General features: G+C 33.6%; 218 protein-coding genes, 2 tRNA genes, 1 other RNA gene and 2 pseudogenes (2 of these 223 running past the window's edge). 113 read left to right on the forward strand and 110 right to left on the reverse strand.

Annotated elements, in window-relative coordinates; genetic code table 11:
• Both ASJ80_RS08850 and ASJ80_RS08855 read left to right on the forward strand, forming a co-directional pair.
• Positions 1-521: the 3' portion of a 2-phosphoglycerate kinase gene (locus ASJ80_RS08850; protein WP_069585303.1), read on the forward strand. It extends 397 nt beyond the left edge of the window; 521 of the gene's 918 nt are visible here — the last part of the coding sequence; its start codon lies beyond the left edge, outside the window; its stop codon occupies positions 519-521.
• Complete coding sequence (locus ASJ80_RS08855) at positions 499-900, forward strand: CBS domain-containing protein (RefSeq protein ID WP_069585305.1); 402 nt, start codon at positions 499-501, stop codon at positions 898-900. Before ASJ80_RS08850 ends, ASJ80_RS08855 begins: the two co-directional genes overlap by 23 nt.
• 176 nt (positions 901-1076) lie before the next feature.
• On the opposite strand, the gene ASJ80_RS08860 is transcribed toward ASJ80_RS08855, so the two are convergent.
• On the reverse strand, positions 1077-2066 hold the full coding sequence (locus ASJ80_RS08860) for an inorganic phosphate transporter (protein ID WP_245837547.1): 990 nt from the start codon (positions 2064-2066) through the stop codon (positions 1077-1079).
• 245 nt (positions 2067-2311) lie between these two features.
• Between ASJ80_RS08860 and ffs the strand changes: the two genes are divergently transcribed.
• The 4 genes from ffs (at position 2312) to ASJ80_RS08880 (ending at position 4123) form a co-directional block, all read left to right on the forward strand.
• An RNA gene (gene ffs, locus ASJ80_RS08865) (signal recognition particle sRNA) lies at positions 2312-2627 on the forward strand.
• 123 nt (positions 2628-2750) lie between these two features.
• Positions 2751-2835: transfer RNA gene (locus tag ASJ80_RS08870), tRNA-Ser, on the forward strand.
• Between the two features lie 166 nt (positions 2836-3001).
• Positions 3002-3508 (forward strand): rhomboid family intramembrane serine protease, encoded by a 507-nt coding sequence (locus ASJ80_RS08875; protein ID WP_069585307.1) that lies wholly within the window; start codon positions 3002-3004, stop codon positions 3506-3508.
• Between the two features lie 93 nt (positions 3509-3601).
• Entirely contained in the window at positions 3602-4123 is a 522-nt protein-coding gene (locus ASJ80_RS08880) for a DUF6790 family protein (protein WP_069585385.1), read from the forward strand.
• 433 nt (positions 4124-4556) lie between these two features.
• On the opposite strand, the gene ASJ80_RS08885 is transcribed toward ASJ80_RS08880, so the two are convergent.
• From ASJ80_RS08885 to ASJ80_RS08910, 6 genes and pseudogenes are all read right to left on the reverse strand, one after another.
• Positions 4557-5186 (reverse strand): hypothetical protein, encoded by a 630-nt coding sequence (locus tag ASJ80_RS08885; protein WP_069585309.1) that lies wholly within the window; start codon positions 5184-5186, stop codon positions 4557-4559.
• A gap of 57 nt (positions 5187-5243) precedes the next feature.
• On the reverse strand, positions 5244-6395 hold the full coding sequence (locus ASJ80_RS08890) for an aminotransferase-like domain-containing protein (protein WP_245837548.1): 1152 nt from the start codon (positions 6393-6395) through the stop codon (positions 5244-5246).
• A gap of 427 nt (positions 6396-6822) precedes the next feature.
• Positions 6823-8485, reverse strand: a pseudogene (locus ASJ80_RS08895) (AMP-binding protein).
• A 29-nt stretch (positions 8486-8514) separates the two neighbouring features.
• Entirely contained in the window at positions 8515-8931 is a 417-nt protein-coding gene (locus ASJ80_RS08900) for an acyl-CoA thioesterase (protein ID WP_069585312.1), read from the reverse strand.
• A gap of 40 nt (positions 8932-8971) precedes the next feature.
• Entirely contained in the window at positions 8972-9550 is a 579-nt protein-coding gene (locus ASJ80_RS08905; RefSeq protein WP_069585314.1) for a helix-turn-helix domain-containing protein, read from the reverse strand.
• A 253-nt stretch (positions 9551-9803) separates the two neighbouring features.
• Entirely contained in the window at positions 9804-10919 is a 1116-nt protein-coding gene (locus ASJ80_RS08910; protein ID WP_069585316.1) for a pyridoxal phosphate-dependent aminotransferase, read from the reverse strand.
• A 130-nt stretch (positions 10920-11049) separates the two neighbouring features.
• Between ASJ80_RS08910 and ASJ80_RS08915 the strand changes: the two genes are divergently transcribed.
• Positions 11050-12447 carry an APC family permease gene (locus ASJ80_RS08915; RefSeq protein WP_069585319.1) on the forward strand — a complete coding sequence of 466 codons (1398 nt, stop codon included), beginning with the start codon at positions 11050-11052 and terminating at the stop codon, positions 12445-12447.
• A 115-nt stretch (positions 12448-12562) separates the two neighbouring features.
• Here the strand turns inward: ASJ80_RS08915 and ASJ80_RS08920 are convergent, their stop codons facing one another.
• Entirely contained in the window at positions 12563-13375 is an 813-nt protein-coding gene (locus tag ASJ80_RS08920) for a succinylglutamate desuccinylase/aspartoacylase family protein (protein ID WP_245837549.1), read from the reverse strand.
• Between the two features lie 243 nt (positions 13376-13618).
• Positions 13619-15172, reverse strand: a complete 1554-nt coding sequence (locus ASJ80_RS08925; RefSeq protein ID WP_069585321.1) for a radical SAM protein — start codon at positions 15170-15172, stop codon at positions 13619-13621.
• A 177-nt stretch (positions 15173-15349) separates the two neighbouring features.
• Between ASJ80_RS08925 and ASJ80_RS08930 the strand changes: the two genes are divergently transcribed.
• Both ASJ80_RS08930 and yjjX read left to right on the forward strand, forming a co-directional pair.
• Positions 15350-15802: a phosphopantetheine adenylyltransferase gene (locus ASJ80_RS08930; protein ID WP_069585323.1), complete on the forward strand. Its 453-nt coding sequence runs from the start codon at positions 15350-15352 to the stop codon at positions 15800-15802.
• A 41-nt stretch (positions 15803-15843) separates the two neighbouring features.
• A complete protein-coding gene (gene yjjX, locus ASJ80_RS08935; RefSeq protein ID WP_069585325.1) occupies positions 15844-16371 on the forward strand; it encodes an inosine/xanthosine triphosphatase in 528 nt (175 codons plus the stop codon).
• Here the strand turns inward: yjjX and ASJ80_RS08940 are convergent.
• Positions 16359-17480, reverse strand: a complete 1122-nt coding sequence (locus ASJ80_RS08940) for a hypothetical protein (RefSeq protein ID WP_069585327.1) — start codon at positions 17478-17480, stop codon at positions 16359-16361. The genes yjjX and ASJ80_RS08940 overlap by 13 nt on opposite strands.
• Positions 17481-17915: 435 nt before the next feature.
• On the opposite strand from ASJ80_RS08940, the gene ASJ80_RS08945 reads away from it, so the two are divergent.
• The 5 genes from ASJ80_RS08945 (at position 17916) to ASJ80_RS08965 (ending at position 25140) form a co-directional block, all read left to right on the forward strand.
• Positions 17916-19604, forward strand: a complete 1689-nt coding sequence (locus tag ASJ80_RS08945) for a glycosyltransferase family 39 protein (RefSeq protein WP_069585330.1) — start codon at positions 17916-17918, stop codon at positions 19602-19604.
• Between the two features lie 109 nt (positions 19605-19713).
• Positions 19714-21420, forward strand: a complete 1707-nt coding sequence (locus ASJ80_RS08950; RefSeq protein ID WP_095652069.1) for a glycosyltransferase family 39 protein — start codon at positions 19714-19716, stop codon at positions 21418-21420.
• Positions 21421-21486: 66 nt separating this feature from the next.
• Complete coding sequence (locus ASJ80_RS08955) at positions 21487-22665, forward strand: glycosyltransferase family 4 protein (RefSeq protein ID WP_083241054.1); 1179 nt, start codon at positions 21487-21489, stop codon at positions 22663-22665.
• A gap of 41 nt (positions 22666-22706) precedes the next feature.
• A complete protein-coding gene (locus tag ASJ80_RS08960; RefSeq protein ID WP_069585331.1) occupies positions 22707-23867 on the forward strand; it encodes a polysialyltransferase family glycosyltransferase in 1161 nt (386 codons plus the stop codon).
• 184 nt (positions 23868-24051) lie between these two features.
• On the forward strand, positions 24052-25140 hold the full coding sequence (locus tag ASJ80_RS08965) for a glycosyltransferase family protein (protein WP_069585334.1): 1089 nt from the start codon (positions 24052-24054) through the stop codon (positions 25138-25140).
• Positions 25141-25170: 30 nt separating this feature from the next.
• Here ASJ80_RS08965 and ASJ80_RS08970 read toward each other — a convergent pair whose 3' ends face one another.
• Genes ASJ80_RS08970 through ASJ80_RS08980 form a run of 3 tightly spaced genes read right to left on the reverse strand, consistent with a single transcriptional unit; the run spans position 25171 to position 28248 of the window.
• Positions 25171-26205: a glycosyltransferase family 2 protein gene (locus ASJ80_RS08970; protein WP_069585336.1), complete on the reverse strand. Its 1035-nt coding sequence runs from the start codon at positions 26203-26205 to the stop codon at positions 25171-25173.
• A 55-nt stretch (positions 26206-26260) separates the two neighbouring features.
• Positions 26261-27280 (reverse strand): glycosyltransferase family 2 protein, encoded by a 1020-nt coding sequence (locus tag ASJ80_RS08975; protein WP_069585338.1) that lies wholly within the window; start codon positions 27278-27280, stop codon positions 26261-26263.
• Positions 27281-27309: 29 nt separating this feature from the next.
• A complete protein-coding gene (locus ASJ80_RS08980; RefSeq protein WP_069585341.1) occupies positions 27310-28248 on the reverse strand; it encodes a glycosyltransferase in 939 nt (312 codons plus the stop codon).
• Between the two features lie 386 nt (positions 28249-28634).
• Here ASJ80_RS08980 and ASJ80_RS08985 point away from each other — a divergent pair, with 386 nt between their 5' ends.
• On the forward strand, positions 28635-29999 hold the full coding sequence (locus ASJ80_RS08985; protein WP_069585344.1) for a hypothetical protein: 1365 nt from the start codon (positions 28635-28637) through the stop codon (positions 29997-29999).
• Positions 30000-30030: 31 nt separating this feature from the next.
• Here ASJ80_RS08985 and ASJ80_RS08990 read toward each other — a convergent pair whose 3' ends face one another.
• Positions 30031-31428, reverse strand: coding sequence for a hypothetical protein (locus tag ASJ80_RS08990; RefSeq protein ID WP_069585346.1), 1398 nt, complete (start codon positions 31426-31428; stop codon positions 30031-30033).
• A gap of 134 nt (positions 31429-31562) precedes the next feature.
• Here ASJ80_RS08990 and ASJ80_RS08995 point away from each other — a divergent pair, with 134 nt between their 5' ends.
• The 3 genes from ASJ80_RS08995 to ASJ80_RS17685 are packed head-to-tail and all read left to right on the forward strand — an operon-like array spanning position 31563 to position 36072.
• The gene (locus tag ASJ80_RS08995; RefSeq protein WP_176720321.1) at positions 31563-33833 is read left to right on the forward strand and encodes an STT3 domain-containing protein; all 2271 of its coding nucleotides are present in this window, start codon (positions 31563-31565) and stop codon (positions 33831-33833) included.
• A 12-nt stretch (positions 33834-33845) separates the two neighbouring features.
• Complete coding sequence (locus ASJ80_RS17680; protein WP_255360717.1) at positions 33846-34895, forward strand: dolichyl-diphosphooligosaccharide--protein glycosyltransferase subunit STT3; 1050 nt, start codon at positions 33846-33848, stop codon at positions 34893-34895.
• Position 34896: 1 nt separating this feature from the next.
• On the forward strand, positions 34897-36072 hold the full coding sequence (locus tag ASJ80_RS17685) for a glycosyltransferase family protein (RefSeq protein ID WP_255360718.1): 1176 nt from the start codon (positions 34897-34899) through the stop codon (positions 36070-36072).
• A 380-nt stretch (positions 36073-36452) separates the two neighbouring features.
• Here the strand turns inward: ASJ80_RS17685 and ASJ80_RS09005 are convergent, their stop codons facing one another.
• Complete coding sequence (locus tag ASJ80_RS09005; RefSeq protein WP_069585348.1) at positions 36453-36620, reverse strand: class III signal peptide-containing protein; 168 nt, start codon at positions 36618-36620, stop codon at positions 36453-36455.
• Between the two features lie 22 nt (positions 36621-36642).
• Positions 36643-36819: a class III signal peptide-containing protein gene (locus ASJ80_RS09010; RefSeq protein ID WP_069585351.1), complete on the reverse strand. Its 177-nt coding sequence runs from the start codon at positions 36817-36819 to the stop codon at positions 36643-36645.
• Positions 36820-37070: 251 nt separating this feature from the next.
• On the opposite strand from ASJ80_RS09010, the gene ASJ80_RS09015 reads away from it, so the two are divergent.
• Positions 37071-37634 carry a hypothetical protein gene (locus tag ASJ80_RS09015; RefSeq protein WP_069585354.1) on the forward strand — a complete coding sequence of 188 codons (564 nt, stop codon included), beginning with the start codon at positions 37071-37073 and terminating at the stop codon, positions 37632-37634.
• A 44-nt stretch (positions 37635-37678) separates the two neighbouring features.
• Here ASJ80_RS09015 and ASJ80_RS09020 read toward each other — a convergent pair whose 3' ends face one another.
• The gene (locus ASJ80_RS09020) at positions 37679-37852 is read right to left on the reverse strand and encodes a class III signal peptide-containing protein (RefSeq protein WP_069585399.1); all 174 of its coding nucleotides are present in this window, start codon (positions 37850-37852) and stop codon (positions 37679-37681) included.
• 203 nt (positions 37853-38055) lie between these two features.
• On the opposite strand from ASJ80_RS09020, the gene ASJ80_RS09025 reads away from it, so the two are divergent.
• The 6 genes from ASJ80_RS09025 to ASJ80_RS09050 all read left to right on the forward strand — a co-directional run bounded on the left by ASJ80_RS09025 (position 38056) and on the right by ASJ80_RS09050 (position 42815).
• Positions 38056-39213 (forward strand): UDP-N-acetylglucosamine--N-acetylmuramyl-(pentapeptide) pyrophosphoryl-undecaprenol N-acetylglucosamine transferase, encoded by a 1158-nt coding sequence (locus ASJ80_RS09025; protein WP_069585357.1) that lies wholly within the window; start codon positions 38056-38058, stop codon positions 39211-39213.
• A gap of 380 nt (positions 39214-39593) precedes the next feature.
• Complete coding sequence (locus ASJ80_RS09030; protein ID WP_069585359.1) at positions 39594-40778, forward strand: hypothetical protein; 1185 nt, start codon at positions 39594-39596, stop codon at positions 40776-40778.
• A 19-nt stretch (positions 40779-40797) separates the two neighbouring features.
• The gene (locus ASJ80_RS09035; RefSeq protein WP_069585361.1) at positions 40798-41496 is read left to right on the forward strand and encodes a metal-dependent hydrolase; all 699 of its coding nucleotides are present in this window, start codon (positions 40798-40800) and stop codon (positions 41494-41496) included.
• 4 nt (positions 41497-41500) lie between these two features.
• A complete protein-coding gene (locus ASJ80_RS09040) occupies positions 41501-42121 on the forward strand; it encodes an Era-like GTP-binding protein (protein WP_069585363.1) in 621 nt (206 codons plus the stop codon).
• A 36-nt stretch (positions 42122-42157) separates the two neighbouring features.
• Positions 42158-42526, forward strand: a complete 369-nt coding sequence (locus ASJ80_RS09045) for a DUF2073 domain-containing protein (RefSeq protein ID WP_069585365.1) — start codon at positions 42158-42160, stop codon at positions 42524-42526.
• Entirely contained in the window at positions 42510-42815 is a 306-nt protein-coding gene (locus ASJ80_RS09050) for a Zn-ribbon domain-containing protein (protein ID WP_069585367.1), read from the forward strand. The genes ASJ80_RS09045 and ASJ80_RS09050 overlap by 17 nt, the downstream gene beginning before the upstream one ends.
• 189 nt (positions 42816-43004) lie before the next feature.
• On the opposite strand, the gene rqcH is transcribed toward ASJ80_RS09050, so the two are convergent.
• A complete protein-coding gene (rqcH, locus tag ASJ80_RS09055; RefSeq protein ID WP_069585369.1) occupies positions 43005-44981 on the reverse strand; it encodes a ribosome rescue protein RqcH in 1977 nt (658 codons plus the stop codon).
• A gap of 538 nt (positions 44982-45519) precedes the next feature.
• Here rqcH and ASJ80_RS09060 point away from each other — a divergent pair.
• A complete protein-coding gene (locus ASJ80_RS09060) occupies positions 45520-45792 on the forward strand; it encodes an EMC6-like membrane protein (protein ID WP_069585372.1) in 273 nt (90 codons plus the stop codon).
• 47 nt (positions 45793-45839) lie between these two features.
• Here the strand turns inward: ASJ80_RS09060 and ASJ80_RS09065 are convergent, their stop codons facing one another.
• A complete protein-coding gene (locus ASJ80_RS09065; RefSeq protein WP_069585375.1) occupies positions 45840-47669 on the reverse strand; it encodes a DUF2070 family protein in 1830 nt (609 codons plus the stop codon).
• A 221-nt stretch (positions 47670-47890) separates the two neighbouring features.
• Between ASJ80_RS09065 and ASJ80_RS09070 the strand changes: the two genes are divergently transcribed.
• The 3 genes from ASJ80_RS09070 to ASJ80_RS09085 all read left to right on the forward strand — a co-directional run bounded on the left by ASJ80_RS09070 (position 47891) and on the right by ASJ80_RS09085 (position 51507).
• A complete protein-coding gene (locus tag ASJ80_RS09070; RefSeq protein WP_069585377.1) occupies positions 47891-48451 on the forward strand; it encodes a FumA C-terminus/TtdB family hydratase beta subunit in 561 nt (186 codons plus the stop codon).
• A gap of 65 nt (positions 48452-48516) precedes the next feature.
• A complete protein-coding gene (locus tag ASJ80_RS09075; RefSeq protein ID WP_083241055.1) occupies positions 48517-49302 on the forward strand; it encodes a DUF6282 family protein in 786 nt (261 codons plus the stop codon).
• A 660-nt stretch (positions 49303-49962) separates the two neighbouring features.
• Positions 49963-51507, forward strand: coding sequence for a DASS family sodium-coupled anion symporter (locus ASJ80_RS09085; RefSeq protein ID WP_083241059.1), 1545 nt, complete (start codon positions 49963-49965; stop codon positions 51505-51507).
• A 201-nt stretch (positions 51508-51708) separates the two neighbouring features.
• Here ASJ80_RS09085 and ASJ80_RS09090 read toward each other — a convergent pair whose 3' ends face one another.
• The 3 genes from ASJ80_RS09090 to aksF all read right to left on the reverse strand — a co-directional run bounded on the left by ASJ80_RS09090 (position 51709) and on the right by aksF (position 56605).
• Positions 51709-53208, reverse strand: coding sequence for a PAS domain-containing protein (locus ASJ80_RS09090; protein WP_275542143.1), 1500 nt, complete (start codon positions 53206-53208; stop codon positions 51709-51711).
• A gap of 367 nt (positions 53209-53575) precedes the next feature.
• The gene (gene fbp, locus ASJ80_RS09095) at positions 53576-54673 is read right to left on the reverse strand and encodes a fructose-1,6-bisphosphate aldolase/phosphatase (RefSeq protein ID WP_095652071.1); all 1098 of its coding nucleotides are present in this window, start codon (positions 54671-54673) and stop codon (positions 53576-53578) included.
• Positions 54674-55609: 936 nt separating this feature from the next.
• The gene (gene aksF / locus ASJ80_RS09100; protein WP_069584414.1) at positions 55610-56605 is read right to left on the reverse strand and encodes a homoisocitrate dehydrogenase; all 996 of its coding nucleotides are present in this window, start codon (positions 56603-56605) and stop codon (positions 55610-55612) included.
• A gap of 658 nt (positions 56606-57263) precedes the next feature.
• On the opposite strand from aksF, the gene ASJ80_RS09105 reads away from it, so the two are divergent.
• From ASJ80_RS09105 to ASJ80_RS09120, 4 genes are all read left to right on the forward strand, one after another.
• A complete protein-coding gene (locus ASJ80_RS09105; protein ID WP_069584415.1) occupies positions 57264-58046 on the forward strand; it encodes a tetratricopeptide repeat protein in 783 nt (260 codons plus the stop codon).
• A 4-nt stretch (positions 58047-58050) separates the two neighbouring features.
• A complete protein-coding gene (locus tag ASJ80_RS09110) occupies positions 58051-58419 on the forward strand; it encodes a hypothetical protein (RefSeq protein ID WP_141705196.1) in 369 nt (122 codons plus the stop codon).
• A 256-nt stretch (positions 58420-58675) separates the two neighbouring features.
• Positions 58676-59236 (forward strand): HEAT repeat domain-containing protein, encoded by a 561-nt coding sequence (locus tag ASJ80_RS09115; protein WP_069584417.1) that lies wholly within the window; start codon positions 58676-58678, stop codon positions 59234-59236.
• A 248-nt stretch (positions 59237-59484) separates the two neighbouring features.
• Complete coding sequence (locus ASJ80_RS09120) at positions 59485-60465, forward strand: malate dehydrogenase (protein ID WP_069584418.1); 981 nt, start codon at positions 59485-59487, stop codon at positions 60463-60465.
• Between the two features lie 106 nt (positions 60466-60571).
• On the opposite strand, the gene ASJ80_RS09125 is transcribed toward ASJ80_RS09120, so the two are convergent.
• Positions 60572-60868 carry a hypothetical protein gene (locus tag ASJ80_RS09125; RefSeq protein WP_069584419.1) on the reverse strand — a complete coding sequence of 99 codons (297 nt, stop codon included), beginning with the start codon at positions 60866-60868 and terminating at the stop codon, positions 60572-60574.
• Between the two features lie 404 nt (positions 60869-61272).
• On the opposite strand from ASJ80_RS09125, the gene pdxT reads away from it, so the two are divergent.
• The 12 genes from pdxT (at position 61273) to ASJ80_RS09185 (ending at position 73440) form a co-directional block, all read left to right on the forward strand.
• Complete coding sequence (pdxT, locus tag ASJ80_RS09130) at positions 61273-61851, forward strand: pyridoxal 5'-phosphate synthase glutaminase subunit PdxT (RefSeq protein ID WP_069584420.1); 579 nt, start codon at positions 61273-61275, stop codon at positions 61849-61851.
• Complete coding sequence (locus tag ASJ80_RS09135) at positions 61839-62756, forward strand: class II glutamine amidotransferase domain-containing protein (RefSeq protein WP_048080259.1); 918 nt, start codon at positions 61839-61841, stop codon at positions 62754-62756. The genes pdxT and ASJ80_RS09135 overlap by 13 nt, the downstream gene beginning before the upstream one ends.
• 17 nt (positions 62757-62773) lie before the next feature.
• A complete protein-coding gene (locus ASJ80_RS09140; RefSeq protein ID WP_069584421.1) occupies positions 62774-63463 on the forward strand; it encodes a GltB/FmdC/FwdC-like GXGXG domain-containing protein in 690 nt (229 codons plus the stop codon).
• Positions 63464-63499: 36 nt separating this feature from the next.
• Positions 63500-64561: a Coenzyme F420 hydrogenase/dehydrogenase, beta subunit C-terminal domain gene (locus ASJ80_RS09145; protein WP_069584422.1), complete on the forward strand. Its 1062-nt coding sequence runs from the start codon at positions 63500-63502 to the stop codon at positions 64559-64561.
• Positions 64562-66061, forward strand: a complete 1500-nt coding sequence (locus ASJ80_RS09150) for a glutamate synthase-related protein (protein ID WP_069584423.1) — start codon at positions 64562-64564, stop codon at positions 66059-66061.
• A gap of 869 nt (positions 66062-66930) precedes the next feature.
• Positions 66931-68157, forward strand: coding sequence for an ammonium transporter (locus ASJ80_RS09155; protein ID WP_069584424.1), 1227 nt, complete (start codon positions 66931-66933; stop codon positions 68155-68157).
• A gap of 69 nt (positions 68158-68226) precedes the next feature.
• On the forward strand, positions 68227-68565 hold the full coding sequence (locus ASJ80_RS09160; protein WP_069584425.1) for a P-II family nitrogen regulator: 339 nt from the start codon (positions 68227-68229) through the stop codon (positions 68563-68565).
• 712 nt (positions 68566-69277) lie between these two features.
• Positions 69278-70501, forward strand: a complete 1224-nt coding sequence (locus tag ASJ80_RS09165) for an ammonium transporter (RefSeq protein WP_069584426.1) — start codon at positions 69278-69280, stop codon at positions 70499-70501.
• A gap of 19 nt (positions 70502-70520) precedes the next feature.
• Positions 70521-70859 carry a P-II family nitrogen regulator gene (locus ASJ80_RS09170; protein ID WP_069584427.1) on the forward strand — a complete coding sequence of 113 codons (339 nt, stop codon included), beginning with the start codon at positions 70521-70523 and terminating at the stop codon, positions 70857-70859.
• A 184-nt stretch (positions 70860-71043) separates the two neighbouring features.
• Positions 71044-71736, forward strand: coding sequence for an MBL fold metallo-hydrolase (locus ASJ80_RS09175; protein WP_069584428.1), 693 nt, complete (start codon positions 71044-71046; stop codon positions 71734-71736).
• A gap of 209 nt (positions 71737-71945) precedes the next feature.
• Positions 71946-72416 carry a GTPase gene (locus ASJ80_RS09180; protein WP_069584429.1) on the forward strand — a complete coding sequence of 157 codons (471 nt, stop codon included), beginning with the start codon at positions 71946-71948 and terminating at the stop codon, positions 72414-72416.
• Positions 72417-72468: 52 nt separating this feature from the next.
• A complete protein-coding gene (locus ASJ80_RS09185; RefSeq protein WP_069584430.1) occupies positions 72469-73440 on the forward strand; it encodes a P-II family nitrogen regulator in 972 nt (323 codons plus the stop codon).
• Positions 73441-73500: 60 nt separating this feature from the next.
• On the opposite strand, the gene pdxS is transcribed toward ASJ80_RS09185, so the two are convergent.
• Complete coding sequence (pdxS, locus tag ASJ80_RS09190; protein ID WP_069584431.1) at positions 73501-74382, reverse strand: pyridoxal 5'-phosphate synthase lyase subunit PdxS; 882 nt, start codon at positions 74380-74382, stop codon at positions 73501-73503.
• A gap of 783 nt (positions 74383-75165) precedes the next feature.
• Between pdxS and ASJ80_RS09195 the strand changes: the two genes are divergently transcribed.
• Positions 75166-75456: a PRC-barrel domain-containing protein gene (locus ASJ80_RS09195; protein ID WP_069584432.1), complete on the forward strand. Its 291-nt coding sequence runs from the start codon at positions 75166-75168 to the stop codon at positions 75454-75456.
• Positions 75457-75930: 474 nt separating this feature from the next.
• Here ASJ80_RS09195 and ASJ80_RS09200 read toward each other — a convergent pair whose 3' ends face one another.
• The 12 genes from ASJ80_RS09200 to ASJ80_RS09255 form a co-directional block, all read right to left on the reverse strand.
• Entirely contained in the window at positions 75931-77064 is a 1134-nt protein-coding gene (locus ASJ80_RS09200) for a tetratricopeptide repeat protein (protein ID WP_083241008.1), read from the reverse strand.
• Positions 77065-77552: 488 nt separating this feature from the next.
• Entirely contained in the window at positions 77553-78245 is a 693-nt protein-coding gene (locus ASJ80_RS09205) for an anaerobic ribonucleoside-triphosphate reductase activating protein (protein WP_069584433.1), read from the reverse strand.
• Positions 78246-78273: 28 nt separating this feature from the next.
• Positions 78274-79374 carry a histidinol-phosphate transaminase gene (gene hisC, locus ASJ80_RS09210; protein WP_069584434.1) on the reverse strand — a complete coding sequence of 367 codons (1101 nt, stop codon included), beginning with the start codon at positions 79372-79374 and terminating at the stop codon, positions 78274-78276.
• 89 nt (positions 79375-79463) lie between these two features.
• Positions 79464-79937: a gamma carbonic anhydrase family protein gene (locus ASJ80_RS09215; RefSeq protein ID WP_069584435.1), complete on the reverse strand. Its 474-nt coding sequence runs from the start codon at positions 79935-79937 to the stop codon at positions 79464-79466.
• 169 nt (positions 79938-80106) lie between these two features.
• Positions 80107-81381 carry a bifunctional sugar-1-phosphate nucleotidylyltransferase/acetyltransferase gene (gene glmU / locus ASJ80_RS09220; RefSeq protein ID WP_069584436.1) on the reverse strand — a complete coding sequence of 425 codons (1275 nt, stop codon included), beginning with the start codon at positions 81379-81381 and terminating at the stop codon, positions 80107-80109.
• Entirely contained in the window at positions 81378-82733 is a 1356-nt protein-coding gene (glmM, locus tag ASJ80_RS09225; protein WP_069584437.1) for a phosphoglucosamine mutase, read from the reverse strand. The genes glmU and glmM overlap by 4 nt, the downstream gene beginning before the upstream one ends.
• 22 nt (positions 82734-82755) lie before the next feature.
• A complete protein-coding gene (locus ASJ80_RS09230; RefSeq protein WP_069584438.1) occupies positions 82756-83991 on the reverse strand; it encodes a 2,3-bisphosphoglycerate-independent phosphoglycerate mutase in 1236 nt (411 codons plus the stop codon).
• 39 nt (positions 83992-84030) lie between these two features.
• Complete coding sequence (locus ASJ80_RS09235) at positions 84031-84699, reverse strand: TIGR00297 family protein (protein WP_048080277.1); 669 nt, start codon at positions 84697-84699, stop codon at positions 84031-84033.
• Between the two features lie 32 nt (positions 84700-84731).
• Complete coding sequence (locus ASJ80_RS09240) at positions 84732-85319, reverse strand: 30S ribosomal protein S3ae (RefSeq protein ID WP_069584439.1); 588 nt, start codon at positions 85317-85319, stop codon at positions 84732-84734.
• A gap of 347 nt (positions 85320-85666) precedes the next feature.
• A complete protein-coding gene (locus ASJ80_RS09245) occupies positions 85667-85996 on the reverse strand; it encodes a NifB/NifX family molybdenum-iron cluster-binding protein (protein WP_069584440.1) in 330 nt (109 codons plus the stop codon).
• Between the two features lie 39 nt (positions 85997-86035).
• A complete protein-coding gene (locus ASJ80_RS09250) occupies positions 86036-86980 on the reverse strand; it encodes a patatin-like phospholipase family protein (RefSeq protein ID WP_069584441.1) in 945 nt (314 codons plus the stop codon).
• Between the two features lie 144 nt (positions 86981-87124).
• Positions 87125-87694 (reverse strand): flavodoxin family protein, encoded by a 570-nt coding sequence (locus tag ASJ80_RS09255; protein WP_069584442.1) that lies wholly within the window; start codon positions 87692-87694, stop codon positions 87125-87127.
• Positions 87695-88015: 321 nt separating this feature from the next.
• Here ASJ80_RS09255 and ASJ80_RS09260 point away from each other — a divergent pair, with 321 nt between their 5' ends.
• From ASJ80_RS09260 to uppS, 9 genes are all read left to right on the forward strand, one after another.
• Positions 88016-88474: a MarR family winged helix-turn-helix transcriptional regulator gene (locus ASJ80_RS09260; protein ID WP_069584443.1), complete on the forward strand. Its 459-nt coding sequence runs from the start codon at positions 88016-88018 to the stop codon at positions 88472-88474.
• A gap of 70 nt (positions 88475-88544) precedes the next feature.
• Complete coding sequence (locus ASJ80_RS09265) at positions 88545-89930, forward strand: MFS transporter (RefSeq protein ID WP_069584444.1); 1386 nt, start codon at positions 88545-88547, stop codon at positions 89928-89930.
• Positions 89931-90177: 247 nt separating this feature from the next.
• Positions 90178-90636, forward strand: coding sequence for a hypothetical protein (locus tag ASJ80_RS09270; RefSeq protein ID WP_048080284.1), 459 nt, complete (start codon positions 90178-90180; stop codon positions 90634-90636).
• Positions 90637-90646: 10 nt separating this feature from the next.
• Positions 90647-91090, forward strand: a complete 444-nt coding sequence (locus ASJ80_RS09275; protein WP_069584445.1) for a DUF2178 domain-containing protein — start codon at positions 90647-90649, stop codon at positions 91088-91090.
• Between the two features lie 23 nt (positions 91091-91113).
• Positions 91114-91491: a DUF2178 domain-containing protein gene (locus ASJ80_RS09280; protein ID WP_069584446.1), complete on the forward strand. Its 378-nt coding sequence runs from the start codon at positions 91114-91116 to the stop codon at positions 91489-91491.
• Positions 91492-91496: 5 nt separating this feature from the next.
• Positions 91497-91694, forward strand: coding sequence for a helix-turn-helix transcriptional regulator (locus ASJ80_RS09285; protein ID WP_048080287.1), 198 nt, complete (start codon positions 91497-91499; stop codon positions 91692-91694).
• Positions 91695-91723: 29 nt separating this feature from the next.
• The gene (locus ASJ80_RS09290; RefSeq protein ID WP_069584447.1) at positions 91724-92056 is read left to right on the forward strand and encodes a hypothetical protein; all 333 of its coding nucleotides are present in this window, start codon (positions 91724-91726) and stop codon (positions 92054-92056) included.
• Positions 92057-92128: 72 nt separating this feature from the next.
• On the forward strand, positions 92129-92809 hold the full coding sequence (locus tag ASJ80_RS09295) for a CPBP family intramembrane glutamic endopeptidase (RefSeq protein WP_069584448.1): 681 nt from the start codon (positions 92129-92131) through the stop codon (positions 92807-92809).
• A gap of 25 nt (positions 92810-92834) precedes the next feature.
• Positions 92835-93602 carry a polyprenyl diphosphate synthase gene (gene uppS, locus ASJ80_RS09300; protein WP_069584449.1) on the forward strand — a complete coding sequence of 256 codons (768 nt, stop codon included), beginning with the start codon at positions 92835-92837 and terminating at the stop codon, positions 93600-93602.
• Between the two features lie 68 nt (positions 93603-93670).
• Here uppS and ASJ80_RS09305 read toward each other — a convergent pair whose 3' ends face one another.
• From ASJ80_RS09305 to ASJ80_RS09315, 4 genes are all read right to left on the reverse strand, one after another.
• Positions 93671-94378 carry a DUF116 domain-containing protein gene (locus ASJ80_RS09305; protein ID WP_069584450.1) on the reverse strand — a complete coding sequence of 236 codons (708 nt, stop codon included), beginning with the start codon at positions 94376-94378 and terminating at the stop codon, positions 93671-93673.
• A gap of 93 nt (positions 94379-94471) precedes the next feature.
• Positions 94472-94948 carry a hypothetical protein gene (locus ASJ80_RS09310; protein WP_069584451.1) on the reverse strand — a complete coding sequence of 159 codons (477 nt, stop codon included), beginning with the start codon at positions 94946-94948 and terminating at the stop codon, positions 94472-94474.
• Positions 94915-95070: a hydrogenase maturation nickel metallochaperone HypA gene (locus tag ASJ80_RS16640; RefSeq protein WP_141705197.1), complete on the reverse strand. Its 156-nt coding sequence runs from the start codon at positions 95068-95070 to the stop codon at positions 94915-94917. Before ASJ80_RS16640 ends, ASJ80_RS09310 begins: the two co-directional genes overlap by 34 nt.
• A 327-nt stretch (positions 95071-95397) precedes the next feature.
• Positions 95398-96192, reverse strand: a complete 795-nt coding sequence (locus ASJ80_RS09315; RefSeq protein WP_069584452.1) for a class I SAM-dependent methyltransferase — start codon at positions 96190-96192, stop codon at positions 95398-95400.
• A 226-nt stretch (positions 96193-96418) separates the two neighbouring features.
• On the opposite strand from ASJ80_RS09315, the gene ASJ80_RS09320 reads away from it, so the two are divergent.
• Complete coding sequence (locus ASJ80_RS09320; RefSeq protein WP_245837551.1) at positions 96419-98566, forward strand: VWA domain-containing protein; 2148 nt, start codon at positions 96419-96421, stop codon at positions 98564-98566.
• Positions 98567-98988: 422 nt separating this feature from the next.
• Here ASJ80_RS09320 and ASJ80_RS09330 read toward each other — a convergent pair whose 3' ends face one another.
• Positions 98989-99480 carry an SRPBCC family protein gene (locus tag ASJ80_RS09330; protein WP_069584482.1) on the reverse strand — a complete coding sequence of 164 codons (492 nt, stop codon included), beginning with the start codon at positions 99478-99480 and terminating at the stop codon, positions 98989-98991.
• Positions 99481-99526: 46 nt separating this feature from the next.
• Positions 99527-100012, reverse strand: a complete 486-nt coding sequence (locus tag ASJ80_RS09335; protein WP_069584455.1) for an SRPBCC family protein — start codon at positions 100010-100012, stop codon at positions 99527-99529.
• Positions 100013-100261: 249 nt separating this feature from the next.
• Between ASJ80_RS09335 and ASJ80_RS09340 the strand changes: the two genes are divergently transcribed.
• From ASJ80_RS09340 to ASJ80_RS09360, 5 genes are all read left to right on the forward strand, one after another.
• Positions 100262-100768: a DUF367 family protein gene (locus ASJ80_RS09340; protein ID WP_069584456.1), complete on the forward strand. Its 507-nt coding sequence runs from the start codon at positions 100262-100264 to the stop codon at positions 100766-100768.
• 93 nt (positions 100769-100861) lie between these two features.
• On the forward strand, positions 100862-101008 hold the full coding sequence (locus tag ASJ80_RS09345) for a 50S ribosomal protein L40e (protein ID WP_048080299.1): 147 nt from the start codon (positions 100862-100864) through the stop codon (positions 101006-101008).
• 95 nt (positions 101009-101103) lie between these two features.
• Entirely contained in the window at positions 101104-101841 is a 738-nt protein-coding gene (locus ASJ80_RS09350) for a geranylgeranylglyceryl/heptaprenylglyceryl phosphate synthase (RefSeq protein WP_069584457.1), read from the forward strand.
• 234 nt (positions 101842-102075) lie between these two features.
• Positions 102076-102765, forward strand: a complete 690-nt coding sequence (locus ASJ80_RS09355; protein ID WP_069584458.1) for a DUF169 domain-containing protein — start codon at positions 102076-102078, stop codon at positions 102763-102765.
• A 30-nt stretch (positions 102766-102795) separates the two neighbouring features.
• Positions 102796-102996, forward strand: coding sequence for a hypothetical protein (locus ASJ80_RS09360; protein ID WP_069584459.1), 201 nt, complete (start codon positions 102796-102798; stop codon positions 102994-102996).
• A gap of 29 nt (positions 102997-103025) precedes the next feature.
• On the opposite strand, the gene ASJ80_RS17065 is transcribed toward ASJ80_RS09360, so the two are convergent.
• The 8 genes from ASJ80_RS17065 to ASJ80_RS09395 form a co-directional block, all read right to left on the reverse strand.
• Complete coding sequence (locus ASJ80_RS17065) at positions 103026-103196, reverse strand: hypothetical protein (RefSeq protein WP_176720276.1); 171 nt, start codon at positions 103194-103196, stop codon at positions 103026-103028.
• Positions 103197-103244: 48 nt separating this feature from the next.
• The gene (locus ASJ80_RS09365) at positions 103245-103511 is read right to left on the reverse strand and encodes a hypothetical protein (RefSeq protein WP_069584460.1); all 267 of its coding nucleotides are present in this window, start codon (positions 103509-103511) and stop codon (positions 103245-103247) included.
• A gap of 378 nt (positions 103512-103889) precedes the next feature.
• On the reverse strand, positions 103890-105476 hold the full coding sequence (locus ASJ80_RS09370; protein WP_255360705.1) for a DUF2254 family protein: 1587 nt from the start codon (positions 105474-105476) through the stop codon (positions 103890-103892).
• 243 nt (positions 105477-105719) lie between these two features.
• Positions 105720-106547 carry an LCP family protein gene (locus ASJ80_RS09375; protein ID WP_069584462.1) on the reverse strand — a complete coding sequence of 276 codons (828 nt, stop codon included), beginning with the start codon at positions 106545-106547 and terminating at the stop codon, positions 105720-105722.
• A 127-nt stretch (positions 106548-106674) separates the two neighbouring features.
• On the reverse strand, positions 106675-107325 hold the full coding sequence (locus ASJ80_RS09380; protein ID WP_069584463.1) for a nucleotidyltransferase family protein: 651 nt from the start codon (positions 107323-107325) through the stop codon (positions 106675-106677).
• A gap of 111 nt (positions 107326-107436) precedes the next feature.
• Complete coding sequence (locus tag ASJ80_RS09385) at positions 107437-108606, reverse strand: hypothetical protein (protein WP_095652073.1); 1170 nt, start codon at positions 108604-108606, stop codon at positions 107437-107439.
• Complete coding sequence (locus ASJ80_RS09390) at positions 108587-110101, reverse strand: Mur ligase family protein (protein ID WP_069584465.1); 1515 nt, start codon at positions 110099-110101, stop codon at positions 108587-108589. Before ASJ80_RS09390 ends, ASJ80_RS09385 begins: the two co-directional genes overlap by 20 nt.
• A gap of 33 nt (positions 110102-110134) precedes the next feature.
• Positions 110135-112924: a Mur ligase family protein gene (locus ASJ80_RS09395; protein WP_069584466.1), complete on the reverse strand. Its 2790-nt coding sequence runs from the start codon at positions 112922-112924 to the stop codon at positions 110135-110137.
• A 701-nt stretch (positions 112925-113625) separates the two neighbouring features.
• Between ASJ80_RS09395 and hypD the strand changes: the two genes are divergently transcribed.
• The 3 genes from hypD (at position 113626) to ASJ80_RS09410 (ending at position 116763) form a co-directional block, all read left to right on the forward strand.
• The gene (gene hypD, locus ASJ80_RS09400; protein WP_069584467.1) at positions 113626-114675 is read left to right on the forward strand and encodes a hydrogenase formation protein HypD; all 1050 of its coding nucleotides are present in this window, start codon (positions 113626-113628) and stop codon (positions 114673-114675) included.
• Between the two features lie 78 nt (positions 114676-114753).
• Entirely contained in the window at positions 114754-115422 is a 669-nt protein-coding gene (locus tag ASJ80_RS09405) for a phosphoglycolate phosphatase (protein WP_069584468.1), read from the forward strand.
• Positions 115423-115461: 39 nt separating this feature from the next.
• Positions 115462-116763, forward strand: a complete 1302-nt coding sequence (locus ASJ80_RS09410; protein WP_069584469.1) for a TldD/PmbA family protein — start codon at positions 115462-115464, stop codon at positions 116761-116763.
• Positions 116764-116874: 111 nt separating this feature from the next.
• Here ASJ80_RS09410 and ASJ80_RS09415 read toward each other — a convergent pair whose 3' ends face one another.
• On the reverse strand, positions 116875-117225 hold the full coding sequence (locus tag ASJ80_RS09415; protein WP_069584470.1) for a hypothetical protein: 351 nt from the start codon (positions 117223-117225) through the stop codon (positions 116875-116877).
• Between the two features lie 147 nt (positions 117226-117372).
• Complete coding sequence (locus ASJ80_RS17070) at positions 117373-117543, reverse strand: hypothetical protein (RefSeq protein ID WP_176720278.1); 171 nt, start codon at positions 117541-117543, stop codon at positions 117373-117375.
• Between the two features lie 80 nt (positions 117544-117623).
• Here ASJ80_RS17070 and ASJ80_RS09420 point away from each other — a divergent pair, with 80 nt between their 5' ends.
• The 5 genes from ASJ80_RS09420 to ASJ80_RS09445 all read left to right on the forward strand — a co-directional run bounded on the left by ASJ80_RS09420 (position 117624) and on the right by ASJ80_RS09445 (position 124523).
• Positions 117624-118646 (forward strand): radical SAM protein, encoded by a 1023-nt coding sequence (locus ASJ80_RS09420; protein WP_069584471.1) that lies wholly within the window; start codon positions 117624-117626, stop codon positions 118644-118646.
• A 628-nt stretch (positions 118647-119274) separates the two neighbouring features.
• A complete protein-coding gene (locus tag ASJ80_RS16645) occupies positions 119275-120783 on the forward strand; it encodes a pseudomurein-binding repeat-containing protein (protein WP_069584472.1) in 1509 nt (502 codons plus the stop codon).
• Positions 120784-121862: 1079 nt separating this feature from the next.
• Positions 121863-123227, forward strand: a complete 1365-nt coding sequence (locus ASJ80_RS09435; protein WP_069584474.1) for a pseudomurein-binding repeat-containing protein — start codon at positions 121863-121865, stop codon at positions 123225-123227.
• Positions 123228-123255: 28 nt separating this feature from the next.
• Positions 123256-123654: a PepSY domain-containing protein gene (locus tag ASJ80_RS09440; RefSeq protein ID WP_069584475.1), complete on the forward strand. Its 399-nt coding sequence runs from the start codon at positions 123256-123258 to the stop codon at positions 123652-123654.
• Positions 123655-123983: 329 nt separating this feature from the next.
• The gene (locus ASJ80_RS09445) at positions 123984-124523 is read left to right on the forward strand and encodes a zinc ribbon domain-containing protein (RefSeq protein ID WP_069584476.1); all 540 of its coding nucleotides are present in this window, start codon (positions 123984-123986) and stop codon (positions 124521-124523) included.
• An 84-nt stretch (positions 124524-124607) separates the two neighbouring features.
• Here ASJ80_RS09445 and ASJ80_RS09450 read toward each other — a convergent pair whose 3' ends face one another.
• From ASJ80_RS09450 to ASJ80_RS09505, 13 genes and pseudogenes are all read right to left on the reverse strand, one after another.
• A complete protein-coding gene (locus tag ASJ80_RS09450) occupies positions 124608-125867 on the reverse strand; it encodes a methanogenesis marker 16 metalloprotein (protein ID WP_069584477.1) in 1260 nt (419 codons plus the stop codon).
• 181 nt (positions 125868-126048) lie between these two features.
• Positions 126049-126225, reverse strand: coding sequence for a hypothetical protein (locus ASJ80_RS17075; protein WP_176720279.1), 177 nt, complete (start codon positions 126223-126225; stop codon positions 126049-126051).
• Between the two features lie 171 nt (positions 126226-126396).
• Complete coding sequence (locus tag ASJ80_RS09455) at positions 126397-127779, reverse strand: MFS transporter (protein WP_069584478.1); 1383 nt, start codon at positions 127777-127779, stop codon at positions 126397-126399.
• 237 nt (positions 127780-128016) lie between these two features.
• Positions 128017-128310: a hypothetical protein gene (locus tag ASJ80_RS09460; RefSeq protein ID WP_095652074.1), complete on the reverse strand. Its 294-nt coding sequence runs from the start codon at positions 128308-128310 to the stop codon at positions 128017-128019.
• Positions 128311-128576: 266 nt separating this feature from the next.
• Positions 128577-131288 (reverse strand): alanine--tRNA ligase, encoded by a 2712-nt coding sequence (alaS, locus tag ASJ80_RS09465; RefSeq protein WP_069584480.1) that lies wholly within the window; start codon positions 131286-131288, stop codon positions 128577-128579.
• A 244-nt stretch (positions 131289-131532) separates the two neighbouring features.
• Positions 131533-131772, reverse strand: a pseudogene (gene rpl12p, locus ASJ80_RS09470) (50S ribosomal protein P1); the annotation flags it as partial.
• Positions 131773-131798: 26 nt separating this feature from the next.
• Positions 131799-132803, reverse strand: coding sequence for a 50S ribosomal protein L10 (locus ASJ80_RS09475; protein ID WP_095652076.1), 1005 nt, complete (start codon positions 132801-132803; stop codon positions 131799-131801).
• Complete coding sequence (locus ASJ80_RS09480) at positions 132803-133441, reverse strand: 50S ribosomal protein L1 (protein ID WP_069585608.1); 639 nt, start codon at positions 133439-133441, stop codon at positions 132803-132805. Before ASJ80_RS09480 ends, ASJ80_RS09475 begins: the two co-directional genes overlap by 1 nt.
• A gap of 103 nt (positions 133442-133544) precedes the next feature.
• Positions 133545-134024, reverse strand: a complete 480-nt coding sequence (locus tag ASJ80_RS09485; RefSeq protein WP_069585609.1) for a 50S ribosomal protein L11 — start codon at positions 134022-134024, stop codon at positions 133545-133547.
• Positions 134024-134467, reverse strand: a complete 444-nt coding sequence (locus tag ASJ80_RS09490; RefSeq protein ID WP_069585610.1) for a transcription elongation factor Spt5 — start codon at positions 134465-134467, stop codon at positions 134024-134026. The genes ASJ80_RS09485 and ASJ80_RS09490 overlap by 1 nt, the downstream gene beginning before the upstream one ends.
• A gap of 54 nt (positions 134468-134521) precedes the next feature.
• The gene (locus ASJ80_RS09495; protein WP_069585611.1) at positions 134522-134707 is read right to left on the reverse strand and encodes a protein translocase SEC61 complex subunit gamma; all 186 of its coding nucleotides are present in this window, start codon (positions 134705-134707) and stop codon (positions 134522-134524) included.
• Between the two features lie 197 nt (positions 134708-134904).
• On the reverse strand, positions 134905-136056 hold the full coding sequence (gene ftsZ, locus ASJ80_RS09500) for a cell division protein FtsZ (RefSeq protein ID WP_069585612.1): 1152 nt from the start codon (positions 136054-136056) through the stop codon (positions 134905-134907).
• Between the two features lie 276 nt (positions 136057-136332).
• The gene (locus tag ASJ80_RS09505) at positions 136333-136896 is read right to left on the reverse strand and encodes a pyruvate kinase alpha/beta domain-containing protein (RefSeq protein WP_069585613.1); all 564 of its coding nucleotides are present in this window, start codon (positions 136894-136896) and stop codon (positions 136333-136335) included.
• A 311-nt stretch (positions 136897-137207) separates the two neighbouring features.
• Here ASJ80_RS09505 and comA point away from each other — a divergent pair, with 311 nt between their 5' ends.
• Positions 137208-137981, forward strand: coding sequence for a phosphosulfolactate synthase (gene comA / locus ASJ80_RS09510; protein ID WP_069585614.1), 774 nt, complete (start codon positions 137208-137210; stop codon positions 137979-137981).
• 32 nt (positions 137982-138013) lie between these two features.
• Here comA and ASJ80_RS09515 read toward each other — a convergent pair whose 3' ends face one another.
• Positions 138014-138694 (reverse strand): class I SAM-dependent methyltransferase, encoded by a 681-nt coding sequence (locus ASJ80_RS09515; RefSeq protein WP_069585615.1) that lies wholly within the window; start codon positions 138692-138694, stop codon positions 138014-138016.
• Between the two features lie 625 nt (positions 138695-139319).
• Between ASJ80_RS09515 and ASJ80_RS09520 the strand changes: the two genes are divergently transcribed.
• The 3 genes from ASJ80_RS09520 (at position 139320) to ASJ80_RS09530 (ending at position 141463) form a co-directional block, all read left to right on the forward strand.
• Entirely contained in the window at positions 139320-140162 is an 843-nt protein-coding gene (locus ASJ80_RS09520; protein ID WP_069585641.1) for a coenzyme F420-0:L-glutamate ligase, read from the forward strand.
• A 326-nt stretch (positions 140163-140488) separates the two neighbouring features.
• On the forward strand, positions 140489-140965 hold the full coding sequence (gene tfe, locus ASJ80_RS09525) for a transcription factor E (protein ID WP_069585642.1): 477 nt from the start codon (positions 140489-140491) through the stop codon (positions 140963-140965).
• A gap of 21 nt (positions 140966-140986) precedes the next feature.
• Entirely contained in the window at positions 140987-141463 is a 477-nt protein-coding gene (locus ASJ80_RS09530) for a TIGR00295 family protein (RefSeq protein WP_069585616.1), read from the forward strand.
• Positions 141464-141497: 34 nt separating this feature from the next.
• On the opposite strand, the gene ASJ80_RS09535 is transcribed toward ASJ80_RS09530, so the two are convergent.
• The 5 genes from ASJ80_RS09535 to ASJ80_RS09555 form a co-directional block, all read right to left on the reverse strand.
• The gene (locus tag ASJ80_RS09535; RefSeq protein WP_069585617.1) at positions 141498-142283 is read right to left on the reverse strand and encodes a bactofilin family protein; all 786 of its coding nucleotides are present in this window, start codon (positions 142281-142283) and stop codon (positions 141498-141500) included.
• A 188-nt stretch (positions 142284-142471) separates the two neighbouring features.
• Complete coding sequence (locus tag ASJ80_RS09540) at positions 142472-143566, reverse strand: ABC transporter permease (RefSeq protein ID WP_069585618.1); 1095 nt, start codon at positions 143564-143566, stop codon at positions 142472-142474.
• Entirely contained in the window at positions 143567-144496 is a 930-nt protein-coding gene (locus ASJ80_RS09545) for an ABC transporter ATP-binding protein (protein WP_069585619.1), read from the reverse strand.
• A gap of 107 nt (positions 144497-144603) precedes the next feature.
• Positions 144604-145284, reverse strand: a complete 681-nt coding sequence (locus ASJ80_RS09550; protein ID WP_069585620.1) for a polymer-forming cytoskeletal protein — start codon at positions 145282-145284, stop codon at positions 144604-144606.
• A gap of 11 nt (positions 145285-145295) precedes the next feature.
• The gene (locus tag ASJ80_RS09555) at positions 145296-145919 is read right to left on the reverse strand and encodes a YhbD family protein (protein ID WP_069585621.1); all 624 of its coding nucleotides are present in this window, start codon (positions 145917-145919) and stop codon (positions 145296-145298) included.
• 445 nt (positions 145920-146364) lie between these two features.
• Here ASJ80_RS09555 and ASJ80_RS09560 point away from each other — a divergent pair, with 445 nt between their 5' ends.
• From ASJ80_RS09560 to larE, 3 genes are all read left to right on the forward strand, one after another.
• Positions 146365-146715: a hypothetical protein gene (locus tag ASJ80_RS09560; RefSeq protein WP_069585622.1), complete on the forward strand. Its 351-nt coding sequence runs from the start codon at positions 146365-146367 to the stop codon at positions 146713-146715.
• 318 nt (positions 146716-147033) lie between these two features.
• On the forward strand, positions 147034-147684 hold the full coding sequence (locus tag ASJ80_RS09565; protein ID WP_083241068.1) for a TfuA-related McrA-glycine thioamidation protein: 651 nt from the start codon (positions 147034-147036) through the stop codon (positions 147682-147684).
• A 176-nt stretch (positions 147685-147860) separates the two neighbouring features.
• Positions 147861-148916, forward strand: a complete 1056-nt coding sequence (gene larE, locus ASJ80_RS09570; protein WP_069585623.1) for an ATP-dependent sacrificial sulfur transferase LarE — start codon at positions 147861-147863, stop codon at positions 148914-148916.
• Positions 148917-148982: 66 nt separating this feature from the next.
• Here larE and ASJ80_RS09575 read toward each other — a convergent pair whose 3' ends face one another.
• The 12 genes from ASJ80_RS09575 to rimI form a co-directional block, all read right to left on the reverse strand.
• The gene (locus tag ASJ80_RS09575; protein WP_069585624.1) at positions 148983-149408 is read right to left on the reverse strand and encodes a hypothetical protein; all 426 of its coding nucleotides are present in this window, start codon (positions 149406-149408) and stop codon (positions 148983-148985) included.
• Between the two features lies 1 nt (position 149409).
• On the reverse strand, positions 149410-150246 hold the full coding sequence (locus tag ASJ80_RS09580) for a CBS domain-containing protein (RefSeq protein ID WP_069585625.1): 837 nt from the start codon (positions 150244-150246) through the stop codon (positions 149410-149412).
• 45 nt (positions 150247-150291) lie between these two features.
• Positions 150292-150741, reverse strand: coding sequence for a universal stress protein (locus ASJ80_RS09585; RefSeq protein ID WP_069585626.1), 450 nt, complete (start codon positions 150739-150741; stop codon positions 150292-150294).
• Between the two features lie 114 nt (positions 150742-150855).
• Positions 150856-151302 carry a universal stress protein gene (locus ASJ80_RS09590; protein WP_069585627.1) on the reverse strand — a complete coding sequence of 149 codons (447 nt, stop codon included), beginning with the start codon at positions 151300-151302 and terminating at the stop codon, positions 150856-150858.
• A 55-nt stretch (positions 151303-151357) separates the two neighbouring features.
• Positions 151358-152515 carry an amidohydrolase family protein gene (locus ASJ80_RS09595; protein WP_069585628.1) on the reverse strand — a complete coding sequence of 386 codons (1158 nt, stop codon included), beginning with the start codon at positions 152513-152515 and terminating at the stop codon, positions 151358-151360.
• Positions 152516-153077: 562 nt separating this feature from the next.
• A complete protein-coding gene (locus ASJ80_RS09600; RefSeq protein WP_069585629.1) occupies positions 153078-153800 on the reverse strand; it encodes a hypothetical protein in 723 nt (240 codons plus the stop codon).
• Entirely contained in the window at positions 153797-154597 is an 801-nt protein-coding gene (locus ASJ80_RS09605) for an ABC transporter ATP-binding protein (protein ID WP_176720335.1), read from the reverse strand. The genes ASJ80_RS09600 and ASJ80_RS09605 overlap by 4 nt, the downstream gene beginning before the upstream one ends.
• A 369-nt stretch (positions 154598-154966) precedes the next feature.
• Positions 154967-156019 carry a CARDB domain-containing protein gene (locus tag ASJ80_RS09610; protein WP_245837553.1) on the reverse strand — a complete coding sequence of 351 codons (1053 nt, stop codon included), beginning with the start codon at positions 156017-156019 and terminating at the stop codon, positions 154967-154969.
• 247 nt (positions 156020-156266) lie between these two features.
• Positions 156267-157190 carry a hypothetical protein gene (locus ASJ80_RS09615; protein ID WP_141705219.1) on the reverse strand — a complete coding sequence of 308 codons (924 nt, stop codon included), beginning with the start codon at positions 157188-157190 and terminating at the stop codon, positions 156267-156269.
• 379 nt (positions 157191-157569) lie between these two features.
• Complete coding sequence (carB, locus tag ASJ80_RS09620) at positions 157570-160749, reverse strand: carbamoyl-phosphate synthase large subunit (RefSeq protein ID WP_069585632.1); 3180 nt, start codon at positions 160747-160749, stop codon at positions 157570-157572.
• Between the two features lie 129 nt (positions 160750-160878).
• Positions 160879-161961 (reverse strand): glutamine-hydrolyzing carbamoyl-phosphate synthase small subunit, encoded by a 1083-nt coding sequence (gene carA, locus ASJ80_RS09625; protein WP_069585633.1) that lies wholly within the window; start codon positions 161959-161961, stop codon positions 160879-160881.
• Positions 161962-162615: 654 nt separating this feature from the next.
• Positions 162616-163056 carry a ribosomal protein S18-alanine N-acetyltransferase gene (rimI, locus tag ASJ80_RS09635; RefSeq protein ID WP_048080348.1) on the reverse strand — a complete coding sequence of 147 codons (441 nt, stop codon included), beginning with the start codon at positions 163054-163056 and terminating at the stop codon, positions 162616-162618.
• Between the two features lie 19 nt (positions 163057-163075).
• On the opposite strand from rimI, the gene ASJ80_RS09640 reads away from it, so the two are divergent.
• From ASJ80_RS09640 to ASJ80_RS09665, 6 genes are all read left to right on the forward strand, one after another.
• Positions 163076-163462 carry a UPF0146 family protein gene (locus tag ASJ80_RS09640; RefSeq protein WP_069585635.1) on the forward strand — a complete coding sequence of 129 codons (387 nt, stop codon included), beginning with the start codon at positions 163076-163078 and terminating at the stop codon, positions 163460-163462.
• A gap of 362 nt (positions 163463-163824) precedes the next feature.
• Positions 163825-166359 carry a calcium-transporting P-type ATPase, PMR1-type gene (locus tag ASJ80_RS09645; RefSeq protein ID WP_069585636.1) on the forward strand — a complete coding sequence of 845 codons (2535 nt, stop codon included), beginning with the start codon at positions 163825-163827 and terminating at the stop codon, positions 166357-166359.
• Entirely contained in the window at positions 166356-167132 is a 777-nt protein-coding gene (cobK, locus tag ASJ80_RS09650; RefSeq protein WP_069585637.1) for a precorrin-6A reductase, read from the forward strand. The genes ASJ80_RS09645 and cobK overlap by 4 nt, the downstream gene beginning before the upstream one ends.
• 222 nt (positions 167133-167354) lie before the next feature.
• On the forward strand, positions 167355-168101 hold the full coding sequence (locus tag ASJ80_RS09655; RefSeq protein ID WP_069585638.1) for a hypothetical protein: 747 nt from the start codon (positions 167355-167357) through the stop codon (positions 168099-168101).
• A gap of 236 nt (positions 168102-168337) precedes the next feature.
• Positions 168338-168814 (forward strand): flavodoxin family protein, encoded by a 477-nt coding sequence (locus ASJ80_RS09660; RefSeq protein WP_069585639.1) that lies wholly within the window; start codon positions 168338-168340, stop codon positions 168812-168814.
• Between the two features lie 225 nt (positions 168815-169039).
• Entirely contained in the window at positions 169040-169819 is a 780-nt protein-coding gene (locus tag ASJ80_RS09665; RefSeq protein WP_069585640.1) for a helix-turn-helix transcriptional regulator, read from the forward strand.
• Between the two features lie 754 nt (positions 169820-170573).
• On the opposite strand, the gene ASJ80_RS09670 is transcribed toward ASJ80_RS09665, so the two are convergent.
• Complete coding sequence (locus tag ASJ80_RS09670) at positions 170574-171788, reverse strand: molybdenum cofactor synthesis domain-containing protein (protein WP_069585256.1); 1215 nt, start codon at positions 171786-171788, stop codon at positions 170574-170576.
• An 807-nt stretch (positions 171789-172595) separates the two neighbouring features.
• Here ASJ80_RS09670 and eif1A point away from each other — a divergent pair.
• The 21 genes from eif1A (at position 172596) to ASJ80_RS09780 (ending at position 195858) form a co-directional block, all read left to right on the forward strand.
• Positions 172596-172907, forward strand: coding sequence for a translation initiation factor eIF-1A (gene eif1A / locus ASJ80_RS09675; RefSeq protein WP_069585257.1), 312 nt, complete (start codon positions 172596-172598; stop codon positions 172905-172907).
• Positions 172908-172998: 91 nt separating this feature from the next.
• Positions 172999-173775, forward strand: coding sequence for a serine protein kinase RIO (locus ASJ80_RS09680; protein ID WP_069585258.1), 777 nt, complete (start codon positions 172999-173001; stop codon positions 173773-173775).
• A 154-nt stretch (positions 173776-173929) separates the two neighbouring features.
• On the forward strand, positions 173930-174496 hold the full coding sequence (locus tag ASJ80_RS09685) for a KH domain-containing protein (protein ID WP_069585259.1): 567 nt from the start codon (positions 173930-173932) through the stop codon (positions 174494-174496).
• Positions 174497-174568: 72 nt separating this feature from the next.
• Positions 174569-176173, forward strand: coding sequence for a DNA topoisomerase VI subunit B (gene top6B / locus ASJ80_RS09690; RefSeq protein WP_245837554.1), 1605 nt, complete (start codon positions 174569-174571; stop codon positions 176171-176173).
• Positions 176166-177218: a DNA topoisomerase IV subunit A gene (locus ASJ80_RS09695; protein ID WP_048080564.1), complete on the forward strand. Its 1053-nt coding sequence runs from the start codon at positions 176166-176168 to the stop codon at positions 177216-177218. Before top6B ends, ASJ80_RS09695 begins: the two co-directional genes overlap by 8 nt.
• Before the next feature lie 170 nt (positions 177219-177388).
• Complete coding sequence (gene moaA, locus ASJ80_RS09700) at positions 177389-178324, forward strand: GTP 3',8-cyclase MoaA (protein WP_069585260.1); 936 nt, start codon at positions 177389-177391, stop codon at positions 178322-178324.
• Positions 178325-179253: 929 nt separating this feature from the next.
• Positions 179254-179790 (forward strand): SIS domain-containing protein, encoded by a 537-nt coding sequence (locus ASJ80_RS09710; protein ID WP_069582704.1) that lies wholly within the window; start codon positions 179254-179256, stop codon positions 179788-179790.
• A complete protein-coding gene (locus tag ASJ80_RS09715) occupies positions 179787-180803 on the forward strand; it encodes a phosphorylating glyceraldehyde-3-phosphate dehydrogenase (protein WP_069582705.1) in 1017 nt (338 codons plus the stop codon). The genes ASJ80_RS09710 and ASJ80_RS09715 overlap by 4 nt, the downstream gene beginning before the upstream one ends.
• A gap of 289 nt (positions 180804-181092) precedes the next feature.
• A complete protein-coding gene (locus ASJ80_RS09720; protein WP_069582706.1) occupies positions 181093-181971 on the forward strand; it encodes a decaprenyl-phosphate phosphoribosyltransferase in 879 nt (292 codons plus the stop codon).
• Between the two features lie 2 nt (positions 181972-181973).
• Positions 181974-183680 (forward strand): ArnT family glycosyltransferase, encoded by a 1707-nt coding sequence (locus tag ASJ80_RS09725; protein ID WP_069582707.1) that lies wholly within the window; start codon positions 181974-181976, stop codon positions 183678-183680.
• Between the two features lie 17 nt (positions 183681-183697).
• Entirely contained in the window at positions 183698-184330 is a 633-nt protein-coding gene (locus tag ASJ80_RS09730; protein ID WP_069582708.1) for a PHP domain-containing protein, read from the forward strand.
• 67 nt (positions 184331-184397) lie between these two features.
• A complete protein-coding gene (locus ASJ80_RS09735; protein WP_069582709.1) occupies positions 184398-185321 on the forward strand; it encodes a lysylphosphatidylglycerol synthase transmembrane domain-containing protein in 924 nt (307 codons plus the stop codon).
• Positions 185322-185354: 33 nt separating this feature from the next.
• A complete protein-coding gene (locus tag ASJ80_RS09740; RefSeq protein ID WP_141705147.1) occupies positions 185355-186989 on the forward strand; it encodes a hypothetical protein in 1635 nt (544 codons plus the stop codon).
• Positions 186990-187068: 79 nt separating this feature from the next.
• Complete coding sequence (locus ASJ80_RS09745; protein WP_069582711.1) at positions 187069-188196, forward strand: DUF362 domain-containing protein; 1128 nt, start codon at positions 187069-187071, stop codon at positions 188194-188196.
• 381 nt (positions 188197-188577) lie between these two features.
• Positions 188578-189522, forward strand: a complete 945-nt coding sequence (locus ASJ80_RS09750) for an SPL family radical SAM protein (protein WP_083240866.1) — start codon at positions 188578-188580, stop codon at positions 189520-189522.
• Between the two features lie 153 nt (positions 189523-189675).
• Complete coding sequence (locus ASJ80_RS09755; RefSeq protein WP_069582712.1) at positions 189676-190515, forward strand: TIM barrel protein; 840 nt, start codon at positions 189676-189678, stop codon at positions 190513-190515.
• A 221-nt stretch (positions 190516-190736) separates the two neighbouring features.
• Positions 190737-191858: an AAA family ATPase gene (locus ASJ80_RS09760; protein WP_069582713.1), complete on the forward strand. Its 1122-nt coding sequence runs from the start codon at positions 190737-190739 to the stop codon at positions 191856-191858.
• Positions 191859-192030: 172 nt separating this feature from the next.
• Positions 192031-192801, forward strand: coding sequence for a DUF4013 domain-containing protein (locus ASJ80_RS09765; RefSeq protein WP_069582714.1), 771 nt, complete (start codon positions 192031-192033; stop codon positions 192799-192801).
• A 391-nt stretch (positions 192802-193192) separates the two neighbouring features.
• Positions 193193-194344: a tRNA uracil 4-sulfurtransferase ThiI gene (gene thiI / locus ASJ80_RS09770; RefSeq protein ID WP_069582715.1), complete on the forward strand. Its 1152-nt coding sequence runs from the start codon at positions 193193-193195 to the stop codon at positions 194342-194344.
• A 160-nt stretch (positions 194345-194504) separates the two neighbouring features.
• The gene (locus ASJ80_RS09775) at positions 194505-195326 is read left to right on the forward strand and encodes a sulfide-dependent adenosine diphosphate thiazole synthase (RefSeq protein ID WP_083240853.1); all 822 of its coding nucleotides are present in this window, start codon (positions 194505-194507) and stop codon (positions 195324-195326) included.
• 94 nt (positions 195327-195420) lie between these two features.
• Complete coding sequence (locus ASJ80_RS09780) at positions 195421-195858, forward strand: MOSC domain-containing protein (RefSeq protein ID WP_069582717.1); 438 nt, start codon at positions 195421-195423, stop codon at positions 195856-195858.
• A gap of 79 nt (positions 195859-195937) precedes the next feature.
• Here ASJ80_RS09780 and nifU read toward each other — a convergent pair whose 3' ends face one another.
• The 4 genes from nifU to ASJ80_RS09800 all read right to left on the reverse strand — a co-directional run bounded on the left by nifU (position 195938) and on the right by ASJ80_RS09800 (position 200608).
• Complete coding sequence (gene nifU / locus ASJ80_RS09785) at positions 195938-196354, reverse strand: Fe-S cluster assembly scaffold protein NifU (protein WP_069582718.1); 417 nt, start codon at positions 196352-196354, stop codon at positions 195938-195940.
• Between the two features lie 27 nt (positions 196355-196381).
• Positions 196382-197557 (reverse strand): cysteine desulfurase NifS, encoded by a 1176-nt coding sequence (gene nifS, locus ASJ80_RS09790; protein ID WP_069582842.1) that lies wholly within the window; start codon positions 197555-197557, stop codon positions 196382-196384.
• Positions 197558-197759: 202 nt separating this feature from the next.
• Positions 197760-199229, reverse strand: coding sequence for a homoserine O-acetyltransferase MetX (metX, locus tag ASJ80_RS09795; RefSeq protein WP_069582719.1), 1470 nt, complete (start codon positions 199227-199229; stop codon positions 197760-197762).
• 71 nt (positions 199230-199300) lie between these two features.
• Positions 199301-200608 carry an O-acetylhomoserine aminocarboxypropyltransferase/cysteine synthase family protein gene (locus ASJ80_RS09800; protein WP_069582843.1) on the reverse strand — a complete coding sequence of 436 codons (1308 nt, stop codon included), beginning with the start codon at positions 200606-200608 and terminating at the stop codon, positions 199301-199303.
• A gap of 385 nt (positions 200609-200993) precedes the next feature.
• Between ASJ80_RS09800 and ASJ80_RS09805 the strand changes: the two genes are divergently transcribed.
• Together ASJ80_RS09805 and cysS are read left to right on the forward strand one after the other, a co-directional pair.
• Positions 200994-201064, forward strand: a tRNA-Cys gene (locus ASJ80_RS09805).
• 356 nt (positions 201065-201420) lie between these two features.
• Positions 201421-202794, forward strand: a complete 1374-nt coding sequence (gene cysS, locus ASJ80_RS09810) for a cysteine--tRNA ligase (RefSeq protein ID WP_069582720.1) — start codon at positions 201421-201423, stop codon at positions 202792-202794.
• 141 nt (positions 202795-202935) lie between these two features.
• Here cysS and ASJ80_RS09815 read toward each other — a convergent pair whose 3' ends face one another.
• The 3 genes from ASJ80_RS09815 to cysK all read right to left on the reverse strand — a co-directional run bounded on the left by ASJ80_RS09815 (position 202936) and on the right by cysK (position 205356).
• Positions 202936-203331, reverse strand: a complete 396-nt coding sequence (locus ASJ80_RS09815) for a transcriptional regulator (RefSeq protein ID WP_069582721.1) — start codon at positions 203329-203331, stop codon at positions 202936-202938.
• A gap of 241 nt (positions 203332-203572) precedes the next feature.
• Positions 203573-204286: a serine O-acetyltransferase gene (gene cysE, locus ASJ80_RS09820; RefSeq protein ID WP_069582722.1), complete on the reverse strand. Its 714-nt coding sequence runs from the start codon at positions 204284-204286 to the stop codon at positions 203573-203575.
• Positions 204287-204375: 89 nt separating this feature from the next.
• Positions 204376-205356 (reverse strand): cysteine synthase A, encoded by a 981-nt coding sequence (gene cysK / locus ASJ80_RS09825; RefSeq protein ID WP_069582723.1) that lies wholly within the window; start codon positions 205354-205356, stop codon positions 204376-204378.
• 352 nt (positions 205357-205708) lie between these two features.
• On the opposite strand from cysK, the gene ASJ80_RS09830 reads away from it, so the two are divergent.
• On the forward strand, positions 205709-206659 hold the full coding sequence (locus ASJ80_RS09830; RefSeq protein ID WP_069582724.1) for a DMT family transporter: 951 nt from the start codon (positions 205709-205711) through the stop codon (positions 206657-206659).
• A 49-nt stretch (positions 206660-206708) separates the two neighbouring features.
• Here ASJ80_RS09830 and ASJ80_RS09835 read toward each other — a convergent pair whose 3' ends face one another.
• Complete coding sequence (locus tag ASJ80_RS09835; protein ID WP_069582725.1) at positions 206709-207059, reverse strand: NifB/NifX family molybdenum-iron cluster-binding protein; 351 nt, start codon at positions 207057-207059, stop codon at positions 206709-206711.
• A 134-nt stretch (positions 207060-207193) separates the two neighbouring features.
• Entirely contained in the window at positions 207194-207592 is a 399-nt protein-coding gene (locus ASJ80_RS09840; RefSeq protein WP_069582726.1) for a pyridoxamine 5'-phosphate oxidase family protein, read from the reverse strand.
• A 252-nt stretch (positions 207593-207844) separates the two neighbouring features.
• Between ASJ80_RS09840 and ASJ80_RS09845 the strand changes: the two genes are divergently transcribed.
• The 3 genes from ASJ80_RS09845 to ASJ80_RS09850 all read left to right on the forward strand — a co-directional run bounded on the left by ASJ80_RS09845 (position 207845) and on the right by ASJ80_RS09850 (position 209237).
• Complete coding sequence (locus tag ASJ80_RS09845) at positions 207845-208120, forward strand: ubiquitin-like small modifier protein 1 (protein WP_069582727.1); 276 nt, start codon at positions 207845-207847, stop codon at positions 208118-208120.
• Positions 208121-208428: 308 nt separating this feature from the next.
• Positions 208429-208572, forward strand: coding sequence for a hypothetical protein (locus ASJ80_RS17500; protein ID WP_245837555.1), 144 nt, complete (start codon positions 208429-208431; stop codon positions 208570-208572).
• A complete protein-coding gene (locus ASJ80_RS09850; protein WP_245837556.1) occupies positions 208569-209237 on the forward strand; it encodes an ABC transporter substrate-binding protein in 669 nt (222 codons plus the stop codon). Before ASJ80_RS17500 ends, ASJ80_RS09850 begins: the two co-directional genes overlap by 4 nt.
• 12 nt (positions 209238-209249) lie before the next feature.
• Here ASJ80_RS09850 and ASJ80_RS09855 read toward each other — a convergent pair whose 3' ends face one another.
• Entirely contained in the window at positions 209250-209537 is a 288-nt protein-coding gene (locus ASJ80_RS09855) for a hypothetical protein (protein WP_069582728.1), read from the reverse strand.
• 185 nt (positions 209538-209722) lie between these two features.
• Between ASJ80_RS09855 and ASJ80_RS09860 the strand changes: the two genes are divergently transcribed.
• From ASJ80_RS09860 to ASJ80_RS09870, 3 genes are all read left to right on the forward strand, one after another.
• Positions 209723-210331, forward strand: a complete 609-nt coding sequence (locus ASJ80_RS09860; protein WP_069582729.1) for a DUF447 domain-containing protein — start codon at positions 209723-209725, stop codon at positions 210329-210331.
• 675 nt (positions 210332-211006) lie between these two features.
• Complete coding sequence (locus tag ASJ80_RS09865) at positions 211007-213949, forward strand: CheR family methyltransferase (RefSeq protein ID WP_083240855.1); 2943 nt, start codon at positions 211007-211009, stop codon at positions 213947-213949.
• Positions 213950-214075: 126 nt separating this feature from the next.
• Positions 214076-215323, forward strand: a complete 1248-nt coding sequence (locus ASJ80_RS09870; protein WP_083240856.1) for a sensor histidine kinase — start codon at positions 214076-214078, stop codon at positions 215321-215323.
• Between the two features lie 77 nt (positions 215324-215400).
• Here ASJ80_RS09870 and ASJ80_RS09875 read toward each other — a convergent pair whose 3' ends face one another.
• The 5 genes from ASJ80_RS09875 to ASJ80_RS09895 form a co-directional block, all read right to left on the reverse strand.
• Positions 215401-215727 carry a hypothetical protein gene (locus ASJ80_RS09875; RefSeq protein ID WP_141705148.1) on the reverse strand — a complete coding sequence of 109 codons (327 nt, stop codon included), beginning with the start codon at positions 215725-215727 and terminating at the stop codon, positions 215401-215403.
• A gap of 145 nt (positions 215728-215872) precedes the next feature.
• On the reverse strand, positions 215873-218248 hold the full coding sequence (gene hdrA, locus ASJ80_RS09880; protein ID WP_069582731.1) for a ferredoxin:CoB-CoM heterodisulfide reductase subunit HdrA: 2376 nt from the start codon (positions 218246-218248) through the stop codon (positions 215873-215875).
• Between the two features lie 241 nt (positions 218249-218489).
• Positions 218490-219437: a ferredoxin:CoB-CoM heterodisulfide reductase subunit HdrB gene (gene hdrB / locus ASJ80_RS09885; protein WP_069582732.1), complete on the reverse strand. Its 948-nt coding sequence runs from the start codon at positions 219435-219437 to the stop codon at positions 218490-218492.
• A gap of 101 nt (positions 219438-219538) precedes the next feature.
• Positions 219539-220144: a ferredoxin:CoB-CoM heterodisulfide reductase subunit HdrC gene (hdrC, locus tag ASJ80_RS09890; RefSeq protein WP_069582733.1), complete on the reverse strand. Its 606-nt coding sequence runs from the start codon at positions 220142-220144 to the stop codon at positions 219539-219541.
• Positions 220145-220383: 239 nt separating this feature from the next.
• Positions 220384-220626, reverse strand: coding sequence for a hypothetical protein (locus tag ASJ80_RS09895; RefSeq protein WP_069582734.1), 243 nt, complete (start codon positions 220624-220626; stop codon positions 220384-220386).
• Between the two features lie 419 nt (positions 220627-221045).
• Here ASJ80_RS09895 and ASJ80_RS09900 point away from each other — a divergent pair, with 419 nt between their 5' ends.
• On the forward strand, positions 221046-221705 hold the full coding sequence (locus tag ASJ80_RS09900) for a zinc dependent phospholipase C family protein (protein WP_069582735.1): 660 nt from the start codon (positions 221046-221048) through the stop codon (positions 221703-221705).
• Positions 221706-221767: 62 nt separating this feature from the next.
• On the opposite strand, the gene hemA is transcribed toward ASJ80_RS09900, so the two are convergent.
• The 11 genes from hemA to ASJ80_RS09955 all read right to left on the reverse strand — a co-directional run.
• Entirely contained in the window at positions 221768-223030 is a 1263-nt protein-coding gene (gene hemA, locus ASJ80_RS09905) for a glutamyl-tRNA reductase (RefSeq protein WP_083240857.1), read from the reverse strand.
• A gap of 69 nt (positions 223031-223099) precedes the next feature.
• On the reverse strand, positions 223100-223714 hold the full coding sequence (locus tag ASJ80_RS09910; protein WP_069582736.1) for a precorrin-2 dehydrogenase/sirohydrochlorin ferrochelatase family protein: 615 nt from the start codon (positions 223712-223714) through the stop codon (positions 223100-223102).
• 58 nt (positions 223715-223772) lie between these two features.
• The gene (locus tag ASJ80_RS09915; protein WP_069582737.1) at positions 223773-224252 is read right to left on the reverse strand and encodes a methanogenesis marker 9 domain-containing protein; all 480 of its coding nucleotides are present in this window, start codon (positions 224250-224252) and stop codon (positions 223773-223775) included.
• A gap of 94 nt (positions 224253-224346) precedes the next feature.
• Entirely contained in the window at positions 224347-225942 is a 1596-nt protein-coding gene (gene atwA / locus ASJ80_RS09920) for a methyl coenzyme M reductase system, component A2 (protein WP_069582738.1), read from the reverse strand.
• 78 nt (positions 225943-226020) lie between these two features.
• Positions 226021-226731: an MJ0144 family RNA dihydrouridine synthase-like protein gene (locus tag ASJ80_RS09925; RefSeq protein WP_069582739.1), complete on the reverse strand. Its 711-nt coding sequence runs from the start codon at positions 226729-226731 to the stop codon at positions 226021-226023.
• Positions 226732-226811: 80 nt separating this feature from the next.
• A complete protein-coding gene (locus tag ASJ80_RS09930) occupies positions 226812-227570 on the reverse strand; it encodes a GTP cyclohydrolase III (protein ID WP_069582740.1) in 759 nt (252 codons plus the stop codon).
• Positions 227567-228472 (reverse strand): 2-phospho-L-lactate transferase, encoded by a 906-nt coding sequence (gene cofD / locus ASJ80_RS09935; protein WP_069582741.1) that lies wholly within the window; start codon positions 228470-228472, stop codon positions 227567-227569. The genes ASJ80_RS09930 and cofD overlap by 4 nt, the downstream gene beginning before the upstream one ends.
• A 265-nt stretch (positions 228473-228737) precedes the next feature.
• Positions 228738-229505, reverse strand: coding sequence for a coenzyme F420-0:L-glutamate ligase (locus ASJ80_RS09940; protein WP_069582742.1), 768 nt, complete (start codon positions 229503-229505; stop codon positions 228738-228740).
• A 21-nt stretch (positions 229506-229526) separates the two neighbouring features.
• Positions 229527-230132 carry an IMP cyclohydrolase gene (locus tag ASJ80_RS09945; protein WP_069582743.1) on the reverse strand — a complete coding sequence of 202 codons (606 nt, stop codon included), beginning with the start codon at positions 230130-230132 and terminating at the stop codon, positions 229527-229529.
• 78 nt (positions 230133-230210) lie between these two features.
• The gene (locus ASJ80_RS09950) at positions 230211-230609 is read right to left on the reverse strand and encodes an ExbD/TolR family protein (protein WP_069582744.1); all 399 of its coding nucleotides are present in this window, start codon (positions 230607-230609) and stop codon (positions 230211-230213) included.
• A gap of 37 nt (positions 230610-230646) precedes the next feature.
• Positions 230647-230686: the 3' end of a MotA/TolQ/ExbB proton channel family protein gene (locus ASJ80_RS09955; RefSeq protein WP_069582745.1), read on the reverse strand. Its footprint extends 800 nt past the window's final position; the window shows 40 of its 840 coding nt (coding positions 801-840); its start codon lies off the right edge, out of view; the stop codon is at positions 230647-230649.

A 230686-nucleotide genomic window follows, 5' to 3' on the forward strand; every position in this document is an offset into this window, starting at 1 on the left:
TGGTATCAAAAGAACTGTTACCAACTTTATTTGAATCCAGTTACACTGCTTATAAATCTTTAAGAATTCCACCATCCCCTGAACTGGATGAAGTAATTATTGGATTTAGAGATCATGTCGATACCGTAAGTGTAGGTGTTGAAGCTGTAATTGAAAGAGCACTGAAAGAAGGAGTAAGTATAGTCATTGAAGGCGTTCATATCGTTCCAGGATTTATAAACGAAGAACTTGTAAGTAAACATAATGTTGCCATGTTTGTTTTAACCTTGCAGGATGAAGAAGTTCATAAAGGAAGATTCTACTCAAGGTGCAGGCAGTTATGGGCTCGAAGGCCCTTAAAGAGGTATATGAACTACTTTGGAGCAATACGAAAAACACATAAATACTTTGAAAATCAGGCCCAGAAGTATGATATACCCGTTATTGAAAATATTGACGTTACAACCACGATTGATTGTATAATAGAAACTATTACAAAAACATATGGACGTGAAGAAGATGTTAGAGAAACAAAAAGTTAAAGAAGTGATGACAGAGGACGTTATAACAGTTTCCCCCAATGAAGACGTTGTTTTCGCTTTTGAAAAGTTAATGAAATATAAGGTAAGTTCTCTTCCTGTTGTTGATGAAGATGGAATACTTTTAGGTATCGTGACAGCAACAGATCTTGGACATAACCTGATTCTTGATAAATATGAACTTGGAACAACAGTGGACAAAGTCATGGTAAAAGATGTAATCTGCATAGGTTCGCAAGATAACCTGAAAACTGCAGTTAAAAAAATGAATAAATATGGTGCTGGTGGCGGAATTGTAAATCAACTGATTGTAGTGGATGATCATAAAATAAAAGGTATAATTTCAGATGGAGATATAATAAAAGCATTAAGAGCACTTTAATATTGGATATTCATTAAACTTATATCAAAATAGTCATCTAAAGCAGGTTATGTTATTTTTAGATTAGATAACCATACAAGTTACCACCATGAAAACTTTTGCTTTTCATAAAATTTTAATATTAAAAGAGTATTGGGAAATTAATGCCCAAATACTGTAAAATTCTTTTTAAGTTATTATAATGAAGATATAACAAAAAATAGCGTTCCAGATATAACTGCACATATCGGAAATGTAAGAGCCCATGAAGATACAATTTGTTTTACAACATCACCACCAATATCTCTGGTTTTCCTCGCAAGCCCCACCCCAATTACAGACCCTACAAGTGTTTGAGTTGGAGATATAGGCATTCCTAAAAATGTGAAAAGTAAGATAACAGAAGCAGCTGCTATTTGAGCTGAAACACCTCTTGTTGGAACCAAATTAGTTATTCTTTTTCCAACTGTACCCGTAATTCTATTTCCGGCAACTAAAATTCCAGAAACAATTCCAATAGCACCTAATACTCTTATATCGCTGCTTGCAGCACTTCCAGCTACTGCAATCATTATACCTGTTGCGGCTGCAATATCTATAGCACCCACCCCCATAGCAGCAAAACAGGAACTCACAATCTGCAAATAAGAGAATATTTTTTCTAATCTGCCCCTTACAGCCATACTGGTTGCTTTCTCAAGAAGTGAAACTCTTAAAAGATAGTAAAACACAAAACCAACTGTAAGGCCCAAAAGTGGAGATGAAATCCAGCTTAATGCGATATTAAGAAGTGAATTCCATTGAATATGAGTTATACCTGCATAAACAATTCCGTATCCAAAAATAGACCCAACCATTGCATGGCTCCCTGAAACAGGAGTTCTCCTAAAAATAGAAATACTAACCCATATTCCTGCAGACAATGTGGCTATTACAGCCCCCATAGGAGTTATAAATGATGATGCAACTATACCCCCAGATATAGTTTTAATAACATTACCACTTAAAAATACGGCTCCAATAAACATGAACGCAGCCCCCACTATAAGGGCTTGCCTCATCTTAACAACACCACTCCCTACTGCAGTTCCCATGGAGTTACCAATATCATTGGCCCCAATATTAGCCGCAAGATAAATACCTGCAGCAACACCAAGTATAATAAGGTAGTCTAAGATTTTACCCACTTTCCTGTGTAAATTTTAGCATGATACTAATTTGTCATTTAAATAATTTATAAATTCTCCAATCATGATTAATCTAAGGATTTAATGTAATTGCTTAAATCAAAAAAATAGGAAGTTTAAAAAAGTAATTATTAATTGACCTCAATTTCGCAATAAATTCAAAATTATTATAAATAAAGCCCCACCTGTAATAAAATAGCCGTGTTGTTAATCGTAAGGTTAAAATAGTATTAGACCTAAAGTTAATATGGGCTAGACTGGAGAGTTAGGGGTCCTCTGTAAGCGCAAATCCCCTATACGGCGCGGTCGAAGTTCAAGAGGCGGCAAGCTGAATGGACATTGGCCCAGAATCTCAACGTAGAAACCTCGTCCCGCAGGATCGGTGGTGGCAGGATTTCAGCCGTAGGGCTGAAGTTAACTGTCTTAACTGTGGGAACGGGTCAGGTCTGGAAAGAAGCAGCTCTACTGCAGACAGCTGATGCTTGTGGAGCAACGGGGCGGAGTTGGGGTTTTGGATCACCATTGTTCAGGAGGTTTGTCCACTCTTGAACGGGCCCATTCAAATTAACCCAAAAGATGTACAAAATAATAAAAACAGACAAGTTTTAAATAGGATAAAACCAAAACTATTATAAACTATTAAAGACAATCATCTTTTTTACTGGATAACTATTTTTATCATGTGTCGGGGTGGCCCAGCCTGGTACGGCGTGGGACTGCTAATCCCATGATCCTTAGGATCACGCGGGTTCAAATCCCGTCCCCGACGCTCATACTCATACAATTTAAATCAATAAAGCCACATCATTAAATTCTAATTCTATATATTGCCTAAATTTTATCCTGACTCAAAATTTAATTTTAAACTGGTGACATTAATGAAATTCAAAGATAAAAAAAGCACTGATAATTGACATTTACCAGTTGCAACTTTAATGATTCTAATTTTAACGGCAATTGCAACCAGTTTACAGTTCTTTTACCCTGAAATAATTAATATGTTATCCCGGAATCCAAATGCACTTTTAGCGGGGCAGTGGTGGCGTCTGATATCACCTATTTTCATTAATCCTGAAGGGTGGAGCCAGATAATATTCAATTTTTCTGCTCTCATATTTTTAGGTATCATTGTAGAGAAGTTTTATGGAAGCTTCCGCTGGCTCATCTTCTATTTTACCGCAGGATTTACAGGAGAAATTGCAGGTTATTTCTGGCAGCCATACAGCAGAGGTTCATCTGTAGCTATAATGGGGCTTCTCGGCGCCCTGCTGGTTTGGATAATATTAAATCGCAGATCAGCACCTGTCCAAATTCAAATATGGGGCCCTGTAGGATTGATATTTGCAGTTATTCTTACCTTTTCTCATAATATACACGGTCCTCCAATTCTTATGGGGGCTTTAATTGCTTTATTAGTGCTTCAAAGTAAAATGCATCCCTAAAAATAAGTTTTATTTCTCATTAAAGTTAGCAAATATTTAAATACAGCACTACAGATATCATATTATCTTAAATAGGGGGTAACATCTGTGGAAATGATTTATATTTTCTTGATGGTGACATTAATCGGCGCTGTTTTACATTTATTTTTAAGTAAAACAAGGACAAAAAATAGAATATTTGAAGTGTTTTTGTTATGGTTTTTAGTTGTAATGGTTGGAATTGGTTCGATATGGGCATTTATGGGACATGTATTTTTTGCAGATATGGTTGCAGCAGCCATAGGATGGCCTGCTGGAAGTCCGTTCCAGTTTGAAGTTGGAATCGCTAATTTATCCTACGGAATTCTTGGTCTTTTATGCTGGAAATTCAGGGATAATTTCTGGACAGCTGCGGTAATAGCAATATCTACATTCTATCTTGGAGATGCCTATGGTCACATTGCCAATATAATGCAAACCGGAAATATAGCAGCAGGGAACGCGGGCTATGCATTATATGCAGATATTTTAGTACCCCTCGTATTGATATGTCTTTTAATTGCATACAAAGCTACTTTTAAAAAGCCAAATGAATTAATAGAACAAGAAGATGATTATTTACCAAAAAGCACTTAAAAATGTAAAAAATAATTATTTCTTCTTTTTTATCTTTATTAAAAAAACACTTGACTCTATCTTCAACTTTCCATCCGGGATAAGTTTTGATATATCTTTAGCAGATTCGATCTTTCTAAAATATAGACTGCATCCATAAAATTATTCAACGGTTGGATTATTTAACTGCTTGGGAGTTGAATACATATAATAAATACCCCTATCTACAGTTAAAGTACTGGCAAGTTTTTTGTTCTAAACTGTTTGCCCACATAAAGAAATTTTTTCAATCCCTCCACTTTGTAACTTCACCTACTGCAGGCCTTAAAGTTTTAGGTGGAATTTCTTTAGGATAACCTACAGCGCAGCCGTTAAGCCTAAACTCACCAGGATTAACCCCTGTAATTATATAAAAATCTTTCAGCCTTTTAAAACAAAATATAATTCCAAAACATTAGCCAGAATGTTTCTTTAAAAATTGTTCTGCTTTTACCTTAGTAGCATTTCTCGGACTATCAAGCTGTCTTTTAACCAGAGAAATTACTTCCTCTTTATCCTGAATTTCATCAAAATATTTATCAAAGGATAAGATAGCTTTACCTAAAAGAATACTTCGACACTCCTGATCTCTTGGAATGTTTTCAAGCTCCAATAAGTTACCTGTAATTTTCTTTTGATATTCAGGCTTAGCTCTTGCTATTTTCCAGCTGTTGTCAACAACGTGTCCGGCAGTGATCATTGATTCATCTGATAAAAGCCCATAGAACTTTTCAAAGATATATTCAATCTTTTCCTGTGAATCTACAGCACTTAAATTGGCCAGGATATCCATAGCATTCCACATGATAACTTTATTACCAGTATCCAGTAATTCTATAAAAAAATCAACGCGAGGATATAAAATTTCGGGATTTTTCCCGCTTATAATGTTCAAAACCTTTATGGATCTAAATTTTATCCGTGCAACATCTGAAGAAATCAAATTTAAAAGAATAGAAATTAATTGAGGATTCTTTACAGCTTTTTCTGCTATGTCCTTGGAGTGGTCTTCTTTTTGGTTAAGTTCATCTGCAATATCTTCCACAGTTTTCAGCCCCCATTAATCCATATCCTTTTTAAATGTTTTTGTCAGTATCCTATTTTAATTCATGAGTTCATGGATGACATTTCCAAGCCTTTTTATACCTTCTTCAATTTGTTCATTATTTGAATTGGAGAAATTAAGCCTTAATGAATTTATTCCACTCCCGTCGACATAAAATGCCTGTCCCGGAACAAATGCTACATTTTCCTTTATTGCCAGTTCAAATAAGTCCATTGAGGACAGACCTTCAGGAAGAGTAACCCATAAAAACATTCCTCCCTCTGGTTTTGTATATTCTACATTTTCAGGGAAGTATTTCTCTATCATGGAAACCATAGTGTTTCTTTGATTTCTGTACATGTCTTTAATCTTTTCTATATGTTCATCAATATTATTATCGATTAAATACTGATAAACGGCTCTTTGAGTAAAGTAATTTGAATGCAAGTCCAAAGCCTGCTTTGCAATAATGATTTTTTCCATTATTTCTTCGTTTGCAACTATCCAGCCAAGCCTCATTCCTGGAGATACTATTTTGGAAAAAGAACCGAAAAGTACAGAATCTTCAAGATAAGCCTTAACAGGGGGTATATCATCGCCTAAAAATCTTATTTCACCATAAGGGTTGTCTTCTACAAAGACAATATCTTCATTTTTAAGAATTTCAGCTAATTTTTGTCTTTTTTCCTTTGAATACGTTATTCCAGTGGGGTTCTGGAAATTTGTAACTGAATAAAACATTTTTATTTTATTTTCGTCCAGTATCCTTTGGAGTGAATCTATATCTACACCATCTTCAAGCAGAGGGACAGATATGAATTGAGGTTCAAATAATCCAAATGACTGTATTGCAGCAAGATAAGTTGGATTTTCAAGGAGAACTTTATCCCCTTTATTTAAAAAAACCTTACTGACAAGGTCTATCCCCTGCTGTGAACCATTTGTAATTAATATTTCATCAGCACTGACTTTTAGGCCTTTTTTTGAATATCTTTCTGCAATGTACTCACGTAAGGGCAAATATCCTTCAGTTGTACTGTATTGGAGAATTTCATCCCCATTTTGAGACAGAATTTTTGATACTGCATCAGTTATTTCATTTACAGGAAAAGATTTAGGATTCGGCAAACCCCCTGCAAATGAAATGATGTTTTTATCTTCTGTAACCTTTAATATTTCCCTGATAAATGATTTATGTACACTTTTCATTCTTTCTGCAAATAAATTACCCATATAATTCAACTTCCTTCTCTAGAATGTTTAATGTAATTTTAAGATTATATATTTCATTATTTAATTTTAAGCAATGACCATAATAACATAATTGCCACAAATGGTTACGTCCCATTTTAATCCAAATACCAAATTATTTCTTTAATTTTAATTAAAAGGCTTTTTATTCAATGATATCTGCAAATTACAGGTTAAAGGACATTATGAATTTAACGTTTATTTTATTTTTAAGTTATACTTATTTAAATGACCAGATAAAAGAAATAAAAATAGTATAATACAGCTTCAGAAACATTATAAAATTATAGACCGATTTAACTCAGTGCAATGTTTCCAAACGTCCCATCTCACTAAAACAGAAATCTAAAGAGCAGGAGTAGCCCTACTCCCGTATTAAATGCCCTTAATTTTCGTCTTCTTCTTCAGCAAATCTCTTTTTAAGGAGTTCTACTGCCTGATCGCGCATTATGAATTTTTGTATTTTACCACTTGCAGTAAGTGGGAATTCATCAACGAAAAAAACATGTTTTGGGACTTTATAGCGTGCTATTCTTTCTAGGCCGAAATCTATAACATCTTCTTCACTGATATCAGCTTCTTCCTCCAGAATCATAAATGCCCCCACAATTTCACCGTATTTATCATCTGGAATTCCTATAACCTGCACATCTTTAATTCCAGGCATTGTATAATAAAATTCTTCAATTTCACGAGGATAAATGTTTTCTCCACCGCGTATTATCATATCTTTTATCCTTCCAACGACAGTATAATAACCGTTTTCATCGTAGGTTACTAAATCTCCACTGTGTAACCATCCATCTTCATCAATGGCTTCAGCAGTTTTATCAGGCATTTTGTAGTAACCTTTCATGACATTGTAGCCCCTACTGCAAATTTCACCCACTTCTCCAGGTCCCACAGTTTTACCAGTTTCAGGATCAACAACTTTAATCTCACAATTAGGTAGCTTTCTTCCCACAGTTTCAACCCTCAGTTCAAGCGGGTCATCAACGCTCGTCTGAGTGAATCCAGGCGAACCTTCAGTCAGGCCGTAAACACTGGTTATCTCGGTCATGTTCATGTCGTTAACCACTTTTTTCATGGCCTCTATTGGACATGTTGAACCTGCCATTATTCCAGTTCTAAGCGATGATAAATCAAACATTTCAAACATTGGATGTGAATACTCGGCAATAAACATTGTTGGGACACCATAAAGCGCAGTACACTTCTCTTTTTGAACTGCTGCAAGAACCATTAGAGGATCGAACTGTTCAAGCATTACTAAAGTCCCACCATGAGTATACATGGGCCATGAGCCCTAAAGTGACTCCAAAACAATGGAACATCGGTACAGTGAGACATAACCTATCATTTTCAGTGTATTTCAGGTTTTCACCAATATAATACCCATTATTAATGATATTTTTGTGTGTAAGCATTACTCCCTTAGGGAAACCAGTTGTTCCAGAGGTATACTGCATGCATACTACATCATCACTGTCAAAAGTTTCTTTAGCCTCTAAAAGCTTGCTGTCGTCGGTATGTTTACCCAGCAGCAGCAGTTCATGTGTATTATAAAGCCCACGATGCTTTTCCTGACCTATGAAGATTACACTTTTAAGACAAGGATATTCCTTACTTTCTAAGTTACCCCTTTTACTTGTCTTAAGTTCAGGAACAAGTTCATATAATACCTTTAAATAATTAACATCCCTAAATCCATCTGTTATTGCAAGAGCTTTCATATCAGATTGTTTTAACACATAATCCAGTTCATGACTTTTATAGGCAGTATTTACTGTTACAAGAACTGCCCCTATTTTTCCACATGCAAATAAAAATGTAATCCAATCTGGAACATTTAATGCCCAGATTCCCACATTGTCGCCTTTAGTAACTCCAATTGAAAGCAAACCTTTTGCAAGCTTATTTACTCGTTCATCAAATTGTTTGTAAGTAAAACGAAGATCCCTATCCGGATAAACCATAAATTCCCTGTCTGGATCTTTTTCTGCCTGTTTTTCAAAGAAATCTCCAATCGTATCTTCTGTAAAAAGCATATTTTGGCTCCTTTATGCACTCTAAATTTTTATTTGCAATTTTTGTCTTCTAATATTAAATGCTCATGTAATTGGGCTTTTATTACATCTGGAATAGGTATACTCTTTTGATTTAAGAAATCAAAATGTACAAGAACAGCTTTTCCCTTTGCCTTGAGCTCTCCATCCTGCCATGCCTCATGACCTATTGTAAACGAACTGTTTCCAATATGAGTTATATAACTCCTAATTTCAACATCAATTCCATAGTACATTTGACCGATGTAATCAAATTCAGTTCTAACTAATATTAATTTCCATTTCTCATAACTCAAGTCAAGATCTGGTGTAAACATTCTAAATATTGGATTTCTTCCGACTTCAAACCACTCTACAAGCGCAGTGTTGTTAATATGCCGAAGTCCATCAGCATCTCCGAATCGCGGTGTAACTTTCTCTGTAAACATTTAAATCACTTTTAGATTTGTATTAACTGTTAAATTTGTTTTAAAATGGTGTATATACAACTGCAAGGATTTTTGAATCCTTATCACCGTAAGCATGTAAATCATGAGGTACAATTGAATCATAATAAATACTGTCCCCTTTAGAAAGCAGATATCTTTCCTGACCGTATAATATTTCAATTTGCCCTTCCATGACATAAATGAACTCTTCACCTTCATGTGAAGCCAATTTATACTCTTCTGTCTCATGGAGGTGAACATCAATAATAAAAGGCTCCATATGCCTGTCTGTTTTACCAGAAGCCAGCGCATAAAAATCAAGGGCACTTGTATCTGGATGATCTTCTTTACCTGAAAAATGGATCACCTGCTCAGATTTACCGGATTTTACCATTACTGGCCCTATTTGAGGTGCATCATCAAGAAAAGTACCTAAACGGACATCCAACACTTTTGCAATCCTTATAAGTGGTGTGAGTGAAGGGATCAAATCTCCACTTTCAATACTTTCTATAACCTTCTTGCTGCACTGGCTTTTTTCTGCCAGTTGTTCAACAGTCATTTTATGGTTCTCTCTTATTTGCTGGATTTTAGTTCCGAGTTGATTTTCCTCTGACATTTAGTTATCTCCTATTTTATAGATTATTTCATAAATACGAACTTAATTTACAGTTAATTTTGCATAGTAGTTATTATCTTCTTTATAAATTATTTTAAATTATATTTTAAATTCTAATGAATAATCAAATATTTAGGCCATCAATTTAATTGGAATTATTTGTTCTAAATATTATTAAATGTAATTATTAATTATTTAAAATTTACATGATTAATAAGTTACGTCATTTGCTGTAATTCTGATTAATTTCTAATTAAATTTCAATAGTTTCTAATCTATCCATAGCTTCCTCTAATTTTTCATATGAGGCAGCATAAGATAATCTAAAATGATTTTCTCCACATTTACCAAAACTACTGCCATTGACGATTATTACTCCATTTTCTACAGCCTTATCTACAAATTCCTGCGAATTTTGGACCCTTGGAAATGCATAAAATGCCCCTTTAGGTGCTTTAAACGGTATTCCCATTTCATTCAGCCTTTTAACTACCAGATCTCTTCTTCGTTTAAATTCAGCTACCATTTCACCAACACATTCCTGTGGTCCGGTTAATGCTTCAAGACCTGCTATCTGAGATAAAGAGCTTGCACATGCCACATTATACTGATGAACCTTCAGTAATTCTTCAGCTATTTCTGGTTTTGCGGTCATATATCCTATTCTAAACCCTGTCATTGCATAGGTTTTAGAAAATGCATTTATGGTTATTGCGTTTTCAGTATATCTTCCAGGGCTGTAATGTTTTCCATCATAGATTATGTGCTCATATACTTCATCAGATATCAAATATATGCCGTGATCGTCAGCTATTTCTGCTATACCTTTAATATCTTCTTTTTGCATGACTGCTCCTGTCGGGTTTGAAGGAGAATTCAAAATTAATGCTTTAGTTTTGTCAGTTATTTTATCAAGGACATCCTCCTGAGTCATTCTGAATTCATTTTCTTCTTTGAGACTTACTGGAACCATTTTACCTTCAGCAAGCTTTACAAATGCATCATATGAAAGAAATCCTGGATCAGGGATTAAAACTTCATCTCCCCTATTTACTAGTGCTTGAAGACTGATATAAAGTGCTTGACTTGCCCCAACTGTTACAAGTATAGACTCAGGATCCACATCAAGTTTATTTTCTTCTTTAAATTTACATGATATAGCTTCTCTAAGTTCTAAAATCCCTTTATTTGCTGTATAATGGGTGAATCCATCATCTAAAGCTTTTTTTACAGCTTCCCGAATATGTAATGGTGTGTCAAAATCGGGTTCCCCAAGGCTTAAATTAATAGCATCTTCTGCAGTGATATCAAACATTTTCCTTATTTCTGAAAGCCGTATTGACTCGCATCTTCTGGTTGGTTGAAACATTCTAATCATACCTATCTAATCATTGAAATCAATTGTTAGTTATATTAAAAACCGATTATATTATACATTAATCTTTCATATCTTAAAAATTAATCATCTATTTTTACTTTTATCAATATATAAAACAAGTATGCCCACAAAAATGCTGAGCCTCTTTGATGTAATAAATCTTGTAGTTGGAACCATAGTTGGTGCTGACATATATATTGCAGCAGCTTTTGGTGCTGGGCTTTTAGGGCCCGCTTCTATAATTGCATGGGCCTTAGCAGGAGTAATGGCAATTATAATAGCTTTATCATTTGCAGAATGCTCTTCACTTATACCAAGAGCTGGAGGGCCTTATGTATATGCTAAAGATGCTTTTGGAGATTTTATCGGGTTTTTATCAGGATGGGCATTATTAATAGCATCATGGAGTGCGATAGCAGTATTTCCCCTTGCATTTGTAGCTTATCTCCAGTATTTTTTCCCAAGTATGCCTTTTGTAGCTCAAACCATAATCAAAATTATATTTATTGTTATATTAACAGGCATCAACTATATTGGAGTTAGAGAAGCAGGTAGAGTTAATGATATACTAACCACCCTCAAACTTGCACCCATTATATTATTTACTTTAGCAGGCATTATTTTCTTTATTTTTAACCCATCACAGTTAATTTCTAATTTCACACCAGTTGCCCCCTTAGGATTTACAGGCATTGGAAGTGCGCTTGTCTTAATATTTTGGGCTTATGTAGGATTTGAACTCGTAACAGTCCCTTCAGATGAGATATATGACTCAAAAAGAACTATTCCAAAAGCTATCGTCCTTGGAATGGGTATCGTTGCCCTTTTCTATATTATAACAAACTTTGTAATAGTTGGAATAGTACCATGGCAGCAGCTTTCTTTATCAACTGCACCCCTTGCACTTGCAGGTTATGCACTTCTTGCAGGTTTTGGAGCATTATTTCTTACTGTTGGTGCTCTTTTCTCAATTTCAGGGTCTGATGAAGCAGGTATTTTGTCATCATCAAGAATTCCGTATGCAATGGCAGGTGACGGGCTTCTACCAAAAATGTTTGCCAGGAAGCATCAGAAATATGATACTCCCTATGTTGCATTAATTGTTCAGGGCATAATTACAGGTGCAGCAGCTATCTTTGGAACCATAAGCAGTCTTATTATATTATCTGTTTTCACTCTGCTTTTCTGTTACCTCGTGACCTGCATATCTGTTTTTCCACTTAGAAAAAGATATGGGAGAAGTATCAAAATTCCATCCATAATACCCGTTTTAGGTATCTTAATATCTATTTATATGATGACACAATGCAATTTAAACCAGATAATAGCAGGTACAATTTTTATAGCCATTGGAATTCCTATATACTGGAAATATTCGCCAAAAGAAGAAATTAGATCAGTTATCAAAGAAATAACCTCGAGAGAAGTCTTTTTAAGGAAATGGATTCGAGCTCGAGAAGTGTTCTTAGGATATCTATTAAGAAGACTGGCTTATCTTTTAAGAAGGGTGCTAGGCTGATAATTTATTTTATAAAAACCTGCAAAACTATGTTTTGCGGTTCAGAAAACCTATGATTTTCCTTCAACCTGCAAAAATTCTAATTTTTCAATGCCTCCAAAAATTAAAAAATAAATTAAATTATTTTTTTGTATTTTAAAAGAGCTATCATTTGATTATAAGACTTTGTAACGCTTCCAGATTTCACAGTGCCGTGAGGAGACACTACTTCACATGTCACTGCCGGAATTCCTGCTAGATTAGTAGTATCTTCCAGTGCTCCACAATATTCTACACCAGATAAATTATATGTAAGCGTTGTTGACCCTGTCCTCTTGCTAATATATTTGGCAATAATATAACTTTTGTAGGTAGGATGTTTTGAAGAAAAAACAGCCATTTTACCAGGATCGCCGCCGGGCTTAGTAGAATGAAAATCTCCAAGTACACTAATATTAAGCCGTTTAGCCAGTTTCAATATCTTGTTAGTAGGCGTACCTGCAATATTAGTTACTCTATTCAGGTTTTTGCCTTTCCAGTAACGGACATTTTTAGCTGTGCTTGAAGGAACCACAAACGGCACTATATAAACAGTCCCTTTAATTGACCTGCATTTTAAGTAATTTGCCAGTTTTAAAGCTGCTATTTGGCTGGGAAGTTCATTTCCATGAACACCTGCAACGATCATCACTTTTGGACCGCTTCCATTACCAACTCTAATTATAGGAGTACCCTTCTTTGATAAAGCTACTATTTGACTGGTTAACTGAGTTTTAGGAATGTTCTTTTTTGTATAATAATTATTTGTAACAGTTCCACCAGTTCCTCTGATAATAACGCTCATCTTAACTGCTGATGTTGATTGGGCTGCTTGAACAGATGGGTAGCTGGTTAAATTTCCTGAAGGATTATCTGCTTTAGTTACATTTATTCCACTTGCACCAATCAATGCTGTAGTACCAATGATTAATAAAATCGCGATTATTTGTTTTTGTTTAATTATAACACCTCACCAATTATCAAGAGGTAGGTTGTTAATTATCATCAGTATTTGTTGATGTATAAATTTTTTTATAAATTATGATATAATTAACCACTTATTTAATTTAAAGTCAATTCATGATAACTTAAAATATAAAAAACAGAATTACACGTTTAATTTTTTATTTAAATCATATTATTAAAATAAACATTATTTAGAACACGCCCCACACCCATAACATCCAAATACCTCGCACCACGGAGTTATATTTTTATTTAATGCTTTTTGATATTCTTTCTTTAAAAATTCTGAGCTAACACCAGCATTTATATTTTTCCAGGGTAATTCATCTTCAAGACCAAGTTTAAAATCAATATTTACCCATTCTTTAAACTTCAATTTTCGCTTATAGGTCTTTTCAATCATATCCCCCATTTTCTCATCGCCTACAGACAATATATGTTGTATGACAGCACCTTCCAAATTTTCAATCTTTAAATGGACATTTTTAAGGTTTTTATTTAAATATTCAAATTTAACACTCAGATCATTGAAATCAAAGCTTTCCCATTGAAATGGAGTATGCGGCTTGGGAATAAATGGATTTACACTTATTCTAACTGCATTTTTCTTTTTGCTCATTTTACGTATGTCTTTTATAAATTCAACCATTTCTGCCACATCTTCCATGGTTTCAGTGGGCAAACCAGTTAAAAAATAGAGTTTAACATTCATATTCCTTTTAAAAGCTCTTTTTACAACATTATAAATCGCCTGATCAAGTATTGGTTTATTTAAAACTTTCCGAAGACCCCATGTAGACTCTGGAGCTATTGTTATAGTTTTAAGCCCGCTTCTCTGTAAAATATCCATTAAATTATCAGTGAGTGATTCTATCCTCATAGATGGACTTGTAATTTTAAATCCCATCTCAAGCAGGCCCTCACAAAGTTCTTCTAATTTAGAATATCCCGAAACATCTGCACCTATAAGTGCTATTTTATTAAATCCCGTAGCTTTTTTACCTTTCTCGGCTATTTTAAAAAGCTTTTTAAGAGATGTTTCTCGCCTAGGCCGATAAAGGCATCCTGCCATACAGAATCTGCAGCCCCTTGTACATCCCCGTGACACTCCCAGAAGAAACGCATCCCCAAATGCAGGTACAAATTTTTTATCATCAGTTTGAGGAACAATTTGTCTTACTGGATGACACGCATTGTCCATATTCTCCACAATTGCCATTTTTACAGGGTTATCCGGTACATAAACACCTTTTATATCTAAAAAAGCATCAATTTCTTTTCTTGGATCATCAAGTTCCATGTAAAGATCTAATACTTCATCTAAAATGACCTCTGCTTCCCCAATAATAAAAAGGTCTATGAATTTACTCATTGGAAGAGGATTTGAACTTGCACACGGACCTCCCGCAATTATAAAAGGATCATCTTTATTTCTATTTTCTTTACAGGCTTCAATTCCCGCATTATCCAGCATTTTAAGTACATTGAAATAATCCTGCTCATATTGAAGTGAAAAACTAATAATATCAAAATCAGCGAGTTTTGTATTTGATTCTAAACTTTCAACATAGGGATAAACTACCCGTTCACAGTAAACATCTTCTCTAGAATTTAGGAAGTCATATATAATATGAAAACCAAGTGAGGACATCGCAGCCTTATATAAATTAGGGTAGCAGGATGCAAATCTTAAGTCCACTTTTCTTGGATTCTTTATTACCACGTTATGTTCCATCAGCATAATTTATAATTTAACTTAAAGCATAATAACAATATCTAACAATCTCAAAAAAATAAAATTTTTTTGATTTAGAAAATTCAAAACATAAAATTTGGAATTTTTCAACTGAATTTTAGATATTTATCTGGATAAAATAGTTATTTAAGCCAGATATTTAAAAACAAAAGGGTAGAATGAATGAAATATAAAAGAGTAGCCGTAGGGGGCACATTTGATCATTTTCATAAGGGCCATGAGAAATTACTCAATAAAGCATTTGAGATTGGCCAGTATATATTAGTTGGAGTTACATCTAACAAATTTGGAGGCAGGAAAGGTAATATTGAACCATGTTCCCAAAGAATGTCTGAATTAGAGCACTTTTTACAGAAATTCGGTTCAAGATACACTGTAAAAAGGTTGGAAAACCACTACGGCCCAACTGTTCATGACGATCAGATGGATGCAATAGTCGTTAGTAACGAAACAGAACCTGTAGCACATAAAATCAATGAAATACGAGAGCAAAAAGGAATTAAACCACTCAAGATCTTTGTTATTGGTTGGGTACTTGCAGAAGACGGAAAACCAATTTCTTCAACCAGAATAAGAAATGGAGAAATAAACAGAAACGGCAAAGTTCTTAAATAGCATATCTCAAATTTTATACTCTAATTTTAAAGGTGAATAATATGAAAGTTGCAGTCGGATCCAGAAACCCTGTAAAAGTCAACGCTACCAAGAATGTCCTTGATAAAATCTATGGAGAAGTTGAAGTTGTATCAATTGATGCTGATTCAGGAGTGCCAGATCAACCATTTGGTATAGATCAAACCATTCAAGGAGCTATTAACCGGGCAAAAAATGCATATTCTGATGAATTTGATATTAGTGTTGGAATAGAATCCGGATTGATGGAAACACCTAATTCTTTAACTGGTTACATCGATTTACAGTGGTGTGCTGTTTTTGATGGGGATAAAATAACACTCGGCGTAAGTTCTGGATTTGAATATCCCCCAACTGTCATTGAAGAAGTTTTAAATGGCAAGGAAGTTGGAGATGTTATGGATGAAGTAACCGGCGTGACTAATCTTGGACAGAAAACCGGTGCAGTTAGTTATCTTTCAAAGGGGATGCTTGACAGGACTGAAAACACGGAACAGTGTGTTTTAACTGCTATGATCCCAAGGATGAATGAGGGAATTTATTTTAGATGATTATTTTTTAAAATTCCATTAATAGACAAATAATGGATTATTAGCAAGCTAAAAATCAAAATTTCTAAAGGAAACATTATTAACTCCAGCAACTGTCCATTTGGAGGAATAATTAAGAGATAAGTCCAAATCATAAAAAATGACAATCCCATAAATACCATAATTATTCTAACATTTTTGATTTTAAATAAGTACAAACCTATGGGGATTATTATTGGAAATGCAATAAATAGAACCCTGAAAACATCGGTTGCAATTAAAGCCTGCATAAATATAAATGGCAAGATATACAACGATTTTTTTAAAAATATGTTTTTAACAAAAGGAATATTATACAAACTGATTATCCATAAAGTTCCAAAAGCAATATATGGATTAATAAAGAAGGCATCTGCTTGAGTAATATACAGCAACGTCTCTTTTATGGTAATTAACGAGAAATAACTTGTAAAACCAAAATAATATCTAATACCTAAAAATAACATTACAGGAATTACTGCTATTTTAACAGTACATTTAAGTGATTCCAATAAATTATTATCTTCTAATTTAAGTAAAAAATAAAGAGGAAGTGTAAATAATATAGTTTCTTTATTTAAAATACCTAAAATAAGAGCAACCAAATATATTTTATCATTTTTACATAGTAAGGCATAAAATGCAAGTAAAAAAAATAAAAATGACATAAAATCAACTAGAACTATATCATACATAGAAAAAATTACTGTAGAAGATAAAAGAAATATCAAAACGCCCGTAAAACTGTGAATCTGATTAAAATTAAGTTTTTTAAGATAATAATAAAATAACAACGCAGTTAAAAAGAGACTTGTCAAATTTACCAGTGAAAAGCCCACCATATGGTTAAATGGGAATATATAAACCAAAAAAGGAGTTAACATTCTATACATATACGGGGCAATTGTTACATTAAAAGGTGCATAAGACATATTAAAATAAAAAAAAGCATCATAACTCATTATTTTAGCAAATCCATTTACAAATATTATTCCCATATATAAAATACATGATATTGTCGCTATTATAAGCGTGCTTACAAATACCAGTTCCTTAATTGAAAAATATTTAAAATTTTTAGTTTTCAACAATTAAAATCACATTTCTCATTATATTATCTAATCAATAATATCTTTTTCCAGTACAAATGTCTCACATATTTTTTTTATTATTAGTAATTTAATAACAGCATTTAATGAATTTATGATTTAAATATAGAAACTACATTTTACTTTAAAATTAAATCAGAAGATTTTTATAAATTACAAAACATTTTTTAAATGTCAACTTAAACATTGCTGGCAAAACATGCCGCAAATATTGAATTTTTAGGATATTTTTTAACTTATTAAGCTGTTATATGATCAGTTGACATGGTTTATTTTCAAGTCTAAAAAAGTTCAAATTTAAAAACTTATTTTAAAACTTAATATTTAAAACTTAATATCTTCTAATATAGTAATCTATCTCCATTAAACAGAAGATACAACAACAATATTACAGCTAAAAACATGTAAGGGTTTACCATGGATAAATTATCTAAATCACAAAATATATTTAAAAAACACAGCAGTTATATTTTGCCGGTTGTTTTAATCTTGATTGTAAGTTTAATTACGTATTACCGCGTGATGATTCAAATTGATCTTGGCCCTATCTCAGACAGCTGCGACTTTCTTTCAGATGCACTGTTATTTGCCGGTCAAAATATAGGTTATTCTGATTTAATAAGGCCCCCATTTTTCCCATTCTTACTTTCAATTATCTTCAAAATGGGGTACGTATCCACAAATGCTATTTTCATTTTAGATGGATTAATGTACATTTTTGGAGTTATTGGACTTTTTTTACTGTTTAAACTCCACTTCAACAGTGTTCAAAGTTTTTTAGGCTCGCTGCTATTTGCCACATTTTCCATCGTCTTAACAGTTATGAGTGTGGGTTTTTCAGATCTTGCAAGTGTCTCCATTACAATCTGGACATTTTATTTCCTGATTTTAGGGGTTGAAAAAAATTCAAAGTTTTTTTATCTGGCATTTCCATTTGCCATGCTGGCTTTCCTAACCCGATACAATTCTGCACTTACTATTTTCCCAATGTTTCTTTATATTTTCATAAATATCCATAAAATTAACATTAGAAATATGCTTGTAGGAATGTCTGTTTCAGTTTTAGTTATAGTTCCTGTCTTTATATTCTTCTTTGAAAAATTCGGTAATTTCTTATATCCATTTATGAATTTCTTTGGAACTGCTTCAGGCCCATCCTTACCAGAAAGTGCTGCTTACAATTCCAATTTATTCTTTTTTATTGATAAATTTCCTTTATTTATTGGACATGAAGGTATTTTATCTGTAATTATCATTTTAACAGGAGTTTTTATTTATGGAGTTTTAAGATTTAAAAGAAGCTCAAAAGACAAAATAAATTCATTTAGTGGATTTAAACTTGAAAAACGAGGCACAAAATTAAAATTAATATTATTTATAAGTTTAATCTCCATTTTTATCCTTAGTTTTGGTCAGATCTTCTGGATGTGGAGCGAAATTCTTTTCTTTGCAGTGGGTTACATGCTGTACGATCTGCTTAAAAATTTCAATATAAAAGATGCAGACATACACCTGCTGTTTTTTGCCTGGTTTATGGCATTTTTCATATTCCAGAGCATATACATAATTAAAGATAATAGATATTTTGTTATAATGGCCCCTCCAGTGGCATACTTCTTAATTTTAGGATTGCAAGAAGTTTCAAATGGGTTAAAATTTAAAATTAAAAATAAAAATGTGACATTTCCTTTAATTGCAGTTATATTAACTGCAGCCATTCTTTTATCCACTGCCTCCTATTTACCTACTATAAAACAGGCAAACGAGAAAAACAAAATAACCAACGAAAATATAGAATCAGCCAGCCAGTGGCTTATAAATTATGATCCCGACTACAAAAATAAGACGATCTACTCCGATATGTGGCCCAATTTCAGCTGGTATTTACAAACTAATGTGAAAATGGTCCCTGTATTTATGAACGGCCAGAGTTATTCAGGGGGCGTGAAAGAGTTTAATTTAACTCTGAAGGACAATATTGCATATAACAATGAACTTGATAGTAATAAAGCAGATTATTACTTATGCCTACGAAAAGGGCTGAATTTAACTCATTATACATCAGTTGCACAATTTGGAAATGTAATTATCTACAAAAGAAAATAATTTTAAAAATAATGCTCCTACCTCAAATTCAATTAAAAAAATCTATGTTCATATACAATATAAATTAAAAATAAAACATTGAAATCAAGTTATATCCTCCGGTGATCATTTGAATAACCATTACAAACACTTTAAAGACAAATTAATGAAATCAACAAATATATTTAAAAAATATAGAACTTCGTTAATTTCATTGGCTGCATTAATTGCAATTGTAAGTCTTATAACGTTTTACAGAGTAAAAATTCAAATGGACGTTGGTCCTATATGGGATACCTATGATTTCCTGTCAAATGCACTTTTATTTGCAGGCAAAGGTACTGGTTATTCCGATTTGACTAGACCTCCAGTTATCTCAATTTTGACATCCCTTCTTTTTAGGTTAAAATATACATCTTCGGCCGCCATATTTGTTGTAGATGGTTTATTATTTGTTTTTGGAGTTATTGGCTTTTTTTTACTTTTAAAACTGCGTTTAAGTAATATTGAAAGTATTTTAGGTAGTTTACTCTATGCAACTTTTCCAATAGTGATTACATTTGCAGGATCGGGACTTTCAGATGTTCCCAGCGTTTCATTTTCAATCTGGACAATATACTTCACTATTTTAGCTGTTAAAAAAAGTTCAAAATTTTTTTATCTTTCATTTCCATTTTTGATGTTAGCTTTCTTAACCAGATATCCATCTGCACTTTTAATATTTCCCATAATGTTTTATATAATAATTAATCAAAAATTAATCCAAAAAATTAGGAATATTACAATTGGAATCAGCATATCACTCTTACTATTAATTCCAATCCTCATTTTCTTCTATGATATATTTGGTAATCCATTTTACTCATTTCTTAATTTCTTTGGTTCAAGTTCATCAACTGCCTCAGCAGGGACATATGCATACAATCCCGATATTTTATATTTCTTGAATCATCTGCCGTCATTTATTGGAGCCCCTGGCATTACAATCATAGCTATAATTTTAAGTTTTACATCATATATGCTTTTAAAATTAAAAAAAGACAGATTTAAAATTAAATTAATCAATATAAAAAATGTTAAAAAAGTAACTGCAGTGAAAATGATCTTATTTACTATTTTAACATTAATTTTTCTTGGAACACTTGGTAAAATGTTTTACATGGCAAGTGAAATTATATTTTTTATATTGTTCTGCATTTTTTATACGCTAATCAAAGATATCAACAGGAAAGACATTGATATACATTTGCTCATTTTTGCATGGTTCATGGCATTTTTCATATTTCATAGCGTATACGTGGTTAAAGACAGTAGATACTTTGTTACAATGGCTCCTCAAGCAGCATACTTCCTAATCGTTGGGTTAAATATAACTTTAAATACGATAAAATCAAAAATTAAAAACATAAATTTAACCCATCTATTTTCTGTAATTCTAATTTTCATGCTTCTGTTTTGTACTATATCATATTTACCAACTATAGAAGAAGGAAACAGCAATCTTACAATTAGAAATGAAAATATATACCTGGCAAGTAACTGGCTTATAAACTACGACCCGGATTATAAAGATAAAATAATATATTCCCAACTGTGGCCTTATTCAGGATGGTATCTTAAAACCAGCGTAAAAATGATGCCCATTATCATGAACGGCCAAATGTATTACACATGCATTGACAGCAGCAATTTCAGCCCACAGGATAGTATTACATCTAATAATTTCTTAGTAAACAATGACGCTTATTACTGCTTCTCTATCCAGCAAGGATTAAATTTAACATCATACAAACCCATTAAACGATTTGGAAATGTAATTATCTACAAAAGAGTTTAAAAATAGAAATTATACGAGCTTAATTTAAATTTTAACTGTAAAACATACTAAAAGAGATTAGTTCACATGAAAATTGGAGTTATAACATCAGCATACCCTGAATTTGAAGACGATCCCCATGGAATCTTTGTACACAGGCTGATGAGGGAAATAAGCAAACATGGGCATGAGGTATATATTTTAGCCCCTTATACTGGCGGAAAAACTGAATATACACTTGAAAGTGTACACGTGGAAAGGTTCCACTACTTCTATCCAAAAAGGTTTCAAAATTTGTGTGGCAGATCTGGAATGGTAGATAATGTTAAAGAGGGGTTTCTTGTGAAGTTTCAGGTTTTAACGTTCCTTTTATTTAATATAATTCATTCACTTAGAAATCTTAACAATATGGATATTGTTCATGTACAGTGGCCCATTCCAAACGGTTTAGGGGCACTATTTTTGAAAAAAATATACGGAATTCCATATATAAACACTGTGCACGGGGAGGAAGTATATCTTTCCAAACGTTATCACGCTCTGTTTGCACTTAAATGGTTTGTTAATAATTCAACCAAAACAGTGGCCAATAGTTCAGCTACCCTCAATTCATGTCTTAAAAATGGCCTGGAAAAAGAGAAACTTAATATAATACCCTTTGGTGTTGATATCAATTTTTATAAACCTTTAAAAATCCCAAAAGATGAAAATATGTTTCAAATACTTGCAGTTGGATATTTAATTGAGAGAAAAGGTTTTGAATATCTTATAAGAGCTGTAAAAGAAGTTTTAAATAAGCACAAGGATGTTCGACTGACCATAGTTGGTTCAGGTCCCCTTGAAGAAAAACTTAAAAGTCTTATAACTGAATTAAAATTAGAAAATAATGCTAAAATAATGAAAAACGTTTCTGATGAGGAATTACTTCAGTTATACAATTCTTCTGACCTTTTTGTGCTCCCTTCCATTGTGGATTCGCAGGGAAATACCGAAGGTCTCGGAGTGGTTTTACTGGAAGCTATGGCTTGTAAATTACCAGTTATTGGGTCAAATACAGGAGGAATTCCAGATATTATTCAACATAGTGAAACTGGATTGCTGGTACCTGAAAAGGATGTTTCCCAGCTTTCTGAGGCTATTTTAAATTTAATTGAAAATAAAGATTTAAGGGATAAACTTGCAGTTAATGGTTATAATCAAGTTAGAGAAAATTTTAATTGGAAAGAAATTTCTAAAAGTTATCTGAAGGTTTATAACAGCATTTAAACTTTCCCAAATATTATATACACCTTCGATAATTTATTTATATGGAATTTAGTTTTGAGTATATTATTAATTATATAGCTAATGAAAATATAGATTTTATAGCCATAGTTACTTCAAATTGGCATGCTGTAGGAGTAGATGCTTTTCTATATGATCTTTATAAAGAAAATAATAGAAAACTTAAAGGAGTAATTATTGTTAATTATCATTTTAAAAATGGATATTGTATCAATGAAAATGATTTTGTTTGTACTAAATTTTCCCAAGTTAAGTTTTTTTATTTAAAAAATCTAAAATTTAACTTAAAAGGAAGTTTACAAGGTTTTAGTAATTTATTATTATCTAAAAATAAAAGTAAAAAAGTTATACACATAATTTATGTAATAGAACCTTCATTTTCCAGCTTTATGTATTTTAAAGATAAATTTGTTTCTAAAAAATATATTCCCAAGTACATTTTAATAGATGAAGGATTTGGAACATATGCATCAAAAAAATCGTGGAAATCAGTTTTAACTCAAGAATGCAATTTTAGATATAGCTTTCAACCTATAATCAGAATATACTTTATAAAAACTTTTTTATCCATTTTAAGAAGGTTTTTTTTCAATATATTTCCATTAGAAAAAAGATTTATATTCAAAAAAAGATCTAATAAGTTAATTCCAAACCAAAAAACTATAGAATCCTATAAATCTGTTTTAAATATTAGAAATGAAAAATTGAATATTAAATATAATGAAAATGAAAATTTTATAATTTTAGCCACATCAGTACTTTCAGAATATAATATAATCCCCTTAGATATTGAAATAATGATAATAAATAAAATAACAAGTATTTTAAGAAGTAAAGGAATATTAACTATAATAAAACCACATCCCCGGGAGTTAAATGGAAAATATTCGTCGATAAATATGCATAAAGTCAAAATATTAGATAATAATTTCCCATTAGAATATTTGTTATCTAGATTAAACCCCATTTGCATTATTGGATATGCTAGCACAGCTTTAGTTAATGCAAAAGTATTTTATGGAATTGATTCTATAGATATATCGAATATTGTATATCAACAATCCAGAAATAAATCCTTAGAAATAGGAGCTGCAGATTTTAAGAAATTGACCAAAGATCTTGTTTTTTCAGTATCTGATCTTTCAGAAATCGAGGAATATTTGGAACATAATTTTAATCTTTAACTAAAATTTTTGTAATGCGAATTTTCTCCATTTTTTCTTTTTATCAAAAAACTACATCTATAAACAAACAATTAAGCTCAAAATACTCATAGAAAAATGGATGTCACAAAAAATCAGATTATATTATTTTATAAATCAAAAATGAAATACTCAACACATCGATAATTTAATTAGGAATTTTGAAATGAAAAAAATATTATATATAATGCATTTAGATTGGAGGTGGATCAGACAAAGACCTCACTTCATTGCTGAAGGACTATCTGATTCTTATGATTTAACTGTTATTCATTTTTGTAGCAAACAATATTTATTTAGGAAATCTGATTTTTCAACTACTAATAAAAAGAATTTTAAATTATTACCTGCATTTAGGCTTCCATTGTACCAAAATAAAATTATTTATAGCTTAAATAAAATATATATGAAAATATACTTTAAATTATTAATAGAAAAATATGATCCAGACTTTATTTGGATTACCTTCCCTCAATTATACGATTATATCCCATCTAATATCCATTGCAAAATTATTTATGATTGTATGGATGAAGCAATAGGTTTTGATTTTCAAGAAAATTTTAAATCTAAAGTATTAGAATTAGAGAAAAAACTAGTGAATGATGCATTTATAGTATTTACCTCATCTAATTATCTCTTTAAAAATTTAGATAAAAATTACAACTGTAAAAATAAACTAGTACTGGTTAGAAATGCTTTTGAAGGAAAAATAATTGATAATCAGGTTAATCTCTATAAAATAAAAGAAACATTCAAAATAGGTTATATAGGGACAATTTCAAAATGGATTGACTTCGAAAAGATAAAAATAACGTTAGATACAATCAAAAATATAGAATATCATTTCATTGGACCCTGCGAGCTGGAAAATATTGAATTGAAGCAACATAATAATATTAAATTCTATGGATCTGTTCCATATAATGAACTCTACGATTATGTAAAAGACTTTGATTGTCTTATTGTACCATTTAAAGTGGATAATAAAATAAAATCCGCAGATCCTGGGAAAATATATGGATATATTAACTACAATAAACCCATAATTTCAGTTTACTATAAAGAATTAGAATATTTCTCCCCATTTGTATGTTTTTATTCCAACACGACAGAACTTATTGATTTATTAAAAAAAATGATAAAAAACGGGTCTCCCAAGAAGTATTCTAATTCAGAACGTATTAAATTTTTAACAGTTAACTCGTGGGACGTAAGATTATACAAAATCATTAACTATTTAAATAAATTGTAAATCAATTTAACTAAATTTTGCAGTGTAATGTTATTGGTTATTGGGATCTATTTTAATACCATCTTTAACCCCTGATGAAAATCGATTAATATCCTTAATTTTTCTTTTAAATAAAAAATCAATATTTACGTGCCAAAATTTGAACATAAAAAAATAAAGTACGAATATTACATATTGAATAGTTGATGCATGCTTTTTCATGAACCAAAACCGATTTCTCGCCATATAATACGAAAGAAGCCCATTAACTTTGTTTGTAGATTTTGATCCCTTATGCCAGATTTTCGATGAGGGATAATAAATACATTGATATCCTATTTTTTTGGATGATAAACAATAATCTGATTCTTCCCAATAACAATGATAATTTGCATTAAACAATCCCAATTTATCAATAACTTCTTTTTTAACTAAAAAACAGCAACCTGAAATAAAATCTACTTCTCTTATTTCATCATATTGGCCTTTATCTATCTCATAATCACCAACTAGATAAGATTTACCCATCCAAAGATTAATTTTTGCCCCTGCAACTTGAATTTTATTTAAAAAATCATAATAATAAATTTTTGGTCCAATAATTCCTATATTTTTATCGCTCTTTGAGTATTGTACTAATTTATTTAAAAAATCTTTGTCAACAACAGTATCATTGTTTAAAAGGAGAATATAATCTGTATTTAAAGTTTTTAGCGCATATCGAATACCAATATTATTCCCTTCAGCAAATCCATCATTTTCATCATTTTTTATTAGTGTAATCCCATTATATGTTAAATTATTTCGATTTTCAATAACTTTTAATGATTCAGATTCATTTTTTGTATATTCAACAAGTTTTATAGGTTTATTACTGAAATCATAATCAAAAAAATTGGATTGTGGTTTTAATTTTCCTTCAGCATATTCTTTAATTTTGCATATAGATTCATCATTAGAATTATTGTCTACAATTATCACAGAATAATTTAGATAATTGATCTGAAAAATAGATTCTAAACATTCAACAGTGTCTTCCCAACCATTCCAGTTTAAAATAATTATTGAAACTCTTGGATAATTCATTATTTCACTCATTAAAATTTTTGTTGTTATTAGTTATATCCAAATAAAATACAATTTAATTACCTAAACCCTTGATTAAACCATCATAATAAGCCTGGAAAAGTTTCCAATTTCTATAATAAATACTCAAAACTACAGGAAACACAACAGCACCAATCACCTGATAAATAATAAAAAACGCATAGTCACTCTTTTTTGCCCATTTCTTCATAAACAACCATCTATTTCGAGTTATATAATATAAACCAATTGGTTTGCTTAACCCGCCTCCAGATTTAGACACTTTATGCCATATTTTTGCTCCAGGAGCATAAACACTTTTATAACCATTTTTAGATGCCCTCAATGCTAGATCAGTCTCTTCAAAATATAAAAAGAATTTTTTATCCATTAAACCAATCTTATCCATAACTTCTCGTTTGATGAGAAATGCAGACCCGCTTACATAATTAAATTCTTCTGTTTTATCGTACTGGCCATTATCAACTTCATTTGTGCCAATATGCAAACCTCTAGCTAATTTCCAGTCTATTTTCCCACCAATACACCATATTGTATTTGGTTGGTCATAATAATAAATTTTAGGGCCTATAATACCATTATTTTTATTAATTTCTCCAAAATTCACCATTTTTCCCAAAAAATCTTTATCAACGACAGTATCATTATTTAAAAGCAAAACATAGTCTGCATTTAAAGTTTTTAATGCGTATCTCATCCCAATGTTGTTTCCTTCTGCAAAGCCGTAATTTTTATCGTTTTTTATTAGGATCAAATGGTCGTTATTTTGGGTTAAACCTTTTTCACTGGCTTTAGATTCCGATTCTTCTTTGCTGTACTCTATTATTCCAATAGGTTTATTTTCTTTATTATACTCAAAAAATTTTGATTTAATATTTACTTTACCGTTGCAATAATCTTTAATTTTTAAAATAGACTCATTTGAAGAGTTATTGTCCACAAGTATTACATAGTAATTGGAATATCTAATTTGATATAGTGATTCCAGGCATTCTATAGTATCTTCCCAGCCGTTCCAGTCCAAAATGACAATTGCAACCTTTGGTTCATTCATAAAATCACATAAAACCTTAAAGATCAGGATTATTTCAATTTTTTTCTTAAGAGCTTATTTTCCTTCTGTACAATGTAAACTTCCCTTCTAAGAAGGCTTATTTGAGTGGCAACGAATCCAAAAACCAATATCTGTATCCCCGAAAGTATCATTAAAACCATAAATAACATTAACGGCCTTGTAGGGTCTAAAATGCCCATAATAAACTGATAAAATAGATATAATGCACTTACAGATCCTATAAATAATAAAATGAACCCAATAGCCCCAAACAAGACCATAGGTTTTTCATTGAATGTGAATAATAAATGTGAAATTGTTGTGGATTTAATTTTTACCTTAGATTCTCCAAATTTTCTGCCCCCTAATGTAACTGGGACTTCTTTTATACTAAAACCTATGGCATTCGCCTTTGACAGTATTTCAGGGTTAATTTCAGTTCCATTGGAATCTAATTCTATTGAATCTAAAACTTCCCTCCGGTATGCTCTAAAAACACCAGTTACTGTACTTACATTGTTTGCCATAGCATATCCGACAATTTTATTGGCCATTTTACTTATAAAAAGCCTTAATCTAGGAATATCTTCTGTTTTTCCACCGTCCATGTACTGGGATCCAATTACAATGTCAGTTTCGCCATCAAGCGCGTCAATTAATTTTGGAATATAACAAGTATCATAACTTAAATCAGCATCAATAGTGATAATTATATCGCCTTCAGCTTTTTTAAAGCCAGTTCGAAGCGCTTTACCCATTCCACAATTTGAAGAATGTTTCAGTACATGTACATTATGATTCTCCAATGCAACATTAGATGCTATTTCAAACGTTCCATCAAAACTTCCATCGTCCACTGCAATGATTTCATAGTTTTTATATGTCTTCAGGACTGCATCTACTTCCTGAATTGTTTTAATGACATTTTCTTCTTCATTGTACATTGGGATAATCACAGAAATTTTCATAATACTAGTAGTAATGGCTCATTTATATCTTTTTTCTAAAAAAAGAAATTAATAGTGCAAGCACTATTTTGAAAAGATTTTAAACACCCCATTATCCTACACGAATTTCTACAAGTTGTATTCATAAATTAATTTCATTATTTATGATATTAATATACTCAAACATTAATGGAAACTCTTAAAAAATTAAGACATATCTAAAATAAACTTCATCATTTAAAACTAGTATTTATAAACATTATACTCAAGTTGTACATCTAATCCAAGTTATAATTAGATACATGCTGACATTCAATTGTTTTCATATATCTGCCATCCCAAAAATAGTTATACTACAACACTATTTATTATCCATAATTTCAATGATGTAATTAAGGTGTGATTATTTGAAAGCTAAGGATATCCCAAATAAATTAATTCCTTTTACCCCTTTAATCATAATATTTGCAGTAATTCTTATTAAACCCTACTATCTCTTTCCAAATGCAGGAGATACAGATTTTCATCTGGCAAAAGCCCATGATATACTTCTAAACCCACTATTGGGTCTTTTCTGGGACAATTTAACTTATTACCCCTTAGGAAGACCAGTATGGCACCAACCTTTAATTGATACAGTTTATGCTTTAATGTGGGGATTAGGTGGTGTAAGATTTGCACATTCATTTATGTGTGTTCTACAGCTCATGTTAACAGTTGGAGTTGCAACATGGATAGCTAACAAGGAATATGGTATATTTGCAGGTTATTTTGCGGGAATTTTTGCATTACTAGGTCCACTACAATATACTTTAATAATTGCAATTCCTGCAACTTACATTCCCATTTTCGCCATGTTAACAATATATTACCTACCCAAAGATAAGAAAAAAGCATTTATAATGGCATTATTAGGACTATGGACACATATGATAGCTCTGGTAAGTTTTTTACCATTGTTTTTCGTGGATAACTATAAAGACAAAAGAAATCTAAAGATAATTGCACTGTTACTACCATCAATCATTTTCTGGGCAGGTTACTGGATATATTTCAGCAATCGGATGATTACACTTGGAACGTTTTATTCAGTGACCCACTTAAATACTATTTTTGGTACCACTGAAATTATTGGCAGCATCTACAGCTTTTTACTTGTTTACACACTTGGGAGTATTGGCCTCTATTTACTGCTTAAAATTAACAAGAAACAATTTGAATTAATTTTAACTTACGTAACAACAGTAATTGTCTTCAGCTTTTTTGGATTTCAAGGAGATTACTTAAGAGGATTTCAATTTGCAACATTACCTATGGCAATTTTATCAGGATTAACTGTACAAAAAGGATATGAATATGTGTCACATAATTATAAACCGATTTTTTCATCAATTCTAATTTTAATGTTTTTGTTACTTTCAATGGTAGGTGCAGTAATCTTTTTTGCTCAACTACCTAATCAACAGGGTAAAGGATGGGAAGCCCTTAATTACCCATTTGAAGGTGATTATGCACCACTAAAAGATTATATTGAACAAAATACCGGTGGAAATGATGTGATATGGACAGAGTCAAAACTTGCAGAGAAAATTGCATGGATGACCGGGAGAAAGATCTCTAACGGAAAATATGTTGGTGGAGAATATGGGACAATAGTGGGATTTGAAGGGCAGCATCAAAAAATTAATATTTATGAGTCGCAAGGAATTATTTTAGTTAAAAACATTAACAATGTAACAATAAAAGAATTTAGAATAAATAATGCTGCCTGAACAACAAATAGCAGTATAAACTGACTGATTATTATGTATTTAAAGAAGTAAACGCATTGGAATAATTATAATCTTTGAGATTGTATTTATAATTTAATTCAGTAAGATCAACGGCAGAGCTTCCCATGTAGTATATTTTATAACCTTTTTTTTGCCAGTGCTCTATTTCATTAAGAGGAGTCATGTATACATATCCAACATTTTTTTCATGGTTCCAGTGCATTCCATAATCGTTTTTACCAAATCCAATTATTTGAGAGTTGTTTTGTGATTTTTCATAGATATAAACCATAATTGGAAAATATTCACCAGAAATGATAATCGAATTATTTATATTACGCGTTACCTCATCGATATCACCTGTTATCACCGCCCTAATCTCAGCATCACTTATGACTGCACCATTACCAATAACTGGAAAGAGACTAGAAGATAATCCAAATGATATAAACGAATTTAACACTAAAAAAATGCATAATATGCCAAAAAGTTTTCTTTTACTTATTTTACTTAACAGCACCAGTCCAAATGGTATTGCTGGAATAATATATGCCATCTCATAAGGTGTCCCGATATATAAAAATACAACTAAAAAAATAGAAAATAATAAAAATATTGTTAATTCATCTTTCTTAATTATATTCTCAAACAATTTTTCTGAAGATAATATAATTACAATTAATCCAAATAATACCGCCAGAATACCAAAATAGTAGGTCAGATCATACCAAATGAATAATATTCCAGTCTGTGTTGGATAATATGATATAAAATTTAGACCATACTGCAGATATAATGGTAAAAAAAGGGTTAATGCAGTTAAACATGTTGCAACAAAAAAGTAAATGATTTTTTTAATTTCTTTATTTTTCACCAGAATTAGATAAATAAAAGGAAGTATGAAGACTACAGATGTTATTCTTGATCCAATAGCCAGACCCATCATTAAGCCTGCAAGAGCATATTGTTTTTTAATGATAAAAAACCATGTAAGAAGGATAAATGCGAGGGCCCACATGTAATCCATGGTTACAGTGCTGTTAATCCATAAAATAGGTAAAAATATATATGTGATTACCAGCAGCCCCTTATTTTTTACATTCAGCTCTTTTAGAATTTTTGCAAATACTACAACCGAAATTAAAGATATGACCATCGTTGCTGCATTTGTAGCTATCCACCCATAATGAATCAGGAGTGCATTAAAATATTCTGGAAATGGATATCCTGGAAATCTTGAAGGGTGATAGACGTGGAAATAACTTAAATCAAATGCAGAGCCTGCAATTCTCCAGGCATCAGGATCAACTCCAAATCCTAAATTTAAAAAAGGAATTCTTGATAAAAGAAAGGATGTAATCAATACCATAATATACGGAATTTTTGTCCATTCAAGATCTAATAAATCATTTAAACTTATTCTATGCATTTTATCATCTTATTATTTCTAAGTAATAATTTTAGGAGATATATCCCCATTTTTATAGGCGTATGTTTACTCCCACAATATAATAATTTTGCAATAAAGTTATATCGTTTAAATACGAAGTTAGTTTAGATAAGATGTTAATAAGTAATAATATTTCAAAAAGAGATATCTCAATAACAATTGCGATTATAATAATTATATTTTTAGTAGGATTTGTTCTTAGAGTAGAATCTACTCAAATTTCAGGGATTCCAACTGATGAAAAAGGTTTTTATCAAGACCAAAATGGGCTTCCATACATGTATGAATTAGATTCATACTACAATTACCGGCTAACAGAAAATTATCTTGATCACGGCTATATTGGAGACACAATTATAAATGGTACTCAGTGGGATTTACACTCTTATTATCCTCCAGGAGTCCCAATGGATTATCCTCCATTCATAGTTTACCTTACAACACTCATCTATAAAATAGTAAATCTATTTTCCAGTACTCCTCTCCTTGTAGTCTGCTTCTGGTTACCTGCATTTATAGGCCCATTAAGCGGTGTAGTTGCATACCTTTTCGTGCGCAGGTTTACAAATGTATATGGGGCCACAGTAGCCGGAATATTAATGACAACTGCCCCCTTCTATTTTATCAGGACTGTTCCTGGCTGGTTTGACACAGATATGTTTAACATCATTTTCCCTCTATTAATTGTATGGTTCTTCTTTGAAGCAGTACACAGTGAAAACAACAGAAAACGCATTCTTTTTACAGTTTTGTCTGCAATTTCAATGTTATTCTTTGCAATATCATGGGAAGGCTGGCAATATTATTTCTATTTGATAGTTCTTTTCTCCATATGTTATATCATATGGAACCGGTTAAATAGGAAAAATATAAAGAACCTTTTATACATTGTTGGAGGGTTCTCTATTAGTACTTTACTGATGGTTGTAGTCTTAAACGGTTATTTAGATGTTATTACACTTTTTACAAGACCAATTCAACTTTTAGAGATGATTGGAAGTAGTAATATTTGGACCCCATGGCCAGATATTTATATTTCAGTCTCAGAACTCGCCAAACCAACATTAGAACATATAATTTCAGGTGTTGGAATTGCATTTTTTGGAGGAATATTTGGATTTATATGGATTTTTAGGGTTTTAATAAATGAAAATCTCAAAAAAAGATTTTTAAATAGAATGAGCTGGATTTTCTTTTCATTCCTTCTTTTATGGGCCATAATTGGGTTTTTTGCCCTTACAGAAGGTTCCAGATTTATATTACTTATTATACCTCCTCTTGTCCTGAGCACTGGGATCATGGCAGGGTTATGCGTTTCCTATCTAAATATCCTTAAAAACAGCAAAAAATTCAATATCTTTAAAAATAGGAAAAAATTGCCACAAATTATATCTATTATTATAATACTTCTGTTTGCAATTCCCGCAGTTGCAAACGTTTCAGCTAGTTATTCTAGCTTTATTCCAGGTACAGATGATGATCTTTGGACTGCCTGCCAATGGATTAACAACAACACATCCAATGAAACTGTGATTATTTCTGATTGGAGTTATGGACACCTTTTTACAGCAATTGCAGATCGTTCAGTTAGCTTTGATGGAAGATTAGGATACATAGAAACTTTACCTGCAAGAAACTATGAAAGCTCATATTCTTTTGGTAATAAATCGCCCAGTGTTTCAAGAGAATATTGGATTTATAGGGCTTTTGAAACAGATAACGAGAGTCTATCCATTGGTATTTTCAAAATGATTGCAACTAATGGAGATATAGGTTACTTAACTCTAGATAATTACACTAAAAATACTACAAAAACAGTAGAAATTTTAAACAACATTCTCGGACTTAATAAAGAAGAAGCCCTAACAGTGCTTATAACTGAGTACAAGTTAAATAAACAAGAAGCCCAAACTGTTTTAAATTACACCCATCCAAATAATCCGCGGCCTTTTGTACTTGTAACAACTGATGGCATGGTAGCTAAAGGTTACTGGACATTTTACTTTGGATCATGGAACTTCAATAAAAGAGAGGGGGATAATATAACCTATTCTGTTGGAAAAATAAATATAACTGATAATACATTTAACAGCAGTAATGGAATCTTAATGAATTTAAAAGCAGGAACTGCAACATGGAATGGACAAGTCCCCTACTCTGTTATAATAATTAAAAATAACAACATTAAAAAATATTATTCCAATAAAAACAGTGATTTTGACATTATACTTAATATAGACACTAATAAGTCAATTGTAGTTGATAAACGCTTTGAAAATTCATTATTTACCCGATTGGTACTTGAAAAAAGTAACTCAACAAATTTCCAACCAATATATAAAGACAATAAAACAGTAGTGTGGAAAACTTCATTCAACTCTTAAATTGGTGCCTCAATGCTTAAAAAAGAACATTTTATTAAGTTAGCTATTATTTTATTCATATTTTTTATTGGATTCAGCTTGAGAGTAGATTCATCTCATCTCCACGGAATTCCTAGTGATGAAAAAGCGTTTTACGAGGATCAAAACAGGCTCCCATACATGTATGATATGGATTCATATTATAATTACAGGATGACTCAAGATTATCTTGATCATGGTTATCTTGGAGATGCAGTTATAAATGGTACAGACTGGGATCTGCACTCATATTATCCTCCAGGAGTTCCAATAGATTATCCCCCACTTATTGCATACATTACCTCTTTTATTTACAAATTACTAAGCATATTTACTCCAGTATCTCTTTTGTCAGTTTCTTTCTGGATACCTGCTTTTATAGCTCCACTTTGTGGTATTCCTGCTTATTTCATTGTAAGTAGACTCACTAACGATTATGGGGGGATAGCTGCAGGTGTTTTAGCTGTTACTTCCCTCCTTTATTTTGTAAGGAGTGTTCCGGGTTGGTTCGATACAGATATGTTCAATGTTTTATTTCCACTTCTAATTATCTTATTTTTCTTTGAAGCATTTAAAAGCAATAATATTAAAACTCGTACTATTTTTGCATGCTTATCTTCAATTTCAATGTTTATTTTTGCCCTAGCATGGGACGGGTGGCAATATTTATTTTATATAATCTCAATTTTTTGCATTTTTTATGTATTGTGGAGAATAATAAAAAAGAAGGATATTAAAAAAATAGTTTATATATCTGGAATATTTATTTTAGGCAGTATATCGCTGATTTTTGTTTTTACAGGTATTTTAAATATTGTCAGCTTGATCTCTGGGATTTTTGAACTTATAAAAATAGCCGGAAATCAGGGTGTATGGGCTCCCTGGCCAAATGCATATATATTCATCACTGAACTGCAGCCGCCATCGTTAAAAGATGCAATAAATGGAATAGGCTTTGTTCTGTCTGGACTAACTATTCTCGGCATCTTTATAATATTTAAAGTTTTAAAAGATGAAAAGCTAAAAAAACGTTTTTTTAAATGAAATGAACTGGTTTTTTTATTCGTTTCTAATAATCTGGACAGTAATAGGTATTTGTTCTCTAAAAGAAGGTATTAGATTTATATTACTGCTTGTACCTCCACTTGTGATACTTGCAGGAATAACTATGGGAATTATTAAAGAATATTTCAATTATTTAGATAAAAAACAGCTGAATAAATTACTTTCTCTGTCTGTTCTCATAGTGATCGTATCATTAAGTGTCTTACCTGCTTATAATACATCTGCTGGTTTAGTTCCACGTATGAATGATGATCTTTGGGATACTGCAGTTTGGATTAACAATAACACATCTAATGATACGGTTGTTATATCCAGTTGGGTATACGGCCATTTCTTCTCTGCAGTAGCAGATCGTCCAGTTGTTTTTGACGGGAGATTAGGCTATATTGAAACTTTACCTGTAAGAAACTATGAAAATACACGTATTTTAAGTAATAAATCTCCCAGCGTTGCCAGAGAATATTGGATTGACAGGGCTTTTTCAACAAGTAATGAAAATTTATCCCTTGGAATTTTTAGAATGCTTGCTACAAGCGGAGATCTATCATGGTTAACCTTAGAAAGGTATACCCGAAATATGAGTAAAAGTGTTGAAATCTTAAATGAAATATTACCTGTTGATAGAAAAACTGCAGAAATCATACTTATAGATAATTACAGCTTAAGTCAAAGCCATGCAGATAATGTCTTAAAATATACACATCCAAATAACTCAAAACCATTTGTAGTGATAACTTACTCTAAAATGATCGATGGAGGATATTGGATATTTAATTTCGGAGAATGGAATTTTGAAATGGATAAATCCCCAAATTACTTTTATTCCTTCGGTAAAATTAAGGAATACCCTGATATCTTAAAAACTGATGATGGAATAGTTATGAACTTAAAGACACGATGGGTTAAATGGAATAATAACACTCCTTATTGTGTAATAATTATCGAAAATGGTAAAATAAAAAAAAGCTACCTCAATAAAACTAACAATTTTTGTGTTGTATTAAATATAGATGATAAAAAATCAGTTATTTTAGATAAACACTTTGAAAATTCCACATTTACCAAATTAATACTCGAAAAAAGTAATAACTATAATCTTAAATCTATTTATAAAATGAATGATGTAAATGTGTGGAAATTTCAAAAATCAAAATAACTCTTATTTTAATTTAATCGAATTAATTGTTTTATAGTTCCCTTTAATTATCCATGTGCATCGTATATTTGAATGCTGATGAAGTAGGCTTATATATTGAAAACATAGCTTAACAAGGATGCCACCAAAGAGTAAAATATATTCAACGATCTTTCCTCATCCCTATCTAAAAATTCACATTATAATTCCGCATAATATCAATATAATTAACATACAATTTAAATACAAAAATAGTTTCAAAAGGTTACTTCTTAATTGAAGTATTTTAATAAGTTTAAAATATTAGGAACACACCTTAAAAAAAGAAGTTACTATTTGAAATTAATTAAAAAATCAAACTATCAACTAATAATTAATAAAAAGTTAAAAAAAAATAAAGGCTACATCTTATTAATTGTCGAATCCTTTGCAGCGTCAACAACAGTTGATACATTTCCTGCAACAGACTGAGATATATCAAATATCCATTTTCCTGCTACAATAACCAGTATCACTAATGCTCCCATTATGAGAATCATTTCTGCGCTGATTTGAGCCTTATTATCCATAAAATGTAGCCCCTATTTCCATTTAAGATGGTATACTGCTTCTTACAGTGTTTACATCTTGTGCAGCGTTCAAGTTTGAGTTACTGCTGAAATATGCTCTGTAAATCAATAATGCAGCTATAGCTATAACGATGACACCACCGAAGAGTAAAATATATTCAGCTGCTCCCTGACCACCTTCATCTTTTAAAAACTCCATAATACAGCACCTCCATTTTAATTATGCATTTTTTTCTATACTTTTAATCATATATAAACTATTTGCATAATATTATTAAATCCACATATCATAATAGATTATTTAATACTATCATATATCATCTCCATTCATTTAAGTTTCTAATCTGTTCTATAACTTATTCTTAGTTCATGTATCATCATCACCACAGCATTAGTTTTTATATACTATTATGTGCATATTTTCACATATCAAATAAAAAGTGTTATCACATGTCAAAAAATCACAAACTAAAAGAGTTAACATTGAAAATGATTGGAGAAAACGAGCTCTCCAGGAAAAAACTTTTAGAAGAAATCCGAAAACAGTCTAATATTTCCGATAAGACATTAAATGAAATTTTAATGTCATTTTTAAAGGAAGGGAAAATATACATAACAGGCTATGACTTTGATGTCTATGATGGCATTAAAAGGATACAATCCATAAAAGCAGATGGCATTATCTTCAGCGTGATAAAGACAGATCCCCTTGATATAAATATATTAATAAATCAATTAGAAAGTGATGACCCTACGGAAGTAAAAAACGCGTCCCATAAACTTAAAATTATTTTTAGAGGAAAAATAGATGAAATGGAAAATAGTACATCCAAAGACTTGAATACAAATAATAAAGCTCTTCTATTTAACAGAATAATCTATTATTTAAATACTCAACCTCAAGATCAAAAAACTGTCCTAAAAAACAAACTGGCATGGAGCTTAAGCAGCGAAAAAGGATCAACAGACCTATTAAAAAACCTCATTAATTACATTGAGTCCCAAAGTGAATGATCAAAAAAATATTATGTCTAATAAACTAAAGTTCATTTGTATAATTATTTCATACTGCCCCTTACGCTCGGAATATCAGTTGCAGAGTTAAGTGGATTAGTACTATGTATATAATCTCTGTAGATTAAAAGTGCAGCTATAGCTATCGCAATAACACCACCGAAGAGTAAAATATATTCAGCTGCTCCCTGACCACCTTCATCTTTTAAAAACTCCATCATGCAATACCTCCATTTATGCCCTATTTTATGAATTGCTTACATATTATATAAAAACTTTGCATACGGTATGAATATTTAAGATTTTATTAGTAATTTAAATATATTCAAGCCATAATAAGTTAAAAGAATATTATATATTTGCTAAATATAAAAATTAATTAAATTATTTTAATGAAAACTACTTCGAGGATTAATTAATTATGAAAGTGCTTTTTATGACCTGTGGAATAGGTATGGGGCATGTTTCAAGAGATATTGCCCTTGCAAAAAGACTTGAAGAGAAAAATGTAGATGTTAATTTTGCAAGTTACGGTCCAGGCTATGAAATGTTATCAAAGCAGGGAAAGTATAAAATATTCAAATTACCCGACATACAGCTTTATGGAGGTAATGGTGAGCTTGATATCAAATACACTGCCAAAAAATCAATTAATATACCATTTATTTTCATTAAAAACATATACCATGAATTTAAAATCATAAAAGAACTTAAACCAGATATTGTGATTGGTGATTCACATTATTCAGCTCCCATTACATGCAGAATTCTCAAAATACCATGTATTTTGATAACAAATGAGTTAACACTTAATTTTGCAGAGCTTTATCCCGATAGAAAAATTATTGAATATGCTGAAAATGGACTTAAAAGATTCATCGAGAGTGTATCAAATCAGTGCGATGCTATTATTATTCCAGATATAGAAAATTCTATTGAGATACCCCCTAAATTAAGAGGTATTACTACATTTACTGGCCCTTTCCTTAAAAGAAATCCCTCCCAAATTGAAGATAAAAATGAACTTAGAAAGAAATTAAGATTCCATGAAAATGATAAAATAGTTCTTGTTACTGTTGGAGGAAGTAAATTTGGAAAAAAATTACTCAATCTAATAATTGATTCTGCAAAATGGATAGATTGTAATAAGATAATTATAGTAACAGGACCCCAAATATCATTTGATTTTATACAAGACTCAGATAAAATAGTAAAAAAAGAATTTTTAGAAGACATTATGGAATGGATGAAACTTTCTGATGTTGTAATAAGTCTTGCAGGCCATAACACTACAATGGAATTAGCTTCACTGGGTATTCCAAACATACTTGTACCTATTGATAATCATTCAGAACAGATTAAAAATGCTTTAAATATGAAAAAATATGGAATATCTGCAGTAAAAAACATAAATGAATTAAATCCCCAAGAATTTGCAGATGATATAAACAATATTTTACACGATGATGATGATTTAAAGCAGAAAGCTGAAATTGTCAAAAAAGAATTTTCTAAATACGACGGAAAAGAAAATGCGGCAAAAATTATTTTGAAATATGCAAAGCAAAATGATGCTTAATTAAACTTACAATTCTGGAAGTACTGTGTAAGGATTTCATTGATTAAATTCAATATTTCACCATTTCATTTAAGATAGTAAAAATTTTTGCACCCGACTATATTTAGATTAATTAGTTTTCTAACTAAAATTCTAAATTAATCAATTATAATACTGATCTAATCACGTATCTAAACATTTAATCAATTAAAAACAAAAAGTTTAAGGTTTTTTGGTTAATTTTAATGAATTTAATTAAATTCAATTATGGATTTAATAGAATAGAGTAAATAAAAAGATTTTTATTGTAGTAATATTAATTAAAGCTTAGAGTGGGTATAAAGGGGCTCTTCATTATTGTAATAATAATGGATAAAAAAGATATGAGTTGGAGGCATCAAATGATCAATTTAATTATTACAGCTTTTGGGATCGTGTTAGTTATTGGGGGCATTTATGCTATGTACAATTGGGGATTTGCAACTCCTCCCAATATTTTAGCATTTTTTGTAGGACTTTTACTTGCAGTTGTAGGAATGGTGTTAGTAGTCCTATTTGCGGGCAAAGTAGAAGCAGGGAACTTAACTGGACTTAAAATGCCTAAAAAAGAAGAATCTTCCAAAAACATAGGGAACATCATGCCCAAAATGGATAAAAAAACAGATTTATCAATGGAAAAACCCACAATAGCCAAAAAACCACGGGAAACAGAAAATATTAGAAATAGAATAATTTCTGAAGCAGGAAATAGCACTGTAGAGAATAAAAAGCAGATGATTCCACGTAAAATCAATCCTAAACGAGTGCCTAAGAATCTAAGGGAACCTATCACAACTAAAGAAGCATTAAATGAGCCAAAAACATCTGGAGCTCAAAGCATCACCAAAACAGCAGCACCAATTGAAAAAAGTCCGACAGTGCCCAGTAAAGCACCTACAAAGTCTCCAAAAGCGGTAGAAAAGAAACCTAAACGAATTAAAAAGGTGAAACCTGTGAGGCCTACCTCAGATAACGAAGACGAGTTTGTAAAAAACAGATTGAACAGGTTAAAGGAAAGTTACATCCAAAATACCAAGGACATAGAAAATCTCATCGAGGAACGTCTGGATTCTTTCAAAGGCACATTAGACCAGATTAAATCAGAATCCAAAGATCCAAGCATAATATGGTCTTTTGATGCTGGTGAAGTACAGGAAACAATGAAAGATACCATTTTAAAAGCAAATAACCGCATATTAATGATGTATCCCTGGATCCGTAATGTAGATGTAAGCGTTCTTAAAAGGTTTATGGAAACAGAAAGTAAAATGATTATACAGGAAGCAAGCATGGATGATGATGCATCAGTTGAGCTCATCAAGCTTTTAATGGAAAATAATGTAGAAATAAGGACTATGCCTCATGTTCACACAGTAGCAATCGTGTCCGATGAAGAAAATGGTTTAATAATCTCTACTGATCCTATATACGAAAGTTTCGAGGTAGGAGTAATTTATAAAGACCAGAAATCCATTGAAGAAATTGAAAGAATGTTTGAAGAAGCATGGGGCCTCTCACAGAGTATAGAATTAGGGATAACTCAATAAAACTTAAGGAGATGCATTAATGGAAATAAAATGGTTTGGACATTCTGCATTTGAAATAATATCAGAGGAAAATTTAAAGATATTAATAGACCCATTTATAAGCAATAACCCAACTTGTCCAGTTCCAGTTGAAGAAATAGAAGCAGATATAATATGTGTTACCCATGGGCACGGTGACCATTTTGGAGATACCATGGAAATAGCAAACAGAACTGGCGCAGTAGTAATCGGAAATCACGAGCATTCATTATATCTTGCAAAACAGGGCTTTGAAGCTATAGGGATGAACATAGGAGGATCGGTTGAAATACACGGCATTAAGATAACTATGGTTGATGCAACTCATTCAGCGGATATGGACTTTATAGAAGAAATGGGTGTTGGGGGAAGCGCCTGCGGTTACATCATACAGCTTGAGAACGGTAAAAGAATATACCATTCTGGCGATACAGGCGTTTTTGGAGATATGAAAGACGTGATAAAAGGTATTTATAACCCCCAAATTGCATTAATTCCAATTGGTGATAGATTCACCATGGGACTTCTGGAAGCTTCAATAGCTACGCAATGGATTGATCCCTATGTTGTAATTCCAATGCATTACAATACATTTCCTGTAATTGAACAGGACCCTGAAGAGTTTGCAGACATGGTTGAATCAACAAACAAAAAAACGAAGGTTGTTATCCTTGAACCTGGCCAAATATATAAAGAGTGATAAGATGCCAAATATTTTCAGAAGATTCCTAAATAAACTGCTTGGAAAAGATAAGAAACTAAAAATAGGATTATATGGTCATCCTAATTCAGGAAAGACTACCTTAGCAAATACAATGACCAACGATTGGATAGGAAAACCATTAGGACTATCATCAGAGATTCCACACGAAACAAGAAAAGTTTACAGGCAAGAACATGTAAGTATAAAACATAACGGGGTTGAACTTGATTTTGATATAATAGACACGCCAGGAATAGCAACAAAAATAGACTACAAGAATTTTCTGCAATTTGGTCTATCTGAGGCAGAAGCAAAGGAAAGGGCAAAAGAAGCAACTAAAGGCATAATAGAAGCTATCAAATGGTTAGATGATGTTACTGGCGTTATTTTAGTTGTAGACGCCACCAAAGATCCGCTTACACAGGCAAACATTACCATAATTGGAAATCTAGAGGCAAGGAAAATCCCATTTGTAATCGTTGCAAATAAAATAGATCTCCCTGAAGCCACCCCGGAGCGTATAACATCAGTATTCCCTCAACATACAGTAGTGCCTATCTCTGCGCTTCACGGCGAAAATACCGAAAACCTTTATGAAGCAATGATTAAAAGGTTCCATTAATTTAAAAATGATAATTTCGAATTAGAGGTATCAAAAATGAATGGTTTAAAAATGGATTTTTTATCTTCAGATGCGCTCTCAACTCACACCAGCATGGAAAAGATATCAATGATTGTTGAAAGGGTTAAAGGAGGAAATCTAGTAGTCATAGAAGGTGGATTAAGACCTGAAGAAGAAGCAGAACTTATAGAAACCACCATGAGAGAAATCGACATCGAAAATTTTATGGGAATTGATATATACACCCTTGAAAAAGATAAGAAAGCTCTTTTTGGAATTTCAAAGAAGAAAGCAGTTGGACTTACTATAATTGGTCCTGCAAATATTATGAAAGACGTTAATAAACAATCAAACTTCCTCTCTATGATAGCAAATCTTGGTGATTCTGGTGCATCTATGCATTAAGTGCGGAGCTCTATTTAAAGGAAACCCCGAGGATATTCTTAAAGGATGCCCTGAATGCGGCAGCCATTTTTTTGAATATTATAAGGATGAAACAGAAACTGTAGAAAAAGAAAGACCTCAAGGAGAATCCATTGAAACCGTAATGGTCCATGACCATGGGATTTATGAATTAGATCTCCCCACGCTCTTAGAAGACGATTCTATAATTGTTTCAGACGAAGAAGGAATATATGTAGTTGATATTAACTTTTTATTTAAAAAAAAGATGAATGATAAGGATAATTTTTAAAAGATATTATATATTCATATCCTTTTTTTTAAACTTTTTTAATATTTCAAGCTTTAGAAGAAGTTCATAATTTTAAATGAAAAATTAATTAATAGTAAATTTTTACTTAAAAATAACCTTAGAAAAGATTATTTCCTCATCTTTTGGAAGCTGTAAATTATTTTTAGTTTTATAAAAAAAATATAAGTTTTACCTTCTTCTAAGATCCCTCTCATCAACAATATCTGCTTTTCCAGAAGGTAAAACCCTTACGAGATCATCCATAGTAACAATATGCTCCTGATTAAGTTTGTGCCTTATTTCCCTTGATAATGCTTCTTTTTTAGTATAACCTGGTTTTATAATTACATAATTATCGGTATATTTCTTTACAGCATCTAAAGGGCCTGCCATCAGCCTTTCACCTTCATAATCAACGACTCCAACTGCTATTAAAAGTGTTGCTGCCCTCACGTAATTTCTAGTCCCCCTAATTATAAATGCGCCCTTTTTAACAAATTCACCAGATTGAGGGGTCTTTGAAACCTGGTCTGGATGGACCCAGTACACATCCTGCGACCCAAATCCTTTTGTCCATGCACTTGAAAATGATGCTGCAAATGAAGCTGCTTCATCTATGGTTGTCTCAGGTATCTCTTTGCCCTGGCTTTTTATTACAACTGACGGCGCCCCATGGATATCTGAGTGGAAATAGATGTCGTTGTTTTCCATATATTTTTTTACCACTATTTCGTTGGAGTTTGCGTCTCTTCCCCCAATTACTAAAAACCCATCTGAAGAAAGGAACCACCGCAGCTTTTCAAACCATTTAAGCTCTTTTTTAACCCTTTTTTGAGGTAAAGTAACCCTTTCCATTTCTATTTCTTTCTTGTTCTTTGCCTTTTCAATCTCTTTTATCGTCTTTTCAATTGCAATATTAACCCCTGTTATTTTCCGCTTGGCCTTTTTAGCCTTTTCATAATAAACCTCAGCATTTTCAGGGATTTCCACTTTGGCATCTATATTTATAACTTCATCCTCAATTTTTAGGGTAAGGTTTCCAAGTTTATCCAGAGATTCAATTATATCTGCACCTGCTAAACCCTGTTTTCGGGCGGTTTTAAGTTTTGAAGCTATTTCATTCCAGGAATACTTTTCCCTAGCATCTTTTATAATATTAAGGATGCTTTGAATTTTCCCATAATTAGCATACAATAAATCCCCTCTCTTTTTGGAAACTTTAATTGTTTTATGGAATTTATCTAAAGTTTCTTCCTGTATCTTCAGCCGTTTCTCAAACTTCTTGACTTCAGCTCCCCATACATCTTCATATTCGTTCTTAATGGTTTCCCTTACTTCACTGCTGAAGAATTCGTCTGCTGCCTCATTATATGTTTCAAATGTTTCTTTTTTGTAATTCTCATAAATTTTAAGGTCAAGAGGCAGTACATCTTCCTTTCCATCAGACACTATTTGTGGGTGGAAGTTAGATGTTCGGAGTGGTTCAAAAAGTTCATATATCGTGTTATAAATTGAATCCAAGTCACTGCTTGAAATTTCTGCAGCAGATAAATCCTTTTGAACATTAGATCTGAGCAGTATTTCTTCAGAGTAGATACCACCCAATCCACTTCTTGCAAGAGTTCTTATAACATCAGAGTCAGAATTTCTAAATACATCTTCCAGTTCTTCCTTCTTAACTTCTAAAGGATTTATACCTCGTTTTGGAGGGTATTTGTACTCTTCTTTAGATGATATTTTCCTATCGCTCCACAATTTACGTTTAAGAGGTAAAATAATCTTTCCTTCTTCATCAAGGAGTATTATGTTACCTTTAGCAAACAGCTCAATTACCAAAGTAAATTTCTGCTCTTTAGCTACATGCAGTTCTACAATTCTATCAAAATTATACTGCCTTATATCTTCCACTGTGGCTCCTTTGATATATTTTCGAAGGAGCATTGGAAAATTCGGAGGTATTTTAGGGTTAGGTAATGGATACTGGGTCATGTGAATTCTTCTTCCTGCCTGGAAGACTATATCAACCCTTCCCTTACCCGCTACATGAAATCTTATTAAAACAGTGTCCTTTGTAGGTTGATATGCTTTATCAACTCTTGCACCTTTTAATAAGTCCCTTAATTCATGACAAACAGCGTAAACATCTACATTAGACATATTTTTCATTTATAACACCTAAAAATTTTTCAATTTTATGTTTCAAGAAATTTTTAATTTTTTCAACCTTACTAAACTTTGATTAGATATAAAAATAATGAATATAATTAAATCATCGATATATTATTTAAATATAACCTACATAATACAATACACTTATGATCTGAGTGTATTGCAAGATAATCCTGTTTATTTATGTAAACAAATAAATTAAAATGTTTATTACATAAATAAATTAAATTAAATACACAAAAACCTATTTCTGCAATACTAACTGTACATTACTAAAACATGAAAATTCAATTAACAATGTTTATACAAATACCGCATTTATACAATATACAGTTTGAAAATTTGTAACAAATAAAACATTTATTAGTAACCCCACCAAACTATATAAAGAATTTTCTAATTAAATACTTTATGTATATTTGTTAGAGCATGGATTAAAATTAACCGCTTAATAAATTAATGAATTTACGAGGATAAATAATCTAAATAATAAAATATTATGTTGATTAGAAAAGAATATTAGAGGAGGAAAAATATGGACACCGATGGAAAAGTAGCTTCCATTCACACAGTTGGAGGAATAATAGCAGGTTACATCTCATATATATTAAGTAGCGGAGTAATATTTAAAAATGAAGCAATAGCAGTTATAGCAGCTTTAATCATCCTTTATGCATTAGGTCAGCTCTCAGAAAGACTATTTGGGAAAGAAGAGGTTAATGGACTTAAAGGATGGTTGTGGAGCGGTATAGTTCCTTTCTTCTTTATATGGATCATGGTATGGGTTATATTCGCAAACCTCCAGTAAATAATAAAAAAATTTCTTTTTTATTTAATTCTTTATTTATTTTTGCACTAAATACTAAAGGTTCCATAGAATATCCATATAAATACAAATAGTAGTGCCAGTAAAAATACCAGCGGCGCGAATATTCTGCTTACAGCTACAATGGAACTGATAGTGGTTACAAGTTCAGTAGCATTTAGGGGGCCAAATGTTTTAATATCTTTAATATTAGCCACTTTACAACCGACTGAAACATCTTCCAGGTCATTTAAAGCTTCTTTAGTACATTTTAAAATACCATTTATTATCTCATCCTGCATTTTTGTACCTAACGGATTATGGCCTCCAGACATGGTATTTACAAAATGAGTATCTGTAGTCATCACTTCTGCATGATCTAACCCTAATGATTTAACTTTTTCCAGTATAACGCCTCTAAATCCAATGACCATATTATTTGCATCTAAAAGTATGTATGCTGTTTTTTGAGATCCCACTTCAATAACCATTACTTTTACTCCGCTCTGGCCAACACCGTCTTCTTTAGATATGTTGTCTAATGGATCACTGCTGCAGCCGACTTTAATTCCATTTTCCTGTTCTGGAGATTTAAGTTTTTCAACTGCCCCCATAAGCTCGAAAACTTCCTTGTTACCAGGTAAAACCCTTCCGCCTTCACCTTTAAAGCTGTTGTGGCAGTCAACCAGTACAACATTTTGGGCGTCACATGATGCCTTTGCAAGATTCATAAGAGCAAGACCAACTCCAAAATCTATATCATCAAATCCATCAGGTGCAAATGTAGCAAGCATCAATAAACCTTTATCAAAATACTGCGCACCAATTACCGCGCCTTCATTTTCAACCCTAAAGAACTTACTGGCACTTTCAGAGTAATCCATATCTTCCAAAGCTTCTTTAACGACTTTTTCTATTTTATTTATCTCTTTGGAAGCCACTGGATTAAAATCATGTGTGGAAGGCCCATGTGAAACCATTGTAAAGGTATCAAATTTACTTGAAAGTATGGTGGGCATGTTTCCACCCCCAATATTTCCAAGCGGGCCAGGATGAACACATGGAGACAAAAAAATTGATTTAATCCCATTTTTACCTTTAAAACTTAAAATTCCAGTTAAGGTATCAATAGGCTCACCTATATCTTCAAAAAGTGTTTCCATAGCTGGAGAACCTTCCGTAATATGAGCTAAAGCAAGACTTAAAAGTTCTAAACCCCCTACCCCCAAATTCTTTCTCATAGGAGATTCTATAACAGTTACAAAGGAATAAATTGCAATTACCAGTATTACAGAGGCTATTACTATCTTTACAACGATAGCTATTATACTAAAATCACCCATATTGGTAGTTACACTTGTTAAGAAAGATATAACCACCAGCATACTCAGTATAAGCGCCGGCTGAACTACCGATATAACAACGGATTTTAGAAGACTTATATTAGAGGTGCCCCATATTACGAGGGTTCTAAAAGCAAATGCGATAACACAACCAAATATTAAAGCATTTAAGACGTAATTATTCACAGTGAATACCGATACAACACTCCCAATTAAATATATAACTCCAACTATCATCATGGAAGCAAGGGCAAGAAACATGGACTGCTTCATTTTCATATGCCTGCCTTTAAAAGAATTTACCATAGGCTGAGTTAAACCTCCGCCCATTATAGACATCAACCCAAAAATTAAAAAGCCCGTTGAACCACCATAAACAATACTATAAAGTATGGAGTCGTTTGCTGATGGTGCCAATAAAAATGCTATGCACCCTATAATAAAACTTAAAAACACCATACTAAAGAGAGAAATTCTGGTTGGTGGAAGTGTCATAATATATTTTGTAAGACTTACAAGTTTATTTTCACTGGACATAATCAACCTCAAAAATCTAATTTATTCAAGATAGTAAATAGCTATTATACCTATTTACATAGATAACATTATCGTTTCAAAAAGTAAATTAAGTTGAAAAAAAATACTATTTTGGAAATTATAACAAAAAATAGAACTATACTAATAGTAAGTGTATAAAAATACAGAATATTAATTCTAAATAGAAAAAATGAATATTAAAAGACTATATAGGTGAATGTATGAATGTAAAACTTAAAACACCTCTTTCAAAAGAAGATACAAAACAATTGAAAGTAGGAGATATTGTATATATATCTGGTACTATTTACACTGCAAGGGATAGAGCCCATCAAAGAATATTAAAAGAAGGCTCACCTGTAAACCTGGAAGGGGCAGTTATTTTCCATGCAGGCCCTATAATAAAAACCATAGAAACAGGCGAAAGTGTAGGTTATAAAATTGTCGCTGTAGGCCCTACAACAAGCACAAGGATGAACCCATACCAGCCAGATGTTTTAAAATTAGGAATAAGCGCCATAATAGGAAAAGGCGGTATGGACAGTGAAACTGCAGATGCGCTTATGGAAAATGATTCTGTATACCTGGCAGCAGTGGGAGGATGTGCGGCATTATATGTTAAATCAATTAACAAGGTAAAAGGAGTTAACTGGATTGACCTGGGAATCCCTGAAGCTATATGGGAGCTTGAAGTTAAAGATTTCGGCCCGTTAATTGTTGCAATGGATTCAGAGGGAAATAACCTTTATGAAGAAGTAAGGAAGAAAGTAGATACTTTCTAATCATTTACTAAATTACAGCTATTTAAAACATATTTAATTACTTATTAATTTTTAAAACGATCTTTATGGAAAATTTAAAAGATAAATACACTCTTGAAGGTTTTATAGACACCCACATCCATACTTCCCCCGATATTAAACCAAGGATATTAAATGATATTGAAGCTGCATATGGGGCAAAGCAGGAGAAAATGGGGGCAATTGTAATAAAATCCCATGTCGAATCAACTGCAGGGAGAGCCCAGATTGCAGAAAAAATATCCGGATTTAAAGTAATTGGAGGAGTATGTTTAAATCTAAGTGTTGGCGGGCTAAATCCCGATGCTGTTAAAGTTACCGCTGAACTTGGTGGTAAAATAGTATGGTTTCCAACTATCTCTGCTTCAGATATCTCGATAACTTATGAAAACATAGAAAACATTCTGAATATTATTGCAGAAAAAGAACTGGTTTTAGCCACAGGTCATCTAAAGCCAGAAGACATATTTTTACTCCTCGACTATGCAAAAAGTCTGAAAATTAAAAAAATAATCATCAATCATCCATTAACTGGAGTGGTAGGTGCAACTGTAGATGAACAAAAAGAAATGTCTAAATATGCTTATCTTGAACACTGTTTCGTTGCATGCATGAAAAAACATGATAATTTAGATCCAAATGTAATTGCAGATGCAATTAAAGAAATAGGACATGAAAGGTGTATAATGGCTACGGACTTCGGGCAAGCCCATAATCCTGTGCCTGTTGAAGGAATGAAAATGTTTATAAATTCTATGATTAAATGCGGAATCAACGAGAATCAAATAAAAAAAATGTGCGTCCAAAACCCTTATAAACTGTTTATAAACTAAATATAATGCTATTTTTTTAAAATTCAATTTCATGATAGTACTAAAATTAAATTAGCGAAGATAATCCATTTAATGCTTTTAAAGATTAATTATGATCTATCTAATTTTATTTCACTTAAATTAACTCAATTTAAGATGTAATGTCAGATTCCTAATTTTTGTATTACTATTTCAATAGATTACATAGGACAATTAGCTCTAAGAGACCCCAAATAATATGCAACCTGAAAAATACAATAATTTATATTATTAATCATTAGAAAATATATTTATATTGTATATCTATAAATTATCTGTTAAATTAAGGAGGTTGAAGGAAATTCAGAATGAATTTTTGGAACATTCGGAAATCCCAGATTTCCGATGCCCCGAACACACAGTGTTCGAGGGCCCCAAATATGAAATATTTGGAGGTTGAAGGAAATTCAGAACGAATTTCCGGAACCCCAAATATGAAATATTTGGAGGTTGAAGGAAATTCTCAAAAACCAACGGTCTTTGGAAGTTAGAAAATACTACGTATTTTCTAAAATTCTATGAATTTCCTAAACCTTTCGAAAATCATTTATGATTTTCGAAGGCCTGTGGAAACGTAGCATTCGAAAATTTTCGATGTTTGAGGAACTACATTCCCCAACCGCAAAAAACTTTGTTTTTTGCATGTTGAAGGAAATCTATAATTTCCGAAACAGCGAAATCCTATTGATTTTGCATGCGTCAAATTGTAGATTTGACAGTTTCCTCGGGCCCGAATGCTTGCATTCACGGGTCCGAACACCATGTGTTCGATGGCCCCAAAAATCAAAGATTTTTGGAGGAATAAAAACGAATATAAATTTAAAGGTTTTAGGATTTCCACTGGCTATAATTCTTTTTATAGTCATGATGCTTATTCCTACACCAGGTTTAAGTTATGCAGGGCATGCAGCGCTTGCACTCTTGATTTTTGCTATAATTATGTGGGTCACTGAAGCCTTACATTTAGCCGTGACATCATTACTACTGCTTTTTGTTCAGCCACTAATTGGTGTTGCTGATTTTAACAGTGCAGTTATTGGTTTTGCAAACGGCATTATCTTCCTGATGATTGGAGGATTCATTATAGCAGAAGCTATACGTAAAAGTGGACTTGCACAGCGTTTTACATTTACACTGCTTAACAAATTAGGTACTACTCCTGATAGAAGTCTTTTTGTGGTCGTTTTCTCAACTGGAATTCTTTCAGCGTTTATTGAAAATGTAGTGGCATATGCAATGCTGCTTCCGATTATAAAAGAGATCATACCACTTATGGGTGTAAATGACCCTGAAAAAGGTGGCAGTAATTTTGCCAAAGCCATGGTTATCGGAGGATCCTTCGGTTCACTGGCAGGTGGATTCGGTACAGAAATAGGAACCGCACCCAACCTGATGGCCGCAGCTTACACGCACATCCCCTTTGTAAACTGGATGATCTTCGGATTCCCACTTGCAATAATACTCCTGTTTATAATCTGGAAATGGTTAGGCATTGTGTTCAAACCAGAAGTTGAAGGAATAATAGGCGGAATAGAAACTATAGCCAATAAAAAAGCATCATTAGGCCCTATGAGCCGAATGGAAAAGCTTACTCTAGGAATACTCTTGTTCACCATATTCTTATGGGTTACAACAAATTACACAGGAATCAACAGTTACTCAGTTGCATTAATTGGTGCAGTGCTCTTATTTGCTTTTAGAGTAATCGACTGGCAAGATGCACAGATTGGAGTAGATTGGGGCCTTATAATATTCTTTGGAGGAGCACTATCCTTAGGAGCAGCACTGCTAAACACAGGAGCAGCAAACTGGCTAGTACAACTCATCATAGGATTAATGGGTACCAATGCATCCACAATAATTATCATGATCGTGCTTATGATCATAGCAGTTACTATAACTCAGGTAATGTCCAACATAGCACTATCTGCAATTTTAGTACCAATAGCAGTAACTCTAGCACAAACACAGGGATTACCACTGGGAATTTACGCAGTTCCAGTAGCAATAGCATGCAGTTTATCATTTATGTTACCAATGGCAGACCCAACAGTAGCAATGGCATATGGAACCGATTATGTCAACATCAAAGAAATATTCAAGGCAGGATTACCTCTGGTTATAATCGGAATTATTCTAACCCTAATAGATATTCTAGTATTAGCCATACCATTCAACATAATATGATAAAAATGTCAAAATGTAGAATACAAAAATTCTACAATCTTTTATTCTTAATTCTGAGATTTTTGAAGCGATAGAACAGTTCATTCTTGGAAGTACAGCTGAAAACGTGGTCATGAGCTCAAAAGTTCCAGTTAATGTCATATCTTAAGTTAAAAAACAGATCATGATTATAACTTTCTTTTTTAATTTTATAAAAACTTTTTAATGAACATTCAATTTATTTTTAAGTGTATTTTTATCTTTTTCCAGCTTTTTACGCTCAGTGATATCTTTCCAATAAATAGATATTCCCTCAGCAGATGGATAAACACTGAAATCAAACCATTGTCCAGTTCTATTCATGTTTGGCGCTTCAAAATGTTGAATTTCGTTAGTTTCCATTGTCCTGCGGAATGTTTCCTCACATCTGGTTTTTACAAGTTCAGGAAATCTTTCCCACAGATTTTGTCCAATAAGATCATCTGCATCGACGCCGAAATATTCAGCTGCGCATTTGTTTACATAAATAAAATTCCAGTGGTGATTTAATGCAATGAAATTATCCTGAATGCTGTCTAAAATTTCAGTTATTTGACGCTTGCTATTAATGAGGCTTTCTTCGGCATGTTTACGTTCAGTATCATCAAACATATAACCTTTAACCTGAATTAACTCATCTAAATCGTTGAAAATACCAACAACGTTAGCAACGACATGGATTCTCATACCATCAGATCTTCTCTGCCAGCTTTGATAACCCAGTATCTTATGCTCCTTTTTCAGTCGAGTAATCATATAAGGCCAATCAAATGGGTTAGATTCAAGAATATTCCATTCAAGAGCCATATCACAATCATCAAATCCGTAAATTTCTGCAAAAGCAGGGTTACACTCAAGAATTTCACCTTCAGGAGTTGCAATAAAATCCCCAGTTAAGTCCTCATCAAAAAGGAGCCTGTATTTCTCTTCGCTCTCTTTAAGGGACTCTTCAGCCCGTTTACGTTTAGTATCATCAAACACATAACCTTTAACCTGAACCAATTCATCTGAATCATCAAAAATACCTATAACATTTGCAACAACATGAATTTGTATTCCATCTGGCCGCTTATGCCAGCTTTGATGATCGTAGATTTTATATTCTATTTTTAATGAGGTGATCAAATTAATCCAATCATCACGGTTGAAATCGCAAATATTTGATTTAACAGCTTTTTCACAGTTATCAAAGCCGTAAATTTCTGCAAAAGCAGGGTTACAATCAATAATTTGACCACAAGTAGTTGCAATAAAATCCCCAGTTAAATCATCTTCAAACCAACGCTTGTATTTATCTTCACTTTTAAGAGGTTCTTCATTACTCGCGGTTATGTCTTGGATCTGGACTAAGTAACCAGCGTTAATAGCAGCAATGTTCCATTCAATAAAAATAGTTTTAGGCTTTTTAAGAATATCATGGGAGCCATCTCCGCCATTTTGAAAATTTAGAGGAGTTTGGAATTTAATTAACCCTTTTTTAAGTAATTCTTCCTTTTTTGAAGCAACATAAGATTTATTAAATAAATTAAGTTTCGCACAATCTTTTAATGAGGAAGCTCCAGTAATTTTTAATGCTGATGGATTAGCATCAATTAACCTACCTTCTTTACTGTAAAAAAGAATTCCCATAGGAGATTTATCAAATATCTCTTTGAAATTATCGTAAGTGAGTTTTACTTTTATCCCTCCTCATGCCCAGATTATTAGATTGATTTTACACTATTTTATAGTTTATTATAGTGAATGATCAAATATTTTTGACGCTATTTAATAAGGTAATTTGTTTATAGTGCTTTCGAAAATACGATTCTCGAATACCTAAAATTTATAAGTTTAAACATTTACGTCACTGTAAAATAAGTTATGTTTAATTTAATAATTAGATTAGAACACATCCAAATTTTTAATCAAATAAATCTATCAAATATAAATAAAAATTAGACTATTAACTAGCACGTCAGGGAAATGTAAATTAAGAACTAAACAAACATTATTTAAAAAGAATTCAATTAAGCTAAATTAAAAATTAAAAAAGAATTGAGAATTTAAATTAATCTATATCCTCAAATCTGCCTTCTAATTTTTCCATTACACCAGGAAGACTTGTGTATTCCATTTCATCTGCAGGTAACCTGTGTGGTTCAAATGGGCCGTGCCTTCTCATATAATCTGCTATTTCTGCTGCCTGTTTCCTTGCAGGGTCGTATGCAGGATCATCGAACATATCAGCAGGTCCTACCAGTTCACCATCTGCAATCTGGAATCCAAGAGCCATAACTCGTGGAGGTCCGTCAAATCTTACAGGGTAAGCATTTTTCTGCCCTACAGGCATTAATGGGCCGTTGTGTGAACCTCTCATCCATCCGCCGACTAAGTGTGGGAATGCAAATGGTTCTACAACTTCTCCAGCAGCAGGGAATCCTGATTGTGACCTTACAATTGCAACTGGGTCATCTTTACCAACATATGATCCAGCCATTAAGTTTAATCTTTCTGTACTTATTGCAGCTGCTATTTCATTGTCGTCTTTTCTTATAACACGTTTTATTACGTATCTGCTTATTGATCCAAGAAGTGCGAGTGCATCGTACATTTCTTCAGGACAGTTCATTATAACTTTTTTGTGTTCCATTACATCAAATATTTCAAATTTGTATCCGTTGTGTAATGAAGGGTCTATTACAAGTCCAGCTGTGTTAAAAGGGTCTGCAAACATTCTAAAAATAGGTAAGTTAAATGCACCAGGTTCTGTTTTATCGCAACAGAAAACAACTACAGGGTCACTTGGCCTTTCTTTAAATTCCATCTCTGCTACACCATGGCCCATTCCTTTGATGTTTCCTGAGAATGTGTCTGAGAGAAGGTCTTGACCTGCACCATAAAGTTTTAAATCTTTTGCGATTGCAGTTGCTTCCATAAATGCATTAAATGCTAATTCATGGATTTCTTTATTTTCTTCACCCTGTTTGTGGGTCATTATAAGTTCTGTGTCGTCCCCACAGTTGGTTATATAATAGTCTGTAAGAAGTTCTTCTTCTTTTGCCTTTGCAAGGATTTCTTCACATTTTGCAAGTAATGCAGGGTGAGCTATTCCATGTCCTGCAACACTTCCAACGTCTGCTTTAATTACGCTAATTGTAGTTTTCATATAAAAATTCCTCCAATTAATATAAAAATCTTTGATTTTTGAAGTTGAGGAAATATTCTATTTCCGAACCTTTCGAAATCTGTCAAAACCTTAAAAAAATCCCTCAAAAATTCGAAGAATTTTTGGGGCACGAAAATAGAAGATTTTCGCGGTTACAAAATCTCTGATTTTGTAAACATTTTTCTCCAGCTTTGATTTTGACGCCACAAAAATGAAATTTTTGCAGGCTCCGATTTCGAATGCCTACAAAACCGACGGTCTTCAAAATCATCAAAAATCTACGATTTTTGTGAGATAGAAAATGCTATTGCATTTTCTATATCTTTGATTTTGAGACCTCATAAACAAAGTTTATGAAGGTTTTGCGGCCGTAAAAATTCGTAGAATTTTTACATGCCTGAACACTGCCAAAATTTACAATTTTGACGTTTACGAAATTGAAAATTTCGTAAGCGAAAAATGGAATTTTTCGCATGCATCGAAAAACTTCGTTTTTCGAATGCCGTTGGAAAATCTACGATTTTTCGGGCAGCAAACATCTTGTGTTTGCATGCTTCGTGTTCGACGCACGAAAATCTGTCAAAATTCTTTGAATTTTGTCAGCTTTGATTTTTGTGGTTGTAAAAAACTGATTAAAGGTGGATTCAGTTATTTCAAATGAACAGTTTAAAGTTCAAAAATATTAAAAACATTGATACCTTTTATATCACCCTTAACTCTATAAAAAATATGATTCTGTATCAATATAAAACTTACTATGTCACTGTTTTCCTGAAATTTTCTAGAATTTTATTTAATATTAAATAGTCATGTTAAATATCTATTATACTCATAAATTTATTATACTCATTGATTTAATTAATTTACAGATTGAATGAAATGATTTAATTAATAGTAAAATGGATTCATAAAATTTAAGAGCATATACCTGAAAAACTATTTAGATTCTATTTTACTTTTAACCTCAAGGGCCATTTCCATTGTGGTGGCATTGCCGCCGCAGTCACAAGTCACTACTTTACGTTCATATAAGACTTTCATCAATGCATTTTCAACTTTACGGGCCGCATCATGTTCTTTAAGGTAATCAAGCATCATCACTGCAGACAATATCATTGCAGAAGGGTTTGCAATATTTTTTCCAGCAATATCTGGTGCTGACCCATGTACTGGTTCAAATAAACCGTTATTTTTTCCAATATTAGCCGAGGGTATTAATCCAAGCCCACCAACAAGTCCTGCACCTTCATCTGACAGTATATCTCCATATAAGTTCGTTGTGACAATTACATCGAACATTTGAGGTTTTGTAATAAAAAACATTGCTGTAGCATCTATATAAAAGTCATTGGTTTTAATGCCATCATAACTTTCAGCGACATTATAAAAAACATCTTTAAACAAACCATCTGTTTTTTTAAGTACATTTGCCTTGTGAACAGCAGTGACCCTGTTTCTTCCATTCTCTTTAGCATATTCAAAAGCAAATTTACAAATTCTTTCACTTGCTTTGGTTGTGATAATTCTTTTAGCCGTTGCACCGCCTTCTGTTTCTTCTTCAATACCAGAATAAAGGCCTTCTGTATTTTCTCTCACAATGATAAAATCAAGATCGTTGAAAATACTTTTCACACCAGGGTAAGATTTAACAGGTCTCAAATTAGCATAAAGATCTAATTCCTTTCGCAGTGTTATAATAGCACTTTTTTGGCTACGAATGGAGGTTACTGCTCCAAATAGGGAGGCGTCACAATCTTTTGCAGTTTGAATTGTTTCATCAGGTATTGTGGTACCAGTTCGCCTAAAACACTCTTCTCCAGCGCGTGCTTCTTTATAATTGAACTTAATATCCAAAGCATCTAAAACCTGTAGTGTTGCATCCATAACTTCCTTTCCAATGCCATCTCCAGGTATAACTGCTATATCATACATTAACTCACCGAAATATCCTTTGTTGATAATATACATTTTTCTGTATAAAATATGCTTTTAATTTTATATCTAAAATTCATTTTTTAAAATGTTTTTGAATCCTAAAATAAGTCACATTCTCAATTAAATATTTTTAAGGTACTAAAATAGTTAATACCATTCCCTATATTTTTTACATAATTTAAATTATGCATATTCATTTAAAATAAAATTGTATTTATTTAATCCATTAAAATTAGGATAAAGAGTGGTCCGGTACCCTTTTAAAGCCCAAATATGGAATAGCTTAAGGGCACCACTGTATAGTATGACTTTAAAGAATATAAATCCAATGGTATCTGTGAAATATGTCACATTATTATAGATAAAGACTATTTTAGATCATGATGAGTTATCATATTTAAATAATTAAATTATTATTTTAAAAATAAGGGATAATTAAACATGTGATTCAATATAATAAGGACAATTAATCAATTGTTCATATTATTAATTATTTTTAGCAATTATTTTACAGAGATTATAAAGAAACTTTGTGCAAAATTATATTAATATTAAACAGCATATAATAACCTAATTAAAACCATCCTTTACGCATAATACTTTCACTAGGATATTTATATCAAAAATAAGGATAAATTAAACGAGGTGTGATATAATGTGGGACATATTCCAATCCATTGGAAGCATTGCCAAAGTTAAGGAAAAAGGATCATTTAGAAACTATCAAAAAAAGCTTAAAGGATATCAAGAAAATGAAGCCAACGTTTTAATTGATATGGGCGTATTATGTTTCGAGAATGAAAACTTTGACAAATCGCTACAGTATCTTGAAAATGCCCGTCGAATATATTTTAACCTTGATGAAAAAGAAGCCGAGGCTTTCGTATCAGACCTAATAGGAGATGTTTATCTTAGTACAAGGGAAATAGATAAAGCTTTAACAGAGTACCAAAGATCATTTAGACGATATGCCTCAGTAAAATCACCCATGAAAAAGGAGATGTTTGAGAAAATAAAAGAAGTAGAAGACATAAAAGAAGCTATAGACCTTGCAAGTGAAGATAAAATAAATGCCAAAATAGAAGAAGAGTCTAATTATGAGGATATAGATGAAGAATTCCCAGATAACACTCCTGATGAAGAAGAGTGTATAAAAGAAAAGTACACATGTAAACTTAACTATGAAAAAATAGCTCCCAAAATAGAAAACCTCATGGATATAATTAAAAAAAGATACGTGGTTAAAGAATACCTGGAAAATAGATATGAAATAAATTATATCAGAAAATCCCTCATAGAAGCTTATGAAAAATGGAATTTTTCGTTGCTCCAAAATTCAAAGAATTTTAGAAAAAGCAAAGCATGCAAACACGGAGTGCTTGCTGCATCAAAATCAAAGATTTTGATTGCTTTTTCTAACTCCCCAAAAATTCTGTGAATTTTTGAGGATTTTGAGAGCACATAAAAACCTAGAGCATGAAAAAGAAGCAGTACTATTTTTAATTATGGGTAATTTTTTCATAAAAGAGGAAAAAACATACAGTGCCATGCAAAATTTCAAAGATGCGTTTAATCTATTTTATGAAATGGGAGATAATGAAGGAAAGGCATTTTCCCTTCTTTTTTTGGGAATAACATACTATGTATTAGGTAAAGAAGATAAAATATACGGCATATTTAAAGAAGCAATGAATATTCTTGAAGAATTAAAAGATATGGAAGGAAAATCAGCTGCAATAAACATTATAAATACATTATACAGCGAAGATATATGTTTAAATAACGAACATATCAACACTGCCACTACCTAATTAAATCCTTTAATTTCATATTATTTTTGATTTAGTCTTATAATTTATCTTTTTAGCTATTAATTTCTAAAATGTTATAGAAGGATACTACTTAGCTATTTTGTAAAAAAAAATTTTAATATAACTCATTCCATTAAATATATTCCAAATGAAAGACAAATAATATATAAAAACCATCCAAATGCCAATATTTGTTCTAAAATTGCGGTTATATTAAATTATAATCTGTAGGTTAAATATCAAACAGGTGTATAAAATGGAAAAGGAAGAAAATATTAAAAGATTGATCCAAAATTTTAAGGATAATGATGACCATGTTCGTCGTCAAACTTCAGAACTTCTTGAAGAAATTGGAGAACCTGCTGTAGATGAACTTATTCAAGCTCTGGAAGATGAAGATAGAAATGTTAGAAGAGGAGCTGCCCTTGCCCTTGGAGAAATCAAAGATGAAAGAGCCATAAATCCCCTTATAAAAACTCTTAATGATGAAAATAAATGGGTTAGGCGTCAGGTATCAGGTTCACTAGGAAATATGGGAGATGCAGCCGTGGACCCCCTCGTTGATGCTTTAAATCACCCTAACTGGCGTGTTAGGGGAGGAGCAGCATGGGCCCTTGGAAAGATTGGAAATAAAAAAGCTGTTGAGCCCCTTATAAAAGCATTAGATGATGAAAGTGGTTTTGTTAGAAGCGGGACAGCATGGGCCCTCGGACAATTAGGAGATAAACAAGCCATTGAACCCCTAAATAAAATTACAGATGATGAAAGTACTTTTGTTCGTAAAGTAGCAAAAGTGTCCTTAAAAAGACTGGAATAAAAAATATACCGTATTTTGTTATCATTTTTTAAATTAAATAAGTCTAATTAAACAATAGGTTTACATTTAGTTGATTTAAATAGAAAATCATCCATCAAATTTGAGATACAACTACCAATATTCATCAATTTATAAAAAATAATAATTAGTTTTAATAATCATCATTACATATAGTATTCAAGCATAAAGTTGGACTTTGAAGTATTGTTTAATTACTTTTTTTAATCTAATAATTTGAAGGTGTTATATTGAAAGTTAGTATAATCGGCGCAACAGGAAGAGTAGGCAGGGCTGCAGCATTCTGTCTGGCTGAGGAAAACTCAGTTAATAAATTAGTGCTTATAGCTAGAGAAGAAAGCGTTGATAAAATAAAAGGAGAATCATTAGATATTTATGACGCGCTTGCTGCAAAGGGAGTATATGTTTCTATAAAAACTTCTTCTGATCTTAATAGTATTGAAGGTTCAGATGTAGTTGTTTTAACTGCAGGGGCTTCAAGAAAGCCAGGAATGGAAAGAGCAGATTTAGGCTCTCTTAATGCAGAAATAGTTGCAGATTATGCAAGAAAAATTGCAGAAATTGCTCCAAATTCAATAATACTTGTCATAACTAATCCTGTAGATGTTATGACCTATGTAGCTTTAAAAGCATCAGGATTTAGCAAAAATAAAGTCTTTGGCCTTGGAAATCACCTGGATTCCTTGAGATTTAAAAACTATATGGCAAAACATTTCCACGTGCATGTAAGTGAAATACATACCCGGATAATCGGCCAGCACGGCCCGCATATGGTTCCCCTTATAAGTTCAACATCCATTGGAGGTATTCCAATTGAATATTATTCTGCGTGGGATTACTTCACAGGTTACAAACCATTTGATATTAAAGAAACAATTGAAACTGTAAAAAATGCAGGCAATAATATAATCAGTAAAAAGGGTGCAACAGAATATGGGCCTGCATTTGCTATTTCCAACATCGTAACCACAATTTTAAACGACGAAAGGAAAATATTAACAGTCAGCGCATATCTCGAAGGAGAAATAGAGGGAATAGATAATGTTTGCCTTGGAGTACCAGTTAAACTTGGAATAGAGGGTATAGAAGGCATATTGCCCATAAAAATGAGTGAAGAAGAACGAGATAGCTTTATAGAAGCTGCAAAAGTGGTTAAAAAAGATACAAAAAAGATTATGGAAAATTTAAATTTAAATTCAGAAGATCAATAATACTGCCATTTTTTGTACTATATCCCTCTTTTTAATATTCAAATATAATTTAATTCACGTATTAAATCTAATTTTATATGAAAATAAAAAAATAATGGATTTATTTTTAAGTACTATTTGTAGGTTTTAGAGGTTTAGTCGGATTTGAGCTAGAATTATTTGAACCAGACTTATTTGTAGTATTTTTAGCTACATGTTTTGTACTGTTATAACTACTTGAGCTAGTGGATTTACTTTTTGAATAATCTGAATCAGTATCGCTGGAATAATCTGAGCTATTTGTTGAATTATTTGACAGAGTAATATTAGGAATTATTTGAGTATTTTGAGATGCGAAAATGTACCCAACAACACCAAGCAAGATCAATATTATCAGTACCAACCCAATGGTTAATTTTTGCATTATGTTTTCTCCTTAATTAATTTTAAAACTTTAAGAAACTTTAGTTCTTGATAAATCCCTCAAAATCTATGATTTTTTAGGGACTCACATACTATAATTTGCAATATGATTATGAGATATATTTGAAATATTAATCGGTTATATATTAATTTATTGGAATATGATAGAATGCCATTTTTATTTTTTAGCATATTCATATCACAAAACTTTATATAAGTGTTCAATTATATCATTCATTAATACCTATATTTTGAACATTGTATAAAAAAAATAAGAATATGAATCATCTTTTCAGAAATATGCCATTTTCGGCAAATAGTTTCCGGTAAGTTTATATAATATTATTTTAAAATAGTATCAGCTTATAGTAACTACAAAGAGTCTAACAAACAGAGGAAACAAATATGACTACAATTGGTATTTTAAATTTACAAGGAGATGTTTCTGAACATTTTGAAGCCATGAAAAAAGCTGCATGTGACATAGGCAAGAATGTAGATGTTTTTAAGGTGAAAACCAGTGATGAAGTTTCAAAGTGTGATGGTATAATAATCTCAGGTGGAGAAAGCACTGTTATCGGGAACTTAATGGAAGAAACAGGTATTAAAAAAGTAATAGTAGATCAAAATATACCTGTAATGGGAACATGTGCCGGGATGGTTCTCCTTGCAAAAAAAACCGATTATGAGCAACCTTTGCTTGGATTAATTGACATGGAAGTTAAAAGAAATGCATTTGGACGGCAGAAAGTTTCATTTGAAGATGATATTGAAATTTTTGGTAAAAAATTCAAAGGCATTTTTATAAGAGCTCCCTACATTGAAAAAGTAGGGAAAAGTGTAGATATACTCTCAAAGTATAATGAAAGAATTGTTGCAGTAAAAAGTGGAAAATATATTGCCACAGCATTCCATCCAGAGCTTACAGGCGATACAACGATCCACGAGTACTTCATAAAGGAGGTATTAAATTGTGCGGAATAGCCGGAGTCGTATTTAAAGACAAAAAACTTCACCCAGTAGGAGAGATCATGACCAGAATGCTTGATGCCCTACAACACAGAGGCCCAGATTCTGCAGGTTTTTCCATATATGGAGGCCTTGGCCTAGCAGAAAACGAATATCTGCTAAATATTGAGGTAAAAGAAAAACCTGGTCTTCTAGATCAAGTTAAAGAAGCAGTAAACACAGTTACACAGATCGAAACAGAAGAAATAATTCCATCCGTGGAAAACTACAACATTTACAGATGTAAAATAGCCCTTAATTCATTTGAGGAACTTAAACCACTCATCATGGACGTGGATAAGTTAGAAGATGTAATTGTACTTAATGGAAGTCATTCATTTGAAATGATAAAGGATGTAGGATCTGTAAAAGAAATTGCAGATAGATATGATACTTATTCAAAAATGGGAACCCATGCAATAGGCCATACAAGGTTTTCCACTGAAAGTATAGTTGACCGTTATCATGCACACCCATTTCAGAGTTATATTACAGCAGATATAACTGTGGTTCACAACGGTCAAATTACCAATTACTGGAAAATAAGGGATCCTTTAGAAAGGAAAGGACATATATTCGAGACAAATAACGATACAGAATGTATTGTGCATTACATAGCTGATAAATTACACGAAGGCTACAAACTTGAGGAAGCCTTAGAACAGTCAGTAAAAGATATGGATGGCCCATTCTCATACATCGTTGGAACACCAAATGGTGTTGGAATAGCCAAAGATCAATTAGGACTCAGACCTGGTGTTCTTGCTGAAAATGATGAAGTGTTCGCCATAGCCTCTGAAGAGGTTTCTCTTCGTGCAGTAATGGATACACACGATATAGACCAAATATCACCAGGGGAAACAAGGGCATACACAATTTAACAGGTTTAGGTGATTTCATGAGTGAAATAGTAATTGATGCTAATTCAAAAGAACCAAGGGAAATAAATCGTGCCATTAAAAAAGCTGCCAAAGAATACGATAAAATCATTATCAAAAATCCAAATGCTATGCATTATATGCTTGCAGGGCTTACAGATCCAGTGGAAGTTGTAATTGAAGGTTCCGCAGGTTACTTTGCAGGTACCATGATAGACGGCGCTAAAGTACACATAACTGAAAATGCAGGATGGTTCCCAGCAGATAATATGACTGGTGGAGAAGTCATAATAGATGGAGCAGCTGGAGACGGCGTTGGACAGGGCATATACGACGGTACGGTTGTTGTACGAAGGAATGTAGGTTCCAGAACTGGAGAAATAATGAAGAATGGTACCATAATAGTTGGTGGAAATTCTGGATTTATGAGCGGGCTTTTCATGATGGGAGGACGTATAATCGTGCTTGGAAATATTTCAGATGACGCTGGTGAATCCATAATAAGAGGAACCATCTACGTTCTTGGAGATATAAAAAGCCTTGGTAAAAATGCCAAAATTGAAGAAATTGACGATGAAGATAAAAAAGAACTTAAAGAACTCTTACCTGCTTACGGATTTGAACTAGAAGAAGGAAAATACGATGAGTTCAGAAAAATAGTTCCACGAAGTAAACGACCTTTCTACGGTAAAGATACAGAGGAAGGATAAGGGGGCGATACTATTACACAAGAACAAAAAGTCGCAATGGTTGGGACACCATGCCAAATGGTCGCAGCAACTAAAATGGACAAACTCCTTAATGAAGAATTCCCAGTAGATATTAAAATTGGACTTTTCTGTATGGAGAATTTCTCTTATTCATACATGAAAGAAATGCTTAAAGAATACGATGCAGATATGAAGGATGTTTTAGAATGCAGAGTTGAAAAAGGACATGTATGGTTCTTTTTAACAGAAGACAGGACTGTGAAAATTCCTTTAAGCAAAGCAAAAAAATGCGTCCGTAAAAACTGTACAGTATGTATGGACTTCACATCAGAACTTTCAGATGTATCAGTAGGTTCTGTAGGCTCTCCTGAAGGATGGTCCACAGTTATAATAAGGACTGAAAAAGGATTAAAACTCATAGAAGCTGCAGAAAAAGACAATTATATACAAACAAAACCAATTGCAGATTCTGGACTTAAAATAATGGAAAAACTTGCAAAAGAGAAAAAAAGTAAAAGCAAGGAAGAAATTAAAAAAAGGGAAAGAGTTGGAAGACCTGTATTATACAGAAGGGAAATATTTGGAAATGAATATGAAAATGAGGTTTCAAACTGCACTTTCCATGATTTAAAAGGAGATGTAGTAGATATAGGTGCATGTGTCCTCTGCGGAGCATGTGTTTACGCATGTCCTGAAGAAGCCGTTGCAATAAAAGACAGGAAACCTGAACTTGTAGGTAAATGTGTTGAAGGATGTAACGCATGTTATGTTGCATGTCCTAGGACATATATTCCAGATGAAATATTAAGCAAAGAATCCGATAACAAGCCATTTGGAGATTACATCAAAATAGTATCTGTAAAAGCCCCTATGGTAAAAGGTCAAGACGGAGGAGTTGCAACAGCTCTCTTAACCTATGTATTATCCAGCAATATAGTTGATAATGCCATAATTGTTGATAAAAGCAGTATTGAACCATGGAAACCTGAAGCTAAGATTACAGATAATATTGCAGAAGTTCTTAAAGCTTCAGGAACTAAATACTCAGCCTGCCCAATTTTTAAACCACTTAAAGAATCTAAAGAGGGGGGAAGTTAAATGCCATTCAAGGTAGAAAAAAACAAAGAACTTTGCAGAAGAAACTTCGACCGACCTGGTTGCTGCTGGTACATGTGCGACAACAGAAATGAAGAACTCTGCAAAAACTGTTATTCCTGTTTTAATAACTGTCCTCATGGAGTTTATGAGATAATTGATGATGAATCTTATCCTATACATCATGAAAACTGTGTTGGATGCAGAATCTGTGAAGAAATGTGTCCAAATAATGCAATTGAAGTAATTGCAGTCCCAGAAGATAGGAGAAATGTCTGGTCATTTGCAGACCTTGTAGAAATTAACAGGAAATCAACGGAAGGTTCATACAAGGTAAGAGGTTGTGGAGCAACACGTGTTATTCCAACCTTCGATGACCTTGTAATTGTACCCGCTCAAGTTTCAAGACCTCCTATTGACAAGTACAGGGAACCATGTAACACAAAAGTAACTCTAGGATCCAGATATGCAGAAAACCCAATTGAAATTGACACTCCAATAATGATTGCTGCAATGTCATTCGGTGCATTAAGTAAAGAAGCAAAAATAGCACTTGCAATGGGTGCAACACTTGCCGGTACTGCAACAAACACCGGTGAAGGCGGAATGCTTCCAGAAGAAAGGAAATACGCATCAAAACTCATAGCACAATACGCATCAGGAAGATTTGGTGTGTCTGCAGATTACCTGAACAATTCAGAAGCAGTGGAAATCAAAATAGGCCAAGGTGCAAAATCAGGTATGGGTGGACACCTTTTAGGTGAAAAAGTAACAGCAGACGTTTCAATGATAAGGAAAATCCCAGTGGGAACTGACGCTTTAAGCCCAGCAAGGCACATGGATATTGTAGGTCCTGAAGATCTGAGCATGAAAATAGACCAGTTAAGGGAAATAACAGACTGGAAAGTGCCTATAATCGTTAAATTCACTTCAGGTAGAGTCAGCGACGACGTTAAAATTGCAGCAAAAGCAGGTGCGGATATAATTGTTGTAGACGGTATGCAGGGAGGAACTGGTGCAGGACCAGAAGTAGTCACAGAGCATTCAGGTGTTCCAACCATAGCAGCAATTGTAGAAGCAGACGAAGCCTTAAAACACGTAAATCTGCGTAAAGAAGTGAGCCTTGTAGCTGGCGGAGGTATCAGAAATGGTGCTGACGTTGCAAAGGCCATTGCTTTAGGTGCTGATGCAGTTTACATAGCAACATCTGCTCTGGTTTCACTTGGATGTAGAGTTTGCCAGACATGTTACACAGGAACATGCAGAAAAGGAATTGCAACCCAAAATCCTCAGCTTAGAAGACGTTTAGATTACATAGAAGGAGGTAAACAGGTTGCAAGATACATAGAAGCTATGACTGAAGAAGCTTGTATGTTGACCCAGCAGGCAGGAAACACTGACCTGCAGAAACTTGAAAAAGATGATTTAAGGGCACTAACGGTCGAATCATCACTTTTAACCGGCGTTAAAATGGCCGGATTAGAGGCTCCTGTTAAATATTAACAGGAATCACTTGAAAATCCCTCAAAAATCCATAGGTTTTTTGGGCCCTCGAAATTCATAGAATTTCGGGGCATGTAAAAACATTCGGTTTTTACGGTTGTGAAGCTTGCTTCACAAACACCGAAAATTTTTATAAAAATTTTCGAGTGTTCGGAAAATCCTTGATTTTCCTCAACCTCAAAAATCGAAGTTAGAGAAAAATGTTAGCAAAATCTCTCAAACCCATCGGGTTTGGAGCACAAACCAAAGGTTTGTAAGCTACGATTTTGCTACATGTGAAAATTTTTAATTTTCACGGTTGCAAAACTCAGTTTTGCAAACAGCAAAAACAGAGTTTCCGCATGCTATCGAAATCTTAGATTTCGATGCTCTCAAACACTCCGTGTTTGGAGCCACGAAACTACGTTTCGTATGGCACCGAAAATCGTAGATTTTCGAGTGCTATGCATTTTTCTATGTTTGCGAATTTTCAATTCGCAACCGTAAAAATCGCAGATTTTTACATGCCGGAGGAAACTTGTTTCCTCGGCAACTTGCCTGCTTCGTATTTGAGGGTTCTTTTTTTACTTATTTTTTTATAACATACTAACTTCTTTGAAATTTACAGTTAATCTAAATCTACATACATTTTATAAACTTATTATAATACCTATTCACTGCTTAAAAGCTATTTTTGAGATATCTGATCAACTATCACCACAAAAGATATATATGATGCTGTAAGACTCTTAATATCGGAAATCGGTTTCCTACACCCCCCTTCCGTCGGAATACGGAAACACTGTTCCGGTGAATGAAATGTATAAATTTCAAATTCAATGTATTTTACATCTATAAAATCAGAATAGAATAATTGGAGGAAAAATTGTATGATTCTTGATAGTGGTGATACAGCGTGGATGTTAATATCCACTGCACTCGTAATTCTAATGACGATTCCTGGTGTAGCCCTATTCTACGGAGGTTTAATCAGGAAAGAAAATGTTTTAAACACTATGCTACTTTCTTTTGTTACCTTTGCAATAGTAAGCGTTCTATGGTTTATTTACGGTTACGATCTAACATTTGGTGCGGATATGTGGGGAGTAATAGGCAGCATTACAAACCCGGTATTCAATGGCGTACTTGAATCAAAATCTCTTGCAACTTTAGCCCCTACTATACCCACAGGCCTTTATGCAATATTCCAAATGACATTTGCAGCTATTACAGTAGCACTTATATCCGGTGCTGTAGTTGAAAGAATGAAATTTTCAGCATGGCTTGCATTTGTACCAGTATGGCTTACACTTGTTTATGTGCCTGTAGCTCACTGGATGTGGGGAGGCGGGTTCCTTGCACAGATGGGTGCTCTTGACTTTGCAGGAGGTATAGTTGTACACTTAACCAGCGGTATAGCTGCTCTTGCACTTGTTCTTGTCCTTGGGGCAAGAAAAGATATAAGATTACTTCCTCATCACTTAGGATATTCCGTAATGGGGGCTGGACTACTTTGGTTTGGTTGGTTCGGATTTAACGCAGGATCAGCATTATCTGCAGGGAACTTAGCAGTTTCTGCCATGATTGTAACCAATACCTCTGCTGCAGTAGGTATGATTGCATGGATGCTTATGGATAAATTAAAAACAGGAAAACCTACTTTACTTGGCGCATTATCAGGTGCAATTGCAGGACTCGCATCTATAACACCTGCAGCAGGATATGTAAATGTTACAGCAGCAATAATAATCGGTTTCTTTGCATCAATATTTGCATACAATGCAGTATCCTGGTTAAAACCACGCCTTGGTTACGACGATGCTTTAGACGTATTTGGTATTCATGGAATATGCGGTATCACTGGTGCCGTTGCAATTGGTATATTCGCAAATCCTCTTATAAACAGCGTTACCACCGGAGGTATTCTCTTTGGAAATTTCAATTTACTAGGAGTCCAACTTTTAGCTGTTGCAGTTGTTGCAGTTTATTCATTTGTACTCACTGTTGTTATTGCTAAAATAATCGACAAAATCATCGGACTTAGAGTTACAGATGAACATGAGGTACAGGGTCTTGATGTTAACCTTCATGAGGAATCCGGCTACAGATTATCTTAGGTACATATAAATGGGCAAATACCTAAATAATGGAAATATACTGGAAATAGAAGTAGTGAGTTGTGAAAAATGAAAAAGATACTAGCCATCATAAGACCTGATAAACTGGAAGCTGTGAAAAATGCTCTTGAGAAGATTGGATGCCATGGGATGACTGTAAGAGACGTAAAAGGCCGCGGTCGACAGCTTGGAGTTACAGAAAACTACAGAGGTCGGGATTACAGAATAGACATTCTCCCAAAGACTGAAATTGAAATAGTCACTCGAGAAACAGACGTTGAAGGTATAGTCCAGGCCATAATAGAAACAGCTAAAACTGGAGATATTGGAGACGGAAAAATATTCATATCATCAGTTGAAGAGGTTATAAGAATCAGAACTGGAGAAAGAGGAGACAAAGCAATTTAACTTGCTCAATCCCGATTTGATCTCAAACACACTTAGTGTTTGAGTATTTTTTATTTTTGTATTTAAATTCATTATTTTTTTTAAACTATTTAATAACTTTCTGAATTAATTAAAGAAAATTCTCGCTTTAATATAGTAATTACTTAATTTCTAGAAACATTTATATATTTTAAAATTTAATAGTAAACCGGAAGCATGTTTCCTTATTCCGGTATGAAAGAAAAGGAAATAAAATAAGGTAACAGCCCACGTAATTTAGAATTAAAAGGAAAATAGTAATTTAAAACAAACTTGTCATGATATAATACACATTATAACCCACATATCGTGTAAATTAGATTATTATAACAAAAAAATCACTAATCTATTTAATTTAGGAAAAAAGTAGGCATTTAAACCATATTTTTCTAAGTCAAATTGGTTAATTTGTATTAAAAAAACGATGATTAATCATGACAGTCGAAACTTTTATATGTGATTAAGTAGTAAGTTTTACTATCGGAAGGAGGTTTCCGACATCCGAATGTAGACTTAACATAGGATGGGGGTGTGAAATTATAAAACGCATATCTGGTGCAAAAATTGATTGAACTTAAATTAAAAGAAAGGGCTTTTAAATATCAAAAAAGCGATTATATACATTACATTTAAAAAAAAAACTCTCAACTTGCAATTTAATACAAAATAAACAACAATATGGAGGAAAAAATATATGGTTCTTGATAGTGGAGATACAGCATGGATGCTCGTATCCACAGCTTTGGTAATGCTCATGACCGTTCCAGGTGTAGCATTATTTTATGGTGGTATGTCTAAACGAGAAAACGTTTTAAATACCATATTTATGTCACTTATAGCTTTTGCAATTACAAGCGTAATATGGATTTTATACGCATTCCCACTCGCATTTAATGCAAGTGTGGATCCTTGGGGATTAATTGGTGCTCCAGCAAATCTCCTGTTCAGTGGAATAGGCGTAGATGACCTTGCAGCACTTGCACCAACCATACCTACCACAGTTTACGCAGCGTTCCAGATGACATTTGCAGCTATTACAGTAGCACTTATATCTGGTGCTGTCGTTGGAAGAATGAAAGCATCCTCATGGATAGTCTTCTCAGTAATATGGGTATCATTAATATACGTCCCAATTGCCCACTGGGTATGGGGTGGAGGATTCCTTGCACAGCTAGGTGCTCTTGACTTTGCAGGAGGTACAGTTGTACACATAAATTCAGGGGTTGCTGGTTTAGCATTAGCACTTCTCCTCGGAAAAAGAAAAGACATCGCATTACTACCTCACCACCTAGGTTACTCCGTAATTGGTGCCGCACTTCTCTGGTTCGGCTGGTTCGGATTCAACGCAGGTTCAGCATTAACAGCAGGCGGTCTGGCAGGATCTGCATTCCTCGCAACCAACACTGCTACTGCAGCAGCAATGATCTCATGGGTAGCAATAGACATAATAAAAACAGGAAAACCAACCATTCTCGGCGCTATATCTGGTGCCGTAGCTGGTTTAGTAGCTATAACTCCGGCAGCAGGTTTCGTAACTGTGGACGCAGCAATAATTATAGGACTTATAACTTCAGTATTCTCATACTTCGCAGTATCCTGGTTAAAACCACGTCTCGGTTACGACGATGCTTTAGACGTATTTGGTATACACGGTATTTCCGGTACATGGGGAGCTATTGCAACAGGATTGTTCGCAGCACCATTCGTAAATTCCCTAGGAACTGGTGTTTTCTACGGAAATCCAGGACAGTTACTTACCCAGATAATAGCCATAGTCATAGTCGCAGCCTACTCATTCATAGGTACCTTAATCATAGGTAAATTAATAGACATAACTATGGGCCTAAGAGTAGACGAAAAAACAGAAATCGAAGGCCTTGATACCAACTTACACGAAGAATCTGGTTACAGGATTTAAATAAAGTGGATGTGATTAAATGAAAGAAATAATTGCAATAATAAGACCAGAAAAATTAGAAAAAGTAAAAGCTGCACTTGAAGCAATTGAATGCCACGGGTTAACAGTTGTAGACGTGAAAGGTCGCGGAAGACAGCTTGGTGTTACAGAAAGCTACAGAGGCAGCGACTACAGGATAGATCTCCTGCCAAAAACAAGGCTTGAAATTATCGTAAAAGATGAAGAAGTGGATGAAGTTGTTGACACCCTGGTTAAAACAGCACAAACTGGAGACATTGGAGATGGGAAAATCTTTATATCCCCAGTTGAAGAAGTTGTAAGGATCAGGACTGGAGAAAGGGGAGAAAAAGCCGTTTAAATATTTAAACGGTTTAAAACCCTAACTTTTACCCCCTTCTATATTTTTTAAATTTTTTTTATTTATCTTAAAACTACAAATAAACCATTAATTTTATAAACACGTGCCCAATATTTTAAAAAGAGTAATTAGAGCGGTAAAAGGTAGCCAAATAAAGATTTAATCAATCCTTGGCGGAATTTATATGTACGAGGAAATAATACCCAATCTGTACATGATTAAGACAGGCAAACCTAGTTGCACGTCCTATCTGATTTTAGGAACTAAACTAAACATTTTGATTGATTCTGGTATAAATCAAAATTATGGAATCCTAAAGAAAGATTTAAAAGAGATAGGGACTAACATAAGAGATTTAAATCTGGTTATAAATACCCATGAACACGTGGATCACTTTGGAGCTAACAGGTACCTCCAGAACAAAGTACCAATTATAACCCACCGCTATGCAGCCACCAAAATTATATCAGCAGACGATGAAGTGCTGCTTTGCCGCGCTTATGGGCATAACCCTAAAGGATATCACGTACATTTCTGGTTAGAAAACATGAATGTGATAGATATGGGAGATTGGTTTTTAAAAATATTTCATACTCCAGGGCATACCTCAGGATCTATATGTATTTATGAACCACGTAAAAAAATCTTAATATCAGGAGACACAGTATTTGCCCAAGGTACCATCTCAGATATATCTAGCTCCGGAAGCTATGGGGAATATATCAACTCACTGGCCAGATTAAATACCATGAAAATTGATTTGTTGTTACCAGGACATGGTGCCATATCTAAAAATGTAGAAAAAGACATTAAAAAAGCTATAGATAACGCTAAAATGAAACATGAAGAATTTCTAAAGAAAAAACATACCTTTTAAAAAATATTTGACATTATAATCCATTTTTTTAGGTTATTGATTGTTTTATTTTGCTTTTATTTTTTTATTTAAAATTTACATGGTTCATATTACTCTAGATTTGAAATAACATTAGATTTTTGAGTTTTTCAAAATGTTTATATACCAAAACAAGTATAGTTTTAACTACCGGAAGCAGGATTCCTTGATCCGGTATGGAAGTGAACTTTATGGAAGCAAAAAAAATTATAGTTTTGGGAGATTCAGATTCAGGAAAAACTACAGCATTAGAATACATATGTGAAAATTTAACAAAAACTACAGCATTAGACTATGGAAAAGCATTGATAAATGACAAAATGGCATACTTCTTCTGTTCTCCAGGAAATAAACGATTTGCATTTATGCAAGACGTAATATCAAAGAATCTGGATGGAGCCATTATATTTATAGATAATACAATAGGTATCACAAAAAATAATATGAAATTGATTCGATTCATTGAAGAAAAAAGAGTTCCTTATGTTATATTTGCAAATAAGCAGGATATAAATAATAAACCATTAGATATAAACGGCAATGCACCAATTATTCCAACAAACGCCATAACAGGGCAGGGAATCAAAAATGGCTTAGAAAGGTTATTTAAATTAATGAGTAGTGAACGTATGAAATTTAAGCAAATTGCAGTTGCCGCATAATCGTCCCTAAAAACTCAATACAATTATAAATACTAAATTACAGGTGATTTTAATGATAAAAATCCTGATTTTAGGAGCTTCAGGTTCTGGAAAAACCACTGCTTTGAAGCACATAAACAACCATGAAAATGTATCTATTTCATCATTTGACTATGGAAAAGCAACTATTGGTGAAGATACAACTTATCTTTTTAGTTCTCCAGGTATAGAAGGATTTAAATTTATAAATGACATAGTATCCTCCGATATTGATGGAGTTATAATATTTATAGACAATTCAATAGGTACTACTGAAACAGATGAAGAAATAGTCAACTTTGTAAGTAACAAACAAATTCCTTATGTTATATTTGCAAATAAGCAGGATTTAGACAATTCTAATTTAAAGATTAATTCTGATGCAATGGTTATACCTGCAATTGCAATAGAAGGAATCGGGATTAATGACGGCCTGAAAATGCTGCTTAAATTAGTAGAAAATACTGTAAAGCAGGATGCAACCCCCAAAAAAGAATACAGTAATATAGCTAAATCAACAAGCGACGAAAATATAAAACCCCAAAGAGAATTCAAAGATATAATCAAAGATATTAAATCCGCACACCAAAAGGATCCACAGAAACCAGATTTTAAAGCGCTGGTTAAAAAAATTAAACCATCACGTAATAATGACGTTGAAAAAACGGAAATTTGCAAATTAAAATTAATAATGCATCCAATAGAACTGGATAATGTAAAAAAAGCATTAGAAGACTTTGGATTTTCTAATATAACCCTAACTAAAATTGGTCACCTTAACAGTGAGTCCACATCCAAAGAAACATATAGGGCCAGCAGATATGATATAAACATCCCCCAAAGAGTACAGCTCAGCATGGTAATGAAAAGGGAAGATGTTAAATATGTAATTCAAGCCATAGAACCTATTAAAACAGAAGATATCATGGATGAAATGTTTATATCTCCTGTAGAAAACGTGATAAGAATTAGAACTGAAGAAAACGGCGAAGAAGCAATTGAATAGTATTTAAATTTTAACTGAATTTGAATAAATTAATTTAAAAAAATAAAATGGTAAAATTATTTACCATCCTCTTGACTGAAGCCTCTCTTCTTCTGGAATTTGGCTTATTTCAAGACCAGGCATAGCTTTTCCAAGCCCTCTTGAAACTTTAGCTATGATTTCAGCGTCTTCATAATTGGCTGTTGCTTCAGTAACTGCTTTTGCGACTAATTCTGGATTTTCTGATTTAAATATTCCAGATCCAACAAAAACACCGTCTGCTCCAAGCTGCATCATAAGTGCAGCATCTGCAGGTGTTGCAACACCACCAGCTGCGAAGTTTACAACTGGTAATTTTCCAAGTTCAGCTGTCTGTTTTACAAGCTCGTATGGAGCTTCAAGTTCTCTTGCAATTCCCCACAGTTCTTCTTCGGTTTTATTTCTGATTTCCCTTATGGTTCCCTGTATCACTCTCATGTGTCTTACAGCTTCAACCACATTACCAGTGCCTGCTTCACCTTTTGTTCTTATCATGGCCGCCCCTTCATCTATTCTTCTTAGTGCTTCGCCAAGGTTTCTTGCCCCGCAGACAAAAGGAATTGTAAATTTCTTTTTATCAACATGATATTTTTCATCGGCAGGTGTTAGAACTTCACTTTCGTCAATCATATCGACACCAAGGGATTCTAATACCTGTGCTTCAACAAAGTGGCCGATTCTAACTTTTGCCATAACTGGTATTGAAACTGCGTCCATTATCTCAATAACCTTTGAAGGATCTGCCATCCTGGCGACTCCGCCTGCAGCCCTTATATCAGCTGGGACTTTTTCTAGAGCCATTACTGCTACTGCACCTGCATTTTCTGCGATTTCAGCCTGTTCAGCGTTGATGACGTCCATTATGACTCCGCCTTTGGTCATTTTTGCAAATCCTTTCTTTAAAACTTCTGTTCCATGTAACATCGAATTTTCCTCCAAATGATTTTGTTAAATTAAATTTTTTCCTAAATGCAAGATTTAAAAAGCATTATTACTTAAAAACATTGTTTAGGTTAACATTATATAACAATTGTTATATTATAAATCTTTTTATAGATTATTTATTAATTTGATTTCAAAGATTAAATAGTTTAACTGAATCATTTTTTGGATACTTTAAAATTATAAGTGTACATGATCTGAATATTAATCCAGTTTAAATCTTTAGGAATTAAAGTTCTCAGTTGCAACTATAAACTGGGCCCCCATCTTGATTTTATGATAAAAAAATTTCTAAACAGAATGAAGTCATAACTGCACATAACTGCTAGTGAAACAATTTTTTCGAATTTTATATGTCTATTTTTGACATAATATATTGATGGTTAGTACTACAAATTTCTTGCAATGACTGCATTAAACAGTTAGTTCGTTATAGTTCAGTTTAACGAAGTATCTAAGCACACAATTTTCAAAATTTAATAAAATAAAATAAATTTAAAATTACCAAAAATCACTCACCAGAGATACATGTAGCCAGTAATTTACTTTAATTTTTTCAATTTTTATAATAATTATAAATTTCGTCAGGTAAAAACTACATAAACTAGCATTTTTTTATTTTGCAGATTAACAGATCAATTTCAATGTTAGCCCATCATTAATAGTTAGACTTATTTGATATTGCCGTAAACTTAAAGTATTACTAATTATAATATAATTAATATATTGAATTAATTGATTTATATATAAAAAAGGAGATAAGAAATGAAAATAGCAGATGAATTAAAGGGTAAAGAAGTTATAGATGCAGCTGGAAATAAAATAGGCGAAATAAGTGATGCAGAATGGAACCCTCAAACCAACAGGGTTGAATCACTAATTGTTACAGAAGGAGGGGCTTCTGCTAAACTGGGAATGGGCAAAAAAATAGAAATACCCTACAGCGAAATTAAAACCATAGGCGAAAAAGTGCTCTTAAACGGTACAAGTAAATCTGAAAGTGTAGAAGAACCTCCAAGCATAGAAGAGATCAGAAGAAGGGAAGAAGAAATATAAAATTTCCTACTAACCATATATTCTTTTACAAATTACATACCTAAACTCAAAAGAAGAGATAAATATCCTCTTTACTTATTTTTACACTCTTCCCCTTTATTTTTATAAATTGTATTCCTTTCCATTACTAGAAAAATACAAACAATATAACTAATTTATGGGCATATTATCTTTGCGAGTTAAAATTTTAAACTTAACAAAATAAAACTATTCTATGTGGCTACTAACGTTTCATTTATCTAAGCTCAAAGAGATTTTTAATTTAATCAGATTAACCTTTCATTTAAATGATCAAACAGGGTTAACTATATAAAAAAATAGTCTAACTTGATAGTAAACAATATTATAGAATATACCTCAATTTCCAGTTAGAAAATAGCGAAATATTATTGGAAATAAAAATTATTAAAATTTAATAAGTCTTGGTCTAAGTTTTAGAAAGTACAATTTGTAATTTATATATTTAAATAAAATTTAGTAATTTTCTAAACATTCATCCTTTAAAACACGGGCATCCTCATTTGCAGGATTTATAAGTATGGCCCGGTTAAAACACTCTGCTGCTTTTTCAAACTCATCAAGCTCCATAAGGGCCACACCTTTATTGCTCCAGATAATATCATTTTTAGAATCTAGATTTAACGCTTCGTCGTAACAATTTAAAGCTTCATCAAACCTTCCAAGCTCTAAAAGGGCATTACCTTTACGATTCCATGTTGATGCATCAGGTGCTTCTTCAAAGCATAACTCCAATGCTTTATCATAAGATGTAAGCGCTTCTTCAGTCCTTTCTAATTCTGTCAAAATATTTCCCTTTGCATTCCATACATCAGGATTTTCAGGCTCTATTTCTAGAATCTTATCATAACACTTTAAAGCATCTTCAAATCTTCCAAGCATCTCTAAAATAAAGCCTCTCCAGTACAACACAGCAGAATTAGCTTTATTTATCTTTAAAGCCTTTGTATTGCACTTTAATGCTTCTTCAGGCTTATTTGAATTTAAAAGTGCTATTGCCTTGTTGTTCCAGATGAACTCATTCTCAGGATCATTTGCTAATGCCTTATCATAGTTTTTGATGGCTTCATCGAACTTACCTAAACGTGACAGATTGTCCCCCCTCTTATTTAAGAGATAAACATCATCAGGGTCGTGTCTTAAAGCTGCAGTATAACACATTACAGAATCATTGAATCTTCCAGAATCAAACAATATATCTGCTCTTTTGGTTATCAAAGCTTTTTCATCTATTTTTTCGCCTTCCCATTTATCAACCGGATACTTCTTAAACCTTATTACCTGGAACAGTGAATCATCATCAGTATCATCAGGATACATCTTTCTAAATTCTGCTTCCAGCTCTGCAGCATTCTCAAAACCCTCTTCTCTTGCAAGATTATCATCTTCAATGATATCTTTAAACTCCATAATCTCTACGCCAGTTACTTCAGCTTCAAATAGCTTTTTACGCTCTTTAGATACGAGATTCCAGTAGCAGTGAAGACGATCCCCTGGAGAAAGTGGTTTTTTCCATAGTTTCCTTATTGTGGTAGTTTTTTTACCTGTTATAAGTTCTAGATGACTGCTTCCAAATAATAATATAGGCATATACAACCTCCGTCTAAAAATAGGCACTAATCCTTTTGTTAGTTGATATTTGAAAATCTCTCAAAAATCTCCGATTTTTGTAAGCTTCGATTTTTTATGTTTGCGGAGTAAAGCATGCAAATCTCATATTTGCTGCAAAAAACTTCGTTTTTCTGCCCCGAAAACAAGTTTTCGAGGGCTATCACAATCTTTGATTGTGATGCACCAAACACTGCGTGTTTGAGTGCTCCAAAAATAGAAAATTTTTGAAAGCTCCGCAACTGCAAAAACCTTTCAAAAACCTTTGGTTTTTGAATGCACAAAAAACATAATGTTTGCAAGCTTTGATTTTCAACGGGAAAAATCATGGATTTTTCCATGTTATAGTAAGATTAATTAATAATTCGTTTAGTCCATTAGTTTGTTATCTCAATACTACTAAATAATATTGAACTACACCATCTAAAAGCTCCAGTACAATAAAAGATCAGCAACCAAATAATAGTTAATTAATTTATAAATTCATTTCCAAATTCTGCTGTTTTTATTTTCACTCTTTTTAAGAATGGTTTTACAGCCGCACCAATTTCTTTAAGTTCATCCCTTGAAGGAATAGGAGTGCCCTGTAGTTTTTTATCTAATACTCTTTTATCTCTGAATTGTTGAATTGTATATATATCCGTTGTTATACTTTTTGCAATTTCAATTATGTCTTGAGGATCCATTAAGAAAGGTACGTAAGTTGTCCTGCATTCAAGATATATTCCACTGCAAATTTCCATACTTTCTTTAACTTTATCCCCTATATCTGATCCTATAATCTCTTCGTACTTATCAAAAGGAGCCTTAATATCTAAAGCTACATAATTCAATAGATCTATAAGTTCAGAAAGTTTATCAGGAAAACATCCATTTGTATCCAGTTTAGTTTCTAATCCATGGTTTTTACAGTATTTCAAGATTTCTTTCACATCATCATACTGTATAAGAGCTTCCCCTCCAGTTATTACAACGCTGTCTATAAAATCAATGGAACTTTCAATTTTTTCAATGATTTCATCAAGTTCTACTGATTTTCCATTGTCTATGAGTTCAGGATTATGGCAATATGGACACTTTAAGATACAACCTCCTGAAAAAATAACAAGGGACATTTTTCCAGGAAATTCCAGGGAGGATACAATCATATCTCCTATCATCATTTAAATTCCAACCCCCAATATCAATTGATTACCCAATTAAATCTTCAAGTATTTCAATAAACCGGGCATCTTCTTCCATTTTTCCGACACTTACCCTTACCCAGTACTCATCCAGCCCTTTAAACGAAGCACAGTCTCTTACAATGACTCCCCTTTTTAAGAGCTCTTCTGCAAATTCGCTGGAGTTCATTCCAATTTCTTTAACACCTACAAGCAAATAATTTGATTTTGAAGGGTAAACCTCAAGTTTATCAAATTTAGACATGTTTTCATATAAGAATTCTCTGCTTTGAATTCCAATTTCTATGGATTTTTGTATGTACTCCATATCATCCAGTACTGCTGATGCTGCCTCATAGGAAAGCTTTGTAAGGCTGAATACTGGTTTTACCCTGTGCATGTATTCGATAAATTCCGGATTTGAGATTGCATAACCTATCCTCATTCCAGAAAGTCCAAAGACCTTAGAGAATGTCCGGAGCAGGAGTAAATTATCATAATCTTTTATTAGATCAACATTGTTAACTTCTGAAAACTCAAAATATGCTTCATCTGCAACCACAAGGGCATCTGTACTTTCAAGTACTCTTTTAATATCCTCTTTATCTATTAATGTCCCTGAAGGGTTATTTGGAGTGCATAAAAAGATTATTTTTGTTTTTTCAGATAAAGCAGCTATTATTGAATCCACATCAAGTTCGTTTTTTTCCATATCCCATTTGGCATATACTGGAACTCCGCCGTGAATTTTTAAAGTAAACTCGTAGTACATATATGAAGGTAGAGGGACTATAAATTCATCGCCGGGTTCTATTAATGTTTTCCCGAGTACATCTAGAATTTCATCTGCCCCATCTCCACCTATTATTATATTAGAACTGTCGACTCCCGAGTATAAAGCTAATTTCTCCTTTAAGGGTTCTAAATTTGTTTCAGGATACTGGCTTATTAAATGGAGACTATTTTTTATTGCTGCTATAGCTTTTTTAGACGGGCCAAGTGGATTCTCGTTTGATCCAAGTTTTATGATTGTTTCAGGATCGATATTATATTTTTGTGCTATTTCGGGGATTGATTTTCCCGGAACGTAAGGGTCAAGTTTTTTTACAGTTTCTTTTACTTTAACCATAGTGATCACCAGTTACTGTATTTGTATATAGTTTAAACATCCTTATATAGTTTAAACATCCTGCGATTCAATAACCGCTTTATAATCAATTATTCATTTTTTGCCAGTTGCGCGTACCTTACAGCATGATCCTTAATGCCTTCTATTTCTTCATCTGTAAGCTTTCGGACCGCTCTTGCAGGAGCACCGATAATTAAACTTCCTTCTTCAAATTCTTTTCCTTCTGTAACTAATGCTCCTGCCCCAACAATACAGTTTTTCATGATTTTTGCACCATTTAAAACAGTGGCATTCATTCCAATCAGGCAGTTATCTTCAATTTTACACCCGTGTAAAACTGCAGCATGCCCTACAGTCACATAATCTCCTAATTCAACCGGATAATTCTTTGATGAATGTACGACGCAATTGTCCTGAACATTAGAATATTTCCCAATAGTTATAGCTTCTATATCTCCTCTTAAAACAGCATTATACCATATTGAAGATTCTGCATCGATTTTAACATTTCCAATTATTTTTGAACCTTCAAATGTTTTAACACTTTTATTTACAGTGCTCATTTGGTTCACCTACTTAAAAGTTAGTTACTTTACGGCAATTCCATTTTAAACATGTTTAAACATGCAAAAACCATAGGTTTTTGTGTTTAAATAATCGAGAAATTATTTAAACATAGTTAAATCCAATTTTGATAAATTTATTTGCGTTATTCCATGATAAATGATAAATCTAATTATCATATTTTATAATCTTATATTCCTGTTTTACTAAAACAAGTGTATTTGAAGGTATATCTTCATAAATTATAGTACCAGAACCTACTGCTGAATTTATACCTACTTTAACTCCAGGATTGAAACTGGAATTTATACCTGTTTTAACGTTATCTCCAAACACTGCACCAAGTTTTCTCACACCACAGTCAAATTTTTCGCCTTTAATTTTCATCTTGATATTTTTATTATCAAAACGCAGGTTTGCAATGTTTGTACCTGCAGCAACATTACAGTTAGCTCCAATTACTGAATCACCAACATATGAAAGATGATTAACGTTAGTACCATCCATTATAATTGAATTTTTAATTTCAACTGCATTTCCAACATTTACATTGTTTCCAAGATAGGTATATTTCCTCAAATAAGAATTAGGCCCAATATCACAGCCTTCTCCAATAAAAACAGGCCCTAAAATGTAAGTTCCAGACCTAATGATACTGTTTTTTCCGAGAACTACTTTGCCGTGGATTGTAACTCCTTCTTCAATTTCACCCTGGATATCTTCTTCCATTTCACTTATGAAATGTTCATTAACATTTAGAAGTTCCCAGGGTCTTCCAACATCGATCCATTTATTATTAGATTTAAGCCCTCTTACTATCTTATTTTCGCCCATCTGAATTTTAAGGGAATCTGTTATCTCATATTCTCCTCTTTCAGACTTTTCTGTCCTGTCTATTGCATCAAAAATTGTTTTATCAAAAAGGTATATCCCTGCATTTATAAGGTTACTTGGAGCCTCTCCAGGAGCTGGTTTTTCAATAATATTTTTAATTATGTCATTTTCTATTTCTACAACTCCAAATGAAGATGGATCTTCAACTTCAGTAAGCATGAGAATTGATGAAGCTTCCTCTGACTTATATTTTGATATTAAATCTACAATAAGCTTGGGATCAACTATTATATCCCCATTTAGAACTATAAATTCATCATTAATCATATTGCGGGCAGAATTTATGGCATGTGCGGTTCCGAGTCTTTTTTCCTGAGTGATGTAATCAATGTTAACTCCAAATGAAGAACCATCTTCAAAATAATCTTCAATTGCCTCTTTTTTATAGCCTACAACCATTATTATATCTTTAATACCCGCATCTCTCAGCGCTTCTAAATTATACTGAAGTATTGGTTTTCCCCCAACCTGCAGCATTGTTTTTGGTCTTGTTAATGTTAACGGGCGCATCCTTGTGCCTTCACCTGCTGTAAGCAATACTCCCTTCATAATATTCCCTCTATAAATTCTCTGGATTTATTTCTAATTGATTGAGCTATTTCTACAGTTCTACCCTCTAAAGTAATCCTTATGTAAGATTCGGTACCCGAAGGCCTTATTAGGACCCAGCTCCCATCTTTCATGGAAATTCTAACTCCATCTATGAAATTGACATCATTTACATCTTCAAAATAATCTGGAAGTTCCTCTTTGACTTTTTCCATTATCAGTGTCTTTTGAATGTTTTCACATTCTATTTTATCCCTCACCGTTGGATAACTGGGTATTTCATTTAAAAGTTTAGAAAGAGGACCATATTTTTCCACAATTTCTATAACCTTAAGTGCAGAAAGTATTCCATCAGGACACATGCAGAAATCTGGATGGAGCCATGTACCCGAAGGTTCACCACCAAATGAAGCATTGCATTCTACTATTGCCTCTGCAACATGAACATCTCCCACTTTAGTACGTACTACTTCACCGCCGGATTCTTTCATACATTTATCCACACAGAATGACGCGTCAACAGTTGTAACTATTTTTCCACCAATTTTACTTGATACAAGGGCTAAAAGCTTATCAAAATCCGCCATCTTTCCTTCATCATCAATTGCAACCATCCTATCTGCATCACCGTCGTGTGCAATTCCAAGATCCGCTCCGGTAGCTTTAACAACTTTCATAAGTTCAGAAAGATTTGCCTCTGAGGGTTCTGGCATTCTACCCGGGAAAAATCCATCAGGTTGGCTGTTTAAAGTTAAAACTTCACAACCTGCCTTTCTAAGAACAATTGGAGATACAAAAGAACCCGCCCCATTTGCACAATCGACAACGACTTTAAGGCCTCCTTTAATATCTACATTGTTCAGTAAATCATCCATGTACCCTGAGATAATGCTGCTGTTATCTTTAATATCCCCTATATGTTCCCATGAAACTTTAGAGAAACTCTTCTCATGGACTATTTTTTCTATTGTTCTTTCCTGATCCTGGGTGTAAGCCATACCTTTTGGATTCCATAGTTTTATTCCGTTGTACTGGGAAGGATTATGAGATGCAGTTATCATGATTCCTATATCTGCATTGAGTTTCATTGCTGCATATCCAACCAACGGCGTTGGGACCATTCCAAGCCGAATTACGTCGCAGCCGCATTGTAATATCCCTGCGATGATTGCATTTTCAACCATCTTATTTGAAGTCCGTGTATCATACCCTATAACAGCTTTGCGCCCTTTTCCGCCAACATATGTTGCTGCTGCCATCCCGACATCTGTTATCAAATTTAAAGTGATTTCACTGCCTATTTTACCTCTGATACCTGATGTACCAAATAGTCTTGGAATCATATCTGTCATATAATACACCGTTTTTACTTAATTAGGCTCCAAATTTTTCAGACTTGTTCATGAAATCCATCAATATATTCATGATATCTGATCCTCTTATTCTGCATAATCCACCATATGCTGCTGCCCTTTCATTAAAACTGTTAACATTATCTACTTTAACTTCAGGTCCCTTTATGATAATAGGAACAGGATCTCCTGTGTGATCCATTACAGAAATTGGAGTTGAATGATCTGCAGTTAAAATGAAATAAAGATCATCTATTTTCATTACTTCCTCAATTACAGCGTCTACTTTTTCGATGAATTTCACCTTTTCTTCCATCTGCCCGTCGTGACCTGCTTCATCTGCGCCGTCTATATTAATTAATATAAATTCATAATCATCATTCTTTGCTGCTTCAACAATACTTGCAGTCATATTTTCAAGGTTGGTATCAATTCCGCCGGTAGCCCCTTCAACATCGATTAAATCCATACCAGTTATTTTTCCAATTCCTTTAATAAGCCCTGTTTCTGCTATGCATGCAGCTTTTACTCCATATTTTTCTCCAAATGGAACAATATGAGGAACTGCACCTACTCCTCGAGGTAAAACCACATTTGCAGGGTTTTCTCCGTCATTTATTCTTTTAAGATTTACAGGGTGATCTTTTAAAAGATCATATGAAGTTTTAACGAATTTATTTAATATTGCTGCTGTTTTTGCTGCTTCAGGAGAATCATCTAAAGGAACAACTTCTTTAGGAGGTTTTCCTTCATGTTTTGGATCGGCATCGGATACTTTATCAGATAATCCTGCTCCCCTAAGTACAAGTACAGCTCGGTGTCCTGTAGATTCTTTAAATATTATTTCTATATCTTCAAATCCTTCTAATTTTAAAGAATTTATAGATCCCGCAATTTCTTCTGTACCTTTTCTTATTCTCCCAGCTCTCCTATCTACAATAATACCATTTTCATCCTGGGTTGAAAAGTTACATCTAAAAGCTATATCTCCAGCTATAACATCTAGCCCTATTCCTGCTGCTTCAAATGGCCCCCTGCCAGTGTAAACTTCATAAGGGTCATACCCCAATATTGAAATGTGAGAAGTATCACTCCCTGCCCTTATGCCCGGGCTTATCGGATCCATGATACCATTTATGCCTATTTCGGCTAATTTATCCATATTTGGAGTGTTTGCAACTTCAAGTGGAGTTTTATATCCAAGATCTTTTATAGGACGATCTCCCATCCCGTCTATTATCATTATAATTCCTTTCACACTATCACCCAACTATGTAAACATTGTGCGTTATACCTATTAAACTATAAGAATTCCTAAAATTGCCCCTGATACAGTAGCTAAAAGATTAACATGTTCATTTGTAAGATAGTTCCTTGATTCAAGTACGGCTCCCAGAATACTGTCTACAAAACATCCGAAAGTACCGGATATAACTGCTATTTTAAGTGCGGTGAAAGGATCTGCAGATATTCCTAAAAGATATGCAATAATACCTATAATTCCTGCACCTATAATTCCTGCCGCAGTCCCCAGCGGAGAGATTCCCCCATCTGTTCCAGGCGGGACTTTTTTAAAAGTAGTTATAAGCCTAGGATGCTTATCTACAACTCCTATTTCACTTGCAAGTGTATCGGAAGTTGCAACTGCAATGGAACCTATAAAACCAGCATAATTTCCAAATGCCGCCATAACAAAAGGAACTATTCCATTAGAAATTACATTTTTTACGCTTCTTGTCCCTTCATAAATACCCATTTCCTTCTTGTATTCATGTTTATATTTGGTAAATATCAGGCCAAGAATCAGAAAAGCAAAAATTAAAAGAAGCCAGTTAACTCCAGCAGTAAAAATAATAATTATACCCATGATAATCATGAAAATGGATCCTAAAAGATCGAGGGCTCCTTTAAGGTATATTAAAAGCCCTACGATTACGAGTAAGATCACATATTCTAAATATATCATTTATCTCCCAGATATTGTCAGTAACTAAATAATTATGCTGGTTCTTCAGCTACTTGAGTTTTAATTATTTCAACTCGTTTTAAAGGATATATTTTCTTTGTTTCGTGGTATATACTGGATGCCATTTTTCCAGTTATTACCCCTTCTACAAATTCTGGGAAAGTTTTTCCATCCACTGCCTGTTGAATAAGGTTGCCCATAGTTTCCCTTATAAATTTCTGCTGGGATGCTTTTGCCCTTTTTACGGTTATTGCAATTATATGTACATTAACTTTGTAACCATCTTTTGTAGTTACTTCTGAAAGGCTATCTATTCTACTTGTTCCCCTTCTTATCATGCTTCTAACATAATCTGTTGTTACATGATGTCCAACAAACTTGGTGTTTGCTGTGTCTCCAGCCACATCGTTAATCTGGAAGTAAAGTTTAACGTATTGCTTGCTGAAATCACCAGTTAATTCTCTCATTGATGATTCAACTCTTCTTTTTAAGAGTATATCAGGATCTCGTGCAGGGGTGGTTCCTATTTCTGCCTCTCCAAAATCTTTAGGAGTCATAATTTTATACCATTGTTTTTCCTTCCACGTATCACGCACTCTTCGCCTTCTAGCTTTAGCCATATTATCACCTTTATAAATTTATTTAGAAAATACCGTCCCTAATAGACTTATAGAATAATTCCTTTGATTTATTAATAGATTATAAAAAAGGATTTCAATAAACTATTGGTAATAGATTAAATTAAAAATTCACTTAATATACAATCTCATTCCTAGTTTATAAATATATGGAAAATACATAGCGATTAAAACAGGGTTTTTATAGTAATTTTCCATTATTTTTAATTTTAAATTTATTTTTAAAAATCCGCCCAGGTTATACATTACTATTTAGCAGGGCTGCTATTTATACTTTAAAAAAAATCTTCGATTTTTTTTAAGGTTCGAAAATGTTGTCAAAATTTTATTTAAAATAAGGGTTTTTTCATGAAGTTATAATGCTTAACAAATCTTTCAAGAACATCTTCTATGCTCCCTTCATCTTCTACAAGCTGAATTCCAGCATTTTTAAGGCCAAATTTACCTTTTAAACCTGCTTGAACACATATAACAATTTCACAATCACTTATAGCAGCTAATGATTTTTGCCACTGGTGTTTTTCACCCTTTGTTTTAGGAGATTCTCTCTTTTCTATGAAATTCATATTTTTTTCATCAAATTCATAAATCATGAATCCCTGCGCTTTACCAAAATGATCCACATCTTTACCATTGGATGTTGCTACAGCTATTTTCATAATGATCACTTTTAATATATTTTAAAGTACCACTTTAAATTATTTATTAGATAGGTCTGCAAAATAATTTCTTACAGCTTTTCTTCCACTCTCAATTAATTCATCCATTTTCACAGGCGACATGTTAAAATCCAGCGCCCCTACGCCAACAGCGTCAATAAAAACAGTTCGGTCTATATTTTCCTGTTTGCTAAAAATAGTGTCGTAATGAATGTTTCTCATCATGCTGATCATGGCAGGGATATATTCCCATGCCCATTTAATTTTAGTAAATGGATGATTCATTACCCCTTCTTTTGTTGCAATGATAAAACCTAACGGATTAGAAACACTATCTAAAGGGTAATTATCGGTAGTTCCACCGTCTACAGCACAGGTACCATCTTTATATAAATCAACTGGTTTAAAAACTAGAGGAATACTCATACTGGCATGAACCGCATCTAATACTGGGAGATCAGGTGAATTGTTGTAATTATGAATCATAGTCTGTTTCCTGGAGATATCACAGCAAACTACATTTAATTCTATGCCTGTTTCTGCATATAAATCGTTGAAAGTGATATTTTCAGAGAAATCTTTACCAGTTATAAGACCTGATAAAAAATTTCGGGCCACCATCCCATCACAAAATGCACCCTTGCTCAGTAAACGCGCCACAAGACCTGCAAATTCTAATTTATGTGACTCATGGTTTTTCAATAACTCATTCATGTTTATACCTTTGCCACAATCAAGAAATTTTGAAAAATCTGTTTCTTTGATGATCTCAATTATTTCATCTGTTTCATATCGCAGCGCAAATACCAGAGCGATTATAGCACCTGCAGATGCCCCTGCAACTGTTTTAACCTGATTCAACACTCCAATTTTTTCAAGTTCGCCAAAAACACCCGCATAAGCCATTCCGATAGCACCGCCACCACTAAAAACAAGAGAATCAATTTCATGGACACTTTTCTTATCTTTATATTTTAAATTCATAAATATAAACTCCATTACAGTTAAAAATACAGTTCTAGCTTCAGATATGTTTGCTATTAACCATAACCTTTTAAAGAGAAATATATCTCAAACTATTAAAGCAGATCATAAGTTGAAAAAAATTAAATAGTATATTTAAAATAATTATTCGCTTATTTTTTTAATTAAATTAGCCACATTAGATCCAAATCGCCTAATAGTCTGCATTCCCTCATCATCATCCTGCACATCTCCAGGGGCATGGCCAAATACCATGTTCCAGTAAGTTGAGCCTGGAACAATCATATCATTGATAAAGAAAAACATCAGCATTTCCTGTATTGTTGCTGTATGTCCCCCTCTTCTTGCAACAGCTATTGGACCTCCCACTTTCCATGACAGAAAATTATCAGAAGCCATCGAAACCATTCCAATCCTTTGGAGTGCAGACATCACATCCCCACGGGCGGTTCCAAAATAAACTGGTGCCCCTACAATAAAACCATCTGATTCTCGAATTTTTGTTATAATATCATTTAATCCATCATTAATTGCACATTCGTTTAATTCTTTGCATCTTCCGCATGCAATGCATGATTTGATACTTTTTCCTACAAATGAAATTATTTCAACATCTAAACCCTCATCTTCTATTGCACTTGCACATTCTTCAAGTACTTGATATGTATTTCCACTTGGTCTTGGACTAGCACATAGTAAAAGAACTTTTTTCATTAAATTGTTCCTCCTAATACATCTATTCACTACTTTGTGGATTGGTCAATGGAGCTAATAAAGTTAAAGGTAACCCATCAGTAACCAATTCATTCTTTACTTGTTATTAGCCATTGCCCAATCGTTCCTATAATTCAAGATCATTGTATTATTTAATCTTTGATTTTTATATAAAAAAATTTTATCTCCCCAAATTTTATATGCAGCGCCATATAATATCGTAACACGATATATTTGAAGGCAAATAAGATGATTATGGATACATACTAATCTCACCAAATAGCCAAATATAACAATTAGAGCAACACATGAGGTATATAATTGAAAAAAGGAAATATAACCGAAATATTGAGATATTGGGAACACATAAATAAGTTAATACGGTTAAAACACCGCGAAACAGCTCAAAAATATGAGTTAACATTTGAACAGTTCCATTTGATGATAGAACTGGATCACCATGCTGAATTCAGGCTTGATACCTATCAATTACCACCAACAGTGGGAGAAATTGCAGCAGACATAGGAAATGCTCCCCATACATTATCTGAACGCATTAAAAGACTCGAAAAGAAAGGGATGGTTAAAAAGATAAAAGATGAAGAAGATTTACGGATAAATCGAGTTATGCTTACTGATAAAGGCCAGAACCTGATTGACCGCATAAAAAATGAATCAAACAATATCTTCATTTACAGTGCACTTGAGGAAATGGATGAAAAAACCTTAGGCAATTTATCAAATGGTTTAAAACAGTTGAATGAAAATTTACTCAAATAAAACCAATTAACTTAAAATTAAAGATTAAAATGAAATCTAATACAAAAAACATTTAACATGGAGATAAATCATGAACACAGAAAAATCTTGCAAGCAGACTACTAATATTGATAATAGAATACCTGCTCTGCTGGTGGCCACATTAGCTTCATTTTTTACACCTTTTATGGCATCTGCCGTCAATATTGCTCTTCCAGCAATTGGTTCTGAGTTTGCTGCAGATGCTATCATATTAAGCTGGATTCCAACAGCATATTTATTAGCATCTGCTGTTTTTGCAGTGCCTTTTGGAAGAATAGCCGACATACACGGTATGAAAAAGATATTTACATACGGTATAATCATTTTTACATCAGCAACCTTTTTATCAGGTGTAGCCCCCTCTGTAATTTCACTTATTGCATTCAGGGTTCTACAGGGGATCGGTTCTGCAATGATATTTGTTACAGGTTTAGCTATTATAACATCTGTATACCCTCCAAAAGAACGAGGAAAAGCAATAGGTATAAATATTGCGGCAGTTTACACAGGTTTATCAATGGGCCCTGTTCTAGGGGGAATATTAACACATTATCTCGGGTGGAGAAGCATATTCTATGTAATTATACCCTTAGGATTACTTGTAATTGCCCTTACCTCATTGAAAGTCAAAGGAGAATGGGCTGAATGTAAGGGAGAAAATTTCGATTATTTAGGGTCAATTATCTATGGTATCGCCATTATAATGTTGATGTATGGATTTTCAATAGTTCCCGAGACTTCAGGAATCATACTATTAATTTCCGGCATTATAGGAATTTTAGCGTTTGCAATGTTCGAATTAAGGGTTAAAAATCCTGTTTTTGAAGTAAGGCTCTTCAAAAATATAACCTTCGGATTTTCCAGCGCGGCAGCTTTAATTAATTACAGTGCCACATTTGCAGTTACATACCTTTTAAGCCTTTATCTGCAGTACATAAAAGGGTTTGATGCCCTATCTGCAGGACTAATCCTTGTAGCCCAGCCCGCAGTTATGGCAATCACCGCACCAGTAGCGGGAAGATTATCGGATAAATTCTCACCAGGAGCAATAGCATCGATAGGAATGGCAATTACGGCAGCCAGCCTTTACTTCCTGACATTCCTAGACAGCAATACTGGTCTTGAGTTCATCATAGTAGTTTTATTGATACTTGGATTTGGATTAGGATTGTTCTCATCACCAAACACCAATGCAATTATGGGATCAGTTCAAAAAAGATTTTACGGTATTGCATCAGCTACTGTAAGCACGATGCGTCTTATTGGGCAGATGCTCAGCATGGGAATAGCTTTGCTGATATTTTCAATAGTTATTGGAAATGTTCAGATACTGCCAAGCAGTTACCCTGCCCTGTTAGTCAGTATAAAAATTGTATTTACAATTTGTGCAGTTCTCTGCTTTATAGGCATATTCGCTTCACTGGCCAGGAAATAACTTTTGGCCAGTGCACTAAATTTTCAATTCTCATTTCTTATATTTTTATTTTAATTTGATTATTATCTCTTAAATCATGTTTAATGTTTTAATATTCTTATTTTATATAAAATACTGATATTTTAATGAAATATACTAATTTTAGCCATTAAAACACCAAATTTATTAGACCTACAGTCAATAACCATTGACATTTAGTAAAGTTTATATAACATTATGTAAAGTACTATTTACATGAGGAGATTTAATGGGGGACATTCTTAAAATAAATAAAAAAACATCATTTGTAATTTATATAGTTTTAGATACATTATTGGTTGGAATGGGAATGGGCGTACCATTTTTTTGTATATTATTTGGATTTCCAGCAGGATGGTATCTTTCAAAAAGTTTAAAACATCAAAAATTGCAGATCAATGACATTTCAAGCAGAATTTTAAAATATGCAACCCTCACATCTCTAGTTACGTTAGCATGGATGTTAATCATATGGGGGCCTATGATTACAATGCTGCAGAATCCATCTGCAAATTTTACAGATTTTGGAATTCCATTAATCCTTTATGACCCCAAGTTAAGCTTCATTGGATGGATTACCCTTATGATATTCATATCTCCATTTTTACAGCTGCTTATGACAGTTTTCGCTTCACACGTTGCTATATGGAGATTATTTAAAAAAAAACAAATGAGTAAAAATAACTAAAGGTGAAATCATGAATTCAAAGTCAGGAATAATCATGAAAATACTTTCAATTTTCGAATCAGGTTTATTTATAAAAATATTATCAGTTTTTATAACTGGGCTGTGGATTGCAGGCCTATTACTGGCAGATATTTACATTATTATACTGGCAGTTGTATTTTTAATTGCATTAAGTACCATTTTATATATCCATAGAGATAATTTGAAAGAAATATTCCAAAAAGATAGTAATGCTATTGTTGAAGATGAAAGAACCCAATTGATTAATGAAAAAGCCGCTACCATGACTTTAGGAGTCCTTATAGCGGTTATGATCTATGCAGGCATTGTAATTATTGCACTTAGAAACAACTATCCCCAATTTTTACAAGCAGGATATACTTTATTTTTAGCATCAATTTTATGTTTTATACTTTACTTTACATCAAGAGCATATTACACCCACAAATACTAAAATATTCATATAAAGGTGATATAATGGAAAATTACAAGATTGTAAGAATAATAATTACCATATTTGTTGCTATGATAGCAGGAATATCTGTTGAACTGGGAGAAATTATCCCCGCCATACTGGCCATTGTAATTGGTGCCATGGTATCCTATATCTACAAAAAAAATACCAATGAAACTTTGGAAGATGAAAGAATAATTAAAATAAGTGAAAAAGCCTCAAGAATGGCAATGGTACTCTTTTCCATTACAATAGCCATTATAGGATTGTTCTTTATTACCATGAGAAATCAGTACCCCAACTTTATCCAGGCAGGTTATACCCTTGCATATTCAGCTGTTGCGCTTTTAGGTTTATATTATGTCTTTTATGGATATTATAATAAAAAATACGGTTACTGATTCCTATGAAAAATAATCTGAAAGTATACCGGGCCATGAAGAACCTGACCCAGGAAGAACTTGCCAAAGAATTAGGCGTCACTAGACAGACCATAATTGCCATAGAAAAAGATAAATATGATCCTTCCTTAATCCTGGCGTTTAAAATGGCTAATTTCTTTAAAGCACAGATTGAAGACATATTCCTCTATCAAGAAGAATAGATAATAAAACTTATTGGAAAGTAATCCATATGGTTCAAAAAAACGCTCGCTGGAAAAGCTATTTTAAAACCAGGATGTATATTGCTTCATTTATCCTTGCCATGGTTGGATGGTTCATTTTGTTCGTTTATTTGTTCGGCCAGTTTTTTGAAAAGGAACTCATAATTTTAGAAGGGAGCATACAATCCCCTTTTTTTATATGGGGTCTCCGAATTCTCATCATTGCACTGGTTGTCCTTTTGATCAAAGAAAAAGGAAAAATTAAAAAATTATTCGAAAGTGTTAGGTGGGCAGTGTATACCACATATTTAATAGGCACTTTAGGCTGGTTAGCGTGGTTTTTAAGTTTATTTTCTAACTAAATTATTATAACTACAATTATGGTAACAAAGCATCGAGTATAAGTCAAATACATCCATTACCGGAGAATTTTTATGGAAACTTTAAAAAAATCACATGAATACAAACCATTTATAAAACTTTTAGGTAAAATAATAATCATACTAATCATCATACAACTTCTAAGGGCTTTTGTAATGGACAGCCTGTGGTATGTGATAAAACCCGGAGAAAATATAGTATTGTTCCAAATTTTAAATGGAATTTCGTTCCTTATTGTCGGAATATTACTTTTAGTATTGTTTAAGCCATCACTAAACGATTTGAGCCTGAATTTAGACGATGTTAGAAAAAGAACAAAAATAATTTACTTTGCAGGGATGATAGCGCTTCCAGTTTTCATAGTTTTACCTGTGGTTCTAGGAGCCGAGCTTGATATTATCCTGCTGAGTTTTATATTCGGACTTATTGTGCCTGCATTTGAAGAGCTTTTGTTTAGGGGATACCTTTGGAACAATATGCAGAATTCTCTTAAAGGGAAACATTCAGGATTAATTACATGGATTACCATTACTATTCTATTTGGATTATGGCATATTGGATACATAGATGTATTTCTAATCCATCCAAAAGAGTTTGCCCTGGTACCACTGTTAATAGGTAAGATAGAAGTTGGACTAATATTAGGGGCTGTTGTAGGTTTTATACGCCTTAAGACCAACAAAGTCTATGGATCTTTCTTATTCCATGGATTCTGGAATATTTTTGCACCTTAATAGATGAAAATTGGAGGTTTAAATTATGAAACAGTTGAAGTTTATTTATGATATTTATGAGTGGTACATATCCCGAAATCTCAAACCAGAAAACCTGCCCAAACATATAGCAATAATAATGGATGGTAATAGGAGATACACAAAAATAATGGGCAACATGGAAGTTATAGACGGACATAAAAAGGGAGTGAGTACCCTTGAAAAAGTTATGGACTGGTCCATTGAACTGGGAATAGAAATTATCACTGTTTATGCATTTTCCACGGAAAACTTCAAAAGGCCTCCCAAAGAAGTGGAGGGTTTAATGAAACTCTTCCAGAAAAATTTTGAAGATGTGGCGAAAAACCCTAAGATCCATAAAAATGAAGTCCGAATTAAAGCAGTGGGTAATCTAAATTTACTCCCAGAATATGTCAGGGAAGCCATTAGAACTGCAGAGGAATCCACAGCCCACTACCACAAAAAACATGTGAACTTTGCAATCGGTTATGACGGGCGTATGGAAATTATCGACGCTATAAAAAAGATTTCAAAGGAAGTAAAAGAGAATAAATTAGATATAAATGAAATAAACGAAGATATAGTTAATAGAAATTTGTATACCGCAGGTTTAGATGATCCCAACCTTATTATAAGGACAAGTGGGGAAGAAAGGCTCAGCGGGTTCCTATTGTGGCAATCTTCTTATTCGGAGTTATATTTCTGCGATAGTTTATGGCCAGAGCTTAGAAAAGTTGATTTTTTAAGAGCTCTCAGGTCGTATCAAGAAAGAGAAAGGCGCTTTGGAATTTAAATACACATTCAAATAAAATTGAAGTTGATGAAAATCGAAGATTTTCGAACATTAAAAATCAAAGATTTTTAAAGTATTTTACGTTTAGGGCGTTCAACAACACATGAAGCACTTTTATTTGGCAGTACCATATTTTGAGGCGTTTCAATACCTATTTTATCAAGAACTGCCCTTATATCAACTTTAGTACAGACACACCCATCTTTCAGGAGAGGGACTCCCTGACACGGGACATGGGATAAATTCATCATTGCTAAATTCAAGTCTTGATGACATGCAACACCTAAAACGCCCTTAAATTCATGGTTTTGAGCAATCTTCTTCAAAAAGGTTGATCCAGGTATTATAAACACATCGTATCCTTCATTTTCCGCTTTATTTTTTAAAACACCTATCACGCATCGATTACAGTCAGTGCAGTGAAGGCCGGTAGAGTCCAGTTTGGCCTCACATCTTGGACTTCTTAAACAATGGGGAAGTACTAAAATCTTATCTTTGTTATCTACATCATTAAAAGCCTTTTCATTAACTTTATTTCTTACTTCAACACCCATTTGATCCACAATTTTTTCATCTAAACCAACATTTCCTGCGAACTTTTTAAATAAGCCATAAAACACGTCTATTGTAAACAGAAGCAGCTTAGGAAAAATAAGGCGTTCCTGCTTTATAAGAATCCGTCCAAGGATAAGTGCTACCGATAGCAGACTTAAAATAAAAATACCTGCAATAAACACTATCTGTCCAAAAATGGTGTAAAATTCGTAAATTGACATATTGATCTAAATCTAAGTATTTTATGTTATATTAACCTAATGGTTATTAAAATTAGTTAAAAAAGAGTTATTTAGATTGATTATTCTTAATATTCAAAATTTTTCAACTTTGAATTTTTTAACAGTTCCTTCAACTTCAACACCGCCTTTCGATGCTGTTATTTGTGTATCTGAAAGATCATCACATGCACATAATATATCCTGTTCTGGATGAGTACCTGGAACTATATTACAACTTAAATTAATGTAGTTTCCTGCTGCTACAACCATCGGAAGCCTTCTGGAAGTTGGATGATTTTCTGGAAGAACAGTAATTGGAAAATTCATTTCTCTAAGTAAATAAAGCATACTTCTTATTCCTTTTTCAGCTTTTTTACTATTTTCAAATGCAGAAACTGCAATTATATCCTCGGGTTCAAGAAAAGCAACTATCTCTTCTTTATCAGGCGTACCTATAAATATCTGCTTTTTTTCTCCAGCCTTTAATATGCCCAGTTCTCCAGATTCTCCGATTAAAAATAAAATTTCGTCTCCAGTTATTCTAATGCTTCTACGTTGTCTGACTGGCATGATGGACATACTACTCTTTTTCCAATTCCTTTAAACTCGTTTCCACAATCCCGGCATCGATATCTTTTTGTTTTAAGCTTTTTCAGTTTAATATCTGCCATTGGTCCTCCAACTGTACACATATTATCACCAATTCTGCTTATGTAATCAGTATTATTTATTCTTTATGATGTAAATTTTAATAAAGAAGTTCAAATTAATAGTGATTTAAAAACTATTATGTCCATGATCCCCTGTTTATATGTCATATATTGAAAAATCTAGGATTTTTCACATTAAAATAAAAATTTTCAATCTTTACATATTTACAAAAATATGTTCTGTGAACTGGAAAACACGAAGTGTTTGCGGTTGAAAATCTTCGATTTTAAACCGGAAAAATTTTCTATTTTTCTGTCACAAAACCTTTGGTTTTGTGAACATGCAAACCTGAGCGTAAATAAATGTTGTTATTTACACTTCAGTAATCGGACAATTATCACAGGAGGTATTTCATACCAATCAAATTTATGTGAATTATCCTTACATTGAAAGACAGGTTCAGCGAATCCATTAATAACAAATCCTGCTTTAAAACACGTTTTGAACAACTGTGATAATGGTCTGTGATAATATAATTGAGGTACAGGCTGGTTTACAATTCCTATTCCTTCATGAACGCGAGGATTAATATATTCAAATAAATGAACACCCTTTCTTACACAAATTTCATTACCCGCGTCCTCTGTTTCCACAACCGTTCTCATAGAAGGAGATTGAAAACAAGGATGCATTATTGAAAATACAAATATTCCATTTATTTTAAGTAATTCATATACCATATCCAGAAGTGGAACGACGTCAGCAATATCCATAATTGCCATATTGGACACTGCTTTATCAAATTCGCCAAAATTTTTCAATTTCATTAGTTCTTCATAGTTTGTTGCGTCAATAACTAAAAAATCTATCTTATTTAGATAATCAAAACAGCGTTTTTGTGCATTTTCAATCATTTTACTGCTATAATCAAATGCAGTCACTTTAGCTCCAAGTTCAACTAACCTTTTTGAAAAATTTCCATTACCACAGGCTATATCCAGAACTTTATCTTCAGGACTAATAGAAAGAAGTCTTTCTGTTTCTGGCCTTATAATTTCTCTATGAAACTGATTACTGTACTCTCCCATCTTATTATCCCAAAAATCTGCGTTTTTCTCCCATCTCTTTTTGCTTTCATCAACAGTATCTGCCCAGTTGCTCATATTCACATCCCCAAATAAATTATCAATAGATACACCCCATATCTATTGATAGCCTTTCCCTAACTCTTATCAAACTACATTATTTTATTTTCCTTAAATTTCTAGATAACCGCCAGTTATTGGTTAAAATAATATTATTGATAATATATTTATGGATCAAATTTATAGTATTAATACTAACAAAAGTTCTAATTTAATAAATTAAAATTATTTCACAATAGAAACGGTGAGACTATTGAAAAACCTTATTTTTCCATTTTCGGCAATTGTAGGTCAGGAAAACGTGAAAAAAGCGCTTATACTAAACGCCATAAATCCGGGGATCGGTGGGGTCCTTATCAAAGGAGATAAGGGTACCGGTAAAACTACTGCAGTAAGGGCGCTTGCAGATCTTTTACCCTCGCTTAAAGTTGTAAAAGGATGCCCATTTAACTGTGATCCTGATGATGAGGAATCTGCATGCAATACATGCAAATCAGACAATGCAGAAATTGAAGAGAAGAAAATGAGAGTAGTAGAACTTCCACTCGGTTCTACAGAAGACCGCGTAGTTGGATCAATAAACATTGAAAAAGCATTAAAAGAAGGTACTCGGGCTTTAGAGCCAGGAATACTGGCAGAAGCCAATAGAAATATACTTTATATTGATGAAATTAACCTTCTTGACGATAATTTAGTAGATGTCCTGTTAGACGCTGCTGCATATGGAATAAATATTGTAGAAAGGGAGGGGATCTCAGTATCACATCCCTCCAGATTTATACTGGTTGGAACAATGAACCCTGCTGAAGGTGAGCTCAGACCACAGCTTTCTGATAGAATTGGCCTGCACATCATAGTGCACAGTATCATGGACATAGAAGACCGTGTTGAAATAATGGCAAGAAGAGAAGAATTTGAAAGAGATCCCACTGCTTTTAAAAGAAAATTCAGTACATCACAAAAAGAGATACTGGATGATATCTTAAATGCTAGAGCATTACTCAAGGATGTTAAAATTTCTCCAGAACTAATGAAAATAATAGCACATGTATGTGTTGACATGGGCGTTGATGGCCACAGGGCAGATATTGCAATACTTAAAACATCAAAAACTATTGCTGCTTACAATAAGCATTTAAAAGTTGATTATAATGATGTCGAAGAAGCTGTGATGCTTGTACTTGGAGAAAGACTTCAAAAATCTTATGATCAAAAAAAGATTAAACAAAAGCTTGAAAAAGCAATTTCAGATACAGAAGATGAACAAAAAGAAGATGAAGATCAAACCCAAGAAGAGCAAGATAATAGTGAAGGAGATTCTGAAACTGCAGAAAATCAGGACGAAAAAGCCTCTGATGATGAAAATCAATCCCAAGAAGGGCAAAATGAAGATGATAGTGGTTTAAAACCTGAAACTGAAGAAAATCAAGAAGAAGTCAATGATGAGGAAGATCAACCCCCTGAAGAGCATGGCAATGTAAACGTTACCCCCCATCCTACTGAGCAGCCTGAAGATCCTGAAAAAGAAAAAAAAGGAATCATTTTGAAAAGTATTGAAGAAGAAGGAACTCCTGTAGATTCTGATGACGACGAAGTCGATATTAAAAAGCTCCTTAAAATGAAAGGTAAAAAAAAGAACAGGTTGTATGGAAAACGGGTCGATTCAAAAACTCAAAAAGGGAAGTACATAAAAAGTAAAATTCCTAAAAATGTTTCAAATGATATAGCAATAGATGCAACTTTAAGGGCAGCTGCCATTAAATCAAACGGCAGCATTAATGTTAAAAATGAACATATACGCCACAAGGTTAGAAAACATGGCGCAAAAGCATCAATAGCTCTTGTGGTAGATATAAGCGGATCTATGTTTTCACAAAGGAAAGCAAATAAGATTAAAGGTATTTTAAATCAATTGATTGAAGATATAAACCACCATAATGATAAAATAAGTGTTATTGGATTTAAAGGTCAGGAAGCTGAAGTTATAATCCCAACAACAAGAAGAGCTTCCTCATTTAAAGAACAAGTTGATAATATACGTGTTGGAGGCACCACTCCCCTTGCAGCAGGCCTTAAAAAAGGGTTAGAGCTTCTTAAAAAGGAAAAATTTAAAGAGGAGTTCGTCCCCATGATGATTGTACTAACAGACGGCATGCCGAATGTAGGCATCAACGACAGGCCTGCAGAAGATGCCCTGAAAATTGCTGCAGACTTAAAAGAAAATGAGATACATACTATCATTGTTAATTTTGAGAGATCAGTTAAATACGGGCGAGATATGAATATGGAACTTGCACTGGCATCTGGCGGCCGTTATTATGATTTAGAAGATATCAAAGACACAAAATGTGTTGTATCACAGATTGTTGAGCAGGAAAGATCCGTTTTATAAATGTACAACTGTAAAGAACTTATATAGACATCATAGATACAGCATCTGCGTTATAATGCCAGTTTATTCATTTTTAACTTATTTTCCTTTGAAAGTGTAATTTTCAAGGGTTCCAGCCATTCCATTTCTGCTCCACCTCCAGTTCACATCTATGCGCAATGGAAATATAATCATATAGCCTGTTTTCTTTTATTCTACTTACCATTCCCGACATTTTACATATCTCATCATACACGAGGAAAAGTATTTTACTTCCTTTACTCCAGCCGCCAACATAATGTGAATCTGGAATGAACACATCCGTCCATTTTTCATAAGTATCCTATCGAGCATGGTCTTCCAAACCTTTTCTTTTGGTGCATCTATGACAATTGAAAAATGCATTTTCTCCATTATTTTTCCTCCATTTAAATATCCAAATTCTATTTTTGCATCTTTTCCAACAGCTCATCAAGGCGATTATACGAATCATTAACTCCTTCTTCCATTCCAGACTGGAGCATTCCATCACGATCTTCAATTGTCAGAAAGACAGATTGAGATGTCATCTTTGTTCTGCCGCCAGTTAACGTCTCAAATATAGTCTTTTCAAGGATAACATGACCAGTTTCTGGAAGTCCTTCAAATTCAAATGTGCCAATGATTCTTTCTGGAGCTTTAACTTCATGATTTACTCCATGAAATGCAAATTCATTCCCTTCAGGATCCTTTTGAATATATCGCCAGGACCCTCCGTTTTTCGATTCAAATATTTCAAGATTAGTTTCAAGTTCCCTTGGCCCAATCCACTGCACATAAAGATCTGGATCTGTGTATGCTTTAAAAACAAGTTCCCGCGGCGCATTAAACTCCATTATAATAAAAATTTCCTGTTTTCCAGGTTCTGCAGTAATTTTTGTTTTATTATTCGCCATTTTTTCAGCTCTTATACCAATTCCTTTCTCATTTAACATTCCAATTTTAACTTTTCGCCAGAAGTTCGGCGAGTTTATCTAATGATTCATTCCAGCCCTGCTGCATATCATTTAATTCAGTCTCACTGAGCCCTTTAATATCCGAATGTTTCACAATTAGCTTAGTTTTGTTATCTTGTTCTTCAAATGTTACTGTGATCGACATTTCCCGTGGAAAATCTGCACCCATTCCATAATACGTCGCTGAAACAGTGTTGCCTTCCTTATCTGCGAAAGAATCAGTCATTACCAGCCGTTCCGGTTCGACTATCTCCAGGTAAACCCCCTTACTGCAGAAATCTTGCCCGTCAGGTGCCCTCATGCAGCTGAAGTATTCACCTCCCTTTCGGAGATCTATCTTAGAGATAGGTGTTGTAAAGTCTTTTGGCCCCCACCACTGCATGAACATGTCAGGATCCGTCCATGCTTTCCATACAACTTCACGCGGCGCATCTAAATCACATGTGAGAACTAATTCTTTTTCATCTGCCATTTGTTTCAACTCCTTTTTTTGCTCGCTATCTACAAACTTAATAATCAATTAAAGTCATATAGTAATAATAAGTACTTCAAAAATTATAAACTTATCTTAAATCAAAATTAGACCATTTATTTAGAGAATTAATTAATGGTAAATTTAATATAACAAAAAATCATAACTAGTAATGTCTTTTGTTTTTGAATTCAAACTGAAAAAATAATAATGGCTCTAAGCTAAAATAATATTAAATGTGTTTTGAAAATGAAAATCGTTGTTTATCATGCAGAAGAGTGCGACAGGAAAAAATGTACTACAGTTAAACTTGGAAAACAGGGAAAAGTTAAAGTAGTCACAAAATTAAATCAATTACCTACCGGTGCAATTGTTTTAGATCCTTACTCCCCAAAATCATTATCTGTTGAAGACAGGGAGACAGTGATGGAAAAAGGGCTTGTAGGACTTGATTGCTCCTGGAAAAGGTTAAATAAAGTTCCTTATAGAATAAAAACAGGTAAAAACAGCAGATCACTGCCTTTCATGATTGCTGCAAATCCCACCAATTATGGAAAGCCATGTATATTATCTACTGCTGAAGCAATTGCAGCAAGTTTTTATATAATTGGATTTAAAGATATAGCTACCGATATTATGTCGGGGTTCAAGTGGGGACCGCATTTTCTAACGCTCAATGAAGAGCTTTTAGAAAGTTATTCTAAAGCTAAAAGCAGTTTAGAAGTTGTAGAAATTCAAAATGAATATATAAGTTAAAAATATATTTATATAAAGAATTGACTAAAAGACGAGTATAATCAAGAACTCAATTTTAAACTGTGTTAAAACAGATGATAAAGGAGGCTAATAATGGCTAGATTTGAAGAAGCAGAAAATAGAATATTCAATATCAAAATATGCTTAAAATGTAACGCAAGAAACCCACCAACTGCAAAAGTATGCAGGAAGTGCGGATACAAAGGTCTAAGACCAAAAGCTAAAGAACCAAGGGGATAAATAAATTCCTTAAAGTTCAATTTGGGAGAGTATAACCTCCCATTTATATTTATAATATCCATTTAACTTAATTAACTATTTTCTTGATGATGCTAATGAATGTCGAAAATTACATTAGAACTACACTTGAGGATCATAAATTACATTTAACACTTTTAGATCCAGAAGAGCAGAACCCTGAAGAAGCTGTCAGAATAGCTAAAGAAGCAATTGCAGGAGGCAGTGATGGCATAATGCTCGGCGGATCCACAACAGAGCCTGAAGAACTCGATGCAACTGCAAAAGCGCTGCGTGAAAATGTCGACGTCCCAGTTATTCTTTTTCCAGGTAATATAAGCGGTGTAAGCAAACATGCAGATGCCATATTTTTTATGAGTCTTCTAAATTCAACGAATCCCTACTGGATAATAGGTGCTCAAGCGTTAGCAGCTCCAGGTATTAAAAAAATGGGGATGGAAATCCTTTCTATGGGTTATCTTGTTGTTGAACCGGGCGGAACTGTTGGATGGGTTGGAGATGCTAAATTAATTCCAAGGAACAAGCCAGATCTGGCAGTAGCATATGCAATGGCTGCAGAATTCTTTGGAATGAAATTAATCTATCTTGAAGCTGGTTCTGGAGCTAATGAACATATTCCTGAACAGATGATTGCAGGGGTCAAAAAAATGACTGACATAATTGTAATTGTAGGTGGAGGAATACGCGACGGAGAAACCGCTGCAAAAATTGCAAAAGCAGGTGCAGATATTGTCGTGACTGGAACTGTAGTTGAAAATAGTTCTAATGTTAAAGATAAAATTGAAGAGCTGGTTAGTGGAATTAAATCAGCTTAAAATTATTCATTTTTTATATAAATATGCTTTTTTTCATTTAATTCTTACTTTAATTTAATATTTATTGATTATCAACTATTTATATGGTTTATTATTTTTGATTATTTAAATATGTCAATATAAGAAATTATATCATGTAAAAATCCAATATTATCTATTACTTATATTCTATTTTAAAGAGAATTTCAAATAGAAATAAATAATTTAAATAATATAATAAAAACGGTGAAAATCATGGCAGAAAGCACTTGCGAAGTAGAAGGATATGATATGATATCTAAAGAACTTAAAGAAAGACTCGGTTTAGACAAATCTCCAGTAGCAATAAAATTCGTTTTAAGGGAAGAAGACATTCCAGAGGGAATAGAAAAAATAGACGAAAACATAAGGCACTGCGAAATGGTCCAAAGGGCAGCTCAGGGCGCCATGTTCTATGCAACAAACGATGAGCAGATGTGTAAAGGTGGAGCATCTGCTATTGGACTTATGGAAGCTCCAGAGAAGATAAAAACAGGTGAATTTTACCAGAGCCTTGGAAGGTTCTCCAGCCTTGGAGCTGCAAAGCGTACACTCGAGGAAATACCAAAAATAGACCCTATGATGAAAGCTGTAATCTACGCGCCTTTAGAAGACATTAAATATAGTCCAGATGTAATTGTAATAATATGTACACCTGTTCAAGCAATGAAACTTGCTCAAGCTATGGTCTATACTCGTGGAGGTAAAGTAGAAGCAAGCTTTTCAGGAATTCAATCTATATGTGCTGATGCTGTGGCCGGTCCGTTCACTAAAAATACCGCAAATATAACCATGGGATGCAGCGGTTCAAGGGGATATGCAGATATAAAAGAAGATGAGGTAATTGTCGGTATGAACGGTGAGAATATAGGGTGCGTTGTAAATGCACTTGTATCCATGAAATAATAACTGATAAATAGGTTAAAGGGGGATTAGATGGCCGAAACAAAAATATTTGAAATATTGGATGAGGCTAAAGAACTGGATGCAAAAATAGCAAAATATAAAGATGTGGCAGATCAGGACATGATGATGGTCTGGATGGACAACATACTGAAACTGGTAACCAAGCTTGGAAAAGCAGAGGAAGAACTGCAGGAACGATTTGAGATGTTAGAAGACAGTTTAGAAAAATAAATTTACTTTTTTTATTTTTCTCTAATGTTTCAATCCATTTCAAAATAATGATTAATTATACTTCTTTTTAATATCAACATCACTTCATCCACTAACATGCCCTCATTAGATTCAGCAGCTGATCTTTTAACAGTTTCAAGATGATACAAGACATGCTTAACTATTCTTTCTTTTTCTGTTTTATCCTGATTTTCATCCAAATACCACTTGTAATCCCTAACTACTCTTAAACCCGCTCTGAATATCCCCTAATCATATTTCACCAATGAAGCATTCATGATATAAATAATTGGTGGTATTGGGTCATCTTTTTCTATTAGTTTCCCATCTGCACTGGCAGCTGCCAAAATACTTTTCTCAGTAATTCTTTCTGTAAGTTTACCAATTACAGCAGAAGGTTTCAGAAGGTCCAAAATATTCCGTATATAAGGTATCAAAGCTATAAATGCAAACATGCTGATGTAGTATGCAAAAAGAATATAATTTTCAAGGTGAAATCCTGCTTTGAGTGTCAACTATGAGTTTCAGTAAAGTTACACAGTATGCTATGGCAAAAATGTAAACCACAATCAAAACCCAGAGGTCTGGAGTTCTCTTGAATATATCAATTACTTGGAGAAGACGATGCAGCAAGCTGCACTGCTACTAGACTTAAAGTAACGACTATAGCTAAATAGTAGCTTCGATTTCAATAAAAGAACTTAATATATAACGGGCACTGTCTATACCTGTATAAAGTAGCTTAAAATGATAAAAGAAGATATGAAACCAGTGTAACCATTACAAAGATAACTAAATAAATCGTCAATCCACGCAGCCAATCATTTTAAAATGAAACATTAAGCACCATATATTATTATAGTTCATTATAAAGCACTTTCTTTTCTCTAAACTCAATCTAATTTTTTTTTATACCTTACCTTCTCTCCATCATGAATACTTTTTTCCTTTATTATTTTGTTAATCTTTTCTAAGGAAGACTGAGCGGCTAAGCTTGTTTCTTTAACTTCCAGTTCTTTTGCTCTTTTTCTTATATTTTCAAGGGATTCTTTGGCATGTTTTAATATACTATGGGCAGCTAAAACGCTTAATTCACTCCATACAGCTATTCTTCCAATTTCCCACAAATATTCAGCCACGTCATTTGTATTTTTGCTAAATTCAGATTCTAAAGCAGCTGTGCCCAAATTAGAGAGATAATTCACTATCCTTATGGTAGTCTTAGGGAGATCATTTCTTGCCGTATATCTTCCCATATTCCCCATGGAATTTACTGCACTGGAAACCGACTGCTCCAATTTTTGAGTTATTGCCAACTTCCCAATTCCGTAGATAGTTCCCCCCATCCAAACTGTTTCTTCCAATCCACGTTGAGCATGTTTAGCTGCATCTATAGCAATAATTCCCAGTGAATTAACCGCTACGCTGGTTGCAAAATCAAGTTCATTTTGAGCAGTCCATCTGCCAATTTCCCCTATTAAATCAGTTGCCGCTGCTCTTATATCAACCATTTCTCGATTTATAGCCAGTCTAGCAATATTTTTAATGGAATTAACTGCTTCACCCACCACGCTCTCAATCTTATTTTCCATGGCCGTTTTTCCAATTAAATAGATAGTAATTACTACTTCCATAACAGAATCTTCGTCATCACGGCTTGCTGCTAACTTTCCAACCCTTTCCAGATGAGTAAATATGTGCTTTACTACTATACCCTCTTCCCGCTCAAATTTTCCATTTTTAAGTGTAGCCATCATATAATTTTCAAGTACATTCAATCCATACCTCATTGTTCCATAATCGTATTTCATCATTGAGCTGTGTATAATATCAATTACAGGTTGAACTGGATCACTTTCAGTGTCAATAACCGGTCTCATTATATCTGAATAAATGTAAGAATAGCTAATATCATTTGAATCAGCACCAACAATTTTTTCAGATTCTTGAACACCGGCTAAAATGTTTTCATTTGTTATCCTTTCAGCAAACCTATCTACTACTGTTGAAGACTTCATAATCTCAAGAGACCCTAACAAATAAGGTATTAAAGCACCAAATGCAAAAATACCAAGAAAATAAGCAACCCAAACACTAATCTCAAAATTTAAAATACCACTTGCATGAATAGCATCTATAGCATTTAAAACTGTTAATCCATAGCCAATGGCAATAATATAAATTCCCACAATCAGCCAGATTGATGGAGAATCCTCAAATATATCTATAACCCTAGTTGAATAAGAAGAAGCAGTTAACTGGAGAACAACGAGTGTTAATGTTATGACTATAGCTATGACGGTGGCTTCACTTTCAACAAGAGTAGACAAAACAAATCTAGTGCTTTCAATAGATTTATAGATGAATGCGGGCGAGAAATAATACAAAATAAAAGAGGATATCAGTATTAAAGAACCTGAAACCAAGAAATATATTCTTAAACTCCGGGATAATCTAGCTAAGAAGAACAAATTAAGCACCAGTATACTATCTAGTTTTAATGTTTAAAATAATAATTTTATTACAGAAAGTAATTTAACCAGAAATGTTTTTTTCCAAGATATTAAAGTGATTATCAAGTTTATTGATGTTTAAAAGTTTCACATCATATAAAAACTCCATAAAATGTAATCTTCAATTTGACTATAAGATCCTGCTCTTACCTTTTTAAAATATTTTAAGCATCATGTAAAAAAAAATAAATCTAAAATATGGGGAGAAGATTAGTCCCTCAAGCCCAATTCAGTTACTTTCTTCTCAACATCAGTCTTGTCTGGAATAAGGTAATATATTCCATTAACACGCTGGCTTTTCCCAGTAATTATCTCAGTCGGAGCATCATTTATGTCAAAATCCAGAAGAAGTTTTCCAAGCCTTACTGAGTCATAAATAGGAACATTTGTATGTGTATTTTCACTCAACTGGCTTAAAATAGATGGCAATTTAGGTAAATTAGAAGTTTCTAATGACTCCCTGATAATTTCTGCAATAATCTTTTGATGTCTCTGCACCCTTCCAATGTCTCCTTTACTGTCCTGTCTAAAACGCGCGTAAAGCAACGTTTGATCTCCATTAAGTTTATGTACGCCTGCAGGTGCTAATTCCGGCCGGTAATCAGCGATTTGTGGTTCGACATTGACATTAATTCCGCCCAGAGCATCCACAATACTTTTGAACTCTTCAAAGTCTATCACAACATAATAATCTATATGTACGTTCAAGAAATTTTCTACAGTAGTGGTTGTCAAGTTAATTCCACCATAACCATAGGCAGCATTGATCTTATCCATACCATGTCCCGGTATATCTACTTTACTATCCCTCGGAATAGAAAGAAGGGAAACTTTCTTTGTCTTCTTATCAATGGAAAGAATTGTTATAGAGTCCGTATTACCCGAATAAATTGAATTTTGAGCATCTCTACCCAACAATAATATATTTATCTTACCACCCGTTTGTTGATCTGTAAGTTCAAATTCAACCAGGATAACTGCAGTAATTGAAACCAATATCAATATTATAACTATAAGAGCTTTTTGCCACCTTTTCATTTTAACCCCTCTCGCATATCATACTTTAAAATCCGTTAAAGCTTTAAACAGCTTGGTATTTATTTTACAAAGACTTCAAATTATTAAGTCCGTTTATAATTTTTTATTAAAAAACCCAAATAATAAATCATTTTCTACATTTTAAATAATCATTATACTTATTTATGTTTAAAAGTTCCATATCATCACGGGGAGGGACCCCATAAAATATAATACGATTTTTAACCATTTTTCTCAAAATTGGGTTCAAATTATCTTTATTTCCAGTTAAATATTTTTTTAAAATATCTGTGTGGCATGCAAATGGCATTCCAAGACCTTCTGCACTATCCAAATATCCTGATTTTCCCCTTGCAAGAATTGAAACCGTATTTTGGGGTTCGGGGCTATTGAATATTTTCATTACAATATTTTTAAAAGTTTCAGATGATACCGTGGGTTGATCTGCTGCAACACAAAGGCAAAAATCATTTTCAGCCTTTTTAACTCCATTTAAAAGAGATTCCGATAATTCAACATTAATTTCATGATTTATGACTATTTTAACTCTTTCATCATCAAATTCATCCAGTACGGATATTATTTCATCACTGAAGTGTCCTAAAACAACGATACATTCGTCGACACCAGCATTTAACGTATTTTGAAGTGTTTGTAATATTATTGGATTTCCACGAAAATCAAGGAGAAGTTTATGCCGAATTTCCATTCCACGAGATCTAAAATCTTCCCTCATTCGCCTATTTTTACCTGCCGCAGTTATAATTGCTGATACCATTTAAATCACATTAATATTACAAACCAGTTAGTTATTCCATTAAACACGGAATATAAAATTTAAAAGTTATAAATAATAGAAAAAAAGGAAATTTAAAATTATTCCTTTAAATCAATTAGGAACAAGTTCAATAACCTTAGTATATATGTTCATACTAGTTCCAGACCCTTCAGTCCACATTAATATCTTAATTGGGTAATCCTTAGTATTTGTAACTGTTATACCAGTAGCAGGGTTATAACCTAATTTTACAGCATATTCCCCTGACTGCATGCCAACTGGGAGTCCCAATCCGGCATCAAATAGTGCACCTCTCAGCGACCTTGCTGCAGGGCAAACACCATGAGTTACCCATCCAGCTGAAACAGTTGTATCAGAAACTCTTTCAAATCCTACTGTTTCCTTTCCTGATGAAGTTGTGTGTGGTGGAATTATAGTTCCATTCCATGCTTCTGCAAACGAATGTGCATTATATGCCCTTTTTGCATTATCATACTCAGCATAATAACCAACTGTATCTGCTCCAGTTCCAATGACTTTTTGGGTTACAGAACTATTATAAGCAAGTATTGGCAATCCTGCAGGATAATTTTCCATGTAATCTAATACATCACTTCCAAATAAGGATTCAATATTTTCAGGCGTGACCAAATTCCTTCCATCGTTGAACTTTGAAATTGCATAATCTAAAGTTATACTATCTCCAGTGCTGGCGCTTTCATACCAGTCTTTAAGAGTGTTTACGCTTACATAATCATGAGGCACAGTACCATTATTGATCTGATCGTAAGGCACTACTTTTACAGTGTTTTTTCCTTCTATTATTTTCAAACCATCATTTGTCTTAACTCCAAAGGTATAAGAAGTTTTATATCCATAAACAAAATTACCAGGGTAAGTAACAGTCAATTTATTATCTGTAACCGCTAAAATTCCAGGACCACTGAATCCCTGTGCAACTCCTTCTTTTGATATACCAGTACTTGTAAGCTGATCAGTTGGAGTTTTAACTGTACCCGTAACCACCGCATCTATAACATCTAAAAATTCCATGTTACTTATATAATACCCTAAGTATTCAGGATGATAAAGTAAAGGAACCTTTCTAATTTTACTATCATCTGTAACCTGAGTTCCGACTATAACAGTATCGCCTACACTCAAAGAAGTGATGTCTGTTGGTCCCTGTTGTGGACAGTAAGTTCCCACAATATTTCCAAATGGATACATGGCCAGTGCCAGTAAAATAAGTACAGCTATGTTAATTTTTGAATTTCCCAAGTATTTCTGAAGAATATTTAACTCCCCCTTCCCCTATTATCAGAATGATATCCTCTTTTTTCGCTTCATTTATTGCTAAATTTAAGCTCTCTCCCACCTGTACCTTACTTGCGCCTAAAGTTCCTATTTTAGAGCCCTTTTTGCTAGATTCTGTCAATATAACATGGTTATTAACATTAATCTTAGATGAAGCTTTTCTACTAGCATTCGATGCTACTACTATAACATCTGCATCTTTTAATATTTTTGCTATTTCTATATCTCCCTCAATTCCACTTTCAGAGGATACAGTATTTACAACGATTAATCTTGAGGTTTCTGGTTTTTCTCGGATTAAAGTTTGAATTATTGCTTTAACACCCGCAGGATTATGGGCATAATCTATTATTACCTGCTTCCCAATATCAACTTTCTGAAATCGGCCTTTTACACCTTCAAAAGTCTCAATACCCTTAACAATATCATTAAAATCAATATTAAGCGCTGTAGCTCCGCTTGCTGCGGCAAGGGCATTGTAAACATTGTGAACACCTGCCTGTCTGAGTTTAACTTCTGCAGTATTTGATCCTATAACAAGTTTAAAAGAGTCATTCTTTACATCAAATGCTTTAACATCAGGTTCGGGGCGTTTAAATCCACAAGAACATTTATAAACTCCAAGATGACCCAAATAATGTAATGAATATTCAAGTTTTTTGCCACATAGAGGGCACTCTCTTATTTCAGGATAAGCTTCTATTTCCAAAGCTATATCCTCAATTCCATAAAAAAAGATTTTATGAGATGTATCATTACTAAAACCAGTTACTACAGGGTCATCTGCATTGAAAATTAAACAGTTGGCAACATCTACAATCTCTCTTTTACAGCTTATATAATCCTGGAAGTTATGGGATCCACTTAAATGATCCTTAGAAATGTTGGTTATAATCCCTATGCTTACCTCAGATTTAAGGGCGCAGTTTTTAATTTCATTAGGATTTCCATGAGTACCTATCTCTAAAACAGCGACATCTCCCTCAAGTCTTGCCTGAAAAGAAGGTGTTAATTCCGTATTTCCCTGCATTTTCAGTTTATGTTCAGGAGTTCTATATCCGCTGAGATTTAATATATTTTTAAGCATCCATGTTGTGGTGGTCTTTCCGTTGGTACCTGTTATTCCAACCACAGGTTTACTTACTTTACATGTGCTTAAAATCTCATCCACACTTATTATATCTGCGCCTGTAACGCTCTTTATTTTTCCAATCAATTTGTTATTTTGAAGTAAACTTGGAGCAACTACAATTACATCTGCATTTTTCAGGATGTTTTCGTCATGTTCTCCAAGATTGAGTTTTATCCCCTCTTCTTCAAGGATATTTATCTGCGGACTGTCTGTTGAAAGATCAGATACCGTGACGTCAGCACCGTTATCCTTTAAAACCCTTGCCATTAAACTCCCAACAGTTCCGCAGCCACCGATAACTACTGCTTTGAATTCTTGTTCTTTCATAAAAATAAATCCGTTTAGCTGGTTCACTGAAATTCAAGTTTTATCTTTATACTCTTTAATACCTTTATATATCTCTGATTTTACATTGTCATATGCATTAACGACACCGGGGCCTATATGAATTATTGTATCTCCCTCTTTTGCAATTTCCAATGCTGTAGATATTGAATCGGCAATATTAATTGTTTGGTATGTTTCTATACCATCAGCTCCATCCACTACTGTCTCCGCTGCTTCAGGATCTATTACTTCCGTAGTTTCATTTTTTGCGCTTGCAATAACCACATCAGCATACTTTCCAAGCACAGTACCCATTTTAAATTTATCACGAACTGTAAGTGTATCCGGATTATCTACTGATATTATAAGCTTTCCTTCAAGAGTTAAACCATCTAAAAGACGTTCTACAGCTTCAGGATTGTGGGCTGCATCCATGAATATGTTTACACCGCTAATTAAGTCAATTTTCTCAAATCTTCCAGCTACTCCTGAAAAGCTTTCCATTTTATCTTTAATATAGTCTAAATCAAAATCTAAAACCATATCTACAATAAAAGCAGCCATTGCATTTTCTATATTGCATGCACCTGGTGATTTAAGATTTATTCTCATATTACATGGATCTCTATACTTCCTTTCAAAGTTACCACAGTTACAGTATACTTTACCACAGTTTTTACAAACCACTGTGGGAATAGTTCCAGTTTTAATGGTAAATTCGGAACCATAAAGGCCTTTAAGCTCAACATCTTCTGCTAATATATCAAAGTCTATATTATTTTTATGATGATAAGTTTTACCTTCACATACAACTGTCCGGGGTTCATTAAAACCATAATATATGACTTCTTTATCAAATTTAGGGGCCAATATACTTATGATTGGATCATCACCATTTGCAATTAAAATCCCGTTTTTATGGAGTAAATCTTTTATAGCCACATTTCTCTCCACGTATTCTTCATATGTATTAAATTCATCCATATGATCTGGAGTAAGATTAGTTAAAACCCCTGCACAAATTTCAAGCCCGTCTAACATCCTTATAGTACCATGAGGAAGTTCAAAAACTGCGAAATCTTTATTTCCAGTTCCGTTTTCGACTATAAAGTCAACTAAACCTTCAATAACAAGCGAGTTCTGCAGGGATGAGAAAAGTAATGTTTCATATCTATCAGATAATGTATAATTTGTCATGTTGGTGGTTGTGGTTTTACCATCTGTTCCTGCAATACCAATCATAGGGATCTTTATAATAGAATTTATCATCTTTCCAATGTCCCTTGTACCAATTTCCATGATCTCGTAGTTCTCTTCACACTCATTAATAAATTGTCGAATTTCAGAATTTTTAGGGACATTTGGAGAAACAAAAACAACATCCGCCCACATTGCATGTTCATTTACATGCGATCCAAGTTCTACAGCTATTCCTTTTTCTTTAAGCTCTTCAATTCTCCTTCTGGCTTTTTTTGGCAGCTGTTCAAATTCCTTAATATCCGAAATAATAACCTCATTGCCAAGGTAGTTTAAAAGATGTGCTGCAGGCCTTCCCGCGTTTCCTGCGCCTATTATCAGTACTTTTTTGCCCCTAATCACTGTATCATCCTTTGTTAATCTCCGTAGTGTTTCCTGTATTTCTATAAGTTTAGTTTGGCCATTTCCACCTATAAATATATTTTTACATTTGTCACTGCACTCCACTGCAAAGTTAACAACGTCGGCTGTATCTTTCATTATTTTAACAGTCCCATTATAACCTTCATTTTTTAACTTTTCCAATGCAATATCAGTTGTATTGTCTAGTCCTGGAAATAAAACTATAGTTTCTGGATTAACTTTGACTACTTCCTTTAAAATTTCATATCTACATGTTTCATTCTTTCGGGGCGTACCAATTATAACAACGTCAAATTTTAACTCATTAAGCACTGCTGCAGTTGCATCAACATTATCTGTTTTTCCAACCACAAAATTACATCCAGATAAATTCAGAGTTTCTGATCTTCCATTAACGCCTTTAAATTCACTTAATGTATCATCAATATCGCTTTGTGGAATCTCTAAAAATTGTGCAACTTTTTCTGCGGCAGCAGCATTTTGAAGGTTAAATTTACCGAACATTTTAAGATCTCTGTATCCATTTCCAAAAAAGAACGTTTCACTAGGATAGTCTTTAATTCCAGATAAAAATTCATCTTGTCCATTTAATATAGCCGTTTTCCCTTTTAAGAATCTGCCTAACGAGTTTCTATAATTCTCAAGAGAATTATGGAAATCCATGTGATCATGCCCTATGTTTGTTACAACTATCAGGTCAAAATCAAAGGCATAAGAACAAAAATCAAGAGTCATATCACAAACTTCAACTATTAAAATGTCACATTTTTGTTTAGAAGTTTCCAGTATGAGTTTTGTGTATCCTCCAAATCCGCCACCAGCATTTCCACCTAGGAGTACATTAAAACCTGCTTTTTCAAGTATTTCCTTAATCATAAAGCAAGTAGTTGTTTTGCCATTGGTTCCTGTTACTCCTATTGTGAAAATAGATTTATGATCCGCCAGAATGTCTGATAAAGACTTCTTACGAGATCTTATTTTTTCGCCGATCTTACTACTCCACAAGCTTGGACTTAAAACTACTGCATCTGCAGAATTTATTTTATCAAAATCATGATATCCAAGATCAAGATCTATAGCAGAATTATGTTTTAATTCCACATTTTTTTGCATATCAGAAGCATAAACTTTATATCCATAATTAATAAGGGATTTTACAGCATTTTTACCTTCTGTTCCCAATCCGACCACTGCAACTTTCATATTACCTACCGATATTTATAATCCTAAAGGTTATTATGACTATCTAAAAATGGCTTCTAAAATAATTTAAATAATATAGATATTTAATTGTAACGCTTGAATTTCTCCGAGCTCTGTGAATCGAAAACAGCCGATCCCGTAAATTCATAAATAAGTATCCATTCTTATTATTAAACCCTAATTTATCTATAGAAAGCCATAAGATCATTTTCAATATTAGTTACCTCAAACAGCCATATTTACTTTTTCGTATTAATTTTTTTGTTATTTGTAATAATAAATTTTTTGATAATTCTATTATTCAAGTAATTTGATCTATACAAACTAGAATAATCAATTTGTATTTATTACAATCATATATAAATGATTTTTAATTAATATCATTTGATAAATATATCGTAAATATAAAATCAATGAAATGAAACTACTATCTCCTAACATAAATAATTTCAAATAATTAAAGCATTTTATTTCGCTAAATACTCCCAGAATTCCTATTAAAATTCAATAAAAATAATAAATCAGCAATTATATAACAATGTATTAACAATATATGAAATAAACTAACTTGTTTATTTAAAGTCATTACTTAATAAATATCCTTAAGCTTATCTGTTAATCCAAGGATTTTAATGATAAATAATTATAACAAAAAAAATGATTTGATACAATCAACAACGAAAACATATCAAGGTGACATCATGAAAAATCTATCCAAAGAAATAGTAGAACGCATTGAAAACATTTCAAGGCCAGTTAAAATAATGCACGTATGTGGCTCCCATGAACATACCATAATGCAGCATGGAATAAGATCATTGATTCCAAAAGAAGTAGAAATAGTAGCAGGTCCCGGGTGTCCTGTTTGTTGTGTACCTTCAATAGAAGTTGATGAATGCCTGTATCTTGCACGAAAAGGCGTTACCATTACAACATTTGGAGATATGCTGAGGGTTCCTGGAACAACAGGGACACTTGCAGATGCAAAAGCTGAAGGTGCTGATGTAAGAATAGTTTATGGAATAAATAATGCGGTTGAAATTGCAGAAAAGATTGATAACGATGTCGTATTTATGGCAGCCGGTTTTGAAACTACTGCACCTACCACTGCAGCAGAAATAGTCGCGGGGCTTCCGAAAAACCTTTCAATTTTATCCTGTCACAGATTAATACCCCCAGCACTCAAATTTTTAATTGAATCAGGAGAAGTAAACTTAAATGCACTTATAGAGCCGGGACATGTTTCAACAATAATAGGAACAGAACCTTATGAAGAATTTTCCAAAAAATATGGCATTCCTCAAGTTGTAGCAGGATTTAATCCACTTGATGTCCTGATTGCAATTTATATGATATTAAAACAGATGGATGAGGGCAAAGCTGTAGTTCAAAATGAATACAAACGAGCTGTTAGAGAAGAAGGAAATATAAAAGCTCAAGAGCTTATGGATGAAGTTTTCTATATTAAAGATAAAGAATGGAGAGGTTTCCCAGAAATTCCTGACTCTACATATGAAATAAAGGATGAATTTGCAGATTCCAACGCAAGGGAAAGATTCGATATCAAAGTAGAGCAGGGTGAAAAAGTCCCAACTGGTTGCATATGCGGCCCAATTCTGCGGGGAATTGCAAGACCAGAGCAGTGCAAGCTTTTCAGGAAAGAATGCAATCCTATGAACCCAATTGGCGCATGTATGGTCAGTAAAGAAGGAACATGCAACATAGCATTTAGATATGGATCAGGATTATAATCGAAATCTCTAATTGTAATTCGAGCCTAATTTTCAGGCTCCAATCCAGTATTTTTAAATAATTGGAGTAATGTTCTAATGAAAGCAGTTGCTGTAGACATAGATGGTACGATTACTGATAAAAATCGGAAAATATGTGTAAATGCAATAAATGCACTGCGAAAAGCAGAAGATGCAGGTTATCCGGTTATATTAGTGACTGGAAATGTACTCTGCACAGCGAAAATGGTATCCACAATGTTAGGTACATCTGGCGGAATAGTCTGTGAAAATGGCGGAGTTGTATATACCACAAAAAGAAATTTAATTCTTGGCGATGTTAAAAAATGCAGCCCTGCCTATGAATTATTAAAATCACAATATGATGTGGAAAAAACAGAATTTTCAGATCTTCGGTTATCGGAAATTGCGATAAAACGCACTATTGATGTAAATACTGTAAAAAAGACTGTAAAAAATTTTGATGTTGTGGTATACGACACTAAATTTGCAATACACATTACAGACCCTTTAGTTAATAAGGGAAAATCACTTAAAATTGTTGCAGAAGATATGAGCATAACAACTGATGAAATACTTGCAATAGGCGACAGTGAAAACGATCTTGAGTTCCTGGAGGTTGCAGGGTTCAAAGTTGCTGTTTCAAATGCAGATGATGAGCTTAAAGAAAATACTGATTATGTAACAAAAAAGGCCTACGGTGATGGGGCTGCAGAAGCAATTGAAAAATTTATTTTAAATAAATAGCATTATTAAGATGTTAAATAACATAACAGGAGATCTTATATGATAAATACTGCAGAACGCGCGTTAAATCTTGCTTTAAAAGATTCTGATTATGCAGAAGTGTATATAGAAAGAGAAAAAAGTATTGATGTAGACATCCAGAGAAATGAAATTAGTTTTGCAAAAGAAGAAATTACCTACGGATTAAGTGTAAGAGTAATTTTAAGAGGAAAAATGGGATTTTCTTATACAACTAATATTGATAAAATTGATGAAACCGCGAAGAATGCAATATTCAACGCGAAATCTAATATTGAAGATGAATATTTTGATTTTGCCCATGAATCCAAATACAGCCAAGTTAAAGGTACTTATGATAAAAAAAATGAAGCAATGGATATCGAAAGTTCCATAGATTTTGCAAAAACTATGATAGACACCGTTGAAGAAGAAAAATGTGGACCAACCTCAGGAGGATTTTCTGCAGGAAAAACAGAGAGCGTAATCTTAAATTCGAATGGTGTAAACCGTGAAGAAATAGGAACATCATTTTCAGGGTTTATAGCAGTAAATGCTGAAAAAGATGGAGAAATATCAACAGCATACGAAGGGGACTCGTCAAGGCTCTTTGATATTAACCCTGAATGGATTGCAGATAATGCATGCGATATTGCAAAAAATTCTTTAAACGGCAAACCTGTAGAAACAAAAGATATGGACGTAATATTAGATTACCGTGCATCTGCAGGTCTTCTTGGAACATTTGTGGGTGCTTTTAATGCAGATAATGTTCAAAGAGGCAGGTCTGTTTTTGCAGATAAAATAGGAAATGAAGTTGTTTCGCCTTCATTAAGCATTTATGATGACGGTACACTTGAAGGAGGACTTGCTTCATCAATAAGTGATGGAGAAGGAACCCCTACTCAAAAAACTGCCGTAATTCAGGACGGAATCCTAAAAAGTTTCATTTATGACATATATACATCTAAAAAAGGAAATACAGAAAGTACGGGTAACGGTATGAGGTCTTCCTTTGCAGATATGCCTTCAGTGGGCTTAAGTAATTTTGTTCTTGAATTTAAAGATACCCTTGAAATAGAAGATATTAAAGAAGGAATACTTGTTACAGATGTTTTAGGTGCACATACAGCCAACCCAATTTCAGGAGACTTTTCAGTTGAGGCCAACAATGCATTTAAAATAGAAAATGGAGAAATTAGTTACCCTGTTAAAAAAGCCATGTTATCTGGAAACATATTTGACGTTATGAAAAATGCAGCAAGTGGTTCTAAAGAAATCAGACAACGAGGACCTTTCGTTATTCCACGTATTTTAGCTCCGAATTTAAGAGTAGTAGGCTAAGTAATTTTAGTTTAGTTAAAGAGATTTGGAAATTAACCAAATCTATCTTTAGTTTTAAAATAAAAGAAAAATTCATTTAGAGATACTTGTTTTAATTCAAATATTTTAGAATCACAATGGCATGTAACGTTCATTGAGTATCTTACTTTTAACATGCGATGCTTCTTCTTTAACTACAGGTATTTCATCATCATTAAGATACAGATTTAATTTAATCATGCCTTGAGGTTTTACAGGACCCACTACAATATCTGATCTTCTATCTACTCCTGTAAACCTCAAATGGGTTGCTTCATTTTCATTTACAATCTTACCTTTCTCATTTTCATATTCAACATCATGACCCACATATGTTGAAGGAATACACACCTCTGAGGCAGGTATATCACTAGGCACAGCCACATCTTCCGGTATGGGTATTAACTCAATTCTGGGCAATTTTTTCCATCCTTCTCCACGCAAAGTTATCACCTCCATATATCGCCAAAACTACCTTTTATTTAATTTATGGATCAATTCATCCTTATTTTTAACTTCAAATGTGTACGTACGTCCATAAAATGGTTCAGCGAATTTTTTTAGACTCTTCAGATACTTTCATTACATGTTTCAAGGGAAATTTTTCCTAGTGCCTTCAGGGTATACGGTATTGTTTTCAAACCATTTTGCATCTTCTTCATTTTTAAATTCAACTATTATGGCTATTTTCTGGTCGATTAGTTTACATTCACCGCAGTTATCATGAAAGGCACTTTTTATTTCCTCAAACTGTTCTGCCATAATGATCTTTTATTATTATATATGACCTTATTAATACTTTTGAGTCAAACATATACTATCTAAAGCATAAAATAAGATCAATGAACCGTGCTATAGAAAAGGAACTCTCAACTTATTTTGAAATTATGCTCAATCAAAGAGCATCAAGAGTCAAAGTAGCTTCAACGATAGAAGCAAAAGAAAATGAGAATATTGATACTCTTTGGAGAGAACATGAACATATTCAAAACGAATTTAAAAACATATTCAATACAGTATCCTTTAATAGCCTGGAAAAGCCTGATTTTTCTTATCTTGATCTAAAAATAAAGATTGGAGAAAAAATATTTGAAAGCTGTTATTTTTGTGAGATGAAGTGCCATATTAACCGAAATATAGAAAAAGGATTTTGCAACGTGAAAAATCCAAAAATCGCATCTGAATTCATGCACATGGGTGAAGAAACTCCACTTATACCAAGCCACACTATTTTTTTTACAGGCTGTAATTTTGAATGTATTTACTGTCAAAATTTTGATATAAGTCAATTTCCAGAAGCAGGAATAAAAATAAGTGAAATGCACCTGGCAAAAATAATTGACAAAAGAAGAAAAGAAGGTTCAAGGAATGTAAACTTCGTTGGAGGAGATCCAACTCCAAATTTATATTACATTTTAAAGACAATGAAGCAGTGTAATGAAAACATTCCCGTAATCTGGAACAGCAATTTTTACATGAGCGAAGATGCTATGAAACTTCTTGATGGTTTTGTTGACTTATTTTTAAGTGATTTTAAATATGGACCAGAGGAGTGTGCAGAAAAGCTTTCTAAAATTTCAAATTACTGGAATACTATAACAAGGAATCATAAAATGGCGAAAAAGTCTGGAGATATGATCATAAGACATCTTGTACTTCCGGGCCATGTTGAATGTTGTTCAAAACCTATTTTAAAATGGATAAGTGAGAATTTAGGAAAAGAAACCGTTATTAACATTATGGGCCAGTATCACCCAGTTTATAGGGCTTGCGAATCTGAAAAAATTACGAGATATCCAAGCCGCCGAGAACTTGAAGAAGTGGTTAATTATGCAAAAAACTTAGGTTTTATAAATTTAATTTAAATATAGCCTTTTTATAACTTTTAACTTTGTTTTAATGTCATAATATAGATTTATTTTATACTAAATCTAATTTAAGTATTTAGAGTTTAAAATTAGTCTAGTTACATTCATATTTATATTAAAATTTTTAAAAAAACAACATAAACATTAATAATTAATTTATGTAAAAACTAGTTAATATCTATTTCTTTAAAACATATTAGTTATCTAATAACTATCCTTAAATTTACAAACATAACTGAAGCTACTAAAATTCCCAAAAAATCATTTTAACACAAATAGAATACCTGCAAAGTTTATTTAGGAATTATAACAACACTAGCGGAATTATAAAAGTAATGAGTATGACCTCTTTTGTTATACAACATTTAAAATAAACTGATTTATCCAAAATACTAATTGAAAGAGTTCACCCCAAATATCTTATTTCAATAACCGCATAATGTGTCTTAAATACTAAAAAGAGCTTTAAGCGTACTTTTTTTGAGGATTAAAATCAAAATATTTATATGATATGGAATATTAACTATTTTCTACCCATAGAAAAAAAACCTTAATTGAATTTTTACATGTTTGTGAAATATTTTTTATATTTTGCAACCAGAAAAATTAAAAAAATTTTCCATGATTGGGCATTGGAGGCGTTATAATTAAGAAAAAACTGCCTTTTGCAGTTCTACTAATACTTGGCTTATTCCTGGCAAGTATAGCTGGCGCGAGCGCGGCAGATGTAGGCACTGCACAATCACAGGCTGTTAATAACAGCACTGTGCAAGAAAATGCTGGAATACACACAAATGATACATACAATGAAAACGAATCGGTTGCAACGCAAAATTCAACCGATGAAAATATAACGGAGGGTACGAGTACTGCAACCTCAAATACCAGTACCAATCAAACCACCGTTAAAACAGAACCCGTTGCACAAGATATAGCAAATACAAGTGCTGATCAAACTGCAACAACTCTCACAGTGACTTCAACAAACTCCACCAGCAAAAATTCAACAGTTTCAGAAACTAACACAAAAAACGCAGTTTCAACTGCATTAAACAACAGTCAAAATTCAACAAGCACAAAAACTAACACATGGAATAATACAACCAGTACTCAAACTCAAAGTACTGGGTATGATACTATCAAAAATAATGATAGTTATCAAAAAGCAGCTGCAGGAGAAACGAAAGTTACCTCCAAAAGCTTTACTGCAAAGCAAATCAATAATGCAGCGGCAAAAGTTAAGGCATACGTTGAAACCAACCACAGACTTCCAAACTATGTGACAATTGGTACAATCCAAGTGCAAATGTCTGATTTCCTGAAACTATTAACTGCAAATATACTGCAGTTATACAATAAGAAAACAAGTTCAATAACACTAAAAAGTATAAACAGTGCAGCAAAACCTAGCGAAAGTGTTAAAAGCGGTACTATGACCAAATCATGTTATTTAGACCTTGCTAAAAGAGTGAATGTATTTATAAATACAAATGGTGCTTTACCAAATTATGCAACAAGCAGTCTTGGCAAACTGAATTATAAATCATTAATTTACACGTTTTCCAAGGTACTTGCCTTCTACAATACAAATAGTAGATTGCCAAATTACGTTACTGTTAAACCATGGAGTAAAGTTGGAACTTCAGATACATCAAATTCATCAACACCAGTACCTGCATCATTACAGCAGTATCTTAAATCTACTACAAACTGTCAGGTAAACAACGCACAAATTCAAGCACTGGCAAAATCAATAACAAGCGGTAAATCATCCACATATGCTAAAGCAGCAGCAATATTTAACTGGGTACGAGATAACATAGGCTATTCATTCTACTACAATACCAAATATGGCGCAGTTGGAACATTATCTTCAAAAACAGCCAATTGTGTCGATACATCCCACTTGTTAATAGCACTTGAAAGGGCCGCAGGAATTCCTGCACGATACGAGCATGTTTATGCTAAATTCTCAAGTGGCACATGGTATGGGCATGTTATTGCTCAGGTTTGGGTTAATGGTAAATGGTACTATGCAGATGCAAGTAGCTCCAGAAATACATTTGGTGTTATAAATAACTGGAATACAACAACAGCAACAGTATACGGTACATATACATCCATATCTTTCTAATAGAAAAATAAGATGTTAAAACCGTTGCAGTAGGAGTAATGTGAATATAATGGCACTTTGTGCTGAAACCATATAAATTCCACTAGCAACTTGAGTGCCCATCTAGCAGCTGAAAATTGTTAATACATCAGACAACACTAAAATTGGATAAACACTGGTAAATCGACATAAATGCTTTAACTAACAAAAAATGTTGGAGACACTAAATTTAGTGTATTCCTCTCAAATCGGTTTAAACTGGAAAAATCTCAAAGAGATTTTATGCTCGAAAATTCCCTCAAAAACTGAAAGTTTTTGACGCGATAAACACTTGTATTTGTCAGCTATGAATTTTCCGCACCCTAGGAAACATAGTTTCCTGGGCCCCAAAATCATAGATTTTGAAGGCCCCAAACACGGCGTGTTTGAGGCCGAAGAATCTATTGATTCTCGGCCCCAGAAATTCACAGAATTTCTGAGGGGTCCTTTTTCTTTTTAGTCTTGAAAAATTAGAATCCAAATAATCTCCTCTAATTTTTAATATATTTGTCTCGACATATTCACAGCATCTAAATTTTCAATTTTGTATTAATCTTGTTTGGGCCATGCCCTATTCCTGAAATTTTAGTATTAACAAATGAGGAATAATAATTAAACTATACAAAAAAAAGTTAATACGCAGCTTTTTTAGTAAATTTTTTAACATAATACTTAATAATTAATTAATAAAAAGGAATAAAATTCTTAAAATTTCAAATAACTTCGTTTAACCCAAATAGAGTGCTAATAGAGTTTATTTAATGATTACCCCAATTATGCCCAAAGTATAAAAGTAATGTACGTGCCTCTTTTTGCCAAATAATGTTTAAAATAAGGCAATTTGCTGAAAATAATAATTGAGAGAGTTCATCCCAAAGATCTTATTTAAATAACTCCACAGCGTGTCCTAAATTGTAAAAAGAGCTCAATAAGCGCCTTTTTTGGGTATTAAAAACAAAAGATTTATAAGGTATAGCACATTAACTACTCCATACCCATAGGAAAACTCTGATTGAGTTTTCCCATGATTGGAAATCGGAGGCGGTATAATTACGAGGAAATTGCTTTTTGCAGTCCTATTAATATCCAGTCTATCTTTGACTGGTATAACTGGCGCAAGCGCGACAGATGTAGGCACTGCACAAACACAGGCTGTTAATAACAGCACTGTGCAAGAAAAAGCCAATATACAAATAAATAATACATGCAACACAAACAAATCGGTTGCAACGCAAAATTCAACCGACGCAAGTGTAAAAACAGTGCAGAATACAAGTACTGCCATATCAAATGTCAGTACCAACCAAACCACCGTTAAAACACAAGCAGTAGCACAGAATACAGTAAGTACAAAGGATAATCAAACTGCAGTAACTTCAACAGCGACTTCAATAAATTCAACCAGCAAAAATTCAACAAATACAACCAGTACTCAAACACAAGAAGCAGCTGCAGGAGAAACAAAAGTATCTAAAAACTTTACTGTAAGCCAAATCACAGATGCCGCAGCTAGGGTCAAAGCATACGTTGAAACCAATCACAGACTTCCAAACTATGTGACAATTGGTACAACCCAGGTTGAAATGCCTGAGTTTTTAAAACTACTGACTGCAGGTTTACTACAGTTAAACAACGGAACAACAACATCAATAACACTTAAAGATATAAACAGTGCAGCAAAACCTAGTGAAAGTGTTAAAAGTGGTAATATAAATAAAGCAGGTTATTTAGACCTTGCTAAAAGAGTGAATGCGTTTATAGATGCAAATGGTGCTTTACCAAATTATGCAACAAGCAGTCTTGGTAAATTAAATTATCAATCTTTAATTTACACATTTTCCAAGATAATGGCTTTCTATAAAACGAACGAACGGTTACCAAGTTATGTTACAGTAAAATCATGGAGCACAGTTGGAACTTCAAGTACATCAACTTCAAATTCTTCAAACACATCTACATCGGTACCTGCATCACTTCAGCAGTATCTTAAATCTACTACAAACTGTCAGGTAACCAATTCACAGATCCAAGCACTGGCAAAATCAATAACAAGCGGTAAAACTTCCACGTACGATAAAGCAGTGGCTATATTTAACTGGGTAAGAGATAACATAGGTTATTCCTTCTATTATAACACCAAATACGGTGCTGTAGGCACTTTAAGCAAAAAAACTGGAAACTGTGTTGATACAGCTCACCTTTTAATAGCACTTGAAAGGGCCGCAGGAATACCAGCACGATACGAACACGTTAAAGCTAAATTCACAAGCGGTAACTGGTACGGGCACGTTATTGCCCAAGTATACGTAAACGGCAAATGGTACAATGCAGACGCAACCAGTTCTAAAAACACGTTTGGTGTTATTAAAAACTGGAATACAGGAACAGCTACATACAAAGGTACATATGCTACATTGCCTTTCTAAATCTAGTTAAATAAAAAAATGAGGTTGAATGATGATTAAAAAATCAATAGTTGCAGTAGTGGTAATGCTGGCTGCAGCGGCACTGGTATTCGGTGCTTCTGGAAACCACATAAATTCCACCAGCAATTCTAATCAGGGACAACAGTCATCTGTTACTGGCAGCAGTTCATCCAGTAACAATACATCAGATAGCGACAAAACATCAGATAACACAACTAAACCAAAGATAACTTCAGAAGAAGCCCAAAAATTAGCTCAAAAATACATTGACGTAGAAGGAGCAACCGCAGGAACACCTAAATTGATCAAAACTGATGGTCAATACATATACGTGGTTCCTGTTATCGACAACGGAACAAATGTTGGTGAAATAGACATTAACGCTATAACTGGCAAAAACGTTGGAGGAGCAGGTGGAGCACCTTAAGGTGTTTTCCCAAATTGATTACACTGAAAAGATCTCTTATGAGATCTTTTCCTATTTTTTTATTTTAAAATTGCCCAATTTATTATCTTCTTTAAAATTTATTATCACACTTTTAAGGCAGAAAAAGTCTGTAAAGTTTAAAAAAATAAAATAACTTGATAGTACATAATTTTAAATATTTGAGTTCATAGTTTATTACATAGTTATAAATAATTAAAGAAGTTAACATACCTAAACACGATAAAGCAGATAAAATATTTTATCTCAATTTTATAAATAACACATGGCGAAGTAATTAGATTTATTAAAACCACAAATAAGTGATAAGAATGATATGTGATAACTGCGGGGCAGAAATAGATAACAAAGAAACATACTGCCCTAACTGCGGAATGGAACTTCCAACTTCTAAATCCTCAAAAAAGAAAAGTAATAAAAATTCACAGCAGTTTGATAGTTTCCAATCAAAGAAAAAATATAGAAATTACCCTAAAGAAGAACATTTTGAGGGGAAACGCTCAAGAAGAGAGACTGATCCATCTGATTTTGCATATGATATCCCTCACCCAAAGGCAGATTATACACGTTATAATGAAGAAGAAGATTACAAAAAAAAGCCTTTAAAAAGAAAATATTACGGAGGCCATTCAGCTTCTAAACGCAATGATTCGCCATATCAAAACGATATGGATTATGAAAGTTATTATGATTACGGAGAGGAAGAAGTTCCTGAAACAAAGAAATCCAGAATTAGTTTAGGTACAATATGCCTCTTCATGATCATGATACTTCTGCTTGGATTTGTTATAGGGTTGATACTGTTTTCAAATACGCAGATAACTCCTAGCGTACCTGGTTTCAATAGTTAGTACCAACTCCCAACTTATTTTAAAATAAAATTTAGCTAGTATCATTATATCTAAAAATGAAGCTAGCTAAACCTGACGGTTTAACTAGTACCATCCAGAAATTGAAAACTTACCTTCAATAATTCTTTTTTTAAGTTCACCAGTGAGTTCCCGTGCCCGTTTAATATCAGACTGCCTGCATATTATAGGCACATCTATAACTTCATCATCCATTTTGAATTTCAGTTCACCACGTTTCATTTCGAATGCACCATGTTGACAGGAAGAAGCACACATGCCACAACCAAAGCACTTCTCTTCATTTAAAGTGCCTTCGTATGCTCCAGTAGGGCATCTTTCACGCACCATACATACCCCACAGTTTAAACATGCTTCAGGATCGTAAACTGGCCTTTCATCATTATTAGTCCAGACAGAAGCGTAGTCTGTAAACCCTAAAACTTTATGTCTTCCACGTATATCTGCAACAGGTAACGGTATGTCTTTATTTAAGATAAACGTGTTCTTCAAAATTTCATCATTTAGAATTGGGATTGCAGCAGCTACACTGTTGAAAACTTCTGGCCCTGCTGCTGTTTTAAACCCGCCGAGGTAATGTGGATCCATATCAACCATATCTGCAGCTATCATCAAGTTTGGTTTTTCAGGAGCACTTCTTGTCCCACTGCCAAGAACAATTCCTTCAGATCCACACAACAGCACTTTAGTTCCTGTTTTTATTGTTTTCATCTCAGGATCATTTTGCAGTGGATTTAATTCACCGCAACCTGAAAATGAAAGCCCTTTAAATGGCCCTTCCATATCTACAGCATTAAATATAGATGCAACAGGTTCTTCAGTTGGGTTTAAAAATGCAGTGTAATTTTTAAATGCCAGCCGAGTTCCAACCATCCGCGCCATGCCCATTTCATTAATATTTGTAGTTGATTTTATAATTTCGCCGTTAATGGACTCAACTTCAATTTCTATATCTTTTCCTTTTACAATATCCTTAAATAAGAATCCGCCACCATAATCTTCATCATAAATACTGCGTGATGTGCCATAAGCTATTAAATCAACAGACCCAAGCCATTCATTTGGACATGGACCTGAAAATCCGGGGACTCCATTTAAAAGGACTTTTTTTGCTTTCTTAAATGATCCAGGCTCCCCTGCAGGAATATGAAACACTGCAGCTGTTCCAGACATTATTCCACAAGTTCCTGCAGTTACAACGTCAATATCTTCTGCTTTTGGTTCCTCTCCATCCCTTACAAGATTACTAACCTCTTCTGCTGTTAGTACAGTTGCTTCTCCGCGTTGGATTTTCTGATTAATTTCTTCAATGTTACGAATGTTCAAAAATATGACCCCTTTAAAGTTTATAACTATTGTTATACTAAATGAATTTATATAAAACCGTATTTAATGTTATCTCAATTGAAATATATTTATTTTATTAAAATTAAAAAAAGAGAAATTAAAAGAGTTAATAAAATATAAAAATCAAAGAAATCATTGTATTCAGCAAATAGTTAGATATCTATCTAGTTGAAGGTATAGCAAAGTATCTACGGATTCCTCCAGCTATAATCCATATTATAACAGCGCCAAATACCCCATATTTCCATTCGTATATATCAAGTAGAGGTGCAAGAAGAACTAAAAGTCCTACAACGCCTAAAATGTAAAGTATAAAATCTGCCTGCCTATTTTCCATTTTTCTATCCTCCAATGTTAATTTAAATATAGTTAAGCTAAAAATTATTGTTATTTAGTTATTTATGAGTCAATATATAAATTTTATGGAAAAATATGACATATTAACTATTTTCAGTAATTATAAAGAGGATATATTACTATTTGTGCCTAAATTATACTCCTCCAATTCTTAAATAGAAGATATTTTTCCATAAGCCGTTGTTAATATTCCCATAAAACATGCCACTGCAAAAACCTTAAATGCAACCCTTATGCTTCCCAAAAGATTGAAATAGGTATCAGGTGTAATTTGAACCTTTCCAATTAGCAGAGAAAAGATCAATATAATAATTCCAAAGCTTAAAACCTGCCCGCTAAGCCGCATTGTACTGGCCGTTGCAGAAGCTACTCCATAATTACGTTTCTTAACAGATCCCATAATTGCGTTGGTATTAGGGGAAGAAAATAGAGCAAATCCTGAACCAAGCACAAGCTGTCCTGCTATTACATATGGCAAAGCTGTAAAAAATCCCACATAACTAAAAAACGATAGTCCTACAGCAGTTAATGCCATTCCAACTGAGGCCAGTATCCTCGGATCAATTTTGTCAGATAGTTCTCCTGCAATTGGAGATACAATAACCATTATAAGTGGCAGAGGTAACAGAACTAATCCTGCCTTTTGAGGTGTATATCCCAATATGTACTGCAAGTAAAGGCTTAATAGAAAAACCGCACCCGTAGTTGTGCTGTAGTTAATTAGAGCCGCTAAATTGGATAAAGCAAAAACTTTATTTTTTAAAAAAAGGTCCATGTCTAGAAGCGGGTTATCTACCTTTGTATCCACCAATATGAACACAATGATTCCGATGATTCCCATTACTGTTAATATTATCCCTAAAGTTCCAGGGAGGGATGAAAATCCATACATCAATAAAAGGAGTGTAAAGCTATATACAACTGCGCTTTTAAGATCGAATTTTTCGCCCATACATTCAGCCCATTCTCCTTTTAACCTCAAAATAACAAAAGAAATCACAATTACACCAAGCAGTACATTTAAAAAGAATATACTCCTCCATCCAAGATATTGCGTCATGATTCCACCTAAAAAAGGACCAATTGAAAGGCCAAAATAAACTCCTGCAAGATTAATTCCCAGGGCTTTTCCCCTTTCTGCTAAAGGAAATACAGAAGTTAAAATTGCCACCCCCGTACCAAACATCATTGAAGCCCCAATACCCTGAAAAGCTCGAAATATGATAAGCGACATTGCAGATGGTGCAGTGCCTGAAAGAAATGAAAAAACAGTATAAGTAATTATTCCACAGGTAAATATTCGTTTTAGCCCATAAATATCAGCAATTCTCCCAAACGGAAGTGTAAAAATAGCTGATGCCAACAAAAATGATGCTGAAATCCAGCTGAGTAAAATCGCATCTGCAGCAAACTCATTTCCAATGGTTGGAAGTGCAACATTGAGGGAAGAACCCATAAACGGTACAAGAAAAGCAGCTAATGTGGCAGCCAGTAATGCAGTCATTTTAGTTACGTCATTGGCCTTGTTTTCCATAGCAGTTCCTTCTTAAAAAATCTAAAATAGTTGAAATTAAAATAAAATTACAACTATTCTAGTAACCACCAACTATTAATCTTTCGTAACTAACCTGTTTCAATATATAACTAAGCCACAATTATTTAAAATACAGCTATTGCATCTCTAATTCTTATAACTCCCATAAAAAAAGATAAATCTTAAATTTTCCTAAACTATAAAATTTCACCCCCCATGCATTTTTATTTCATCCAATTAACCCATATGAGAATACCTGCCAAATGTACCTGCCGTTACCCATATAGCAATTGTACCCAACAGTACGTATATCAATGAATAATGAAATGCACCTACCATTAAAAATATCAATCCAATACTGCCTATAACTCCCATTACAGTTTTCCCAATAGCACCGCCTATGATCCATAATATGAAAGCAGCCATTAACCCATAATTAAGATTATAAAGCTTAAATAGTCCACCTAATAAAATTATAAGCCCTAAACCACCTAATAAATAGGTTAAGGCGTTTTGTTCGTTCCTCCGCATTATCTTTCCTCCAATCAGCACCATTAATGTCATTATGCATCCTAAAAAAGATATTCCAAAACATATGTCAATTTTACAAAACAAGATATATAAGTTTTATGAAAAAGTACAAAATTAGTATTAATTAAATGCAAAAAAGAACTCTAAAATTATGTTGATTAAATTTAAACTAAAAATAAGTGTTTAAATTAGTAAAAAGAAAATAAAATGCGAATATTAATTAAAAAGACATATTTAATTATTTAAATTAAAAAATAGAAAAAAGATTAAATCTTTTTTAATTCAGTAACTGCAAAATCAAGCGCTTCCTGCATTTTTTCAGCTTTTGGCCCTGCACCCTGGGCAAGGTTTGGCCTTCCGCCGCCGCCGCCGCCGAGAACTGCGGCAGCATCTTTAATGATGCCATTAATTTTGATACCGCTTTCAAGCGCTTTTTTAGAAACTGCACCAACTATCTTACCTTCGCTGCTTCCAAGAAGCACAACATCAACTTTTCCCTGTTTTTCTGTTAAATCAGTTGCCATTTTTATAAGTTCGTTCATGTCAGAATCAATTATTTCACTTAAAACAACTAAATCACCGATTTTTTCAGTTTTGTTTAAAATTCCCTCGGTTTTAAGTGATGCAATTTCCCCTTTAAGTTTATCAATTTCATTTTTAAAGGACTTCCACTCATTGAAAAATCTATCACAGGTTTTAGGAAGTTGCTCTGATGTGACTTTGAATACATCTGAACTTTCTTTTAAGATATTATCGTTACGCTGTGCTGCTTCAACTGCAGCTTCACCTGCTGAAAATTCAATCCGCTCTACGCCGTCTTGAATTCTTTCAGTCTTGGTTATTTTTATAAGCCCAATATCTCCAGTTTGGTTACAGTGTGTTCCTGCACATGCCTGCACGTCAATTCCGTCAACTAAAACTGTCCTTATGTCCATTCCAGGGACAATTCCGCCCTGATATAATATAAATCCATATTTTTTCTCGGCTTCTGCCCTTGCCATCCAGTTTGTAAGCACGGGACGGTTTTCCATGACGAATTTATTTGCCAGCAGCTCAATCTCCTGAAGTTCTCCAGGTTCTATTCGTTTATAATGAGTAAGGTCGATCCTTGACTTTTTAACGCCTTTCTGAGCTCCAGCCTGCCAGATATGGTCCCCAAGAATCTTTCTTGCTGCTGCAACGATTAAGTGAGTTGCAGTGTGGTTTCTTGTTAAAGCCATCCTCCTTGAGATATCAATTTGACCAGTGATTACCTGACCTTTGTAAGGATGCACTTTTTCAATATCATCCTCAGCCACCCTGTGTAAAACGGTGTTGTTAACTTTTTCAGCGTGCAAAACCTTTATTTTTTCGCCGCGGATCTCCAGATATCCAATATCAGAAGGCTGACCTCCACCTTCAGGATAAAACACAGTCTGGTCCAGTATTACATTATTTTCATAGGTCCCAAGCACATGCGCCTCGAACTGTGTATCAAACGGCTTCTGGTAGAACAATAAATCAGTGGCTGGGAACTCAAGCTCAATTTCAGCTTTTTCTTCCTGAACTTCTTCTTCATGCTCAGCAGCTACCAATGTATAGAAATTATCAGGTACTTTTACCTCAAATTCCATCTTTTCAGAGATTTCCTTGGTAGTTTCCGGAGGAATTCCATGGGATTCATAAAGCTCTTTAAGTGTCTCAAACGGCATCTCAGTTTTATTCTTTTTCCTGAGTTTTTTAATGCTTCTTTTAACAAGTTCTCTGCCTTTTGAAACAGTTTTATCGTACCGTTTATCCTCTAAATTAATTACATTAATTATATGATCTTGACTTTGCCTGATTTCAGGATAGGTCTTAGACAGGAAATCAAGCTGTATTTTCATTATATCTGCCAGGGACTCTTTTAATCCCAGCTCTTTTATGAAACGAATTGTTCTCCTCAGGACAAGTCTTGCAAGATATCCTTCTTTAACATTGGAAGGAATTACACCATCAGCGAGCATGAATGCGAGGCATCTTGTATGGTCTGCAATTACATAAATAGCTTCCATTGGTTTTGTAGCCCTTTCAAGGTCATCTAAAGATATATTAAGTCTATCTGCAACTTTTGACCTTAATTCTCTCAGGTCTGCAAATGTTTCAATGTCCATCATACCTGCAACTTGAGCATTCTCTGCTAAAATTCTCTCATCAACTTCAACACCAGATAGTTCCTTTAATGTCTGTATTACAGGTCCAAATGAAGCATCGTATGCAGTTGGTGTTCCCTGAGATATCCATGCAAATCTTTCAAGCCCGTATCCAGTATCTACAACTGTAAGTGGAATTTCTTCAAGTTTTCCATCAGGTAAAGTTTTATATTTAATAAAAACAAGTGTTGCGAGTTCTACTCCCCTGACACAAATTTCATAACATGGTCCGGCGTTTCCTCCACCTTTCCACCATGATTCAATGTAAGTAATTTCCTCAGGGTTGATTCCAATAGATTTAATGAAGTCATGACAGTATTTTACTGTTTCATCTTCCCAGTAAATCTGTTCTTTATCCGTGTTAAAAGCATGATGTGCACCCATTGTAAAACATGTCATGTGTCTGCCGGTCCTTCCGACATTATCCACATCGTTAAGTCTTATTGATGGTTGTGCAATTACCAGAGGGTTTGCAGGTGGTTCTACAGCTCCTGACGTTACCCATGGTTGAAAGTCGTAAATTGATGCCCCTACTAAAAAAACATCATCTCTCCACCGCTTTGCAAGAACAGGATATCTCTTTATAGGTGTATGTCCATGTTGGGCAAAAAATTCCTTAAAAGCTTTTTGAATTTCGTAAAGATCATATTTTTTATCTGTGGCAGGATTTCCAATAAATGTATATTCATCGCAGGGTGCGTCCCCACATGTCTTTCTATCCCCAATTGACCAGAAATCGTTTCCACAGGTAATACAAGTTTTTTTAGTAAATCCTAGTTCTTCAAGTTGGCGAGACATAGTAATCATTGATAAAAGTTATTAAATTATAGTAAATTACCAAATATTTTTATACAACACTTTAAACTGTGTTTTTATTTTTAAATATTAATCTTTATAAATTGAATAATTTACATTTTTGACTTAAAATAGCAGTATAATTAAAATAAAAAAATAGGAGAAAGCCAAAAATGGCTTTGAAGTTTTGGAATTATCCGAAGAGAGCACCGAGACCTGCTGCGGCTTCTTCTTCTTTTTCTTCTTCCTCTTCTTCTTCCTCTTCTTCTTCTTCAGCTGGAGCTGCTGCTGGAGCTGCTGCTGCTGGAGCTGCTGCTGCTACTGCAGTTTTTTCCATTGCTTCTTCGATGTCCACATCTTCGAGTGCTGCGATTAACGCTTTTACTCTAGCTTCGTCTACTTCTGCTCCTGCTGCTTCTAATATTTTAGTTACATTTCCTTCGTTAATTTCTTGACCAGTTGTGTGCAATAACATTGCTGCGTATACATATTCCATTATAATCACCTTTCAATTTTATAAATTTAACCAAACAAGGCACCTAACCCTGCTGCGGCATCTTCTTCTTTTTCTTCTTCATCTTCTTCTTCGTCTTCATCTTCTTCTTTTTCTTCTGATTTAACTTCAACAGCCTGTGGGCGTGATTTCAGTTTGTCCAGAAGTTCATCATCAAGTGCTTCTTCATTTTTGCTAGCTATTTCAGATGCCAGTGCTAACATTTGTAAGTAAGCCTTGGATAACAGTAAGTCTGTTGTTTTTGATGTGAGAATTTCTGCATTTAATGCTAGATTCATTGACTTGCTTGCAGCATTCTGTATTATATATGGCATAGCCACTTTGTTGTATATTGAAGCATTTACTGATAAGTTCAATGCTTGAGAGAATGCAGTCTGTATATCAGATATGGTTTTACTCTCATCAATTGTTAAAAGATCAGATGTGTATACTGTTTGATCTTCATATGCTGCTACTAAATCAATTCCAACTTCCATTGGATGGATATCAAGTCTTGTAAGAATACCTGCTATCTCCCTGGAAACTACTTCCCCTTCAGCTACAACAACCTTATCCTTGGTTATGACGATTTTTCCTTTATCAATTTTTGCAGGAATACCGACTTTTTGAAGTTCCCCAAGAATAGGGCCTGGTTTGAAAGCTGTGTCACCTTTAGGTACTACAATGTCTGCAGGGGCAATACTTCCAGCCTTTGCAGGAGCAGGAGTCTTACTAGCTTCAAGAATCTTAAAAAGCTTAAATGGATTCATATTTGTAAAGATTAATGCAGGTTGCCCGTCCATATGTTCTCCGAGAGCATCTATATTAGATTTTTGAGATTCACTTAAAGCAAGGCTCATCAATGTCTTTCTTGACATTTTTACAGTTGCGTCCTCTTTTAAGGTTCTTCTCATCTTTTGGAGTTGAGGAGCTGGTATATCTGCTAAATTAGCCATACCTACTACACTATGGCCGTTAATCAGTTCTTTAAGGTTATTTACCTCGTCCTTTTTCCAATTAGCAACATGAGCCATTAGATCACCCTCGTTACTGGACCCATGGTTGTTTTAACATACATGGATTTTATTTGGTTTCTTCCTTTTTCAAGGTTCCTGTCCAATACGCCAAGCACAGCTTCTACATTATCCGCAATCAGTTCATCGTCCATATCTTGTGAACCTACAATCGCCTGAATAACTGGCTGATCTTTTATTCTTACTTTTACAGTATTAGAAAGCCTTTCCAATATAGGATCTGGTTTTACAGTAGCTGGAACTGGTTTTGGCATTTTTTTCCTAGGCCCAAGAACTGGTCCTAAAAATCTACCAACTTGTGGCATCATATCTGCCTGTGCAACAAAAAATGTGTATTGACTGGCCATTTTTTTGGCCTGTTTCCGGTCTTTTCCCAGCTCTTCTAAATCAGCTTTGCTGATTACAAGGTCTGCACCGGCATTTTCTGCTAGAATTGCCAGTTCACCATCTGCTATAACGGCAATTTTAATGCCTTTACCGCGTCCATTTGGAAGGAAGACTTCTTCATCAAATCTGTTTTCTGGTTTTTTCACGTCTAAATCTTTGATGTTTATAACAACATCGATAGACTGTGTGAAGTTTCTCGGCTTGGATTCTTCCTTAGCCTTCTTCACTGCTTCCACTATCTCTTGATTCATCAAATTCCTCCATGAACTTTTTTGATAAAAAGTTCACAATTATATGTGGTATTTAAACCAAACGGATTATTTTGGTCAACTTATATATTTAATTTATTAAAATTTATAATAATTTATCGTCGTAAATACCTTCATCGATTTCTTTTTGAACTGTTTTAGGATCCTTTCCTTCTACAGTTAAACCCATACTTACACAGGTTCCTACAACTTCTTTTGTAGCCATTTTGTAATCGTTTGAAAGTAACGCGCTAAATTTCATTCTGGCTACTTTTAATGCTTGCTCTATGGATAGATCAGCAACTTTATCAAGTCCAGGATCTTGAGAACCCTTTTCAATATTAAGTTCATCCTTTATAAGTGCTGTTGTTGGAGGTGTACCTACTTCAATTTCAAATGCTTTAGTTCCAATGTCTACAATTACTTTTACTGGAACTTTCATTCCATCAAAATCTGAAGTTTTTTCGTTTATCTGTTCAACAACTTGCATCATGTTAATACCAAGCGGTCCTATTGCAGGTCCTAATGGTGGTCCTGGTGTTGCTTTTCCGCCTTCAATGAGAATTTCTACGGTTTCTTTTGCCATTAATCTGCCTCCTTCTGTATTAATCTAATTTGGTCACCTTTGACCGTAACTGGGATTGGAATCGCAGCTTCAATAAGTTCTAAAACTACTTCTTCCTTGGATTCATCTATTCTAACTACTTTAGCTTTTTCATCTTTAAAAGGACCAGATATAAGCTCTACAATACTTCCTTTTTTAACAGAGGCAAGTACCGGTTCTGGGTTTAAAAATGTTTTTATCTCTTCAAAGGATATTTCACCTTCAACTGATCCCCTTAAATTTGGAACTTTAAATGCGGGATCCTGCATATCTACTTTTGAAGGAGTTTCTACTAGTATATAACCTTTTAAAGTATCTGGAACAAGTATTGAAGTTACGTCTATATCACTGTTTCTAATATTTCTTGCAAGCAGCCTTGCAACGTTTTTTTCTTGTCCCACAAGGGTTCTAAATGCATATATCAAATTATCACTTACCTAAAACATTTAAGCTAATTTAATGCAGTAAATCAATAAAAATTATGTTTGACTAATTAACTGAGCCACAAGAGTTATTACAAAACCTATGACCCCTATGATTATAATTCCAATTCCAGTTATCTTTGCCACGTTTATATATTCATCACGTTCTGGCCTTTTGGATATGTATAAAACTCTTCTGTATTGTTTTAAAGCTTGGGTAATAGATTCTTTATTCAAATTCATAAAAATACCTACTTAAATTCATAATAGAATAAGTTATTGAATTAAGGATTGGGAATAATGTATTTGGTAATTATTCTATATAAATGATAATAGTTTATTTTCATTATGAATTTATAAACCTTTTCATTTTTATAGATAACTAAAACTAACCAAGAGAGAGAAAATCATAGGGTGTTTTTATAATTTATATTATATGATTAAAAAACACCATCTATAAACTCTTCTAAAGCAGATTCATGCACAGAATCTTTGCTTTCTTCTTCCAGATACTCGCGTTCAGCAGGCGCACCATATATGTGAGGAGATTTTACTCCAGCTACTACTATAGTTGTCCTGATGATATTTTGAAGGTCTTCCTGTATCTGTGTACCCCAGATTATGTTTGCATCTGGATCAAGTTCATCAGCCACTATCTGAACAATCTTTTCAGCTTCGTGTAATGTCATATCTGAACTTCCAGATATGTTTATCAATGCACCCTTAGCATTTGAAATATCCAGATCAAGTAATGGACTGTTTAATGCCTCATGAACAGATTCAATTGCCCTATCGCCAGATTCAGATTCGCCCATACCAATCATTGCCATTCCAGAACCCTGCATTATACTTCGTATATCTGCAAAGTCAAGACTTACAAGACCAGGTTTAGTTATGAGCTCTGTTATTCCTTTAACAGCTCTTCCTAAGAGTTCATCTGTAACCATGAAAGCTTTGTTTATAGGCAGATTTGGTGCAACTTCCAGTAATTTATCATTAGGTACAACAATTACCGTATCTGCATTACTCTGCAGCTTTTCAAGTCCTTTTTCAGCATTTTCTCGTCGTCTGAGTCCTTCAGCACTGAAAGGCATTGTAGCGACTGCAATAGTTAATGCACCAATTTTTTTGGCTAACTTCGCAATTACTGGAGCAGATCCTGTTCCAGTACCTCCACCAAGCCCACAGGTTACAAAAACCATGTCGGCTCCTTCTAACCTTTCTTTTATCTGTTCTTCACTTTCTTCAGCACTTTCTTCACCTATTTCAGGTATACCGCCAGCGCCTAATCCTCCACATGTTCCTTTACCTATGAGTATCTTTTGATGAGAATTTGAGTAGAATAAGTCCTGTGCATCTGTATTTACTGAAATAGTATCTGCGCCTTCGATTCCTATTTCCATAAGTCTTGAAACTGTATTATTTCCAGCCCCTCCAGTTCCAACAACAAATATTTTTGCTTTACTCTGTTCTATAATGTCTTTGAGGTCACTGTTGATGTCTGATATATCGAAGTTATTCTGGATATCACTTGGTGTTCTCTCCCTTCTCACTTCAGATTCTTTTAAGGTACTATTTATAAGAGATTTCAATTCCTACCCCCACAGCCAATGTTGTTAAATTTATTTGTGGTATTGTAATAACTTATATTTAAAACCAGCGATTATATCAATGATAATTTACTATCTTGCAAATAATTTTTTAGTTTTATGATGATATCCCCGCCACATCTTTTAGATATTGCTCAAGTATATTACTACATTAATGTCTTTGATTTTCTAATATATGCCCACGTTAAATTCATGAAAATATATCTAAATATAAGAATTATCCCCTAAAATTTAAGATTAAAAAATTATTCCCGCAAACTAAGATCGAGGCATTGCAATTATCTCTTTAATTTTAAGATCAAAGAAATTATTCATATGCGCCGGCTCTAAAACTACCGCAGCATCTGCACCTCGTGCAGTTCCCCCAATTGCAATTATCTCAGAGTTTATGGGTATTAAACCAGCATCAGCAGCCATAATAGTTACTTCAACACAAACCTTTATTCCCTGGCCAAATAATCTAAGGGTACCTGCTATTATCTCAACAGGTGTTACTCCGCCAAATTTATTTGATATTCCCCTGCCAACACCACTTAAAGCATGCGATCCTGTGTAAAATGTTATACCTTTTTCTACAAGCTTACTTTTGTCTTCTTCAGATATTTCCAGTTTTCCTTTTTCTTTAAATCCTGCATGGTGGGTTATACTTACTATATTTACATCATCCATCGCTTCTTTTAGTTTAAGTGCGGTTTTGCCAGATACGGAGGCAACTACAACATTTTTTATGCCTAATTCTTCTTTTCTCTGTTTTACAACTTCTACCAGTTTATCTGTATTTTGTTCACCAGGGCTTTCAAAATAATAAATGCTCTTTTCCATTTATTTCACCTCAATAACACCTTTATTTATTTATCTCCAAAACTTTATATTTTATTGATATTTTTTCGCACCATGTCGGTTTACCTCATAAATCACCAAAAGACATGATGCCATATAATAAAACATGACTAAAAATTTTATTTTTGATAGTATTATCTGTTACAATTTACATACTTATACAAAAATTAGAATGTCAAATTAACAAACACAAACTTTAAAATTTACATGCATTACTATATAAATCACAAAAACAATAAGAAACTGACATAATTAAATTTAATTGTTTTAGAAATTTATCAAAAGGTGAATTAATGAAAGCATTTGACTTTATTGGGTCATATAGAATTCCTAAACCCCGAAAAATAGGAATAACAATGATGTTAGATAAAGGTCTGGGTTTAAATGCCCTAAACGATCTGATGGAAGTATCTGGTGAATATATAGACCTCGCCAAATTTGGATGGTGCACTTCAGCACTCCATGATAGAGATCTTGTTAAAGACAAAATTGACACATATTTATCCTACGATGTAACTCCTTATCCTGGAGGAACTCTTTTTGAAGTTGCATATATGAAAAATAAATTTTCAGAGTTTTTAGATGAATCTGACAAGTTAGGTTTTACAGCTATTGAGATATCAGATGGATCTACAGTCATATCCCCTGAAGAAAGAAGAAATATAATCTCTGAAACTAAAGATAGAGGATTCACAGTTATTTCAGAGGTTGGAAAAAAGAATCCTAAAGATGATTGTAAACTGGATACTGAAGACCGTGTGAAACTTATAAATTCAGATATAAATGCAGGTTCCGATAGAATACTGATTGAAGCACGTGAAGGCGGAAAGGGTATAGGCATTTATGATGAAAGCGGGAACGTTAAAGAAGATGAAGTTGAAATACTCGCAAAAACAGATATGGAAAAAATAATCTGGGAGGCCCCTTTAAAAAACCAGCAGACTTATCTAATCTTGAAATTTGGACCAAATGTAAATCTGGGTAATATAGCGCCAGATGAGGTAACTGCACTTGAAACCATGCGGCGCGGGCTTAGAGGAGATACTTTAGGTAAATTAGACCTTTAACCCCCTATCTCTTATTTTTATAATTACATTCCCTATTTAATACAGTAAAATCCAGCCTGCATATAAGAATACCAGAACATCTCAACTACACTAAATCCGCTTTTTCTAAGTAATGAAAGATGATCCTCAACAGTTATAGGGAAATATTCTACACCAAACCGTTTAATATGGTTATCAGCATCAACAACTGTTTTACCCATTGAAATTTGAAATTTTCTCCAGTACTCTTTCCCTATTTCAGTTCCTTTGTCTGTAAGCGGGCTGATATTTTCAAATGTCACATAAACTCCATTTTCATTTAAATTATTATAGCATGACTTTACGGCTTTGTATCTTTCATCTTCGCTTAAATAATGGTGTGATTGAATTGAAGTAATTACATCAACTGGATCTGAAAGAGAAATATCCTGACTTGGTGTAGGTTCTAGAAATTCCACATTTTTATTATTTTCTAATTTTTCTTTTGCTTTGTTTAACATGTCTGCAGAAGGATCAGCCAGTATAAAAACCGTACTTTGGAATTTTTGCAGTGCTTTTTCTACCAGATTACCTGTTCCACAGCCGGTATCTAACCAATATTTAGGGTTTATATCCATTGATTCAACTAAATTAAGAATTTCCTGGTGAAAGAAATTATAATAAGGAATTGTATTTGCTATTTGTAAGTCATATTCACTTGAAAGGTGTGATGTTAAATTATCTAATTTCTGCATTTTTATTTCTCCAAACGATCTGTAAATTAAGATTAAAGCTAATCTTTAATATAGTAAATAACTAAATAGTTTTGACTACTTATATGAGAAATCTGTTTATATGTTGTTGACCCCAAAAAAATCAGAGTTAGCAAAAAACTTTGTTTTTTGCACTATTGAAAAGCAAAGCTTTTCGATGCCCCGAAATTATAAATTTCGAGGGCTCCAAGAAATTCTATAGAATTTTTGAGAGATTTTTGGGCTATCAAACACATCGTGTTCGGGCATGCAAAAATTGGAAATTTTCGCGGTTGCAAATTTACCATTTTCAAATATCAAAAAATTATTAGGTTTAAAAAGTTATGTTTACGGAACGAAGTTCCGTAACCGTGAAAATTCTATGAATTTTCACATGTTATTTACTATAATTTTAAGAATACATGATTTGATCCTAAATTTCTAAAGCTCATGTCCATAACATGTCATGAATTATACTTTCAAAATTGTAATGTTGGTATATGCATATCTTAAAACATGCAATTTACCTCAAGATCACACGAAAATTTATTTACACAACTTCAGGAACATGAGCGTTAAAATAAACATCTCAAATTTTTATACAAATAAACCAATTAGATGTGCAGATATGAAAACCCAAAAATATGAAATTATTCCAGTTAAAACAGGTTACATCAAGCCAAACGAATCATACGACATAATCATTAATAATGCGGAGAATTTATTAGAAGATGGAGATTATCTTGTAATTTCAGAGACTCCCATAGCCATAGCCCAGGGCAGAATGGTTGATGAAGCATTAGTTAAACCTTCATATCTTGCAACTTTTCTTGCAGATATCTGGTCAAAATACCTGTGGGGTTATATCCTCGGCCCCCTTTTAAGAATTAAACAGAGAACAATTAAAAATCTAAGAAATTTACCCCCTGAAGCACGATCACATAAAGAAGTTGTACTAAAATATTATGGATTAAAACATGCTTTAAAACCTGCTTCTGAAGCTGGAATTGACCTCAGTAATGCACCGGGGACTTATGTCTCTCTGTTACCACACGAGCCGCAGCATGTGGTGGAAGACATTGCACAAAAAATATCTAAAAATGTTGCAAAAGAAGTTGTAGCTATAGTAATTGATACAGATGCAACTTATGAATTTTTAGGTATGAAATTTACATCACTTCCCATAGCTGCAGAAGGAATTAAAGCTAATTTTGGAATAATGGGATATATGCTGGGAAGATTCGGCAGAATCATAGGCCCTACCCCCTTAGCTATCTCCAAACCCCAGAATATGGAAAAAATCCTGGAAATTGCCAAAGTTGCCGATGATTACCAAAACCAAACTGAATACAGTATGAAAACGGTTTACGACATGGGAAATACATTTGACAAAGAAGTTGACAGCGTAACAATTGAAATGTTGAGTTCTATAGAACATACCCCCGCAGTCATCATCAGGGAGCTTAAATAATGATTATATCTATTGACATCATTGTCCGCCATGATCAATATTGTTACATCCAAATAATTAAATAGTAGTATAACAATAATAATAACAAGAGTCAAAATGTGTTACTCAACATCATTTTGATAAAAATTAAAATTTAAATGTCTTAAGAACCAGTGTTTTTCAGAAATGCTCGTTAAATATTTTTTTAATTTAACTTTAACGACTTTGCAATTTACATCTACCGCACTTTTTTAAAATAATTTCCTAGGAGGATAAACATGCTTAATGTTAATGGCCCAGTAACTCAAGAATTAATTAAATCTTCCCTATCTAAAGAAGGAACCGAGATTCTAAACGAAACTATGGTTCAAGAATTGATCCATGAAGTCACTGAAGATAATGAACATAGTCTCACCATTATCAAATGTCTTTTAGAAGGTAAAATAACTGATGAAGAAATTTCAGAAGAAATCGAAGTAAGACTCAATATAGTGAGAAGAATTCTTTACAAACTCTACGATGCAGGACTTGCAAGCTACAAGCGAAGTAAGGATCCTGAAACTCAGTGGTACACCTACAGCTGGACATTTGAAAAAGACAGTGTTATTGAAACTATTTCTAAGAACTACGAAGAAAAAGCAGAAGAAATCGAAGAATCATTAGCATATGAAGAAGACAATATGTTCTTTGTATGTACCAATGGATGCAGATTTAAATTTGAAGAAGCTGCAGAGTACAACTTCATATGTCCGGAATGTGATGAAACACTAGAGTACCAGGATAACACTTCCGTAATCAGTGGATTAAAAGAACAAATGAACTAATTCTTTTTCAGGGGCAAATATTTGACTATTAAAATTTTAAAGGATTTAAATTGCCCTATTCATTTAATTAATCATTCCAAGGCTGTTTGCATGAAAGCCTTGAAATTATCTTCTAATTTTGATGTTGATATCGAACTGGTAGAAACAGGCGCTCTACTCCACGATATTGGTAGATCTAAAACAAATGGCATAGATCATGCAATAGCAGGCGCAGAAATACTAAAAAATATGGGATTCCCCGATTCCATTGCAAATATTGCACTGAGGCATATAGGTGCAGGTATTCCAAAAGAAGAAGCAATACAGCTAGGTTTACCTCCACAGGATTATATTCCACTTACACTCGAAGAAAAAATTGTCGCCCATGCAGATAATTTAACCCACTGGGACAAAGAAGTAAATTTAGATTTTGTAATTAAAAAGTGGAATGAAAGGCTTGGAGAAGATCATCCATCAATCAAGAGGATTATCAAGCTCCATAATGAGATTGTAGGTTAATACTTATTAATTTTCAGTTTTTTACTATATGTAATTATATTTTCTTAGTATCAATGATCTCAGATTTCTCATCCTGTTTAAAACTGTTTTTATATTCCACTTGCTCAATTTTACAGCCAGACCCAATGGTTACATCAGTTCCCCTCACTATTTTTGCAGTTGTGTTTTCAAGGTAAACACTGTCTCCTTCAATAATATCTGCAGTAAGTTCATTTTGTTCGCCGGGCATGACAATAAGTTTAAGGCCTAAAAAGCTTAATTTTCCGCTTTTTTTAACTGTGATTTCTGATCCACCAATTTCATGTACTTTACACGGCCAGTATAAGTTTATTTTTACTATATCTGCATTTAACAGCCCATCAATTGTAAGACCTCCTTCTACAGTGAAAATTTCGGCGTTGCAATCTCCACCAGTTCTGATATTCCCTGTAATTTTAGCCTCATCTGCAACTAATTCACCGTTAACTTCAAGTTCCCCCTGAACTTTAACTTTTTGAACTTTTAGATTACCTTTAACATCTGCCTCGCCCCTTATGGTTACCTTACCTTCAGCTTTTAGGTTTCCATCAACTCCACCTTCCCCATTAACTTTAAAATCAGTGCAGTCAATATTTCCATCTAACATTCCTTCCCCCATTATGCTGACATTATTTGCTGCATTTAGATTGCCGTCTACTGTACCTTCTCCATTAATTTTAAAATCCTTACATTCAATATCACCATTTATTTTTCCTTCTCCCATTATGCGAATTTTATTGTACTTCCCGCCGGATGAACTTCCAGATCCATAAATTTTTAAATCTTCAACTTTGTTTTCCATAATAATCTCTCCTTAAATAAAACCCACAAAAATCACAGATTTTTGGGGTGTTTGCAAATCTCTCAAATCCGAAGGATTTGGAGCACAAAAATCACAGATTTTTGTTAGCTTCGATTTGCAACCGTAAAAAACGAAGTTTTTTACATGTTTGCAAAATTCCATAATTTTCGAGCATTAAAGAAAGAGAACTAATCCTCTTTCCAGCTAAATGTAGCTACCCCTAATCCAAACAGTATGATTCCAAGTACTGCAACAATTAACAGGTTAATACATGCATCTCCAGTATTTCCTGTGATCATAGAACTTCTCAAACCTTCACTCAGGTAAGTTAAAGGAGATATTTTTGCCAGATACTGCAGGAACCACGGCATATTCTCAACAGGTATTAAAGTCCCTGAAACGAACATCAATGGAAATGTTATAACTCCCACAGCGTTCATGGCAGATTCTTCATTTTTAACGAAGTTTGCAACCACTATTCCAAACCCTGCAAAAAGTGCAGTTCCAAGGACTATCAACAGTAAACTTATCAGGTTGATATTTGGATGTATGTTAAATACAAGCCATGCCAGGAATACAGCCACTGCCAGAGAAAGAATCACCAGCACAGTCCATGTGGTAATTCTTGCAGCAATCCATTCCTTACTTGAAAGGGGGGTGGTTGAAAGTTTTCTAAACACACCACTACTACGTAATCTTGCAATGGTTCCCACTGCCATGTTTGTTGCTGCAGACATTATAGTAATAGCAAGTATTCCTGGAAGCAGGAAGTCAAAGTAGTTCATTCCAGATGAAGCAGCTTCAGTTGGGTTTACATTAATAATATTTTTGGCACCAGCCATTTTCATGTTGAAACCATTTGCAACCTGTTGAACCACAGAAACAGCCGCCATGGATGTAGATTTTGACTTGTCGTAGTATATTGGTAAATCAGCACTAGGAAGACCACCAGATCCTGTCGTTAAAATGTCATGCCCAAATCCTTTCGGTATTTCAAGATATGCGGAGACTTTCCCATCTTTAAGCATCTGCTCCAGATTCATACCTGAACCATCTTTGAGTTCCAACGCCCCTGTAGAGTTCAATGCCTGAATAAAAGAATTCGACATCTGTGAACCATCGTTATCCTGATAATATAATGTGATAGAGCCAGATTGACCACCAAATATGTATCCAAATAAGAGGAATAAAACTATAGGAAATACAAACATCCAGAAAATGTTCATTCTGTCCCTGAAGGTCTCTTTAAAACTGTATTTAATATCAGTAGTAATTCGTGACATTTATTTTCCCCCTTCAACAAGCTTATCACCAGTTAAATTTAAAAATACATCTTCAAGGGTTGCTTTTTTAACGTAAAGCTCTTCGCATGTTAAACCACTTGCATTAATAATAGATATTGCATCAGACATGCTCTTCATACCATTTCCTTCTTCTAATTCTACCAGAATGTCATTGCCTTCAACTTTACAATCAGGGATAGCTTTAATAAGTTCACCTCTTGTATGTTCGTCACATTCTCTGATAATAAGCATATTACCCCCACCATAACGATTTATTAAGTCTTCAGGGGTTCCTTCAGCAATGATATGGCCGTTATGTAAGACACACACCCTACCTGCAAGATAGTGGGCTTCATCCATGTAATGAGTTGTAAGAAATACGGTCTTACCCTGTTTTTTTAATTCTTTAACTGCATCCCATACGTCTCTTCTTGCTTTTGGGTCAAGACCAGTGCTTGGTTCATCAAGAAAAACTATTTCAGGATCATTTACAAGCGATATAGCAATTCCCACACGTTGTTTTAAACCTCCAGAAAGGTCCTTAAATAAAACATCTCTTTTATGCTCTAAACTCAACATTTTGACGAGGGCATCCACGTCTACATGTTTTGGATACATTTGAGCAAAATAATCGATATTTTCATATACTGTCAACCATTCAAATGCATTAAAATCCTGCGGAAGCACGCCAATTTTTTGTTTAACTTTCATTTCGTCTTTTTTAATGTCAAATCCAAGAATATTTACAGAACCTGCAGTTGAACTTTTAAGACATTCCATTATCTCAACTGTTGTTGTTTTACCTGCACCATTAGGACCAAGGAAAGCGAATATTTCGCCTTTTTTGATACTAAATGATATATTATCTACTGCAGTGAAATCCCCGTATTTTTTTACCAGAGATTTCACCTCAATTACGTTATTTGTCATCTTTTTCACTCCATATAACTATCATAAACTCAACCCAACAGTAGTTAGCCTATTTTTTTCTATGAATACCTGCTTAATGTAAGAGCATGTGAAAAGTATTATCATTATCATATCCTCCTGTGAGTGCCAACCACAGCATTTTCATCCTGTTTGAAACTTTCATTATACTCTACAAGTTCAATTTCACAGTCAGGCCCTAATTCTATGTTATTTCCCCTCACGACTTTGGCATGGGTATTCTCTAGGTAAACATCATCTCCCTCAATAACATCTGCATTAAGACCTTTATCGTGCCCATGTGGCCAGATAAAGTTTTTTAGACCTCTTAATCCAAACCGGCCCATTTTTTTAACCGTGATTTTCTCACCGCCAATTTCGCGTGCCCTGGATGGCCCGTGTAAATTGAGTTTTAATTCACCTGCATTTAAGAGGCCTTCAACTGCAAACATGCCGTCTACACGAAACATTTCAGCGTTGCAGTCCCCTCCAATATTGGCATTTCCATAGGTTTCAGCCTCTTCTACAGATAAATTCCCTTCAATATTTACCATACCATTAACTTTAACTTTTTCAGCCCTCAAATCCCCTTTTATTGAACTATTACCATTAATTTTGGCAGTTTCTGCTTTCACGCTGCCTTTAACATTAGCCTGTCCATTAACTCTCAAATAAACACATTCCAGATCACCGCTTATACTTCCATTTCCATTTATAGTTACAGAGTTGTATTTGCCCCCAGTTGAACTTCCATGACCGTTGATTTTCAAGTTAGATATGCTCTCTTCCATAATAATCACCATTAAGCTATTTTAATTTTTAATTCCTCAATTAAATCAGATAAATTCATCCTTTCAATGAGGTTCATGCTGCTTTCAAAATGAATATCACAAACATTTGAGACCAGGCAGCAGGTTGAAATTCCAAGTTTACGCAGGAAAAGCAGTTCACCGCCTTTTCCCTTAAATTCAGGATATTTCTCTTCTAACAGATTTAATATTATTTCTCCCTCATCAAAATTGATTTTTCCAGATTCAAACATTTTATCTAAAATATAAATGTAAAGCATCTCTCCAAATGCAAATTTTTCTACCTCACCTTTCCTTTGGGTGTAAAAATTAAGGGTGGTCTTTGAAACAATGTTCCGTTCCACCAATTTTTCGCTTTCAAGCACTATTTCCCTTAAATTTGGGGAAAGCATGTCGGCAAGATCATCCAGCGATACGTCTCCTTTCATGTTTTTTATCTTTTCAACCCTATCCAGTATCCTGTCTTTTGGAAAAAAGGTCTCCTGGCCTGTGAATGTGGATTTCTTAATGAACCATTCTTCAGGTATGAGGTTTTTCCTTTTCCAGCGGTAAAGCTGGCCGTAGGAAATTCCAGTTAACTCCAAAAGCTCTTTTTTGGATATTAAATCGTCTTCCATACACAAATCACTTCCAATACGCTAGTTTCACTAATAAAACACCTAAGATCATTATAAATTTGGAGCGACCATCAAATGAGGAGGCAGTAAATATCACTTGATGGTTCTCACGTAACATAACATTGTTACGCTAACTATATAAACTTTACCTATTGAGGATTCTGTTAACTAAATGTTATGCCATTGAGCAGTACTACAATATGCACAATATCACCATATTTAGAAATTTATTACAGCTTTTTAAGGTATTACATCAATTTAAAATCAAAAAATCCCCTCAATAATTACTGAAATAAAACCTGATTTAAGTAATATGAAGAAAAATTGATTAATTTAGTTAAAAAAGGAAAAACTAGAAAAAAACTCCGCTTTAACCTCTTAAAACTCTTCCAATTTTTTTGTTAAAGTATATTTAGTATTAAATTAAATTAGAAGTGGTGGTTGGATGCTAGAATATGTAAATTATACAATAGAACAGAATATTGCATCAAAAGACATAAAAATTAAATATAAAGATATTAAACTCACTAAAGAGCAATATGATTATTTGAAAGACAGGTTAAACCTGTATATGTTCACTACACCGGATGAAGAATATCCTATGATACCATTAGCCAAATATAATGACTATTACGAATCATTAACAATAAATCTTATTATTAGTGCCCCTTTTAAGTCTAGTTTTAACGATCCTGACGAATTAAACAGGGTACTTGAAACTCATATAACTGGATTTCAAGAATTTTATGAAAAACAAAAAGAAGAGTTTGGCCCCATAAATCATGAAAAAGATTGATAGCTTTCTTTATACTGCCTTAGGTCTTTTTTTTAGCTCATATTTTTTATCTTCAATTTTATACTTTCTAATTTCAACATAAAATCAATTCTGCTATTTTAAATTAAATAATATTGCACTATATTGCATAATTTAAAATTCTGATATAAAATACACATTAAAATTTCCCATACATTTTAAAGAATAAGTTTCTGACAAGTCAAAAAATTATCAAATTACAGACATAAAAATATAATAATTACAGCACATATCTATATAATGCAAATTTAATTGATTTCACAAGTTTACTCTGCTAATTTCACTAAAAGAGGTAAAATATTGAATTTAAACAAAAAGAATATCATAATCTTTCTCGGACCATCACTGAGTGCTGATGAAGCTTCCAAAATATTAGATGCCGATTATCGTCCCCCAATACAGAGAGGAGATGTGACAGCTGCCTTGCAGGATAATCCAGACATAATTGGAATTATAGATGGTGTTTTTCACCAGCAGCCTGCAGTTTCCCACCGCGAAATATTAAATGCGCTTAAAAAAGACGTTACCATCGTGGGCGGGGCAAGTATGGGCGCACTCAGGGCATCAGAACTTGATGGCTTTGGAATGGTTGGAATAGGTTACGTTTATAACCAGTACAAAAACGGCTTTATCGAATCAGATGATGACGTGGCAATTGTTATTAACCCCCTAAATTTAGAACAGCTCTCAGATTCACTTGTCAGCATGGAATATAACTTCAAAAGGATGGTTGAGAAAGTAATAATATCTAAAGAAGAATTTAACAGATTATTTAAAACTGCAAAATCTATCTTCTATCCAAAAAGAACCTATGATCTGGTTTTTAAAAATGCAGATATTGATGATAGTAAAGTTAAAGAAATTAAAAAGTTTTTAGATGAAGAAGGAATTGATATCAAACGACAGGATGCAGTTGATGTTATAAAATACATTAAAAACATAACAGAATGAATAACAATTTCAAGATACAATTAATGTTAACATGACAAGTGAAAAAAGCAGCCATAAGATACAGTTGATGTTAAATACATTAAAAACAGGATAGACTAACAAAAATATTTTAACTCTAATCATACCTAATCCGTATTTAACTGAATTTACACTTATTGAATTTTAAGGATGAGTTTATGGACCTTGAACAGAAAATAGAAAAGATAAAAGAATGTCTTAAAGATAAAGAAGTTATAATTGCTTTTTCAGGCGGTGCAGACAGCACACTTATTGCAAAAATAGCAAAAGACGTGTGTAAAGAAGCTGCAGCCGTAACAGTAGATAATGGAGTTCTTCCTCCAGACTGTATCAGCAACGCAACTGAAATTGCAAAGGAAATTGGGATTCCCCACGAAGTGGTGAGATACAATCTCATGGAAAATGAAACTTTCAAATCTAATTTACCAAGCAGATGTTTTATCTGTAAAAATGAAATGTACAACAAGTTACAAGATATAGCAAACGAGAAAGGGATTTACACCCTAATCGATGGGACAAATATCAGTGATTTGCTTGAAGACCGCCCAGGAATAATGGTTAACTATGAAAAAAATATAGTCAGCCCCCTTGTATACGCCGGTTTTACAGACGAAGATGTAAGGAAAACTCTTAAAAAGCTGAATGTACATTATTCAACATCTACAACATGTTTTGCAACCAGGATTTCCAGATACAGCGAGATAAGCCCCAAAAAAATAAACAGGATAAGCTACGGCGAATCATTTATCAAAAATATGGTAAGAGACGGTCCTGTAAGGGTAAGAGACGACAACAATATTGCCAGGATCGAAGTTGGAAATGTCGAAAAACTATTAAACATGGGAATTTTAAATCATATAAACTCAGAATTAAAATCAGTTGGCTTTAAACGTGTTGCACTGGATATTAGCGGTTATGGGGAGCCAGAGAAAGAATTAGTTGTTTATAAACCGTGTAAAGATGAAGAAAATAAAATAATGTTTGAAACAGAACTGCCCTATGAATTAGATATTAAAAATACATGTTCAGAGCTTAAGAAACTAGGATCTACTAAATGTTCAGAGCAAATGGGAATAGCAATGCTTGAAATAGAAGGTAGAAATGTAACAGTATTTAAAACAGGCAAAATCGTTGCCAGACGTGTTACAGATAAAGAAGATGCAGAAAAGGTTTTAATTGATGTTCTGCCATGTATTAGAAGAAAATTGGAGTAAATATAGTTTTGAATAATTACTCCCCTATTTTTTATACATTCAAATTTTTACCCATTTAAAATATAATTAAAAGTCTTTATGCACGCTTCCGCTGGCCTTTCTTCTAGAACTGGTAAGTTTTTTCCAGAAACCCCTTGTATCTTCACTTTCAAAGGAGATATACCTTCCAGTAACTTCAATTTCCACACCATCAACTACCACACTATTTATAAATAGTTGAATAGTTGATGCATCTTCTAAAAGGTCATTTGCTTCGTAATCATAGTCTATCACAAGATCGTCATAGTCATAAACGTTTTTGATGGTACTTTTAATTGCATCTTCAATTAAATTAAATACTGTTTCAACTACTGGAACATTTGCCCACCAGCAGTATCCAAGGATTAATTTAAGTAGTATACTTTTAACAGACACTTCACCATCAAGTTTGGAAACAACTTTAATACTTCCGTTCTGCGATGTTATTTTGAGAGTAAGTAGTGATTCTGACATCTTAATCCTTAATTGCTTTTATTAGATCTGTAGCTCTTACAAGTCCTGTTAATTCTCCATCAACATCTATAACTGGTATCTGCTCAATATTATGATGCCTCATTTTATTGGCACATTCTGTCACAGTGGTTCTTGTGGTGGCTGTTATTAAATCAACTGCCACAACATCTTTAACCTCTTTATCAGAAAATTTAAGATGGTTTGTTATGACATAAAGAACATTTGTACTGTCCCATGACCATTTATCTCCTTCAGTACCTACAGATGTGTTATGAACTGTTCTCTCAGAGACAACTTCACTTTCATTTATAAAATCAGTTTCTGTGAGTATTCCAGATAATTTTCCATCTTTATTTAACGCGATAAGCACTTTAAATCCAGAATATCTCATCATTTCAAAAGCTACATTCAAAGGAGTTCTTTCCCATGTTGTAGGAATATTTTTAAGCATATACTCTTTAACTGGTTCTCCAATGTCTAGTTTAGATAATGCCTTTTGTATCAAATCAAATGCAGTAACTAAACCGACCAATTCCCCATCATGAACAACTGGAACTCTTCTTATGTTGTTTTCTATCATTTTGATTGCGGCATCTTTAATATCATCATCTGGAGTAGTTGTTACCAGATTTCTAGTCATTATAAGAGCTATTTGTTCTTCATCCGGGTTATTTACAAGATCTGATCTTGTAACTAATCCAACAAGTGTCTTTGTTCCAGATTTTACAACAGGCAGGCCTGACACATTCTTTTCTCGCATTAATTCCAGAGCGTTCAAACGGTTCCCTGGAACCTGTATATAGTGTATATCCTCTGACATTACCTCTTTTACAAGCATTGTTACACCAACTAATAAAAATAACTACAAAACAGATATTCAAATTTAATGCACGACTAAAACAGGGCACTGTGATGACCGTACCACATTTTCAGTCACACTTCCCAGTAAAAATCGGTCTAATCCATGTTTTCCTGAAGTACCCATTACAATAAGGTCAACACCTTCTTCTTTCACAGTATTTATTATAATATCTGAAGGAGAGCCTTCTTTAGTACTAAGGGTCAATTTAACTTCTTTTTGACATTCATCTTCAATTTTACTTTCCTTTAATATGTCAGAAATCTTCTCCAGTGATTTATGCCCTTCTTCTTTTAGCATCTCTTTGATCCGCACTATAAGATCCTCTGCAGGTAATCCAACAAGCGATGATGTCTCAATTACGTTTAGAGCTATAAGTTCTGCACCGTTTAATCTTGCAAGCCATATTGCATGTTTTGCAGCCTTGTTTGCATACTCAGAACCATCTGTAGGCAGTAAAATTTTTTTATACATGAATTCACCTCTTAAGATAATATATGACTTAATAATATATATTTTAATTGTACTGATTCAAATATTATATAAACTAGATTATTAATTTTTACTTAATTAAAAGCTGATTTAATATTAACGTATTACTAAAACAGGACATGGTGCCGATCTCATAGTGTTTTCAGCTACACTTCCAAGCAAAAATCTATTAACACCATGTCTTCCAGCAGTACCCATTACCACAAGATCTATATTTTCCTCATCTATAGTTTTGAGTATTTTATCTGCAGGAGACCCTTCTTTAAACTTCAAATCTAATTTAACATCCTTCCGGCATTTTCCACCATCTATAATTCCAGTCAGCATATGAGAATATTCATCAAACACCCTTTGTACGTCCTGCTCTAATTCTTTTTTTAGTTCAGCTTTATTAACTGATCTGATTCCACTAAATCTAGGGGTTTCAACTACATATAAAACCAGTATCTCTGCACCGCTTCTACTTCCTATTTGAAAAGCTTGTTCTGCAGCCCTTTTTGCATTTTCAGAACCGTCTGTAGGCAATAAAATTTTTTCATACATTAATCCACCTCTCACATTTTTCTAATAATAGTCCTATGCTGTAAAATGCCATAAATTAATTAATATATACAATATTGCCTTCTGTGATTAAACCAACTATATCTTTCGGTTCTGTTCTGTTAATAAGAGATAATATTGAATTACCTGAAAATTCTTTTACAATGATAATATCTGCAGTACTTTCTTCTTTTATACATCCTGTATTTAAATCAAAGGCATTTGCAGCGTTTACTGTCGCCATCTTAAATATTTCTGCGGGAGAAAAATATTCTCGGTAATAGCCACGAGTTACTTTCAAGGCATATTCCATTTCCCTCAACATATTAGGGGAATTAAACATTATATTATCTGTTCCAAGAAGTACATTTATTTTATGTTTAAGCATGTCACTTATTGGTGGAATTCCAACAGAAAGTGTTCCATTTGATCGGGGGCATGAGACCACAGAACTACCGCTGTCACCTATCAATTTTAAATCATCCCCAACAGGAGCTGTAACATGAATTAAAGCATTTAAATCTGATTCAACAGCCCTTTGAACTTCACTCTTCCCAGTTGCTTTAATAGAATCCTCCTGCAGTTTTTCATATTCTGCAGTATGTATTGCAGAGATTTTTCCATGTTTTTCACATATTTTAGCAATTAAAGCCACCACTTCATCCCTTATTTCGCCAAATCCACTTAAACCTATACCATCACACGATTTAAGGAGATTCTTAGTGATGCTTTTAATTTCTCCCTTTCCCACATCAGGATCAAAAAATGAGTTATCCCTTCCAAGAACTATTTTTCGTATTTGAATATCTTCAGAAGCTTCTTCTAGTAAACATATCCCTTCAAGTCCTCCTTCTCTAAAATCAACGAAAGTTGAAGTGCCGCTTGCAAGCATATCATTCATAGATCGCTTCATGGAATTTATGATTTCTTCAGGTTTTGATTCTTCAAGTATTCTATGTTTAAGACCGTTTGGTGGTTTAACAATTTCAGCTATAGTTTTTCCATCCCCAACATCGCAGGCTATAGAATCGCCGATATGGACATGAGAATTAATAAACGCAGGGGCCACAATACATCCCTTTGCATCGATCTTTTTACCGCCCTTGACTTTACCTCCAGTAATTTCAATTATTTTATCGTCTTCAATTACCACATTTGCCTTAATGGCATCCATGCCTTCCCCATACAGTACTTTGCCATTTTCAATTGTTATCATGTGAACATACCTTCAGAATCTGTTCTTTACCCCTATTTTTATATATTAATTTATAAAAAGTACGACAACATTATTTAATCTTTTAATTTTCTTTCAGTTCATAAATCATAGTTTTATAAAATATAATATAGTAATCAAATAATTTAAACTATTTTTGAATCTCATTTAAAGTAGATAAATAATAAAAAAAATAGTTATGTCCTTTTTAAAGTTCCACAGATATGCAGATAATATTAAATTAGAATAAAATCTGGAATTAATTATAACTATAGCTCATATAGACTTTAAATGCTATTATAACATGATTTATTCAAAAGCATTAATAATTAATAAAAGAATATTAAACAATTTCAAAGAATTAAACTCAATTAACTATTATAAATAATTTAACTGATAATTATGCATTTGCGAAAATTTTTAGGCCGCCTATTCAAATGAAATAGGAAATATCGAATTTAATCAATTAAATCATTACACTTGACTTCCAATACTGTAAGTTTAATTAACTATGTCCTGACAGTGAAATTGTTCATATATTCGCTGGTTTTCAACTTTATTTATATTACCTTAAGTTTAGAAGCCTTTCTTTGTCTAATCTATTTATTAGTAACAGAATCAGAATAATGAAGCACATCTCTAGTATTAGTGTCATACTGTAATAAGACAAGATAGAACCGGCATGTACAACATTTGTAACATCTGAGATAGGTTTAGTGGCACTAGATACAGCTGCAACACTGCCTAGACCCGCTAGTAACAATACGGTTATCATGTTATCTTGAGAGAATCTCAGCAATAACCATGATGAAAGCATGATATATATCAAAGAAAATAGGGGAATTATACATAATATCAAGATCCAATCTCCTAAAGATAAATATACACTAATACCTTTAAACCAAAAAAAGATACTTAATACACCTACACCTAAGAAAACCAGAGGATATGTTAGTAAAGTTAGCGCACAAATTTTTCCTACCCATAGTTTGGTAATAGAAATTGGCGCTGCTAATATAGATCCAAATATTCCTAAAATTTTTTCATCGTAAAACATACTTTGAGATAACGTAACGCCTGTCATCCACACTGCTATTGAAGGAATTATTATGTAACAAAGTTTTATAGACAAAAAATTTACCATTTCATTTCCATAATTTTGTGTAGAGTATACATAGCCCATCATCAAAACCATTCCAAGAGTAAATAATACAAGTGTAATATATTTACTATTTCTCCAGGCTATGCTCGCTTCTTTTAGAATAATCGTTTTTAATTGGGTATTCATTTGACTACCTCACTAATTTTACTATTCTCGTTTTGTTTAGAATAATTATTTTCAATTGAGTATCCATTTGACTCCTTCACTAATTTTAGATATATTTCTTCAATAGATTCATCATGAGATTTTAAAAGGTTATCTAAAGTATCACTGTAAATTAATTTTCCTTCCTTAATTATAATTACATGAGAGCTTATTTTCCGAACTTCTTCTAAATCGTGAGATGAAAATAGGACAGATTTACCTTCGCTTGCAAAATTTTTAATTATATTCCTTATAATATGCCTTGATTCTGGATCAATCCCCAAAGTTGGTTCATCTAATATCAATAGCTCTGGTTCTGGAATTAATGCTCTTACCAAAGCTAGTCTTTTTGTCATACCGTAGGAGTACTTAAATACTCTTTCATCCCCCCATTTATCTAATTCAACTAGTTCTAGTAGATCCTTGGCACGACTATAAGCTATTTTTTTATCAATATTATACAAACCACCCCAATAAACTAAATTTTCCAACCCAGTTAGATCTTGAAATAAACCATTAAATTCAAGCATAAAGCCTATTTTAGTTCTATTTTGCAGGTTTATTTTGTTGTTAGAGTAAGGATCACTTCCCAATACTTTTATTAGTCCACTATTTGCTTTGATCAAACCTAAAATTAGTTTGATTGTTGTTGTTTTTCCAGCTCCATTTGGACCCAAATATCCTAAAATTTGACCTTTTTCGACATTTAGAGTAATCCCCTTCAAAGCCTGAAAATTACCATAGTATTTTTGCAACTCTTTTATTTCTATAATACTCATTCCAAACATTCCTTAGGAATTTTTATTTTTATACTCACCCAATTGTTATTATGTACTTACTTAACATATGAACTAATAAAATAAATATGTTTTGATTAAAAGCATTGATTCATAAAGTAGAATAGTACAAAATTAAAATTAATGGTTATATATGCATTAAATTATGATCTATTACTTATTAATGTTACAATGCAAAGAAACAGGGATAATATTATTTAAAAATAAGAAAGTACAGTTTCTATGTGAATAAGACCTTTTATTGCATCTATAAAACGTAATTTAGAATTACTTTATTATCTTTTTAGTTTAAGTATAAAAATTGAGTTATAAAATTAAAAAATAGAAAAAATATGGAGTTAAAAAGGAAAGTTAAAATGACTTTCCATTATTATTCTCATTTATCTCAGAAACCTTCTTATTATAATCTGTTTTAACTGTACCATGCTTGTATTTAAAGTAAACCTTGTAAGTTTTGTATGCTCCAGATTTAAGCCCATATGTGTAGATATTTTTATAATAAGTACCGTACCATGCCCTTGTGTAACAAACCCCTGAAGAAGCAGTTCCCTGGTTTTTAACAGTTACGTACAAATAATTTCCAGATTTATAAGCTTTTGTTATTACAAGGTCAGGTTTCGGGTTTACTGCAGTATTATACCATTTTTCAGCAGCAGCATTATCGTAAGCAGTAGTTTGAGCAGCGGTCGGAAATTTGCCGCTCCAGTTACCTACAAAAGCACACATTCCATCATCATTCCGCCACACCCGAACACCGCTGTAAGTCGTATACTTGGTTATCTTTTCATAATTTTTACCGTTAGCATCCGAGAAACTTGTTGCTCCCCTTAAAAAATCATAAACTATCTCTGCCCCACTCCAGCCAGTGGCATAATAATTTGCCCCTGCACTATTGAACATCTTTGCAAAGTTGTAAACCGTTTCTGTGGGATTTGCAACTTCTTTTCCATTAACCCAACCCGTTGAAAAACAAGTATGCAACAAAATTACGGGAATATTTTTCTTAAATGGTGCTGTAAACAGTTTTCCATTCCATCCTTCACGCATTTGACCATTTATACCCCAAATAAATCCATTAGATCCAACAAGAGCGAAAGGGGCTTTTGCTGTTCCTCCATTTCCATCATAATTACCAGACTGATAACCTCCATGTCCTTCATAGATCACAGCATCCGCTTTGTACATTCCTTTTATAATGTTTTTAGTAGTTGCATTTTCTTTATAAAGTGCCACAACCTTGTATCCCTTACTTTTTAGAGTTTTAACAAGTGTTGAAGCTTCATTGTAATTATTAGAATCAGATATGATAAGAATATGGGCTTCAGCAGCAGGTAAAAAAGTAAAAACCCCCACCAGAAATGCCGCTAAAGTTAATTTCAATAATTTCTTTTTAGATTTATACACCTTTATACCCCACAAAGAAATAAGACAGGTAATAAACTGTTAAAAAATCACATCAATATCATTTTTATTGTGTATTTAAGTGATTTAAGGCACATGTTAATAAAACTAGCGTTAAATAAAAAATATATATAAATAATAATACTATAAAATAATTATTTAAGATTTATTTAAAATATTTTTAAAGTGATTATAAAAAAAGTAGGTAAAATAAAGTTTTACCCAATTTAAAGAGCACATACTACCATATTTAATAATAATTATCTATTGCACTTTTAACAAGTTTAAAAAAATAATTTAAATCATTTTTAAGAGTTATACACAAATAGTTCCATGATTTATAAACATTCGAAGTTACAAGATCCAAATTTGGAATGCCGCCAAATACATTTCCTGCTACATTATTATCATACCATTTTTCAGCTACAGCATCATTGTAAGGAGTAGTTTGAGCAGCAGTTGGGAATTTACCCTTCCAGTTGCCAACAAAAGCAGCTATTCCATGGTCATTCCGCCACACCAGGGTGCCGTTGTAACTTGTACTTTTTGTTATCTTTTCAAAGTTCTTATTGTTGGCATCAGCAAAGCTTGTTGCCCCACCTAAAAAATCATAGATTATTTCTGCCCCGTTCCAGCCGGTAGCATAATAATTTGCCCCTGCACCAGTAAACATCCTTGCAAAGTTGTAAACAGTTGCAGTAGGGTTTGCAACCTCCTTATTTTCAACCCACCCATCAGAAAAACATGCATGCAGCAATATTACAGGAATGTTCTTTTTAAATGGCGCTTTAAATGTTTTATGTCCTAATCCAGTGCTCATTTGATTCCCCACACCCCATACAAAACCGTCAGATCCAATAAGCGCAAATGGAGGGCTTGCAGTTCCGCCATTTTGATCATAATTTCCAGATTCATAGCCGCCGTGTCCTTCATAGATCACAGCATCCGCTTTGTACATTCCTTTTATAATGTTTTTAGTGGTTGCATTCTTACCATAAAGCCATAAAACATAGTATCCTTTACTTTTTAAAGCTTTGACAATTTGTGAAGCTTCATCATAATTATTTGCATCAGATACAACAAGAATATGCGCCTCAGCAGCAGGTAAAAAAACAAAAATACATATCACTGTAGCTAAAGCCACTTTCAATAAATTTTTTGAAACTCCATGCAATTTTATGTCTCCAATATAAAAAAATTTAATTTTATACCATTCACCACATTTTTCCAGAGGTGGTACATGACTGGTAAAATGAAGTTGCATATAATTTATTTCATTGTAATACTATAAAATATTTATTTAATAAGGCCCATGTCTCAAAAGTTGTGCAAATATTATATTATTTTTCATAGTAGGTGAACTACATGTTTTAAGATAATTTGCATATCAATCAAAATTACAATTTAAGATGAATTATATTCATGCACTTATCAGACATGAACGTTTAATAAAATTAGTTAGAATGCTTAAAAAGATAGTTAAGTTAATTAATTGGATTAATTTTGTAATTGGGATACTAAGTTCAAAAATTAAAAATAAGGATTTTTAAGGCCTATGATTTATGGTAATCATTCAATGATTTTACTCCAATTTCATCGCCTTTAACCTTTTCAATTGCAGTAAGTGCTGCACGAGCTCCTGCAAGTGTTGTAACATAGGGTATTCCAAGTTCAATTGCCATTCTCCTTATGAAATAGCCGTCATCTGCAGACTGTTTACCTGAAGGCGTATTTATTATAAGATCTATTTCATCATTTACCATTGCTTCTTTTATATTTGGAGAACCTTGACTGATTTTTTTAATTCTTCCAATTTTTACATGGTCTTCGACTGCTTTTGCAGTTCCCCTTGTTGCTACAAGATCAAATCCTAGCTCTTCTGCTTTTTGAACTATATCAAGGATTTTAGTTTTATCGGCATCTTTTACACTTATAAATAATTTACCTTCAGTTGGAAGCTCCATACCCGCTGAAAGCTGAGATTTATAGTAAGAAACACCGAAGTTCTCATCAATTCCCATGCTTTCCCCGGTTGACTTCATCTCAGGGCCGAGTATTGCATCGGATTCTGGAAGTTTGATAAATGGAAATACTGACTCTTTAACAGCCACATGGTCAATTTTAACCATATCTACAAGGCCCAAATCTTTTAATTTGGTGCCCATCATTAGTTTAGCCGCTACTTTTGCAATTGGCACTCCAACAGCTTTACTGACAAATGGAACAGTTCGGCTTGCACGTGGATTTGCCTCTAAAATGTAAACTTTAGGGTTTCCATCATCTTTTACTGCATACTGGATATTCATAAGCCCAACTACATCCAGTTCAAGTGCGAGTTTCCTTGTGTAATCTTTAATGGTTTCTATAACTTCAGCAGGAATAGTCTGTGGTGGTATAACACATGCTGAATCTCCTGAGTGTACTCCTGCCTCTTCTATGTGTTCCATTATTCCACCGATGAATACATCTTCGCCGTCACACAGGGCATCCACATCCACTTCAATAGCATCTTCAAGGAATTTATCCACAAGGATAGGATGTTCTGGCGAAATTTTTACAGCTTCTTTCATGTATTCTTCAAGTTCTGTGTTATCGTAAACTATTTCCATAGCTCGCCCACCCAGTACATATGACGGACGGACCAGTACAGGGAATCCTATTCTCTCTGCAGCAGTTTTAGCATCTTCAAAGGAATGAGCAATACCAAAATCTGCCTGAGGAATTCCAAGGCGATCTAAAACTTTTGTAAATTGTTCACGGTCCTCTACACGGTCTATACTCTCATGAGGAGTACCTAATATCTTTACTCCTTCCTCTGCAAGAGGCACAGCTAAATTTATTGATGTTTGACCACCAAACTGTACAACCACACCATATGGCTTTTCTTTATTGACTATGTTCATGACATCTTCCAGAGTCAATGGTTCAAAATAAAGCTTATTGGAGATATCATAATCAGTACTAACAGTTTCAGGATTGTTATTTATAACTATAGTTTCTATTCCTTCTTCTTTAAGTGCCATTGCACCATGTACACAACAATAATCAAATTCTATACCTTGCCCAATCCGTATAGGTCCGGCACCGAGTATAATAACTTTTTTATTATCAGAAACTTCCACTTCATCAAACTGTTCATATGTGCCATAGTAATAAGGAGTTTTTGCCTCAAATTCAGCAGCACATGTGTCAACCATCTTATAGGTTGGAATGATTCCATTCTCTTCCCTTAAAGCCCTTACCTGTTTTTCAGGCATTCCTGTAATTTGAGAAAGTTTTTTATCTGAAAAACCCATTCTTTTTGCTTTTTTCAGTAAAAATGGATCAGAAATAGTGTCTTTGTTTAATTCTTTTTCAAAATTAATGATATTTAATATTTTATAAAGGAAAAATCCGTCAATTTTAGTGATCTTCTTTATCTCTTCAATGCTTACGCCGGATTTAAGAGCCGTATACACCTGAAATATCCGCTTATCAGTAGCATTTTCAAGTAATTCCTCATTGAATTCCACATCGTCAAATCCATATCGCCCAATATCAAGAGATCTTATGGCTTTATGGAGAGACTCTTCAATTGTTCGCCCTATTGCCATAACTTCCCCAGTAGACTTCATCTGGATTCCAATCTGCCTGTTTATACCTTTGAATTTATCAAAGGGCCATCTGGGTATTTTAGCAACAACATAATCAATAGAAGGTTCAAAAGAAGCAGGTGTTTCTTTAGTAATATCGTTTCTGATTTCATCAAGGGTCATTCCAATGGCGATTTTAGAAGATATTTTAGCTATTGGATATCCGGTTGCCTTGGAAGCTAATGCACTGCTTCTACTTACCCGTGGATTCACTTCAATTACTTTATATTCACCAGTTACAGGATGCACTGCAAACTGTATGTTACATCCTCCCTGAATTTTTAATGCCCTTATTATTTTAATAGAAGCATTTCTAAGTCTCTGGTTATCATCATCACTTAAAGTCTGAGAAGGAGCAACAACGATACTCTCTCCAGTGTGTATTCCCATTTGGTCAATATTCTCCATGTTACACACAATTATGCACGTGTCATTTTTATCACGCATAACCTCATATTCAAACTCTTTCCAGCCCATTACAGATTGATCAATAAGTACCTGACCAATATAACTCATGTCAAGCCCACGGGATGCAACCTCCATTAATTCTTCTTCATTATGGGCCACTCCCCCACCAGTACCTCCAAGAGTAAATGCAGGCCGGACAATAACAGGGTATCCAATCTCTTCAACTGCTTTTAATGCACCTTCCAGTGTGTCTACAGCGTGGGCTTTTGGTACCGGTTCATTGAGCCTCTTCATAAATTCATCGAAAAGTTCACGATCTTCTACATTTCGTATAGTTTCTACTGATGAACCTATTACCTTAACACCTTTAAGAGCACCTATTTCCTCAAGTCCAGTTGCGACATTTAAACCCGTCTGTCCCCCCATTGTTGGTAAAATTGCATCTGGTTTTTCTTTTTCTATGATTTTTGCAACGATTTCTGGAGTTAATGGCTCGACATACACTCTATCTGCCATATCTACATCCGTTTGAATTGTTGCAGGATTACTATTTACAAGTACAGTTTCAATTCCCTCTGCCCGGAGGGATTCACACGCTTGAGAACCAGAGTAATCAAATTCGGCTGCTTGACCTATTTGAATTGGCCCTGATCCAATGATAAGAACTTTTTTTATGTCATGATCCTTCGGCATCTTTATCCCCGTTATTTTGTAACTTATTATTTTTGTGAGTTTAAATCCATTGAACTATGTTTTTATCTTTATTAAATATTTTTCAATCTGGCAGTCTTTTCTCTTTAAGTACTCCCAATGCTGATTTTATTAATATTCCTTTATTATCTTAAGGAACCTATCAAATGTATAATCTGTATCGTGAGGTCCAGGACCTGCTTCTGGATGGTACTGTACACTTGAAACTGGAAGTTCCTCATGTTCAATTCCTTCAGGTGTACCATCGTTCAAATTAACCTGAGTCATTTTAAGAGGAGTTTTTTCAATTGATTCTGGATCAATAGTAAATCCATGATTTTGAGAAGTTATAGAAACTTTATCAGTCCTCAGATCCATTATTGGCTGATTTATTCCCCTATGGCCAAACTTCATCTTGTATATCTTGGCCCCAAATGCAAGCCCTATTACCTGCTGTCCAAGACATATTCCAAAAACAGGAAGTCTTTCAGATAATTTCCTTACATTTTCTATAGCCTCCTTTACCCTTGTGGGGTCTCCAGGGCCGCTTGATATAAGTATTCCATCAGGGTCGTGATCAAGAACGTCTTTATAATTAGTTTTATACGGTAAAACAACTACACCAGTTTCTCTTTTGAGTAATGCATTTATACTGTTATTTTTTATTCCGCAGTCAACAATAGCTACCCTCCTTTTGAAATCTCCCCCATAAATTACAGGCTTGTCCACACAAACCTGATCTACAAGGTCTATTTCTTCTATATCTGGTTGATGCTTTGCAATATCCAGCAGTTCCTCATCAGATATGTCTTCAGTTGTAAGTGCTCCTTTCATGGTTCCGTGTTCTCTGATCTTTATTGTAAGTGCTCTTGTGTCAACTCCACTTATTCCTGGAATTTTATAGTCGCTTAAAAATTCTGAAAGGCTTTTTTGGGAGTGGCTGTGTGATGGATGCTTGCTTTCATCCCTCACTATGAACCCTTCTGCCTTTATTCCATTTGATTGGAACCATTCGTCAGATATTCCATAATTTCCCTGAAGAGGATAAGTATTCATTAATATTTGACCTTTATATGAGGGATCTGTAAGTGATTCTACATATCCTGTCATTCCTGTAGCAAAAACTACTTCCCCAGTTTTTGTAGTTTCAAAACCAAAACTTTCTCCTTTAAATATTGTTCCATCTTCCAAAGCTAATTTTGCTTCCCTTACCATTTAATCACCATATAATCGCGAGTTAGTTTAATAGCTTAAATTAATTTAATTAAAAAATTGAACTTTAATTTAGTAGTTATCTTTATCACATTTGATCTTTTACTATTATAGTTTTATGTAGTTTTCGAGAATTAGATATTGAAAAATTATTCGGCAGCCTTCAAAAATCAAAGATATTGACAGCTTGCAAACACTTGTATTTGCTGCCGTAGGAAACATAGCATACAAATAGGAAGTATTTGTTGCGTCATCTACGATTTGACAACATTCGCAAATTTAAAATTTTTGATGTTTGAGGAAGTGCGTTCCTCAACCGTAAAAAATCAAAGTCAGCAAAAATCTTTGATTTTTGTGGCGTCAAAATCAGAAATTTTGACAGCTTTCGAAAATTAGAGATTTTCGATAGATTTTCACATGCCCAAAAATTCAGGGAATTTTAGAAAAAGCAAAGCATGCAAACACGGAGTGTTTACTGCATCAAAATCAAAGATTTTGATTGCTTTTTCTAACTCCCAAAAACCTATGGGTTTTTGAGGATTTTTGAGGGATTTTTTTGGACGGCTTTCAAAAACCAAAGGTTTTTGATGTTTGAAAATCGAAAATTTTTTAAGATTTTCAACCGCGAAAACAAAGTTTTCGCATGACCGCAAAATTCTAAGAATTTTGCACGGCTTTTTTCATGATTACAGCATCTTCACCGTCCTCATAATAACCTTCACAGATTTTACTTTCTTTAAAACCTAATTTAGTGTAGAATTTTCTTGCTCCCCTATTTCCAACTCTAACTTCTAGTTTAATTTCTCTTACATTACATTTTTTGAAGATATCTACAGCATAGCTTACAAGTTCCGCACCTACACCTTTCCTTCTGTAATTTTTATCTACCGCAATTGAAATTATATGACCTTCATCTTCATATCTGATCCAAAATATAATATATCCCACAACAATATTATCTTGTTGGGCAACTAAAAATCCTGCCCCTAAATTATAAATATCTATAATAATACTTGCCGGATAAGGATCCTTAAATGATTCCATTTCAATTTCAAGGACTCTTTTAATATCTGGACGTTTAAATTCTCTTATTATCATGAATATCTCCGTGGTAGAAATGTGGAAAGATTTTGCTCAGTATATCATTAACAATTATAGTAACGCAGAGAAGATAGTGGAAGTAGGTGCTGGAAAGTTCCATAAAGTTGCCTCGATCCTGGAAGAAAACCTCAGTTCATCTATTGTCATGACAGATATTAAACCTTCTCATGGGAAAATAATCAAAGATAATATTTGTAATCCGGACTTAAAAATATATGGTGGATCATCTCTTATTTATTCTATACGGCCCCAACCAGAATTGATGCCCCATCTTATTGTTGTTGCAGAAAAAACTGGTGCCGACCTTATCATAAAACCATTTTCCACAGACTCGGTAAATTCCAGCAAAATGAAGCTTATAAATTATAAAAGGGCAACTTTTTACAAGGCATCTTATAAATAATAGCCCTTAAAGACGTAATTCTGCTAAAATTAAATTATTATTTATTTTTCAACATAATATACCATAAAAACATAATATTAAGCTTTAAAAATTGAAAATGATTTTTAAAATGGATTTTCTAAACAGCATAATGCTATTCGAAAATTATTTCTAGTTATAGTATTATAACATAATTCTTGATCAGATGGGAGAATTTAATTAATTATATATTAGGTTAATTACTATAAAGATTGAAGAACGGTTATAAAAAATATAAAATTTGAACCATAATTATAACCTTAAATGTCTTAAAACTATTTTTTACAAACTATCAAAAATAAATTTATGTTAATATATCATTTTACATTAAAAGATGTGTTACAATGAAATGGCAAAAGTTAAGTGTAGATGAAACGTTGAAGACTCTCAACTCAGATGCAAATAAAGGTTTAGCAGAGGAAGAAGCTAAAAAACGTAACCTTAAATTTGGACTGAATGAACTAGTCGAAAAGGAGAAACCTGGCCCAATACGTCTTTTTTTAGGGCAGTTTAAAGAAATACTTATAGTGATACTCATATTTGCCGCCATAGCGGCATATTATGTTGGAGATACAATTGATGCGGTTGTTATCCTGATTGTTGTTGTAATAAATGCTGTTGTTGGATTTATACAGGAATACCGGGCAGAAAAAGCTATGGAAAAGCTTAAAGGCCTCATCTCCAATGAAGCAGTTGTTATCAGGGATGGTAAAAAACAGAAAATACTTGCCCAAAATTTAACACCCGGAGATATTGTTGTTATAGAAGAAGGAGACAATATTCCTGCAGATTTAAGACTAATAAAAAGTTTTGATTTAAGGGTAGACGAATCAGCGCTTACTGGAGAATCACTTCCAGCTAAAAAACACTCCGAAATTGTTGATGGGGACGAAGAAACAGATAATCTGGTTTTTATGGATACTGCTGTATCCTTAGGTAGAGGAAAAGGTGTTGTAGTAGCAGTAGGTATGGGCACTTCTATAGGGAAAATAGCAGAATTAATACAGGAAGAAGAAGAGGATACTCCCCTACATCAAAAAATAGGCCGCCTCGGAAGGAACTTAGGAATTCTCGCACTGGTTGTCTGTTCAGTGGTATTTGTTTTACAGTACCTGCAGGGACTCCCAATAATTGATACATTTTTAACAGCTATTTCTTTAGCGGTTGCAGCGGTTCCAGAGGGCCTTCCTGCAATTTTAACACTTACACTCGCCCTTGGAATGCAAAGAATGGCAAAAAGCAATGCCATTGTTAGAAAACTCCTCGCAGTTGAGACTTTAGGGTCATGTAATGTTATATGTACCGATAAAACAGGTACACTTACCAAAAATAAGATGACTGTAAGGGAAACCCGCATAACTGCTCCTGAGAAAGCCTTTGAGATTTCTGCATTGTGTAACAATGCGGTTTTAAATGAAGGCAAACTCATAGGTGACCCTACTGATGGGGCCATATTAGCTTATGCTGAAGAAAATGGGTATACTAGGTCTGAACTTGAAAAAATACATCCAAGACTGCTTGAAATCCCGCTTGACAGCGTTAGAAAACGGATGACTACTGTGAATGATTTCAATGGAACTAATTATGTCCTGGTTAAAGGAGCTCCCGAAATCGTTTTGGACAAATGTATGTGGATTGAAAAAGATGCACGACCTCAAAAACTCGCTAAACAAGATAAAGAGATCATATTAAATGACTTAAAGGACATGACAGGTAAAGCCCTTCGTGTTCTGGCTCTTGCATACAAAAAACTAACACCTGCAGAACAAGATCTGAATAGTGTTGATAAAGATAAATTAGAAGAAAACCTTGTTTTCGTTGGTTTAGTTGGAATGATGGACCCACCAAGACAAGAAGCTAAAGAAGCAGTTGCAACCTGTATGAAAGCAGGGATCAGAGTCGTGATGATAACAGGAGACCATGAAGATACTGCTGCAGCCATAGGAAAAGAAATTGGAATTCTTACAGATGGCAAAGTCCTCACAGGTTCCGAACTTGATAAAATCAATGAAGCTGAATTTAAAGAGATGGTTGATGATATCCAGGTTTATGCAAGAGTTTTCCCCGAGCAAAAAGTTAGAATTGTAGAAGCCCTTAAAGAAAAAGGCAACATCACATCCATGACTGGAGACGGTGTAAACGATGCCCCTGCTCTTAAAAAGGCAGCCATTGGAGTTGCCATGGGAAGCGGTACCGATGTCGCTAAAGAGTCGGCAGATATGCTTTTACAGGACGATAACTTTGCTACTATTGTTAAAGCTGTTAAAGAAGGACGTATAATATTTGATAACATCAGAAGATTTGTCAGGTTCCAGCTTTCAACCAACATAGGAGCCATACTCACCATTACTTCTGCATCGATCCTGAGCCTTCCCGTACCATTTAACCCGATCCAGGTTCTATGGATAAACATAATTATGGACGGCCCACCAGCACAATCCCTTGGAGTTGAGCCTCCTGAAAAGAATGTTATGGAACGCGCTCCACTAAAAGAAGAAATAATACCCAGGAAGAATTTGCTTAAAATAGCCATTGCAGGAGTTGTAATGACTGTAGGAACACTGGTACTCTACTATTTAGAGCTTGTAAATGGAGCAGGTACTTTAAAAGCTACAACAATAGCATTTACTGTGTTTGTTATGTTCCAGATATTTAACGTGTTTAACTGCAGAGCAGAGAAGTTCTCAAACTTCTCAAACAAATTCCTGATTGTGGCAATTGGGCTGTCGTTCTTACTGCAGCTAGCCGTTATATATGTTCCATTCCTACAGGGCGTATTTAGAACAACTGCACTGTCAATAATTGACTGGATTGCAATTATAATAGTCGCCAGCTTGATTTTTGTAAGCGACTGGCTAGTTGAGAGGTTTATGAAATGAATGTAATGGTAATGGCAGGTACAAAAGATGCTGCAAATATCATAAAAAAGTTAAGCAGTACAAAAAAGTTCAATATACTTGCCACAACCACCACACATTATGGTGCAGACATTGCAAAAGCAGCAGGTGCAGATGAAATAATTTCTAAAGGGCTTACCCTGGAAGAACTGGTTGAAGTAATTAAAACAAATGATATAAACATTTTAATAGATGCTACCCACCCATTTGCTGCAATTGCAACCCATAATGCTATAAAATCTTCAAAGATAACTGGAATCAAATATTTAAGGTTTGAAAGGCCATTAGAAGATTTAAAAGAGAATGATCTGATTCATGAAACGTCTTCATTTGAAGAAGCCGCATTAAAAGCAGCAGAACTAACTAAAGACAGAGTTTTGCACCTTGCAGGGGTTTCAACATTGAACCCCATAATCAAAAAAATTGATTCTTCACGATTATTTGCAAGGGTACTTCCCTCAGTCGATTCCATCCAGAAATGCATTGACCTGGGAATAAAACAGGGAAATATAATCGCAATGCAGGGCGTATTCTCAAAAAAATTCAATAAAATATTGTTTGAGGAATATAACATATCTCTCATCATAACAAAAGAAAGTGGAGAAACAGGTGGAACTCTATCAAAAATAAGTGCTGCTGTTGAACTTGGGCTTGACGTAATATTGGTTACCCGCCCAGAAGTTGCAGAACTTGAAAATAACGATATTTTTACAGATCTAAATGAAATAGTTGATTTTATGTTAAAAATTACATAAATCATTATTTAAATTCTTTAAAAACATCCAGATAATTTTAACTTTATTTTTTAAATTATTTCTATCCATATTTCCAATTTAACTGTTTTTAACACTAGTCGCTTCACTTTAGGACTAATTACAATATTGGAAATACAATATGCTAACCATAACCATACCAAAAGATAGTTGATATATATAGCATACGTTCAAATAAGATCAACTCAACGATGAGGTGTTTTTATGGATAATCAGGATTATGTTTTACTTGCATCTATTTTTACAATAGGCCTACTTATTGGCCTTGCAATTAATGGAGGCACCTCCTATTTTACGGATACTCTCACAGTGACCGATGATCTCAACCAGACTTATACAAATGCCATCGATGACGCTATGAGCGCAGATGATAACGAAATCAGCACAAATCTCACCCCCATTACTGAAGATAATTCCAATTTAACCTGGCAAGGAAATAGCAGTGATAAAAGAGTTTTAGTTGTTTTATGGACAACACATAAATCCAGCTATCCTGTCGGAGGAAATATAACTACATACTGGGGTGAAACATGGGTTACAGTTGTTCCTGAGATAAAAAACTTCTTTAAATCCCATTCAATTTCCGAGCAGTACCTCCAGTTAAGAGTGGCACAGCTTTTAGGTTTACCTCCAGATTCAAAGGATGATTACTTTGTAGAGGTTTGGGTAAATCCAAAAGACCTTTTTAGACCAACGCCCGATAATGAAATAAATGATACAACTGCACAACTGGACTTCCCAAGCTCGGTCAATCCGGCATATGAGAAATGGTTCGATGAAAATATAATATTTTCATATTTTCCTAAAGAGTATCCATGGACACGGTTAGGATATACATACGATTGGGGTAACCCAAATTCCCATGTAGGACTAAGCGAGTTCGTGATAAAAAATAATTCAAATATCGCAGTTAAATCAGTGCAGACAACAAAGGAGTATCTTGCTTCTTAAACCATTTCATTTTTTTATTTTTTTTATAAATAAACATCCCCCTTTATACATATAAAGTGCCCATTATCCATATTTTATATCAAATAAATATATTATATGGTTTTAAAGCTCTAAAAATGTTTTTAAGATATAAACTTTGCCTTTATAATAAAATAATTTATTTATTACAAAAAAGACATAATTATATTAGTTATATAAAAATATGTTGGAATTAAAACATAAATGGAGTTGTAAACTTGAAATCAATAGTTCTGTATTATTCAAGAACTGGAAAGACTGCTGCAACTGCAAAAGTCATTGCAGATAAACTATCCTCTGAAATAATTGAAGTTAAAGATATTAAAGGTAGAAAAGGATTTATAGGTTATATAAAAGCTGCCCTTGATGCACGAGGCATGAAAACAACACCTATCGAACCAAATACTATAAATATTGCAGACTATGATACCATCTGTCTTGGAACACCAGTATGGGCTGGAAAACCAGCTCCTGCAATAAATACCATTATAAAAAACATGGAAATTAGAGGAAAAGATATTATTCTATTTATAACTCTTGGGGGAAACAACTACAAAGATGCACTCAACTCAATGAGCAAAGAAGTTGAAGCAGAAGGAGGTAATGTAATTAAGACAATTGCAGTAATAAAAAGCGGTAATAAAACTGAAGCAGATATTGCAAATGAAATAAATAAAATAGATCTTAATATTTAATCCATTTCAAAAGTAACCGGTAGTTCCATTCCCATGCCCTATTTTTAATTAGCAATTTTATAAAATTAATACTTATTTTAAAATATTTATGTATTTTTGTTTAAATATAAACTGTTTTTAAAATTCAACACAATTTCGTACATTACAAACTATTTTAAATGAGTAAAAACAATTAGAAACATACAAACCAAATTAATACAAACATAATTACAATTAGGTGTATAAATGGCCCCAGAAGATATTTTTGAACTCTATGAAGAAATAAAGGATGATTTAAAATTTATCACATCCTCAGATATTCGGGCGAAAATAATCATAAGCTTAAAAGAAGGGCCAAAAAAGCTGGGTGATCTAAAGGATGAAGTTCATATGAGATCCTCTTCTATTTTACACAGCATGAGCCAGTTAGAAACTAAAAATCTTATAACCCGCGAATTTCAAAGTTACTCATTATCACAGACCGGTGAAATGGCGGCAACAGTCATTATAGATATGGTAAATTCATTCTCTTTAATTAAAGAAAATGAAAATTTCTGGTTGAAGCACAACATAAACGAAATTCCAGAAAAATTGATGGAGAAAATTGACCATTTAAACAATTTTAAAGTTATAACCTCCCCCAATTCTGAGCAATTCCTATTTAAAGAACTTCTTTTGCATTCTAAAGTCATAAAAGGCATTATTTCCCCTTTAATTATTTATGATGAACTTGAAGTAGTAAATAAAAAAGAAAATGTACACATTATTTTAGCTAATAATACCTCAAATGATATCATTGAAGAATTAAAGTTCCGAAACATATCCATAACTGAAAATATTAAACTATGGGAAATAAAAGATAATTTAAAATTAATTTTAATCGTTGCAGACAACTTCATGCTGTTGAATTTACCTCAAGAAGAGGATTCTATCAGTTATTTAGTGAGTGAAACTGAAGAATCAATTGAATGGGGAAATAAATTATTTAATCACTATCTTAGCCAAGCTGAAGAATTGAATATTTAATTTATAGTGAATAACATGTGAAAATTCCCCCAAAATCCTCAAAAATCTAGATTTTTGGGCCCTCGAAATTCATAGAATTTCGGGGCATGTAAAAACATTCGGTTTTTACGGTTGTGAAGCTTGCTTCACAAACACCGAAAATTTATATAAAAATTTTCGAGTGTTCAGAAAATCTCAAGGAGATTTTCTTCAACCTCAAAAAATTCATAGAATTTTTTGGGACATTCAAACGCAAAGCGTTTGAGCATGTAAAAAATCTCCGATTTTTTACGGTTGCAAATTTTCAATTTGCAAACATTGGAAATCAAAGATTTCCAAAGGTTAGAAAATACTGCGTATTTTCTAAAAATCAATGATTTTTTGGGGCATGCAAACATGTATTGTTTGTTAGCCGTCGAAAAATCGCGGATTTTTCGGGCTGCAAAATTAGAAATTTTGCAAGCTGTCAAAAATCGAAGATTTTTGACGCCTGCAAAAACCTTTGTTTTTGCGGCCGAGGAAATAAATTTCCTCCGGCATGTAAAAATCTGCGATTTTTACGGTTGCGAATTGAAAATTCGCAAACATAGAAAAATGCATGGCATGCAAACACTTTGTGTTTGCTGTTACAAAATCATAGATTTTGTAAACATTTTTCTCCAGCTTCGTTTCTGTAAACATAACTTATTAAGTTTATATTAACAAGTTTTAAAACACTTAAACAATTTTTTTTATAAATTAATAATTCAACATTTGGTTATTTACTATAAATCTATTATCTACTTTCTAAAAGGATAACTTCAACTTCAACTCCTTCTGGAACCAGTTCCACATTTTTATTAATTTCAAAGTATCCATCAGCCTCTGCAATAGCTGTTATTGCACCAGAATCTTTTAGTATAGGACTTGCCATCTCATTTTCTATTTTAACAAGAACATATTGATGTCTTCCCCTTGATGAATGGTATCTTCTGGATAATTTAAGTCTTAAAACATCTGATTTTCGACGACTTACAGAAGCCATTTTTCGCAGGAATGGAGCTACAAGAACATGGAAGATAGTTAAAGCTGCTGCAGGATAACCAGGAAGTCCAAAAACCGGTTTATTATTAATTTTACCAACTATTGTAGGTTTACCCGGCTTTACAGCGATCCCATGAACAAAAACTTCACCAATATCATCCAAAACCAATTTAAGTACATCCCCAGCACCTGCTGAAGTCCCACCCGAAGTTATTATTACATCTGCATCTAAATGCTGTTCTATATGAGTTCTGATATCATCATAATCATCTTTTGCAACTCCAGAATATACGGGAGTACATCCACAGGACTTCACTGCATTTGCAATAGTTTGAGAGTTTATATCATATATCTTCCCATATTCCAGCGTTTCATCATAGCTTATTATTTCATTTCCGGTTGATATCACTGCAACTTTAGGTTTCTTAAAAACAGGCACTTCCCCCATCCCTATAGCGCCTAAAACTCCAATTTTATCATGAGTAAGTAGGGTGCCTGAAGCTAAAAGAAAATCTCCTTCAGATACATCAGAACCCTTAGATGCTATCCATTGTTTAATAGCTGCGCTTTTATGTATATGTACATGTCCATCTACTTTTTCTGTAAATTCTACCATTATCACAGCATCTGCACCCTCGGGAACTGGAGCCCCCGTACCTACCTCAATACAGGTCCCTTTTTCAACTTTTTTCTCTGGTTTATCTCCAGCCCCAATAGCATCGATTAATTTTAAAGTTACAGGTTTATCTTCAGAAGCCCCAAATGTATCCTCTGCTTTAACTGCATATCCATCTCGTGATACCCGGTTAAACGGCGGAAGATCAATTGTAGCGTGCACATTTTCTGCCAGCACTCTCAGATATGCATCCGTTAGGTGTACTGTTTCAATTTCCCTTTTAATCTCTATATTTTCTATGATGCCCTTTACGTCTTCCGAATCAATTATTTTTAAAAACTCTGTTCCCATGTGAATCACTTTCAAGTTAAATCTGTTGATATACTCTCTTTAAAAATTTAAAGATATTTTATTAATGATATTAATTTAACATATATCCCATAAAAATTTTCTGAGTTCAATATCTTTAAATCCATATTCCATTTAAATCATTTTCCTGATTATATCTAATTAAAAATATTTAAAAAAACATTATATTAAGGGTTTCAACTTATAATTTTAATAAATATTTCTCATTTAAACTAAATACGACATTTTCAGAATTAATTATTTTTAATGGAGTTTCATTTAACCACTTTGTTAAATCAAAGAACATATTCTGATTTAAAATATATTACTTGATCCTAAATTTAATTAATTTTAATATTTATCAGTTGCCACTTCAATTTAAATAAAATAATGATAAAAATTATTGTTTAGATGTATATGGTATTCATTTTATACAATGCATTAATCAATTATTTAGATTTTCTATAAAAAACGATCAAAATTTGATATGAAAATAGTTTTCATTTCAATAATTTTAATAGACCATTTTATATACTATAATACACATATAACTTATAGCAGGAAATAGATGATTATTTTACTAATAAGATTGCTTAATTTATCAAAAAATACCTGATAAACATTCAATTTCACTATTGATTGTATAAAACATGACTATTTAAAAATCTGAGGTTTTTAGACTCGTAAAGCCATGATTGCCAGGTTAATCAAAAAGGTAATTAAACAATATAATTAGTATTTATACATTGTTCATCTTATTTATTATGTATTATAAAAATTAGAAAATATTTCAACTAAGGAGGAGAGTATTTGAATAGAGGCAGAGGACGTGGACATGATACACAACAGGTTAGAAGAGTAAGGTCTCCAAGAAAAGGAGAAATACCAGGTGTTGTTGAACAGATATTAGGTCACGGAAAATTAAAAGTCAGATGTGCTGATGGAAAAATAAGGCTTTCCAGAATACCTGGAAAAATGAAAAAGAGGATATGGATAAGGGAAGGAGATGTAGTTCTTGTTAAACCATGGGACTTCCAAAGTGACGAAAAAGCAGACGTCATATGGAGATATACAAGAACAGAAGCAAACTGGCTTGAACGTAGGGGTTATCTTAACTTATAATCTCTAATACATTTTAATTCATAATTTAGCGATCATTTAATGCTTCATTTTAATTTTATAGTAAACAGCTAAAAAGTATTTGTGGGGCCAAATGGATTCTAAAATATCAAAAGCAGATGACATTTTACAGAAAATGTTATCTGAAAAAAGACTTAAGAGCGTTGAGGATAAGCGCGTTGGAAGCGAAGTATTTGACACAATAACCCTTAAAACACTTTACAAACTCGCAAATGATGGGTATATTCACAGGTTAAATGGAGCAATAAGCACTGGAAAAGAAGCCAATGTCTTTACAGGTATAGATAAAAATGATAATTTTGTAGCTGTTAAAATTTACAGAGTTACCACATCTGATTTTAAAAAAATGCAGACATACATCCAGGGAGATCCCCGATTCCGCATAAGAACTACAAATAAACGCCAGCTTATAAATGCGTGGGTTAATAAAGAATTTAGAAATCTTCAAAGGGCTGATGAAGCTGGAGTTAAAGTACCAAAACCAATTGTAGCTAAAAACAACATACTCGTAATGGAGTATATTGGAGATGAAGAAGGAGATGCAGCGCTCCCAATGAGACATTCCGATATTAAAAACCCTGAAGAACTGCTAAATAAAGTAATCAATAATATGAAACTTTTATACACAAAAGCAGGGCTTGTACATGGAGATCTTTCAAGTTACAACATTTTAATTCAAGATAATGAACCCGTAATTATTGATATATCTCAAGGAATGACCAAGGATCATCCAATTGCTGAAGAGCTTTTAAATAGAGATATAGAAAATATTACTAAAGATTTTAAGAAATTAGGCGTTAAAATATCTGCAAAAGAAATTAGAAGCGAAATTATAGATTTAAAATCATAAATACGCGCGACTAAAATTTATAATTTAAGGTTGAAAAAACTGAAAGTTTCCGAACAGTAAAATTATGGATTTTGCACAAATCGGAGATTTATATACTATGTTTTGCAACTGCAAAACAGGGTTTTACATTCAAAAATTCATAGAGGTGAATAGCATGCCCAACACTGAATATCTTAAGATCCCAAAAGAAAGAGTAGGGGTCCTAATTGGAAAAGACGGTACTACAAAAGAACATATTGAAAACATGACTAAAACAGAACTGGATATTGAAAGTGAAACTGGGAGTATCACCATTACCCCAACAGATGAAATGGAAGATCCGTTATCTGTTTGGAAGACCAGATATATTATTAAAGCTATAGGCAGAGGTTTTAGCCCTGAAACAGCTTTTAAATTACTTGATGATGAATTTATTCTAGATATAATCAATTTGCAGGATTTCGTTGGAAAATCAAAAAAAGCAATACTCAGACAGAAAGGAAGAATAATCGGTAGAGAAGGAAGAACAAAAGAAATAATTAAAGATATGACCGATGTAGATATTTCTGTATACGGTAAAACAGTGTCCCTAATTGGAGACATGGAAAGAATACAAATTGCAAAAGAAGCAATTGAAATGATTTTAAATGGTGTAAGACATAAAAGTGTTTACTCATTTTTAGAAAAGAAGAAACAAGAACTTAAAAGAAAAGAATTTGAGAATATCGTACTCAAAGAATAAACTCATCACTCAATTTTTACGATTCAAACAAAAAATAAAAAACCTAAAAAACACTAATTAAGGAGGCTAAATTTGGAAACAAACGCGTCTTTGCAAAAAGAAATATCTGCAGAAAGAGAAGCATCAGAAATCTTTGAAGAATTCAAAGAGCTTACTCCATCAGAATTTTTCAGAAGAAATAAACAAATGCTCGGTTTTTCTGGTAAAATACGATCACTAACAATAGTTTTCCACGAACTGATCACAAACAGTATTGATGCTGCTGAAGAAGCAGGAATTTTGCCAGAAATGGTAATAGATCTTAAAAGGATAGATAAAGATCATTACATTTTACGTCATCAGGATAACGGGCCCGGTATCCCCGAACCTTTCATCACCAAGGTATTCTGTACCATGTTTGCCGGTTCTAAATTTAGAAATATCCAATCAAGAGGGCAGCAAGGGTTAGGTTGTAGTGGGTGTGTTTTACTATCACAAATGACCACAGGACAACCTGTTAAAATAAGATCAGGATACAAAGAGGGAAACAAGATCAAAGGAGTGGAAATGACGGTCAAAATGGACGTCAAAACAAACCAGGGGCTTATATTAGACAGGAAAGAAATTGAATTAGATTCAACTGGTGTGAGCATGGAACTTCACTTTAAAGATGTTTCCTATTCTCTAAGTGAACAGGGAGCATTTGAATATATAAGAAGAACCATGATTGCAAACCCGCACGCTAAAATCGTGTTTAAAGATCCTACAGGCAGCAGGTACATCTTTGATAGGGCAACTGATGAAATACCGCCAATGCCAAAAGAAGTACTCCCGCACCCAAAAGGAGTAACAGCTGATGATTTAATCTTCATGGCAAAGCATACCGATAAAAGACGGTTCAGGAGCATGCTTACAAGTTCCCTTTCAAGAATGTCCAATAAAAGGGTAGACGAACTTGAAGAAATAACTGGAATTGATTTCAACAAGCGCCCTAAAGACATGAAATGGGAAGAAGCAGAAAAAATCGTTGAACTGTTCCAGTCAATGGACTTCATGGCTCCCCCAACAGCAGGATTAATCCCAATAGGTCAAGAACAAGTTGAAAAAGGTATGATAGAAATATTAGAGCCAGAATATGTAAAAACTATAACCAGGAAACCTAAAACATATAAAGGTGGTGTATCCTTCGTTATAGAAGCAGGACTTGCCTACGGTGGAAAATCAGGAAGAGTTGTGGGTGAGCAGAAAAAGGCAGAAATCATGCGTTTTGCAAACAGAGTTCCACTTACATTCGATCAGGGAAGCTGTGGTATAACTGAAGCTTTAAAAAGCATAGATTGGAAGCGTTACGGTATAAGAGACCTTGAAAATGCCCCAATAACAGTATTTGTAAATATTGTGTCAACCCACGTGCCTTACATGTCTACAGGAAAGCAGAGTGTTGCTCCTGAAGCTGAGATAATGCAGGAAGTAAGGCAGGCTACAATGAAAATTGCAAGGAGCTTACAAAAGTATCTGAATGCGAAAAGAGCTGCTAAAGAAGAAGCAATGCGTGCCAAGGTATTTGAAACGTTGGTACCCGTTGTACTCAAAGAAGCTGCAATCCTTGCAGAAAGGGATGTTCCAGAATATATAGAAGTTATGAAAAAAGTCACAAGAAATGCAGGAATTTTAGGCGGTGCCACTGATGATGAATAGACGAGATTTTACCCTGGCTAAATTAAAAGGCTTAGGAAATACAATAATAGACGACGTTGAGAAAAACACGGTTCCTGCAGTAAAGGTTCCTTCAAGAGGTACATCCAACATAGTTTACGATCAGGATAAACGTTATTATGTCCTTGGTGACCGATATGGGCAGCGATCCCTCGGAAACGTGAAACAGATCAAAAAAGTTGCTCAAATGGTCAGCATGGCCAACTTCTGTAAAGGTCTGGTGGAAACCCAAAAAACAGCTACCATAAGGGAAATGTATTACGTTTCAGAAGGTTGGGATGTTGATTTTGGAAGTCAGGACGAATCTAACCTTATAGGTGAAGATTTAGAAGTTACATTGGGAATAGCTCGTGAAGACCTTGGATTGATGCCAGAAGAAGACGGAGCATCTGTTTATGGTAACATCACTATAAAAGATGATGATGTTGAAATCAACGCCGCTAAATCAGGGAAATCCGGATACTCCATATCTCCAACCATTGACGATGTTGAATTTGTAGATCATGATGTCCAGCGGGTAATCGCAGTGGAAACCATGGGGATGTTCCACAGGATGGTTCAGGAAAAAGCTTACAAAAAATTCGACACTTTAATCGTGGGATTAAAAGGTCAAGCAGCTAGAGCAACAAGAAGATTCCTTAAAAGAGTTAATGAAGAGCTGCATTTACCAGTTTATATCTGTAACGACGGAGACCCATGGGGATTTCACATCGCCATGGTTATAATTTCTGGAAGTGCAAAGCTTGCACACGTTAACCACGACCTTGCAACACCTGATGCTAAATTTATGGGTGTAACAGCAAGCGATATAATAAATTACGACCTTCCAACTGACCCATTAAAAGATATAGATGTTTTAAGGCTTAAAGAACTTGCCAAAGATCCAAGATATAAAAATGAATTCTGGCAGAATGAAATTAAAAAGATGCTTAAAATCGGGAAAAAAGCAGAACAGCAGTCTTTTTCAAAATATGGTCTCGAATATGTCGTAGATACATATTTCCCAGAAAAATTGGACTCAATGTAAAGTTTTAGAAGATTTCTTCTAGGGTAAGGAAACTAAGAAGTTTCCTATTTTTTTTACTTTTTAAATAAATTACTTCATAGAGTAGAATAGTAAATTAACCAAAAATAATAAATAAGATTTCAACTCAATTATTTTAATTCTACTTATAAAAAATTCAACTGTTGATAAATATGCCTGCAATCGATAAATTTGAAAGACCTGTATTTTCACTTAGAATTTCAATAACCAACCGATGCAACGTTAGATGCTTTTACTGCCATCATGATGGTATACTCCCACAGAGCTATGAAATGACTCCTGATGAGATCTACAGAGTTTCAAAAATAGCAGCAGATACTGGGGTTCGAAAAATCAGGCTTTCAGGTGGAGAACCGTTAATAAGAAACGATATTGTTGAAATTGTTGAAAAAATAGCAGCCGTTGGATTTAAAGATACCGCCATAACAACCAATGGAACTCTCCTTGGAAAATATGCCCGCGAGTTGGAAGCTGCTGGCCTTAACCGTGTGAATGTAAGTTTTGATACGCTTAATCCTGAGACTTATAAGTTTATAACTAAAAAAGATTACATTGAAAAAGCCAAAGATGGAATTAAAAAAGCTTCAGAAGCTGGACTATATCCCGTCAAAGTAAACATGGTGGTTATGAAAGGGATAAATGACCATGAAATCTGGGACATGTTCCATTTTTGTAAAGAAAATAATGCAATACTTCAGCTTATAGAACTTTTAAAAGCAGACAATCAATCTAGTTCTAAATTTTTCAGTGAATATCATTTTAAAATGGATGAGCTAGAGGAAGAACTTACTCAAAAAGCAGATGAAGTTAAAACAAGGCAGTTTATGCAGGACAGAAAAAAATATTTCATTGAAGACGGTGAAATCGAAGTTGTAAAACCAATGGACAACACCGAATTCTGCAAAAATTGTACCAGAATTAGGATAACACCTGACGGTAAAATTAAACCATGTTTACTTCGAAACGATAATTTAGTTGATCTAATAGAACCAATGAGACAGGGATATTCTGATGAAGAGCTTAAAAAAATATTTTTAGATGCAGTACAAAATCGAGAACCCTTCTTTAAAGAATGTTCGGGTAACTAATTTAAGTAAGTTCATCTCCAAAAAGTAAATAACCTAATTTTATTACTTATTTAAACAATTAATCAACTTCTGTTTAAATAAATAACACACAAATACACTACTTCTCATTGATTCTATACTTAAAATTAATTTTAAAACACCATGTCTGGAGTATTTTGCAAATATTACTATTTAAATTACGCTCATGTTCACAAAAACGAAGCTTTCAAAAACCGTAGGTTTTTGATGTTTGCGAAGCTTCGCTTCGCAACCGCAAAACAAAGTTTTGCATGCCCCAAAATTCTTCGAATTTTAGGAAATGCAAGCATGCAAAAAATGAAGCATTCGAAAATTCTGTGAATTTTCGATGCATTGAAATCAGAGATTTCAATAGTTTTTTGCGGTTACAAAATCGGAGATTTTGTAAACATTTCTTAACCTTTCGGAAATCATAGATTTCCGATGCCGGAGGAAACTCTGTTTCCTCGGCCGCAAAATTAAAAATTTTGCAGGCATCAAACGCTTTGCGTTTGAATGTCCCAAAAAATTCTATGAATTTTTTGAGGTTGAAGAAAATCTCCTTGAGATTTTCTGAACACTCGAAAATTTTTATATAAATTTTCGGTGTTTGTGAAGCAAGCTTCACAACCGTAAAAACCGAATGTTTTTACATGCCCCGAAATTCTATGAATTTCGAGGGCCCAAAAATCTAGATTTTTGAGGATTTTGAGGGATTTTGTGAACATGAGCGTTAAAAAAAATATTACATTTAAATCAATTTATAGATCATTCCCCCCTTTTGAGATTATCCGGATTAATATCCTGTTTAAATAAAATATTTGAAAACTAAGCTAATTTTATTTATCTTACCTCACAAATAAAACAAATATGAAATCATAAATATTTATAATGCCAAAAAATATACTAGAACATGTGAAACTGGTGTTTTTATGTTGAGGCTCGTAATTGAAGAGATAACGTCACATGTAAAATCCATGGATATCGATGATGATGCTAAAATACTCGTGGAAAAATATTTGCGTGAGGCGTCTAAAGTATTTATATGTGGTTTTGGAGAATCAGAGCTTGTAGGAAAGGCTTTTGCTTCAAGGCTTAGTGAAATCCGCCGGAATGTTTTTGTTATTAGTGAAACTATAGTTCCTGAAATCAATGAAGGGAACATTCTCATAGCTATTTCAGGATCTGGGGAAACGGAACCAACTTTAAGCATTACAAAAAAAGCAGCAGATATTGGTGCAAAAATTATATCCATAACTTCTTTTACTGATTCCCCGCTTGCCCAGATATCCGATGTTGTAATTGAAATACCCGGTAGAATAAAAGCAAAAACTAAAAATTATATAGAAAGAAGAGTATCAGGTGAATATGAGCCATTAACACCTTTCAGTGCCCTATTTGAGATATCAGCAAGGATATATCTTGAAGGCATCATTGCAGAACTTGCAAACAAGGAGGTCAATTTATGAAATCTGTTGGTATAAATGGATATGGAACAATAGGTAAAAGAGTAGCAGATGCTGTTTCTGCCCAGGACGATATGAAAATTGTGGGAGTTACCAAGCGAAGCCCTGATTTTGAAGCCAGAATGGCTGTGGAAAAAGGTTATGATCTATATATAAGTGCTCCTGAAAGAGAAAACTCCTTTGAAGAGGCAGGAATAAAAGTAACTGGAACTGCAGAGGAACTATTCGAGAAACTGGATATAGTTGTTGATTGTACTCCTGAAGGAATTGGAGCTAAAAATAAAGAAGGAACATACGAAAAAATGGGTTTAAAAGCAACATTCCAGGGCGGAGAAAAACACGACCAGATAGGACTTTCATTTAACTCATTTTCAAATTATAAAGACGTAATAGGTAAAGATTATGCAAGAGTTGTATCCTGTAACACCACAGGACTTTGTAGAACCTTAAATCCAATAAACGATTTATGCGGAATTAAAAAAGTAAGGGCAGTTATGGTGAGAAGAGGAGCTGACCCATCACAGGTTAAAAAGGGACCGATCAACGCTATAGTTCCAAACCCGCCAACAGTGCCATCACACCACGGCCCAGATGTCCAGACTGTAATGTACGACCTTAATATAACTACAATGGCATTACTCGTACCTACAACATTAATGCACCAGCACAATCTAATGGTTGAGCTCGAATCATCAGTTAGCATTGATGACATAAAAGACAAACTTAATGAAACCCCAAGAGTATTACTTCTTAAAGCTAAAGAAGGACTTGGTTCAACTGCTGAATTTATGGAATATGCAAAAGAATTAGGGCGTTCAAGGAACGATTTATTTGAAATAGGCGTCTGGGAAGAGTCTTTAAATATCGTTGATGGAGAACTCTATTACATGCAGGCAATTCACCAGGAATCAGATGTAGTTCCTGAAAACGTGGATGCAATAAGGGCCATGCTTGAGATGGAAGATAATCCTTCTAAATCAATCGAAAAGACTAATAAAGCCATGGGAATTCTTTAATATAAAAAATAATTCCCTTACATTTTTATTTTGTGCCCAAAAATCATTGATTTTTCAAGTTTTGTGTTTGCAGCAGATGCATCTACAATTCACAGTTCGCAAAAATCTTTGATTTTAGCGGGGTTTTTATAAACATTTAATTATGAAAACATGCCATAGTAATCCTGTAACTATTGCTTTCTTTTTGAATAGGCATACTATTAGAATAAATTAACTATATTTATAATAAATTAGTTGCTAAATTATTTGATAAATCTTAAAAAGGATATTCTAGACTTACAGTGATATAATGATAAAAGAACTCATAATCTCAATGCGTCCGAAACAGTGGTATAAAAATTTAGTTATATTCATTGGAATTGTTTTTTCTCTAAAGCTTTTAAATTTAAACCTTTGGATTGATGTAATTGCTGCATTTGCAGTTTTTTGTGTGATTTCAGGGTGCTTATACCTAATAAATGATATCATTGATGTTGACAAAGATAAGAATCATCCCAAAAAGCGTAATAGGCCAATTGCATCAGGCAAATTAAAAACACGACACGCATGGTTATCTGCAGTGATTTTACTTATCATAGCTTTTGGAGTTTCATATTTAATTAATATCTGGTTTTTAGCTTCAGCAGTAACCTTTTTCCTGTTAATATTAATTTATTCCCTGTTCCTGAAACAGCTGGCCATAGTAGATATGATGGTAATTTCTGTGGGTTTTGTTATAAGGGCCATTGCAGGATGTGCAGCAGTAGGAGTAATTGTATCGCCATGGCTTATAATTTGCGCATTCCTTCTTGCGTTATTTTTAGCAATTGGAAAACGAAGACATGAACTAGTTGTACTCGGAAAGAATGCTGGAAATCATCGTAAAATCTTAGATGGATACTCAACTGAAATGCTTGATCAGATGATGAATATAACTACCAGTGCTTTAATTATGTCTTATTCCATTTATACTTTCAATACAGGCAAAATATACATAATGATTACCATTCCATTTGCATTTTACGGACTTTTTAGATATATATACATGGTCCATGCTGAAAATTTTGGCGGGGAGCCAGAAATGCTGTTTAAAGACAAAGGAATGTTGCTCAGCATGGTATTATGGGCAGTTTTAGTTATAGCCATACTTTATGGAAGTTCAATATCCCGATTTTTAGGAGTATTTTAATCATGTTGGATAAATTTCATTTAAATCACTACAGTTCCAAAAAAATTGATATCATCATTTCAGCGATTTTAACCCTTTTAATAGTGATAACAAGAATTCCTTTTGTAAGCAAATACTTATACGAATGGGATTCTGTAAATTATGCACTTGGATTTGAGAATTTTGATATTATACATCATCAACCCCACCCTCCAGGTTATATATTTTATATAGGTCTTGGAAGAGTGATAAATACCATATTCAATGACCCAAACACTACAATGATATTTATTAGTATTATGTTTAGTATTATTACAGTCATATTAATTTATTTCCTCGCTAAACAAATGTTTTCAAGACAGTTTGCAATTATAGCAGCATTGCTGCTCGTATTTAATCCATTATTCTGGTACTATGGAGAAATATCTACAATTTATCCAACTCAGGCTTTTCTTGCCACTATTGTTGCTTACTTATCATATCAAGTGTTTAGAGGAAAAGAAAAATTTTTCTATCCTTCCATCATTGCTTTGGGTCTGGCAGGAGGTTTCAGGCAAGATTTAATCATTTATATGTTTCCATTATGGTTCTTTTGTGCATTTTACCACAAAAGAGATCCAAACAGATTATTAAAAGCAATTATAGTGCTAATTCCCTCTGTTCTAGTATGGGTTATTCCAACGATGATATTTTCAGGAAGTATTGAACAGTACTCCCAGGCTTCAAGCACATTATATAAAATAGCGTTCCCTCGATCTTCCATACTCTTTGGATCAACTATTATTAATAAACTCACAGCAGTTGGTTCCTATGTTACATGGTTAGGGCTCGCTTTAACCTATTCAGGGATTATTATAATGGTACTGTTCACCAAATATGTTGGAAAAGGACCAAAGCACGTATTCCGCGAAAATATAAAGGATTACAGAGTTATATTCCTTATACTATGGTTTTTACCTACTTCCATTATGTATCTACTTATACATATAGCTAAACCGGGATACATGCTGGTTTTTATCCCCGTATTGGCCATTGTGTTAGCATATTTTGTTAAAGAACTGTCTTACAGTTTAAGTTCAAGGTTTAAGAAATACAGTCCCAAAAAATGTCTTACAATAGTACTCTCCTTAATCATACTGTTTAATATCGCATATTTTACAGTCCCATACAATATAAATGAAGAAAAACTGTGGGAAACTCCAATAAGTGATTTAGGTAGTTTATCCATACAGGATCAAGTTTTATGGGTATTAGATATGGGATTTATGTCTACTCATGAAAAAATTAACGCTGACGACCAGAGTACTCAAACTTATCTCAATGCCATATCCCATGTACCTGGTTCTAATTCCAGCAATACAATAATAGTTATAGGAGAAATTACCCGTGAGAATGAAGGGTTTAATTGGAGAAAAGCAATGTATTACCTGCCAGATTATCAAGTTTACTACTTAATTGAGGCAGATCATTTTATAACTTCAGAATGGTATGCTAAAAATCACACAAACACATGGTTAGCATCCAATATATTTAAAATTCCAGTTAATAGTTCCACACAAAAAATAATATGGGTAATCAGTAACCAATCCACATATTTCCCCCAGATAACATCACAAATCCCTGTAAAAACTATAAATTTAGCAGATGGCCTAAAATTGTATTATTCTGACATTAATGGGACTCAAATAAAGAATAATGAACTGGTATTTAACGGACCAGAGCAATATTAAACAATTAGGAGCCTAAAATGAAATACGATCTTCACTCTCATTCAAAATATTCTTCAGATGGAATTCTTGATCCCAAAAAGATCATTAAAGTTGCCATTAAAAAAGGCCTAGATGGTATTGCAGTTACGGATCATAATACCATAAAAGGAGGATTAGAAGCAAAGAAATACGAAACAGATGATTTTAAAGTTATAATCGGTTCAGAGGTTATGACAACTAAAGGAGAAGTGATTGGGTTATTTTTATCTGAAGAAATAAAATCTAAGGATTTTTATGATGTTATAAGTGAAATTAAAGCTCAAAATGGCATAGTAGTCCTTCCTCACCCCTTTGACGAATGGAGATATGCTTCATTTCCTGCCAAAGAGGACGTTAAATATATTGATAACATTGAAATATTCAATTCACGCTGTGTTAAAAAGAAATATAATGATAATGCCAGTAAATTTGCAGAAAAATATAAATTAGGGGCAACTGGGGGGAGTGATGCTCATTTTGCAAATGAAATTGGGCATGCAGGTATAATAGTAGAAACAGATGACATTTATGAAGCTATCTTAAAAAATAATTTACATGTATTTGGTAAAACATCGACCAATTTGAATCATGTTTTTACAAAGATGTTAAAGACATGGAAAAAACATTTCTAATAACATTTAGAAAACATTACAACGAAATAATTACAGTGTGTTTCTAACAACAATCAGGTGCTGAAGTATGGAAAATAACAAAGTTTGGCTGGTTATCCTATTTGCAGTTGTTGTTTACCTTATAATGGGTATATACGCAGATTTTGGAAGCCTGTTAACTGCAATTGAAAAATTTAACTGGATATTTATTCCATTAATGCTCATCTTAGTCTTGATAGCGTATCTTGTCCGTTTTTTAAAGTGGAGTCTTTTTTTAAAAAGTGCAGGCGTCCGCTTAAAACTTAAAGATAATTTATTTGTATTCTTCAGCGGGATGGGAATGATCATAACTCCTGCCAAAGTAGGAGAAATATGGAAAGGATGGTTAATAAGGGACATAAACGGCGAAAAACTAAGTAAAACCGTTCCAGTTGTGATTACTGATAGAGTCACAGATGTAATTGGATTAGTTATACTTTCATTGCTTGGAATTTTTTATTATAAAAATGGAATCTATATTTTAATAGTTTTACTTTTAATGTTTGTAGGATTCTTCATAGCTTTAAAATCCGAAAAGATTTCAGGTAAAATAATTTCTATACTCGAAAAAAGAGCAGGAAAATATTCTAAAGACATTAAAACCATGCATACTACATTTTTAAAGCTGATGAGCCCCAAAAATATGGTTGGATTATCATTTTTAAGTGCTTTTGCATGGTTTTTTGAGTGCCTTGCACTTTACTTCGTAATTATAGGATTTGGGCAATCTCTTAACGTGATCTTATCCACATTTGTATTTAGTTTTGCATCATTAGTTGGTGCAATCAGCATGATTCCAGGAGGCCTTGGAGTTGCAGAAGCCACACTTTCAGGGATGCTACAGTATTTTGGATTGACATCAGTAGATTCTGTAGGTGCAGCCATGATAATACGGTTTGGAACCTTCTGGTTTGGAGCAGTTTTAGGGTTTTCAGTACATTTCATCTTTAAAAAGAGGATCATGGGAAAATAAATATAAATAGTTAAATTATGAATAAAAATTATTATGAAACTTAAGTTCTCCAGCATATCAAAGTATTTACTATTTATAATCGCTGTTGCTGTGCTATGGATAACTATACTCATATTATTTAGAGAATCCATCACTATAAATCAAGGAATTTTCACATACGTACTTGATGATCCTTATATTCACATGGCAATGGCCAAAAATCTAATTTTACATGGCGTGTGGGGCGTAGATAAATATGGTTTTACATCTTCTTCATCGTCACCCCTATGGATAATAGTGTTATCTCTGGCCTATTTTTTGTTTGGAGTAAATTTATTTATTCCTTTCATATTAAATATCATATTCGCCACAATTTTTATTTTTATAGCTTATTCCATATTTAGATATTATAAACTGCAGCCAGCGTACAACCTGATTTTTTTGCTGTTTTTAATATTTTTTACCCCAATTCCGGCGTTAGCATTTACAGGCATGGAACACGTCCTGCAAATATTACTTATTGTTTCATTTGCTTTTATCGGAGTCCAAATGCTTTGTGAATATAAAGCAAACAATTTAAAGTACATAATGCTTCTGATATTGGCAGCCCTGGTTGTTGCAGTCCGCTATGAAGATTTAATTATGGTTTTAATTATTGCAGCTATATTTTTTATTAAAAGAGAGTTCTGGAAGTCTTTATCAATACTTGGTGCAAGTATGGTCCCAGTATTTGCATACGGAATATATTCTACCATGAATGGATGGTTCTTCCTCCCCAATTCACTTATAACTAAAACCATTTTTGTGGAGTCTAAAACTCAGGCTTTCTCATTAAATGGCATATTCCTGCTCGTGAATAATTTTTTAAATATTCAAAATTTATTTATATTTATTCCATTGATTTTAGCCGTTGGACTATTGGTTTTCCGTTTCAGGGAAAAGAAGATTTTATGGAACTCTCCAAATATTCTACTTACCCTATTTATAGGCACGGCTACATTACACATGATTGCAGCAAGAACAGGCTGGTTCTACCGTTATGAAGCGTATCTTATAGCTTTAGGGATTCTGACAATTGCAATTGGTATAAGTGAATACTTGCCTGCAGTTCCAAAATGGGATAAAAAATTGATTTCTAAAAATTTAACATTAATCATCATAATATTTGTGTTATTCGTCTCCCTCGCAGGAAGAGGGTATTGCTCCTTTAATGAGGTCCCTAAAGCCACCCATAACATCTACGATCAACAGTATCAGATGGGCCTGTTTATACAGAAGTATTATAAAGGAGATGCAGTTTCTTTAAATGATGTAGGTGCAGTAAATTATGTTACAGATATCAAATCGGTAGATCTACTGGGATTAAGTGGGTTAAACGTTTCTAAAGAAATTTTAAAGGAAAACTACACTATAAAAAATATTGATAATATTACGCGTCAAAACCATGTTAAAGTAATTATAGTCTATGAAGATTTATATAGAAAATATTTAACAGGAGGAATACCTTCTGATTGGATTAAAGTAGGGCAGTGGAAAATCACCAATAGAATAACCTGTTTTATGGACACCGTTTCTTTTTATGCAATTGATCCCAAAGATGCAGAAAATTTAACTAAAAATTTAAAGGAATTTTCTTCCCAATTACCTCCAGACGTTCAACAAAGCGGGAATTATATGGATAAAGACTAAAAATATAATTTAACCTAAAACTATAAATTAGTATACAATTGGGAAAAAGATATAGACAATAAAAACTGAAGTGAATAACATGTCAAAAGTCGCTTTACTTAAAACATCACCAGAAACAGTAATTGATGATTATTACAAATTAATGCATCTTACAGATTATGAAAAATCATTATCAAAACATGATAAAACAGTTTTAAAACTCAACCTTTCATGGACACTTTACTACCCTGCATGTTCAACTCCTCCATGGCAGCTAGAAGGAGTTCTGAATGCACTGAAAAAAGATGAGTATAAAGATATTGTGGCTGTAGAGAACCAGACTGTGGTAACTCATCCATGGAAAGGGGCATATTACAACAAATGGTTACCTCTCTTAAAGGAGAATGAAATAAATTTTCAACCATTAACAGACGTAGAGTGGGAGACCCATAAACCTAAATCAGAAATGCTTGCAATGAACGACATATTCGGCGAAGTGTTAGTCCCAAAAATGTTCTACGGTTCTAATGTGATTCATTTCCCAACAGTAAAAACCCACGGCCACACCACAACTACCGGAGCTATGAAAAATGCTTTCGGCGGTTTAATTCCTAAATACAGGCACCATGCCCATAAAAAGATACATGAAGTCCTTGTTGATCTACTGGCGATCCAAAAAGAAATCCATAAAGGAATCTTCTCAGTAATGGATGGAGGAGTTTGCGGAAATGGTGCAGGCCCAAGAACCATGGAACCTTACTGCGGAAATATCATCCTTGCCAGTGAAGATCAGGTTGCAATCGATGCCCTTGCAGCTAAAATCATGGGTTTCGACCCACTAAAGATAGATTACATCAAAACAGCCCATGATATGGGCCTTGGAACTGGTGATGTGGATCAAATTGAGATAGTAGGAATGGATAAGGGAGATCTAAAAAATCTAAACTTCAAATTTGAAACAAGCAGGAGCCCAGTTGTAAAGTGGGATCAAAGGATAAGAAAAAGCACCATGAACATTAAATGGTTACACCATCTATTATTCAACTCACCAATATTTAAAACGTTTATTTTCGCGTCTGAATTCTACCATGACAAACTCTGGTACCCAACAACAGGAAAAAAGAAAATAAATGAATACAAAAAAACAAACTGGGGACAATTATTTGATAAATATCCATACGGAGATTTTCCAGAGTATACAGAAATCAAAAACTGGGACCCCTATTAATACCCCAGTTAATTTATATATTTCTTTAACGCTCAAGCCCAGAATGTTGTGTAAATATTATCACTTCACTCGTGTGTCTGGTTAAGTAAATCGTATTTTTTTAAGATAAATCCAATATAATCAATTAAAACTACAATTTAACATAAAGTATAACTCACGCACAGGATCATAAACATGAGCGTTCTTTAAAATCTATTTTTGAGTCATATTTACTATTATTTAAAGTTTTATCCCCAATGCATATCAATTCCAAAAAGCTCACACGTAATCCACTTAAATAATCATTGGTTGTTATACTGCCCATATGAGCATATTTACTTGTCTAAAACATGTTAAAGTTTTAAAGGTTATCTTTTTAGTCAAAAAATGACAATAATGATTATGGATCTTTACGATTTCGAAAAGCCAGAAAACACTGGAACAAAAATTGAAGGACAACCAAAAATAAATAAAATTAATGTTAAATCTATCCTCAATAAACATAAAAAGAGAGATTCATGGTTTTTAAGTGATTATACCCTAAATCCGTACTATGGATGCTCAGTTAACTGCCTTTACTGTTACATCCGCGGGAGCCACTACGGGGGAAATATCACCCATAAAACATCTGCCAAAGCAAATGCTCCAGATGTCCTGGTAAAACAGCTTAAAAAAAGGGCAAAAAATAAAGAGTATGGGTTAATAGCCCTAGCAACGTCCAGTGAAGCTTATCCACAGATCGAAGAAGAATTGAAATTAACAAGATCTATTCTCCAGATAATAAACAGGTTTAAATTCCCTGTTAGTATTTTAACCAAATCCACTCTTGTTTTAAGAGATATTGATATTTTAAAGAAGATCAATGAAAATGCCATTTTACCTGCTGACTTAAAACCTAAATTAAAAGGAGGGGCCATAATATCTTTTTCTTTCTCCACCCCTGATGAAAAACTGGCCAGAATATTTGAACCTAATGCTCCAACACCTAAAGAAAGGCTTAAAACCATGAAAAAGTTTAAAGACGAAGGTTTTAAGGTGGGAGTATGTTACATACCGGTCCTGCCATTTTTGTCTGATTCAGATAAGCAAATAGAGAAAATGATAGTAATGGCTAAAAACTACGGGGCAGATTCAATTTTAACTGCAGGACTTACCTTATTTGGAGAAGAATCTAATGATTGTAAGACAGTTTATTATAAAATAATTGAAAGGAATTTCCCTGAAATTTTAGAAAAAACAAAGCGTCTATTTGGGAACAACTTTTATCCTACTTCAAAATATCAAAAAGACCTCGCTGAAAGGGCAGACAAAATATGTAAAAGATATGAGATTAAAAATAGAATTTAAACAGAATAATTAGTGAATAACCTAACTTTTTAAACTTATAATTTTTAGATTTGATTAAATTTACCTCTTTTAGATACATCCACAAATTTTAGTCAAAAATATTTAGTTATTTACAAAATAAGATTTACATATGCTACCAATGGAAGTGATTAAATGAAACCAGACATAAGATTCGGCCCTGCAGGGAGACCAATGGGATACAAAGGTAAAACTACACAAGTTTGCGATTATATTAAAAAAGTAGGGCTCGATGCTTTTGAGTATCAAGCTACTTACGGAGTTAAGATTTCAAAACAGTCTGCACTTGAACTTGGCGAAAATGCGGCCAAAAATGATATTTTGGTTTCAATGCATGGACCTTACTACATCAATTTATGCTCACAAAAAGAGGATACAATCAAAAAATCGGTTGAAAGATTAGTTCAGTCTGCAAAAGCAGGAGAATGGATGAATTCATACAGAACAGTTTTTCACATGGGGTTTTATACAAAATATTCTCCAGAGGAGGCCATGAAAAAATGTAAAGATGCTATTTCTGAACTCTTAGAAAAAGTGGAAGCGCTTGGAATTAACAATTATACATTTGCGCCAGAAACTACTGGCAAAAAGTCGCAGTTTGGATCACTTGAGGAGCTGATAGAAATATGCAGGTCTTTTGATAATTTTACCCCAACAGTAGACTTTGCACACATGCATGCACGGTCTGGAGGAATTATTAAAACTAAAGAGGATTATGCAAAGATATTTGATAAAATAGAAAATGAACTGGGCTTAAAATCACTTCACTGTCATTTTACAAAGATAGAATACACAGATGCCGGTGAGAAAAAACATCATATACTCTCTGATTCAAACTTTGGGCCTCCCCTTACCCCCTTACTTGAATTAATTTCAGAAAATGGATTTAATGTCACTTTAATATGTGAAACTCCTTACCTGGATATTGATGCATTGGAAATGAAAAAAGAATACAGCAGTATTTTGAGGGGATAAAATAGAGCAAATGTCAACCAATAATTCTGCACGGCACCAAAAATAAAGCCATTTTTCATTTTTTTTATGCCCATAGGTTTATATACCATCTGAAGCTAAAGTTTTTATTCCTAATCATACATACCATACTATAAAGATGTATAAAATTAAACCAACTTACGAATTTTTATATACAAGAAACTTGATTTTTAACATTATATTTAACGCTGGAAGGTGTATTAGTGAAATTTAACAATGTAGCGCCTGATTCATATATAGTAGAGAAAAAAGTGCCGACAAGTCAAAACGGGCCTAAAAAAGAAGCCAAAGTTGTTGTCCTGCAGTCAGTTGGCTATCCATTCCTATGTAATCTGGTTGAAAGCCCAAAGATAGAGATAGTTAATAAAGAACTTTTTGAACTCTATGCAAGGGAACAATGGGAAGGTTATGAAGTTTGCGAAGGCTCTTTTCTCTTTGATCAAAAACTATTACCTGATTACGCATTTAAAATAATAAAAGCTCATCCAAATAATTCCAAAATAACTGAAAATACTTCAATATTCCTTATGGAAAATGAAGAAAACGAGGAAATCAAAAAAATAGAAACCAACGTTAAAATGGATGATGTAATTGGCCAGGAACGTGCCAAAACAAAATGTAAGATAATAATGAAATATATACAAGAGCCAGAGAAATTTAAAGAATGGGCTCCTCGAAACGTTCTTTTCTATGGACAGCCTGGGACAGGGAAAACAATGCTTGCAAAATCCCTTTCCAACGAACTCAAAGTTCCATTATTCCTTATAAAAGCTACAAGGCTTATAGGAGAGCATGTTGGAGATGGTGCAAGGCAAATACACGAGCTATTTGAAGCTGCATCCCAATCAGCCCCTTCAGTTATATTTATAGATGAAATGGACGCCATTGGACTTGATAGGAAATACCAATCCCTTCGAGGAGACGTTTCAGAAGTTGTGAATGCATTACTTACCGAAATGGATGGAATAGACCAGAATTACGGCGTAGTGACCATAGGTGCAACAAACAATCCACATCTGCTTGACTTTGCAATAAGAAGCCGTTTTGAAGAGGAAATAGAATTTGAGATCCCGGATAAAGACCAGAGACAGAGCATGCTTGAAAACTATATAAAAACCATGCCTGTTGAAATGAAAGTAGACATTAAAAGGCTGGCAAATATCAGTAAAGGCATGTCTGGAAGGGACATAAAAGAGAGGTTATTAAAAACGGCACTTCACAAAGCAATTTCTGAGGATACTGATTTTGTAACATGGGATCATGTAGAATATGCCTTGAACTTATATAAAACTGAGAAAAACGAACCAAAACACATGTTCGCTTAATTAAATAAAATTTAAAGAATGTTTTTAACATATAAACATTCTAATTTTCCTTATTTTTAAATAAATATTCTCATATTTTATCTCAGGCATCCTAAAATTCAACTAGAAAATCCAAATATTGATAAACATAATCATATCATATTGGATACAGTGTAATCAAGGATGTTCAATCATGAGAATGCGTGAAATACTAGTAAATTCAGCAAAATATCCCTTATTAAATTTAAAATCACTTTTTTCATTGGGTTTTTTAATTTTAATTGGCAGTTTTTTGTTGAGCAGATATTTTGATTCTAACCAGCTTTTCGGATACAAATTAGGTATCACAGGCACGATAATTATTATTTTACTGAGTTTTTTGTTATTGGCTATTACAACTATATTAGAATCAGGTTACACTTTCAAAATTATCGAAAAAAGTTTAACTGGGGCTAAAAAGCCTCCCAAATTAAATAATTTCATCTCTATGTTTAAACATGGGATTAATGAAATAGTTATAGCAATTATATATTTTTTAATACCGCTCATTATTTTCATTGTGATTTTAGATGCAGTATTTACTCAAATAAACTTTGGACTACCATCATTTCCTGAAAATATCATAATTATGCTTATAATCCTTTTAGCATTCTTATTATTCATTTTTGATGTATTATTTACTGTAGCAATACCCCATATGGCCTTTAAAGGAGGTTCATTCATAGAAGCATTTAAATTGATTGAAATATCTAGAAAAATTAAACAAATAGGCTTGAAAAGACTATTAGTCGAGTATATAATTGTAATTTTAGGATTAGTGGCAGTTGGATGGCCAATACTGCAAGAAATAATAGAATCCGCAAATATATTTGGTTTTGTGATTGCAGAACTCATAATTGCCCCTTATATCTTGATATTCTATGCAAGATTTACTGCACTTATCTACAGATCCCATTCTTCTTAGATATACATTAATTTCAATATTTCTCCTTGTTTCTACGCAGATGATTTAATTGAAGATCTAGATAAAGCACTTTCAAGAGCTTAACAAGTTCAAACAGTAAAAATTAAAACACTTTTAATTTTTCTTAATTTACTTTTTATATGTAGAATTCCAAATATAAGCCCACTAACAAATTTAAATTGTTCTTTTAATTTAAAATCCAGAACAAATTTTAAATTTCATAGATATCTTGATTTAAGTGAAAAAAACAATCAATCATTATATAGATTAATTTCTTTAAATTAATAGTAATTTTGATTAAAGCCCATGAACTAGTTATTATTGCAAAATAAAGATTATGAAAATGAATATTCAATTATAACAAATTATTTTTAAAACTGGAGGAATTTTAATGGATTATGATCTTATAATTGTAAGATATGGGGAAATCGGTGTTAAAAGCCCTAAAGTAAGGCGCAGGTTTGAAAACAAGCTCATATCTAACATAAAACGCAAACTAAAATGCGAAATAGATATAAACCAGGGCAGGATATTTCTATATCCTGAAAATTTTAATGATGCACGCGAAGTATTGAGTAAAACAATAGGCATAGTATCATTCAGCCCCGCAGTATCTACAGAAACTGATTTTGACATTATTGAGGAAACTGTTAACAAATATGTAAAAAATTTAATATCTGAAGGTTCTTTCTCCCCAGAAAACTCATTTGCAATAAGATGCAGAAGAGTGGGAACACATGAATTTTCAAGCCATGAAATGGCAGGATTCTGCGGTTCAGTAGTAGTTAAAGCTACAGGTGCGCCTGTTGATTTAAGTAATCCAGATTTAGCACTCTTTGTGGAAGTTAGAGATAATAAAACTTACGTCTACCACGAAAAGATTCAAGGAATAGGCGGCCTTCCTATTGGAACCCAGGGCAAAGTTATTGCACTTTTATCCGGAGGTATTGATTCTCCAGTTGCAGCATTTTTAATGATGAAAAGGGGTGTTGAAGTTATAGCGCTCCATTTCAACAACTATCCCTACACTGGAAAATCCAATGAAAAAGTACTTAAAATTGTTGACAAGCTCAATGAATACTCGCCAACACCTATTAAATTTTACGAAGCAGGATACGGAGAATACCTCAAAAAATGCATTGAAGACGCACCTATCCGTTTAACATGCGTCCTGTGTAAAAGCGGTATGTACAGAATCGCTGAAGAAATCGCTGAAAAAGAAGGTGCCCTTGCAATCGTTGATGGGAGCAGCTTAGGGCAGGTGGCATCACAGACCCTGCCAAACATACTTGCAACAAGGTATCCAACCAGCATGCCTGTTTTAAGCCCTCTAATTGGGCTGGATAAGATCGAAATTGAAGAGATAGGGAAAAAAATAGGCACACTTGATATTTCTATACTTCCAGCGCCGGAATGTACAGCAGTTCCACAGTACCCTGAGACAAATGCAAAACTGGATAAAGTTTTAGAGGTACTTGATGAAATTAACTTTGATGCGGAAGTTAAAAAAGTTGTTTCTTCTATTAAAGATAGGGAATCTTAATAATAAACTATTAAATTCGCTATAAAATTTATTTCTTTTTTTACAATATTACTGATTTAAATCACTCCAATCACCTATTCTGGAGCTAAAACCTTATCACAATACTTATATGTAACGATTGTTATATAACTATTGTTAAGAAAAAATGGGGATATTAAAAATGGAAATATTTGCAAAAATATCTGAAAAAGATGTAACAAAGGCGATCGTAGAAGGATTTGCCGAAGAATTTATAGACTACATTGAAAGTGACGTAATCATCGTTGGTGCGGGCCCAAGCGGGCTTGTAGCTGCTAAAAAACTTGCAGAAAGCGGCGTTAAAACACTCTTAATTGAAAGCAATAATTATTTAGGCGGAGGTTTCTGGATAGGTGGTTACCTCATGAACAAGCTGACTGTAAGGGCACCCGGCCAAAAAATCTTTGATGAAATAGGAGTGCCATACAAAGAAGTAAAAGAAGGGCTGTTCGTTGCAGATGGGCCCCACGCATGTTCTAAATTAATAGCAAGTGCAATGGACGCAGGAGCTAAAGTAATTAACATGACCAAATTCGATGATGTTGTTGTTCGTGAAGGCCGTGTCAGCGGTACCGTTATAAACTGGACACCAGTTTCTGCACTTCCAAGGGCAATAACCTGTGTTGACCCTGTTGCAGTAGAATCAAAGATCGTAATAGACGCAACTGGACACGATGCAGTGGTTGTAAAATCCTTAGAAAAAAGGGGACTTGTAGATATAGCTGGATTTGAGGGCATGTGGGTTGAAAAATCAGAAGATGCAGTTGTTGAAAACACCAAAGAAGTCTACCCTGGACTATATGTAACTGGTATGTCTGTTGCAGCCACCTTCGGTCAGCCAAGAATGGGCCCTACCTTCGGAGGAATGCTTCTATCAGGTGAAAAAGTTGCTGAATTGATTATAGAAAAACTAAAAGGTAATGAAAGCTCCAAAACAAGTGAAACTGCAGCTATCAGCAAATGAATTGGATATAAGATGGCCTAATGCCATTTAACTTTTTTTAAATCGTATAAATCAAATATAAAATCTTATTTTTACAACAAATCTGGTTGATATTATGGCAGGCAGAATTATAGCAGTTTGCACAAGTGAAAAGAAACAGACGAAGAAAATAAATGTTGGAGATGCATGTCTTAAGGAGGACTACGGTATTGCTGGTGATGCTCACAGCAGCAGCGATACACACAGGCAGATCAGCTTACTTGCAGTTGAAAGTATCAATAAAATGAGAGACATTGGGTTGAATGTGAATCCTGGAGATTTTGCTGAAAACTTAACTACTGAAGGAATCAATCTTGTGTCGTTACCCGTAGGTACAACCATATCTGTAGGGGAAAAAGTAGTTCTTGAGATAACTCAAATTGGTAAAGAATGCCATACCCGCTGCGCTATTTATTATCAAGCTGGCGACTGCGTAATGCCAAAAGAAGGTATTTTTGCAAGGGTATTAACTGGAGGAAGGGTCAAAATAATGGATAAAATAGAAATAATTTAAATCCCTCAAACATGAAACATTCAAAAACCGAAGGTTTTTGAAATATTTTGTAAACATTTTCAAGTGAAGGAAAAGTTTTCTATTTGCCACAGGAGCAAATATCCTTACATCTATCTCCAGGTTTCTTTTCTCCCATCTTTTCCTTGTAATTATCAATTGCGGCGTGTAATGCATCTGCAGCAAGGTTTGAGCAGTGCATCTTAACTGGTGGAAGACCTTCAAGCTCATCTGCAACATCATTTCTTGTAATTGCCAGGGCTTCTTCGATTGTTTTTCCTACTGCCATTTCAGTTATCATACTGCTTGTTGCAATAGCTGCCCCGCAACCGAATGTTTTGAATTTAACATCTTCAATGACATTGTCTTTAACTTTAATATAAATAGTCATTAAATCTCCGCAAGTAGGGTTTCCTACGGTTCCAACACCATCTGCATCTTCTATTTCACCAACATTTCTTGGATTTTGAAAATGGTCCATTACCTTATCACTATACATACAATCAACCTCTACACCTAAATTAATTCATTCTCTCCTTTCTGCTCCAGGTATCTCGCACCAAAGCGGAGAAAGTTTTCTAAGGGTCTCAACTACTTCTTTAACTGCAGTTATAACGTAATCTACTTCTTCTTCAGTGTTTTCTTTTCCAAGTGTCAAACGCAGAGATCCATGTGCTTCAACATGTTCTAAACCAAGTGCTATTAAAACATGTGACGGCTCTAGGCTCTTTGAAGAACATGCAGAACCAGTTGAAGCAGCTACTCCTTTTGAATCAAGGTGCAATACCAATGATTCGCCTTCAATACCCGTAAATCTTAAATTTACGTTGTTTGGAAGCCTTTTTGTTCTGTGTCCATCCAGGTAAGATTGTTCTATTGAATTCAGTATTCCATCTATTAATTTGTCCCTTAAATTTGTTATATATTTCGTATCTTCCAGCAGGTTTTTTTCTGCAAGTTCGCACGCTTTACCAAGTCCAACAATTCCTGAAACGTTTTCTGTTCCTGGCCTTAATCCTTTTTCATGCCCCCCTCCATGAATTATAGGTTCTAATCTAACCCCTTTTTTAACATATAATGCTCCAATTCCCTTTGGGCCATAAACTTTATGCGCTGAAAGGGATAGCATGTCTACATTCATTTTTTCCACATTTACTGGAATTTTACCAACGGTCTGTACAGCGTCAGTGTGGAAATAAATTTTATTTTCCCTTGCTATCTTACCAATTTCCGCTATTGGTTGGATGGTTCCAATTTCATTGTTGGCGTGCATGATTGTAATAAGAATAGTTTTGTCAGTTATTGCATCTTCCAGATCAGATATTTTGACAATTCCATCTTCGTAAACAGGGAGATAAGTAACCTCAAACCCATTTTTTTCTAAATACTTACATGTTTCCCTTACTGCAGGGTGTTCTATAGCACTTGTAATTATGTGATTTCCCTTATTTTTCAGGCGGTATACAGTACCTTTAATTGCGATATTATCTGATTCAGTACCGCCGCTTGTAAAAATAACTTCTTCAGGTTTTGCCCCTATTAAAGAAGCAACCTGTTCTCTTGCAGCTTCCATAGCTTTTCTTGCGTCCCTACCCAATGAATATAGAGTAGATGCATTTCCAAAATTATCAACAAAATAGGGCTTCATCGCCTCAAATACTTCGGGATCAACTGGTGATGTAGCTGAATGATCCATATAAATCATTATTTCACCTCAATTTTTTTAAAATACTACGTATTTCCTAACATCATATTTATTACAAATCAATTTAAGTATAATATGGACGCTTTGTGATGATCAACCTTTTTAAAATCACGGCTGTAAAATTGAAGGTTTTGTAAGGTCATATCATCATAAATTGCTTAATTAATATATGAAATTTGATTATGTTAAATTTTTTTAATCAGTCCCGGGCCATCAACGTACTGATATGATCAGTTGTTATAATTCCAATGACCCTCTTACCCCCATCAACTACTGGAAGAGAAGATATATTATATCTTTTCATTTTCTCAGCTGCAAGTTCTATATAGTCTTCAGGACAAGCCGTTATGACATCTTTTGTCATTATTTCGTCTAATTTACTGCATTTTAAAGCAACTGCCTTAGATATATCCCATGCAGTTACTATGCCTATTAATCTATTATCCCCTGCTATAACTGGCAAGTGTGTAACCTTTTCCTCAAGCATAAGTTTAGCTGCCTCATCTATACTTGCCCCCTCACTTATTTTAGCAGCCATAGGAGTCATAACATCGCCAACAAGAATTTCAGAAAGGAACCCATTTATGATATAATTTAACTGACCTGACTCCAGCAGGAAAGCATCGTGCCCATATGGCGATTTAATTTCATGATAGTTTACATCTATATCATTTGCAGTCAAAGCCATAACAATTTCTTTTGATTGGGCAGGTGGATAAAGCCAGTCCGAATCTACTGAAATAACCAGGAATTTAGTCTTTACATCCTTAAACCCTTCAGCTAAAGATCCATTTGCAGTTAAATCAAAGTAATCCATGGCTTTTGTTACATAAAGGTAAGTATTTGCATCAAACCTTTTAACAAATGAGTTACCCTGGTAATGAAGGTAGCTTTCTACCTGAAAATCCATTGATAAATCGAACCCATATTTTTCTTTATCCTGAAGTCTTCTGCCAAATTTTTGATACATTGATTCATAGCTGAGATATGTGATATGCCCTATCATCCGGGCAAGGCTTAAACCTTCTTTTGGGGCTTCTCCAGAGTAGTATGAACCTGCATTCCATTTTGGATCAGAGATTATTGCCTGCCTGCCCACTTCATTAAATGCAATTTGCTGTGGGGCAGACCTGGCCGCTGTAGCTATCGGAATAGCCAGTTTGACCATATCCGGATAAGAAATACACCACTGCAGTACCTGCATCCCACCCATTGATCCACCTACAACTGCAAAAAGTTGGTTAATTCCAAGATGATCTATCAATTTTTTCTGGGCTTCTACCATGTCTGAAAGGGTAATAATTGGAAAGTCAAGTCCATAAGGCTTTCCAGTTTCAGGATTAATTGATGACGGGCCAGTTGAACCTTTACAACCCCCAATAACATTAGAACAGATAATAAAGTATTTTTCAGTATCCAAACATTTACCAGGTCCGATTATGATATCCCACCAGCCGGGCTTCTTATCTCCTTCATGCCACCCTGCAGCATGGGCATCTCCAGAAAGTGCATGACAAATAAGGATAGCATTACTTTTCTCTTTGTTCAATTTACCATAGGTTTCGTATGCTACTTTAACTTCTTTAAGCTTGCTCCCGCCTTCTAAAATTAAATCATCTGGAAAAATGAAATACTGTGTTTCAACAAGCCCAACTGATTCTTTTTTCATTTTCTTAAATCCCATAATATTTGTATGTCCAAATGATATTAAATCAATTTGGACAATGGAAATCTCTTAATTTATATTTTAGATAATGCCTGATCTATGTCAGCTATGATATCTTCAACATTTTCAAGACCAATAGATAACCTTACAAAGTCTTCAGTGACTCCAGTGCACTCCTGTTCTTCTTTTGTAAGTTGCTGGTGAGTAGTAGATGCCGGATGTATAACTAAACTCTTTGCATCGCCGATGTTTGCAAGGTGAGAGAATAACTCCACACTTTCTATGAATTTTATGCCTGCTTCTAATCCGCCTTTAACACCGAAGCCAACTAATCCACCATAACCTTCTTTCAAGTATTTACTTGCTATTTTATGGTTTACATTATCTTCAAGTCCAGGATAATTGACCCATGCAACTTTTGGATGTTCTTTAAGGTGTTTTGCAACCGTAAGTGCATTTTCTGCGTGTTTTTTAACCCTCAGTTCAAGTGTTTCAAGCCCCTGAAGGAACTGGAACGCGTTGAACGGGCTTAAGGTTGGCCCTAAATCTCTTAAAAGTAAAACCCTTGCCCTGATTGTAAATGCAATGTTACCCAGTTCAGGGAAGTCACCAAATGTTTCCCAGTATTTAAGTCCATGATAACTTGGATCTGGTTCAGTAAACTGTGGAAACTTACCATTACCCCAGTTAAAGTTACCGGAGTCCACTATAACCCCCCCAATTGAGGTTCCATGTCCCCCCACATATTTAGTGGCAGATAAAACAACTACATCTGCACCATGTTCTATTGGCCTTAAAAGACCTACTGCCGCCGTATTATCCACTATTAACGGAATTCCTGCTTCATGAGCTATTTCAGCCAGAACTTCAAAATCAGGGACATCTAATTTTGGGTTTCCAAGTGATTCTACATATATTGCCTTAGTTTTTTTATCTATGGCTTTTTTGAATTCTTCAGGTTTGGTAGAGTCAACAAATTTTACAGTCCGTCCCAGATCAAGGAAAGTGTAGTTTAATAACTCATATGTTCCACCGTAAAGGTTGTCTCCAGATACTATATTATCCCCCAACCTAGTAGCGTTTAAAATGGCAATAAATATTGCAGAAAGTCCTGATGAAACTGAAAGCGCTGTATGGCCTCCTTCTATTGCAGCTATCCTTTTTTCAAATACATCATTGGTAGGATTCATTATTCTGGTGTATATATTTCCAAACTCTTTAAGGCCAAATAAATTTGCTGCATGTTCAGTATCCTTAAAAACATACGATGATGTCAAGTAGATCGGTACTGCCCTTGATCCTGTTGCTGGATCTGGTTCTTCCTGACCTACATGTAATCCCAATGTACTTAATCCAAGTTCTTTTTTCTTTTCTTCTGTCATAAAATTCCTCCAAAAAATTTCCAATTTTTTGGGGTTCAGGAAAAACCTGGTTTTTCCTTCATCCTCCAATAATTTTTATTATTGGCATCCTCCTGCATAGGTTATCCCTAATTTAAATAGATTTAAACTCTCAAAAGCTATATTTAAAGATTATAACTAGCATTTTTAGAGGCCTACGATCAAATCACTATAACAATTGTTATATTTAATAACTACCTTCTTATTATTTAAGGTTTGCCCATTTTTAAGCAAATAGGAATATACCAAACCATTCTACTCCAATCATAGTAAAACTAAATTTATTATGAACTACAGAATAGTTATCAGCTTTGGTAAAGTATTTATATAACAATCGTTAACTTAATAACTAAGCCAAAATATTTTTGCCGAGATGACCGAGCGGCTAGGTGCGTGGCTGCAAACCACGATACTTGGGTTCAAATCCCAATCTCGGCCTCAACCTTTTTTTAAAAAAAGGTCCCCAAAATCTACGATTTTGGGACGCCAAAAATTCTACGAATTTTTGAGCGATTGATCAAAAAATCCGGCAGAACAAAGTTCTGCGGCCCAAAAAAAATCTTCGATTTTTTTGACGGCCTCACGAAAAAATAAAAATTTTTTCGTTGCGGAGAAACGAATACAATTTTCTAAATTCACATTCTAATGGCGTAATACAAATAGAAAAGTAAATTTTCGAAAGCTAGTCTATTTAAAAGTAAATTAGATTAAAATCACAATTAATAAATACTATTTTAATCTTATTATCTAATAATAAACATTTTTTTAATTTAACCTGAGTTTGAGGCAGAATAATGAAAGTATACAATACCATGACCCGTAAAAAAGAAGAACTAAAGCCTATGAACAAAAATAGAATAAAAATGTTTGTATGCGGACCAACAGTTTACGACAAATCACATATCGGGCACGGAAGAACTTACATTGCTTTCGACATTATAGCAAGATACCTTAAATATAAAGGATACAGCGTTTTCTACCTGCAAAATATCACAGATATTGATGATAAAATAATTAAAAGAGCAAATGAACTGGACGTTGAGCCATTAGAACTTGCAAAAAAATATGAAAGCCTCTACTTTAAAGATATGGAACTATTAGGCGTGACCAATGTTAATTATTATGCAAGGGCAATGGAGCACCTTACTGAAATAATAAATCAGATTCAAACATTATTAGATAAAGGATTCGCATATGAAACATCTACAGGAGTCTACTTTGATGAATCTAAGTTAGAAGATTTTGGAAAACTCTCAAACAGAAATATTAAAGACTTAAATATTCATAGAGTTAATCCAGATCTCACAAAAAGAAACCCTGGAGATTTTGCACTCTGGAAAAAAAGAGATGAAGAACCATCATGGGACTCTCCATGGGGTAAAGGGCGGCCAGGGTGGCACATCGAAGATACAGCAATAACTGAAACCTATTTTGGAGGTCAGTTTGATATTCATGGAGGAGGATTAGACCTTATATTCCCCCACCACGAAGCGGAAATTGCACAAATGGAATCTGCAACTGGTAAAAAACCAATGGTCAAATACTGGATGCACACTGGTTTTTTGAATGTTAAAGGAGAGAAAATGTCCAAATCACTTGGAAATTTCATTACAATAGGAGAACTGCTCAAGGAATATGACCCCCAAGTCTTTAGATACTTTGTTCTTTCAACCCATTACAGAAGTCCAATAGATTTCAGCGATGAAGCATTAATGCAGTCCAAAAACAGCCTTAAAAGGATTCACAAAATAATGGAAACAGTAGATGAGCTTTTAGAAAGCAATATAACTGATGAAAATGGGCATGATGAAAAATATCTTCAATTGCTGGAAGATACTAAAGAAGAGTTCTTAGATGCTATGGACAATGACTTTAATACTCCAATTGCGCTTTCGGCACTTTTCAATTTAGTAAGAGATATAAATAAAGGAATAAATGAAGAAAAAATATCTAAAAACGTGTTTAAAGAAATAAAAAATTTACTAGATGAATTCGGAGATATTTTAGGGCTTACTTTTTCAGTAGAATCAACTAAAAGCGATTCTGATGAACTGGTTAATATCCTGATTGATGTAAGAGAAGAGCTCCGTAAAAAGAAAGACTACGAATTATCAGATGAAATTAGAAGCAGGCTAAAAGATGCAGGAATCAATTTAGAGGATAAATAAACCCTTCTTAATCTTTAAATGAGTGATATCACTTAATTCAAAAACAGTACGATTTTTTTATTTACTTCAAATCCAGTTTAAAAAGAATAAATAGCATAATATGCCTATTTAGAAAAATGATTAATTAGAGTATAACTCCAATTAAATACAGTAATCCACATCTGAGTCCCTATTAGAACCCAAGCATGCAGTACAACCTGTAGGAATTTTATCTTTTTCTTTATGCAACTGACAGATTATTTCTTCAGCTTTAACATTTTTACATATTTCACATATTCTTTGAATGATGCGGTCCGGCCCAAGCTCTTGCTCCGTTAGATCTTTTGCAAGCATTTTAATCATATTCTGGGTCTTTTCATCAAATTTGATTCCGTGTCCTCGTTTATCACTTACATACTGTGAAACTGCAGGTTGAGTTATATCCAGCAACTCAGAAATCCTTTTTTGTTTTATACCTAATTTAAGAAGCTCTTTAGCTAATTCAGACCTTATACTTGGAATTACGTACCATACAACTATTTCACATGGTGGTCTCATTTTATCACCCTTATTTATATACTATTTTGAGATTTAGTTAATTATTTTTTGAAATTAAAGTTTAAATAACACAGTTAAGTGAACAATATAACATATGTTATGAAGTCTTATACCCTTTACGGTATTTAATCAACATGTACAATTTAATTGTATCTAACTCAATATTTAAATTGTTTAATTAAATTAAATCAAATTATAAAATTAAGGTATCATTAAATCTTAAAAAAAATAAGCGATGTAATTAGATGCCTGCCCCTTCTGAAAATATTTCTTCAATCTCTGATTTTTTATTAAATAATTCATCTATATTTATAGTTGTTGTAGATAATCCTAACGCTTTAAGCTGCATTTCCATTTCATCTTGACGCTGCAGAATAAGTTTAATCACTTCTGCAATTGGATCAGGCAGTTCCCCATGGTCAAGATCAATAGCACATTTCCTCTTTTCTTTAACATTTCTTCCAGGTATTCCAACTACTGTAGACCCTGGAGGAGCTGATTTTAAAACTACTGAGCCTGCACCAATTTTTGAACAATTCCCAATGGAAATATCTCCTATTATTTTGGCTCCTGAGCCTATAACAACCCCACTTCCAATTGTTGGGTGTCTTTTCTTCCTTTCAAGGCTTGTTCCACCAAGTACAACACCCTGGTAGATCAATACGTCATCTCCTACAATTGCAGTTTCTCCAACTACAACACCCATCCCGTGATCGATGAAAACTCTTTTTCCAATTTTTGCGCCAGGATGTATTTCAATACCAGTTAGAAGACGGGCCAGTGCAGATATAAAACGTCCAGTAAATAGATGGTTACGAATCCAGAACCAATGAGCTATTTCATACCCCCATATAGCATGAAGTCCAGGATATGTGAGAAATATTTCCAATTTACTTCTTGCTGCGGGATCCCTCAGCATCACCATTTCTATATCCTCTTTGATCCTTTCAAACATGATATTGGCCTCCCACTCAATTATTAAAAACAAAATTATAACATACGTAGCAGGTATCGCATGTCTTTATATTATGAACATTTTTTTACTTAAAGTTGAACACCTTCAGCAGTATGGAAGATTTTTTCAAATACCCATTCCATACTCAAGTACCTTTCTCCAGTATCCGGGAGAATTACAACGATTCTTTTACCTTTATTTTCTTCCCTTTTTGCAAGCTGGACAGCAGCCCATGTGGCAGCTCCAGAAGAAATTCCTGCAAAGATTCCTTCTTCCCTTGCAAGTCTGAGCAATGTATCTGCTGCATCTTCGTCTTTTACTGGAATGATTTCATCTACTAATTCTGGTTTATATACATCAGGGATAAATCCTGCACCTATTCCTTGAATCTTGTGAGGTCCAGATTTTCCGCCAGATAGTACAGGAGAAGCTGCAGGTTCAACGGCAACGGCCTTAAGATCAGGATTATGTTCTTTTAAAACTTCTGCAATACCTGTTATTGTTCCACCAGTACCTACACCTGCCACCAAGATATCTACTTTACCGTCAGTGTCCCTTAATATTTCCTGTGCAGTGGTTTCCCTGTGAATTTTAGGATTTGCAGGGTTTTTGAACTGCTGAAGTACTACTGCATTTGGTATTTCTTTAACAAGCTCTTCGGCCTTTGCTATTGCCCCGGGCATTCCACCCTCACCAGGAGTAAGTACTATTTCAGCTCCAAATAATGCCAATAATTTTCTACGTTCTATAGACATCGTATCTGGCATTGTAAGGAGTAATCTGTATCCTTTCGCTGCGGCAACAAATGAAAGTGCAATTCCAGTGTTTCCGCTTGTAGGTTCAATTATAACCGAGTCTTTATTTATGACTCCAGCTTCTTCCCCAGCTTCAACCAGTGCAACACCAATTCTATCTTTTACACTGCTTATTGGATTAAATGATTCAAGTTTTGCAACGACTTCTGCCTCTGCACCTTCTGTAACTCTATTTAACCTGACCAAGGGAGTATTTCCTATAAGTTCTGTTGCATCATTTGCTATCCCTCTTGTTAATTCAGGCATATTTACCATTTTTTCACCTTATTTTCTCCATTTTTTTATTGTTTTTTATGATTTATATAACTATTGTTATAATATAACAATTGTTAAGTAATGATTATAGAAGATGTGGCAGAGGATGCCACCATATAACAATAGTTATAATCATCATTAGTGTGCTGATTACTATAAATACTTAACGATCGTTAAGTTACTGAAAGTTGGAAAACATTAGTCATGTTACCAAAAGCCAGCGGATTTTAAATTTATAGTGAAAATCATCAGAAAAGTCACTGATTAATATAAATTTAAATACAAGCTCCAGCAATACTATACTTTTCTCGCTTTTAAAAGTATTCATTATCCAATTTAAGTGAAGATTTTTATGTATAAACAAGTTAAGCCCATAAAGAACAACAACACATCGCTGGTGATTGCCGGCCTCATTCTCACCAATATCTTCTGGGGAGCATCAGGAGTAGCTGTGAAAGTTGCACAGCTGCAGCTGGGAACCTTTGAAATTGTAGCCCTGCGATTTATCGCTGCAATGCCCCTTTTAATCACTGCCACAGTACTATGGAAAGGCTGGGGAGCCCTAAAAATAGATAAGAAAGATTTACCTTATATTGCAATACTAGCGTTTCTAGGTATCCCACTCGAATTTTTGCTGCAGGTAACTTCATTGGCATATACCACAGCAACATGTTTTACCCTTATATTCAGCCTTTCTCCATTCTTTATAATTTTTGCATCTGCAGTTTTAATTAAAGAGAAAATTACTCGACATAAATCTATTGGTGCATTAATCGGGTTTATAGGAGTAACATTCATAATTACAAACGGCAGTTTAGCTGTCCCCACCAATCTTCTGGGTGATGCAGTGGCCATCATGGCCAATATAGTCTGGGCCATTTATACCGTCCTGGGAAAATCAATAAACGAGAAATACTCTGCACTTACAGTACTTAATTATACTTTTATATTTGGCGCGCTAGAATTAGTGCCATTTTACCTCATATCGCCAGGGTTATCTCCTGCAGCATTCACTGAATCTACATGGACAGCGATGATATTCCTTACCATCTTCTGTTCGCTAGTTGCATTTTTACTGTATAACTACGGTACAGAAAAGTTACCGGCTTCCATTGCAGGTATGTTTATATACGTTCAGCCTTTATCAGGTGTAGCTTTAGCTGCTCTAGTGCTTGGAGAGTCGATAACTGTTTACACGATACTTGGAACATTCCTTATCATATACGGCATTTATGAAGCAGAGCGCAGAGGCGGCATAATAAACGGGATAAAAAACGTTGAAAATAACCGTAAATCCCAATAAATCTTAGCCAATTTACTGTAAAAATAAAATGTGTTTAAAAAATAGTAGTTTATGAGTTTTCTTCGGAGGATTCTTCCTGAATTAACTCATATACTTTCTTCAGGGCATCATCTATCAGCATAGGTATTATTACAGGCTGAATTCCGTGTGCTATAAGTTTATCTCCAGCTCCGCAGCCTACCTGACTGACCAGTACACCATCAACGTCTGAAATTATTTTTATAGTGTCCTCAGTGGTACTTCCACCAGAAGGATTACATGAAGGAGTGTTCTCTCTAAGTTCCAGAACCTCATAGCTGCCATCATCCTTAAGTTCAACTATTAAAAACTGATTTGCTCTACCAAAATGCTGGTTTACAAATTTTCCATCGCTGGTTGCAATTGCTATTTTATAACTCATTTTGAAACCTGGTTAATGATATTAAATTCATTATATTTAGACTTTTAAACAAATTAAAAACTTAAAAATTACAGTAATAATGAATAATAAACGCTTGAAAACGGACAAAAGTGGTTTTAAGAACATTTATGTTCTTAAGCAACTTTTGCACCTGCTTCTGGACCGGGTTGAACTGAATAAATTTCTTCTACTTTTAACAGGACCGCCGCTTTTGGTGCGTGTTTGCTCGATACGCTTTTTACCCAGTCAACAGCTTCATCGAAGTATTTACCAGATTCAATTACTTCCACCGTTCCTTTAAACTGATAAGGGCATTTTGAAGCGTCCCTAGGAACTAAACTTGCTTTTGGATTATTTTCAAGATTTTTACGTGTTTTATTCATATAATTGTCCACAATCATTATGGTTTTGCTGTCCATGGGTCTTGCAAATCCAATTGGAACAACATTGGGAGTTCCATCAGCCGTTGAAGTTGCAAAGAAAACCACATTCTCTCTTTCTACAGCATCCATCATTTCTTTTGTCATTACCATTTAAATCACCAGTTATACCTATAACAATTGTTAATATATAAGCTTTTTGCAAAAATTAACCTGTAAATCAACTTAATTTCAAATTGACTGAAAAATATTAAAAATATGATTAACATGGTAAAATTTATAACATTTATTATAACAATAGTTATAAAAGAAGTCAGCTTAAAATCAAAATAGTGCCAATTTGAGCTAAGTTGATGTTAATTCAGATTTACATATTTTTAAATCAAACAAATCAGGAGAAATATTATGGTTAATGTAAAATTTTTAGCACGTTTTAGAGATATCACAGGAAAAAGATCCGTATCTATTGAACATAATGGGAGCATATCAGACTTAATGAACACCCTAACTGAAAAATACGGGAACGAATTTAAAGATGCTTTATTTGATAAAAAAGGAAATTTAAGAGATTACATGAAAATAATCGTAAACGGAGAAGATGTTGAGTCAAATGGAGGCTTAGAATCAAACGTCGAAAACAATGATGAAGTTGTAATCTTCCAAACCATTGCAGGAGGATAATTTCCTAATTTTACACTTTTGGGAACCAAGAAGTTAGATATTCCACGGATAAATTCAAATTAAATAACATTATTTTTGTTTTTAAACATTAATTAAATGCCATATCCAGTATAATTTATTTACAAACATTTTTTTTAAATTTTAATAAATGAAAACTTTATACAATAAAATATAACAATTGTTATATAAGGCAGAGAGTTAAAATAAGGAGGAATTATTCATCCACATAGGTTACCTATCAACCATATACCACACGTCATTATCCTGAAAAATGAACCTTTAGGGAATTTAAATGATTATAATTTAGAATGGTCCCTGTTTGCCACAGGGCCCACAAAGATGCATTTGCTTCAGGAGATCTGGATGCAGGTTATATTGGTCTCCCTCCCATCATGATTGGGATTGAAAACGGTTTAAAGGTTAAGTGTGTTGGCGGAGGACATGTAGAATGAACAGTAATGGTTGCCCCCACTATTATAAAACTTTTGATGAATTAAGCAGTGTAAATGCTGTTTTAAAACAATTTGAAGGTAAAAAAATCGGAACACCATCGAAAAGATGTATACCCGATGTGATAATACGTGAACTAACTAAAAATCTTGATATTGAAATTAAAAACTTTCCATGGGCTGATTTTATACCCGATGCAGTAGAAGAAGTAGAAATCGCTGCAGGTGTTGGAACACCATCCCTTGCATCAGTCACCTCCAGAAGATTTTCATCCAATGTTGTTATTCCGCTGCATAAGCCATGGCCTTATAATCCAAGCTATGACATAGTGGTAAGAGAAGAATTAATTGATGAATCACCTGAATTTATAACAGACTTTCTGAAAGCCCATGAAGAGGCGACATGTAACTTAATAAGATTACATCCTGAGCAAGCAGCAGAAATAGCTTTAAAAGAAGTTAAAGTTGTTGATGAAGATTTTGTGCTTGATACGTATAAAATATCTCCAAAGTACTGTGCAGGTATTCCAGAGGAATATAGAAATTCCACACTTAAATTTATTCCAGTTCTACAGAGATTAGGCTATATGAAAGGGGATCTAAATCAGGAAAATATTTTTAACCTTGAATTTATTAAAAAAATTCACCCCGAGCCTGCTCATTACTGATAATTTAGCTGTTTACTTTCGGATGTTCAATTCCCTTTCGATTTCTTGATTTATTCTGTTTAATTCGTCTTGAACCTGCCTAATGTGTTCTTTTTCCTTTTCAGCATTCTTCTTAAGTTCATTATACCTATCTTCATCTTTTTGCGGATCAGCGGCATTTATCTGGTTGTTCCAGTACCCAATCTGTTTTTTAACTGCATCTAAATATTCCATTTCAACGCGTTTCATATTTTTGAGTCTACTAATACGGGTTCTGCTGGTTTCTTCATTCACTTTTTTATTATAATCTTCTGGAGACATGAATATATTATGTTTTAATAATTATAAAAAAATTGTTAATAGAGTTTTTACAGAGATCTAACAAATTATAAAAGTTTATAGATCTAAATTACAAAAGTTTGTATATAACTCTTATATATCCTGCAAAATTAATCAAAAAGAACGATTCAAAGGAAATTCTATTAATGATACATGAAGGTGATTTAATGCAAGATTTAAGCAGTATAAAAATGGAAAATGGATTACTCTATGAAACCATTATAACTACTAAAAATAGTGATGGAACTCCTAATGCAGCCCCAGTAGGCGTAGTATGCAAAAATGGATCTAAAATTATATTATATCTTTCAGAAGCTGTACACACACTCCAAAATATTAAAAATAATGGACATTTCATTGTTAACATTTTAAAAGATCCAATTATTTTTACCAAAAGTATTATGGGAGAGCTTTCCCCTGATTGTTTTAAAAATCACTTAAATGATTTATATATAACTAACGCCGATGCATTTTTTAGTGCAACTGTAATTAAATCCAAAGAAATTGAAAAAGGACACAAAATAGGGAATTCTAAATTAACAATAATAACTGCGGAAGTAAATGAAATTATAATTAAAAATAAAAATGTAGAACCGCTCAATAGAGCAAATTTTGCCATAATAGAATCTTTAATATATCTATGCAGGATAAATATTGTTGATAATAAAACCGCGCAGATGTATTTAGAAAGAATTAATGAAATGTCAAGGCTTGTAACCCGTGTTGGAAGTACAGAGCATAAAAAAGCCATGAAAGAGATAATCAGCAGCATCTAAATGTATTTCAACTTTTATTAGTTTAGATTATAGATTTATGATGGTTTTTCTTACATCTACGCGCCACTACATCATGAGCCTTAAGTTTAACTACAATCGACATAATGCGCGGTAAAAAGGTAATGCGTTTTATTATGCTCTTCTTTTTTCACCCACGTCATTTAAGCTCACCACTATTCCATATTGAAAAATAATTATTTGCTTTATATCAAAACACGTATCTATAAAATTTTAAAGATATATACTCATAATTTAAGAATACTAATTAAAAATTATTTCTTATTAAAGATAATGTCTCCAAATATGATAAGATTATATTTGAGGAGTAAATTCTGGAAAATTTTGGATTTTTGTTATAAATTGTTATCGTTAAAAATAATGTTCATAAAAAAATGTTAATAGTATTTATGATTAATGGAACTTTTCACTTGGAGTAACCATTTATTTAAACAGAATTTCTAATCTTCCATCTCAACTAATCCGGTTAAATGACATTTTATATCTTGTTGAACCGTTTAGACTCAAGTTACAGCCCTATTTATTACTTTGGATACTATTATTAATTAGTGAAATATAACATAATAAATAAGTAAACTATACCTCATCATATCCAATTTACTAAAAAAGGTTTAATCACTGCTAATTAAAATATTAATCTTAAAAAGGGGAATTCAAGTGGAAAATCCAGATAAAACAGAGAAAAAATCAAAAGTAAATCCAAAAGGAAATGAAAAAAAGAAATTTCCAATAGTCGGTATTGGTTCATCTGCGGGGGGGCTTGAAGCTTTAGAGAAATTATTCAGCAATATGCCTAAAGACACAGGCATGGGATTTGTTTTAATCCAGCATTTAGATCCATCACACGAAAGCACTATGGCAGACTTAATTTCAAGATATACAGATATGGAAGTTCTTGTAATTCAAGACGGAATGCCTGTTAAACCAGATAAATTGTATGTTATTCCCCCAAATAAAGAAGTAGGGATTAAAAATGGAATATTACACCTTTATAAACCTTTAGAACCTCATGGTTTTAGGATGCCAATTAATTTATTTTTTCAAGCTTTAGGAAATGATCAGGGAAAAAATTCTATTGGAATAATTCTTTCCGGATTTGGATCAGATGGAACTAAAGGCTTATCATCTATTAAAGGTGCAGGAGGAATGGTTATGGCTCAAGACCCTGCATCTGCACAATCTGATAGCATGCCAAGCAGTGCAATAGCTACAGACCTTGTAGATCATATAGCACCGCCAGAAAAAATACCCGAATGCTTAATCTCATATATCAAGCACCTGAAAAAAATGCCCCCTATAACAGTGATTGAGCAAGATGAGGAAACGCTTGATTCCATACGAAAAATACTGGTTCTAGTTAAAAATAGTACAGGACATGATTTCTCTCTTTATAAAAAAAGTACAATAAACAGGAGGATTGGAAGGCGTATGGCAATTCTCCGGATTGATAACATATCAGATTACCTTAAGCATATACAAAAAAATCCTCATGAAGCAAATGTACTATTTAAAGAATTTTTAATCAATGTAACAAGCTTTTTTAGAGACCCCCAATCTTATAAATCTTTCAAAAAGAACATAACATCCCAATTACTAGAAAAAAAAGCAAACGGAGACACTTTACGCATATGGATCCCTGGATGCGCTACAGGTGAAGAAGCATACTCTATCGCCATACTTATCCAGGAATATATGGAGAAAACTGAAAAAACATTTAATATACAACTTTTCGGCACAGATATCAATAAAGATGCTATTGAAACAGCGAGAATAGGAACTTATCCCCCCACCATCTCTTCTGAAGTAACACCAGAATGGTTGAAGAAGTTCTTCTCAAAAAAAGAAGACAATTACAAAGTTAATAGAGATATAAGGGAAATGGCAGTATTTGCACTCCATGATCTTCTTAAAGACCCCCCATTTATTAATTTAGACATAATATCCTGCAGAAACGTTTTAATTTATTTAAATAAAGATGCCCAAAAGAAAGTGCTATCCTCATTTAACTATGGATTAAAACCAGATGGTATTTTATTCCTCGGCCCTTCAGAGAGTATTGGTCCTTTTATAGATTCATTTAAAAATTTAGACAGTAAATGGAAGATTTATAAAAATATATCAAAACCAAGATCAAATAAAGAGTTAACTACATACCCATATTCAGAATTACATTACGGCAACAGGGATATTGAAATTATGGAAAAAAATGGAAAATCAGGGCCAGAAATGACCCAAATAGTTGAAAAAATCATTATAGAAAATTATGCACCTTCTCTAGTAATCACCGATAAACAAGGAACTATCAATTTTATCTATGGAAGAGTTGGTAAATACCTTGAACCTGCCCAAGGATCTGCAAGCCTCAATATTCTAGACATGGCTAGAGAAGGAATTAAATTTGAATTAAGCTCAGCAATAGACAATGCAGTTTCAAAAGGGGAAGAAATTGAATATACCAACTTAGAAGTTAAAACCAATGGAAATTTCCAACCAATAAATCTAAAAGTCAAACCCATCAATAAACCCGAATCAATGAAAGGATTACTAATGGTCATATTTGAAGACATAGGATCACCTGAAGATGTGGGAAAGTCTGAAAATCTTCCCAAAACAGTTCCAAAGAAAAACGAACGTATCATAAAACTAGAATCTGAATTAAAAGTGACCAAAAAACGCCTTCAAACAACTATTGGACAGCTTGAAACATCCAATGAAGAACTCAAATCAGCAAATGAAGAACTACAATCTATGAATGAGGAATTACAAAGTACAAATGAAGAATTAGAAACATCCAAAGAAGAATTGCAGTCACTTAATGAAGAACTGTTAACTGTAAATTCCGAACTCCAAACTAAAATAGGAGAGATGACTGAAATAAATGATGATATGAATAACCTTCTTAACAGCACTGAAATTGCAACCATATTTGTAGATAAAGACATTAAAATAAAACGTTTCACCAAAGAAGCAACTAAAATAATTAATTTAATACCCCACGACATCGGACGCCCATTAACAGATATTGTATCCAACTTAGAGTACACCAAACTAATTGAAGACAGTCAGGATGTTGTTAAAAGAGTCATTTATAAAGAAAAAGAAGTACGCACCAAAGATGGAAAATGGTATCTTGCACGGATAGTGCCGTATAAAACCCATGAAAACATTATAGCAGGAGCTGTGCTAACTTTTGTAGATATTGACCAACAGAAGAAAGCACGAATATTAACACAACACTCTCTTGATTATGTTGAAAGTATTTTAGAAACTGTACGCGAACCACTTATAGTTCTAGATAATGAAGCACGAATCATTTCTGCAAACAAATCTTTTTATAACAAATTTAAAGTAACAGAAAAAAATACACAGGGAAAATTATTATACAGTCTTGGAAATAACCAGTGGGATATTCTGGAATTAAAAGAGTTGCTGGAAAAGGTGATTTTTAAAGATCAAACATTTGAAAATTTCATGGTTGAACATGAATTTCCACGGATAGGGTACAAGAAAATGCTTTTAAATGCCAGAAAAATCTATCAAAAGGGAGTAGAAAAAGAAATGACACTTCTTGCAATAGAAGATGTTACTAAAATTAAATGAAGAATTAATCGTATGAATAACTCCCATAGTTATTTAAATATGACCATGAACTGATCAAACTTAAATTGATGTTATTAAATCTTTATATTGTTCAAATTTAATTTTTAAAATTTGGAGAAAATTCATATGGATAGATACCAAAAATTACGGGACCTTGCTGAAGAAAAGCTGTGTGAAACCGATCAAGGCATAAATAAACTTCCAAAAGAAATTGATGAACTAATCCATGAACTTCAAGTACACCAAATTGAACTTGAAATGCAAAATGAAGAACTCCAACGTTCCAGAACAGAAATAGAAGAGCTGCACCAAAAATATTACGATCTTTACAATTCCGCCCCTGCAGGGTACATTACAATGGATATGGCAACCAAGATCACTGAAATAAACATTATAGGGGCAAAATTAATAGGTATTGACCCGACTGAGAAGCATAAATACATATTTAATTTATTTATTACACCAGAATACCGTGAATTATTTAATTTTCATGTTAAAAATGCTTTAAGGACTGGAAATAAACAAAATTTTGAGCTTGACTTAAAAAGAAGAGATAAAACTATTTTTCATGCACATATTGAAATGGATATGAAATTAGAAAAAAATACATTGTACAAATTAGTTATAGTAGACATCACAGAACGGAAGAAGCTAGAAGAAGATTTAAAACGTTCCAATAATGAATTAAAACAGTTCGCATATGTGGCATCACATGACCTACAAGAACCACTTAGAACCATTGTAAGTTTTACACAACTTTTAGCGAAGCGTTATGAAGGAAAGTTAGATAAAGATGCTGATGAATTTGTTGATTTTATTGTAGATGCTTCAATTAGAATGAAACAACAGATCGATGATTTACTTGAATTTTCAGGGGTAATGACCCACGGTGGCAATTTTGAAAAAATAAACATGAATGATGTTCTTAAACAAGTTATTTCCAGTTTAAATACATTAATTAATGAAAACAATGCAAAAATTAGCTGTGATCCCTTACCCGAAGTAGTTGCTGACCACAGACAGCTTGCCCGATTATTTCAAAACATTATAATTAATTCTATTAAATTCAGAAAACCAGATGAAGCTCCAAAGATTCATATCTCCGCAAAAAAAGATGAAGAAAATAATGAATATATATTTTCAGTATCCGACAATGGAATTGGAATAGAATCACAGTATCAAGACCGCATTTTCACCATATTCCAGAGACTTCACCCAATGGAAGAATATAAAGGAACTGGAATCGGACTTTCAGTTGCAAAAAAAATTGTAGAACGCCACGGAGGGCTCATTTGGGTGGAATCTAAGTTTGGAAAAGGTTCTACTTTTTATTTTACCATACCTGTTTCCACAAATAATATTAAAACTAGTTAACTTCTGCCTTTTAATTTTAAATTATAAAATTAAAAGTTAGAATTCTTAATTGAATCAATTAAGTTACCATTTATGTACTAACGTTCCTTTCTAAATGAATTGATCATTTGACGGATTCTCTCTAAACTCTGCTCTGTTCTATCGATCATTATGTCAGTTTTATTGATATCTTCTTCCATTTTTTTAATGTTAGATCTTTCCCTATGAATCACTTTCAAGAGTTGATTATGTCTTTTTTTATTTTGGGTGTCGACTGCCCTTAATTCTTTTATCCAGTAGTCCAATAAACTGTTTACAGTCTTTAAATACTTTTTTTCCGTTTCTTTTTGATCATGAATATTATTGATAATACTCTCTTTTGTTTGCAGGTATTTTTCTTCTTGATTAGTATCATCATTTTTCATGAAATATAATTTTATATTATTAAATATAAATAATTTATTAACTAACAATTCTTAAAACAATTTATTTGCTGTTATTTTTTGAAAAAAAGAGCCAGTAGATTGTTGAGTTCTCCCAAATTTACAATTTTAAGAGAACCTCCCATCTCTACAAATCCTTATATGAAGCCTTATATAAGACCGCTTCAAGCTTATCAAGAGCTTTACCGACCTGTTTATCAAACTCAGTGAGTTTATTGGCCAGTCCTCTGAAGTAAGGCGCGTAAACCTTATAGTACATCAATCTGTCAGTATCTATACTGTTTTTTATAAGAGCCGATCTAAATTCATTGACTTTATCCTGGATAGAAGAGTACATTACCTCATCAGGATATTCACCTAAAAATATACCGTCTGCACCATTTTCAAATGCAAATAAGATATGCTTTGGCATCAGCCGGTTTATTGATGGCACCCTTATGATCCTGACAGATTCAGGATAGGATATCCTATTTATCCCTATATTATCAGCCGCCACGTAACCAATATAGTCAACAAACGCCAGAATTCTCCTTTCACCTTCTTTTTTATCCTTAAGCATACCTTCAATCATTGCAAAGATTTGGGCATCTGTTTGGCCCATTACGTCAATTGCATTGTTTTCACACTTGGAAACACATATACCGCAGCCGTTACAGGCAACAGGATCAACAGAGATGCGTTCATTGTGTATGTAAACAGCTTTATATTTACATGCAGCCACGCATTCTCCACACATTACACACTGCCTGCCGTCAACTACCGCAATTGTTGGCTCTATCTCCAGACCGCCGTTTATCATCTCAGAAACCTTGGAAGCTGCAGCATTTGCTTGAGAAACACTTTCAGTGATATCTTTTGGGCCCTGTGCAGTTCCGCAAACATATATCCCTTCTATATCGGTAGCTACAGGCTTAATTTTTGAATGTTTCTCTTTTACAAACATGTCCTCTGTAAGCCCTACATTCAATGTTTCTGCAACTTTTAATGTCCCTTCTGATGGTTCCATGGCTTCAGATAATACAACCATATCTGTTTCTATTTCTAAAGGTTCCCTACGGAGAGTATCTTCTAACCTGACGATGATATTTTCGCCTTTTTTGGTTATATCTCCAGGGCGTCCTCTCACCAGTTTAATTCCCTTGGACTGTACATGTCTGAAGTAATTTTCATACATTCCAGGAGTTCTCATGTCAGTATAACAGATAACTATTTCAGTGTCTGGATAATAATGTTTTATGAAGCTAGCGTGCTTTAAAGACACCATGCAGCATACTTTTGAGCAGTAACGTTTGCCTTCAGGTTTTTCGTCCCTTGAACCTGCACACTGAACCATTACGACCCTTCTTGGGACTTTTCCATTTGAAGGTCTGAGGAGTTTACCGTCTGTTGGCCCGTTTACCCCCATTATCCTTGCAAGTTCCATCTGGCTTATTACATCATCATATCTTCCATACCCATATTCCGGACGCTTTTTAAGGTCAAATCCTTTGTGGCCTGTTGCTATGATGACAGAACCCACATTTAGAGGTATGATTTCTCCCTTCGCCTTGATGTCAATAGCGTCCATTTTACAGACTTTCTCACATTTACCGCACTTAATACAATTTTCATCATCGATTGTATAAATATCAGGAACTGATTGTGGGAAAGGCTTGTATATAGCTTTCCTTGTCATTAAATTCTCGTTCCATTCATTAGGAACCTCAACAGGACAGATCTCTGCACAGTTTCCACATGCAGTACATTTATCTTCATTAACATGGCCTGGTTTCCTTTCAATGAGCAGATTGAAGTTTCCTGCTTTCCTTTCAGATGATTTAATCTCCGAATTAGTCATTATGTCAATATTGTTATGCTGCACTGCTTCGTTTATAAGCGGGTTGAAGAGGCATAATGAACATTCTTCAGCAAGCTTTTCTGGTGAGAATACTTTACCTATTTTTATCATGTTCCCCCCAACAGTAGGCTTGTCTTCAATTATATGTACTTTAACGCCCTGATTTGCAAGTGAAAGTGCAGCAGTTATTCCTGATATTCCCCCTCCAACTACAGCAGCGCTTTTTTTGGTTTTTCGGACTATAGCATCAAGAGGTCTAGCGTATTGAACCCTTTCAACAGCTGCATTTGTAAGTGATACTGCTTTTTCAGTTGCCTTATTTTTATCAGAATGTACCCATGAACAGTGCTCCCTGATATTTGCTATCTCTAAAAGATAAGGGTTTAAAGGAGCTATATGGTTTCTAAATGTTTTTTCGTGAGTAATTGGAGAACAAGCTGCAATTACTACCCTGTCCAGCCCTTCTTCCAGTATAATATCTCTGATATTTTTTTGACATTTCATTGAGCAGAGATTTTCGAAATCTTTAACTACTTTAGCATCAACTGAAGAAGCAAGCTTCTCGATGTCTACAGTGTCTGAAATATTGCCCCCGCACCTGCATAAAAAAACACCGATGTCAATGCTGCTTTTGGGAGCATATCTTGAGAAATTGTAATTGTTCATATTATTCCCTCATAATGGAATTTTTAATGATTTTTTGATCAACCTTTTTTTGGAAAAAAGCCCTCGAAAATAAATATTTTCGGGGCATGTGAAAATTTTCAATTTTCACTGCCACAAAATTGAAAAATTTTGTGAGTACCAAAAATCTGTCAAAATCTCTGATTTTGACGCAGCAAAAACTTTGTTTTTGCATGCTTCGATTTTTGAGTGGTTGAATTGGTAATTGTTCATGTTATCCGCCTCATTGACAGAGGTTAGTCTGCTTTATCTTTTCTAAAACTTTATCTACAGGAACTGTATGTGTTTGAACACCCACTACTTTATAAGGGTCAGCCCCAAGTGCAAGTGCTACGAACTGGGAAATATTAAAGTATACAATACCAAATTCAGTTCCCGACGATTTTTCAATGGCCCCCTGGTTTCTATCAAACTGCATCTGACAGTTAGGACACATGTGAAGCAGAATATCAACGTCATTTTCCTTCAAACTGTTCAGTTTCTCCTCAGTTACAGAAAGGGATAAATCTCGGTTCATGTAACGCTGTCTGAAACCGTTACCGCATGTTGTTGTTTTACGGTCGTACCAGTCAACGGTTTCCACGCCGCATGCTTTTGCAAGTGTCTCTATAACCATAGGGTCTCTTTCATTTCCAATAGTATCCTTTTGATGGACTTTGCAGTAATGGCATGCGTGATGAGACGCCACTTTGAGTCCAGATAGATCTACCTCTACAAGGTCTTTAATTTCATCTGCTTTATTATACAAAATTTCAACTGAATGGAAAATATTACCTCTTGAGTCCATATCATCCGCATTATAAGTTAAATCATGACATCCAGAATCGTCTAAAATCTTATTTATCTGACCTCTAACTTCATCATTCTCATTTAAGATATTACATGATTTCTTAAGTATTGCATAGCATGTTGCACAGAGTGTTGCTATATTTTTATGGCCTTCATTCCTTGCAATTCCAAAGTTTCTTGCTGCAAGTGCAGTGGTAGAAAATTGGTCAAATAAATCCGCGTAATGTCCTAAACCAGTGCAACAGGACTGTCTATCACTAATGATGTATTCAATTCCAAGTTTATCAAATAAATATTTTGTAGATGACTCTACGCCAGGATATTCAACATTTACAAGGCAGCTTTTAAAGAGTAAAATCTCTTTATCCGGTATTTTTTTTATGTTAACACCACCTTGATTTTAGTTCATCTATATTTGACAAACTAAATAATTTAAAATTATGAAAGTCAATGTTTGCAAGGCAGGTTTTAAGTAAAATCTCTTTATCTGGTATTTTTTTCATCTCTACACCGCCTTAGTTCATTTAACCTGTTTTTGAATCCTGTTTTTTCTAAAATCTTGTTGATATCTTTTACATCTTTTTCAGGCAGGAACATAGAGCCCAGGTTTAAATCTTCCCTTATATCTTCAAGGTTAATTCTTAATTCAAGCCACTCTTTTCCAAAGTCCTTTATAAGATCATTAAAGAAATTTGAAGGAATTGCTCCCAGTCCAAATTCTATGAAACTCTCACCATATGCTGAAAAAGGAGCTACTTTCGGCTTTCCTTTTCCGTTATCAATTGCCCTTTGCCTTAAAACTTGGTTTACCACAGATGGGCTGTTGCTTACCGGGCATACGCTCTGGCATGTGTAACAGTAAAAACAATTCCAGATTATATCATCTGTAATTAAAGTTTCATCTTTATCAAGCACCCTTTTAACTAGTTCCCTTGGATCGTAGTCAGTGTGTCTTGCCGCAGGGCATACAGATGTGCACATCCCACACTGGATACATTTAAGGATTCCAAGATCTTTTGGTGCTTTTAAGTCCTTAATAATATCTTCTGCTAATTCAAAGCTGTTTTCGCCTATTTTTAGAGTATTCATATGTATTATACCCCATATATCGAATAAAGTGTCAGTTTTAAAAATAATCTGTTATAGTATTTATACTTGTACTTCAAGTTATATATACTCAAATTATGACATTTTTAAGTTCAATTTATCATTTTTTAATTATACCATGATTATTCAGTATAACCACTACTTAATTTTTGTGTATCATGATTGTTTATGTATAATAATTGTTCGAATAGTATAATATACTTTATCGTTATAAAAATATACTAACTATATTTCAATGATCTTCCTAAAATTTCAAAAGTTATTGCACTTGGAAAAATCAACGAATGTATATGTGTAAGTTCCATGCAATAGTCGAGACTTTCTCCAGCATCAGCCATTTTACGTGTTGCATGCGCCATCAAATCAGCTGGAAGAGGAACAACTTTTAAATCTGTAATTGCATCTATAATTTCCTTGAAGAAAGTCACGGATTTAAATCGAGCAGTTGCCGAGTAGATCAACATGCGCTGCTATATATCTCGCGTTTGCAATAGAAAGTAGAGTTGTATCCCACCATCTTGATCTTGGAGGTAATTGAGAAAATCATATTTATCATATAAATCAGCCTTTAAATCTATAGAGGCATTTTAAATAATTCAAGAGACGTATCTGTTTTTCCAAAATCAAGATTTACCGCTCTTTTTAATGTTTATCTTGTTAGTATCGTGCCCTCTGCTCCGCTTTTATCAATCCCCCATCATAAAGTTCATCTGAAATAGTTTTTAAATATGATAGTAACAATTGTTATATAACAATAGTTATTTATAGTTTTTGTTCAAAAAATACATACCCAACTAAACCAGTAACTTGAAGTCCTTTGAAATTATAACTTATAATACTTGCAAAATAAAACAGATTAAAATATAAAAAATACCGTGAAATCATGAATAAAGCTATAATATTCACCATTTTTTTAGTTGCAGTATCAATAAACATTTCTGCTGTTTCGGCATGGGACTGGAACACGCATGAAGAAATAGTAGAAAGTAATTACAATTCATTACCTGAAGATATGCAGCAAAATTTAAACTTAAACCTGATGAAAAAAGGATCTACGGCTCCTGATTTTGTATTTTTTGACTTTAAATATCATAGTTATCCAAATAGTTACAGAAAAGCTATTTACTGGTTAAACAAAGGGAAGTTCTACTATAAAAAAGGCGATTTCTATTATGCAAGTTACTGTTACGGTGTAGCATCCCACTACATTACAGACAGCTTTTCAGCGCCTCATGCTGCAGGTGTGGGCGGGCTTCAGCACAGCATTTACGAGGTAAAAGGAAGTTTTCTAAAGCCTAAAATGATTCAAATTAAAGGAGATTTAAAATCAACCATGTACAATGGTGATCTAAACGGGACAAAAAGCTGGAACATGTGGATTAAAAGCAGAAATAATTCTTTGATCCAGAATGATTTAGATCATGCTACAGGTGCATCTTACAATGCAGTATACAGTTCCATAAATGATGCATACCCTATTCAAAAAAATAATTTCCAGATAACTAACAATTTAGAATTAGTATACATTTACTTAATTGGTTAACTTAAAATCAACCTTTATGATTTATCAAATTTTAAATAAAGATATTAAATGAATTAACTAGTTTATGCATCATTTTTCGTCCTAATTGCACATAAACTTTGACTTGGCAAACTATCATGCTTTTTAGGCTTTTTTATGGTCTTAAAAATATTTTTTGCACTCTCAATTAATTCCTTGTCATCATTTTCAGCGGCATTTTTGATATTTCTTATGATATCACAGAAAATTTTATCCACTACCACCCGAGTAAGGTCTTCCACTATTTTTTCCTTGCCGTCAATATCTCCAAGCATTTTAAATGCTTTTTCAGTTTCATGAGACCTTATCTTTTCTGCATTTCTCCTTATATCAGAAATAAGAGATTCAACTTCAAGGCGTTTTAAAGATTTTTTAAGAAGTACAAGTTCTTCAGAAATTATTTTTTCAGCATCTTTAGCTTCAGATTCCCTTAACTTTCTATTTTTATCAGCTATTCCCCTTAAATCATCTATATTAAACAATTTAACCCCAAGTTTTTTAACATCTTCCTCTACATCTCTTGGATTTGCAATATCAACTATCACAAGCTTCTCCAGCTTCTCAGGTGAAACCGCATTTTTTATTTTTTCACAGGTTAAAATAGGGTGAGGTGCTCCAGTAGCACTTATTATAACATCAGCATCACTCATAGCTTCATCAAGCCTATCAAAATGGATTGCATACCCACCAAGCTCTTTTGCTAGGTCTACTGCACGGTCATGGGTCCTATTTGCCACGACTATGGCTCTAAGATGTTTTTGAACCAGTGCTTTTGCAACGAGCGTTCCCATCTTTCCAGCTCCAATTACAAGGACTTTTTTACACTTCAAATCCCCGTGCACTGATTCTGCAAGTTCTACTGCTGCAGAACCTATTGAAATGGATCCTTTGTTGATATTGGTTTTTTTTCGAACTACCTGGCCAACATGGATAGCTTTTGTAAACACCGTATTCAAAAGATCCCCAGCATAGCCCTCTTTAAGATGCTTTTTTCTCGCGTCTTTTATCTGCCCCAATATTTGATCTTCACCTATTATCATAGATTCTAATCCACAAGAGAGTCTTAAAAGGTGATTCAATGCATCATCATCAGTTTCAACTACAAAATCAAGGAAATCAATATTATCAATATAACAATCATTTAAAACTAAATAAAGCTCAGCACGGTTACATGTTTTCATCTGGAGGTACTCATATACCAAGTATTTATCCTTGATTTTTGCAAAGATTTCATCCATCTGGAAAGTAGACTTTTCCATTGTACATATATCTGCTGTATTATGGTCGATTCTGATATTTAGAATCATTTTACGCCCCCGAATAATATTTAAATCATTAAAACCACTGAAAATCAAGGGATTTTGTAAATGGTAGTGTTAATTTACTAACTGCTGTTTTATATATTTTTTAGCATCCTCTAAATTTCCCTGCCTTAAATATTCCTGTATGTTTTTATCATTTAAAATTTTATATAAATAATCCCTACGTTTTTTTTGATCATTCATATTTTCTTTTAAAATATTTCTTGTGAAATTCTGGAGTTCCAACTGTAAAATATCTTCCTCCAGTATCACTTTTTGTATTCTTTTTCTTAACTCTTTTGCCATAAGAGGGCTCTTTCCACCAGTAAATATCGAAAATTGCACGTCACCTATAGAAAAAGTAGAAGGAACAATTAAATTACCTTCATCTGGATAATCGGCCCTATTTAAAAGTTTCCCTTTGGCTAATTCTGCCACGCGCCCATTTAATTTGTGATCTCCAGTGGCTATTACCACGAGATCTGACCATTCTACCCATTTTTCAACTTCATCTAACGGTTTGAAAGCAGCCCCAAGATCAACAAGATCATTTGGAACTTCTTCATTTATTACAGTGACATTGGCCCCTGCTTCAATAAATCTACGGGTTCTCCGAGTCCCAACTTCCCCTGCACCAATAATTAAAACATTTTTGTTTTCCATCTGCAGGAAAAGAGGTGTCCAGCCCATTATATCACTTTTAAATTCCAATGAAAGTAAAAAAATAAAATATATTTAGAGTCTCAGATTATTTGCCTGATTCTAGGCTTTTCATCTTTAAAATCTTTGCAGCCATCCTTAAATCGTTTCCACATTCTTGAAGAACGGTATTTGCTTCTTCTTCTGGAATATCAAAAGCATCAGCAAGTGCCTTTACTTCTTCCTGTGATGATTCAGATACGCCTACAAGCTCTTCAGATAACTGTTTTTTAAGTTCCATATATTCATCAGAGCTCATGTTTATCCTTCTCATTACCATATCCCTTAAAGGACATGGTTTAGATGGTTTACAGCACCAGACAAGAGAACCAAAACAGGTTCCTTCTCCTTGACCTAACCTTGTTTTTTTACCAAATTCTTCTTTTTTTGCTATATAATCTTGAGAACTGAGATTTGCATCTTCAAGTGCATATATAATTGGGCAAGGCTTAACTGGCGGACAACAAAATGCCAACGCCCTTTTGTCCCCTCCCCTACATACGTGTGATGGTGAATCTTCCCATACCATTATATTCCTCCATTAGTATAAATCCATTAAATTTAACTGAAAATCTAATTTTCAGTAATAAAACTAATTTAAATCTGAAAAAAAAATATTGAATTTATTCTTCAGTAAGCATTTCTTTCTTTTCAGTTGGAGTCAAATCTTCCACTATATCCTTTGGATCTCCTATTTTGAGGATTTTGCCTCCTCTCATAAGAGCAGCCCTATCACAGACATCGAGCACAAAGTCCATATCGTGTGATATTATAACAAAAGTCTGACTTAATTCATCTCTCGCCTTTATTATAGAATCTGTAACTTGAACTCTAGTTATTGGGTCCATAGTTCCAGTAGGTTCATCAAGAATAATTATATTAGGTTCTTTTATTAAAACTTGTGCTAAAGCAACCCTGTGGCGTTCACCGCCGCTTAATTCATCAGGATATTTGTTTAATAAGCTTGCAGCATATTCTTCATCAAATCCGACTACTTTAAGCGTATATACTGCTTTCATTTTTGCAAATTCTGCAGGCAATTCTAAACTTATAGCCTCTGTTAAATTCCCTAAAACAGTTCTATGAGGATAAAGACTGTATTCTTGATGAAGAATACCCAAATAAGGTTTTATTCTCCCCCTTCCAAGCGGACCAGATTGAGTCATGTCGATCCAGTCATCCCCAAGTTTTGCAGATATATTACCTGAACTTGGCTCTGTTAACCCGTAAAGTATTCTTGAAAGAGTTGTTTTACCGGCCCCACTTAAACCAACAATACCAAAAATTTCTCCTTCACCAATAGTCAAAGTTATGCCGTCTACAGCCTTAATTACTCCCCTTTCAATGGAATAATAATGTTTTTTGACATTTTCCATTTCAATAATTGGACCGCCAGTTTCGAATTCCGCTTTCTTTTCAGGAAGTGGAACCTGTTCTAAAAATCTGGCTACAACTTCTTCAGGGTTACCTTCATCTATTATTTCCCCCCGCTCAAGCCATATTACATAATCAGAAAGTTTTCTCATAACTTCTGGCCAGTGTGAAGTTATAATCATTGTAGTACCCTTCTCTTTTACACCTTCCAGTAAAGCCTGGTGTATAAGTTCAGCTGTTTTCGGATCGAGTGTACCTGTAGGTTCGTCTGCAAGAAATATCATAGGTTCCTTTGCTATTTGTCTTGCAAGTACTACCCTTTGTTTTTCTCCACCACTTAGATCCCTTGCAATATGAGTTATCCTGTGGGTCATCTGCGTCACTTCAAGGAGATCTATAGCCATATAAGTGCTTTCTTCCTCATCATGACCACTAATAGATTTTAAAACATTATCAATTACAGTATCATCTTCATAGAGGGCAAATGTCCTCTGTAACATTATGGAAATTCTTTTCCTAACTGCAGCATATATTTTTCTATCAGTATCCCACAGATCAACACGTTCTGCTTCAAATTCCCCTCCGCAGGAACATTTTTGTCCCACTTTTGATGGAGGATCAGCCCGATAACATTTAGGGCAAAATGCAATATTAAAGATAATCTTACCATTATCTGGCTTATATTCCTTCATTCCACGAAGCATGTTAATGAGTACTGATTTTCCAGCGCCGCTTCTACCTAAAATTCCCAATACGCTGCCTTCATTTATAGTTATATTCAAATTTTTTAAAATTTCCACGCCACCAAATGTTTTTGTGACGTTTTCTAATTCTATAAAAGACATGCAATCACCTTTGGATATAAGTTTGCAGTAAATATGTTATATATTTGATCGTAAATATACTAATTAAAATTTAATATTTTATATCTTGGACAAATCAAAAGGAACGCTTCCTTTTAATGTAACTCTTGCTATTGATATCCCGTCTGCACCTGCAGAAAGCATATCTCGTGCAGATTTAAGATCATGGATAGAATTATTGCCTATTAAAAATATTTCAGTGTTTTCTTTAATTTTCCTTATAATATTATAATCTGCATGGTTGTATCCAGGTTTCATGGCATCTACATGCAGATAGTCAGCGCCAGCTTTTTCAACAGCTTTTGAAACTTCAACATCGTTTACATTCTGGACATTTGCTCTAATCTTAACCGATACTTTACTTTCAGCTTTTTTTACCACATTTTTTGTAAAATTGTATAATTTATGAGTATCATAAAGAATTGCCTGTCCACAGCCAATACCCGTTATTTCAGGCTGCCTGCAGTGTGCATTTATTTCCACGACATCAATTTCAGGTAATTTTGACACTTCAACGATAGGTTCAAATGAAACTGAACGTAGATTAACAGATACAATTCCGTTCCAGGAATTTTTGATTATAGCTGCTTCTTTTTTAATTGAAGGCATTACATTTTCTTCATTTACGTTGAACTCATGCCTTCCTCGTTTAATAATACTGCATCCTGCATTTATAGTCGGCTTATCTAAGTTATAGCCACCAAGTGTTACCATGTCAAAACCATAATGAGCCATTTTCAAGCAAAAATTCCCATCGGTTATTCCTGCCATCGGCGCTAAAACTTCAATAAAATCACCTGTAAAAAAATTATTAATTAAAGTAAAAAAATGTAAATAGAATAATTAATCAGCTATTTTTTGTTCATTACATGAACAAGATCATAGGTAACTCCACCCCTTATCTCTTCAAGAGCTAGATCTGCCAGATTAGCAGCTTTTTCAGCAGTAGGAGCTTTCCCAATACCTGCTTTAAGTGCTATATTGGTCTCGTCTTCGATCTCTTCCACTATTTTTAGGAGTCCTTCAGGACTGAGTCCATTACATGGAGACATAAAATTATCTCCACCTATAAAGAAGACGAGTGAACCTTTCTCAATTAATTTTTTCATTAAAAAGTGTTGAACTCTATTTACAATAAAAGAAGTATCATAAGCTGGAATTATATCAGTTAAAGAATCTGTAATTCCATTTATATCTATATGGGCAATTTGAACGAAGCTGTCCTCTTTATTTACAAGACCATCTATAGCCAGAACTTCCTTTCGTTCTTCAGATTGTGCCCCACCGTAATTTTGAAGAACTGCTGTAGCATCTCTTTGAGCCTCATAGGGCGTTTCAGCTGCTGCAACACCCATACTCACAGTTATTGGGTATCTATTACCTATTGATTTCTGGATTCTTCTATGGTCATCCATATCTACATTGTTAGTAATTGCAAGCATGTTATCAAAACGTGTGAAGAAAACAAGCCCACCTTTAGCTGCAAATTGTCTTTGAAGATCAGCATAAAGCTCTGATTGCAGGATTTGAAGATCTGCTTCAGCCCTTGGGGCAGGAGTGACTGTCCACGGGCCATAATTATCAATTTGAATTAAAGTCATCTGTATCATAAAATTTCACCCAAAATAATTCTGGCTAACCTCACTTTATCATTGATGGTCTTCATGTTTGTGTTTGTTATAACGACCTTTGATATTAGTTTTTCTATTTTTTTCTCAGATTCTGTGTCCTCAACATCTATGATAAACTTATCCATAAATTCTTTATAAATTGTTGCAACACCTTCACAAGATACCTCATGGCCCATTGCATTCATAAACTTTGCTGCGGGACCGCTTACAGGATTTCCTCCTATTATCGGAGATACTGCAACAACATAAGAGTTTTTAAGAGCTTCTTTAACTCCATTCATTGAGATTATTGGCCCTATGGATGTTATCGGATTAGATGGCCCTATTATGACCATATCTGAATCTTCAATAGTACTTATTACATCATCTGAAGGTTTAACATCTACATATACTATATCTTCCACTTCAGGTTGTGCCTTTTTTCCAACCAGAAACTCGTGGAAACTCAGTTCACCTTCATCTGTTATAATCCTGATATTTGATTGTTCATCACTCATTGGAATGATCTTTGACTTAACGCCTAATTTTTTTCTTTGAATATCTACGACTTTAGAAAGAGGATATTTCTCCATCAATATGGTTTTTTGAATCTTAATGGCGCGATCTTTATCCCCAATCCTTAAAATCTCATTATATCCTATTTCTTTTAAAGTTTCATGGGTTATAAATGTATCTTTGTCAACACCGTACCATGTATTTTCATTTATAATTCCTGCGAGAGTATACATCACAGTATCTATATCTGGTGCTATATAGTTTCCTGATATATATGTATTTTCTACTGTGTTTACAATTATGTTGATATCGGCAGGATCAGCTGTTTTGGTTATTCCCTGGATTAATTTTGGAGTTCCAGTTCCTCCAGAAAGTATTGTTATCATAGGACTCGTCTTTAAGTTTTTTGTAATTAATGATTGAAGTGGAGATCAACCATGCCAATCCCCCTATTTAAATACTCAATATCTTTTGGAGTATATGAATGTTTTGAAAATCGCGGCCCCAAGTTTTTAGGGATTTGATACTTTAACTCATATCTTCAAAATTCTATTTTTGAGATTTATTGTCCGCATAAATTATTTATTTACCGGACTCGTCTTAATATTAAAAACTTTATGATGGTTTAAATATTACTATAATTTATATAATTTAAGTTTTCCTAAATACATCATATTTTTTAGGCCTTACCAAATCCTTAGCTGTGGAAATACTGCTTTTTAATGTTTTAACGTAGTTAACTCCTCTTATTACAACAACAGGTATTCCTTCATCCGCTTGACCCATTAAAATTGATGCTGCTGACGCTAATTCGTCTGCAACAGCAATACTTGTAGTTTGAAGTTCTCTGCCGTAGAGATCTTTTTCACCTTTCCGGTCCCAGAGAGCTTTCATCCCAGATATACCAATTGCTGTACCAATAGCCCCTTCTCTAAAGGCCCTGCCTTGAGTATCAGATACAATTACAACGACTTCTTTTTCAGTTAGTGCTTCTATTTTTTTCATTATAAGAGATGCGCTTTTATCTGGATCTTCAGGCATAGGTGTGGCCATATTGTCTTCCACATTTGATTCATCTATTCCTGCATTTGCACATACAAATCCATGTTTAGTTTCGCTGATTATAAAATCCGGCCCTACTTCCAATATTTCATTGGATTCTCGGAGTATAGCCTCTACAACATGAGGATCTTTGCCTGTTTTTTTTGCAATATCAAATGCTTTTTGAGTTGGTTCAATAATTTTAAGATTGATTTTATTTCCCTCTGCCTTAGACACTATTGTTTCAGCTATAACAAAGATATCTCCATTTTTAATATCAATATCCTCATTATTCATGGCATCTACTATTAAAGCAGCGATGTCATTGCCTTCTGTAATTAATGGAATATTTTCAATTCCGATGATCTTGATGTCCATGTATTCACCATGAGGATATTACTATAAAGAGCCAATTTTCCACTTATTATCCTCTGCAAATGCAGCTACTGAATCTACAGGATTGGTGAATTCCTCAAATTTTCCGCCGCAGTATATAAATTTAGCCGCTTCTTCAGCGTTGCTGCAAACAAATTCAACATCATGTGGCTTCGTATGTTCATATGTCGAAATATAACTGCATTGATCTTCTTTAACCTTTTCAACTATGATTCCATCAATTGTAACAATCCCAATATAAGAATCTCCATCTAATGTTGTAGCTCCTGCAATACGTGGAGTATTTAATTCATCTTTTTCATAATCCATTGTAAGTAGTGTTAATGCAATTGAATCTCGTATATTCATACCTGAAGCTATTTTTTCTGCAATAATATCAGTATGGGATCCATTTGTAACTACAGCAACGTCATCCACGATCCGGATACAGTTATAAGCAATGTAGGGGTTTACAAAAACATCTTTTTCATGTCCTTCCTTTGGTACAATTGCGGCCCTGTCTTCAAATACATTTACCATTCGATTTGGAAAAGACCTGCTTGAAACTCTATATGCAACAAATTTTCCTGATTCTGTGTTTCCAACTGCTAACATTCTTCCAAGATACATTTTTTCACCTGTTAAACGTATATATCAAATTATTTATGTTTACTGTTAATTTAATTTATCACTAATTGGCTCTATCCATTAACTAGGTGCTTTCACAGCATTATTTGTCGGGAATCCCTGAGGAGTAGTTATAATGATCTCACCATTTCTAGCTTTTATAACTATTTCTCCCTCATCAATAACTTTTGTATGTACTGCAATTGCACCGTTTCGTATATAACTGGACATATCCTGCCCATTAACTGTAACTTTCTTCAAACCTGCAACTGGAACCATATAATATTCAGATGTCCCACTACTTTGCGTTACCTCTGGTTTTCCAGAAGTAGACTGCGTCTGATCAGCAGCAGCACCAAAGCTGCTTGTAACCATTAGGAATATGAGGATTGTAAAAACAACATCAATAAATGGAACCATGTTAAATCTAGGAGTATTTTTTTTCACTTTGTTTTTATATCTGTTCACGTCTAAAACCATTAAATAACTTCCTTTACATTTAAAAGAGTTCTAACTATTACTGCATTAATTTACTTTCAATAATCTCAGCTTTAGTA

Source organism: Methanobacterium bryantii (genome assembly GCF_002287175.1).
GTDB lineage: Archaea > Methanobacteriota > Methanobacteria > Methanobacteriales > Methanobacteriaceae > Methanobacterium_D > Methanobacterium_D bryantii.

What these genes read in the sequence shown, in the direction of transcription:
- ASJ80_RS09685 (WP_069585259.1), top strand. Translation starts at nt 173,930, where the DNA reads ATGCCCAACACTGAATATCTTAAGATCCCAAAAGAAAGAGTAGGGGTC.
- ASJ80_RS09085 (WP_083241059.1), top strand. Translation starts at nt 49,963, where the DNA reads ATGTTGAAGGAAATCTATAATTTCCGAAACAGCGAAATCCTATTGATT.
- ASJ80_RS09060 (WP_069585372.1), top strand. Translation starts at nt 45,520, where the DNA reads ATGGACACCGATGGAAAAGTAGCTTCCATTCACACAGTTGGAGGAATA.
- rimI (WP_048080348.1), bottom strand. Translation starts at nt 163,056, where the DNA reads ATGATAATAAGAGAATTTAAACGTCCAGATATTAAAAGAGTCCTTGAA.
- ASJ80_RS09940 (WP_069582742.1), bottom strand. Translation starts at nt 229,505, where the DNA reads ATGGACATCAAGATCATCGGAATTGAAAATATTCCATTAATTACAGAA.
- ASJ80_RS09915 (WP_069582737.1), bottom strand. Translation starts at nt 224,252, where the DNA reads ATGGTATGGGAAGATTCACCATCACACGTATGTAGGGGAGGGGACAAA.
- ASJ80_RS08930 (WP_069585323.1), top strand. Translation starts at nt 15,350, where the DNA reads ATGAAATATAAAAGAGTAGCCGTAGGGGGCACATTTGATCATTTTCAT.
- ASJ80_RS09735 (WP_069582709.1), top strand. Translation starts at nt 184,398, where the DNA reads ATGGAAAATAACAAAGTTTGGCTGGTTATCCTATTTGCAGTTGTTGTT.
- ASJ80_RS09605 (WP_176720335.1), bottom strand. Translation starts at nt 154,597, where the DNA reads ATGAGTATTATAGAAATAAAAGAGTTGCAAAAATACTATGGTAATTTT.
- ASJ80_RS08945 (WP_069585330.1), top strand. Translation starts at nt 17,916, where the DNA reads ATGGATAAATTATCTAAATCACAAAATATATTTAAAAAACACAGCAGT.
- ASJ80_RS08855 (WP_069585305.1), top strand. Translation starts at nt 499, where the DNA reads ATGTTAGAGAAACAAAAAGTTAAAGAAGTGATGACAGAGGACGTTATA.
- ASJ80_RS09125 (WP_069584419.1), bottom strand. Translation starts at nt 60,868, where the DNA reads ATGCAAAAATTAACCATTGGGTTGGTACTGATAATATTGATCTTGCTT.
- ASJ80_RS09045 (WP_069585365.1), top strand. Translation starts at nt 42,158, where the DNA reads ATGAATGGTTTAAAAATGGATTTTTTATCTTCAGATGCGCTCTCAACT.
- ASJ80_RS09185 (WP_069584430.1), top strand. Translation starts at nt 72,469, where the DNA reads ATGATAAAAATCCTGATTTTAGGAGCTTCAGGTTCTGGAAAAACCACT.
- ASJ80_RS09420 (WP_069584471.1), top strand. Translation starts at nt 117,624, where the DNA reads ATGAACCGTGCTATAGAAAAGGAACTCTCAACTTATTTTGAAATTATG.
- ASJ80_RS09235 (WP_048080277.1), bottom strand. Translation starts at nt 84,699, where the DNA reads ATGATATATTTAGAATATGTGATCTTACTCGTAATCGTAGGGCTTTTA.
- ASJ80_RS17070 (WP_176720278.1), bottom strand. Translation starts at nt 117,543, where the DNA reads ATGGCAGAACAGTTTGAGGAAATAAAAAGTGCCTTTCATGATAACTGC.
- ASJ80_RS09275 (WP_069584445.1), top strand. Translation starts at nt 90,647, where the DNA reads ATGAATTCAAAGTCAGGAATAATCATGAAAATACTTTCAATTTTCGAA.
- ASJ80_RS09875 (WP_141705148.1), bottom strand. Translation starts at nt 215,727, where the DNA reads ATGAAAAATGATGATACTAATCAAGAAGAAAAATACCTGCAAACAAAA.
- carB (WP_069585632.1), bottom strand. Translation starts at nt 160,749, where the DNA reads ATGCCGAAGGATCATGACATAAAAAAAGTTCTTATCATTGGATCAGGG.
- ASJ80_RS09035 (WP_069585361.1), top strand. Translation starts at nt 40,798, where the DNA reads ATGGAAATAAAATGGTTTGGACATTCTGCATTTGAAATAATATCAGAG.
- ASJ80_RS09765 (WP_069582714.1), top strand. Translation starts at nt 192,031, where the DNA reads ATGAGAATGCGTGAAATACTAGTAAATTCAGCAAAATATCCCTTATTA.
- ASJ80_RS09360 (WP_069584459.1), top strand. Translation starts at nt 102,796, where the DNA reads ATGGCCGAAACAAAAATATTTGAAATATTGGATGAGGCTAAAGAACTG.
- ASJ80_RS08970 (WP_069585336.1), bottom strand. Translation starts at nt 26,205, where the DNA reads ATGAATTATCCAAGAGTTTCAATAATTATTTTAAACTGGAATGGTTGG.
- ASJ80_RS09475 (WP_095652076.1), bottom strand. Translation starts at nt 132,803, where the DNA reads ATGGCTCATGTTGCTAATTGGAAAAAGGACGAGGTAAATAACCTTAAA.
- ASJ80_RS09355 (WP_069584458.1), top strand. Translation starts at nt 102,076, where the DNA reads ATGGCAGAAAGCACTTGCGAAGTAGAAGGATATGATATGATATCTAAA.
- ASJ80_RS09010 (WP_069585351.1), bottom strand. Translation starts at nt 36,819, where the DNA reads ATGGAGTTTTTAAAAGATGAAGGTGGTCAGGGAGCAGCTGAATATATT.
- ASJ80_RS09550 (WP_069585620.1), bottom strand. Translation starts at nt 145,284, where the DNA reads ATGGAAGAGAGCATATCTAACTTGAAAATCAACGGTCATGGAAGTTCA.
- ASJ80_RS09870 (WP_083240856.1), top strand. Translation starts at nt 214,076, where the DNA reads ATGGATAGATACCAAAAATTACGGGACCTTGCTGAAGAAAAGCTGTGT.
- ASJ80_RS09140 (WP_069584421.1), top strand. Translation starts at nt 62,774, where the DNA reads ATGAGTGAAATAGTAATTGATGCTAATTCAAAAGAACCAAGGGAAATA.
- ASJ80_RS09205 (WP_069584433.1), bottom strand. Translation starts at nt 78,245, where the DNA reads ATGATGATAGGAGATATGATTGTATCCTCCCTGGAATTTCCTGGAAAA.
- ASJ80_RS09600 (WP_069585629.1), bottom strand. Translation starts at nt 153,800, where the DNA reads ATGAATACCCAATTAAAAACGATTATTCTAAAAGAAGCGAGCATAGCC.
- ASJ80_RS09720 (WP_069582706.1), top strand. Translation starts at nt 181,093, where the DNA reads ATGATAAAAGAACTCATAATCTCAATGCGTCCGAAACAGTGGTATAAA.
- cysE (WP_069582722.1), bottom strand. Translation starts at nt 204,286, where the DNA reads ATGTTTGAAAGGATCAAAGAGGATATAGAAATGGTGATGCTGAGGGAT.
- fbp (WP_095652071.1), bottom strand. Translation starts at nt 54,673, where the DNA reads ATGAAAACTACAATTAGCGTAATTAAAGCAGACGTTGGAAGTGTTGCA.
- ASJ80_RS08905 (WP_069585314.1), bottom strand. Translation starts at nt 9,550, where the DNA reads ATGTCAGAGGAAAATCAACTCGGAACTAAAATCCAGCAAATAAGAGAG.
- ASJ80_RS09165 (WP_069584426.1), top strand. Translation starts at nt 69,278, where the DNA reads ATGGTTCTTGATAGTGGAGATACAGCATGGATGCTCGTATCCACAGCT.
- ASJ80_RS09725 (WP_069582707.1), top strand. Translation starts at nt 181,974, where the DNA reads ATGTTGGATAAATTTCATTTAAATCACTACAGTTCCAAAAAAATTGAT.
- ASJ80_RS09715 (WP_069582705.1), top strand. Translation starts at nt 179,787, where the DNA reads ATGAAATCTGTTGGTATAAATGGATATGGAACAATAGGTAAAAGAGTA.
- ASJ80_RS08915 (WP_069585319.1), top strand. Translation starts at nt 11,050, where the DNA reads ATGCCCACAAAAATGCTGAGCCTCTTTGATGTAATAAATCTTGTAGTT.
- ASJ80_RS09740 (WP_141705147.1), top strand. Translation starts at nt 185,355, where the DNA reads ATGAAACTTAAGTTCTCCAGCATATCAAAGTATTTACTATTTATAATC.
- ASJ80_RS08975 (WP_069585338.1), bottom strand. Translation starts at nt 27,280, where the DNA reads ATGAATGAACCAAAGGTTGCAATTGTCATTTTGGACTGGAACGGCTGG.
- ASJ80_RS09115 (WP_069584417.1), top strand. Translation starts at nt 58,676, where the DNA reads ATGGAAAAGGAAGAAAATATTAAAAGATTGATCCAAAATTTTAAGGAT.
- ASJ80_RS09850 (WP_245837556.1), top strand. Translation starts at nt 208,569, where the DNA reads ATGAACAGTAATGGTTGCCCCCACTATTATAAAACTTTTGATGAATTA.
- ASJ80_RS09145 (WP_069584422.1), top strand. Translation starts at nt 63,500, where the DNA reads ATGGTTGGGACACCATGCCAAATGGTCGCAGCAACTAAAATGGACAAA.
- ASJ80_RS09440 (WP_069584475.1), top strand. Translation starts at nt 123,256, where the DNA reads ATGATGATTAAAAAATCAATAGTTGCAGTAGTGGTAATGCTGGCTGCA.
- ASJ80_RS08875 (WP_069585307.1), top strand. Translation starts at nt 3,002, where the DNA reads ATGATTCTAATTTTAACGGCAATTGCAACCAGTTTACAGTTCTTTTAC.
- ASJ80_RS09390 (WP_069584465.1), bottom strand. Translation starts at nt 110,101, where the DNA reads ATGAAAGAACAAGAATTCAAAGCAGTAGTTATCGGTGGCTGCGGAACT.
- ASJ80_RS09480 (WP_069585608.1), bottom strand. Translation starts at nt 133,441, where the DNA reads ATGAATCAAGAGATAGTGGAAGCAGTGAAGAAGGCTAAGGAAGAATCC.
- ASJ80_RS17685 (WP_255360718.1), top strand. Translation starts at nt 34,897, where the DNA reads ATGAACTGGTTTTTTTATTCGTTTCTAATAATCTGGACAGTAATAGGT.
- ASJ80_RS08980 (WP_069585341.1), bottom strand. Translation starts at nt 28,248, where the DNA reads ATGAAAATTTCTGTGATTATCCCAATGTACAATGAAGAAGAAAATGTC.
- ASJ80_RS17075 (WP_176720279.1), bottom strand. Translation starts at nt 126,225, where the DNA reads ATGGAAAATAGGCAGGCAGATTTTATACTTTACATTTTAGGCGTTGTA.
- ASJ80_RS09930 (WP_069582740.1), bottom strand. Translation starts at nt 227,570, where the DNA reads ATGATACAGATGACTTTAATTCAAATTGATAATTATGGCCCGTGGACA.
- ASJ80_RS09285 (WP_048080287.1), top strand. Translation starts at nt 91,497, where the DNA reads ATGAAAAATAATCTGAAAGTATACCGGGCCATGAAGAACCTGACCCAG.
- ASJ80_RS09710 (WP_069582704.1), top strand. Translation starts at nt 179,254, where the DNA reads ATGTTGAGGCTCGTAATTGAAGAGATAACGTCACATGTAAAATCCATG.
- ASJ80_RS09505 (WP_069585613.1), bottom strand. Translation starts at nt 136,896, where the DNA reads ATGGAAAAGAGCATTTATTATTTTGAAAGCCCTGGTGAACAAAATACA.
- ASJ80_RS09180 (WP_069584429.1), top strand. Translation starts at nt 71,946, where the DNA reads ATGGAAGCAAAAAAAATTATAGTTTTGGGAGATTCAGATTCAGGAAAA.
- ASJ80_RS09005 (WP_069585348.1), bottom strand. Translation starts at nt 36,620, where the DNA reads ATGGATAATAAGGCTCAAATCAGCGCAGAAATGATTCTCATAATGGGA.
- ASJ80_RS09410 (WP_069584469.1), top strand. Translation starts at nt 115,462, where the DNA reads ATGATAAATACTGCAGAACGCGCGTTAAATCTTGCTTTAAAAGATTCT.
- yjjX (WP_069585325.1), top strand. Translation starts at nt 15,844, where the DNA reads ATGAAAGTTGCAGTCGGATCCAGAAACCCTGTAAAAGTCAACGCTACC.
- ASJ80_RS16640 (WP_141705197.1), bottom strand. Translation starts at nt 95,070, where the DNA reads ATGTGTACAGTTGGAGGACCAATGGCAGATATTAAACTGAAAAAGCTT.
- ASJ80_RS09730 (WP_069582708.1), top strand. Translation starts at nt 183,698, where the DNA reads ATGAAATACGATCTTCACTCTCATTCAAAATATTCTTCAGATGGAATT.
- moaA (WP_069585260.1), top strand. Translation starts at nt 177,389, where the DNA reads ATGCCTGCAATCGATAAATTTGAAAGACCTGTATTTTCACTTAGAATT.
- ASJ80_RS09830 (WP_069582724.1), top strand. Translation starts at nt 205,709, where the DNA reads ATGTATAAACAAGTTAAGCCCATAAAGAACAACAACACATCGCTGGTG.
- ASJ80_RS09670 (WP_069585256.1), bottom strand. Translation starts at nt 171,788, where the DNA reads ATGGGAACAGAGTTTTTAAAAATAATTGATTCGGAAGACGTAAAGGGC.
- ASJ80_RS09780 (WP_069582717.1), top strand. Translation starts at nt 195,421, where the DNA reads ATGGCAGGCAGAATTATAGCAGTTTGCACAAGTGAAAAGAAACAGACG.
- cysK (WP_069582723.1), bottom strand. Translation starts at nt 205,356, where the DNA reads ATGGTAAATATGCCTGAATTAACAAGAGGGATAGCAAATGATGCAACA.
- ASJ80_RS09910 (WP_069582736.1), bottom strand. Translation starts at nt 223,714, where the DNA reads ATGGGCTGGACACCTCTTTTCCTGCAGATGGAAAACAAAAATGTTTTA.
- ASJ80_RS09950 (WP_069582744.1), bottom strand. Translation starts at nt 230,609, where the DNA reads ATGGTTTTAGACGTGAACAGATATAAAAACAAAGTGAAAAAAAATACT.
- ASJ80_RS09340 (WP_069584456.1), top strand. Translation starts at nt 100,262, where the DNA reads ATGAAAATCGTTGTTTATCATGCAGAAGAGTGCGACAGGAAAAAATGT.
- ASJ80_RS08880 (WP_069585385.1), top strand. Translation starts at nt 3,602, where the DNA reads ATGATTTATATTTTCTTGATGGTGACATTAATCGGCGCTGTTTTACAT.
- ASJ80_RS09290 (WP_069584447.1), top strand. Translation starts at nt 91,724, where the DNA reads ATGGTTCAAAAAAACGCTCGCTGGAAAAGCTATTTTAAAACCAGGATG.
- ASJ80_RS09750 (WP_083240866.1), top strand. Translation starts at nt 188,578, where the DNA reads ATGGATCTTTACGATTTCGAAAAGCCAGAAAACACTGGAACAAAAATT.
- ASJ80_RS17500 (WP_245837555.1), top strand. Translation starts at nt 208,429, where the DNA reads ATGGTCCCTGTTTGCCACAGGGCCCACAAAGATGCATTTGCTTCAGGA.
- ASJ80_RS09665 (WP_069585640.1), top strand. Translation starts at nt 169,040, where the DNA reads ATGGCCCCAGAAGATATTTTTGAACTCTATGAAGAAATAAAGGATGAT.
- ASJ80_RS09655 (WP_069585638.1), top strand. Translation starts at nt 167,355, where the DNA reads ATGGATAATCAGGATTATGTTTTACTTGCATCTATTTTTACAATAGGC.
- ASJ80_RS09680 (WP_069585258.1), top strand. Translation starts at nt 172,999, where the DNA reads ATGGATTCTAAAATATCAAAAGCAGATGACATTTTACAGAAAATGTTA.
- ASJ80_RS09775 (WP_083240853.1), top strand. Translation starts at nt 194,505, where the DNA reads ATGGAAATATTTGCAAAAATATCTGAAAAAGATGTAACAAAGGCGATC.
- alaS (WP_069584480.1), bottom strand. Translation starts at nt 131,288, where the DNA reads ATGATTACTATGTCTCGCCAACTTGAAGAACTAGGATTTACTAAAAAA.
- ASJ80_RS09595 (WP_069585628.1), bottom strand. Translation starts at nt 152,515, where the DNA reads ATGATAACAATTGAAAATGGCAAAGTACTGTATGGGGAAGGCATGGAT.
- rqcH (WP_069585369.1), bottom strand. Translation starts at nt 44,981, where the DNA reads ATGAAAAATATGTCTAATGTAGATGTTTACGCTGTTTGTCATGAATTA.
- hisC (WP_069584434.1), bottom strand. Translation starts at nt 79,374, where the DNA reads ATGGTTAAAGTAAAAGAAACTGTAAAAAAACTTGACCCTTACGTTCCG.
- hdrA (WP_069582731.1), bottom strand. Translation starts at nt 218,248, where the DNA reads ATGAACAATTACAATTTCTCAAGATATGCTCCCAAAAGCAGCATTGAC.
- ASJ80_RS09170 (WP_069584427.1), top strand. Translation starts at nt 70,521, where the DNA reads ATGAAAGAAATAATTGCAATAATAAGACCAGAAAAATTAGAAAAAGTA.
- ASJ80_RS08900 (WP_069585312.1), bottom strand. Translation starts at nt 8,931, where the DNA reads ATGTTTACAGAGAAAGTTACACCGCGATTCGGAGATGCTGATGGACTT.
- ASJ80_RS09215 (WP_069584435.1), bottom strand. Translation starts at nt 79,937, where the DNA reads ATGAGCACTGTAAATAAAAGTGTTAAAACATTTGAAGGTTCAAAAATA.
- ASJ80_RS09020 (WP_069585399.1), bottom strand. Translation starts at nt 37,852, where the DNA reads ATGGAGTTTTTAAAAGATGAAGGTGGTCAGGGAGCAGCTGAATATATT.
- ASJ80_RS09375 (WP_069584462.1), bottom strand. Translation starts at nt 106,547, where the DNA reads ATGAAAAGGTGGCAAAAAGCTCTTATAGTTATAATATTGATATTGGTT.
- ASJ80_RS09305 (WP_069584450.1), bottom strand. Translation starts at nt 94,378, where the DNA reads ATGTCAATTTACGAATTTTACACCATTTTTGGACAGATAGTGTTTATT.
- larE (WP_069585623.1), top strand. Translation starts at nt 147,861, where the DNA reads ATGGACCTTGAACAGAAAATAGAAAAGATAAAAGAATGTCTTAAAGAT.
- ASJ80_RS09240 (WP_069584439.1), bottom strand. Translation starts at nt 85,319, where the DNA reads ATGGCTAAAGCTAGAAGGCGAAGAGTGCGTGATACGTGGAAGGAAAAA.
- ASJ80_RS09485 (WP_069585609.1), bottom strand. Translation starts at nt 134,024, where the DNA reads ATGGCAAAAGAAACCGTAGAAATTCTCATTGAAGGCGGAAAAGCAACA.
- uppS (WP_069584449.1), top strand. Translation starts at nt 92,835, where the DNA reads ATGAAACAGTTGAAGTTTATTTATGATATTTATGAGTGGTACATATCC.
- ASJ80_RS09695 (WP_048080564.1), top strand. Translation starts at nt 176,166, where the DNA reads ATGAATAGACGAGATTTTACCCTGGCTAAATTAAAAGGCTTAGGAAAT.
- ASJ80_RS09585 (WP_069585626.1), bottom strand. Translation starts at nt 150,741, where the DNA reads ATGTATAAAAAAATTTTACTGCCTACAGATGGTTCTGAGTATGCAAAC.
- hemA (WP_083240857.1), bottom strand. Translation starts at nt 223,030, where the DNA reads ATGATTCTAAATATCAGAATCGACCATAATACAGCAGATATATGTACA.
- ASJ80_RS09835 (WP_069582725.1), bottom strand. Translation starts at nt 207,059, where the DNA reads ATGAGTTATAAAATAGCAATTGCAACCAGCGATGGAAAATTTGTAAAC.
- glmM (WP_069584437.1), bottom strand. Translation starts at nt 82,733, where the DNA reads ATGACAGATATGATTCCAAGACTATTTGGTACATCAGGTATCAGAGGT.
- pdxS (WP_069584431.1), bottom strand. Translation starts at nt 74,382, where the DNA reads ATGTTACATGGAACAGAAGTTTTAAAGAAAGGATTTGCAAAAATGACC.
- ASJ80_RS08965 (WP_069585334.1), top strand. Translation starts at nt 24,052, where the DNA reads ATGAAAAAAATATTATATATAATGCATTTAGATTGGAGGTGGATCAGA.
- ASJ80_RS09330 (WP_069584482.1), bottom strand. Translation starts at nt 99,480, where the DNA reads ATGGCGAATAATAAAACAAAAATTACTGCAGAACCTGGAAAACAGGAA.
- glmU (WP_069584436.1), bottom strand. Translation starts at nt 81,381, where the DNA reads ATGAAGGGAGTATTGCTTACAGCAGGTGAAGGCACAAGGATGCGCCCG.
- ASJ80_RS09540 (WP_069585618.1), bottom strand. Translation starts at nt 143,566, where the DNA reads ATGTCACGAATTACTACTGATATTAAATACAGTTTTAAAGAGACCTTC.
- ASJ80_RS08960 (WP_069585331.1), top strand. Translation starts at nt 22,707, where the DNA reads ATGGAATTTAGTTTTGAGTATATTATTAATTATATAGCTAATGAAAAT.
- ASJ80_RS09925 (WP_069582739.1), bottom strand. Translation starts at nt 226,731, where the DNA reads ATGGCAGGAATAACCGATGGGAATTTTTGCTTGAAAATGGCTCATTAT.
- ASJ80_RS09445 (WP_069584476.1), top strand. Translation starts at nt 123,984, where the DNA reads ATGATATGTGATAACTGCGGGGCAGAAATAGATAACAAAGAAACATAC.
- nifU (WP_069582718.1), bottom strand. Translation starts at nt 196,354, where the DNA reads ATGTATAGTGATAAGGTAATGGACCATTTTCAAAATCCAAGAAATGTT.
- ASJ80_RS09075 (WP_083241055.1), top strand. Translation starts at nt 48,517, where the DNA reads ATGGAAAATTTAAAAGATAAATACACTCTTGAAGGTTTTATAGACACC.
- ASJ80_RS09245 (WP_069584440.1), bottom strand. Translation starts at nt 85,996, where the DNA reads ATGAAAATAGCTGTAGCAACATCCAATGGTAAAGATGTGGATCATTTT.
- ASJ80_RS08990 (WP_069585346.1), bottom strand. Translation starts at nt 31,428, where the DNA reads ATGCATAGAATAAGTTTAAATGATTTATTAGATCTTGAATGGACAAAA.
- ASJ80_RS09800 (WP_069582843.1), bottom strand. Translation starts at nt 200,608, where the DNA reads ATGACAGAAGAAAAGAAAAAAGAACTTGGATTAAGTACATTGGGATTA.
- ASJ80_RS09255 (WP_069584442.1), bottom strand. Translation starts at nt 87,694, where the DNA reads ATGAAAAAAGTTCTTTTACTATGTGCTAGTCCAAGACCAAGTGGAAAT.
- pdxT (WP_069584420.1), top strand. Translation starts at nt 61,273, where the DNA reads ATGACTACAATTGGTATTTTAAATTTACAAGGAGATGTTTCTGAACAT.
- ASJ80_RS09520 (WP_069585641.1), top strand. Translation starts at nt 139,320, where the DNA reads ATGAAAACCCAAAAATATGAAATTATTCCAGTTAAAACAGGTTACATC.
- ASJ80_RS09025 (WP_069585357.1), top strand. Translation starts at nt 38,056, where the DNA reads ATGAAAGTGCTTTTTATGACCTGTGGAATAGGTATGGGGCATGTTTCA.
- aksF (WP_069584414.1), bottom strand. Translation starts at nt 56,605, where the DNA reads ATGTATGATATAGCAGTTATACCTGGAGATGGCATTGGAAAGGAAGTT.
- ASJ80_RS09395 (WP_069584466.1), bottom strand. Translation starts at nt 112,924, where the DNA reads ATGAAAGTTGCAGTGGTCGGATTGGGAACAGAAGGTAAAAATGCTGTA.
- hdrC (WP_069582733.1), bottom strand. Translation starts at nt 220,144, where the DNA reads ATGAATACTCTAAAAATAGGCGAAAACAGCTTTGAATTAGCAGAAGAT.
- ASJ80_RS09745 (WP_069582711.1), top strand. Translation starts at nt 187,069, where the DNA reads ATGTCAAAAGTCGCTTTACTTAAAACATCACCAGAAACAGTAATTGAT.
- ASJ80_RS09560 (WP_069585622.1), top strand. Translation starts at nt 146,365, where the DNA reads ATGCTAGAATATGTAAATTATACAATAGAACAGAATATTGCATCAAAA.
- ASJ80_RS09295 (WP_069584448.1), top strand. Translation starts at nt 92,129, where the DNA reads ATGGAAACTTTAAAAAAATCACATGAATACAAACCATTTATAAAACTT.
- ASJ80_RS09105 (WP_069584415.1), top strand. Translation starts at nt 57,264, where the DNA reads ATGTGGGACATATTCCAATCCATTGGAAGCATTGCCAAAGTTAAGGAA.
- ASJ80_RS09545 (WP_069585619.1), bottom strand. Translation starts at nt 144,496, where the DNA reads ATGACAAATAACGTAATTGAGGTGAAATCTCTGGTAAAAAAATACGGG.
- comA (WP_069585614.1), top strand. Translation starts at nt 137,208, where the DNA reads ATGAAAGCATTTGACTTTATTGGGTCATATAGAATTCCTAAACCCCGA.
- ASJ80_RS09900 (WP_069582735.1), top strand. Translation starts at nt 221,046, where the DNA reads ATGAATAAAGCTATAATATTCACCATTTTTTTAGTTGCAGTATCAATA.
- ASJ80_RS09175 (WP_069584428.1), top strand. Translation starts at nt 71,044, where the DNA reads ATGTACGAGGAAATAATACCCAATCTGTACATGATTAAGACAGGCAAA.
- thiI (WP_069582715.1), top strand. Translation starts at nt 193,193, where the DNA reads ATGGATTATGATCTTATAATTGTAAGATATGGGGAAATCGGTGTTAAA.
- ASJ80_RS09070 (WP_069585377.1), top strand. Translation starts at nt 47,891, where the DNA reads ATGAATGTAAAACTTAAAACACCTCTTTCAAAAGAAGATACAAAACAA.
- ASJ80_RS09860 (WP_069582729.1), top strand. Translation starts at nt 209,723, where the DNA reads ATGCAAGATTTAAGCAGTATAAAAATGGAAAATGGATTACTCTATGAA.
- ASJ80_RS09845 (WP_069582727.1), top strand. Translation starts at nt 207,845, where the DNA reads ATGGTTAATGTAAAATTTTTAGCACGTTTTAGAGATATCACAGGAAAA.
- ASJ80_RS09755 (WP_069582712.1), top strand. Translation starts at nt 189,676, where the DNA reads ATGAAACCAGACATAAGATTCGGCCCTGCAGGGAGACCAATGGGATAC.
- carA (WP_069585633.1), bottom strand. Translation starts at nt 161,961, where the DNA reads ATGGTAAGGGAAGCAAAATTAGCTTTGGAAGATGGAACAATATTTAAA.
- ASJ80_RS09945 (WP_069582743.1), bottom strand. Translation starts at nt 230,132, where the DNA reads ATGTATCTTGGAAGAATGTTAGCAGTTGGAAACACAGAATCAGGAAAA.
- ASJ80_RS09310 (WP_069584451.1), bottom strand. Translation starts at nt 94,948, where the DNA reads ATGCCAGTCAGACAACGTAGAAGCATTAGAATAACTGGAGACGAAATT.
- ASJ80_RS08890 (WP_245837548.1), bottom strand. Translation starts at nt 6,395, where the DNA reads ATGAAAAGTGTACATAAATCATTTATCAGGGAAATATTAAAGGTTACA.
- ASJ80_RS17680 (WP_255360717.1), top strand. Translation starts at nt 33,846, where the DNA reads ATGCTTAAAAAAGAACATTTTATTAAGTTAGCTATTATTTTATTCATA.
- ASJ80_RS09640 (WP_069585635.1), top strand. Translation starts at nt 163,076, where the DNA reads ATGTGGAAAGATTTTGCTCAGTATATCATTAACAATTATAGTAACGCA.
- ASJ80_RS09195 (WP_069584432.1), top strand. Translation starts at nt 75,166, where the DNA reads ATGAAAATAGCAGATGAATTAAAGGGTAAAGAAGTTATAGATGCAGCT.
- atwA (WP_069582738.1), bottom strand. Translation starts at nt 225,942, where the DNA reads ATGTCTTTTATAGAATTAGAAAACGTCACAAAAACATTTGGTGGCGTG.
- ASJ80_RS09460 (WP_095652074.1), bottom strand. Translation starts at nt 128,310, where the DNA reads ATGCGGAGGAACGAACAAAACGCCTTAACCTATTTATTAGGTGGTTTA.
- ASJ80_RS09345 (WP_048080299.1), top strand. Translation starts at nt 100,862, where the DNA reads ATGGCTAGATTTGAAGAAGCAGAAAATAGAATATTCAATATCAAAATA.
- ASJ80_RS09040 (WP_069585363.1), top strand. Translation starts at nt 41,501, where the DNA reads ATGCCAAATATTTTCAGAAGATTCCTAAATAAACTGCTTGGAAAAGAT.
- ASJ80_RS09645 (WP_069585636.1), top strand. Translation starts at nt 163,825, where the DNA reads ATGAAATGGCAAAAGTTAAGTGTAGATGAAACGTTGAAGACTCTCAAC.
- ASJ80_RS09280 (WP_069584446.1), top strand. Translation starts at nt 91,114, where the DNA reads ATGGAAAATTACAAGATTGTAAGAATAATAATTACCATATTTGTTGCT.
- ASJ80_RS08955 (WP_083241054.1), top strand. Translation starts at nt 21,487, where the DNA reads ATGAAAATTGGAGTTATAACATCAGCATACCCTGAATTTGAAGACGAT.
- ASJ80_RS09495 (WP_069585611.1), bottom strand. Translation starts at nt 134,707, where the DNA reads ATGAATTTGAATAAAGAATCTATTACCCAAGCTTTAAAACAATACAGA.
- ASJ80_RS09030 (WP_069585359.1), top strand. Translation starts at nt 39,594, where the DNA reads ATGATCAATTTAATTATTACAGCTTTTGGGATCGTGTTAGTTATTGGG.
- ASJ80_RS09270 (WP_048080284.1), top strand. Translation starts at nt 90,178, where the DNA reads ATGGGGGACATTCTTAAAATAAATAAAAAAACATCATTTGTAATTTAT.
- cofD (WP_069582741.1), bottom strand. Translation starts at nt 228,472, where the DNA reads ATGATAACAATACTTTCTGGAGGAACTGGAACTCCAAAATTAATCCAG.
- ASJ80_RS09350 (WP_069584457.1), top strand. Translation starts at nt 101,104, where the DNA reads ATGAATGTCGAAAATTACATTAGAACTACACTTGAGGATCATAAATTA.
- ASJ80_RS09575 (WP_069585624.1), bottom strand. Translation starts at nt 149,408, where the DNA reads ATGTCAGAATCACTACTTACTCTCAAAATAACATCGCAGAACGGAAGT.
- ASJ80_RS09315 (WP_069584452.1), bottom strand. Translation starts at nt 96,192, where the DNA reads ATGAGCAACTGGGCAGATACTGTTGATGAAAGCAAAAAGAGATGGGAG.
- ASJ80_RS09155 (WP_069584424.1), top strand. Translation starts at nt 66,931, where the DNA reads ATGATTCTTGATAGTGGTGATACAGCGTGGATGTTAATATCCACTGCA.
- ASJ80_RS09015 (WP_069585354.1), top strand. Translation starts at nt 37,071, where the DNA reads ATGTCAAAAAATCACAAACTAAAAGAGTTAACATTGAAAATGATTGGA.
- ASJ80_RS09535 (WP_069585617.1), bottom strand. Translation starts at nt 142,283, where the DNA reads ATGGAAAACAAAGTTGAAGATTTAAAAATTTATGGATCTGGAAGTTCA.
- ASJ80_RS09160 (WP_069584425.1), top strand. Translation starts at nt 68,227, where the DNA reads ATGAAAAAGATACTAGCCATCATAAGACCTGATAAACTGGAAGCTGTG.
- ASJ80_RS09895 (WP_069582734.1), bottom strand. Translation starts at nt 220,626, where the DNA reads ATGTTGATCTACTCGGCAACTGCTCGATTTAAATCCGTGACTTTCTTC.
- ASJ80_RS09840 (WP_069582726.1), bottom strand. Translation starts at nt 207,592, where the DNA reads ATGGTAATGACAAAAGAAATGATGGATGCTGTAGAAAGAGAGAATGTG.
- ASJ80_RS09380 (WP_069584463.1), bottom strand. Translation starts at nt 107,325, where the DNA reads ATGGTATCAGCAATTATAACTGCGGCAGGTAAAAATAGGCGAATGAGG.
- ASJ80_RS09815 (WP_069582721.1), bottom strand. Translation starts at nt 203,331, where the DNA reads ATGAGACCACCATGTGAAATAGTTGTATGGTACGTAATTCCAAGTATA.
- ASJ80_RS09455 (WP_069584478.1), bottom strand. Translation starts at nt 127,779, where the DNA reads ATGGAAAACAAGGCCAATGACGTAACTAAAATGACTGCATTACTGGCT.
- hypD (WP_069584467.1), top strand. Translation starts at nt 113,626, where the DNA reads ATGAAAAATCTATCCAAAGAAATAGTAGAACGCATTGAAAACATTTCA.
- ASJ80_RS09555 (WP_069585621.1), bottom strand. Translation starts at nt 145,919, where the DNA reads ATGGAAGACGATTTAATATCCAAAAAAGAGCTTTTGGAGTTAACTGGA.
- ASJ80_RS09335 (WP_069584455.1), bottom strand. Translation starts at nt 100,012, where the DNA reads ATGGCAGATGAAAAAGAATTAGTTCTCACATGTGATTTAGATGCGCCG.
- metX (WP_069582719.1), bottom strand. Translation starts at nt 199,229, where the DNA reads ATGAAAAAAGAATCAGTTGGGCTTGTTGAAACACAGTATTTCATTTTT.
- cobK (WP_069585637.1), top strand. Translation starts at nt 166,356, where the DNA reads ATGAATGTAATGGTAATGGCAGGTACAAAAGATGCTGCAAATATCATA.
- ASJ80_RS09250 (WP_069584441.1), bottom strand. Translation starts at nt 86,980, where the DNA reads ATGAATTTAAAATATAAAGATAAGAAAAGTGTCCATGAAATTGATTCT.
- ASJ80_RS09515 (WP_069585615.1), bottom strand. Translation starts at nt 138,694, where the DNA reads ATGCAGAAATTAGATAATTTAACATCACACCTTTCAAGTGAATATGAC.
- ASJ80_RS09405 (WP_069584468.1), top strand. Translation starts at nt 114,754, where the DNA reads ATGAAAGCAGTTGCTGTAGACATAGATGGTACGATTACTGATAAAAAT.
- ASJ80_RS08910 (WP_069585316.1), bottom strand. Translation starts at nt 10,919, where the DNA reads ATGTTTCAACCAACCAGAAGATGCGAGTCAATACGGCTTTCAGAAATA.
- ASJ80_RS09200 (WP_083241008.1), bottom strand. Translation starts at nt 77,064, where the DNA reads ATGCCTATATTATTATTTGGAAGCAGTCATCTAGAACTTATAACAGGT.
- ASJ80_RS08925 (WP_069585321.1), bottom strand. Translation starts at nt 15,172, where the DNA reads ATGCTGATGGAACATAACGTGGTAATAAAGAATCCAAGAAAAGTGGAC.
- ASJ80_RS09855 (WP_069582728.1), bottom strand. Translation starts at nt 209,537, where the DNA reads ATGTCTCCAGAAGATTATAATAAAAAAGTGAATGAAGAAACCAGCAGA.
- cysS (WP_069582720.1), top strand. Translation starts at nt 201,421, where the DNA reads ATGAAAGTATACAATACCATGACCCGTAAAAAAGAAGAACTAAAGCCT.
- ASJ80_RS09150 (WP_069584423.1), top strand. Translation starts at nt 64,562, where the DNA reads ATGCCATTCAAGGTAGAAAAAAACAAAGAACTTTGCAGAAGAAACTTC.
- ASJ80_RS09065 (WP_069585375.1), bottom strand. Translation starts at nt 47,669, where the DNA reads ATGTCCAGTGAAAATAAACTTGTAAGTCTTACAAAATATATTATGACA.
- ASJ80_RS09265 (WP_069584444.1), top strand. Translation starts at nt 88,545, where the DNA reads ATGAACACAGAAAAATCTTGCAAGCAGACTACTAATATTGATAATAGA.
- ASJ80_RS08995 (WP_176720321.1), top strand. Translation starts at nt 31,563, where the DNA reads ATGTTAATAAGTAATAATATTTCAAAAAGAGATATCTCAATAACAATT.
- ASJ80_RS09590 (WP_069585627.1), bottom strand. Translation starts at nt 151,302, where the DNA reads ATGTATGAAAAAATTTTATTGCCTACAGACGGTTCTGAAAATGCAAAA.
- ASJ80_RS09580 (WP_069585625.1), bottom strand. Translation starts at nt 150,246, where the DNA reads ATGCTTGTAAAAGAGGTAATGTCAGAGGATATACACTATATACAGGTT.